223 protein-coding genes, 4 tRNA genes, 1 other RNA gene, 1 pseudogene and 2 riboswitches (1 of these 231 cut by a window edge) are annotated in these 220094 nt (G+C 66.2%); of the genes and pseudogenes, 96 read left to right on the forward strand and 133 right to left on the reverse strand.

What is annotated here, in order from left to right; all coding sequences use genetic code 11:
* Positions 1-1483 carry the 3' portion of a M23 family metallopeptidase gene (locus FGU64_RS11610; protein ID WP_139953422.1) on the forward strand. The gene continues 476 nt to the left of window position 1, outside the view, so 1483 of the gene's 1959 nt are visible here — the last part of the coding sequence; the start codon falls outside the window, past its left edge; it ends in the stop codon at positions 1481-1483.
* 88 nt (positions 1484-1571) lie between these two features.
* Here FGU64_RS11610 and FGU64_RS11615 read toward each other — a convergent pair whose 3' ends face one another.
* Entirely contained in the window at positions 1572-3086 is a 1515-nt protein-coding gene (locus tag FGU64_RS11615) for a L,D-transpeptidase (RefSeq protein ID WP_136359849.1), read from the reverse strand.
* Positions 3087-3274: 188 nt separating this feature from the next.
* Positions 3275-5884: an ATP-dependent chaperone ClpB gene (gene clpB, locus FGU64_RS11620; RefSeq protein WP_136359848.1), complete on the reverse strand. Its 2610-nt coding sequence runs from the start codon at positions 5882-5884 to the stop codon at positions 3275-3277.
* Between the two features lie 244 nt (positions 5885-6128).
* Between clpB and FGU64_RS11625 the strand changes: the two genes are divergently transcribed.
* Positions 6129-6734 carry a DUF998 domain-containing protein gene (locus tag FGU64_RS11625; protein WP_180375515.1) on the forward strand — a complete coding sequence of 202 codons (606 nt, stop codon included), beginning with the start codon at positions 6129-6131 and terminating at the stop codon, positions 6732-6734.
* A gap of 10 nt (positions 6735-6744) precedes the next feature.
* Here the strand turns inward: FGU64_RS11625 and FGU64_RS11630 are convergent, their stop codons facing one another.
* The 6 genes from FGU64_RS11630 to FGU64_RS11660 all read right to left on the reverse strand — a co-directional run bounded on the left by FGU64_RS11630 (position 6745) and on the right by FGU64_RS11660 (position 15011).
* Positions 6745-7614 carry a DUF4167 domain-containing protein gene (locus tag FGU64_RS11630; protein ID WP_139953424.1) on the reverse strand — a complete coding sequence of 290 codons (870 nt, stop codon included), beginning with the start codon at positions 7612-7614 and terminating at the stop codon, positions 6745-6747.
* A 309-nt stretch (positions 7615-7923) separates the two neighbouring features.
* Positions 7924-8784: a peptide chain release factor N(5)-glutamine methyltransferase gene (gene prmC, locus FGU64_RS11640; protein WP_139953426.1), complete on the reverse strand. Its 861-nt coding sequence runs from the start codon at positions 8782-8784 to the stop codon at positions 7924-7926.
* 70 nt (positions 8785-8854) lie between these two features.
* On the reverse strand, positions 8855-9931 hold the full coding sequence (gene prfA, locus FGU64_RS11645; protein ID WP_139953427.1) for a peptide chain release factor 1: 1077 nt from the start codon (positions 9929-9931) through the stop codon (positions 8855-8857).
* An 84-nt stretch (positions 9932-10015) separates the two neighbouring features.
* On the reverse strand, positions 10016-11257 hold the full coding sequence (locus FGU64_RS11650) for an MFS transporter (protein ID WP_139953428.1): 1242 nt from the start codon (positions 11255-11257) through the stop codon (positions 10016-10018).
* Positions 11258-11383: 126 nt separating this feature from the next.
* On the reverse strand, positions 11384-13654 hold the full coding sequence (gene ptsP / locus FGU64_RS11655; protein WP_136359841.1) for a phosphoenolpyruvate--protein phosphotransferase: 2271 nt from the start codon (positions 13652-13654) through the stop codon (positions 11384-11386).
* A gap of 82 nt (positions 13655-13736) precedes the next feature.
* A complete protein-coding gene (locus tag FGU64_RS11660) occupies positions 13737-15011 on the reverse strand; it encodes an aspartate kinase (protein ID WP_139953429.1) in 1275 nt (424 codons plus the stop codon).
* Between the two features lie 226 nt (positions 15012-15237).
* On the opposite strand from FGU64_RS11660, the gene ubiG reads away from it, so the two are divergent.
* Positions 15238-15999 (forward strand): bifunctional 2-polyprenyl-6-hydroxyphenol methylase/3-demethylubiquinol 3-O-methyltransferase UbiG, encoded by a 762-nt coding sequence (gene ubiG, locus FGU64_RS11665; RefSeq protein ID WP_139953430.1) that lies wholly within the window; start codon positions 15238-15240, stop codon positions 15997-15999.
* A gap of 10 nt (positions 16000-16009) precedes the next feature.
* On the opposite strand, the gene FGU64_RS11670 is transcribed toward ubiG, so the two are convergent.
* Positions 16010-16921, reverse strand: a complete 912-nt coding sequence (locus tag FGU64_RS11670; protein WP_139953431.1) for a DMT family transporter — start codon at positions 16919-16921, stop codon at positions 16010-16012.
* A gap of 94 nt (positions 16922-17015) precedes the next feature.
* On the opposite strand from FGU64_RS11670, the gene FGU64_RS11675 reads away from it, so the two are divergent.
* Entirely contained in the window at positions 17016-17504 is a 489-nt protein-coding gene (locus FGU64_RS11675) for a MarR family transcriptional regulator (RefSeq protein WP_139953432.1), read from the forward strand.
* Between the two features lie 17 nt (positions 17505-17521).
* On the opposite strand, the gene FGU64_RS11680 is transcribed toward FGU64_RS11675, so the two are convergent.
* Genes FGU64_RS11680 through FGU64_RS11695 form a run of 4 tightly spaced genes read right to left on the reverse strand, consistent with a single transcriptional unit; the run spans position 17522 to position 19921 of the window.
* Complete coding sequence (locus FGU64_RS11680) at positions 17522-17947, reverse strand: DUF1178 family protein (RefSeq protein ID WP_139953433.1); 426 nt, start codon at positions 17945-17947, stop codon at positions 17522-17524.
* Positions 17944-18810 carry a carbon-nitrogen hydrolase family protein gene (locus FGU64_RS11685; protein WP_139953434.1) on the reverse strand — a complete coding sequence of 289 codons (867 nt, stop codon included), beginning with the start codon at positions 18808-18810 and terminating at the stop codon, positions 17944-17946. Before FGU64_RS11685 ends, FGU64_RS11680 begins: the two co-directional genes overlap by 4 nt.
* 14 nt (positions 18811-18824) lie before the next feature.
* A complete protein-coding gene (grxC, locus tag FGU64_RS11690; protein ID WP_139953435.1) occupies positions 18825-19094 on the reverse strand; it encodes a glutaredoxin 3 in 270 nt (89 codons plus the stop codon).
* 23 nt (positions 19095-19117) lie between these two features.
* Positions 19118-19921 carry a ComF family protein gene (locus FGU64_RS11695; protein WP_246671106.1) on the reverse strand — a complete coding sequence of 268 codons (804 nt, stop codon included), beginning with the start codon at positions 19919-19921 and terminating at the stop codon, positions 19118-19120.
* 220 nt (positions 19922-20141) lie between these two features.
* Between FGU64_RS11695 and FGU64_RS11700 the strand changes: the two genes are divergently transcribed.
* On the forward strand, positions 20142-21023 hold the full coding sequence (locus FGU64_RS11700) for a methyltransferase domain-containing protein (protein ID WP_139953437.1): 882 nt from the start codon (positions 20142-20144) through the stop codon (positions 21021-21023).
* Positions 21024-21070: 47 nt separating this feature from the next.
* On the opposite strand, the gene FGU64_RS11705 is transcribed toward FGU64_RS11700, so the two are convergent.
* From FGU64_RS11705 to FGU64_RS11730, 6 genes are all read right to left on the reverse strand, one after another.
* Positions 21071-21250, reverse strand: coding sequence for a Flp family type IVb pilin (locus FGU64_RS11705; RefSeq protein WP_330998643.1), 180 nt, complete (start codon positions 21248-21250; stop codon positions 21071-21073).
* A 76-nt stretch (positions 21251-21326) separates the two neighbouring features.
* Entirely contained in the window at positions 21327-21644 is a 318-nt protein-coding gene (locus tag FGU64_RS11710; RefSeq protein ID WP_136359831.1) for a hypothetical protein, read from the reverse strand.
* A gap of 128 nt (positions 21645-21772) precedes the next feature.
* Positions 21773-22177 carry an 8-oxo-dGTP diphosphatase MutT gene (gene mutT, locus FGU64_RS11715; RefSeq protein ID WP_139953438.1) on the reverse strand — a complete coding sequence of 135 codons (405 nt, stop codon included), beginning with the start codon at positions 22175-22177 and terminating at the stop codon, positions 21773-21775.
* Positions 22170-22952, reverse strand: coding sequence for a GNAT family N-acetyltransferase (locus tag FGU64_RS11720; protein ID WP_180375516.1), 783 nt, complete (start codon positions 22950-22952; stop codon positions 22170-22172). Before FGU64_RS11720 ends, mutT begins: the two co-directional genes overlap by 8 nt.
* Positions 22952-24193, reverse strand: coding sequence for a bifunctional glutamate N-acetyltransferase/amino-acid acetyltransferase ArgJ (gene argJ, locus FGU64_RS11725; protein ID WP_139953439.1), 1242 nt, complete (start codon positions 24191-24193; stop codon positions 22952-22954). Before argJ ends, FGU64_RS11720 begins: the two co-directional genes overlap by 1 nt.
* A 150-nt stretch (positions 24194-24343) precedes the next feature.
* Positions 24344-25258: a peptidylprolyl isomerase gene (locus FGU64_RS11730; protein WP_139953440.1), complete on the reverse strand. Its 915-nt coding sequence runs from the start codon at positions 25256-25258 to the stop codon at positions 24344-24346.
* 243 nt (positions 25259-25501) lie between these two features.
* Between FGU64_RS11730 and secA the strand changes: the two genes are divergently transcribed.
* Entirely contained in the window at positions 25502-28231 is a 2730-nt protein-coding gene (gene secA, locus FGU64_RS11735) for a preprotein translocase subunit SecA (protein ID WP_139953441.1), read from the forward strand.
* A 52-nt stretch (positions 28232-28283) separates the two neighbouring features.
* Here the strand turns inward: secA and FGU64_RS11740 are convergent.
* From FGU64_RS11740 to FGU64_RS11755, 5 genes and pseudogenes are all read right to left on the reverse strand, one after another.
* Positions 28284-29482 (reverse strand): annotated as a pseudogene (locus FGU64_RS11740) (MFS transporter).
* Positions 29483-29658: 176 nt separating this feature from the next.
* On the reverse strand, positions 29659-29835 hold the full coding sequence (locus FGU64_RS23295) for a hypothetical protein (RefSeq protein WP_168734586.1): 177 nt from the start codon (positions 29833-29835) through the stop codon (positions 29659-29661).
* A 128-nt stretch (positions 29836-29963) separates the two neighbouring features.
* Positions 29964-30428 carry a hypothetical protein gene (locus FGU64_RS11745; protein ID WP_139953442.1) on the reverse strand — a complete coding sequence of 155 codons (465 nt, stop codon included), beginning with the start codon at positions 30426-30428 and terminating at the stop codon, positions 29964-29966.
* Between the two features lie 126 nt (positions 30429-30554).
* Complete coding sequence (locus FGU64_RS11750; RefSeq protein ID WP_136359824.1) at positions 30555-30887, reverse strand: DUF883 family protein; 333 nt, start codon at positions 30885-30887, stop codon at positions 30555-30557.
* A gap of 85 nt (positions 30888-30972) precedes the next feature.
* The gene (locus FGU64_RS11755) at positions 30973-31734 is read right to left on the reverse strand and encodes a Crp/Fnr family transcriptional regulator (protein WP_139953443.1); all 762 of its coding nucleotides are present in this window, start codon (positions 31732-31734) and stop codon (positions 30973-30975) included.
* A 115-nt stretch (positions 31735-31849) separates the two neighbouring features.
* Here FGU64_RS11755 and FGU64_RS11760 point away from each other — a divergent pair, with 115 nt between their 5' ends.
* The gene (locus tag FGU64_RS11760; protein ID WP_348639768.1) at positions 31850-32284 is read left to right on the forward strand and encodes a response regulator; all 435 of its coding nucleotides are present in this window, start codon (positions 31850-31852) and stop codon (positions 32282-32284) included.
* Positions 32285-32291: 7 nt separating this feature from the next.
* Here the strand turns inward: FGU64_RS11760 and FGU64_RS11765 are convergent, their stop codons facing one another.
* Together FGU64_RS11765 and FGU64_RS11770 are read right to left on the reverse strand one after the other, a co-directional pair.
* On the reverse strand, positions 32292-32840 hold the full coding sequence (locus tag FGU64_RS11765) for a sigma-70 family RNA polymerase sigma factor (protein WP_136359821.1): 549 nt from the start codon (positions 32838-32840) through the stop codon (positions 32292-32294).
* A 3-nt stretch (positions 32841-32843) separates the two neighbouring features.
* Entirely contained in the window at positions 32844-33035 is a 192-nt protein-coding gene (locus tag FGU64_RS11770) for a NepR family anti-sigma factor (RefSeq protein ID WP_136359820.1), read from the reverse strand.
* A 228-nt stretch (positions 33036-33263) separates the two neighbouring features.
* Here FGU64_RS11770 and FGU64_RS11775 point away from each other — a divergent pair, with 228 nt between their 5' ends.
* From FGU64_RS11775 to FGU64_RS23300, 4 genes are all read left to right on the forward strand, one after another.
* Positions 33264-34058 (forward strand): response regulator, encoded by a 795-nt coding sequence (locus FGU64_RS11775; RefSeq protein WP_139953444.1) that lies wholly within the window; start codon positions 33264-33266, stop codon positions 34056-34058.
* Positions 34059-34134: 76 nt separating this feature from the next.
* A complete protein-coding gene (locus tag FGU64_RS11780) occupies positions 34135-34299 on the forward strand; it encodes a DUF1328 domain-containing protein (RefSeq protein ID WP_136359818.1) in 165 nt (54 codons plus the stop codon).
* Positions 34300-34586: 287 nt separating this feature from the next.
* On the forward strand, positions 34587-35522 hold the full coding sequence (locus tag FGU64_RS11785; protein ID WP_246671343.1) for a PAS domain-containing sensor histidine kinase: 936 nt from the start codon (positions 34587-34589) through the stop codon (positions 35520-35522).
* Between the two features lie 134 nt (positions 35523-35656).
* On the forward strand, positions 35657-35833 hold the full coding sequence (locus tag FGU64_RS23300; RefSeq protein WP_180375517.1) for a hypothetical protein: 177 nt from the start codon (positions 35657-35659) through the stop codon (positions 35831-35833).
* Between the two features lie 12 nt (positions 35834-35845).
* Here FGU64_RS23300 and FGU64_RS11790 read toward each other — a convergent pair.
* The 8 genes from FGU64_RS11790 to FGU64_RS11825 all read right to left on the reverse strand — a co-directional run bounded on the left by FGU64_RS11790 (position 35846) and on the right by FGU64_RS11825 (position 42353).
* A protein-coding gene (locus FGU64_RS11790; protein WP_139953446.1) for an IS630 family transposase occupies positions 35846-36789 on the reverse strand; the annotation gives its coding sequence in 2 pieces (ribosomal slippage) (positions 35846-36453 and positions 36453-36789; 945 coding nt in all).
* A 166-nt stretch (positions 36790-36955) separates the two neighbouring features.
* Positions 36956-37834, reverse strand: coding sequence for a 3-hydroxybutyryl-CoA dehydrogenase (locus FGU64_RS11795; RefSeq protein WP_139953447.1), 879 nt, complete (start codon positions 37832-37834; stop codon positions 36956-36958).
* 102 nt (positions 37835-37936) lie between these two features.
* A complete protein-coding gene (locus tag FGU64_RS11800) occupies positions 37937-38866 on the reverse strand; it encodes an electron transfer flavoprotein subunit alpha/FixB family protein (RefSeq protein WP_136359815.1) in 930 nt (309 codons plus the stop codon).
* 23 nt (positions 38867-38889) lie between these two features.
* Positions 38890-39639: an electron transfer flavoprotein subunit beta/FixA family protein gene (locus FGU64_RS11805; protein WP_139953448.1), complete on the reverse strand. Its 750-nt coding sequence runs from the start codon at positions 39637-39639 to the stop codon at positions 38890-38892.
* A gap of 217 nt (positions 39640-39856) precedes the next feature.
* On the reverse strand, positions 39857-40633 hold the full coding sequence (locus tag FGU64_RS11810; RefSeq protein ID WP_139953449.1) for a rhomboid family intramembrane serine protease: 777 nt from the start codon (positions 40631-40633) through the stop codon (positions 39857-39859).
* 52 nt (positions 40634-40685) lie between these two features.
* Complete coding sequence (locus FGU64_RS11815) at positions 40686-41267, reverse strand: cob(I)yrinic acid a,c-diamide adenosyltransferase (protein ID WP_139953450.1); 582 nt, start codon at positions 41265-41267, stop codon at positions 40686-40688.
* A 19-nt stretch (positions 41268-41286) separates the two neighbouring features.
* Positions 41287-41478 (reverse strand): twin transmembrane helix small protein, encoded by a 192-nt coding sequence (locus FGU64_RS11820; protein ID WP_136359811.1) that lies wholly within the window; start codon positions 41476-41478, stop codon positions 41287-41289.
* Positions 41479-41495: 17 nt separating this feature from the next.
* Positions 41496-42353, reverse strand: coding sequence for an SDR family oxidoreductase (locus FGU64_RS11825; protein ID WP_139953451.1), 858 nt, complete (start codon positions 42351-42353; stop codon positions 41496-41498).
* A gap of 55 nt (positions 42354-42408) precedes the next feature.
* On the opposite strand from FGU64_RS11825, the gene FGU64_RS11830 reads away from it, so the two are divergent.
* Positions 42409-43263: a YihY/virulence factor BrkB family protein gene (locus tag FGU64_RS11830; RefSeq protein ID WP_139953452.1), complete on the forward strand. Its 855-nt coding sequence runs from the start codon at positions 42409-42411 to the stop codon at positions 43261-43263.
* Here FGU64_RS11830 and FGU64_RS11835 read toward each other — a convergent pair.
* A complete protein-coding gene (locus FGU64_RS11835) occupies positions 43230-44132 on the reverse strand; it encodes a DMT family transporter (protein WP_139953453.1) in 903 nt (300 codons plus the stop codon). The genes FGU64_RS11830 and FGU64_RS11835 overlap by 34 nt on opposite strands.
* A 112-nt stretch (positions 44133-44244) precedes the next feature.
* Positions 44245-45120 (reverse strand): tRNA glutamyl-Q(34) synthetase GluQRS, encoded by an 876-nt coding sequence (gene gluQRS, locus FGU64_RS11840; RefSeq protein WP_139953454.1) that lies wholly within the window; start codon positions 45118-45120, stop codon positions 44245-44247.
* A 99-nt stretch (positions 45121-45219) separates the two neighbouring features.
* On the opposite strand from gluQRS, the gene FGU64_RS11845 reads away from it, so the two are divergent.
* Together FGU64_RS11845 and FGU64_RS11850 are read left to right on the forward strand one after the other, a co-directional pair.
* Entirely contained in the window at positions 45220-45861 is a 642-nt protein-coding gene (locus FGU64_RS11845; RefSeq protein WP_139955362.1) for a DNA-3-methyladenine glycosylase, read from the forward strand.
* 128 nt (positions 45862-45989) lie between these two features.
* The gene (locus tag FGU64_RS11850) at positions 45990-46547 is read left to right on the forward strand and encodes an HNH endonuclease (RefSeq protein WP_136359806.1); all 558 of its coding nucleotides are present in this window, start codon (positions 45990-45992) and stop codon (positions 46545-46547) included.
* Between the two features lie 124 nt (positions 46548-46671).
* Here the strand turns inward: FGU64_RS11850 and FGU64_RS11855 are convergent, their stop codons facing one another.
* Together FGU64_RS11855 and FGU64_RS11860 are read right to left on the reverse strand one after the other, a co-directional pair.
* The gene (locus FGU64_RS11855; protein WP_139953455.1) at positions 46672-47190 is read right to left on the reverse strand and encodes a disulfide bond formation protein B; all 519 of its coding nucleotides are present in this window, start codon (positions 47188-47190) and stop codon (positions 46672-46674) included.
* 27 nt (positions 47191-47217) lie between these two features.
* Positions 47218-47805 carry a YqaA family protein gene (locus FGU64_RS11860; protein WP_139953456.1) on the reverse strand — a complete coding sequence of 196 codons (588 nt, stop codon included), beginning with the start codon at positions 47803-47805 and terminating at the stop codon, positions 47218-47220.
* Positions 47806-47963: 158 nt separating this feature from the next.
* Between FGU64_RS11860 and FGU64_RS11865 the strand changes: the two genes are divergently transcribed.
* Positions 47964-48048: transfer RNA gene (locus FGU64_RS11865), tRNA-Leu, on the forward strand.
* 147 nt (positions 48049-48195) lie between these two features.
* On the opposite strand, the gene nirK is transcribed toward FGU64_RS11865, so the two are convergent.
* Positions 48196-49704, reverse strand: a complete 1509-nt coding sequence (gene nirK / locus FGU64_RS11870; RefSeq protein ID WP_246671107.1) for a copper-containing nitrite reductase — start codon at positions 49702-49704, stop codon at positions 48196-48198.
* 114 nt (positions 49705-49818) lie between these two features.
* Complete coding sequence (locus FGU64_RS11875) at positions 49819-50523, reverse strand: Crp/Fnr family transcriptional regulator (protein WP_139953457.1); 705 nt, start codon at positions 50521-50523, stop codon at positions 49819-49821.
* A gap of 310 nt (positions 50524-50833) precedes the next feature.
* On the opposite strand from FGU64_RS11875, the gene FGU64_RS11880 reads away from it, so the two are divergent.
* Complete coding sequence (locus FGU64_RS11880; RefSeq protein WP_139953458.1) at positions 50834-51277, forward strand: pseudoazurin; 444 nt, start codon at positions 50834-50836, stop codon at positions 51275-51277.
* 83 nt (positions 51278-51360) lie between these two features.
* On the opposite strand, the gene FGU64_RS11885 is transcribed toward FGU64_RS11880, so the two are convergent.
* The 3 genes from FGU64_RS11885 to FGU64_RS11895 form a co-directional block, all read right to left on the reverse strand.
* Positions 51361-52644 carry a GNAT family N-acetyltransferase gene (locus tag FGU64_RS11885; RefSeq protein ID WP_139953459.1) on the reverse strand — a complete coding sequence of 428 codons (1284 nt, stop codon included), beginning with the start codon at positions 52642-52644 and terminating at the stop codon, positions 51361-51363.
* Positions 52644-54044: a lipopolysaccharide biosynthesis protein gene (locus FGU64_RS11890; protein WP_139953460.1), complete on the reverse strand. Its 1401-nt coding sequence runs from the start codon at positions 54042-54044 to the stop codon at positions 52644-52646. The genes FGU64_RS11885 and FGU64_RS11890 overlap by 1 nt, the downstream gene beginning before the upstream one ends.
* A 174-nt stretch (positions 54045-54218) precedes the next feature.
* Positions 54219-55124, reverse strand: coding sequence for a diacylglycerol kinase family protein (locus FGU64_RS11895; RefSeq protein ID WP_139953461.1), 906 nt, complete (start codon positions 55122-55124; stop codon positions 54219-54221).
* A gap of 219 nt (positions 55125-55343) precedes the next feature.
* Between FGU64_RS11895 and FGU64_RS11900 the strand changes: the two genes are divergently transcribed.
* The 6 genes from FGU64_RS11900 (at position 55344) to FGU64_RS11925 (ending at position 59490) form a co-directional block, all read left to right on the forward strand.
* Positions 55344-56660 carry a PRC-barrel domain-containing protein gene (locus FGU64_RS11900; RefSeq protein WP_136359798.1) on the forward strand — a complete coding sequence of 439 codons (1317 nt, stop codon included), beginning with the start codon at positions 55344-55346 and terminating at the stop codon, positions 56658-56660.
* Positions 56661-56869: 209 nt separating this feature from the next.
* Entirely contained in the window at positions 56870-57802 is a 933-nt protein-coding gene (locus FGU64_RS11905) for a VOC family protein (RefSeq protein WP_139953462.1), read from the forward strand.
* Between the two features lie 10 nt (positions 57803-57812).
* Positions 57813-58451, forward strand: coding sequence for an alpha/beta hydrolase (locus FGU64_RS11910; protein ID WP_136359796.1), 639 nt, complete (start codon positions 57813-57815; stop codon positions 58449-58451).
* Positions 58448-58750: a GNAT family N-acetyltransferase gene (locus tag FGU64_RS11915; protein ID WP_139953463.1), complete on the forward strand. Its 303-nt coding sequence runs from the start codon at positions 58448-58450 to the stop codon at positions 58748-58750. Before FGU64_RS11910 ends, FGU64_RS11915 begins: the two co-directional genes overlap by 4 nt.
* Positions 58751-58827: 77 nt before the next feature.
* Positions 58828-59121 carry a hypothetical protein gene (locus FGU64_RS11920; protein WP_139953464.1) on the forward strand — a complete coding sequence of 98 codons (294 nt, stop codon included), beginning with the start codon at positions 58828-58830 and terminating at the stop codon, positions 59119-59121.
* 120 nt (positions 59122-59241) lie between these two features.
* On the forward strand, positions 59242-59490 hold the full coding sequence (locus tag FGU64_RS11925; protein WP_136359793.1) for a YMGG-like glycine zipper-containing protein: 249 nt from the start codon (positions 59242-59244) through the stop codon (positions 59488-59490).
* Positions 59491-59619: 129 nt separating this feature from the next.
* Here the strand turns inward: FGU64_RS11925 and FGU64_RS11930 are convergent, their stop codons facing one another.
* From FGU64_RS11930 to FGU64_RS11965, 8 genes are all read right to left on the reverse strand, one after another.
* Positions 59620-61239 carry a CHASE domain-containing protein gene (locus FGU64_RS11930; RefSeq protein ID WP_139953465.1) on the reverse strand — a complete coding sequence of 540 codons (1620 nt, stop codon included), beginning with the start codon at positions 61237-61239 and terminating at the stop codon, positions 59620-59622.
* Positions 61240-61333: 94 nt separating this feature from the next.
* On the reverse strand, positions 61334-62023 hold the full coding sequence (phoB, locus tag FGU64_RS11935; RefSeq protein ID WP_136359791.1) for a phosphate regulon transcriptional regulator PhoB: 690 nt from the start codon (positions 62021-62023) through the stop codon (positions 61334-61336).
* Between the two features lie 22 nt (positions 62024-62045).
* Entirely contained in the window at positions 62046-62753 is a 708-nt protein-coding gene (phoU, locus tag FGU64_RS11940; RefSeq protein ID WP_139953466.1) for a phosphate signaling complex protein PhoU, read from the reverse strand.
* Positions 62754-62781: 28 nt separating this feature from the next.
* Positions 62782-63585, reverse strand: a complete 804-nt coding sequence (pstB, locus tag FGU64_RS11945) for a phosphate ABC transporter ATP-binding protein PstB (protein ID WP_139955364.1) — start codon at positions 63583-63585, stop codon at positions 62782-62784.
* A 15-nt stretch (positions 63586-63600) separates the two neighbouring features.
* Positions 63601-64446, reverse strand: a complete 846-nt coding sequence (gene pstA, locus FGU64_RS11950; RefSeq protein WP_136359789.1) for a phosphate ABC transporter permease PstA — start codon at positions 64444-64446, stop codon at positions 63601-63603.
* 3 nt (positions 64447-64449) lie between these two features.
* On the reverse strand, positions 64450-65445 hold the full coding sequence (pstC, locus tag FGU64_RS11955; protein WP_139953467.1) for a phosphate ABC transporter permease subunit PstC: 996 nt from the start codon (positions 65443-65445) through the stop codon (positions 64450-64452).
* Positions 65446-65522: 77 nt separating this feature from the next.
* Positions 65523-66578: a phosphate ABC transporter substrate-binding protein PstS gene (gene pstS / locus FGU64_RS11960; RefSeq protein WP_139953468.1), complete on the reverse strand. Its 1056-nt coding sequence runs from the start codon at positions 66576-66578 to the stop codon at positions 65523-65525.
* A gap of 171 nt (positions 66579-66749) precedes the next feature.
* Positions 66750-70484: a PAS domain-containing protein gene (locus tag FGU64_RS11965; protein ID WP_139953469.1), complete on the reverse strand. Its 3735-nt coding sequence runs from the start codon at positions 70482-70484 to the stop codon at positions 66750-66752.
* Positions 70485-71188: 704 nt separating this feature from the next.
* Here FGU64_RS11965 and FGU64_RS23305 point away from each other — a divergent pair.
* Both FGU64_RS23305 and FGU64_RS11970 read left to right on the forward strand, forming a co-directional pair.
* Positions 71189-71263: transfer RNA gene (locus FGU64_RS23305), tRNA-Cys, on the forward strand.
* Between the two features lie 118 nt (positions 71264-71381).
* A complete protein-coding gene (locus FGU64_RS11970) occupies positions 71382-71726 on the forward strand; it encodes a hypothetical protein (protein ID WP_139953470.1) in 345 nt (114 codons plus the stop codon).
* Positions 71727-71763: 37 nt separating this feature from the next.
* Here FGU64_RS11970 and FGU64_RS11975 read toward each other — a convergent pair.
* From FGU64_RS11975 to FGU64_RS12065, 19 genes are all read right to left on the reverse strand, one after another.
* Positions 71764-71838: transfer RNA gene (locus FGU64_RS11975), tRNA-Glu, on the reverse strand.
* Between the two features lie 152 nt (positions 71839-71990).
* Positions 71991-73928: an ATP-dependent zinc metalloprotease FtsH gene (gene ftsH / locus FGU64_RS11980; protein WP_136360210.1), complete on the reverse strand. Its 1938-nt coding sequence runs from the start codon at positions 73926-73928 to the stop codon at positions 71991-71993.
* 102 nt (positions 73929-74030) lie between these two features.
* Complete coding sequence (gene tilS, locus FGU64_RS11985; protein WP_139953471.1) at positions 74031-75407, reverse strand: tRNA lysidine(34) synthetase TilS; 1377 nt, start codon at positions 75405-75407, stop codon at positions 74031-74033.
* A 62-nt stretch (positions 75408-75469) separates the two neighbouring features.
* Positions 75470-76525 (reverse strand): tol-pal system protein YbgF, encoded by a 1056-nt coding sequence (gene ybgF / locus FGU64_RS11990; protein ID WP_139953472.1) that lies wholly within the window; start codon positions 76523-76525, stop codon positions 75470-75472.
* 224 nt (positions 76526-76749) lie between these two features.
* Entirely contained in the window at positions 76750-77253 is a 504-nt protein-coding gene (gene pal / locus FGU64_RS11995; protein ID WP_136360207.1) for a peptidoglycan-associated lipoprotein Pal, read from the reverse strand.
* 261 nt (positions 77254-77514) lie between these two features.
* Entirely contained in the window at positions 77515-78831 is a 1317-nt protein-coding gene (tolB, locus tag FGU64_RS12000) for a Tol-Pal system beta propeller repeat protein TolB (protein WP_139953473.1), read from the reverse strand.
* A 49-nt stretch (positions 78832-78880) separates the two neighbouring features.
* On the reverse strand, positions 78881-79993 hold the full coding sequence (locus FGU64_RS12005; RefSeq protein WP_139953474.1) for a hypothetical protein: 1113 nt from the start codon (positions 79991-79993) through the stop codon (positions 78881-78883).
* A gap of 7 nt (positions 79994-80000) precedes the next feature.
* Positions 80001-80459: a protein TolR gene (tolR, locus tag FGU64_RS12010; protein WP_180375518.1), complete on the reverse strand. Its 459-nt coding sequence runs from the start codon at positions 80457-80459 to the stop codon at positions 80001-80003.
* Between the two features lie 9 nt (positions 80460-80468).
* Positions 80469-81182, reverse strand: coding sequence for a protein TolQ (gene tolQ / locus FGU64_RS12015; protein ID WP_136360203.1), 714 nt, complete (start codon positions 81180-81182; stop codon positions 80469-80471).
* Between the two features lie 251 nt (positions 81183-81433).
* Positions 81434-81922: a tol-pal system-associated acyl-CoA thioesterase gene (gene ybgC, locus FGU64_RS12020; protein WP_281405232.1), complete on the reverse strand. Its 489-nt coding sequence runs from the start codon at positions 81920-81922 to the stop codon at positions 81434-81436.
* Positions 81919-82959 carry a Holliday junction branch migration DNA helicase RuvB gene (gene ruvB, locus FGU64_RS12025; protein WP_139953476.1) on the reverse strand — a complete coding sequence of 347 codons (1041 nt, stop codon included), beginning with the start codon at positions 82957-82959 and terminating at the stop codon, positions 81919-81921. The genes ybgC and ruvB overlap by 4 nt, the downstream gene beginning before the upstream one ends.
* Positions 82956-83348 (reverse strand): type II toxin-antitoxin system VapC family toxin, encoded by a 393-nt coding sequence (locus FGU64_RS12030; RefSeq protein ID WP_180375519.1) that lies wholly within the window; start codon positions 83346-83348, stop codon positions 82956-82958. The genes ruvB and FGU64_RS12030 overlap by 4 nt, the downstream gene beginning before the upstream one ends.
* Entirely contained in the window at positions 83345-83638 is a 294-nt protein-coding gene (locus FGU64_RS12035) for an AbrB/MazE/SpoVT family DNA-binding domain-containing protein (RefSeq protein ID WP_139953478.1), read from the reverse strand. The genes FGU64_RS12030 and FGU64_RS12035 overlap by 4 nt, the downstream gene beginning before the upstream one ends.
* A gap of 69 nt (positions 83639-83707) precedes the next feature.
* Positions 83708-84328, reverse strand: coding sequence for a Holliday junction branch migration protein RuvA (ruvA, locus tag FGU64_RS12040; RefSeq protein WP_139953479.1), 621 nt, complete (start codon positions 84326-84328; stop codon positions 83708-83710).
* 10 nt (positions 84329-84338) lie between these two features.
* The gene (locus tag FGU64_RS12045; protein ID WP_139953480.1) at positions 84339-84752 is read right to left on the reverse strand and encodes a type II toxin-antitoxin system VapC family toxin; all 414 of its coding nucleotides are present in this window, start codon (positions 84750-84752) and stop codon (positions 84339-84341) included.
* Complete coding sequence (locus FGU64_RS12050; protein ID WP_139953481.1) at positions 84752-84994, reverse strand: AbrB/MazE/SpoVT family DNA-binding domain-containing protein; 243 nt, start codon at positions 84992-84994, stop codon at positions 84752-84754. The genes FGU64_RS12045 and FGU64_RS12050 overlap by 1 nt, the downstream gene beginning before the upstream one ends.
* A 63-nt stretch (positions 84995-85057) precedes the next feature.
* Positions 85058-85567 (reverse strand): crossover junction endodeoxyribonuclease RuvC, encoded by a 510-nt coding sequence (gene ruvC / locus FGU64_RS12055; RefSeq protein ID WP_139953482.1) that lies wholly within the window; start codon positions 85565-85567, stop codon positions 85058-85060.
* Positions 85568-85653: 86 nt separating this feature from the next.
* Complete coding sequence (locus FGU64_RS12060; protein WP_136360195.1) at positions 85654-86187, reverse strand: DUF1465 family protein; 534 nt, start codon at positions 86185-86187, stop codon at positions 85654-85656.
* Between the two features lie 375 nt (positions 86188-86562).
* The gene (locus FGU64_RS12065; RefSeq protein WP_139953483.1) at positions 86563-86943 is read right to left on the reverse strand and encodes a hypothetical protein; all 381 of its coding nucleotides are present in this window, start codon (positions 86941-86943) and stop codon (positions 86563-86565) included.
* 319 nt (positions 86944-87262) lie between these two features.
* On the opposite strand from FGU64_RS12065, the gene FGU64_RS12070 reads away from it, so the two are divergent.
* Entirely contained in the window at positions 87263-87820 is a 558-nt protein-coding gene (locus FGU64_RS12070; RefSeq protein WP_139953484.1) for a DUF2269 family protein, read from the forward strand.
* A 35-nt stretch (positions 87821-87855) separates the two neighbouring features.
* On the opposite strand, the gene FGU64_RS12075 is transcribed toward FGU64_RS12070, so the two are convergent.
* Positions 87856-89508, reverse strand: coding sequence for an acyl-CoA synthetase (locus tag FGU64_RS12075; protein ID WP_139953485.1), 1653 nt, complete (start codon positions 89506-89508; stop codon positions 87856-87858).
* A gap of 291 nt (positions 89509-89799) precedes the next feature.
* Between FGU64_RS12075 and FGU64_RS12080 the strand changes: the two genes are divergently transcribed.
* From FGU64_RS12080 to FGU64_RS12105, 6 genes are all read left to right on the forward strand, one after another.
* A complete protein-coding gene (locus FGU64_RS12080; protein WP_139953486.1) occupies positions 89800-90258 on the forward strand; it encodes a GNAT family N-acetyltransferase in 459 nt (152 codons plus the stop codon).
* Positions 90259-90346: 88 nt separating this feature from the next.
* Positions 90347-90994 (forward strand): thiamine phosphate synthase, encoded by a 648-nt coding sequence (locus FGU64_RS12085; protein WP_139953487.1) that lies wholly within the window; start codon positions 90347-90349, stop codon positions 90992-90994.
* A 2-nt stretch (positions 90995-90996) separates the two neighbouring features.
* Positions 90997-92142 carry a tetratricopeptide repeat protein gene (locus tag FGU64_RS12090; RefSeq protein ID WP_180375520.1) on the forward strand — a complete coding sequence of 382 codons (1146 nt, stop codon included), beginning with the start codon at positions 90997-90999 and terminating at the stop codon, positions 92140-92142.
* 297 nt (positions 92143-92439) lie between these two features.
* Positions 92440-93006, forward strand: a complete 567-nt coding sequence (efp, locus tag FGU64_RS12095; protein ID WP_136360189.1) for an elongation factor P — start codon at positions 92440-92442, stop codon at positions 93004-93006.
* Positions 93007-93140: 134 nt separating this feature from the next.
* Positions 93141-93938 (forward strand): inositol monophosphatase family protein, encoded by a 798-nt coding sequence (locus tag FGU64_RS12100; RefSeq protein WP_139953488.1) that lies wholly within the window; start codon positions 93141-93143, stop codon positions 93936-93938.
* A gap of 110 nt (positions 93939-94048) precedes the next feature.
* The gene (locus FGU64_RS12105) at positions 94049-94741 is read left to right on the forward strand and encodes a hemolysin III family protein (protein WP_136360187.1); all 693 of its coding nucleotides are present in this window, start codon (positions 94049-94051) and stop codon (positions 94739-94741) included.
* Here FGU64_RS12105 and FGU64_RS12110 read toward each other — a convergent pair.
* The gene (locus tag FGU64_RS12110) at positions 94728-95714 is read right to left on the reverse strand and encodes an acyltransferase family protein (protein WP_139953489.1); all 987 of its coding nucleotides are present in this window, start codon (positions 95712-95714) and stop codon (positions 94728-94730) included. The two genes, FGU64_RS12105 and FGU64_RS12110, sit on opposite strands and share 14 nt — an antisense overlap.
* Positions 95715-95916: 202 nt before the next feature.
* On the opposite strand from FGU64_RS12110, the gene FGU64_RS12115 reads away from it, so the two are divergent.
* The 5 genes from FGU64_RS12115 to serA all read left to right on the forward strand — a co-directional run bounded on the left by FGU64_RS12115 (position 95917) and on the right by serA (position 102114).
* Positions 95917-96939: a MotA/TolQ/ExbB proton channel family protein gene (locus FGU64_RS12115; protein WP_139953490.1), complete on the forward strand. Its 1023-nt coding sequence runs from the start codon at positions 95917-95919 to the stop codon at positions 96937-96939.
* A 1-nt stretch (position 96940) separates the two neighbouring features.
* A complete protein-coding gene (locus tag FGU64_RS12120; protein ID WP_136360184.1) occupies positions 96941-97972 on the forward strand; it encodes a peptidoglycan -binding protein in 1032 nt (343 codons plus the stop codon).
* A 261-nt stretch (positions 97973-98233) separates the two neighbouring features.
* Positions 98234-99085, forward strand: a complete 852-nt coding sequence (locus tag FGU64_RS12125) for an outer membrane protein (protein WP_139953491.1) — start codon at positions 98234-98236, stop codon at positions 99083-99085.
* Positions 99086-99266: 181 nt separating this feature from the next.
* Positions 99267-100442 (forward strand): phosphoserine transaminase, encoded by a 1176-nt coding sequence (locus FGU64_RS12130; RefSeq protein WP_139953492.1) that lies wholly within the window; start codon positions 99267-99269, stop codon positions 100440-100442.
* 70 nt (positions 100443-100512) lie between these two features.
* Positions 100513-102114 carry a phosphoglycerate dehydrogenase gene (gene serA, locus FGU64_RS12135; protein ID WP_139953493.1) on the forward strand — a complete coding sequence of 534 codons (1602 nt, stop codon included), beginning with the start codon at positions 100513-100515 and terminating at the stop codon, positions 102112-102114.
* 58 nt (positions 102115-102172) lie between these two features.
* Here the strand turns inward: serA and FGU64_RS12140 are convergent, their stop codons facing one another.
* Entirely contained in the window at positions 102173-103072 is a 900-nt protein-coding gene (locus FGU64_RS12140; RefSeq protein ID WP_139953494.1) for a DMT family transporter, read from the reverse strand.
* 208 nt (positions 103073-103280) lie between these two features.
* On the opposite strand from FGU64_RS12140, the gene FGU64_RS12145 reads away from it, so the two are divergent.
* Both FGU64_RS12145 and FGU64_RS12150 read left to right on the forward strand, forming a co-directional pair.
* Positions 103281-104579 carry an adenylosuccinate synthase gene (locus tag FGU64_RS12145; RefSeq protein ID WP_136360179.1) on the forward strand — a complete coding sequence of 433 codons (1299 nt, stop codon included), beginning with the start codon at positions 103281-103283 and terminating at the stop codon, positions 104577-104579.
* Between the two features lie 74 nt (positions 104580-104653).
* Entirely contained in the window at positions 104654-106312 is a 1659-nt protein-coding gene (locus tag FGU64_RS12150; protein ID WP_139953495.1) for a hypothetical protein, read from the forward strand.
* 7 nt (positions 106313-106319) lie between these two features.
* On the opposite strand, the gene FGU64_RS12155 is transcribed toward FGU64_RS12150, so the two are convergent.
* Positions 106320-106619 carry a CcdB family protein gene (locus FGU64_RS12155; protein ID WP_139953496.1) on the reverse strand — a complete coding sequence of 100 codons (300 nt, stop codon included), beginning with the start codon at positions 106617-106619 and terminating at the stop codon, positions 106320-106322.
* Positions 106619-106861 carry a type II toxin-antitoxin system CcdA family antitoxin gene (locus FGU64_RS12160; RefSeq protein ID WP_139953497.1) on the reverse strand — a complete coding sequence of 81 codons (243 nt, stop codon included), beginning with the start codon at positions 106859-106861 and terminating at the stop codon, positions 106619-106621. The genes FGU64_RS12155 and FGU64_RS12160 overlap by 1 nt, the downstream gene beginning before the upstream one ends.
* A gap of 136 nt (positions 106862-106997) precedes the next feature.
* Between FGU64_RS12160 and FGU64_RS12165 the strand changes: the two genes are divergently transcribed.
* On the forward strand, positions 106998-107648 hold the full coding sequence (locus tag FGU64_RS12165; protein WP_139953498.1) for a LysE family translocator: 651 nt from the start codon (positions 106998-107000) through the stop codon (positions 107646-107648).
* Positions 107649-107669: 21 nt separating this feature from the next.
* Here FGU64_RS12165 and FGU64_RS12170 read toward each other — a convergent pair whose 3' ends face one another.
* Together FGU64_RS12170 and FGU64_RS12175 are read right to left on the reverse strand one after the other, a co-directional pair.
* Positions 107670-109484, reverse strand: coding sequence for an ABC-F family ATP-binding cassette domain-containing protein (locus tag FGU64_RS12170; RefSeq protein ID WP_139953499.1), 1815 nt, complete (start codon positions 109482-109484; stop codon positions 107670-107672).
* Between the two features lies 1 nt (position 109485).
* Positions 109486-110124 (reverse strand): thiamine diphosphokinase, encoded by a 639-nt coding sequence (locus FGU64_RS12175; RefSeq protein ID WP_139953500.1) that lies wholly within the window; start codon positions 110122-110124, stop codon positions 109486-109488.
* A 348-nt stretch (positions 110125-110472) separates the two neighbouring features.
* Positions 110473-110580, forward strand: a riboswitch (TPP riboswitch).
* Positions 110581-110614: 34 nt separating this feature from the next.
* Here FGU64_RS12175 and thiB point away from each other — a divergent pair.
* The 4 genes from thiB to FGU64_RS12195 all read left to right on the forward strand — a co-directional run bounded on the left by thiB (position 110615) and on the right by FGU64_RS12195 (position 115793).
* Positions 110615-111616: a thiamine ABC transporter substrate binding subunit gene (thiB, locus tag FGU64_RS12180; RefSeq protein WP_139953501.1), complete on the forward strand. Its 1002-nt coding sequence runs from the start codon at positions 110615-110617 to the stop codon at positions 111614-111616.
* A 144-nt stretch (positions 111617-111760) separates the two neighbouring features.
* On the forward strand, positions 111761-113380 hold the full coding sequence (thiP, locus tag FGU64_RS12185) for a thiamine/thiamine pyrophosphate ABC transporter permease (protein WP_139953502.1): 1620 nt from the start codon (positions 111761-111763) through the stop codon (positions 113378-113380).
* On the forward strand, positions 113377-114141 hold the full coding sequence (gene thiQ, locus FGU64_RS12190; protein ID WP_139953503.1) for a thiamine ABC transporter ATP-binding protein: 765 nt from the start codon (positions 113377-113379) through the stop codon (positions 114139-114141). The genes thiP and thiQ overlap by 4 nt, the downstream gene beginning before the upstream one ends.
* A gap of 182 nt (positions 114142-114323) precedes the next feature.
* Positions 114324-115793 carry a M48 family metalloprotease gene (locus FGU64_RS12195; protein ID WP_180375714.1) on the forward strand — a complete coding sequence of 490 codons (1470 nt, stop codon included), beginning with the start codon at positions 114324-114326 and terminating at the stop codon, positions 115791-115793.
* A 195-nt stretch (positions 115794-115988) separates the two neighbouring features.
* Here the strand turns inward: FGU64_RS12195 and FGU64_RS12200 are convergent, their stop codons facing one another.
* Positions 115989-116846: an RNA polymerase factor sigma-32 gene (locus FGU64_RS12200; RefSeq protein ID WP_136360214.1), complete on the reverse strand. Its 858-nt coding sequence runs from the start codon at positions 116844-116846 to the stop codon at positions 115989-115991.
* 296 nt (positions 116847-117142) lie between these two features.
* Between FGU64_RS12200 and FGU64_RS12205 the strand changes: the two genes are divergently transcribed.
* The 3 genes from FGU64_RS12205 to FGU64_RS12215 all read left to right on the forward strand — a co-directional run bounded on the left by FGU64_RS12205 (position 117143) and on the right by FGU64_RS12215 (position 119651).
* Positions 117143-117916 (forward strand): amino acid ABC transporter substrate-binding protein, encoded by a 774-nt coding sequence (locus FGU64_RS12205; protein WP_139953505.1) that lies wholly within the window; start codon positions 117143-117145, stop codon positions 117914-117916.
* Positions 117917-118203: 287 nt separating this feature from the next.
* Positions 118204-118884: an amino acid ABC transporter permease gene (locus FGU64_RS12210; protein WP_136360167.1), complete on the forward strand. Its 681-nt coding sequence runs from the start codon at positions 118204-118206 to the stop codon at positions 118882-118884.
* Entirely contained in the window at positions 118881-119651 is a 771-nt protein-coding gene (locus FGU64_RS12215; RefSeq protein ID WP_139953506.1) for an amino acid ABC transporter ATP-binding protein, read from the forward strand. The genes FGU64_RS12210 and FGU64_RS12215 overlap by 4 nt, the downstream gene beginning before the upstream one ends.
* A 34-nt stretch (positions 119652-119685) precedes the next feature.
* Here the strand turns inward: FGU64_RS12215 and ssrS are convergent.
* A non-coding RNA gene (gene ssrS / locus FGU64_RS12220) (6S RNA) lies at positions 119686-119841 on the reverse strand.
* A 166-nt stretch (positions 119842-120007) separates the two neighbouring features.
* Here ssrS and FGU64_RS12225 point away from each other — a divergent pair.
* The 4 genes from FGU64_RS12225 to msrB all read left to right on the forward strand — a co-directional run bounded on the left by FGU64_RS12225 (position 120008) and on the right by msrB (position 123828).
* The gene (locus tag FGU64_RS12225) at positions 120008-120847 is read left to right on the forward strand and encodes a MoxR family ATPase (RefSeq protein WP_139953507.1); all 840 of its coding nucleotides are present in this window, start codon (positions 120008-120010) and stop codon (positions 120845-120847) included.
* A gap of 837 nt (positions 120848-121684) precedes the next feature.
* Positions 121685-122131, forward strand: a complete 447-nt coding sequence (locus tag FGU64_RS12230) for a GNAT family N-acetyltransferase (protein WP_139953508.1) — start codon at positions 121685-121687, stop codon at positions 122129-122131.
* A gap of 7 nt (positions 122132-122138) precedes the next feature.
* Entirely contained in the window at positions 122139-123329 is a 1191-nt protein-coding gene (locus tag FGU64_RS12235) for a VWA domain-containing protein (RefSeq protein ID WP_139953509.1), read from the forward strand.
* A gap of 94 nt (positions 123330-123423) precedes the next feature.
* On the forward strand, positions 123424-123828 hold the full coding sequence (gene msrB, locus FGU64_RS12240; protein ID WP_136360162.1) for a peptide-methionine (R)-S-oxide reductase MsrB: 405 nt from the start codon (positions 123424-123426) through the stop codon (positions 123826-123828).
* A 35-nt stretch (positions 123829-123863) separates the two neighbouring features.
* Here the strand turns inward: msrB and FGU64_RS12245 are convergent, their stop codons facing one another.
* Positions 123864-124124 carry a DUF2312 domain-containing protein gene (locus tag FGU64_RS12245; RefSeq protein WP_139953510.1) on the reverse strand — a complete coding sequence of 87 codons (261 nt, stop codon included), beginning with the start codon at positions 124122-124124 and terminating at the stop codon, positions 123864-123866.
* 234 nt (positions 124125-124358) lie between these two features.
* Between FGU64_RS12245 and FGU64_RS12250 the strand changes: the two genes are divergently transcribed.
* Positions 124359-125534, forward strand: a complete 1176-nt coding sequence (locus FGU64_RS12250) for an MFS transporter (protein ID WP_139953511.1) — start codon at positions 124359-124361, stop codon at positions 125532-125534.
* On the opposite strand, the gene FGU64_RS12255 is transcribed toward FGU64_RS12250, so the two are convergent.
* Entirely contained in the window at positions 125519-126406 is an 888-nt protein-coding gene (locus tag FGU64_RS12255; protein ID WP_139953512.1) for a LysR family transcriptional regulator, read from the reverse strand. The two genes, FGU64_RS12250 and FGU64_RS12255, sit on opposite strands and share 16 nt — an antisense overlap.
* 99 nt (positions 126407-126505) lie before the next feature.
* Between FGU64_RS12255 and FGU64_RS12260 the strand changes: the two genes are divergently transcribed.
* Complete coding sequence (locus tag FGU64_RS12260) at positions 126506-127471, forward strand: NAD-dependent epimerase/dehydratase family protein (RefSeq protein ID WP_139953513.1); 966 nt, start codon at positions 126506-126508, stop codon at positions 127469-127471.
* Between the two features lie 61 nt (positions 127472-127532).
* On the opposite strand, the gene FGU64_RS12265 is transcribed toward FGU64_RS12260, so the two are convergent.
* The 3 genes from FGU64_RS12265 to FGU64_RS12275 form a co-directional block, all read right to left on the reverse strand.
* A complete protein-coding gene (locus tag FGU64_RS12265; protein WP_136357183.1) occupies positions 127533-127691 on the reverse strand; it encodes a DUF3309 family protein in 159 nt (52 codons plus the stop codon).
* A gap of 96 nt (positions 127692-127787) precedes the next feature.
* Positions 127788-130967, reverse strand: coding sequence for an efflux RND transporter permease subunit (locus FGU64_RS12270; RefSeq protein WP_139953514.1), 3180 nt, complete (start codon positions 130965-130967; stop codon positions 127788-127790).
* 58 nt (positions 130968-131025) lie between these two features.
* Positions 131026-132177 (reverse strand): efflux RND transporter periplasmic adaptor subunit, encoded by a 1152-nt coding sequence (locus tag FGU64_RS12275; RefSeq protein WP_139953515.1) that lies wholly within the window; start codon positions 132175-132177, stop codon positions 131026-131028.
* 410 nt (positions 132178-132587) lie between these two features.
* On the opposite strand from FGU64_RS12275, the gene FGU64_RS12280 reads away from it, so the two are divergent.
* The 3 genes from FGU64_RS12280 to FGU64_RS12290 all read left to right on the forward strand — a co-directional run bounded on the left by FGU64_RS12280 (position 132588) and on the right by FGU64_RS12290 (position 136503).
* Positions 132588-133592 (forward strand): iron ABC transporter substrate-binding protein, encoded by a 1005-nt coding sequence (locus FGU64_RS12280; RefSeq protein WP_139953516.1) that lies wholly within the window; start codon positions 132588-132590, stop codon positions 133590-133592.
* A 278-nt stretch (positions 133593-133870) separates the two neighbouring features.
* Positions 133871-135424, forward strand: coding sequence for an iron ABC transporter permease (locus FGU64_RS12285; RefSeq protein WP_246671108.1), 1554 nt, complete (start codon positions 133871-133873; stop codon positions 135422-135424).
* Positions 135421-136503, forward strand: a complete 1083-nt coding sequence (locus tag FGU64_RS12290) for an ABC transporter ATP-binding protein (RefSeq protein ID WP_139953518.1) — start codon at positions 135421-135423, stop codon at positions 136501-136503. The genes FGU64_RS12285 and FGU64_RS12290 overlap by 4 nt, the downstream gene beginning before the upstream one ends.
* A 165-nt stretch (positions 136504-136668) precedes the next feature.
* Here FGU64_RS12290 and FGU64_RS12295 read toward each other — a convergent pair whose 3' ends face one another.
* The 5 genes from FGU64_RS12295 to FGU64_RS12315 form a co-directional block, all read right to left on the reverse strand.
* Complete coding sequence (locus FGU64_RS12295; protein ID WP_139953519.1) at positions 136669-137724, reverse strand: sn-glycerol-3-phosphate import ATP-binding protein UgpC; 1056 nt, start codon at positions 137722-137724, stop codon at positions 136669-136671.
* A gap of 5 nt (positions 137725-137729) precedes the next feature.
* Positions 137730-138578 carry a sn-glycerol-3-phosphate ABC transporter permease UgpE gene (gene ugpE, locus FGU64_RS12300; protein WP_139955366.1) on the reverse strand — a complete coding sequence of 283 codons (849 nt, stop codon included), beginning with the start codon at positions 138576-138578 and terminating at the stop codon, positions 137730-137732.
* 34 nt (positions 138579-138612) lie between these two features.
* Positions 138613-139497, reverse strand: a complete 885-nt coding sequence (ugpA, locus tag FGU64_RS12305) for a sn-glycerol-3-phosphate ABC transporter permease UgpA (RefSeq protein ID WP_139953520.1) — start codon at positions 139495-139497, stop codon at positions 138613-138615.
* A 175-nt stretch (positions 139498-139672) separates the two neighbouring features.
* A complete protein-coding gene (gene ugpB, locus FGU64_RS12310; protein WP_136357167.1) occupies positions 139673-140980 on the reverse strand; it encodes a sn-glycerol-3-phosphate ABC transporter substrate-binding protein UgpB in 1308 nt (435 codons plus the stop codon).
* A gap of 149 nt (positions 140981-141129) precedes the next feature.
* Positions 141130-141810, reverse strand: coding sequence for a TlpA disulfide reductase family protein (locus FGU64_RS12315; protein WP_139953521.1), 681 nt, complete (start codon positions 141808-141810; stop codon positions 141130-141132).
* A 45-nt stretch (positions 141811-141855) separates the two neighbouring features.
* Between FGU64_RS12315 and argH the strand changes: the two genes are divergently transcribed.
* From argH to FGU64_RS12340, 5 genes are all read left to right on the forward strand, one after another.
* Positions 141856-143256, forward strand: coding sequence for an argininosuccinate lyase (argH, locus tag FGU64_RS12320; protein ID WP_139953522.1), 1401 nt, complete (start codon positions 141856-141858; stop codon positions 143254-143256).
* A gap of 99 nt (positions 143257-143355) precedes the next feature.
* Entirely contained in the window at positions 143356-143568 is a 213-nt protein-coding gene (locus tag FGU64_RS12325; RefSeq protein ID WP_139953523.1) for a hypothetical protein, read from the forward strand.
* An 18-nt stretch (positions 143569-143586) separates the two neighbouring features.
* Positions 143587-144852: a diaminopimelate decarboxylase gene (gene lysA, locus FGU64_RS12330; RefSeq protein ID WP_139953524.1), complete on the forward strand. Its 1266-nt coding sequence runs from the start codon at positions 143587-143589 to the stop codon at positions 144850-144852.
* Between the two features lie 114 nt (positions 144853-144966).
* Positions 144967-147567: a TIGR02302 family protein gene (locus FGU64_RS12335; RefSeq protein ID WP_139953525.1), complete on the forward strand. Its 2601-nt coding sequence runs from the start codon at positions 144967-144969 to the stop codon at positions 147565-147567.
* Positions 147568-147619: 52 nt separating this feature from the next.
* Positions 147620-148018, forward strand: coding sequence for a glyoxalase superfamily protein (locus FGU64_RS12340; protein ID WP_139953526.1), 399 nt, complete (start codon positions 147620-147622; stop codon positions 148016-148018).
* 28 nt (positions 148019-148046) lie between these two features.
* Here the strand turns inward: FGU64_RS12340 and FGU64_RS12345 are convergent, their stop codons facing one another.
* From FGU64_RS12345 to FGU64_RS12355, 3 genes are all read right to left on the reverse strand, one after another.
* Complete coding sequence (locus tag FGU64_RS12345) at positions 148047-148409, reverse strand: response regulator (protein ID WP_168734505.1); 363 nt, start codon at positions 148407-148409, stop codon at positions 148047-148049.
* A gap of 62 nt (positions 148410-148471) precedes the next feature.
* Positions 148472-149014 carry a hypoxanthine phosphoribosyltransferase gene (gene hpt / locus FGU64_RS12350; RefSeq protein WP_136357154.1) on the reverse strand — a complete coding sequence of 181 codons (543 nt, stop codon included), beginning with the start codon at positions 149012-149014 and terminating at the stop codon, positions 148472-148474.
* A gap of 61 nt (positions 149015-149075) precedes the next feature.
* Positions 149076-149675 carry a hypothetical protein gene (locus FGU64_RS12355; RefSeq protein ID WP_246671109.1) on the reverse strand — a complete coding sequence of 200 codons (600 nt, stop codon included), beginning with the start codon at positions 149673-149675 and terminating at the stop codon, positions 149076-149078.
* A gap of 233 nt (positions 149676-149908) precedes the next feature.
* Between FGU64_RS12355 and ftsE the strand changes: the two genes are divergently transcribed.
* The 4 genes from ftsE to FGU64_RS12375 all read left to right on the forward strand — a co-directional run bounded on the left by ftsE (position 149909) and on the right by FGU64_RS12375 (position 153202).
* A complete protein-coding gene (gene ftsE, locus FGU64_RS12360) occupies positions 149909-150568 on the forward strand; it encodes a cell division ATP-binding protein FtsE (RefSeq protein WP_136357150.1) in 660 nt (219 codons plus the stop codon).
* Complete coding sequence (locus tag FGU64_RS12365; protein WP_139953528.1) at positions 150561-151550, forward strand: ABC transporter permease; 990 nt, start codon at positions 150561-150563, stop codon at positions 151548-151550. Before ftsE ends, FGU64_RS12365 begins: the two co-directional genes overlap by 8 nt.
* Positions 151551-151739: 189 nt before the next feature.
* Positions 151740-152348: a YdcF family protein gene (locus FGU64_RS12370; RefSeq protein ID WP_246671344.1), complete on the forward strand. Its 609-nt coding sequence runs from the start codon at positions 151740-151742 to the stop codon at positions 152346-152348.
* A gap of 62 nt (positions 152349-152410) precedes the next feature.
* The gene (locus tag FGU64_RS12375; RefSeq protein ID WP_139953529.1) at positions 152411-153202 is read left to right on the forward strand and encodes a 1-acyl-sn-glycerol-3-phosphate acyltransferase; all 792 of its coding nucleotides are present in this window, start codon (positions 152411-152413) and stop codon (positions 153200-153202) included.
* A 13-nt stretch (positions 153203-153215) separates the two neighbouring features.
* On the opposite strand, the gene FGU64_RS12380 is transcribed toward FGU64_RS12375, so the two are convergent.
* Positions 153216-154163 carry an aldo/keto reductase gene (locus tag FGU64_RS12380; protein WP_139953530.1) on the reverse strand — a complete coding sequence of 316 codons (948 nt, stop codon included), beginning with the start codon at positions 154161-154163 and terminating at the stop codon, positions 153216-153218.
* 107 nt (positions 154164-154270) lie between these two features.
* Positions 154271-154792 (reverse strand): gamma-glutamylcyclotransferase, encoded by a 522-nt coding sequence (locus FGU64_RS12385; RefSeq protein ID WP_139953531.1) that lies wholly within the window; start codon positions 154790-154792, stop codon positions 154271-154273.
* Between the two features lie 76 nt (positions 154793-154868).
* On the opposite strand from FGU64_RS12385, the gene FGU64_RS12390 reads away from it, so the two are divergent.
* Positions 154869-155870, forward strand: coding sequence for a DUF2125 domain-containing protein (locus FGU64_RS12390; RefSeq protein WP_139953532.1), 1002 nt, complete (start codon positions 154869-154871; stop codon positions 155868-155870).
* Between the two features lie 100 nt (positions 155871-155970).
* Here the strand turns inward: FGU64_RS12390 and FGU64_RS12395 are convergent, their stop codons facing one another.
* Together FGU64_RS12395 and hisC are read right to left on the reverse strand one after the other, a co-directional pair.
* The gene (locus tag FGU64_RS12395) at positions 155971-156912 is read right to left on the reverse strand and encodes a prephenate/arogenate dehydrogenase family protein (protein ID WP_180375522.1); all 942 of its coding nucleotides are present in this window, start codon (positions 156910-156912) and stop codon (positions 155971-155973) included.
* Positions 156905-158023 carry a histidinol-phosphate transaminase gene (gene hisC, locus FGU64_RS12400; protein ID WP_139953533.1) on the reverse strand — a complete coding sequence of 373 codons (1119 nt, stop codon included), beginning with the start codon at positions 158021-158023 and terminating at the stop codon, positions 156905-156907. The genes FGU64_RS12395 and hisC overlap by 8 nt, the downstream gene beginning before the upstream one ends.
* A 117-nt stretch (positions 158024-158140) precedes the next feature.
* A riboswitch (SAM riboswitch) is annotated at positions 158141-158217 on the forward strand.
* Between the two features lie 50 nt (positions 158218-158267).
* Between hisC and metA the strand changes: the two genes are divergently transcribed.
* Positions 158268-159188 carry a homoserine O-succinyltransferase gene (metA, locus tag FGU64_RS12405; RefSeq protein WP_139953534.1) on the forward strand — a complete coding sequence of 307 codons (921 nt, stop codon included), beginning with the start codon at positions 158268-158270 and terminating at the stop codon, positions 159186-159188.
* A gap of 17 nt (positions 159189-159205) precedes the next feature.
* Here metA and FGU64_RS12410 read toward each other — a convergent pair whose 3' ends face one another.
* Together FGU64_RS12410 and FGU64_RS12415 are read right to left on the reverse strand one after the other, a co-directional pair.
* On the reverse strand, positions 159206-161020 hold the full coding sequence (locus tag FGU64_RS12410) for an ABC transporter ATP-binding protein/permease (RefSeq protein WP_139953535.1): 1815 nt from the start codon (positions 161018-161020) through the stop codon (positions 159206-159208).
* Positions 161017-161793, reverse strand: a complete 777-nt coding sequence (locus FGU64_RS12415; protein ID WP_139955369.1) for a methyltransferase domain-containing protein — start codon at positions 161791-161793, stop codon at positions 161017-161019. Before FGU64_RS12415 ends, FGU64_RS12410 begins: the two co-directional genes overlap by 4 nt.
* 126 nt (positions 161794-161919) lie before the next feature.
* On the opposite strand from FGU64_RS12415, the gene gloB reads away from it, so the two are divergent.
* Together gloB and FGU64_RS12425 are read left to right on the forward strand one after the other, a co-directional pair.
* Entirely contained in the window at positions 161920-162687 is a 768-nt protein-coding gene (gloB, locus tag FGU64_RS12420; protein ID WP_139953536.1) for a hydroxyacylglutathione hydrolase, read from the forward strand.
* A complete protein-coding gene (locus tag FGU64_RS12425; protein ID WP_180375715.1) occupies positions 162680-163129 on the forward strand; it encodes a cupin domain-containing protein in 450 nt (149 codons plus the stop codon). The genes gloB and FGU64_RS12425 overlap by 8 nt, the downstream gene beginning before the upstream one ends.
* A 10-nt stretch (positions 163130-163139) precedes the next feature.
* Here the strand turns inward: FGU64_RS12425 and FGU64_RS12430 are convergent, their stop codons facing one another.
* Positions 163140-164030, reverse strand: a complete 891-nt coding sequence (locus FGU64_RS12430) for an EamA family transporter (RefSeq protein WP_139953537.1) — start codon at positions 164028-164030, stop codon at positions 163140-163142.
* Between the two features lie 37 nt (positions 164031-164067).
* Positions 164068-164844, reverse strand: a complete 777-nt coding sequence (locus FGU64_RS12435; RefSeq protein WP_139953538.1) for a DUF3108 domain-containing protein — start codon at positions 164842-164844, stop codon at positions 164068-164070.
* A gap of 226 nt (positions 164845-165070) precedes the next feature.
* Here FGU64_RS12435 and rpmB point away from each other — a divergent pair, with 226 nt between their 5' ends.
* From rpmB to FGU64_RS12450, 3 genes are all read left to right on the forward strand, one after another.
* Positions 165071-165367: a 50S ribosomal protein L28 gene (gene rpmB, locus FGU64_RS12440; RefSeq protein WP_139953539.1), complete on the forward strand. Its 297-nt coding sequence runs from the start codon at positions 165071-165073 to the stop codon at positions 165365-165367.
* An 83-nt stretch (positions 165368-165450) separates the two neighbouring features.
* The gene (locus FGU64_RS12445) at positions 165451-166131 is read left to right on the forward strand and encodes a queuosine precursor transporter (protein WP_139953540.1); all 681 of its coding nucleotides are present in this window, start codon (positions 165451-165453) and stop codon (positions 166129-166131) included.
* Positions 166128-166802 (forward strand): hypothetical protein, encoded by a 675-nt coding sequence (locus tag FGU64_RS12450; RefSeq protein WP_139953541.1) that lies wholly within the window; start codon positions 166128-166130, stop codon positions 166800-166802. The genes FGU64_RS12445 and FGU64_RS12450 overlap by 4 nt, the downstream gene beginning before the upstream one ends.
* Positions 166803-166810: 8 nt before the next feature.
* Here FGU64_RS12450 and FGU64_RS12455 read toward each other — a convergent pair whose 3' ends face one another.
* From FGU64_RS12455 to FGU64_RS12470, 4 genes are all read right to left on the reverse strand, one after another.
* Positions 166811-167818 (reverse strand): esterase-like activity of phytase family protein, encoded by a 1008-nt coding sequence (locus FGU64_RS12455; RefSeq protein ID WP_139955371.1) that lies wholly within the window; start codon positions 167816-167818, stop codon positions 166811-166813.
* 38 nt (positions 167819-167856) lie between these two features.
* Positions 167857-169755 (reverse strand): cobaltochelatase subunit CobT, encoded by a 1899-nt coding sequence (gene cobT / locus FGU64_RS12460; protein WP_139953542.1) that lies wholly within the window; start codon positions 169753-169755, stop codon positions 167857-167859.
* A 10-nt stretch (positions 169756-169765) separates the two neighbouring features.
* Positions 169766-170752, reverse strand: coding sequence for a cobaltochelatase subunit CobS (cobS, locus tag FGU64_RS12465; RefSeq protein ID WP_136357121.1), 987 nt, complete (start codon positions 170750-170752; stop codon positions 169766-169768).
* A 123-nt stretch (positions 170753-170875) separates the two neighbouring features.
* A complete protein-coding gene (locus FGU64_RS12470; protein ID WP_136357119.1) occupies positions 170876-171499 on the reverse strand; it encodes a J domain-containing protein in 624 nt (207 codons plus the stop codon).
* A 136-nt stretch (positions 171500-171635) separates the two neighbouring features.
* On the opposite strand from FGU64_RS12470, the gene FGU64_RS12475 reads away from it, so the two are divergent.
* Positions 171636-171938, forward strand: coding sequence for a BolA family protein (locus tag FGU64_RS12475; RefSeq protein ID WP_139953543.1), 303 nt, complete (start codon positions 171636-171638; stop codon positions 171936-171938).
* A gap of 4 nt (positions 171939-171942) precedes the next feature.
* The gene (locus tag FGU64_RS12480; protein ID WP_139953544.1) at positions 171943-172650 is read left to right on the forward strand and encodes an MIP/aquaporin family protein; all 708 of its coding nucleotides are present in this window, start codon (positions 171943-171945) and stop codon (positions 172648-172650) included.
* Here FGU64_RS12480 and FGU64_RS12485 read toward each other — a convergent pair.
* The 3 genes from FGU64_RS12485 to FGU64_RS12495 are packed head-to-tail and all read right to left on the reverse strand — an operon-like array spanning position 172601 to position 175241.
* Positions 172601-173521, reverse strand: coding sequence for a transporter associated domain-containing protein (locus FGU64_RS12485; RefSeq protein ID WP_139953545.1), 921 nt, complete (start codon positions 173519-173521; stop codon positions 172601-172603). The genes FGU64_RS12480 and FGU64_RS12485 overlap by 50 nt on opposite strands.
* Positions 173518-174633: a 3-dehydroquinate synthase gene (gene aroB, locus FGU64_RS12490; protein WP_139953546.1), complete on the reverse strand. Its 1116-nt coding sequence runs from the start codon at positions 174631-174633 to the stop codon at positions 173518-173520. Before aroB ends, FGU64_RS12485 begins: the two co-directional genes overlap by 4 nt.
* Positions 174630-175241 carry a shikimate kinase gene (locus FGU64_RS12495; protein WP_139953547.1) on the reverse strand — a complete coding sequence of 204 codons (612 nt, stop codon included), beginning with the start codon at positions 175239-175241 and terminating at the stop codon, positions 174630-174632. Before FGU64_RS12495 ends, aroB begins: the two co-directional genes overlap by 4 nt.
* 150 nt (positions 175242-175391) lie before the next feature.
* Here FGU64_RS12495 and FGU64_RS12500 point away from each other — a divergent pair, with 150 nt between their 5' ends.
* The 5 genes from FGU64_RS12500 (at position 175392) to FGU64_RS12520 (ending at position 179374) form a co-directional block, all read left to right on the forward strand.
* Complete coding sequence (locus tag FGU64_RS12500; RefSeq protein ID WP_136357228.1) at positions 175392-175547, forward strand: histidine kinase; 156 nt, start codon at positions 175392-175394, stop codon at positions 175545-175547.
* Positions 175544-176455 carry a site-specific tyrosine recombinase XerD gene (locus tag FGU64_RS12505; protein WP_139953548.1) on the forward strand — a complete coding sequence of 304 codons (912 nt, stop codon included), beginning with the start codon at positions 175544-175546 and terminating at the stop codon, positions 176453-176455. Before FGU64_RS12500 ends, FGU64_RS12505 begins: the two co-directional genes overlap by 4 nt.
* Before the next feature lie 95 nt (positions 176456-176550).
* On the forward strand, positions 176551-177501 hold the full coding sequence (locus tag FGU64_RS12510; RefSeq protein ID WP_139953549.1) for an acetyl-CoA carboxylase carboxyltransferase subunit alpha: 951 nt from the start codon (positions 176551-176553) through the stop codon (positions 177499-177501).
* 222 nt (positions 177502-177723) lie between these two features.
* Positions 177724-179022, forward strand: coding sequence for a murein L,D-transpeptidase family protein (locus tag FGU64_RS12515; RefSeq protein WP_139955372.1), 1299 nt, complete (start codon positions 177724-177726; stop codon positions 179020-179022).
* 112 nt (positions 179023-179134) lie between these two features.
* Positions 179135-179374: a sulfurtransferase TusA family protein gene (locus FGU64_RS12520; RefSeq protein WP_139953550.1), complete on the forward strand. Its 240-nt coding sequence runs from the start codon at positions 179135-179137 to the stop codon at positions 179372-179374.
* 25 nt (positions 179375-179399) lie between these two features.
* Here the strand turns inward: FGU64_RS12520 and FGU64_RS12525 are convergent, their stop codons facing one another.
* Positions 179400-181064, reverse strand: coding sequence for an amidohydrolase (locus tag FGU64_RS12525; RefSeq protein WP_139953551.1), 1665 nt, complete (start codon positions 181062-181064; stop codon positions 179400-179402).
* A 143-nt stretch (positions 181065-181207) separates the two neighbouring features.
* On the opposite strand from FGU64_RS12525, the gene FGU64_RS12530 reads away from it, so the two are divergent.
* Positions 181208-182248 (forward strand): histone deacetylase family protein, encoded by a 1041-nt coding sequence (locus FGU64_RS12530; protein ID WP_139953552.1) that lies wholly within the window; start codon positions 181208-181210, stop codon positions 182246-182248.
* Positions 182249-182377: 129 nt separating this feature from the next.
* A complete protein-coding gene (locus tag FGU64_RS12535) occupies positions 182378-183652 on the forward strand; it encodes an MFS transporter (protein ID WP_139953553.1) in 1275 nt (424 codons plus the stop codon).
* A gap of 39 nt (positions 183653-183691) precedes the next feature.
* Here FGU64_RS12535 and FGU64_RS12540 read toward each other — a convergent pair whose 3' ends face one another.
* The 6 genes from FGU64_RS12540 to hemC form a co-directional block, all read right to left on the reverse strand.
* The gene (locus tag FGU64_RS12540) at positions 183692-184399 is read right to left on the reverse strand and encodes a glutamine amidotransferase (protein ID WP_139953554.1); all 708 of its coding nucleotides are present in this window, start codon (positions 184397-184399) and stop codon (positions 183692-183694) included.
* Between the two features lie 22 nt (positions 184400-184421).
* Positions 184422-184901, reverse strand: a complete 480-nt coding sequence (locus FGU64_RS12545; protein WP_139953555.1) for a TerB family tellurite resistance protein — start codon at positions 184899-184901, stop codon at positions 184422-184424.
* Between the two features lie 68 nt (positions 184902-184969).
* Positions 184970-186553: a heme biosynthesis protein HemY gene (locus FGU64_RS12550; RefSeq protein ID WP_139953556.1), complete on the reverse strand. Its 1584-nt coding sequence runs from the start codon at positions 186551-186553 to the stop codon at positions 184970-184972.
* Between the two features lie 3 nt (positions 186554-186556).
* Positions 186557-187957, reverse strand: coding sequence for a COG4223 family protein (locus tag FGU64_RS12555; protein WP_139953557.1), 1401 nt, complete (start codon positions 187955-187957; stop codon positions 186557-186559).
* A 103-nt stretch (positions 187958-188060) separates the two neighbouring features.
* On the reverse strand, positions 188061-188786 hold the full coding sequence (locus FGU64_RS12560) for a uroporphyrinogen-III synthase (RefSeq protein ID WP_139953558.1): 726 nt from the start codon (positions 188784-188786) through the stop codon (positions 188061-188063).
* Positions 188768-189715: a hydroxymethylbilane synthase gene (gene hemC, locus FGU64_RS12565; RefSeq protein WP_139953559.1), complete on the reverse strand. Its 948-nt coding sequence runs from the start codon at positions 189713-189715 to the stop codon at positions 188768-188770. Before hemC ends, FGU64_RS12560 begins: the two co-directional genes overlap by 19 nt.
* Before the next feature lie 87 nt (positions 189716-189802).
* On the opposite strand from hemC, the gene tsaD reads away from it, so the two are divergent.
* From tsaD to FGU64_RS12585, 4 genes are read left to right on the forward strand one after another with little or no spacing between them, the layout of a single operon-like run.
* Positions 189803-190894, forward strand: coding sequence for a tRNA (adenosine(37)-N6)-threonylcarbamoyltransferase complex transferase subunit TsaD (tsaD, locus tag FGU64_RS12570; protein ID WP_139955373.1), 1092 nt, complete (start codon positions 189803-189805; stop codon positions 190892-190894).
* Entirely contained in the window at positions 190891-191874 is a 984-nt protein-coding gene (locus tag FGU64_RS12575) for an NAD(P)H-dependent glycerol-3-phosphate dehydrogenase (RefSeq protein WP_139953560.1), read from the forward strand. The genes tsaD and FGU64_RS12575 overlap by 4 nt, the downstream gene beginning before the upstream one ends.
* Before the next feature lie 9 nt (positions 191875-191883).
* Positions 191884-192180, forward strand: coding sequence for a YciI-like protein (locus tag FGU64_RS12580; RefSeq protein ID WP_136357078.1), 297 nt, complete (start codon positions 191884-191886; stop codon positions 192178-192180).
* A gap of 15 nt (positions 192181-192195) precedes the next feature.
* Entirely contained in the window at positions 192196-192618 is a 423-nt protein-coding gene (locus FGU64_RS12585) for an EVE domain-containing protein (RefSeq protein WP_139953561.1), read from the forward strand.
* A gap of 12 nt (positions 192619-192630) precedes the next feature.
* On the opposite strand, the gene FGU64_RS12590 is transcribed toward FGU64_RS12585, so the two are convergent.
* The 4 genes from FGU64_RS12590 to FGU64_RS12605 are packed head-to-tail and all read right to left on the reverse strand — an operon-like array spanning position 192631 to position 197306.
* Positions 192631-192885: a hypothetical protein gene (locus FGU64_RS12590; protein WP_139953562.1), complete on the reverse strand. Its 255-nt coding sequence runs from the start codon at positions 192883-192885 to the stop codon at positions 192631-192633.
* A 2-nt stretch (positions 192886-192887) separates the two neighbouring features.
* Complete coding sequence (locus tag FGU64_RS12595) at positions 192888-194123, reverse strand: aminomethyltransferase family protein (RefSeq protein WP_180375523.1); 1236 nt, start codon at positions 194121-194123, stop codon at positions 192888-192890.
* Positions 194120-195700: an NAD(P)/FAD-dependent oxidoreductase gene (locus tag FGU64_RS12600; protein WP_139953564.1), complete on the reverse strand. Its 1581-nt coding sequence runs from the start codon at positions 195698-195700 to the stop codon at positions 194120-194122. Before FGU64_RS12600 ends, FGU64_RS12595 begins: the two co-directional genes overlap by 4 nt.
* Positions 195687-197306: an NAD(P)/FAD-dependent oxidoreductase gene (locus tag FGU64_RS12605; protein WP_139953565.1), complete on the reverse strand. Its 1620-nt coding sequence runs from the start codon at positions 197304-197306 to the stop codon at positions 195687-195689. Before FGU64_RS12605 ends, FGU64_RS12600 begins: the two co-directional genes overlap by 14 nt.
* A 186-nt stretch (positions 197307-197492) precedes the next feature.
* Between FGU64_RS12605 and FGU64_RS12610 the strand changes: the two genes are divergently transcribed.
* Genes FGU64_RS12610 through FGU64_RS12620 form a run of 3 tightly spaced genes read left to right on the forward strand, consistent with a single transcriptional unit; the run spans position 197493 to position 200115 of the window.
* Positions 197493-198281 (forward strand): methyltransferase domain-containing protein, encoded by a 789-nt coding sequence (locus FGU64_RS12610; protein WP_139953566.1) that lies wholly within the window; start codon positions 197493-197495, stop codon positions 198279-198281.
* A gap of 6 nt (positions 198282-198287) precedes the next feature.
* Positions 198288-198983: a transcriptional regulator BetI gene (gene betI / locus FGU64_RS12615; protein ID WP_139953567.1), complete on the forward strand. Its 696-nt coding sequence runs from the start codon at positions 198288-198290 to the stop codon at positions 198981-198983.
* A 49-nt stretch (positions 198984-199032) separates the two neighbouring features.
* Positions 199033-200115, forward strand: coding sequence for an ABC transporter substrate-binding protein (locus FGU64_RS12620; RefSeq protein ID WP_139953568.1), 1083 nt, complete (start codon positions 199033-199035; stop codon positions 200113-200115).
* Positions 200116-200173: 58 nt separating this feature from the next.
* Here the strand turns inward: FGU64_RS12620 and FGU64_RS12625 are convergent, their stop codons facing one another.
* Entirely contained in the window at positions 200174-200734 is a 561-nt protein-coding gene (locus FGU64_RS12625; protein WP_139953569.1) for a hypothetical protein, read from the reverse strand.
* 20 nt (positions 200735-200754) lie between these two features.
* Between FGU64_RS12625 and FGU64_RS12630 the strand changes: the two genes are divergently transcribed.
* The 3 genes from FGU64_RS12630 (at position 200755) to FGU64_RS12640 (ending at position 204008) form a co-directional block, all read left to right on the forward strand.
* Positions 200755-201471, forward strand: a complete 717-nt coding sequence (locus tag FGU64_RS12630) for a TetR/AcrR family transcriptional regulator (protein WP_246671110.1) — start codon at positions 200755-200757, stop codon at positions 201469-201471.
* Between the two features lie 138 nt (positions 201472-201609).
* The gene (locus FGU64_RS12635) at positions 201610-202686 is read left to right on the forward strand and encodes an extracellular solute-binding protein (RefSeq protein ID WP_139953570.1); all 1077 of its coding nucleotides are present in this window, start codon (positions 201610-201612) and stop codon (positions 202684-202686) included.
* On the forward strand, positions 202683-204008 hold the full coding sequence (locus FGU64_RS12640; RefSeq protein ID WP_139953571.1) for a flavin monoamine oxidase family protein: 1326 nt from the start codon (positions 202683-202685) through the stop codon (positions 204006-204008). Before FGU64_RS12635 ends, FGU64_RS12640 begins: the two co-directional genes overlap by 4 nt.
* Here FGU64_RS12640 and FGU64_RS12645 read toward each other — a convergent pair.
* The 3 genes from FGU64_RS12645 to FGU64_RS12655 are packed head-to-tail and all read right to left on the reverse strand — an operon-like array spanning position 203972 to position 206818.
* Positions 203972-205045, reverse strand: a complete 1074-nt coding sequence (locus FGU64_RS12645) for an ABC transporter ATP-binding protein (RefSeq protein ID WP_139955375.1) — start codon at positions 205043-205045, stop codon at positions 203972-203974. The genes FGU64_RS12640 and FGU64_RS12645 overlap by 37 nt on opposite strands.
* 34 nt (positions 205046-205079) lie before the next feature.
* Positions 205080-205904: an ABC transporter permease gene (locus FGU64_RS12650; RefSeq protein ID WP_139953572.1), complete on the reverse strand. Its 825-nt coding sequence runs from the start codon at positions 205902-205904 to the stop codon at positions 205080-205082.
* Positions 205901-206818 carry an ABC transporter permease gene (locus tag FGU64_RS12655; protein WP_139953573.1) on the reverse strand — a complete coding sequence of 306 codons (918 nt, stop codon included), beginning with the start codon at positions 206816-206818 and terminating at the stop codon, positions 205901-205903. The genes FGU64_RS12650 and FGU64_RS12655 overlap by 4 nt, the downstream gene beginning before the upstream one ends.
* A 286-nt stretch (positions 206819-207104) precedes the next feature.
* On the opposite strand from FGU64_RS12655, the gene FGU64_RS12660 reads away from it, so the two are divergent.
* The gene (locus FGU64_RS12660) at positions 207105-208523 is read left to right on the forward strand and encodes an aminotransferase (RefSeq protein WP_139953574.1); all 1419 of its coding nucleotides are present in this window, start codon (positions 207105-207107) and stop codon (positions 208521-208523) included.
* 10 nt (positions 208524-208533) lie between these two features.
* On the opposite strand, the gene FGU64_RS12665 is transcribed toward FGU64_RS12660, so the two are convergent.
* The 5 genes from FGU64_RS12665 to FGU64_RS23745 all read right to left on the reverse strand — a co-directional run bounded on the left by FGU64_RS12665 (position 208534) and on the right by FGU64_RS23745 (position 212697).
* A complete protein-coding gene (locus FGU64_RS12665) occupies positions 208534-209328 on the reverse strand; it encodes a GNAT family N-acetyltransferase (protein ID WP_139953575.1) in 795 nt (264 codons plus the stop codon).
* Between the two features lie 120 nt (positions 209329-209448).
* Positions 209449-210651 carry an aromatic ring-hydroxylating dioxygenase subunit alpha gene (locus FGU64_RS12670; RefSeq protein ID WP_139953576.1) on the reverse strand — a complete coding sequence of 401 codons (1203 nt, stop codon included), beginning with the start codon at positions 210649-210651 and terminating at the stop codon, positions 209449-209451.
* Positions 210652-210856: 205 nt separating this feature from the next.
* The gene (locus tag FGU64_RS12675; protein WP_139953577.1) at positions 210857-211315 is read right to left on the reverse strand and encodes a GNAT family N-acetyltransferase; all 459 of its coding nucleotides are present in this window, start codon (positions 211313-211315) and stop codon (positions 210857-210859) included.
* Between the two features lie 110 nt (positions 211316-211425).
* Positions 211426-212460: an aspartate-semialdehyde dehydrogenase gene (locus tag FGU64_RS12680; RefSeq protein WP_139953578.1), complete on the reverse strand. Its 1035-nt coding sequence runs from the start codon at positions 212458-212460 to the stop codon at positions 211426-211428.
* Between the two features lie 111 nt (positions 212461-212571).
* A complete protein-coding gene (locus tag FGU64_RS23745) occupies positions 212572-212697 on the reverse strand; it encodes a hypothetical protein (protein ID WP_281405247.1) in 126 nt (41 codons plus the stop codon).
* Between the two features lie 157 nt (positions 212698-212854).
* Between FGU64_RS23745 and FGU64_RS12685 the strand changes: the two genes are divergently transcribed.
* Positions 212855-213574 carry a DUF805 domain-containing protein gene (locus tag FGU64_RS12685; protein ID WP_139953579.1) on the forward strand — a complete coding sequence of 240 codons (720 nt, stop codon included), beginning with the start codon at positions 212855-212857 and terminating at the stop codon, positions 213572-213574.
* A 122-nt stretch (positions 213575-213696) separates the two neighbouring features.
* Entirely contained in the window at positions 213697-214251 is a 555-nt protein-coding gene (locus FGU64_RS12690) for an HXXEE domain-containing protein (RefSeq protein ID WP_348639769.1), read from the forward strand.
* An 85-nt stretch (positions 214252-214336) separates the two neighbouring features.
* On the opposite strand, the gene leuB is transcribed toward FGU64_RS12690, so the two are convergent.
* Both leuB and FGU64_RS12700 read right to left on the reverse strand, forming a co-directional pair.
* A complete protein-coding gene (gene leuB, locus FGU64_RS12695) occupies positions 214337-215440 on the reverse strand; it encodes a 3-isopropylmalate dehydrogenase (protein ID WP_139953580.1) in 1104 nt (367 codons plus the stop codon).
* A 176-nt stretch (positions 215441-215616) separates the two neighbouring features.
* Positions 215617-215692: transfer RNA gene (locus FGU64_RS12700), tRNA-Ala, on the reverse strand.
* A 237-nt stretch (positions 215693-215929) separates the two neighbouring features.
* Between FGU64_RS12700 and FGU64_RS12705 the strand changes: the two genes are divergently transcribed.
* From FGU64_RS12705 to FGU64_RS12715, 3 genes are all read left to right on the forward strand, one after another.
* Complete coding sequence (locus FGU64_RS12705; protein ID WP_136357035.1) at positions 215930-216220, forward strand: YggT family protein; 291 nt, start codon at positions 215930-215932, stop codon at positions 216218-216220.
* Between the two features lie 9 nt (positions 216221-216229).
* Positions 216230-216544: a DUF167 family protein gene (locus FGU64_RS12710; protein ID WP_139953581.1), complete on the forward strand. Its 315-nt coding sequence runs from the start codon at positions 216230-216232 to the stop codon at positions 216542-216544.
* Between the two features lie 153 nt (positions 216545-216697).
* Complete coding sequence (locus FGU64_RS12715; RefSeq protein WP_139953582.1) at positions 216698-217294, forward strand: hypothetical protein; 597 nt, start codon at positions 216698-216700, stop codon at positions 217292-217294.
* A 31-nt stretch (positions 217295-217325) separates the two neighbouring features.
* On the opposite strand, the gene ppa is transcribed toward FGU64_RS12715, so the two are convergent.
* From ppa to FGU64_RS12735, 4 genes are all read right to left on the reverse strand, one after another.
* Positions 217326-217856, reverse strand: a complete 531-nt coding sequence (gene ppa, locus FGU64_RS12720) for an inorganic diphosphatase (RefSeq protein ID WP_139953583.1) — start codon at positions 217854-217856, stop codon at positions 217326-217328.
* Between the two features lie 176 nt (positions 217857-218032).
* On the reverse strand, positions 218033-218539 hold the full coding sequence (locus FGU64_RS12725; RefSeq protein ID WP_139953584.1) for a GNAT family N-acetyltransferase: 507 nt from the start codon (positions 218537-218539) through the stop codon (positions 218033-218035).
* 114 nt (positions 218540-218653) lie between these two features.
* Positions 218654-219292, reverse strand: a complete 639-nt coding sequence (locus tag FGU64_RS12730) for a TPM domain-containing protein (RefSeq protein WP_139953585.1) — start codon at positions 219290-219292, stop codon at positions 218654-218656.
* Positions 219293-219295: 3 nt separating this feature from the next.
* A complete protein-coding gene (locus FGU64_RS12735) occupies positions 219296-220093 on the reverse strand; it encodes a YgcG family protein (RefSeq protein WP_246671345.1) in 798 nt (265 codons plus the stop codon).
* Position 220094: the final 1 nt, after the last annotated feature.

A 220094-nucleotide genomic window follows, 5' to 3' on the forward strand; every position in this document is an offset into this window, starting at 1 on the left:
CGGCCCCTCGCTCGCCGCCGGACAGATCTACGGCGCCAAGGTCGAGAACGAGATGACCTTGAAGACGATCGATTTCCCGATCGAGACCGCCGCCTTCGACGAGACCAGCGACCTTTCCGCCGACGAGGTCGAAAAGGTGGTGCGCGAGGCGGGCGCCGGGCTCGACGAGGGCGCGGTGCAGGTCGCCGCGCTCCATTATGTCGACCCGCAACGCTTCGGCGACCAGCTCAGCCAGTCCATGGCCGGCTCCTACGGCGTGAAGATCGTGCCGGAGAACGTCTCGGTGGCGCCGCGCGCCGAGGCCGAGAGCGACGACGCTCCTTCCTTCGCCGAAGAGATCATCCCCTTCACCAAGGACACCGACATCGCCGGCGCGCTGGCCGATTCGGGCTATACCGGCGACGATGCCGTCAACATGGCCGAAGCGATCGGCAAGCTGCTCAACACGACGGCGCTGAAGGCCGGCAGCGTGCTGCGCGTCGGCCTGGAGATTCACGGCGACGCGGCCAGGATCGTGCGCACCGGCGTCTACGACCGCACCCGCCACATCGTCACCATCGCGCTGGACGACCGCGGCCAGTACGTGCCGGCGCAGGAGCCGGACCCGAACCCCGAACTTTTGACCGCCTTCGACGATTCGCCGCCGCAGACGGTGCGCGGCAGCCTGCCCAACGTCTATGACGGCATCTACCGCGCCGCCTATTCCTACGGCATGTCGAAGAAGATGACCCAGCAGGTGGTCAGGCTCCTTGCCTCCGACGTCGACTTCCAGTCAAGGCTGAACCCGTCTGACCGGCTGGAAGTGCTGTTCTCCCAACCCGATAGCGACGACGGCGCATCCGACGATTCGGAACTGCTTTATGTCTCGGCCTCGATCGGCGGCATGACGCGCAACCTCTACCGCTTCCAGATGCAGGACGGCACCTTCGACTATTTCGACGAGGAAGGCCGCAGCGCCGAGCAGTTCCTGCTGCGCAATCCGCTGCCGGCCGGCAAGTTCCGCTCGGGCTTCGGCGCTCGCCGCCATCCGATCCTGGGTTATGTGCGCATGCACACCGGCGTCGACTGGGCGGCCCCCGTCGGCACGCCGATCATCGCCGCCGGCAACGGCGTCATCGAAAAGGCGGGCTGGGCCGGCGGCTACGGCAAGCAGATCATGATCCGCCACGCCAACGGCTACGAAACCTCCTACAACCACCAGAGTGCCTTCGCCAAGGGCATCGCACCCGGCGTGCGGGTGCGGCAGGGCCAGGTCATCGGCTATCTCGGCCAAACCGGCCTCGCCACCGGCCCCCACCTGCATTACGAGTTGATCGTCAACGGCACCAAGGTGGACCCGATGCGCGTGCGCCTGCCCACCGGCCGCGCGCTGAAGGGCGACGACCTCATCGCTTTCAAGCGCGAGCGCGAGCGCATCGACGAACTGCTGAAGCAGCAGGATTCGGATCAGTTGAAGGTGGCCAGCGCCAAGGTGGAAGGATAAGGCAGTAGGGCAGTAAGGGAATAGGGCAATAGGCACTTGCCCCGAACCTCTTTCCCCTACTGCCCTACTGCCCTATTCCCCTACTCCCTCAATCCACAAACTCCACCGTCACCCCCTGCTTGACCAGCTTCGCCAGTTCGTTGGCGTCCCAGTTGGTCAGGCGCACGCAGCCATGGCTCTCGGTCTTGCCGATCTTCGAGGGTTCGGGCGTGCCGTGGATGCCGTAGGTCGGCTTGTCGAGCGCGATCCAGATCGAACCGACCGGCCCGTTCGGCCCCGGCGGAATGGTCAGCACCTTGTCGTTCTCGCCCTGCTTGAAGTTGATCTTGGGATTGTAGGTGTAGTTCGGGTTGAAGGCGACGCGCGACACCGCATGCGTGCCGGTGGGCGAAGGCGTGTCGGCCGAACCGATGGTGGCCGGATAGCTCGCCACCAGCTTGCCGGCCGCATCATAGGCGAAAACTTCCTTCTTGCCCTTGTCGGCGACGATATGCGCCACCGGCGTCGACACCAGCCGGCCGAAATTGGCGACCTTGATGACGGTGCCCGGCCGGTTGAAGTTCACGCCGGGATTGAGCGCCTTGAGATAGTTCTCGTCCATGTGGAAGCGCTCGGCCAGCGCCTCGGTAACGGAGGTGAAGCCCAGCCGTTCGAGTTTTGCCTTGGCACCGTAGTCTTCCGGCACGGACGCGACATAGGGGCCGGCGGCATCCTCGGCCGTGATGGTGTAGCTGGCGAAGGGGTCGCCGCCGGTCCGCGCCAGCTCCGCCTTGATGGCCGCCGAATCGGTCGACCGCAGCCGGCTGCCGGTGATCTGCGCATAGGAGGCGAGCGCCTTGTCGACGTTCGAGCCGAAGCGGCCGTCGATGACGCCCGGCGAGGCCCCCGCGCGGTCGAGCAGCACCTGCAACGCCGCCACGTCCTCACGCGCGCCGAGCGAAAGCGACGGGTCAACCGTCGTTCCGGCTCCGATCTTCGGCTGCTCGGGCGCCGGCTCCGTCGCCTTCGCGGCCGGCTGTGCCGGCTGGACCGCTGCTTCCTCGAGCGGCTTGCGCTCGATCGGCCCACCCTCGACCGGCTTGCGCGCGACAGACGGTGGCGCGACCGGCGAGTCCTCGCCGTAGCGGTCGCTTTCGCCGGGCGCCGGCGGGTACCGGTCGTCCGGAACGCCGAAACCATCGTCGCCGAAGCCGCCGTCATCGATGCCGAACCCGTCGTCGCGCAGGCGCTCCTCCCGCATCTGGCGGCGGCGCAGCCGGGCCATGTCTTCGGGATCGTCGAGATAATAGCGATCACTTCCGGGCGGCGGCTCGTCCAGGCGCTGCGCGCGCTCGCGCAGGCGCAGCTGACGGCGATCGAGCCGGCCCTGCGGCGGCTGTATGGCGATCACCTTGCCAGTGTAGGAATCGACGATGACCCGGTTGCCGCGTCCATCGTAGAAAACCTCGTAGTCGCCGTTCTGGGCGACCTGCAATCCGTCTGAATCGACCGGCGCGGCCACGCGCGGCGCCTCAATCGCTTCGCCACCCGGCAATGCGGCCAGGGCCTCCGATGCCGTCAGCCCGGCGAAAAGCGTCGAGAGAAGCAAAAGCGTACGGACCATCTGGCCAAAAATCTCCGGTCGTTCACGTTGCCGTCCTGCCCGTACGGCGCGGCAAACCCCTTCGCACGTAACCTGACAACTCATCTATTGGTTCCAACATGAACCGGGCATGAAAATGGCGAAGCGCTGGCGACAAGCAAAAGCCCCCGCTCATCGCGGGGGCCTCACCATTCCATGCGTTCCGGCGCTTACGCCGCCTTGTCTTCCTTCACCGCGCTCGGCTTGGACCGGAAGTTCAGCCGGTCGGAGCCTGCGGTGACCTTGACGGTGGAACCGTCGAGGATCTCGCCGCCGAGGATCTTTTCGGCCAGCGGGTCCTGCAACTCCTTCTGCATGACGCGCTTCAGCGGCCGCGCGCCATAGGCAGGGTCGTAACCCTTCTCGGCCAGCCACTCGACCGCATCGTGATCGAGGTCGAGCGCGATCTTGCGATCCTCGAGCAGCTTTTCCAACCGCTTCAGCTGGATCTCGACGATCTGGCCCATGTCCTGCCGGCGAAGCCGGTGGAACAGGATGATCTCGTCGACACGGTTCAGGAACTCCGGCCTGAAATGCGCGCGCACGACGTTCATCACATCGTCGCGCACCAGGTCGACGTCCTGGTCTTCGGTCAGGTTGACCAGATATTCCGAGCCGAGGTTCGAGGTCATGACGATGAGGGTGTTGCGGAAATCGACCGTGCGGCCCTGCCCGTCGGTCAGGCGACCGTCGTCCAGCACCTGCAACAGAACGTTGAACACGTCCGGATGCGCCTTTTCGATCTCGTCGAACAGGATCACCTGATAAGGCCGCCGCCTGACCGCCTCGGTCAGCACGCCGCCCTCCTCATAGCCGACATAGCCGGGAGGCGCGCCGATGAGGCGGGCCACGGAGTGCTTTTCCATGAACTCGCTCATGTCGATGCGCACCATCGCCGTCTCGTCGTCGAACAGGAACGAGGCGAGTGCCTTGGTCAACTCGGTCTTGCCGACACCCGTGGGGCCGAGGAACATGAACGAGCCGATCGGCCGGTTCGGGTCCTGCAAGCCGGCGCGGGCACGCCGCACCGCCTTGGAGACGGCCTGCACCGCTTCGCCCTGGCCGACGACGCGCTTGGCGATCTCGTCTTCCATGCGAAGCAGCTTCTCGCGCTCGCCTTCCAGCATCTTGTCGACCGGAATGCCGGTCCAGCGCGACACGATGTGGGCGACGTGGTCGGGGGTGACCACCTCCTCCACCATGCCGCCACCCTGACCGTCGCGCGCCTCGGCTTCCTTGAGCTTCTTTTCCAGCTCCGGGATCTTGCCGTAGGCCAGTTCGCCGGCCTTCTGGAACTCGCCCTTGCGCTGGGCGATCGCCAGTTCGTTGCGGGCTTCGTCCAGTTCCTTCTTCAGGTCCGCCGCTTCGCCGAGCTTGGCCTTTTCGGACTGCCACTTGGCCGTCAGCGCGTCGGATTCTTCCTCCAGCCCGGCAAGCTCGGTCTCCAGCCGGGCCAGACGATCCTTGGATGCCTCATCCTTCTCGACCTTCAGCGCCTCGCGCTCGATCTTGAGCTGCATGATGCGGCGGTCGATCTCGTCCAGCGCCTCGGGCTTGGAGTCGACCTGCATGCGCAGCCGCGAGGCGGCCTCGTCCACCAGGTCGATCGCCTTGTCCGGCAGGAAGCGGTCGGCGATGTAGCGGTTCGACAGCGTCGCCGCCGACACCAGCGCCGAGTCCGAGATGCGCACCTTGTGGTGCTGCTCGTACTTCTCCTTCAGCCCGCGCAGGATGGAGATGGTATCCTCCACCGACGGCTCGTCGACGAAAACCGGCTGGAAGCGGCGGGCAAGCGCCGCGTCCTTCTCGATATACTTGCGGTACTCGTCCAGCGTGGTGGCGCCGACGCAGTGCAGCTCGCCCCGCGCCAAAGCGGGCTTGAGCAGGTTGGAGGCGTCCATCGCCCCGTCCGCCTTGCCGGCGCCGACCAGCGTGTGCATCTCGTCGATGAACAGGATGATGCCGCCGGCGGCAGCCGTGACCTCGTTGAGCACGGCCTTCAGCCGCTCTTCGAACTCGCCGCGATACTTCGCACCGGCGATCAGCGCGCCCATGTCGAGCGCCATCAGCTGCTTGTCCTTGAGCGATTCGGGCACGTCGCCGTTGACGATGCGCAGCGCCAGCCCCTCGGCGATGGCCGTCTTGCCGACGCCCGGCTCGCCGATGAGCACCGGATTGTTCTTGGTGCGGCGCGACAGAACCTGGATCGTACGGCGGATTTCGTCGTCACGGCCGATGACCGGATCGAGTTTTCCGCTGCGCGCATCGGCCGTCAGGTCGCGCGCGTACTTCTTCAGCGCATCATAGGCCTGCTCGGCGGATGCCGAATCGGCCGTGCGGCCCTTGCGGATGTCGTTGATGGCGGCGTTCAGCGCCTGCGGCGTAACGCCGGCCTTGGCGAGGATATCGGCGGTCTTGGCCGACTTCTCCATGGCGAGCGCCTGCAACAGCCGCTCGACGGTGACGAACGAATCGCCGGCCTTCTTGGCCAGATCCTCGGCGGTCGAGAACACTTTCGCCAGCGGCTGCGCCATATAGAGCTGGCCGTTGCCGCCCTCGACCTTCGGCATTGCCTCGAGGGCGGCATCGACGCCGAGTTCGACGTCGCGCGGCCGCCCGCCGGCCCGTTCGATCAGCGAGGCGGCGAAACCATCGTCGTCGTCGATCAGCGCTTTCAGGATATGTTCGGGGGTGAACTGCTGGTTGTTGCGGTTGAGCGCATATTGCTGCGCGGACTGGATGAAACCACGCACGCGCTCGGAATATTTTTCAAGATTCATACCTGTCTCCTTCCGTCACCGGCCCGCTTTGCGGCACCGGATCGGCCTTGGTGACGAACCCGCTTGGCAAGCCGGGCCCTGTTCCTGAGCGAATATGGTGCGGCTTCCGGCATCCCTCAAGGGCGCGGCAGGGGCCTGAAAGGCGAAGGCCGGGAAAAATTCCACGGACGCGAACCGCGCTTCCCACCGCGGCCCGTCCATGCCATGTCCGCAAACGAAAAACCTCTTGAGGGAGAGTTGGCCGATGCCCTTCTACCAGACCGCCGCCGGCGTCGCGGCAGCATGCTACGTGCTGGCTCTCGCGCTGCTGATTGCGCTTCATCGCGTCGAGCGGCAGCGCAACCCGGTCAGCACCGCCGTCAGCGACTACGGCACCGGCAAGGCCGCGAAGCTGTTCAAGGTCTATGGGGCGGCCGGCATCATCGGCGCTGCGGCGCTCTGCCGGGCGATGCTGGACTATCCCGGCGCGGAATTTCCCCGCGCCGCCGTCTGGTGCCTCGGCGCGCTGGCCGTGCTCAGGCTCGGCATCTTCGCCTTCAAGACCGACGAAGGCGCCTTCGGCCGCACGCGCGAAGGCATCGTCCATCTCGTCTTCGCGGTGGTGACCTTCACGCTAGCCTACGAGGTCGTCAGCTTCGGCGGCCCGACGACGCTTGCAATCACGACGGGGCCGCTCAACGCGGCCTTCGCCCTGCTCGGCTGGATCGTGCCGATATCGCTGGCCCTGGTGGTCGTGACGATGGTGCTGCCCAGGTTGCGCGCTTTCTTCGGTCTAGCCGAGCGCGCCTTCCTGGTTTCTACCCTGCTGTGGTTCCTGCTTCTGGCGGCTCGGCTGTTCGCCAGCGCCTGAACGGTTTTTATCAGCCTTCGACAGATGCCGGGGCGTCGCCGGCCTCGGCGGCGGCCGGCTGATCGGCAGCGCTTTCAGCGGTGCGGCTGCGGCGCGGACGCCTGGTCTTGCGCGGCGCGGCTTCCTCGCCGCCGGCGCTTTCGGCCTGCTCGACCTGCGCGGCGAGGCCGGCCGGACCGAGATCAGCGACGGCCGCCGCAGGGGTGGGGGCAGCGGCGACAGGAGCCGTTTCAGCAGACGTATCCGCCTGCACCGATTCCGCCCTGGCTTCGGCCGGCTCAGCGGCCGCCTCGCGGCGCTCGCCCTGCTCGTTGCGCGGGCCACGGTCGGGGCGCTGGCCATTCTGGTATCCATTGCGGCGATCGCGATGGTGGCGGTTGCCGCCATTCTCGCGGCCTCCGTTCTCACGACCATTGCCTTCGCCGTTGAGCGCGACTTCGGCCGGCATGCCCTCGATCACCGGCTGCGGGCCGGCGCCATGGTTGACCGCCGCGACCGGCGCCTCGGCGGCATTGCCGGCGCCCTCGAAGTCCTCGCGCTCGTCGTCCATATCGTCGTCGAACTCGTCGCGGTTCTGCTGCTGGTGCTGGATCGGCATCTGCGCCTGCGCGGCGGCGATGATGCGATTGTAATGTTCAGCGTGCTGGAGATAGTTCTCAGCCATCACGCGGTCGCCGGAGCTTTGCGCATCGCGGGCCAGCGTGGCGTATTTCTCGGCGATCTGCTGGGCGGAGCCGCGGATCTTCACGTCCGGCCCGTTGCTCTCGTAGTTGCGGTTGAGCGGGTTCGGGCCGCGGCGGTTGTTATTGTTGTTGTTATTATTGTTGTTGCCGCCGCCGTTACGGCCGCGCATGCGCCTGTTCTGCTGTTGTGGCCTCATCAGGACTCTCTTCCAGATTGAACTTGAAAAAACTCTCCGCGTACGGCGGCGCTCATGCGGCCTGCCGTCTCGCTGTCTCACCGGTGCTCGCCCGCATCGATTGCGTTGGCGCCACGATATTCCTGTTCCGGTTACATCACTTGCCGGACGATTCCCGCACGAAGCTTGGGCGTCGTTTGCGCAAGAAGGCAGCTATTTCCAAGGAAACCGAATCGCTTAAGAGCACTGCCTGCTTCGTTCATCCGGTTGGCCGGACCTAAACGCATTTTACCGGGCTTGCCAAGCGTTTTTTTCGCCGCACCCGGCTTTTCATACCGGTGAAAACACCAGGACACGGTCGTTGCCTGCCAGATCACGCATCGCTTCCAAGACAATAAAGCCCGTCCGCTCGAACAACGCCGTCACGTCTTCCTTCTGTGTGCTGCCGATCTCGACGGCAACGATGCCGTCCTTCTCCAGATGCGCCGCCGCGTTGGCAGCGATGATACGATAGACATCCAGACCGTCCGCGCCGCCGTCCAACGCTTGGCGCGGATCGAAATCGCGCACCTCCTTTTGCAGGGCCGCGATCTCCTTGCCAGCTATATAGGGCGGGTTGGAGACGATTGCATCGTATCGGCCCGAAATTTTCTCGAACCAGTCGGATTGCAGCGTGCGAAAGCGCCCGTCGAGCCCAAGGTCGGCGGCGTTGCGCGCCGCCGTCGCCAGCGCGTCGGCCGAAATATCGACCCCGGTCGCCACCGCCTGCGGCGCCGCCGAAAGCAGCGCCAGCGCGATCGCCCCGGTACCGGTGCCGAGATCGAGGATGCTGCATGCCCCCTTGCCTTGCACCGCCCGGCGCACGAAAGGCAGAACGGCCTCGACCAGCGTTTCGGTGTCGGGGCGCGGCTCCAGCGTCTCCTTCGACAGCGACAGCCGAAGCCCGTAGAATTCGCGGAAACCGAGGATGCGATGCACCGGCTCGCCGGAAATTCGGCGGACGAGCGCGGCCCCGACCACCTTCACCACCCCGTCGTCAACGAGCCTGTCCGGATCGGCGATCGCGTCGGTACGCGTCGTGGCGGAAAAATGCTCGACCAGCAGGCGGGCGTCGAGCGCGGCATCCGCGATACCCGCCTCGGTCAGCTGGTGGCGCGCCTTTCGCAGAAGTTCCGCCAGCGTCAAGGCCATAGCCCCCCTGAGCGGGGGAAGACGGCTCGAACGATCGGAGGAGGGCTTTGCACCATCGGTCGCGGTGCCCCTAGTCTTCCTTCATGTCGGCCAGCAGCTTCGACTGGTGGTCGGCGATCAGCGCGTCGACCACCTCGTCCAGCTCGCCCTCCATCACCCGGTCGAGCTTGTAGAGGGTGAGGTTGATACGATGGTCGGTCAGCCGCCCCTGCGGAAAATTGTAGGTGCGGATGCGCTCCGAGCGGTCGCCCGAGCCGACCTGCGATTTTCGCGATTCCGAGCGCTCCTCGGCGGCACGGCTGCGCTCCATGTCGTAGAGCTTGGCGCGCAGGATCTGCATGGCGCGCGCCCGGTTCTGGTGCTGCGACTTCTCCGCCTGCACCACCATGATGCCTGTCGGCAGGTGGGTGATGCGCACCGCCGAATCGGTGGTGTTGACGTGCTGGCCGCCGGCACCGGAGGCGCGCATCGTGTCGATGCGGATATCTTCGGGGCGGATGTCGATGTCCACCTCCTCGGCTTCCGGCAGCACCGCCACCGTCGCCGCCGAGGTGTGGATGCGGCCCTGCGCTTCCGTCGCCGGCACGCGCTGCACCCGGTGAACGCCGGATTCGAACTTCAGATGCGCGAACACGCCCTTGCCCGAGACGGAAGCGACGATTTCCTTGAACCCGCCGGCATCGCCGTCGCTGGCCGACACCGTCTCGAAGCGCCAGCCCTTTTCGGCGGCATAGCGCTCGTACATGCGGAAAAGATCGCCGGCGAACAGGGCAGCCTCGTCGCCGCCCGTGCCGGCGCGGATTTCCAGGATGGCGTTCTTCTCGTCGGCCGCGTCCTTCGGCAGCAGCAGAATCTGGATATCCTGTTGCAGTGCCTCGATTTTCTCTTCGACGCCCGGCAGGTCGGCCTCGGCCAGCGCCCGCATCTCGGCGTCAGTCGCCTTGTCGTCGAGCATGGCTTGCAGATCGGCCGCTTCCTGTTCCGCCGCCCGCAGCGCCCGGATCTTGGCGACCATTTCCTGCATGTCGGCATATTCCGACGCCATCTTGACGTAAGCGTCCGGCGCCGGCCCGGCGGCCATCTGCGCTTCCAGCATGTCGAAACGCTTGACGACCTGGTCCATGCGATCGCGGGGAAGGGAGATCATGGGTGTACGTGAAGGTTGGAGTTCATGGCCGGCAAATAGCCGAGATTGCCGCAAACCTCAACGAGCGCCGGTTGGCCCGCTCGATCAGTTGCCCTGGAGCGCGGGCATGCGGGCGACGGCTTCGCGCAGTCCTATCTTCTTCGCCGCCATGGCCAGAACGACCGAGGCCAGCACGCACCAGGCCGCCATCCACAGCATCTGGGTCGGCAGCGGAATTCCCTGGTCGATGAGCGCGCCCGTGATGCCGGGGCCGAGCGCCGACGACAGCACCATGGCCGAAACCGTGATGGCGCGGATGCCGCCCAGGTTGGCAAGCCCGTAGACCTCCGGCCACAGGGCGCCGAACAGCGTCGAGGTCAGGCCGTTGGAGATGCCGAGCAGGAACATGAAGACATAGACGCCCCAAACCGGCGTCACCAGCCCGGCCACCGCCGCCGAGGCAGCAAGAGGCAGCAGCGAATAGGGCAGCAGATTAAGCGATCCGAGCCGGTCGATCAGCGCGCCGCTGACGAAACTGAAGCCGACGGTGACCAGCGACATCACGGTGAAGGCAGCCGCAAAGGCAAGCGGGTCGTAGTGCCTGGTCTCGATCAGATAGCCCTGATGGAAAAAGATGACGGTGGCGATGAAGGACGGCGCGAGAACTCCGGCGAGCAGCAAATAGAGCATCGGGTCGCGGATGACCTCGCCGCGCGTCCAGTCGCGGGCGGTCCGCGCCGTGAGCGATTTCGCTTCCGTGGATCGCGGCACGCGCTCGACCCGCATCAGCCCCACGATCGCCGGCAGGCCGACCAGCATGAGAACGGCGGCCGAGGCGAACCAGACCGCGCGCCAGTCGCCGCTCCAGCCATGGACAAGAACGACGATCATCGGAAGCAAGGCCGTGCCGGTCTGCGAGCCCTGAACGATGACGGCCATGGCCCGGCCCCGGTTGGCCACGAACCACCGGCCCGTTTCGGTGAACGCCGTTTCCGTCATCATGCCCTGCCCGAACAGCCTGAGCAGATAGAGCGACAGCGTCAACACGGCGACGTTCGGGGCAACGGCGAGCAGCACGCAGGCGAAGGCGAGCGCGGGAATGGTGAAGCGCGCCACCTTCCAGCCCGGCATGACATCGAGCGTGCGGCCGAGCCAGGGCAGGGTCATGGCGGACGCCAGCGTCGCCAGCATGTAGATGCCGCCGAACGCCCCGCCCGACAGATCGAACGCCGCGCGCAGGTCGTTGCCGGACATGCCGATGAAGAAGGTCTGGCCGAACGACGAGAACAGCATCAAAAGGAAACCGCCGGAGAGCCAGCGGCCGTTGTCGCGCATGAAATTCAGCATCGGGACAGCTTTACGAACGCAGCCTGGAAGGAGATTCTCGACAAGGCGCGGGCAAGAACAGTCTTTGCGCAATAACCGTCCGGCGCGCCTTTGCCAACGGAAATGCGACGGCCGGCCGACGCACGCCTATAGCGGTATGCCACGATCGTCCGCGAAGGCCTGCAGCAGCGCCCGCATCGGCACGCCGGTGGCCGGCTGGTCGAGATTGTCGTCGAACAGCGCCGTGAGTTCGGCCAGCGGCAGTTCGGTCAGCATCGCCTTGACCGGGCCGATCGAGGCCGGCGACATGGAGATGGAGCGGAAGCCCAGCCCCAGAAGCGCCATGGCCGATATCGGCTTGCCGGCCAGTTCCCCGCACAGCGTCACCGGCGTGTTGTTGCGCGCTCCCGCCGCCGCGACCGTCCTCAGCACGCGCAGGAATGGCACCGACAGCGGATCGAACCGGTCGGCGAGGCGCGTGTTGCCGCGGTCCACCGCCATGACGAACTGGAACAGGTCGTTGGAGCCGACCGAGACGAAATCCACCGCCTTCATCAGTTCGTCGAGCTGGAACAGCAGCGACGGCACTTCCAGCATGGCGCCGACCTTGAGGCTGGTCGGCAGGTGATGGGCGAAGCGCGACAGGTGGCGCACCTCCTTGTCGATGATCTCGCGCGCCTGGGCGATCTCGGACAATTCCGTCACCATCGGCAGCATCAGCTTGAGCTCGCGCCCGCCGCAGGCCTTCAAGAGTGCCCTCACCTGCGTGCGCAGGAGGCCGGACCGGTCGAGCGTGAGCCGGATGGCGCGCCAGCCGAGCGCCGGGTTCTCCTCCTGCACCGCGTCCTTGAAATAGGGCAGCACCTTGTCGCCGCCGATGTCGATGGTACGGAAGGTGACGGGCTTGCCGCGCGCCGCCTCGACGACGTCGCGATAGAGCTTCTCCTGCGCCTCGGCGCGCGGGAAGGCCGACGCCACCATGAATTGCAGCTCGGTGCGGAAGAGGCCGATGCCGGCCGCGCCCGAATCGGCCAGGTGCGGCAGGTCCACCGAAAGGCCCGCATTGAGCAGCAGGTCGACCGGCACGCCGTCTTTGGTGACCGATGGCTTGTCGCGCAGTTCCTGGTAGAGTTTCTGGCGCCGCGCGCGGAAGCGCACCTTCTCCGCATAGGCGGCCTCGAGGTCCGCCGGCGGCCTGAGATGGATCGAGCCCTCCTCGCCGTCGACGATGATGGGGTCGCCGTTCTCCGCCATCGAGACCGCGCCCTTCATCTGGCCGGCGACGGGAATACCCATGGCGCGCGCCACGATGACGACGTGGCTGGTGGCCGCGCCGTCCTCCAGCACCAGGCCGCGCAGCTTGTCGCGCGGATAGTCGAGCAGTTCTGCCGCCCCCATCGAGCGCGCCACGATGATGGCGTCCTTCGGCAGCGCCGCCGCCACATCCTCCGGCCCGCGCCCCATCAGCTGGCGCAGCAGCCGATTGGCGAGATCGTCGAAGTCACTCATGCGCTCGCGCAGATACGGGTCGGTCATGTGGATCATGCGCGCGCGCATGTCCGACTGAACCTTTTCCACCGCCGCTTCCGCCGTCAGGCCGTTGCGGATCGCCTCGTGCAGGCGGCGCACCCAGCCGCGGTCGTTGGCGAACATGCGGTAGGCTTCCAGCACCTCGCGGTGCTCGCCCTCGAAGGCGACCTCGCGGCGCGACAGCATGTCGTCGATGGAGAGCCTGAGCGAGCCGAGCGAAGTTTCCAGCCGGCGGATCTCCTCGTCGCTGTCCTCGTTGAACAGGCTGGTGACGACGATGCGCGGCTCGTGCAGGACGACATGGCCGAGGCCGACGCCGTCGTTGAAAGACAGGCCGGTGAAGGAAACGGGGCGCGACAGGTCGAGCTCCACGCCGGTGCGGTTGAGCCGGGCGAGATCGCCGGTGGCGATCATCTCGGCGATCACCATGGCGGTCGTTTCCAGCGCCTCGACCTCGTCGTCGCGGTAGTTGCGCATGGTCTTGTTCTGGACGACCAGAACGCCCAGCGTGCGCCCCGCCCTGAGGACCGGCACGCCGAGGAAGGAGTGGTAGATCTCCTCGCCCGTCTCCGGCAGGTAGGCGAAAGCGGGATGCTCCTGCGCGTTGGACAGGTTGAGCGGCCGGGCGCTGGCGGCGATGGTGCCGACAAGGCCCTGCCCCAGCCGCAACTGCGCCTGGTGGACGGCGTTCTTGTTCAGGCCTTCGGTGGCGTAGAGTTCCAGCACGGAATCGGAGCGCAGCACATAGAGCGAGCATACCTCGGCCACCATGTTGGAGGCGATGTCTCGCACGATCCGGTCGAGCCGCTCCTGCGGCTCCATCGGCTCCTGCATGAGCTCGCGGAGTCGTCTCAGCAGTACGCGCGGGCCGCTGGCCGTATCACGCATCGCGAACGTCTTCTCCAATGCACCGAGGCGCCGGCGCGACCCTTTCGCCGCCCCGACGCTGCCGTCAAATCATATCCACGTCCTAATGCTTATCGAGGCCGTAGACAGAATGCAAAGTCCGAACCGCCAGTTCCGTGTAGGGACCGTCGATCAGGATCGAAATCTTGATCTCGGACGTGGTGATGGCGCGGATGTTGATGGATTTCTCGGCCAGCGCCTTGAAGGCGGTGGCGGCGACGCCGGCATGGCTCCTCATGCCGATGCCGATGACGGAGACCTTGGACATGCCGTCGTCGTGCTGGACGGCGTCGAAGCCGACCGTTTCGCGCACCTTGTCGAGCACGGCCAGCGCTTTCGCCACGTCACCGTTCGGCACGGTGAAGGTCATGTCGGTCGACTTGCCGTCCTCGGAGATGTTCTGGACGATCATGTCGACGTTGATGTTGGCCTCAGCGAGCGGGCCGAAGATGCCGCCGGCGACGCCCGGACGGTCGGCGACGCGGCGCAGCGAGATCTGCGCCTCTTCCTTGGCATAGGCAATTCCGGTGACGACCTGCTGTTCCACGATTTCATCCTCTTCGCATATCAGCGTACCGGGCGGGTTCAGGAAATCGCCCATGCCGGGCGCATCCGGGTCGGTGAAGGACGACCGCACGAAGGTCCGCACCTTGTGCACCATCGCCAGTTCCACCGAGCGCACCTGCAACACCTTGGAGCCCAGCGACGCCATTTCAAGCATTTCCTCGAAGGAGATGCGCTCGAGGCGGCGAGCCTTCGGCTCGATGCGCGGATCGGTGGTGTAGACGCCGTCCACGTCGGTGTAGATGTCGCAGCGGTCCGCCTTCACGGCGGCGGCGATGGCGACGGCGCTGGTGTCGGAGCCGCCGCGGCCGAGCGTCGAGATGCGGTTGTCGGGGGCGATGCCCTGGAAACCGGCGACGACGGCCACCTGCCCCTCGCCGAAGCGCTTGATCAAGAAGGAACCGTCGATGTCGATGATACGCGCCGCGCCGTGCGCCCCGTCCGTCTTGATCGGGATCTGCCAGCCCTGCCAGGAGCGCGCGTTGACGCCCATCGACTGCAAGGCGATGGCGAGCAGGCCGGACGTCACCTGCTCGCCGGAGGCGACGATAGCGTCGTATTCGCGCGCGTCGAAGAACGGGCTGTTGGCGCCGGTGGCCTTGGGCATGCCCTGCACCCAGCCGACCAGCTCGTTGGTCTTGCCCGACATGGCCGACACCACGACGGCGACCTCGTGGCCGGCATCGACCTCGCGTTTGACGTGCCGCGCCACATTGTGGATGCGGTCGAGGTCGGCGACGGAGGTCCCGCCGAACTTCATCACGATGCGCGCCATGGAAGCGGCCTGCCTCTGGATGCTGCCGGAAACCGGAAATGACTGGAACCGCCCCGGCGGACCGGGGCGCGAATGCGCGGCCTCCTTAGCCAAACCGTGCCGGTTTCGCAAGGCATGCGCTTGCCTGCGGCCATCCTGCCGCACCGGGCGGCCGCGGCGATGCGCCGGCAGCGCCTTGACATTCACGGCCATGGGACCGACTTGGTAGCGTCGCAGGAGACCGCCCATGCCAGATTCCAGAGCCGCGCAGACCGGACGATCGACCATCGACACCGCCGAGGTCGAGCGCTTTGGAGCGCTCGCCGCCGAATGGTGGAACCCCAACGGCAAGTTCCGGCCGCTGCACAAGTTCAACCCGGTAAGGCTCGCCTATATCCGCGACCAGGTGGCGGCCCGTTTCGGCCGCGACCCGCGCGCCGCGCGGCCCTTCGAGGGCCTGCGCTTCCTCGACATCGGCTGCGGCGGCGGCCTCCTGTGCGAACCGATGGCGAGGCTCGGCGCCGAGGTTGTGGGAGCGGACGCCGCCGCCACCAACGTCGAGGTGGCCAGGCTGCACGCGGCCGAATCGGGCGTGGAGGTGGATTACCGCGCCACCACCGCCGAGGCGCTGGCCGACGCCGGGGAAAAATTCGACGTGGTGCTGAACATGGAAGTGGTCGAGCACGTCGCCGACATCGACCTTTTCGTCTCCAAATGCGCGGAGATGGTCAAGCCCGGCGGCATCATGTTCGTCGCCACCATCAACCGGACGCTGAAGGCGCTGGGGCTGGCCATCATCGGCGCCGAATACGTGCTGCGCTGGCTGCCGCGCGGCACCCACCAGTTCGGCAAGCTGGTGCGGCCAGAGGAACTTGAGACGGCGCTGACCGGCGCCGGTCTCACCGTGATCGACCGCACCGGCGTCGTCTACAGCCCCTTCGCCGACCGCTGGCACCAGTCGCGCGACATGGACGTCAACTACATGATGCTGGCCGAGAAGGCGGCCTGAGACTTGCGCTTCAGGCAGGCTCGCGCTCACCAATCTCGCCCCGCTCCTGCGCCTTGGTGGTGATGAAGACGCCGGCGACGATGATGGCGGCGCCTGCCCAGGTCAGCAGCCGGTAGTGTTCGCCGAGGAACAGCGTTCCCGAAAACAACCCGATCGCCGCCGCGACATAGCCGATCTGGCTGAGATAGACGGGGCCGCCCACCGCCTGCAGGCGGAAGAAGAAGGCGAACATGGTCGAGGCCGACAGCATCTGCGCGGCGACCACCCAGGGCACCTGCGCAAGCGGCGCGAAGGCACCGGCGCCCTGCGTCGCCAGGATGGCGACCAAAAGCATCGCCGCCGCGGCCAGATGGCTGCCGATGGCGAGTTCGATCGGCCCGGCGCCGTCGGGCCAGGCAACCGTGCGGTAGATGTTGCCGACGGCGAGGCTGGCCGGGATCAGCAGCGCCACAAGGACCCAGAAGATGTCGGCGGGCTGCCCCGCTTCGCCGCGTGTCAGCGCCACCATGGCCGCGCCGACAAAGCCGACGAGGATGCCGGCCATGCCGAGAAGGTTCGGCCGCCTGACGCCGAGCAGGATCGAAAAGACCAGCGTGATGATCGGCGACAGCGTGAACATGATGCCCGTGTAGCCGGCGCCGAGATGCGGAATGGCCGAAAACATCAGGAAATTGGGGAAGGCGTAGGACACCGCCGCCGTGACGAGGAAATAGCGCAGCCGCCGCACCGTCAGCCGCATTCCGCGGCCGCTGGCGAGCAACGCCGCCAGCAGAAGGCCGCCGGCGCCCAGCGAGACGACGAAGGCCCACACCATGCCCGGTGCGCCGGCATCCGTGCCGATCTTGCCGAACGGCAGCGTCAGCCCGAGCAGGGCGCCGGTGACGACGAGCAGCGCGAAGGCCGAATTCCAGAGTGACGCCATGGTGCCGTTCCGTGAGAGAGCGGGCTTGCCCGCATCAGAATTCGGATTATAATTAGCGTAAAGATTCTTAACGTCAAGATACTTTCGGAAAGACATGGACCGCGCAGGCAAAGCGATCGCTCAATGGCGCAAGGAGCGGCCCGACCTCGACGTATCGCCGATGGCGGTGCTGGGCAGGCTGGGCGAGGCGGCAACGCTCGTCGCGCGCGACCGGCTGGCGCCGCTTTTCGCCCGCTACGGCTTGCAGCACGGCGAATTCGACGTTCTGGCGACGTTGCGCCGTTCGGGTGCACCGTTCTCGCTGACGCCGACGGCGCTCTACGAGACGACGATGGTGACCTCTGGCGCCATGACCAACCGCCTCGACCGGCTGGAAAAGGCCGGGCTGATCCGCCGCGTGCCGCATCCGAGCGACCGGCGCGGCCTCATGGTTCAGCTCACCGAAGAGGGCCGCGAGCTGATCGACCGTGCCGTCGAAGCGCATATCGAGAACGAGCACCGGATCCTGTCCAGCCTGGATACGGAAGAACGCGAAAGGCTCGCCGCCCTGCTGGAGAAGTTGATCGCCGGCTTGGCCGACTGAACGGCCGCGGGCAGCAATTAGTTGCGGTCGTCGGGAAACACCGGGATCGGCATGAAGTCGACGCCGTCCTCGGCAAGCGAACGGGCCTCCTCGGCGGTCGCTTCGCCATAGATGCCGCGCGGATCGGTTTCGCCGAAATGGATCTTGCGCGCTTCCTCGGCGAACTTGTCGCCGACATAGTCGGCATTCTCTCGCATCTTTTCCGACAGCGCCTTGAGCTGCGCCATCGCTTCCTTCTGCGCCTGGCCCATAGCCAGCGCCATTTTCTCGCGATTGCGGCCGGTCGAGACGGCCGGCGCCATCAGCGCCTTGCCGACCTTCTTGGAGCCGCAGGAAGGGCATTCGACGAAGCCGCGCTTGTTCTGGGTATCGAAATCGTCGTTGGAGCGGAACCAGGCTTCGAATTCGTGGTCGTGCTCGCAGATCAGGGAAAACCGGATCACGACGCCGCCCCTCTCAGGGCCGGTGCGGGACCGGTGACGGTCTCCAGCGTGAATTCGCGCGCGTTCTTCAGGTTGGGGATCTTGGCGCGCGCGGCGGCCGACTGGGCGGCGTCGATCTCCGCCACGACCACGCCGGGATCGGCATGGTCGGCTTCGGCCAGCACGCGGCCCCACGGATCGACGATCAGCGAATGGCCGTAGGTCTCGCGGCCGTCCTCGTGCACGCCGCCCTGTGCGGCGGCGACGACGAAGGCGCCGTTCTCGATGGCCCGCGCCCTGAGCAGCACATGCCAATGCGCCTCGCCGGTCTGGCGCGTGAAGGCGGCCGGCACCGACAGCAGATCGGCACCCGCCAGCGCCTCGGTGCGGAAAAGCTGCGGGAAGCGCAGGTCGTAGCAGATGGCGAAGCCCAGCCGGGCCTCGCCGATATCGGTGACGACAGCCTCCGTGCCCGGCTCGTAGGCCGAGGATTCGCGCCAGCTTTCGCCCTTGTCGAGATCGACGTCGAACATGTGGATCTTGTCGTAAGAAGCGCGCAGCGAGCCGTCAGGCGCGTAAAGCAGCGCCCGATTGGCGAGCTTGCCGTCGGCGCGGCGGATGGCGGTCGAGCCGACATGCAGGAAGACGCCGAGTTCGGCCGCCAGCCGGCCGGCCACGGCAGCGACGCCGTCCTTGTCCTGCGTGGTAAAGGCAGCCTTGCGCGCCTCGGCGTCACGCACCATGGCGCCGGTCATCTCCGGCGTCTGGATGTAGCGGGCGCCCTGTCCCGCCGCCTCGCGCACCATGCGCTCCATGTCGGCGACATTGCGTTCGGGATCGGTGCCCGAACGCATCTGGATTGCGGCAACCTTGAATGCGGCCATGACAGTCTCCGATCTCAGTTGGCCGGCTGGCCGGCAAGCAGAGCGTCGAGCCGGCCTTCGCGCTCGAGGTCGTGCAGGTCGTCGCAGCCGCCGACATGCACGTCGCCGATGAATATCTGCGGGAAGGTCGAGCGGCCATGGGCGCGGCTGATCATCTCCTGGCGCAGTTCGGGCGAAAACGACGCGTCGTGCTCGGTATAGGCGACGCCCTTGCGCTCCAGCAGCCTTTTTGCGGCGGCGCAGTAGCCGCACATCATGCGCGTATAGATCGTCACGTCGGCCATCAGCCAGCCATCCTGTTTCAAGGCTATATAGTCGCGGACTCGTCCGCCCGGAAGTCCCCCCGTCCGGTCTCCCCTTGCCGGAGGTCCCCCGGCAGCACGCGGGCGAAGGTCAGCACCTCCACTGCGCCGGCGCCGCCCCTTTTCAGCGCCTTGGTCACGGCGCGGACGGTCGCGCCGGTGGTGTAGACATCGTCGACCAGCAGCACGCGGCGGCCGGCGATGGTGATCTCGGCCTCGGCCGGCACGCGGAAGGCGGCGCGCACGTTCTCCTCGCGCTGGGCGCGCTCCAGCCCGACCTGCTGGCGCGTCAGCTTGATGCGCCTGACCGCTTCCGGCGCGAACGGCAGGCCGGTGAGATGCGCCAATGCCCGGCCGAGTTCGGCCGACTGGTTGAACTGGCGCCGGAAGAAGCGGCGCCAGTGCAGCGGCACCGGCACGATAACCTCGGCCTCTGCTACCAATTCGGCGCCTGCCCTCAGCATCCAGCGCGCCATCCATGGCGCCAGATCGGTGCGGTCCTGGTATTTCAGCCCCCGAACCATCTGGCGGGCGACGCCCGAATAGGCGACGGCCGCCCGCGCGCGCTCGAACGGCGGCGGGTCGGCGATCGCCTCGGCCGACAGGAAGCCCTCGCCCATATCGTGCGCGAAGGGTGTGCCCATTACCGGGCACCACGGCCTCTCCAGCAACCTGATCTGCGGCCAGCATTGGCCGCACAGCGCACCGGGCTGCGAGACGCGGCGGCGGCAACCGGCGCAGACGGGCGGAAACAGAAACTGTCCCGGCCACGCCAGCGCAGTCCTGGCAAACGTCCTGATCTCCCCCATGCCGATTGCCCGCAAGGCTGGTCCCCGCATGTATGATAGCATATCTACGGTCAGCAAACCGAGTTGTTCGGTGCGTCCTTCGAGACTCGCTGCGCTCGCACCTCAGGATGAGGAAAGTCGGCGCTGTCGCCTTCTACGGGCGAAGTCGCACTGCCAGCCCTCATCCTGAGGTGCGAGCGCGGCGGACCTCGAAGGACGCACGACAGACAGGACCGTAAAAGTGCAGCCGATCATAGACACATCGCTGTGGCTGGCGCGCAAGCGCCGCGCGCTGGCGCGCCCGGTGCCCGGCGCCGATTTCCTCATGCAGCGCGCTGCCGAGGACCTTGAGCTGCGGCTTTCCACGGTCGGAAAGCGCTTCAGCCGAGCCGCCGCGCTGTTTTGCCAGACGGGCGCTGCCGCCGAAGCGCTGGCAGCCAGCGGCAAGGTGGATGAAATCGAGCGCATCGAGGCCGATCCCGCCTTCCTGTCGGATGGCGCCGGCCGCATCGCACCCTTCGAGACGCTGCCGTTCGAGCCGGAAAGCCTCGACCTCGCCGTCTCGTTGCTGTCGATGCAGGCGATGAACGACATTCCGGGGTTTCTGGCGCAGGTACGCCGCGCGCTGAAGCCGGACGGCCTGTTCCTCGCAGCACTCGCCGGCGCCAGCACGCTCGCCGAACTGCGCGAGAGCCTGCTTGCCGCCGAAACCGAGCTTGCCGGCGGCGTAAGCCCGCGCGTACTGCCGTTCGCCGACGTGCGCGATGCCGGCGCGCTGCTACAGAGAGCCGGTCTCGCCCTGCCCGTCGCCGATGTCGAGGATACGACCGTGCGCTACGACACGCTGTTCGACCTGGCGGCGGACCTGCGCGCCATGGGCGAGACGAGCGCGCTCGCCGACCGTTCGCGCCGCCCCGCCAGCCAGCGGCTGTTCGCCCGCGCCGCCGAACTCTACGCCGAGCGCTTCGCCGATCCGGACGGCCGGATCAGGGCGACGTTCTCGCTCGTATGGATGTCCGGCTGGGCGCCGCACGCCTCGCAGCAGCAGCCGCTGAAGCCGGGCTCCGCCAAGGCATCGCTGGCGGCGGTGCTCGACCGGCTGGAAGAAGGCAAGACGCAATAGGACGGTGCCGGCCTTCGCCGGCTGGTCCTGGACTCGACGCCGATGCTTCAGGAGCCGGCGAGGACCTCGCTGATCCGATCGGCGACATCGCTCCACAACGTCTGGAGCGATGCGGCGAAGACGGTGACGCCGCCGACGATGGCCAGCGCGATGAGGCTGGCGACCAGGCCGTATTCGATGGCCGTCGCACCCCGTTCGTCCGTCAGGAACCGCCGCAGCATGGTCATGACGTTCATCCTGCCCTCGAACCATTAAGAAAGGTTAAGACGGCACGCTTAACGGGCGGTGAAAGAGTCCCAGCGCTCAGCAGTCGCCGCTGCGACTTCCGTCGGCGCGAATGATGCAGACCGAATCGGGCGACGGTTGCAGCACCGAACGGCGCACCGTGTAGCTGCTGGAACGGCTGACGGAGCCGGTGCTGGTCATGTCGAGCCCGAAAACGCCGTTGTCGCGCGCATAGATCTGCCGGCTTTCGCGATCGAGCAGCGGCGTGGCGATCAGCGCCAGCGCAATGGCCGCCGAGCCGAACAGCAAAGCGAGCCTGAGCACGCCCATGCCGGCTTGCGAGGCGCGCTGCGACCGGTCGGGCCGGATCGCATCCCACTCCTTTTCGAGGCTCATCGGCTTGCGTCCCCACAGCATTGCACGGCCGGAAAGCGGCGTTTCGTCAATTTTTCATGTCCGGATAAATCTTTTCTTAACGCAGGCCGCCTTTCGCGCGCGGCCGCGCGATCACAAAAGAGCGGCGATTACAGAAGATCGATCAGGAACGGGATCAGCGGCGAGTCGGCCGGCGGCATCGGGTAGTCGCGCAACCGGACAGGCTTCACCCATTTCAACGCCTGCCCCTCGCGCGGCGCGGCGATGCCGGTGAAACGGCGGCAGACATAGAGCGGCATCAGAAGGTGAAAATCGTCGTAAGAGTGGCTGGCGAAGGTCAGCGGCGCCAGACAGGCAGCCTGAGTCTCGACGCCGATCTCCTCGCGAAGCTCGCGGATCAGGCATTCCTCCGGCGTCTCGCCGGTCTCGACCTTGCCGCCGGGAAATTCCCACAGCCCGGCAAGCTGCTTACCTTCGGGACGTTGCGCGATCAGCACGCGCCCGTCCGCGTCGACCAGCGCGCAAGCCGCCACCAGAAGCAGGCGCCTAGCCATCGATGGCTGCTCCCGGCGGGCGGCGGTAATGGTAGGGGTAGACTTCCTCGAAACCGAGCGACCGGTAGAGCGCCAGCGCCGGCTGGTTGGCGGCCTCGACCTGCAGCCAGGCCTGGCGCGCGCCGCGCAGCCGCGCCCATTTGAGCGCCGACAGGACGAGACTGCGGCCATGCCCCTGCCCGCGCACGGCCGCCGCGGTGGCGATCTCGAACAGGCCGGCAAGATCGGCGTCGTGGACGCAGATCAGCGTCGCCAGCGGCTCGGCGCCGTGTTCCAGCTCGAACAGCCCGGTTTCCGGCTGGATGGCGCCGATGATCTCCGACAGGCCGGGCCGGAGCGAAGCATCCGAGCCATGCACCTTGAGGGACGCGCCGATGAAGCGGCCGATGTCCTTGAGCGGGATCTGGTCCTGCGCGCCCTCCACCGCCGCATCGGTCAGCGCCATGCGCATGACCAGCGAGTCGTCGAAGCGCGCCCAGCCTTCGGCATCGAGATGCGCCGACAGCGCCTCGCCCGAGAGCGGCGAAATGCGGAAGGTCAGCGGCCGGCCGTAGGCGTCGAAGCGCCGGGCGGCGCGCGCGATGCGCTCTGGAAGGTCGTGCACGTCGCTGGGATCGAGCGGGTTGACCGAGTTCAGCCGCTTGGCCGGCAGGCCGGCGGTGAGCCGGATCGCCCAGGTGCCGTCATAGTGCACCGTCGCGGCCGGCCATGCGCGGAACCCCGCCGCCTCGAAACGGCGCACGGTGGCGAGCACGCTCGGCGATGGAGCGGCCATCAGCTGCGGTAGTCTCCGTTGATGGCGACGTATTCCTTGGTCAGGTCGCAGGTCCACACCGTCGCCTTGCCGCGGCCGATGCCGAGGTCGGCGCGGATGACAACCGAATCGCGCTTCATGTAGGCGGAGGTTTTCTCCTCCGAATAGGCCGGGTCGCGCTCGCCCTCGAAGGCGAGGCGATTGTCGCCGAACCAGATCGACAGGCGGTCGCGGTCGGCGGGCTCGCCCGCCTTGCCGACGGCCATGACGACGCGGCCCCAGTTGGCGTCCTCGCCGGCCACCGCCGTCTTGACCAGCGGCGAGTTGGCGATCGCCAGCGCCACCTTCTTGGCCGAGCGCGCCGACTTGGCGCCGGTGACGGTGACCTCGATTTCCTTGCGCGCGCCCTCGCCGTCGCGCACCACCTGGCGGGCGAGTTGCTTCAGCATCTTGCCGAGCGCGCGGCGGAACGGCCCGAGCCGCGCGTCCTTGGCGTCGGTGATCGCCGGCGCGCCGCGCTTGGCGGCCGCACCCGTGGCGAACAGGAGAAGCGTGTCGGAGGTCGAGGTATCGCTGTCCACCGTCACCGCGTTGAAGGTTTTTCCCACGCCGCGCGACAACAGGTCCTGCAGGACGGGTGCGGCGATCGGCGCGTCGGTGGCGACGAAGGAGAGCATGGTGGCCATGTCCGGCGCGATCATGCCGGCGCCCTTGGCGATGCCGTTGAGCGTCACCTCGGCGTCGCCGAACTTCACCGTCGCGGTCGCCACCTTGGGATAGGTGTCGGTGGTCATGATCGCCCTCGCCGCCTCGGTCCACAACTCCGGCTTCGCCGCCTTCACCAGATCGCCGAGCAGATGGCTGAACTTCTTTGCGTCGAGCGGCTCGCCGATCACGCCCGTCGAGGCGAGGAAGATCTCGCCGGCCGAGCAGCCGGCCGCCTTAGCCACCGCATCGCCGGTCATCGCCGTCGTCTCGCGGCCCTTCTTGCCGGTGAATGCGTTGGCGTTGCCGGAATTGACCACCAGCACGCGCGCCTTGCCGCCCGGCAGGTTCTGGCGGCAGAAATCGACGGGCGCCGACGGACATTTGGAGCGGGTGAAGACGCCGGCAACCGTCGTGCCCGGCTCGAAGACCATGGCCAGCAGGTCGGTACGGCCCTTGTACTTGATGCCGGCCTCGGCGGTGGCGATGCGCACACCCTCTATCCCCGGCATCTTCGGATATTTCTTCGGCGCCAGCGGGGAAACGGTTGCGGACATGAAGAGCCTCGGCTGCAAAAGCGTGGAAGGAGGCCGGTTTGCCCGATAGCGCGGCCGCGCGCAAGGGCTTCGAAGACCGGCAAGACAGACCTGCGGATAGAAAAAGGGCGGCGCCTCGCGGTGCCGCCCTGTCCAGTCTCGCCGTCTCGCCTACTTGCCGCCCTCGGCAGCATCGACGGCCTTCTTCAGCGCCGCGTCGGGAATCTCGACCTTGGCGGCGGCGCGCAGTTCCTTGACCAGCGCGAAATACTTGTCGCGCAGCACCGCCGAGCGGATCTGGTCCTTCACCTGCTCGAAAGCCGGCGGCTGCTTCGGGCGCTTGTCCTCGACCTTGATGACATGCCAGCCGAACTGCGTCTGCACCGGCTCCTTGGTGTAGGAGCCGGGCTCCAGCGCCATCGCCGCCTTCTCGAACTCCGGCACCATCTGGCCGGGGCCGAACCAGCCGAGATCGCCGCCGCTCGTCTTACCGCTCGGATCGGTGGTGTGCTTGTTGGCGAGGTCCTCGAACTTGGCGCCGCCGTCCAGCTCCTTGATGATGGCGTCTGCCTCTTCCTTCGTCTTCACGAGAATGTGACGGGCATGCACCTCATTGACGGCCGGCTGTGCGGCGATTTCCTTGTCGTAGCGGGCGCGCACCTCGTCGTCGGTGATCTTGTCGACCACCTCCTTCTCGACGATCTCGCCATGCAGCGCGCGTTCCTGCAGGAAGGCGGCGCGGCGCTGGAAATCGGCGTCCTTGTCGAGGCCGTCGGCCACCGCCTTGGCGGCCATCACCTTGATCTCGATGGCGGCCGAAAGGGCCGCGGCGCGGCGCTGCTCGGCCGGCAGCTGCGCGAATTGCTGGGAAAGCTCGCCCTCGGCCATGGCAAGGTCCGCCTCGGTGATCGGCTTGCCGCCGATGGTGGCGACCACGGCATCCGGATCGGCGGGCTTGGCGGCCGCCGCTGCATCCGGCGCGGCGGGGGCGGTTTCCTGCGCCGCCAGCGGCGACAGGACAAGGGCCGACAGGCCGAGCGCCAGGCCAAGGCCGGCAAACGACGGACGGCTGAACGGAAATTGCATGAAGGTCACTCCGGTGGGGGAACTGTCCGGCTGTTGAGATCAACCGAAATGTGGCGGAATTGGGCGCGCTCAAGCCGGCGCACGCAACGTTGACATCGTTTGTGGCCCCTCTTATCTGTCCAGCGACTTTGCGTCCAGAACAAGTTCCGGGCGCTTTTCGGTGTTTTATCCGTTCAGGATCGGCTTGACGGGCCTCGATCGAGCCCGCCGCCACGATCAGGAATACAAGCGAAAGGACCATTTATGGTCAGTCTCGGCTCTCTCGCCCGCAAGGTCTTCGGATCGGCAAACGACCGTCGCGTCAAGTCGACGCGCCCGCGAGTGGAGGCGATCAATGCGATGGAAAACGAGATGCGGGCGCTGTCCGACGCCGATCTCGTCGCCCGCACGCAAAAATTCCGCGACGACCTCGCCAACGGCGCCTCGCTCGACGATCTTCTGGTTCCCGCCTTCGCCACCGTGCGCGAAGCGGCGCGTCGCGTGCTCGGCATGCGTCCCTTCGACGTGCAGCTGGTCGGTGGCATGGTGCTGCACGGCGGCGGCATCGCCGAGATGCGCACCGGCGAGGGCAAGACGCTGGTCGCCACCGCGCCCGTCTATCTCAACGCGCTGGCCGGCAAGGGCGTCCACGTCGTCACCGTCAACGACTACCTCGCCAGCCGCGACGCCGAATGGATGGGCCGCATCTACAAGTTCCTCGGCATGACCGTCGGCATCATCGTCCACGGCCTCGACGACGAGGAGCGGCGCGCCGCCTATGCCTGCGACATCACCTACGCCACCAACAACGAGCTCGGCTTCGACTATCTGCGCGACAACATGAAGTACGAGCGCGCGCAGATGGTGCAGCGCGGCCACAACTACGCCATCGTCGACGAGGTCGACTCCATCCTGATCGACGAGGCGCGCACGCCGCTCATCATCTCCGGTCCGCTGGAGGACCGTTCGGAGATGTACAACACCGTCGACGCCTTCATCGTCCAGCTGCTGCCGGAAGACTACGAGGTCGACGAGAAGCAGAAGACGGCGATCTTCACCGAGGACGGTACCGAGAAGGTGGAAAACATGCTGCGCGGCGCCGGCCTGCTCAAGGGCGAGTCGCTCTACGACGTCGAGAACGTCGCCATGGTCCACCACGTCAACAATGCGCTCAAGGCGCATCGCCTGTTCCAGAAGGACAAGGACTATATCGTCCGCAACGGCGAGATCGTCATCATCGACGAATTCACCGGCCGCATGATGCCCGGCCGCCGCTATTCGGAAGGCCTGCACCAGGCGCTGGAGGCGAAGGAGCACGTGGCGATCCAGCCGGAAAACCAGACGCTCGCCTCCGTCACCTTCCAGAACTACTTCCGCATGTACAAGAAGCTGGCCGGCATGACCGGCACGGCGCTGACCGAGGCGGAGGAATTCGGCAACATCTACGGCCTGGAAGTCACCGATATCCCGACCAACCTGCCGGTCCAGCGCATCGACGAGGACGACGAGGTCTACCGCACGGTCGAGGAAAAGTACCGCGCCATCATCCAGGAAATCCGCGACACCCATGCCAAGGGCCAACCGGTGCTGGTCGGCACCACCTCGATCGAGAAGTCCGAGTTGCTGGCCGAACTGCTCAAGAAGGAAGGCATCAAGGGCTTCCAGGTGCTCAACGCCCGCCATCACGAGCAGGAAGCCTCCATCGTCGCCCAGGCCGGCGTGCCGGGCGCCATCACCATCGCCACCAACATGGCCGGCCGCGGCACCGACATCCAGCTCGGCGGCAATGCCGACATGCGCATCGAGCAGGAGCTGGCCGACATGCCGGCCGGCCCCGAGCGCGAGGCGCGCGAGAAGGCCATCCGCGAGGACGTGGCGAAGCTGAAGGAAAAGGCGCTGGCCGCCGGCGGCCTTTACGTGCTGGCCACCGAGCGTCACGAAAGCCGCCGCATCGACAACCAGCTGCGCGGTCGCTCCGGCCGCCAGGGCGATCCCGGCCGCTCCAAGTTCTACCTGTCGCTTCAGGACGACCTGATGCGCATCTTCGGCTCCGAGCGCATGGACGGCATGCTGACCAAGCTCGGCCTGAAGGAGAACGAGGCCATCATCCACCCCTGGATCAACAAGGCGCTGGAGAAGGCCCAGACCAAGGTCGAGGCGCGCAACTTCGACATCCGCAAGAACCTGTTGAAATACGACGATGTCTCCAACGACCAGCGCAAGGTGGTGTTCGAGCAGCGCATCGAACTGATGGACGGCGAAAGCCTGTCGGAGACGGTCGCCGGCATGCGCAACGACGTCATCGACGAGATGGTCGCCAAGGCGATCCCGGAAAACGCCTATGCCGAGCAATGGGACGCCGCCGGCCTGAAGGCGGAGGTGCAGCAGTACCTCAACCTCGACCTGCCGATCGAGGAGTGGGTGAAGGAGGAGGGCATCGCCGAGGACAACATCCTCGAGCGCATCACCGCCGCCGCCGATGCCGCCGCCGCCGACCGCGCCGGCCGTTTCGGCCCCGACGTGACGGCCTATGTCGAGCGCTCCATCGTGCTGCAGACGCTCGACGCCCTGTGGCGCGAGCACATCGTCAATCTCGATCACCTGCGCTCGGTGGTCGGTTTCCGCGGCTATGCCCAGCGCGACCCGCTGCAGGAATACAAGCAGGAAGCCTTCGAGCTGTTCCAGGCGATGCTCGGCAACATGCGCCAGGCGGTGACGGCGCAGCTGATGCGCGTCGAACTGGTGCGCCAGGCTGCCGAGGCGCCGCCGCCGGAAGCGCCGCAGGCGATCGGCCAGCACATCGACCCCGTCACCGGCGAGGACGACTTCAACGAGGGCGGCGCCCTGCTCGCCGTGCTGGAGAACACCCGCACCGTGCCGGCGGAGGAACGCGACCCGGCCAACCCCGCCACCTGGGGCAAGGTCGGCCGCAACGAGCCCTGCCCCTGCGGTTCGGGCAAGAAATACAAGCACTGCCACGGCGCCTTCGCCTGAGGCAGCGCCTCTCTCGGCAAATCGTTGAGCCGGCCGCCCGGGCCGGTTCCGCTCAGGCCGGTTGCGGCAAGGCCGGCTTCACCCGCGGGAAAGCCAGCGCCATGCCGGCCGCGCCCAGCCCGACCAGCGCCGAGCCGATGAACAGCCACGAATAGCTGGCATAGGCGTCGTAGATCATGCCCCCGGCCAGCGGGCCGAAGGACATGCCGAGCGCCGACAGCATCGTCGCCGCGCCGAACACCGTGCCCATGATGCGCGGTCCGAAATACTCCCGCGCGAGCACCGCATAGAGCGGCATGGTGCCGCCATAGGTGGCGCCGAAGATCACAGCCAGCCCGTAGAACTGCCCGAGTCCGCCGGCCAGCAGATAGGCCGGGATCACCGCCGCCTGGATCAGCAGGCCGGCGACCAGCACCGGCTTGGCGCCCAGCCTGTCGCCGGCGACGCCGAACAGGATGCGTCCGCCGAGCCCCGCTAGCCCTTCGACGCTGTAGATGGTGACCGCCGCCATCGGCGCCACGCCGCACAGCATGGCGTAGCTGACCATGTGGAAGATCGGCCCCGAATGCGCCGCGCAGCAGGCGAAGAAGGTCAGCCCCAGCACCAGGAACTGCGGCGAACGCAGCGCCTGCCACACGCTCATATCCGGCTCGCCGGCGATTTCGCCGCCGGCCGGCGCATCCTCTGCGGGCTGCGGCGGCTGGCGCACGAGCAGCGCGGTCGGCAACAGCAGCACCCAGGCGCCGATGCCGATGACCAGCATGGCCGTGCGCCAGTCGTAGGCGGTGATCAGCCAGCGCGCGAAGGGCGAGACCGTCATCGGCGCGACCCCCATCCCGGCCGAGACGAGCGAGACGGCAAGGCTGCGCTGGCGGTCGAACCAGGCGGTGGTGAGCGCGATCATCGGTGCGAAGAAGGTCGATGCCGCTATCCCCACCAGCACGCCGTAACCGAGTTGGAAAGCCAGCAGCGAGTGAGCCTGGCTCGCCAGCACCAGCGCCAGCCCCAGAAGCACCGCGCCGGTCAGCACCACGATGCGGGCGCCGAACCGGTCCGTCACCGCACCCCAGGCGAAGCCACTCACCCCCATGACGAGGAAGTTCAGCGTCATGGCGCTGGAGATGCCGGCACGCGACCATTGTCGATGGCGATCGGCTCGAGGAAGATGGCCAGCGAAAACATCGCGCCGATGGCCACGCAGCCCATCAGGGCGCCGGCGGCGACGATCATCCAGCGATAGGAATGCGTCATTCTCGTTCCTCCCGGATACGACGCATCGCAGACGAAATGAAAGCGCGCGCGGTCCGTTTATGCAAGGACGACGCGACGCGGCACGATCCGACAGGATTGAAAAAAGAGGCGGACGCCTTCCTGCCACGACCTGCCATCAGGCCGCGGCAGGCAGGAAGAACCGGCAGGAGGCCGCATCAACCGCCGGGGGCGGCGGTATCGGCGGCCGGCGTGCCGTTGTCCAGCATCTCGCCGTAGAAGCCGACGCCGCCCCAGACGGCGAAGGCGAGCAGCAGGGCTGCGACAAGCACGATCAGCACATGCCAGCCCCAGCGCCCCTGACGGGCTTCGTTGTGTGGAATGATCTTGACCATGGTCGCCTCCTTGGAGCGCCGGGTGCCGCAGAGCACAAGGAATCCAACGCATTGATCCTGCATTGGAACGCGGCGCGTTCAGGGGGGCTAACGACGGGTCACCGCGAAGGTTCCAGCCTTCGGACGCCTCAAATGCTGGCCCCGGGATCCGGGTCGTCCGGCCCGGATTTGACGTTCTCGCGGTAGATGGCGTAGGCGAGCATTGCCGCAGCCGGACCGAGGATCAGCCCGAGCCCGCCCTTGCCGCGCGCGAGCGCCGGCAGCAGCGCCAGCGCCGCGGTGAGACCAACCGCGGTCATGTCGGCCTTGCGGCGTCGTTCCCGCTGCCTGGCCCGCGACCCGGCCGACACCCTGAAGACAAGCAGCATCAGTCCGGCGACGACCAGGAAGCCGACGCCGAACCCGGCGGCGGCTTCGATCGAGCCATAGCGCAGCGCCGTCCAGATATAGAGGGCGCCGACGAGGAAGCCGGCGCCGACAAGTGCCGCCGCGCCGGCGAGCAGATAGACGATTGCGGCGAGCTTCGCCCGCTTCAACGCCGCGGCCGTCTCGCCAGAGGCGAGACCCGCGAGCAGCGATGCCAGTGTTCCCATGGCGGCGCCCGGCTAGAGCATGTTGCAGCCAAGTGGAATCACTTGGCATCGCACACATGCGGCAAAATCAAATAGATAGATCATAATGTCGTCCGAAAACCGTTTCACACTTTTCGGCGTCATGGTCTAGCGGCGCGACAGGAGCGCGAACAGGAAGCCGACGCCGGCCGCGATCGCCAGTGACGTCACCGGCTTTTCGCGCACGCTCGCCAGAACCTGTTCCTCCAGGTCGCGCGCATTGGTCTTGAGGCTGTCCATCGCCGCCTCGCCCTGCACGCGCAACTGCTCGACGCCCTCGGCGGCAGCGCGACGCGCCGTGCCGTAGCCCTGCTGGCCGGTCGCCGCCATCTGCTTGGCCAGCTTTTCGATGTCGGCCCTGAGCTGCCGGATATCGGCTTCGAGATCGGCCGTGGCATTGTCGCCGGCGGTGGTCTGGTTGACGGTCTTTGCGGTCGCCATTCTGGTGCTCCTGTGTTTGGTCATTGCAAACGTCCGGTACGATCCATTGTTCCGGCCAGCGTTCGGCCTGCCGGAAACGGCCGCCTCATACCAGCGGCCGGCGCTCCTCGCCGAGCCCTTCCCAATGCGCCAGTTCCTTCAATCCGTCGACATCGAGCACCTCGCAGCCGCCGTCGCGCCAACGCACCAGCCCGCGCGCCGCCAGCTTGCGGATCGTCTTGTTGGTGTGGACAAGCGACAGGCCGAGCGTATCGGCGACATGCTGCTGGGTGATCGGGATGGCGACGGGCTTGCGCGCGATCAGGCCGACGCCGTCCGCGCGCGCGCATATGAAGGCGATGAGATAGGCGCAACGCTCCAGCGCCGAGCGACGGCCGACACTGAGCAGGTTCTCGTCCAGCATCCGTTCCTCGCGCGAGGCAAGCCATGTGATGTCATAGGCCAGTTCGGGATAGTTGCGATAGAGATCGTGCAGTTCGCCGCGCTCGAACACGCAAAGCAGCATCGGCGACAGCGCTTCGACCGAGTGCTGCATCTCGCCCATGACGCTGCCCTGCAGGCCGATCAGGTCGCCCGGCATGGTGTAGTTGAGGATCTGCCGCCGGCCGTCCGACAACAGCTTGTAGCGAAACGCCCACCCGGACAGCACCGTATAGAGATGCGCGCTGTGGCTGCCTTCGACCAACACGGTCGCGCCCCGCTCCACCGCCAGCTCGCCCTTCTTGAAACGGGTGACATAGGCGAGTTCCTTGGCCGTGAATTCGCGGAAGACCGGCAACGGCCGCAACGGGCAGTTTTCGCAAGGATATCGACGCGTGGAAACGGAGCGGCCGTTTTGACCTGACATTCAGACCCCCTCAATGCCAGACAGCAACGCCCCAGCGTCGATCGGGTTCCGCCCGCTCACGCTCAGATGTCGGTCCGCATGTCTTTTTTAAATGACAGGAGCGCCGTCAACGCTCATGAATCGCCGGCTTTTTAAGGACGCGATTCTGCGGTTTGCCGAGGCTCAACGAATGTCTGATTTGCTCGACGGCCTGCGCGTGCTCCTGCTCGAGGATGAACCCTTGATCGCCATGGACGTGGAACAGTTGTGCCTGGACAACGGCGCGGCGGAGGTCATCACCGTGCGCGCGCTGGAGGAAATCGACCCGCAGGCCGCCGTCTCGTCCGTCGACGTCGCCATCGTCGATCTGATGCTCAACGGCGTCTCTACACTCGATTTCGCCCGCCGGCTGCAACAAGGGGGCAAACCGTTCGTCTTCGCTTCGGGTCATTCCGACGCCGACGAAGTCCAGGCTTCGTTTCCCGAAGTCGCCTTCGTCGCCAAACCCTATGCCGGCGCCGACCTGGTGAACGCCGTCGCCGCGGCCTGCGGCCGCCTGTCGCCGGCCTGAACGCAAATCAGGCGGCCGGCTTGCCCATCACCTGGGTGGAGATGGCGTCAGGACCGTACTCGTCCTCGCCGGTGATCTGCAGGATTTCCTGCAGCTTGGCACGGGCCCGCGAGACGCGGCTCTTGATGGTGCCGACAGCACAACCGCAGATCTCGGCCGCTTCCTCATAGGAAAAGCCGGACGCGCCGATCAGGATGATCGCCTCGCGCTGGTCCTCCGGTAGCTGCTCCAGCGCGCCGCGGAAATCCTCCAGGTCGAGTTGGCCGTGCTGGGCCGGATGGACGGCGAGCTTGGCCGTCATGATGCCGTCGCTGTCCTGCACCTCGCGGCCGCGCTTGCGCATCTGCGAATAGAACTCGTTGCGCAGGATGGTGAACAGCCAGGCCTTGAGGTTGGTGCCGGGCTGGAAGGAGGCGTGCTTGTCCCATGCCTTGACCAGTGTTTCCTGGACGAGGTCGTCCGCCTTGTCGGCGTTCTGCGCCAGCGACAGCGCGAACGCGCGCAAGGACGGGATCGAACCGAGCAGATCGGTCTTGAAGCCCTGCGAAACGGCCATGCGTCAGTCCTTCTTGGAGGCAGGTTTTGCCTGCTCCAGCTGCGCCAGCAGCTGGGCGAAGCGATCCGGCACGTCCTCGGAAACCAGGTCGTCGTAATATTGTCGGAGTTTGCGGCCGATTTCAGAGTTCGGCCCGAGCAGGTCGCCGGAACCCTTCCGACGCTGTCGCGCGTCAGCCGTGGAGGTCTTCATCATGTCCTTCATATTTTCCCCGTCCCCGCCGCCGTCCACCATACGTCAAGGCGAGCGGCACCCTTGTCTGGTCACCCCGATTGGAGCCGAAAACGCATGTTGCGGAAAATCGTTCCCTTGCCGCGGAACTTTTTTCACCGGCTGACGTTTTTAGGTCCGGGCCTTGCACCGTGGGGGTTTGCAATCCGCCTGATCCGATCCTAAGCACGTCATCTGAGGGAGACGTTCATCATGAGCTTGTCCGCAACCATCGCTCCGCACCTGCCGTTCCTGCGCCGTTTCTCACGCGCCGTTTCGGGTTCGCAGGAAAGCGGCGATGCCCTGGTGGCCGCGATGCTGGAAGCGATCATCGCCGACGTCGACATCTTCCCCAAGGCGTCCAGCGACCGCATCGCGCTCTACAAGGTCTTCGCCAGGCTGTTCACCTCCGTCGCCATCCGCGTGCCGCAGGAGGAAGCCCAGTCGGCATGGGAACAACGCGCCGCCGCCAACCTCAACGCGCTGGCGCCGCTGCCGCGTCAGGCTTTCCTGCTGGTCGCGGTCGAGGGCTTCAGCGCAGTAGAAGCCGCCGAGATCCTCGACATCGACGAAGACGCCTTCTCCGACCTGCTGGCCGAGGCCTCGAACGAGATTTCGCGCCAGGTCGCGACCGATATCCTTATCATCGAGGACGAGCCGCTGATCGCCATGGACATAGAGGAGATGGTGGAAAGCCTCGGCCATCGCGTCGTCGGCACGGCACGCACCCATGCCGAGGCGGTTGCCCTGTTCGGCCGCGCGCACCCGCATATGGTGCTGGCCGACATCCAGCTCGCCGACGGCAGCTCGGGCATCGAGGCCGTCAACGAGATCCTGTCCTCGACCTCGGTGCCGGTGATCTTCATCACCGCCTTCCCGGAGCGGCTGCTGACGGGCGAGCGTCCGGAACCGGCCTTCCTCGTCACCAAGCCGTTCAATCCCGATATGGTCAAGGCGCTCATCAGCCAGGCGCTGTTCTTCGACCGGCAGGCCAAGGCGGCCGCCTGAGGCGGCGCTTTTCGCGCAATCATGGAACAAACGGCGATGGCCGGCGTTTTCAGCCATCGCTTGAAGGAGATGGACAATGCTCTACTGGGCGCTGGTGTTTCTTGTCGTGGCCATCATCGCCGGCGCGCTGGGATTCGGCGGCATAGCCGGGGCCTCGGCCGGGCTGGCCAAGATCCTGTTCTTCATCTTCCTGGCGTTCCTCGTGCTCTCCCTGCTGGCCGCGCTCTTCAGGCGAGCGTGAATTGACCAGCCGTTCGATACTGGAAGCCGCCCCCCTCAATCGGTTTCCAGTCGCCGCCGGGTTGCGGTCCTTACCGGACAGCAGCCCGGCGGAACCCTTTCGTCACACTTTTCACCGATCATCGCCGGCCTGATGGAACCTAATCCAGCATATGCCGTTGCAACTGCCTGGAGGGGATGCATTGGCACATGAGTTTCGGGTCTACCCCAAAAGGGCAGAGTTCCTATAGCGACGAGACGATAGGCCTGCCGACCGACGAGAAAGACGGACAGCTCGGCCGGGCGCTGATGCACGCCCTGCGCAATGCGGGCGTCGCCGTGCTCTACCAGGATCGCGACCTGAAGATGGTGTGGGGCCGCAACATGCGCGCGCCCTGGGTGTCCAGCGACGGCGAGGCCGGGCAGAACATGCTTCCGGCCGCACAGGCCGAACGCCTCGACATGGCCCGCCGCAAAGTCGTCGCCACCGGCAAGACGGAGCGTTTCGAAATCGGCATGCCGGCCGAAGACGGCATGCGCTGGTTCGAGATATGGGTCGACGCCGACCTCGACGACAGCGGCGCAGTGAAGGGCATCGTCACCACCAAGGTCGAGACCACCGAGCAGAAGCGGCGCGAGCAGACATTGCGCACCTTGCTGCGCGAGGTCAGCCACCGGTCCAAGAACCTGCTTGCCATCATCCAGGGCATCGCCTCCCAGACCGGCCGCTATTCCGACGGCATCGCCGATTTCCTGACGCGCTTCCGCGGCCGGCTGCAATCGCTCGCCTCCTCCCAAGACCTGGTGACCTCGTCGAACTGGCGCGGCGCCCGGCTGCGCGAACTGGTGGCCGGCCAAGTCGGCCGCTACGGCCCAGACCCGGTGAACAGCCTGCGCTTCGAGGGCGCCAACCCGTTCCTCAACCCGAACGCCGCCCTCCACATCGGCCTTGCCATGCACGAGCTAGCCGTCAATTCCGTCAGCTACGGCGCGCTCTCCAGGCCGGACGGCTTCGTCGAGGTCGTTGCCGGGCTTGAGGGCGAGCCGGACGACCTTTCGCTGTCGCTGGCATGGCACGAACGGATCGCGCCGCATAAGCAACCGAAGAACGGCAAGCGCTTCGGTTCGGTGGCGCTGGAACGTGTCGTGCCGGCCTCGCTCAACGGCGCGGCCAAGCTCGATATAGGCAACGACCGTCTGGACTACAGTCTCACCGTGCCGCACGGCAACTTCGAGATCGATTGAGCCCGACGGGCCGGGAGCATCAGGCAGGGCCGGCATGACGATGCATCCTCGACCGGTGCGCGGTTAACCTCTCATTTACCATAGCGGCGCATGGTTCGCGGGGGGGCAGTCGACTATACCGCGAGGCTTCGAAAATGGTGGCCGATATGTACAGGCTCGAGCGCGCCGCCCGGCTGGCCATGGGTCCGATCCCGGACATCGCGCCGGAAATCCTGCCGCCGCAGCCGGCCTTCCGCATGACCCAGCACTTTGCCGTCCTCGCCGCGGCAACGGTGGCCCTGGCGGCCGCGACAGCCTTGCTGCTTTTCTAGAGCGGGATGGGATTACCTTTGGTCATATCCTGAGTTTGCGAAGTAGTTTGAGCACTCGATCGGTGTAACACCGTTGAGGATTTGTCCGATCGCCTGGCAAACGGTTTCGACCGTGCGTCTTGCGGCCTTTCTGAGCCAGTGCTTGAGCTTGGCGAAGAGCTGTTCGATCGGATTGGGATCAGGCGAGTATTTCGGCAGGAAGAAGAGGCGTGCGCCAGCTTTGCGGATGGCGCGGCGCACGGCCTTGGCCTTGTGACTGCCGAGATTGTCCATGACGACGATGTCGCCCGACTGCAGGGTCGGCACGAGTACCTTCTCGACGTAGAGGAGGAACCTCTCGCCATTGATCGGCCCGTCGATGAGCCAGGGCGCCTCGACGCGGTCATGACGCAGCGCCGCCAGAAACGTCATGGTCTTCCAGTGACCATTCGGCACCTTGGCCTTGATCCGCTGCCCGACCGGCGCCCAGCCTCGTAGCGGGGCCATATTGGTCTTGGTCCAGGTCTCGTCGATGAACACCAGGCGGGCGGGGTCGATCCGGTCCTGATACTGAATCCACTGCGCCCGTCGGCGCGCCACGTCCGCACGATCCTGTTCGGCTGCAATCAACGTCTTTTTTTGTGACTGAGCTTCTCGGCGTGCACGAACTCCCAGACCGAGCGGTAGTCGACCCTCAAGCCGCGCTCGCCAAGCTCGGCCACAAGGCCGCGCAAGGTGAAGTCCTTCGTCCGGCAGCGCTCGACCAGCCAATCGCGCCAAGCGCCCGATATCTTCTTCGGCTTGTAGCCGCCGACCTTGAGCGGCGCCACGCTGCCGGTCTCGTCCACCCGCTTCAACCATTCAATCGCCGCGCTGTAGCTGACGCCAAACCGAGCGGCGGCCGCTCGCCGCGAAAGCCCTTCAACCTTGACTGCCGCGACAACCCGCTCGCGCAAATCCATCGAATATCCAGCCATCGATGCTGGCCTCCTGCCCAGCATCGACGTTGAATCAGATCATTGCTGATTTGGGAATCCAACGACTCCTACAAATTTCATCCCGCTCTAGATCAGGTTTGCGCCTATCCCGCCGGGCCGCCCCACGAGCAGCCGGACGAATTCCCGACCTCGCGGAAACAGCGGATCAGCGCGTCGGCACCGGATGCTCGCCGCGGTAGTCGTAGAAGCCGCGGCCCGCCTTGCGGCCGAGCCAGCCGGCCTCGACATACTTCACCAGAAGCGGGCATGGCCGGTACTTCGAATCCGACAGGCCGTCATGCAGCACCTGCATGATCGACAGGCAGGTGTCGAGGCCGATGAAGTCGGCCAGCTGCAGCGGTCCCATCGGGTGGTTGGCGCCGAGCTTCATCGCCGTGTCGATCGCCTCGACGCTGCCGACGCCTTCGTAGAGCGTATAGATTGCCTCGTTGATCATCGGCAAAAGGATGCGGTTGACGATGAAGGCCGGGAAATCCTCCGATACGGTGGCGGTCTTTTCCAGCCGTGCGACATAGCCCTTTGACGCCTCGAAGGTGCGGTCGTCGGTGGCGATGCCGCGCACCAGTTCGACCAGCTTCATCACCGGCACCGGATTCATGAAATGGATACCGATGAACCGCTCGGGACGGTCCGTGGTGGACGCCAGCCGCGTGATCGAAATCGAGGAGGTGTTGGTGGCGAGGATCGCTTCCGGGTTGAGCAGCGGGCAGAGTTGCGCGAAAATCTTGCGCTTGACGGTCTCGTCCTCGGTGGCCGCTTCGATGACCAGATCAGCCCCCGCAAGCCCCGCCATGTCGGGCGCTGCCGAAATGCGCGCCATGGCGTCCTTGCGCACCTGCTCCTCCAGCTTGCCGGAGGCGACCTGACGGGCCATGTTGCCGCTGATGGTGGCGATGCCCGTCTCGATGCGCTCGGCGCCGACGTCGTAGATCAGAACCTTGTAGCCCGCGAGCGCCGACACATGGGCGATGCCGCCGCCCATCTGACCCGCGCCGACGATACCGATGGTTTCGATCTTGCTCATGATGGCATCCCGTTGCCCGCTTTTTGTGCAGCGCAAAATTAAAAGGGCGGGGCGACTTCGTCTACCCCGCCCTTGCAATTTAATATCGGATCGGAACCGCCGTCAAAGCGCCTTCTGGAGTTCCGGCAGGACGGTGAAGAGGTCGCCGACGATGCCGTAGTCGGCAACCTGGAAGATCGGCGCTTCCTCGTCCTTGTTGATGGCGACGATGACCTTCGAGTCCTTCATGCCGGCGAGATGCTGGATGGCGCCGGAGATGCCGCAGGCGATGTAGAGGTCGGGCGCCACCACCTTGCCGGTCTGGCCGACCTGCCAGTCGTTTGGCGCGTAGCCTGCATCCACCGCCGCGCGCGAAGCACCCACTGCCGCGCCCAGCTTGTCGGCCACCGGCAGGATGACCTCCTGGAACTTCTCCGCAGAACCCAGCGCACGGCCGCCCGAGATGATGATCTTGGCCGAGGTCAGTTCGGGACGATCCGATTCCGACAGCTTGTTCTCGACGAAGGTCGACAGGCCCGGATTGGCGGCAGCAGATACGGTCTCGACGCTGGCCGAGCCACCTTCGGGCGCCGCCTGGAAGGAGGCGGTGCGCACGGTCACCACCTTCTTGGCATCGGTCGACTGCACCGTCTGGATGGCGTTGCCGGCATAGATCGGCCGCTTGAAGGTGTCGGGCGAGACGACCTCGATGATTTCCGACACCTGCGCCACGTCGAGCAGGGCCGCGACGCGCGGGGCGACGTTCTTGCCGGTGGCGGTGGCGGGCGCGACGATCGCGTCGTAATTGCCGGCGAGCGAGACGACGAGTGCTGCGGTCGGCTCGGCCAGTCGCTCGGCCAGTTCGTCGGCCTCGGCCAGAAGAACCTTGCGCACGCCCTTCAGCTTGGCGGCGGCATCGGCCGCTGCCTTGGCGCCCTTGCCGGCCACCAGCACGTCGACATCCGAGCCGATCTTGCTTGCCGCCGACAGCGCCTTGGCGGTCTGGTCCGACAGCGAGGCGTTGTCGTGTTCGGCGATGAGGAGAATTGCCATTTTCTTGTTCCTTTCCCGATCGCTTACAGCACGCCGGCTTCGTTCTTGAGCTTGTCGACCAGCTCGGCGACGGTCTTGACCTTGACGCCCGCCTTGCGGCCGCCCGGCTCCTCGGTCTTGAGCACCTTCAGCCGCGGCGCGACGTCGGCACCGAAATCGGCGGCCGTCTTCTCGTCCAGCGGCTTCTTCTTCGCCTTCATGATGTTAGGCAGCGAGGCGTAGCGCGGCTGGTTCAAGCGCAGGTCCGCCGTGACGATGGCCGGCATCTTCAGATCCACCGTCTGAAGGCCGCCGTCGACCTCGCGCGTAACCTTGGCACGGTCGCCGGCAAGCTCGATCTTCGAGGCGAAGGTGCCCTGCGACCAGCCCAGAAGCGCGGCCAGCATCTGGCCGGTCTGGTTGGAATCGTCGTCGATCGCCTGCTTGCCCAGAATGACCAGGCCGGGCTGCTCGGCCTCGACCACGCCCTTCAGCACCTTGGCGACGCCCAGCGGCTCGACCTCGCCGTCGACCTTCACCAGGATCGCCCGGTCGGCACCCATGGCGAGCGCGGTGCGCAGCGTCTCGGCCGCCTGCGCGGGACCGATCGACACAACCACGATCTCCTCGGCCTTGCCGGCTTCCTTCAGCCGGATCGCTTCCTCGACCGCGATCTCGTCGAACGGGTTCATCGCCATCTTGACGTTGGCGAGTTCGACACCCGAACCGTCGGCCTTCACCCGCACCTTCACGTTGGCGTCCACAACCCGCTTCACGGGCACGAGAACTTTCATCTCAATCTCACCTCTCAACGATGTCCGGGTGCGCTCTTACCAGCGCCTGCCCGGCGGGATTTGCCGAATGCCGACATTTGCGGCGAAAATTCCGTTCTTCCGACGCCTCGCGGGTGGCGGAAAGGCTGCCAAAGGCGCGCGGACCCTAGTGGCGCCCGCCCTCACCGTCAATATCGCAGTGCACACCAAATCGGTTGAAAGACCTGCCTTTTCGACCTTACTGGCGACCCCAGCGCGGCGCGGACACCGCCGCCGGCGGCTCCTCGACAGGCACGATCGGCTCGGCGTCGATGGAAGCCGGCGCCACGACAATCTCCTCATCCTCCAGCGGCACGTCGCGACGGCGCAGGATGAGCACCAGCACCGCGCCCGCCACGATGCCGCCGACATGGCAGGCCCAGGACACCTGGTCCTCGCCGCCGGCCAGGAACATGACCACCTGCAGGAAAATCCACAGCGCCAGCACGATATAGGCGGGAATGCGCAGCGGAATGCGGGCGAAGGCGAGGATCCACACCTTCACGCGGGGAAACAGGATCAGGTAGGCGGTGACCACGCCGGCGATCGCGCCCGAAGCGCCGATCAGCGGCTCCTGCGAATCCGGTGCGACGAGGCCGTGGACGAAGGCGCCGGCCACCGCGCAGGCCAGGTAGAAGACGAGGTAGCGGACATGGCCGAGCGCATCCTCGACATTGTCGCCGAAGACCCACAAAAACAGCATGTTGCCGCCGAGATGGAAGATGTCGGCGTGCAGGAAGGCGTAGCTGAGGTAGCTCAGGCTCTCCGGGATGACGACGAATTGCGGAGCCAGTTCCACCGTGTCGTGGACGACCGAGGGGATGAAGCCGAGGCCGAGCACGGCGGCATTGGTGAACTGCTCGCCGCCGAGGCTGGTGCACAGATAGGCCACGACATTGAGCGCGATCAGCCCGAAGGTGACGTATTGCAGGCTGATCGAGCGCAGGTGGTTGGAATCGTAAAGCGGAATGAACATCAGGCCGGTTCCCGGTGCCTTCCGCCTGGCCCTGTTGCATCCAACCCGGCCGTCAGCGGTTCCTGCCCGGCACCCATAGCACGTCCGCCTTGCCGTTGTCATTGACGGCACGCGCGGCAACGAACAGGAAATCCGACACGCGGTTGAGATATTTGAGCGCGTCGCGGTTGACGTGCTCGTCCGGCTCCTGCGCCAGCGCCACGACGAGGCGCTCGGCCCGTCGCGCCACGGTGCGGGCAAGATGCAGCGCCGCCGCCGCCGGCGTACCGCCGTTCAGCACGAAGGAGCGCAACGGAGCGATCTCCTTGTTCAGGAGATCGATGTCCTTTTCCAGCCGCTCGACCTGGCTGGCGACGATGCGCAGCGGCTCGTAGTCCAGTTTCTCGCCGGTGTCGGGCACGGCAAGGTCGGCGCCGAGGTCGAACAGGTCGTTCTGGATGCGCGCCAGCATGGCGTCGATGGCTGGATGCGACGCCCCGGTATGGACCCGCGCCATGCCGACGCAGGCATTGGCCTCGTCGACGGTGCCGTAGGCTTCCACGCGAAGGTCCGATTTCAACCGCCGCTCGCCGGAACCGAGACCGGTCGTGCCGTCGTCGCCCGTGCGGGTGTAGATCTTGTTCAGTCTGACCACGACAAGCCTCCGCTTCCGGCTACTTGCGCGTCATGTAGACGACGATCAGTATCAGCACCAGCGCCACGAACTGCAGCAGGACGCGCGCCTGCATGAGCTTGTTGGAGGTGACGCCGGAACCGCCGCGCATCATGTTGACGAGACCGCGGACGAGCACCGCCACGACGGCGACCATGGCGACGATGGCGAGGGCTTTGACGAAGGTTTCCATGGGACGTTCCCGATTGGTCAGGTCGTGCGGGCGAGGATACGATAAAACAGCGCCGTCGGCAGCACGCGCTTGAGTATGACGCCGAGTCGCGCCGGCATGGTTACCACATAATGCGGCTTCGGGCGTTGCGACAGAAGCGCATGCCTGAGCGCCGCATAGACGACCTGCGGATCGCTCCTGCGGGCTTCGGCGGCAGCCAGCCGCGCCTGCTCCATCTGCTCGCCGTAGCCGGCGCTGTGGACGGAGGCGGCCTTGTCGATGGTCTTCTCGAACAGCGGCCTGCCGTTGGCATGGATGTTCGAGCGCACAGGCCCCGGCTCGATCAACGAGACATGGATGCCGCTGCCGCGCAGTTCCTGCCGCAAGCATAGCATCAGCCCCTCGATCGCGTATTTCGAGGCGCAGTAGGCGCCGCGGAAGCGGGCCGGCATCAGCCCGAGGATCGAAGAGCAATGCACCAGCCGGCCATGGCCCTGCCGGCGCATCACCGGCACGACGCGCCGGGTCAGGTCGTGCCAGCCGAAGACGTTGGCCTCGAACTGGTCGCGCAGCGCCTCGACCGGCAGGTCCTCGACCGCACCCGCCTGCGCATGCGCGCCGTTGTTGTAGAGCGCGTCGAGCCGCCCGCCGGTGCGTTCCAGCACCGCCGTGACCAGCGCCTCGATGGAGGCGCCCTCGCGATAGTCCATGAAGAAGGCTTCGAAGCCCTCCGCCTCAAGGGCCGCTATGTCCGCCGCCTTGCGTGCGGTGGCGAAGACGCGCCAGCCGTCGGCCTTCAGCGCCCGCGCGCAATAGGCGCCGATGCCGGAGGATGCGCCGGTGACGATGATGGACGGCGGCTCGGCCGCGCGATCGGTGGCTGCAAGGCTTGCCATTTGCGGCAAACCCTTCCCATATTCGCGACCGGTACACAATCGCAGGTAGGGACCCTTGCTGCGCAACATCGTCGCCGTGAAGCGCGTCCTCTACGATGCGTTGGGCCATTTCAACAACGATGACGGCTGGGCGATGTCCTCTCACCTGGCCATCACCGCGCTGATGGCGCTGTTCCCGTTCCTGATCTTCGCTACCACGCTGGCTTCCTTCCTCGGCGCGCAGGCCTTCGCCGACACCGCCGTGCACATCGTCTTCGACACCTGGCCCGAGCAGATCGCCAAGCCGATCGCCCGCGAGGTTCTCAACGTGCTGACCGTGCAGCGCACCGACCTCCTGACCTACGGCGTTGTTCTGGCCGCCTATTTCGCCTCGAACGGCATCGAGGCGCTGCGCACCTCGCTCAACCGCGCCTACCGGGTGACCGAAACGCGCGGTTTCTTCTACCGCCGCGCCCAGAGCCTCGTCTTCGTGCTGATCGCCACGGCCGGCATCCTCGCCATATCCGTTCTGCTCGTCTTCGCGCCCATCCTGGCGCGGCTGGCGGAAGCCCATATCGAGTGGATCAAACCCTATATGGGCACCATCACCGTCTGGCGTTACGCCGTCGCCTCGGCGGTGATCGTCGGTGGCCTGTTCGCGGTGCATTTCTGGCTGCCGGCGGGCAAGCGGCGCTTCGTCTCGCTGGTCCCCGGCATCCTGTTCACGCTGATCGGCTGGCTGATCGGCTCGACCGTCTTCGCCAGCTACATCGACCATTTCTCCAGCTACGTGACGACCTATGCGGGACTGGCCTCGATCATGATCGCCGTCGTCTTCCTCTACATCGTCTCGGCGGTCTTCATCCTCGGCGGCGAGCTCAACGCCGCCATCAGCCGCTACCTGGAGGCGCGGGCGCGGGTGACCGGCTGAGGCCCCTTCTGGGCCGTCGCCAGCCCAACGCCCAGCGTGGCGACGGCCATGCCAAATATCTGCACAAGGTTGAGGTCCTCGCCGAACAGCAGCCAGGCCATGACGGCGGTGACGGCCGGCACCAGGTAGAACAGCGAGGCGACCTTCGCCATCGCCCCCTCGCGGATCATCAGCATCAGAAGGAAGATGGCACCGATCGACAGCACTAGGACCAGCCAGGCAAGGGCGAAGACCAGCTCGCCGTTGAAGGTGACCTGGCGCGTCTCCAGCAGAGCCGAGCCGAGCGCCACGGTCGCCAGCCCGCCGACATATTGCCAGAACGTCGCCGCCCACAGGTTGCCGCCGGAGGCGAAACGCTTCTGCCAGACGGTCCCCAGGCTCATGCCGATCACGGAGACGATCGATGCCGTCAGCGTGGCGGCGGTGACGCCGCTGCCGAGCGCGCCGAGCTTCGGCCAAAGCACGATGACGACGCCGACGAAGCCGACGGCCAGGCCGAGCCAGTGGCGCGGCAGGATCTTTTCGCCGAGCAGCTTGCCGGCGATGACGGCGGTGATCAGCGGTTGCAGCCCGACGATCAGCGCCGAGATACCGGCAGGCAGGCCGCGATGGATCGCCCAGAACACGCCGCCAAGATAGACGCCGTGCATCAGAACGCCCGCGATCGCCGCGTGGAACGCTTCGGCCGAAGTCAGGCGTTTCGATGCGAGAGCAGTCATCAGCGCGGCGAACAGGACCGCGGCGATGCCGAAACGCAGCGCCAGGAAGGTGAACGGCTCGGCCCACGGCATGGCATAGCGCGCGCCGATGAAACCGGTCGCCCACAGGACGACGAAGGTGGCGGGAACCAGCCGCTTCAGGCCGTGCATTGCCGGAAAACCTTGTCCGGAGGAATCGGAAGCGCCGATGTAATGCGGTTTGGCTGGCCAGGCAAAACGAAACCGCTGATTCATAGACTAAGGGGAGTTGAAGGGCAGACCGCTATTCCAACCCCACCGCCCGCCGCACGTCGTCCGGCGTGGCACCGGCCTCCCGCAATGCCGCCAGCCCGGTGTCCCTGAAACTCTTGGAAAGCTTGCGGCCGTCCGGCCCGAGGATCAGCCGGTGGTGGAAATGGCGGGGTGCGGGAAATCCGAGCAGTTCCTGCAACAGGCGCTGCACGCCGGTCGCCTGATAAAGGTCCATGCCGCGCACGACATGGCTAACGCCTTGCAAGGCGTCGTCGGCCACCACCGCCAGATGGTAGCTCGTCGGCAAGTCGCGGCGGGCGATCACCACGTCGCCCCAGGCTTGCGGCTGCGCCTCGACCTGCCGGGACGCCGAAAGCGTCTCGTCGGTGAATTCCGTCCAGCAAAGCCCCTCGCCCGCCCGCGCCGTCGCCGCCCGCATATCGAGCCGCCACGAAAACGGCACGCCGTCTGCGATCCGCCTTTGTCGCTCCTTGTCCGGCAGCGCCTTGTCGACGGTCGGATAGAGCGGCGCGCCGTCGGGATCGCGCGGCCAGCTTCCTGCCTTGCCGCTGTCGGCGATGAAGGCGCGGATTTCGCCCCGGCTCATGAAGGCCGGATAGACCAGCCCCTCTTGCACCAGCCGGTCGAGCAGCGCCGCATAGTCGGCAAAATGCCCGGACTGGCGCCGCACCGGCTTTTCCCATTCGAGGCCCAGCCATTCGAGGTCGCGATAGATGCCGGCTTCCAGTTCGGGCGTGCAGCGCGCCGTGTCGATGTCCTCGATGCGTAATAGAAGCCGCCCGCCAGCCGTCCGCGCCAGTTTCTGGTTGAGCAGCGCCGAATAGGCATGGCCGAGATGCAGCGCGCCGTTCGGGCTCGGCGCGAAACGGAATGTCAGCAGCGTCATGATGCGGCAACGGTCGGGCTGTGCGGCATGGCTTTCGATTGCTACCGTGCGGCCATGGAAGTCAAGCCGGCGGGCATCGCCTTCGGCCATGGAGGAAACATGCAGCGCATCGCCACGCTGGACGACGTCGCGCGCGGGCTGGATGCGCTCGTCGCGCTCGATCCGCGCCTTGCGGCGGTGCGCGGCAGGGCCGGCGCGGTGCCGCTGCGCTTGTCCGAGCCGGGTTTCGAAAGCCTCGCCTCCATCATCGTCTCGCAGCAGGTGTCGCGCGCCAGCGCCGACGCCATCTTCGGGCGGCTGACCGGCCTGCTCGACCCGCTGACGCCGCAGGCGGTGCTCGGCGCCGGCGAGGCGGTGTTCCGCGAGGCCGGCCTGTCGCGGCCGAAGCAGCGCGGGCTCCTGGCAGCCGCCCAGGCGGTGGCCGGCGGTCTCGACCTCCATCACCTGTGCTCGCTCGATGCGGGCGAGGCCATCGCGGCGCTGACCGCCGTGCCGGGCATCGGCCCCTGGACGGCGGAGTGCTATCTCCTGTTCTCGGCCGGGCATCCCGACGTGTTCCCGGCGCGCGACGTCGCCCTGCAGAGCGCCGTCGGCCATGCGCTCGGCATCGATCCCCGTCCGCCCGAAAAAACGCTGATCCGCATAGCCGAATCATGGGCGCCCTGGCGCGGCGTCGCGTCGCGCCTTTTCTGGGCCTATTATCGCGAAATGAAGGGCCGCGACGCCACGCCGATCGCCTGAACCGCGAAAATGCGTGAAAATAGCGCGTTTTCGGCGTCTCGCGCGGCTCACAATCCGCTTCACATCGCTGTCATGTCGGGCTTACAGTATCGGCACCGTACGGTTCGAGACACAAGGAGACGAGGAACGTGACGGTTGCCGTATCTCCGGATGCGCTGCCCGCACTGGTGCTGAACGCGGACTACCGCCCGCTCAGCTACTACCCCTTGTCGCTGTGGTCCTGGCAGGACGCGATCAAGGCGGTGTTCCTCGAGCGCGTCAACATCGTCGCCGAATACGAGCACGCCGTCTCCTCGCCGACCTTTTCCATGAAGCTGCCCTCGGTGGTCAGCCTCAAGGCCTACGTGAAGCCGTCCCGGCATCCGGCCTTCACCCGCTTCAACGTGTTCCTGCGCGACCGTTTCCAGTGCCAATATTGCGGGACGGGGGAGGATCTCACCTTCGACCATGTGGTCCCGCGTCATCGCGGCGGCGCGACGACGTGGGAAAATGTGGTAGCCGCCTGTTCGCCCTGCAATCTCAGGAAGGGCGGCATGATGCCTGCGCAGGCCAAGATGTGGCCTTTGCAGAAACCCTACAAGCCGACCGTGCACGACCTCCACAACAACGGCCGCCTCTTCCCCCCCAACCATCTGCACGAAAGCTGGATGGACTATCTCTACTGGGATGTCGAACTGGAGCCGTAAAGCATGTCTCCCGAAAGTGGGACCCGGTTTCGGGACAAAGACATGCGTAAAATCAAGAATCTAAAGCGTGCGGAGCGAATCTGAAAGATCGCGACACGCTTTAAAGTTCCGTTTTCCCCGCGCTTCAATCCCGGCCGAACGCGCCCTTGAAGGCCACCGCGCCGAGGATGAGGGCCGCGATCGCCTGCCAGCCGGCGAGCGACAGGCCAAGGATGCGCAGCGCGGCCTTGTCGCAGGACGGCGGCACGAACTCGTTCAGCGCGTCGAGCACGCCGTTGCCGCCGGTATCGACCGAGACGCCGACCGTGGTGCAGTCGGTCGGCCCCGGCCACCAGCCCCATTCGACGCCGGAATGGAAGACGCCGAGATAGAGGCCGTAGACCATCAGGAGCCCGCCGATGGCAAGCAGGCCGCGCACGGCCCAGGCCGGCGCCCGCATCAGCGAGGCGAGGCAGGCGACCAGCATCAGCGGCGCGCCGATATAGTAGGGCAGACGCTGCTCGTAGCAGAGCTTGCAGGGGATGTAGCCGCCTATGTACTGGAAGGCGAGCGCCCCGCCGACGGTGGCCGCCATGGCGACGGCGAGGAAGCCGGCTATCTGCGTGCGGCGGAGCGATGCGGCAGGGGTGGCGATATCGGTCATGGCAAGGTCATCCGTGATGAAATCTGCTCAGAACACCCATTTGACGACGATGTAGAGCAGAATGAGGGCGACGGCGGCAGCGCCCGCGATCATGCCGAGGCGCTTCTCGATGAAATCCTTGATCTGCTCGCCGTAGCGGCGCAGCAGCCAGGCGAGCAAAAGGAAGCGCGCCCCGCGCGCGACGATGGCGAGCCCGATGAACAGGACAAGGTTGACGCCGATGACCCCCGACAGGATGGTCACCACCTTGATCGGCGGCAGGTGGGCGGCGCCCGAGGTGATCAGCATCAGGATGATGAAGCCGATGCCGGAGGAAGTGCGCAGCGCCTCGAACTCGTCGTACTTGCCGTAGAATTGCAGGATCGGCACGGCGATCGTATCATAGGCGTAGTGGCCGATGAACCAGCCGGCGACGCCACCGAGCACCGAGGCGACCGTGGCGATCAGCGCGTAGCGGTAGGCCCGGTCCGGCCGCGACAGCGCCATCGGCAGGTAGAGCACGTCGGCCGGCACGAGGAACACCGAGCTTTCGACGAAGGCGATGACGGCCAGCCACCATTCGGCGGATTTCCTTGCCGCGAGCGACAAGGTCCAGTCATAGAGTCCGCGAAGCATGGAAGGCCCTCGTGATGCGGAGCTTGTCTAGAAAGTTTCCGCCCGCCGCACAATGGCGCAGGGTTCACGAAATCGACAGCGCGGTAAACCGGCGGGACCAGTTGACGAACAGGCCCCTGACCGTATAGTCCGCGCCCATCCGGACCTGCCCGGTCCGTGCCCCTATGGCGGAATTGGTAGACGCGCTCGACTCAAAATCGAGTTCCGCAAGGAGTGCTGGTTCGATCCCGGCTAGGGGCACCAATTCTCGATCTCACGCGAATTCGCTTCGCTCGCCGCTCCGATTGGCGGCTTGCCAGGCCATCGGACGGTCGTCATCGCGAACCCTGCCGGTATCTGAAAAAGCAACGGGCGCGCCTTTTGGCGCGCCCATCTCCCCCCGTTGCCGGCCTATTGTTTGGCCGGCCCCTCATGCATGATGTCGTCGTTCTTCGGGCCGTCGACGATCAGGTAGCCCGCCAGGCCGCGCTCGGCGCGCGATAGGGCATGGTCGACCAGCACGTAGTGGCCGCCGCGCTCGATCTTGAAATCGACGACCGTGGCGCCGCCCGGCGGCACGCTCACCGTCTGCACGCCCGTCAGCGGTGGCGAAGTCACGCTGCCCATGGAGTAGACGTGGTCGAAGATCTCGCCGATGACATGGAAGGACGAGGTGTAGTTCGGCCCGCCGACACCGAAGAAGATGCGCACCGTCTCGCCGGCATTGGCGTAGAGCGGATGCGCCTTGGTAAGCGCGCCGACCGAGCCGTTGAACAGGAAGTATTCCGGACGCTCGGAGATCAGCTTGTCGTAATCCATCTCCATCTCGCCCTTCGTGCCGAACGGCTCGACCGTATAGAGCTCGCCCTGCATCACGTAGAACTCGCGGTCGACCTGCGGCAGGCCGCCTTCCGGTTCCACCACGATCAGCCCGTACATGCCGCTGGCGATGTGGTGGGCGACGCTGGGCGTGGCGCAGTGGTAGACGAAGACGCCGGGCTTCAGCGCCTTGAACGTCACCACGGCTTCCTCGCCGGGCGCGATCTGGGTGAAGTCGGCGCCGCCGCCGGGGCCGGTCGCGGCATGGAGGTCGATCGAGTGCATCATGACGCTGTCGGCCGCGTTCTTGATATGAAGCTCGACCGTGTCGCCGACGCGCACCCTGAGCATCGGTCCTGGAACCTTGTTGTTGAAGGTCCAGTAGACATAGGAGGTGCCGTCATCCAGCCGGCCCTTGAGCTCGACCGTCTCCATGTCGACGCGCACCACCTGCGGCGGCCGCTGCCCGATCGGACCCGGCAGGTCCGCAGGGTCGCGCACGATGTCGGCCGCATCCGTCGTCATGCCGGAGCGCGGGCCGGGCATCACCTGGATCACGCCCTCCATGCCCGCCGCGCGGTGGCCGGCGATGGAGCAGAAATAGGCGAATTCGCCGACCTTGTTGGCCAGGAACGAGAAGGTCGAGGAGGCGTTCTTGCCGACGACGACCGCCGAGCGGGCGGCGTACTGGTCGAGCACGATGTCGTGCTCGGCGCCCTCGCCGTTGATGAGGTTGATCTGCACCAGCTCGCCCTCGTGAACCATGAGGGTGGGATTGACCTTGCCCTCGATGTCGCCGCCGACGCCGATATAGACCATGCGGCCCTCGGCGATGCCGGTGCGCAGGGTGAAGATGGTGGCGCTGTGATAGCTGACGACACCGCTGGCGTCGGTCGGTGCGTTCGAGGCCGCCGGCGCCGCCGTGTCTTGCGCGGTCTGCGCGTTTGCGTCGTGATTGTGCGTCTGGGTGAAGGCCGGCGCCAGCGGCACGGCAACCGCCATCGTCGTCGCCAAAAGGCCTGCCATGACGCGCCGCGTCACCTTGCCCGCCATAGGCGCGACGCCGATCGACGCGGGGCTGGCTCTGCTCTTGCTTTCCATTTCCAACTCCTTCTTTGCGAAGCTGAGGAAAGTCCTATCAGCGGCCGCCGGGACGCTCGTTGATCTAGCGCAAGCAAATCCGCGTCCGGTTCCCGACTGTCGCGAGGAGGTTGGCTATTCCTTGCCGTCCCGCCCTTCGGCAATGCGCGAAAGCCGGTCGCGGTCGGTGACGGTGACCTTCTGGCGTCCGCTCAGGACCAGGCCCTTGCCTTCCCACGCCGTCAGCAGCCGGCTGACCGTGTGAAGCGTCGTTCCGGTCATTTCGGCGATATCCTGGCGCGAGATGGGAAAATCGATCAGAAGCCCTTCGCTGGTCTGCTTGCCGCTTTGCCCCACCAGCTTGAGCAGCGCATGGGCGACCCGCCGGTCGACCTGCTCGGTCGACATCTCGACGACGCGCGTATGGGCATCCTGCAGCCGGTCGCCGACGGTCTTGTAGGTATTCGCCCCGAAGGAAGGGATCGCGGCGGCGAACTCGGCCCACAGGGCGCCGGGCCAGGCAAGCACCACGCAGTCGACGGCCGCGATCGCGTTCGCCGGGTAGGTGGAGCGGCCAAGCGCCTGGGCGATGCCCATCAACTCGCCCGCGCTGATGTAGCGCACGATGACGTCCTGCCCCTCCGGCGTCGACTTGACGACGCGCACATGGCCGTCGAGCAGCAGGAAAAAAGTGTCCGCGGCGCCGTCCTGTTCGAAAATGGCCTGGTCCTTGGCGACACGCTGCGAGCGCGCCCGGCCGACGATGCGGTCCAGATCGGCGGCACTCATGCCCCGGAACAGCGGCAGGTCGGCGATCAGGGAACGGTCGAGACGGCTCACAGGCTCTCCTAGAGCATGTTGCAGCCAAGTGGAATCACTTGGCGTCGCACACATGCGGCAAAATCAAATTGATAGACCATGATGGCGTCCGAAAACCGCTTCACACTTTTCGGCATCATGGTCTGGATTCGGTCCTGTCAATCGGCCGCACCATCCCATAGGGATGGTGCAAACGGCAAGTCGCGAGGCTTTTGGCCAGTTATGCCTTGATTCGGTTTTGTTTGCGCTGCAACAAAGTGGGCCGGCGGCGATACCCCTACATGACACCCGGCGGGTCGCCGCCGCACCGAGAAAAGGAAAGGCAAGTTCCATGAAACGCGTAGTCGCTGCAGCAACCATCCTCGCCGCCCTGATGCTGGCTGGAGGCGCACAGGCTGCCGATCATCAGATCCAGATGCTCAACAAGGGCGAGAAGGGCACCATGGTGTTCCAGCCGGACTTCGTCCAGGCCGCCCCCGGAGACACCGTCACCTTCGTGCCCACCGACAAGGGCCACGATGCCGAAAGCATCAAGGGCATGATCCCCGACGGCGCCGAGCCCTTCAAGGGCAAGATCAGCCAGTCGATCACCGTCACGCTGGACAAGGAAGGCGTCTACGGCGTCAAGTGCACGCCTCACTACGGCATGGGCATGGTGGCGCTGATCGTCGTCGGCAAGCCGGTGAACCTGGAGCAGGCCAAGGCCGTCAAGCAGAGCGGCAAGGCCAAGAAGGTCTTCGAGGCGCTGCTGGCGGAAGTCCCGGCCGGCAACTGACCGCCGGCATTTCCCAGTCTTTCGAGCTGTCGGCCGGGTGGTATCTCTCTCCCGGCCGAATGTCGTCGTCTCCCGCCTGACGGTCAGCGCCGGCCCAGCAGGCTTCTGACGCGATTGCGCAGGATGCGCGCCATGTTGCGCGTTTCGCGGTAGAGATGCAGCTGCGAGGCCGCCTGGCGTGTGGCGCGGTCGGCCTCCGGCGACAGGCCGATCACGAAGGTGCCGACCTGCCGGCGCTCGCTCCACAGCCGGCTCATCACCGGATGGTCCGGCACCGCGCAGGAATCGGTGACGTCGATATTGGGATCGTCGAGGTGCTGCTTCGTCACCTCGATCATCAGAAGCGTGCCGGGCGAATAGGCCGCAAGCGTCTCGTCGTAGGCCGTCTTCCAGGTGTAGGCGACGCCCGCCTCGACAAATACGATCAGGCTGGCGATGGTGCGCCCGTCGAGCTCCAGCGCGTGGATGCGGCACATGTCCTGCTCGGCCAGCCGGTGCACCGCCTCGCGCGCGAAGGCGGCCCGGTAGCGGTCGATCACCATGGCCGTCCGCTCGCGGCCCTTCCAGCCCGCCGCCTCCAGCGACAGGAAGCGCTCTATGGCGTGGCGGATCTCGTCAGGCCCGCGCGCCACCGTATGTTCCAGTGTGCCGGTATCGGCGAGGCGCCGCTTGAGCCGCCTGAACTCACGGTAGTGATGCGCTTTCAGCGATGCACGCAGGTAGGCCTCACCGTCGAGCGCGCTTTCCAGCACCGGCCGCTCGCTCGCCCCGGTGACGGCAAGCGGCAGCCTGCGCATCTCGGCCACCGTCTTGATGAGTGCGGCCACCGGCCCGTCCATCCGCATATCGGGGAAGACGAAGACCTTGGGCAGGTTGAGGCGCGGCCTCGACAGCATGCCGAGGAAGTCGTCCAGCACACCGACCGGGTCGTCGCGGTCGATCAGCGGCGTGCCCATCGGCCCGAACGGGCTCGACCATGTGCGCATGACCGGAACGCCGAGCGGCACGGCCGGCCGCTCGACCGAATAAGGCACCAGGAAGCGCAGCCGGCTGCGGTAGTCGTCGCCGTCGCGGATGACGGCGAGCCGCACCTCGCGGTCCTCCAGCCTGGGCATCGCCGGCGCCAGGAAGCGCGGGTTGAAGAAGACGTTCGGCTCGACGGTGCGGGCGCTGAGATAGTCGAGTTCCTCGACGAGATCGAATCCGGCCGAGGCCGGGTAGATGGCCAGCCGCCGCTCAGGCCGCCCATGCGCGATGAGTTCGAGCTGGGCAGCGTCCGCCGCATCGCGCGCCAGCCCGGCGAGGCCGGACACCATCGCGCCGGCCGGGCCGCCGCTGCTTTCTTCGATCAGGGGAACGGCGGCCATCAGGCAGGTCTCCGGGCGGGAAGGAAGATCACCATGGCGATGCCGAGACGGCGCCGGACGGTGAAGGAAAGGGCTGCGGCCTCGAAAACCATGGCGAGCGTCGTCGAGGCGGCGGCTCCCCACAGCTCGAACTGCGGGATGAGCACGATGTTGAGGCCGATGTTGAGCACCAGCGCGATGGCGTAGACGGCGGCACAGATATTCTGGTTGCCGCTCATCGTCAGAAGGCTTTCGCACGGGCCGACGGCCGCGCGCGCCACCACGCCGAGCACCAGCAGGAACAGCAGCGGGTAGCCGGCGGCGAAGCCGGGGCCGAACAGGGAAAGCATTGGTTCGCCCAGCGTCAGCACCGCCGCCGCCATCGCCAGCGAGGGCCAGAACGTCCACGACACGGTCTCGCGCGCGAAGGCGGCAAGCTTCTCCGGCTCGCCATGGGTGAACTCGGCATAGCGCGTCGCCGCCCCCGCCTTGACGGCGAAATAGACGAAATGCACCAGCGCCAGCGTCTTGACGGTGGCGAAGTAGATGCCGACGTCGTCGGGCTTCAGGTAGAAGCCGACCATCAGCACGTCGGCATTGGTGAGCAGGAAGAAGAAGCTCTCGACCAGGAAGATCGGCAGCGACACGGCGAACCAGTGGCCGAAGCGGATGGTCGTCGGGCCGCGCGGCAGGCCGGCGTCGATGCGCCGAGTGAGGCCGAGCAACTGGCCGATGCTGGTGGCGTAGGTGGCCGCGATGGCCGCCAGGATGCCCGTGCGCGCATCCGGCGCGAAGCCGGTGGCGAGCATTAGCGCCATGAGGGCGAGGATCAGCAGCGGCCGCACGATATAGGTCGGCAACAGCGCCGACAGCGCCCATGAATGGGCGCGCGCGATGCCTTGCAAGAGATCGGACAGCGCCACCATCGGCAGGCAGGTGATGCCGAGCACGAAAGGCACGACGTAGTAGCTCTCGATCCAGCCGGAAGAGAGCCAGACACCGAGCCCGCCGACAAGCGCGAAGACGCTGGAGATGGTGAGCACGAACAGCCGGCTCGAGACAAGGACGCCGCGCAATTCCGCCAGCCGGCTATGCTGCCGGTATTCGGGGATGAAACGGACGACCGAGGCATGGAAGCCGAGGCAGGACAGGCCGCCGACGATGATCATCGTCGTCCAAACAAGCACCATGATGCCGTATTCGAAGGAGCCCATCCAGCGCGCCATGAGCACTTGGCTGGCGAAGGCGATGACGGCCGAGACGATGCGGACGACGAAGGCGATGACCGACATGCGGCCGGCCTCGCCGCGCGCATCGGCGCCGGACAGCACGGCATCGATGCGGCCGAGCAGCGGCCGGGCGCGCAACGCCAGACGTTGCGGCAGCAACCGTTCGGCCGTGGTCGCCGCGGAAAGACGCACCCTAATTCTCCGTCTGCCCCTGTCGTCCGGTTTTAGGTCCGCACCCCTTAAGAAACGGTTGGGTGAAAGGGTGGCTTTGTTCCTGTCGCCGCTGCCGACGGTTGAAAACGATGCCTTTCCAGCGGTTTGCAGGCGGGGCGGGACGTGGGTTCGCGTCTGGAAATGCGGCAAGGTTCAGTCAAGCTTTGCCGGCACCAGCACGTTGAGCGCGCCGGGGTGGATCCTGAACTCCGTCTCGGCTTCCAGCGCCACCAGTTCGCCGTCCATCACCGCGCGCGGCTTGCGGCGGCCGGCGCGAACGGAAAGCACCACGCGGTCGGCCTGGTGGATCTCGACATGCTGGTTGTCGCGCCAGCGGCCGCGCGCCATGTTGAACGCATGGCGGACCAGTTCTCCCGGCTGGCTGGCGACGTTGACGTAGATGCCCAGCACGCCGCCGGCCGGGTCGTCGGCATAGGGCAGATGGCCCTCGCCGAACAGGTTGTTGGTGACGCCGATGCCGGTGGTGCGCGCCGCAATCTCCGCCTCGCCGACCATGAGCGTGGCGTTGAGCGCCGGCGGGTTGCGCAGCGTCATCCAGGCGGCGCGGGCGGAGGCGCGCATCTTGCCCAGCCGCGAGCCGAAATCCATCTTCTCGCGCAACTGCACCATCCTGGCGTGCATGCCGATGGAGAACTGGTGCACGAACGGCTCGCCGTTGGCGGTGGCGATGTCCACCGCCTTCACCTTTCCTGTGGCAAAGGCCTCGACCGCGCCGTCGAGCGTCTGGGGGATGCCGAGCCCGCGCGCGAACAGGTTCATGGTGCCGGCCGGCAGGATGGCGAGCGCCTTCTTCTTGCCCATCAGCCGCGTGGCGGCCGTGGAGATCGTGCCGTCGCCGCCGCCGGCCAGAACCACGTCAACGCCCCGCCGCGACACTGCCTTGTCGAGGCCGGAGGCGACGTCAGCGCCGCCGACGATGTCGACCTCGACCTTGTGGCCGGCCGCTTCGAGGATGGTGCGCATGCGCTCGGCAAATGCGTCGAGGTCCGTCGTGCGCAATGTGCCGCCATCGCGGTTCAGCACCGCCTGAAATCGCATGTCCCTCTCCATGTGATCGTTTCGTTCAAGCAATTGGAAGCGCCGCGGAAACGGCAGGGAGCGGCAATGGTTCCGATCAAAGATCGGGCGCCGCGCACGCCGCAGGCCACGGAACGGAACCGGCATCACCACGTTGTGAACGGGTAGGACGCCACGCCGTGCCTGTCCGCAACGGGACAGGCCGGCATGGCGCATGAAAACGCACGAGGAGAGACAACCATGACCCGCAAACTTTTGGCAACGACCGCGCTGGCGATGCTGTTGGCCTCCGGCGCCTTTGCACAGGAAACGACGACGCCGGCTCCGGCCGCGCCCGCGACCGAGAACGCCGCGCCGGCGGCTCCCGTCGTGCAGGCCGACGGCAGCCTGATGACCAACATCATCGGCGAGAGCGTCTATAACGGCACCGCCGACGATGCCGAGAGCATCGGCAAGGTCACCGATGTCGTCTTCACCAAGGACGGCCAGGCGAAATCCATCGTCATCGGCGTCGGCGGCTTCCTGGGCGTCGGCGCCAAGAACGTCGCCTTCGACTATGACAAACTGAAATGGGCCGAGAAGAACGGCGACCGCTGGCTGGTGGCCGAGACAAGCAAGGAAGACCTGACGGCGCAGCCCGATTTCGACCAGACGCCCTACCTGCCCGCGCCTCCGCCCGCCGCCGCGGCCGGCGGCACGGCGGCACCTGCGGGCGGCGACACGGCGATGGCACCGACCCCGCCGGCCGAGATCGTCGAGCCGGACGGCACGCTTGCCAGCCAGGTCATCGGCGAAAGCGTCTACAACGGCACCGCCGACGACGCGCAGAAGATCGGCGACGTCAAGGACATGGTGCTGAACAAGGACGGCAAGGCCGAATCGCTGGTCATCGGCGTCGGCGGCTTCCTCGGCATCGGCACCAAGAACGTCGCCTTCGACTACAACAAGGGCAAGTGGGCGGAAAAGAATGGCGACCGCTGGATCGTGGTCGAGGGCGCCTCGAAGGAACAGCTTGAAGGCCTGCCGGACTTCGACCGCAAGGCCTACGACCCGGTGCCCGCGAGCACGGCTGCGGCACCCGACGCCCCGCCGGCGGTGACGCCCGCCACCACGGCTGCCGAGAAGGGTGACGCGGTGACCGACAAGACGGCCGAGGCGCCGGCGGCGGCCTCCGGCACGACCGCGACCGACGACACCCAGACGGCGGCCATCGACAAGTCCACCCTGACCGAGATGCCGGCCGACAAGATCAGCGCCGACAACCTGATCGGCACGACGGTCTACGGCGCCGACGACGCCAATATCGGCAAGATCGGTGACATCGTGCTGACGTCCGACAATCAGGTGGACGCCGTCGTCGTCGATGTCGGCGGCTTCCTCGGCATCGGCGCCAAGCCGGTGGCGATCGGCATGGACAAGCTGAAATTCATGACCGACAAGGGTGGCAAGACGTACCTCTACACCAACTTCACCAAGGATCAGCTCCAGGCTCAGGCCGCCTACGACAAGGGCAGCTACGCCGACAAGCGCGACGAGCAGCGCATGATCCTGCGCTGATTCCTGACGACGAAGTGAAGCGAAGGCCCGCGCCGGCGACGGCGCGGGCCTTCCGGCATGTTTTGCTCAGAGTGAACGAACGCCTATCCATCGTTCACTTTTTCAGCACAGATCATCCTGTGTTTGCCATCTGTGCCGCTCGCTATATCGGCCTCATATTGGCAGGGACAGAGCGGCAAGGGCCGCCGGAACCCGAAGGGAGCAGGACCATGCTCGACCAGATCAAAGGGCTGCATCACGTCACCTCGATGGCGGGCGATGCGCGCCGCAACAACGACTTCTTCACGCACAAGCTCGGCCTGCGCCGGGTGAAGAAGACCGTCAACTTCGATGCGCCGGACGTCTACCACCTCTACTATGCCGATGAGGTCGGCACGCCCGGCTCGGTGATGACCTATTTCCCCTTTCCCAACATCGGCAAGGGCCGGCCCGGTGTCGGCGAGGTCGGCACCACTGTTTTCTCGGTGCCCGAAGGCACGCTTCCCTACTGGGAACAGCGTTTCGCCGAACAGGGTGTCACCGGCCTGGCGCGCGAGGAAAAATTCGGCGAGAAGCGCCTGACCTTCACCGGCCCCGACAATGACAGCTTCGCGCTGGTCGAGGCCAAGGGCGACGACCGCGCCCCATGGGCGAAAGGCGGCGTGCCGGGCGATGACGCCATCCGTGGTTTCCATTCCGTGTCGCTCAGGCTGCGTGACGGCGGCGCCACCGAGGAGCTCCTGAAATTCATGGGCTACGAGGAGGCGGACCGCGCCGGCAACATCAAGCGGCTGGCGATCAAGGGCGGCAACGGCGCCAACGTCGTCGACATCGAGACGCTGCCGGGCGCGAACGTCGCCGGCCTCGGCGCCGGCTCGGTCCACCACGTCGCCTTCGCGGTGGAGAACCGCGAAAAGCAGCTCGAAGTGCGCAAGGCGCTGATGGATACCGGCTACCAGGTGACGCCGGTGATCGACCGCGACTACTTCTGGGCGATCTATTTCCGCACGCCGGGCGGCGTCCTGTTCGAGGTCGCTACCAACGAGCCGGGCTTCGACCGCGACGAGGACACCGCCCATCTCGGCGAGGCGCTGAAACTGCCCGGCCAGCACGCGCATATGCGGCCTTGGCTGGAACAGCACCTGCAGCCGCTGGACGATTGAGGAGGAAGCCATGAGCATCGACGGCTACATCCATAAGGTCCTGCCCGGAAAGCCGGGTGGACCGCTGCTGTTCGTCTTCCACGGCACCGGCGGCGACGAGAACCAGCTTCCCTCGCTCGGCCACGACCTCGTGCCGGGAGCGACGATCGTGTCGCCGCGCGGCGACGTGTCGGAATTCGGCGCCGCGCGCTTCTTCCGCCGCACCGGCGAGGGCGTCTACGACCTCGCCGACCTTGCCCGCGCGACGGCCAAGATGGCGGATTTCGTGGCCGCCCACGTTGCGGCGGCAAAACCGTCGGCCGTCTACGGCCTCGGCTACTCGAACGGCGCCAACATCCTCGCCTCGACTGTCTTCGCGCGGCCGCAGCTGTTCGACGCGCTGGTACTGATGCATCCGCTGATTCCGTTCGAACCCCGGATCGACGGCAGCCTCGCCGGCAAGCGCATCCTTCTCACGGCGGGCCGCCACGATCCGATCTGCCCACCGGACCTGACGGCACGGCTCGACGCCTATTTGCGCGCCGCAAATGCCGATGTCACGGTGGAATGGCACGAGGGCGGCCACGAGGTCCGTCCCAACGAGATAGCGGCGGCCCGGACATTTCTGTCGGCCGCGCCTGTTGAATCTGTCGAAGGAGTGGATCGATGAGCAACACCTTGCCGAAGATCGAACGGAAAGACCTCGGCGGCGGCAAGGGTCGCTACGTCGTGCGCGGCCCTGACGGCGCCGAGGCGGAGATGACGTTCACCAGCATCGGCACGCACCAGATCATCATCGACCACACCGGCGTGCCGGACGCCTTCCGCGGCCAGGGCGTCGGCCTTCACCTCGTGACCCGCGCGGTCGAGGAGGCGCGCGCGGCGGGCAAGAAGATCATCCCGCTCTGCCCTTTCGCCGCCGCGCAGTTCCGCCGCCATCCCGAATGGGCGGACGTGCTGAAGCAATAACCCCGACGGCACCTTAGGCGGGAGCCCGGACGGAACCGAGTCGGGGCGAAGCCGTTTCTGGGGCGGAGGTTTCCGCCATGGAACACATCGCCGCCGTGCTTTTCATCGTTGGCTGTTCGCCCGATCTCGCCCAGTGCCGCGAACTGCCGGCACCGACGCCGATCTTCGAGACGAGTGAGGACTGCACCAGCGAACAGCCCTTCGCGCTGGAGGACCTCGCAGGCCGCGCGCCGCGCGTGCTCGGCACATGCATCGCGGTCGATCCGGCGATGGAGGAAGAGGACGGCGAGATTGTCTGGAGCATCACAGACGGCAGATTGCAGGCCTCGGTCGAGAAGCCGTCCGTCATGATCGCCGCCAACACCCCCTGAGCGCCCGAAAAAAGACTCTCTTAGCCAAGATGGAAGCAGGGCAGACGCAAACCGATCTGTTGTGCTAGAGATCGGCCTGCGCTGCAAAGCGAGGGACTGATTCAGCGAGAGGAGTACTTCATGCGCAAGATTTTGGTGGTCGTGGCAATGGTCGCCGCGGTGAGCGGCTGCACCACGACCGAGCAGGATGTCAGCGTCGGGACAGGCGCGGGCGCGCTCATCGGCGGCGCCATCGGCGGCTGGAAGGGCGCGGCTGTCGGCGCGGTCGTCGGCGCCGGTTCGGGCCTGCTGGTGCGCAACCTGCGCAATGGCTACTGCCAGTATCGCAGCCCACGCACCGGCCGTATCTACACCGCGCGCTGCAACTAAAGCCTCGCCCGGAAACGAACCTGAAGCGCAGCCGGCGAATCCGATAGATCGCGGCGCGCTTCGGGCAGGCAACGAACGAAAAAGGCGGAAGCCGGGGTCCCGGTTTCCGCCTTTTTTCCTGACGGTATGTCAACCTGCGAGCGGAATGTCGATCGTCACCTTCAGCCCGTCGGACTGGAAATCGCGGCTGATGGTGCCATGCAGCTCGCGCGTGATGTTCATGTCGATCAGCTTCGTGCCGAAGCCCACCTTCGACGGCGCCGCGAGCTTTGTCTGGCCCGATTCGCGCCAGTTCAGCACCAGCTTGCGCGTGCCGCCTCGCCCTTCGACCCGCCAGCCCACCTTCAGCCTTCCGACGGCGTTGGCATCACCGTATTTCAGCGCATTGGTCGCCAGTTCGTGGAAGGTCAGGCCGAGCGCCTGCGTCGTTTTCTCGTCAAGCAGCACCTGCGGACCCGTCAGCAGGCCGTCCGGAAGCTCCTTGCCGAACGCCTGGCCGAGCTCGATGCGCAGCAGGTCGCCGAGGTCGGCCTTCTGCCAGCGTGAACGCGTCAGCATGTCCTGCGAGGCGGCCATTGCCTGCAACCGCGCCGAGAAGGACTCCGAGAACTCGTCGATCCCACTCGATCCCGCCGCCGTCTGGCGGGCGATGGCGAGCACGCGGGTGATCGAATTCTTGATGCGGTGCTTCATTTCCTGAAGCATCAGGTCCTTTTCGATCAGATTCATCTCCGACGTCTCGTGCAGCAGCGAAACGGCGTCGTAGGCGCGCTCCTGGTAGCGCGCGATGAGCGCGATCGCGCCGGCAAGCAGCAGGCCGAACAGGCCGAGCATCACCGGGATGGCGCGCGACGACGGCGGCGTGAACGCGCTGGTGGGGCGAAACAGGATCGTCCATTCGCGCCCGGCCACGGTGACGGTGCGCGCCGCGACGAGCCTGGTGCCCAGCCCCGATGCCGGCGGAGTCTCCGAGCGGAACAGCAGCCGCCCCGCCTCCGGTGCGCCGTCATAGACCTCGATATTGACCGGCAGCAGTGGCTCGCGCCGCAGCGCCGCCTGGAAAAGCTGCTGCGCCCGAAAGGAGGCGAACAGGAAGCCGGTCGCCGTCTTGCCCGACGATTCGATGCTGTCCGGCGCGGTCCGCACGTTCAGCCGCACGAAGACGATGAAGCCGGCATAGGCTTGGTCCGCACCTGTCTCCTCGCCCAGCATCGTCAGGCCGCTGGCGTGCTGCTCGTCGTCGGCCGCCGCCTTCTCGATCGCCGCGCGCCGCACGGGATCGCTCATCATGTCGTAGCCGATCGCCTTCTGGCTCGCCGGGTCGAGCGGCTCGAACAGCACGACGGGCGCGCGCCAGGGTGTATTCGAGGCCGGGAAGATGGCGCGGTCGAAGCCGTGATCGCGGCGGATGATGCGCTCCGCCACCGCCTCGTCGCCCGCCTTGACCATCTTCAGAAAGCCGATGCCGCGCAGGCCGGCGAAATTGCCGTCGACGTCGAGCGCGTCGAAGAACGACTTGAATTCGCTGCTCGAAATGTTGCCGTTGCGGGCGTCGAACAGCGCCTGGGTGGAACGCAGCAGTGAAAGATGCAGGTCGACGCGGCTTTCGATGCGGTTCAGCGCGTCGTCCGCCGTTGCCGAGAATTTGATGCGGGCGGCTTCCTGCGTGGCGAAGTAGGCGAACCCCGCCATGATCAGGCTGGCCAACGCAACGGCCACGAAGGCCATGATTGGAAAGAGCTTTTTCAACTGCGGGGTTTCGCGCGCCGTGAAGTCCTGCCTCTTTCTAGCAAGTCCCCGCGTCAACGCAATGGAGGCGACCCCACCGCCGGCCGGAACGGGATCAATCTTCCCTGATCGCGTAGCCGGCGCCGCGTATGGTGCGGATGATGTCGGGCATGCGGCCGTTGTTGACGGCCTTGCGCAGCCGCCCGACATGGACGTCCACCGTGCGCTCGTCGATATAGACGGTCTCGCCCCAGACGTTGTCGAGCAGTTGCGTGCGCGAGAACACCCGGCCGGGATGCCGCATCATGAATTCCAGCAGCTTGAATTCGGTCGGCCCGAGCTTGAGTTCGTTCTTCTTGCGGTAGACCCTGTGCTGCTCGCGGTCGAGCACGATGTCGCCGACCTTCAGCATCGAGGACAGCACTTCCGGCTTGGCGCGGCGCAGCAGCGCCTTGACCCGGGCCATGAACTCCGGCGTCGAGAACGGCTTGACCAGATAGTCGTCAGCCCCGGTGGAAAGCCCCCTCACCCGATCGCTCTCCTCGCCGCGCGCGGTCAGCATGATGACCGGCAGCCGTTCCGTCTCCGGCCGCATCCTGAGGCGCCGGCACAGTTCGATGCCGGACACCGCCGGCACCATCCAATCCAGCACCAGAAGGTCGGGCACGTTCTCCTGCAGACGCAGCTCGGCCTCGTCGCCGCGCGTCACCACCTCGACCTGGTAGCCTTCCGATTCCAGATTGTAGCGGAGCAGGACGCCCAGCGGCTCCTCGTCCTCCACCACCATGATGCGCGGCGCGATCATTGCAACCATCCCGTCTGTGCCTTCACGCGGCCGGTGCCGGCATCGCCGTCTCGTCGGTCTTCGGCCGCGCCGCCGGCAACTGCTCGCCGGTCAGCACATAATACGCGTTTTCGGCGATGTTCGTCACATGGTCGCCGATACGCTCGAGATTCTTGGCACAGAACAACAGGTGCGTGCAGGCGGTGATGTTGCGCGGATCTTCCATCATGTAGGTGAGAAGCTCGCGGAACACCGAGGTGTATTTCACGTCAATGCGCTCGTCGTCGTTCCTGAGCCGCGCCAGCGCCGCGGTATCGCCGGCGCTGTATTCTTCCACGACACCCTTGACCTGGATCAGCACCAGTTGCGCCATGGCGTCGATGGAATGCGAAAGCTCGCGCGACATGCCGCCCTGGCCGACGGCGCCGACGCGCTTGGCGATGTTCTTGGCAAGGTCGCCGATGCGCTCGAGATCGCCCGCCATGCGGATGGCGCCAACCACCGCGCGCAGATCGTCCGCCATCGGCTGGCGCTTGGCGATGAGGGTGATGGCGCGATTGTCGAGCTCGCGCTGGCGCGCATCCATCACCACGTCGTCGGACACCACGCGCTGGGCGAGCCCGGTGTCGCTCTCGATCAGCGCCCGCGTGGCGTCGCCGACCATCGTGCCGGCGAGATCGGCCATCGCGCCGACAAGCCGGCTGATATGGGCGAGATCGTCGTCGAAGGAGGTGACCGTATGTTCAGCCATGATGCTGTTTCCGTATCCGTGCTGGCGGTCAGCCGAAGCGGCCGGTGATGTAGTCCTGCGTGCGCTTTTCGCTAGGCGCGGTGAAGATCTTCTCGGTTTTGTCGAACTCGATCAGCTCGCCGAGATACATGAAGGCGGTCTGCGCCGAGACGCGCGCCGCCTGCTGCATGTTGTGGGTGACGATGACGATGGTGTAGTCAGCCTGCAACTCGTCGATCAGTTCCTCGATGCGCGCCGTCGACAGCGGATCGAGCGCCGAGCACGGCTCGTCGAGCAGGATCACCTCGGGCTTCACCGCCACCGTGCGGGCGATGCACAGGCGCTGCTGCTGGCCACCGGACAGCGAGGTGCCGCTGGCGTCGAGCTTGTCCTTGACCTCGGTCCACAGGGCGGCACGCTTCAGCGCCTGTTCGACGCGCTCGTCCATCTCCGCCTTCGTCAGCTTTTCGTAAAGGCGGATGCCGAAGGCGATGTTCTCGTAGATCGACATCGGGAACGGCGTCGGCTTCTGGAACACCATGCCGATCTTGGTGCGCAGGAGGTTCAAATCCTGCGACCGGTCGAGGATGTTTTCGCCGTCGAGCAGCACCTCGCCGTCGGCGCGCTGCTTCGGGTAAAGCTCGTAGATGCGGTTGAAGACGCGCAGCAGCGTGGACTTGCCGCAGCCCGACGGGCCGATGAAGGCGGTGACGCTGCGCTCCGGCAGGGAGAGCGTGATGTCCTTCAGGGCCTTCGATTCGCCGTAGTAGAAATTGAGGTTCTTCACCTCGATCTTGGTCTTCGGCGTCGCCGCGTTGATGACGTCGGCCGTGATGATTTCGTTGGAGAGCATGGGTTTCATGATCCTTTAGATCCTGCGTCCGGTCAGGCTGCGGGCGAAGATGCTCAAGCCCAGCACGGTGAAGGTGATGATGAGCGCGCCGGTCCAGGCCAGTTGCTGCCACTCCTCATAGGGGCTGAGCGCGAACTGGAAGATGGTCACCGGCAGGCTGGCCATCGGCGCGTTAAGGTTGCCCGACCAGAACTGGTTGTTGAGCGCGGTGAAGAGCAGCGGCGCCGTTTCGCCGGAGATGCGGGCGACGGCGAGCAGAATGCCGGTGACGATGCCCGAAAGCGCCGCCCGGTAGGCGACCGAGCGGATGACGATCCAGCGCGGCGCGCCGATCGCGGTGCCGGCTTCGCGCAATGCGTTGGGCACGAGGTTCAGCATGTCCTCGGTGGTGCGAACCACCACCGGGATGACCAGCATGGCGAGCGCCACCGCACCCGCCAGCGCCGAGAAATGGCCCATCGGCCGCACCATCAATTCGTAGATGAACAGGCCGATGATGATCGACGGCGCCGACAGCAGGATGTCGTTGATGAAGCGCACCACCACGGTGATCTTCGAGAAGCGGCCGTATTCCGCCATGTAGGTGCCGGCGAGGATGCCGACCGGCGTGCCGACGACGACGGCGATGACCGTCATGGCGACCGAGCCGGCGATGGCGTTCAACAGGCCGCCGGCTTCGCCGGGCGGCGGCGTCATCTCGGTGAAGACGGCGAGGTTGAGGCCGGCGAGCCCTTTCCAAAGCAGCGCGCCGAGGATCAGCGCCAGCCAGGCAAGCCCGATGCCGGCGGCGACGACGCACAGCGTCATCATCACCGAATTGCGAGCCTTGCGGCGGCTATAGAGCGAGGAGGCAGCGGACATCTGTCAGGCTCCGGCGCGGCGCTCGATCCGCAACAGCATGTAGCGGGCGGCGGCGAGGATGATGAAGGTCATGACGAACAGGATCAGGCCGAGCGCGATCAGGGAGGAGGTGTAGATCTCGCCGTCGGCCTCGGTGAATTCATTGGCGATGGTGGCCGAGATCGTCGTGCCGGGCGCGAACAGCGAGGCGGAGACCCGGTGCGCGTTGCCGATGACGAAGGTCACCGCCATGGTCTCGCCGAGCGCGCGCCCGAGGCCCAGCATGACGCCGCCCATGATGCCGACGCGGGTATAGGGAATGACGATGCGGCGCATGACCTCCCAGGTGGTGCAGCCGACGCCGTAGGCAGATTCCTTCAGCACCGTCGGCACCGTGTCGAACACGTCCTTGGTGATGGAGGTGATGAAAGGCAGCACCATGATCGCCAGGATCAGCGCCGAGGTCAGCATGCCGATGCCGTAGGGCGGGCCGGCGAACAGCGAGTTCAGCACCGGCACGTCATGGAAGACGGAGATGATAAAGGGCTGCACCGTGCGCTGCAGGAACGGCGCGAAGACGAATAGGCCCCAGATGCCGTAGATGATGGACGGAATGCCGGCCAGAAGCTCGACGGCGATGGCGATCGGCCGGCGCAGCGGCCGCGGGCAGAGTTCGGTCAGGAAGACCGCGATGCCGAGGCCGATGGGCACGGCGATCAGGAGGGCGATGGCCGAGGTGACGACCGTGCCGTAGATCGGCGCCAGCGCGCCGAAATTCTCCGTCACCGGATTCCAGCTTTCGGTGCCGAGGAATGCGGGGCCGAACTTGGCCAGCGCCGGCCAGGCGCCGACGACCAGCGAGACGGCGACGCCGCTGAGGATCAGGAGCACGAGGATGGCCGAACCCTTGGCCACGCCGCGGAAAATGAGATCGGTCAGCGCGAAGCGGCGCACCGTCGCCTCGCGCTCGCGCAGGGCTCGGCTTTCACTCGACGAATTCGCCGTTGCTACCAGGGTCATCCAGCCAATCCCGATCGGTTTGCGCAAGCAAGGTCAGGCAGGCGGGACCGGAAATCCGGTCCCGCCGACCGCGGCTATCAGTTGGTGGCCGGGAACAGCGCCTTGCCGTCCGCGTCGACGATTTCCTTGGCCCAGGTCTCCTCGACGCTCTTCACGACGGAGTCGGGCATCGCGACGTAGTCGAGCTCGGCGGCGGCATCGTCGCCCTTGGCGTAGGCCCAGGAGAAGAACTTCAGCGCCTCGGCCGTGGCCGTGGCATCGTCGGGCTTCTTGTAGAGCACGATCCAGGTGGCGGCGGTGATCGGCCAGGATTCGGCGCCCGGCTGGTCGCCGAGGATCACGCCGTAGCCCGGAACCGAGTTCCAGTCGGCATTGGAGGCGGCCGCCTGGAACGAAGCGGCGGTCGGCTCGACCTTCTTGCCTTCCTTATTAATCAGGTCGGTGTAGATCAGCTTGTTCTGCTTGGCGTAGGCATATTCGACGTAGCCGATGGCGCCGCCGGTCTGGGCGACGTTGTTGGCGACGCCTTCATTGCCCTTGGCGCCGATGCCGACGGGCCATTCCAGCGCGGTGTTGACGCCGACCTTTTCCTTCCACTCGCCGTTGGTGGCGGCGAGGTAGTTGGCGAAGTTGAAGGTCGTGCCCGAGCCGTCCGAGCGGTGCACGACGGCGATGGCCATGTCGGGCAGCTTGGCATCGGGGTTCAGCTTGGCGATGGCCGGATCGTTCCAGTTGGTGATCTTGCCCATGAAGATGTCGGCGAGCGTGGCGCCGTCGAGCACCAGGGCGCCCGGCTCGATGCCTTCGATGTTGACGACCGGCACGATGCCGCCCATCACCATCGGGAACTGCACGAGGCCGGTCGCCTCGAGGTCCTCGCCCTTCAGCGGCGCATCCGAGGCGCCGAACGTCACGGTCTTGGCCTTGATCTGCTTGATGCCGCCGCCCGAGCCGATGGACTGGTAGTTCAGCCCCACGCCCGTCTCCTTCTTGTAGGCATCGGCCCACTTGGCATAGATCGGATAGGGGAAAGTCGCGCCGGCGCCGGAAATGTCGGCCGCCAGGGCCGGGAAGCTGAAGGATGCCGCAGTGATGGCGATCGCGGTGACCGCCGAGCGGGTGAAATGTCTCATCTGGCCTGCTCCTGTTCGGATTGGTCTCTCGACGCCTTTTGGCGGCGCCCGGTGAGGCCATAGACCCGCTGTGTTACAGTCGCATGACAGTTTCGTGTCGGCCGTTTGACACCGCACAAGCGCCCCGCGCGGGTCGCCCCGCGCGGTTTCCGCATCGCGAATGGACTCTGGTCAGGCGCGGCGCTGCGTGTCGGCGCTACCGCCCAGCCACCGCTCGACCTTCTCGGCGAGCGCCTTGGGGCTGATCGGCTTGGGCAGGTAGTCGTCCATGCCGGCCTCGATGCAACGCTCGCGGTCGCCCTTCAGCGCATGCGCGGTGACGCCGACGATGGGAACATGCGTGCCCTCGATCTCTTCGCGCCGGCGGATCTCGCCGGTGGCCTCCAGGCCGTTCATCTCCGGCATCGACACGTCCATCAGGATCATGCGCGGCTTGAGCTTGAAACAGGCCTCCAGCGCCTTGCGGCCGTTGCCGACGATCTCGAAGCTGAAGCCGGTTTCGCCGAGGATCTGTGTGAAGACGAGCTGGTTGACCTCATTGTCCTCCGCCACGAGGATGTCCAGCCCCTCGCCCTCGGCGACGGCCGGACGCGGCCGGGCCGGCGGCGGGGCGAGCATCGCCCGCTCCGTCGCGGGCGCGCGCCGGGGTACGGGTTGCGTCGGACTCGCGGCGGCCGGGGTGGCATCGTCGAACGGCGCCGGCCCTTCCTGCTGCTGGTGCATGGCGACGGCATGATGACGCTGGATGGTGGCGACCAGCGTTTCCAGCAGCGCCGAGGAGCGCGCCGGCTTGATGAGCTGGGCATCGATGCCGAGCTCGCGGTAGCTGGAGCCGGCAAGCGACTGGTCGACCGAGGTCAGCAAGATGATGGGCGTGCCCGCCAGGCCTTCGGTGGCGCGCACGATACGCGCCATTTCCAGCCCCGACATGCCGGGCATCTGGTAGTCGAGCACGATGCAGTCCACCGGCAGGCCGTAAGCGGCGGCGGCCACCAGCACCTTGAGCCCTTCCGTGCCGCTTTCGGCCGCGCAAGAATCGAACCCCCAGGATGCCATCTGCTCGCTCAGGATCGAGCGGTTGACGGCGTTGTCGTCGACGATCAGCACGCGCGCGCCGCTGACGTCGATGGGCATGATGCGGCGAGCGCCCTGTTCGGCGGCGCTCGGCAGCGTCACCGTGAACCAGAAGGTCGAGCCCTTGCCCTCGTCGCTCTCGACGCCGATCTCGCCGCCCATCATCTCCACCAGTCGCGAGGTGATGGCAAGCCCCAGCCCCGTGCCCTCGTGCCGGCGGGTGGAGGAAGCGTCGACCTGGCTGAACTTCTCGAAGATCTGCCGCAGCTTGTCCGGCGGAATGCCGATGCCGGTATCGGTCACCGAGATGGTCAGGCGGGTGCCGGCCGGCATCCTGCGGCCGGTGACGTCCACCAGCACATGGCCTTCGTCGGTGAACTTCACCGCATTGCCGAGCAGGTTGGTGACGATCTGGCGGATGCGCCCGACGTCGCCGACGAACATCGAGTCCAGCCCCGGCTCGACGCGCACGATCAGCTCCAGGTCCTTTTCCTTCGCCCGCGTAGAGACCAGCGTCGCCACGTCCTCGATCGCTTCCGCCAGGCTGAACGGCGCGGGGTCGAGCACGAGCTGGCCGGCATCGATCTTGGAGAAGTCGAGGATGTCGTTGATGATGGTGAGCAGCGCGTTGCCCGACTTGACGATGATGTCGGTGAAGGTGCGCTGCTTGGCGTCCAGCTCCGATTTGGACAGCAGTTCGGCCATGCCGAGCACGCCGTTCATCGGCGTGCGGATCTCGTGGCTCATATTGGCGAGGAATTCGGACTTGGCGCGGTCGGCCAGCACGGCGCGCTGCTCGGCCTGCTGCAACTCCGCCTCGCGCTGCTTGAGCAGCGTGATGTCGGTGGTCGAGCCGATCAGGTAGAGCGAGCCGTCGGAGGCGATCATCGCGCCCTTGCGGGCGAACTGGTGGCGCACGGAACCGTCGGCCGACGTCACCGTCTCTTCCACCTCCTGCGTCTCGCCGGAGCGCAGCACGGCGAGGTCGCCCGCCACGAAGGCTTCGCCGTCGGCGCCGAAAACCTCGATGTCGGTCTTGCCGATCGCCTCTTCCTTGGAAACGCCGGTGAGGTCGCACCAGCCCTTGTTGACGTAGAAAAGCCTGAGGTCCGAGCGCTTGGCGTAGATCGACACCGGCACGTTGTCGATCAGCGAACGGAACACCTCGTTCTCCCGCATCGACTCCCGCAGCGCCTGCTCGCGTTCCTTCAGTTCGGTGATGTCGACGCGCACGCCGATGAAGGTGCCGTCCTCGGTGCGGGCATCGTAGGCCTGATACCAGCGCCCGTCCGGATTGCGCCGCTCCGAAACCCGCCTGGGGCCGTGATACAGCGCCACCCGCCTGTCCAGCCAGCCTTCCGGATCGCTGTCGTAGAGCGCATCGAGCGCAGGATCGCCGCTGTTGCGGAAATAGCCGGCCCGATGCCCGATCTCCATCGCCTGCCGCAACGTCGAGCCCGGCACCCATGCGGCCGTCATTTCCGGCTGCGATTCCTGCAGCTTGCGGTTGGCCAGCACGAACCGGTCGTCGCGGTCGTAGATGATGACGCCGGCCGGCAGCGATTCCAGCACGCTGGCCAGGCGCTGCCTTGCCTCCTCGGCCTCCGTCTCGCGCCGTTTCAGCTCGGTCACGTCGAAGATCGAGGCCGCGAGATAGGCCTTGCCGCTGGCCGACCCGACCCTGTTCTTGCGCACGATGCGATAGACTTCGGCGCCGTTGCGGACGTGGGCCGTCTGGACCTCGTAGATCTCGCCGGTTTCCAGGACCCGCCGCTCGTCGTCCTCGAACAGGCCCTGCTCGTGCGCCGGCACGAGGCTGGCGTCGGTCTGGCCGACGATCCTTTCGGGCGTCGTGTCGAAGAAGTCGGCGAAGGCCTGGTTCACCAGGACGTAGCGGAGGTTTTCGTCCTTGACGAACATCGGGTTCGGCACGCTGTCGATCACCGCCTCGGCGAGCTTGGCCTTCTCCAGGGCCTCGGCGAGTTCGGCCTCGCGCTCCTTCAGTTCGGTGACGTCGTAATAGGAGATGAGTCGCTTGCCGCCGGAAAGCGCCGTCACCGAATAGATCATGACGCAGCCATCGGCCCGGCGGAACTCGCGCGGCGCGACGTCTCCGGCGCGGATCTCCGTCAGCCGCGAAGCGACGTAGATTTCCCAGCGGTCGTCGGCCACGTCGTAGATGCCGTTATGGCGATTGACGTCCATCAGGGCGCGGAACGGATCGCCGATGCCCACCTGCTCCGCCGTCACCTTCCAGATGTCGTAGAAAGCGCGGTTGACGAGTTCCGCCCTGAGGTCGGCATCGAGGATGACGATGCCCATCGTCATGGCATCGATCGTGCGCTGCAGGTCGAACAGGAGGTCGCGGTCGACTTCGCCGGTTGTCGGCGGCCTCTCCCTGCCCTCCCCTTTCAGCTCGCCGAACGCATCCGCCATGGCGGTGACGTTGCGGCCGACGCCGCGATAGCCGATGAAACGGCCTTCCGCATCGAAGCGGGGTACGCCGGACGTCGATATCCAGCGGCATTCGGGCTTGCCGCCGCCAAGCTCGTAGACGAAATCGCGGAACGGCCGGCGTTCCTGCAGATCCTCGAGATGCGCGGCGGCGCTTCGGCTGCCCGCCAGCACGGCCTTGAGGAAATCGAAGCGGAAGCGGCCGATCACCCGGGCGGGATCGATGCCCGTTGCTTCGCGATAATTGTCCGACAGCCAGGAGAAGCGCAATTCCGCATCGGTTTCCCACAGCCAGTCGCAGCCGACATCCAGGAATTCGCGCAACGCTCCGCTGGGGAGCGCATCGCCGCTCGCGACCTTGTCGTCCGCCTTCGTCATCCCATCCCCGCCAATGCACGATCGGGCCTCCCTGCGACCCGACGCAGGAACTGTGCACTACACCTGTTAACGATCGACTAACCTTAACCGATGTCAGACGCGGCCGGGTGCCATCGTGATGCCGCAGTTGCGCTGCATTTTGGCCGCCTCGACAGGGTGCGCCGGAACGCCATCCGGTCCACAGGAACGGACGAATCTCTGGAAATGAAAGCGGGCAGAGGCCGGCAGGCCGCCGGCGGGACAGTCGGGTTGTCGATATTGCTTCTGGGCTGCCTGCTGACGGCAGGCGGCTGCGTGCGCACGCCGGACGGCACCGTCGCCGTGGCGAAGGAACTGGATGTCGGCCGCTATTGGCGCCCCAGTCTCCCGCCGCCGCAAACGCCTCCGGTCCAGAGCGGGACGGAGGTCTTTCCCGTGGCGCCGACGACCGGCTGGTCGAGGCCGGCCCGCCGGCCGCATCGTGCGGCTCACAAAAGCCGGCCGGCCAACAGCGAACTGGCCAGAAGTGGGCCAGCAAGAGTGCTTGCCTGTCACAACGAGGTCCTTCGCGGGCAGCGGGCGCGTGTCGTCTGCGAATAGGCCTGCGCCGCACGGAGCCGAACAGTTACTGCGGAAAGCCCGCTCGACCAGGCTTCGACACGCGGCGGGTCGGCAATTTCCGCTGCGGCAACCATTTCTTAACGGGTTGCGCGGCACCATCGCGGTGCCTCGTGGCGGAATGATACGCGGCGGACCGCAAATCCGTGCATCCCCGGTTCAATTCCGGGGCGAGGCATCCACCTTCCTCCCCCGGTCCATCAGCCGCGCAGAGAGCAGATACAAGGCCGCCCGCCGTCCTGGCGGACCACAAATCGCCGTCATTCATCGTTAAGGCGACGAAAGTGCGGAGGTACGGCGATGCACGTGAGGACGGGTTCGGTGCTTTTCTGTGTGGCACTGGGCGCCTGCGCCAGCCAGCCGCCGGCACCGCACGTGCCGGGAGCCGATTCGGTCGCGGTAGTCGATCATATCCAGGGCACGCCGGTGATGCTCAAGCGAATTACGGTCGCGGCCTGCGCGCCGACCATGGGATCGCCCATGCCGACACAGGCAGAGGCCCTGCCCCTGCTGAAGGAAAAGGCGGCCGCACTCGGCGCAACCGCCATATTGCGGGCAAAGTACAAGCCGGCGGGCCTTTTCGACGGCTGCGGCCTCGTTCCGGCTCTTAGGGCAACGGGCATCGCGTTCCGCGTCGCGCCTTGAGGCGCATTGCCGGCCACGTTTCCTGTGAAAATCAAACTGGTACGCCCTAGGGGAATCGAACCCCTGTTTGCGCCGTGAGAGGGCGCCGTCCTGACCGCTAGACGAAGGGCGCAGCCAAGACCGGCCATATAGGCTGGCCGGATTCAAAAAGCAACTGGCCGGGGACGGCTTTTCCAAGGCTTGATCACAAGCGCATTTCGAGCCTGGCGCAAAGCAAAACGCCACGGACCTGCCGTGGCGTTTCCTTGACCGGCCTGCGGGCGATCAGTTCGAGGGCTGCGGCTCCATGCCGCCTTCCGGCTCGGGACCCTTCTTCTTGCCGCGAGCCGTGCCGCCGGCCTTCGGCACGGCCGAGCCGCGGCTGGTCGGCGTGTCGTCGCCGAGGTCGCGCGAAGGCTTGTTGCCGGCGAGCAGCTGCTTGATCTCCTCGCCCGACAGCGTCTCGTATTCGAGCAGCCCTTCGGCGAGCGCGATCCAGTCCTTCTTCTTCTTGGTCAGGATGGTCTTGGCCGTCGAATAGGCGTCGTCGATGAGGCGGCGCACCTCGGCGTCGATGATCTGCGCCGTCTCTTCCGAGATGTTCTGCTGGCGCGCCACCGAATGGCCGAGGAAGACCTCTTCCTGGTTGTCGCCATAGGCGACATGGCCGAGCTTGTCGGAGAAGCCCCAGCGCGTCACCATGGCGCGCGCCAGCTTGGTCGCCTGCTCGATGTCGGAGGAGGCGCCGGAGGTGATGTTCTCCTTGCCGAACTTGAACTCTTCGGCCACGCGCCCGCCCATCATGATGGCGAGGCGCGAGATCATGTACTTGTAGCTCATCGAGTAGCGGTCGCCTTCCGGCAGCTGCATGACCATGCCGAGAGCGCGGCCGCGCGGGATGATGGTCGCCTTGTGCAGCGGGTCCGCCGTCGGCACGTTGAGCGCCAGGATCGCGTGGCCGGACTCGTGATAGGCGGTCAGTTCCTTCTCCGCCTGCGTCATCGCCGACGAACGCCGCTCGGCGCCCATCATGATCTTGTCCTTGGCGTCTTCGAACTCGGCCATGGTGACGAGGCGCTTGTTGCGCCGCGCCGCCATCAGCGCGGCCTCGTTGACGAGGTTCATCAGGTCGGCGCCGGAGAAGCCCGGCGTGCCGCGCGCGATGGTCTTCAAATCGACGTTCGGGGCCAGCGGCACGTTGCGGACATGCACCTTGAGGATCTTCTCGCGGCCGATGATGTCGGGGTTCGGCACCACCACCTGGCGGTCGAAGCGGCCCGGACGCAGCAGCGCCGGATCGAGCACGTCCGGCCGGTTGGTGGCGGCGATCAGGATGATCGACTCGTTGGATTCGAAGCCGTCCATCTCGACCAGCAGTTGGTTCAGCGTCTGCTCGCGCTCGTCGTTGCCGCCGCCGAGGCCGGCGCCGCGATGGCGGCCGACCGCGTCGATCTCGTCGATGAAGATGATGCAGGGCGCGTTCTTCTTGGCCTGGTCGAACATGTCACGCACGCGGCTGGCGCCAACGCCGACGAACATTTCCACGAAGTCCGAGCCGGAAATGGTGAAGAACGGCACGTTGGCCTCGCCGGCCACAGAGCGCGCCAGAAGCGTCTTGCCGGTGCCGGGCGGGCCGACGAGCAGCACGCCGCGCGGGATCTTGCCGCCGAGGCGCTGGAACTTCTGCGGGTCGCGCAGGAACTCGACGATCTCCTCCAGGTCCTCCTTGGCCTCGTCGACGCCGGCGACGTCCTGGAACGTCACGCGCCCGTGCGCTTCGGTGAGCAACTTGGCCTTCGACTTGCCGAAGCCCATGGCCCGGCCGGAACCGGACTGCATCTGGCGCATGAAGAAGATCCACACGCCGAGGATGAGGATCATCGGCAGCCACGAGATCAGGTAGCCGAACAGCGTGTTGGAGCCGTCCGTCTCGGGGCGGGCGTTGATGGTGACGTTCTTGTCTTCGAGCCTGGACACCAGCGACGGGTCGCCGGGCGAATAGGTCTGGAAGCCGCCGGAGGTGTCGGTGTAGGTGCCGCTGATGCGATCGCCGGCGATGGTCACCGTCTTGACCCGGCCCGCGCCGACGTCCTGAAGGAACTGAGAATACGGAACATCCGTCGATGCACCACGCGTCTGCGGCGTCTGGAACAGGTTGAACAGTGCGATCAGCAGGACGGCGATGATGGCCCAGAGCGCGAGGTTACGGTAGTTCGGATTCATTTAGCGTCCCGTTGAGGCGCGCCAGCGGCACGCCGTAAGAGAGAAGTTGGACCTAACATAGGCAGCCGCCCCCCCCTTGCCAAGCACGACCATCGGGTTGGGTTAAGCCTTCGACCATGGTTTTAGGCCGATAGAGCCCAATGGCGGCGCGGCGATGGCGGTGGCGCCGATGAGTTCGGCCACCGCCCGCGCCGGTGCGAGGTCGAAGCCGGACAGGAAGTGCGCGAAGGGTGCCGCGACCGGCTGGGCCGAAGCCGGAAGGTACCCGCCCATGATCCCTTGTTTTTCCATCGAAAACACCGGCTCGGCGGCGAGCGCGGCATGCACGAGGCTCGCCGGCGCGCAGGCTGTAACCGGCAAAGCGCCGGCCACGGCGGACTCACCTTTGGCCGCGATCAAGAATTCCCCGCCGCCGTCGCCGAGCGTGATCCGGTAGCGGCCGTCCCAGACCGTGCCGTCGCGGACGGGTCCGGCGGGCGGCAGGTCGCGTCCCTCGCGGTGCAGGAACAGGCCGGCGGAGCGCCGGTCGACGACCGCATGCGACAACGTGGCGCGCAGCGGATCGGGCCCGCGCCACCCGCAAATCCGGGAAAACAGCGCCTCCGCGCGAGCAAGGTCGGGCAGGAAGGACGATCCGCCGGCGATGGCGACAAGGATCCGCAGCGCATAGACCGCCGCCGGCCTGTCGGCCGCTGTCGCAAAAGCCGGCGCCAGCCGCAGCAGCCCCGGAGCGGGCCGGCTGGCATGCGCGCGCATCAGCGCGGCCGCGCGTGTGCCGAGGTCGGTGCGTGCGCCGGCGGCGCGGTCGGCCGTGGCGATGGCCCGTTCGAACTGCGTCGCCTCGCCGTCGCCGAGCCGCGCCCGGATGCGCGGGCGCTCGAACGTCCGGTTGTCGTTCGTCGGATCGTCGATCCAGCCGGCGCCCTGTCCCGTCAGCCAGCCGCGCAAGGCGGCGCGGCGCGTGCCGAGCAGCGGCCGCACGATCCAGATTTCGCCGTCGTAGAGTGTCGCCGGCGCCATGCCGGCAAGGCCGCGTCCATCCGCTTCCGTGCTGGCAGCGCGCGCCTGGCGCATCAGCACCGTCTCGGCCTGGTCGTCGGCCGTATGGCCCGTCAGCACCAGTCCGATACCAGCCTCGCGCGCCGCGCGGCCGAGCAGCCGGTAGCGCGCATCGCGCGCCGCCGCGGGCAGGCCGGTGGCGGGCTTGGGTCCGTCCCAGCGGACGGTTTTGTGCGGAATGCCGCGCTCTGCGCAGAGCCGGGCGACCGTATCGGCTTCAGCGGCCGAGCCTGCGCGAAGCGCATGGTCGACCGTGACAGCAAGCAGCCGCACGGTCGGGGAATGTCGCTCGATATGATCTTTGAGAAGGAGAAGCAGCGCCGTGGAATCGCTGCCGCCGGATACAGCGACGATCGCGCCGCCGGAAAGGTCGATGGACGAAAAGAGCCGGTCCGTCTCCGGGCTTTCGATCGTAAGCACGCCCCTGCCCCGAAACCGGTTCCCGTTTTCGGGAGATACGCCTGGGCCGGACGCAGCCGGGTTCAGCACGCCGCGTGGGTCCGTTCCTGCTTGACGCGCTCTTTCATGGCGGCGGAAATGTTGGGATAGCGCTTGCCGACTTCGTTGAAGGTGGCACAGGCGACGTCGCGCTGGTTGAGGCCGACCAGCGACACGCCGAGCTTCAGGAGCATGTCGGGAGCCTTCTTCGCCTTGGGATAGGCCTTGCTCGCCGCCAGGAAGGTCTCGGCGGCGTCGCGGTATTTCTGCTGGCCGAGCAACGCTTCGCCCAGCCAGTAATGGGCGTCCGACGCCTTTGAATCCTTGGGGAAGCGCGAGACATAGTCGCGGAACCCCTGCTCGGCGGTCTTGTAGTCGCCCGACAGGATGAACTGGTAGGAATTGCGATAGAGTTCGTCCGGATTGTCGGTGGCCGGCAGCGAGGCGACCTGCGTTCCCGATCCGGACCCGGCATCGTCGCCCGCCGGCGGCGATGCTCCCGCCGCCGTCGACTGCGTGCCGCCGGCGTCGACGACATTGCCGTCCTTGTCGACGGTGATCGTGCCGAAGGTCTTGGCCGGCGCGCCGGTGATGAGCTTGCCGGGCTCGCCGTTGCCGGAATCGACGATGATGTCGCCGACGGGGTCCGACGGACCGTCGCCTGAAGCCGACGTATCGGCTCCAGGCTGGGTTGCCGGTGCTGCGGCAACGGCCGTATTGCCGCCGCCGGAGGCCTCGGACTTCTTCTGCGGCGCCTGGCCGCCGCCGCCTTCAAGCTGCTGGAAGCGGAACTCGTTGTCTTCCTGCTGCTTGCGGATCTGCTCCTGCATCTGCAGGATCTGGAAATTGAGTTCCTCGACCTTGCCGTTCAATTGACGGATCTGGTCCTCCAGCCCGGTCACGCCGGCGGCATTGGATTGCGCCATCTGGACCTTGTCCTGCCCGCCGCTGCCGAACACGCCGGGCAGCCCGAAGGAAGGCATATGGAACGAAAAACCGCTGTCGGTCCGCTCGGCGCCGGAAACGCCGCTCGCCGGCGCGGCCACCGCTGAGGCCAACAGCACGGCAAGCGTGCCGCTTAGGATGGATCTGAAGTGCATATGTCTCGCCCTGAAATCAACGATTCGTCTGTTTGTCCGGAAGCGGAACGCCTGCGTCAGACGGCAGCCGCGACGCGCCGGCCCGGACGTTTTCGCTTCTAGCAGGGCGCGAGACTTCGGCCAAATTTTGTTTCGGGCCGTCGCGTAACGGCAAAAGGCGGCGTTGCCGCCGCCTTTGTCCGTCCGATGTGGCATTTTTACCGATAGCGGGCTCGCGGCCCGGATCAGCTTCCGGCGCCCGACAGCGTGGTGACGGCGCGGCGGTTCTGCGACCAGCAGGAGATGTCGTCGCACACGGCCACAGGGCGTTCCTTGCCGTAGGAGATGGTCTTGAGCCGGTTGCCGGCGACGCCTTGCGAGATCAGGTAATCGCGGGTGGCGGCGGCGCGACGGGCGCCGAGCGCCAGGTTGTATTCGCGCGTGCCGCGCTCGTCGGCATGGCCTTCGACGACGATGCGGTACTGGCTGTACTTGTTCAGCCACTGGGCCTGGCGGGCGAGCGTCTGCTGCGCGTCGGCGCGGATCGACGAGGAATCGGTATCGAAGAAGATGCGGTCGCCGACATTGACGGTGAAGTCCTGCGCCGAGCCGGGGGTCGCAGCACCCGCGCCGAGACCGAGGTCTGCGGCGCTGTTCGGCGTCTTCTTGGAGGCGCAGCCGGCGAGCGCCAGCGAGGCGACCAGGGCGATCATGACGGGGTTTGCTGCAAGTTTTGCGATACGGCGCATGCCGCCTCTCCTTCGCAATTCGAGTTGTTTCGTTGACAAGCCAGTAACCACGTTTGGGTTAACCGGTGCTCAAGAAACACGGTTAAAATTCGGTATCGGCCGCCGTCCGCGGTCGCTGCCCGATGCTTTGCCCCGATGTTTCTGCCATGGGAGCACCGAACGTCACATTTGGCGCGGACCCTAGGCGTAAATGCGGCCAAAACGCGACCACCCCAAGAAAAACGGGACATTTCGGCCCCGTTTTCTCCGTATTCCCACACGCTATTCGAGCAGCGGCGACCATGCCGGGTCGGAGGCGTAGTTGGCCGTCGGAATCGACTGTTCGTTGCGGCCGGTCAGGTCGATGGTGACCAGCTTCGGCCCGCCGGCCTGGTCGCGGAAGAACATCAAGACGCGCCCGTTCGGCGCCCAGGTCGGGCCTTCCTGCTGGAAGCCGGTGGAAAGAATCCGCTCGCCCGAGCCGTCCGTCTTCATGACACCGATCTGGAATTGGCCGCCCGACTGCTTGGTGAAGGCGATCAGGTCGCCGCGCGGCGACCACACCGGCGTCGAATAGACGCCGTCGCCGAAGGAGATGCGGTGCGGATTGGAGCCATCAGCACCCATGACGTAGATCTGCGAGCGCCCGCTGCCGCCGCCGCGGTCGGAGGTGAAGACGATCTGCGAGCCGTCCGGCGAATAGGAGGGCGAGGTGTCAATGGCCGTGGAGTCGGTCAGCCGCGTGGTGTTGCGGCTCCTCAGGTCCATGGCGAAGATGTTGGAATTGCCGTCGTCGCGCATCAGGCTCATGATGACCTTCTGGCCGTCCGGCGAGAAGCGCGGCGCGAACGTCATGCCGGGGAACTTGCCGACCAGCTCGCGCTGGCCGGTTTCCAGTTGCAGCAGGTAGACCTGCGGCTGGCCGCCCTCATAGGACATGTAGGTGATTTCCTGGCGGCTCGGCGAGAAGCGCGGCGTCAGCACGATCGCCCCGCCGTTGGAAAGATAGCGCACATTGGCGCCGTCCTGGTCCATGATGGCCAGCCGCTTCTTGCGCGCGTTCTTGGCGCCCGACTCGTCGATGAAGACGACTCGGGTGTCGAAATAGCCCTTCTCGCCGGTCAGCCGCTCATAGATGGCGTCGGCGATGATGTGGCCGATGCGCCGCTTGTTGGCGCTGTTGGCGAAGAACTGCTCGCCCGCAAGCTGCTGGCCGGCGAAGGTGTCCCACAGCCGGTATTCGGCACGGATGCGGCCGTCCGCCTCCTGGCTGACGCGGCCGGTCACCAGCGCCTGCGCGTTGATGACCTTCCAGTCGTCGAAACGGGGCGCTGCGTCGGGATTGGAGATCTTCTCGATAAACGCCGCCTTGTCGATGGGCGCGAACAGGCCTGAACGCTTCAGGTCGGCGGTAACGATGCCGGAGATTTCGGCGCCGAGGCCGGCGCCCTCGAAATCGGTGATGGCGATCGGCAGCGGCTCGATCGTGCCCTTGTTGACGTCGATCTCGACCAGGGCATGCGCCGGCAGCGTGACGAGCGCACTCATGCCCGAGGCGAGCGCACCGATCATCATGAGCGTGGTGAGGAGTTTCTTCATGGCTTGGGCCTCGTTTTCTGGCGGGCGGACGGGCGGGCTGGCTGATTGGTCAGAACATGTCGCTCGGGTCGAAATTGACCACGATCTCGGACCATGTGTCGTATTTGTCGGACGGCAGGTTGAACGGCGCGCACTTCTGCACCGCGCGCACGGCCGATTCGGCGGCGGTACGGCCGGGACCCGACGCGGCCCCGCCCTTGACGACCTGCGGGCGGTCCTGCAACTGGCCGGACGGATCGAGGTGGAATTTCACCGACACCTTCAGCGTCTCGGCGTCGTCGACGCCGGCCGGGATGCTCCAGCAGCCGCCGAGCTTCTTGCGCAGCGCGTCCATCTCGTTCTGCGACAGCTTGTCACCGCCGGTGTTCTTTTCGCCGCCGAGCGAGGCCTGCTGGCTCGATCGCTTGGCGCCGCCGCCGGAGGCCTTCTCCTTGTTGAGCAGCGCCGAGATCTTGTCGTCGAGCGACTTGTCCTGCGACGCCTGCTTTGAGGAGGCTTCCTTCACCGGCTTGTCGGAATCCTTGCGCTCCGGCGCCTTGGCCGTCTCGGCCGGCGCGGGCTTGGGCCGGGCGTCCGGCGCGGGCGCCTGGTCCGGCAGCTGGACGTCCTGCTGCGGCTGCTCGGCGGCGATCGCCTCGGCCACCGCATCCGGCTTCGGCGGTGTCGGGTCGGGCTGCTTGACAGGCTCGGGCTTGGCTTCGGCCTGCTTGGCCGGTTCGGGCTTGACCTGTTCGTTCGGCTGCGGCTGCGGCGCGACTTCGGTGGCCGGCGGCGGCTTCGGCGCCTCCTTCGGCTTCGGCACGTCTTCTTCCCTCGGCTTTTCCACCGGGGTGGGCGCCGGCGGCGGCGCGGAGCTGGTCTCGACGGGCTTCGCCTTGGCTTCCGGCGTCGGCGGCTTGTCGGTGTCGACGCTGTTGTCGCCGGTCTTCTGCGCGTCCGCAACGATGTCGGGGCGCTTGGTCGGCGTCGGCGCCGGCTTGTCGCGCATCGTCGCCTTCTTGTCGCCTTCCTGGATCTGGGTCAGCGCGCTGACGGGCACGATGTCGACAGGCAGCGACTCCACGTCGGCGACGTCGAAGGCCGACGGCGCCTTCAGCGACAGCAGGCCGAAACCCAGCGCCACCGCATGCAAGATCACCGATGTGGTGAGACCCGCGCGCATTTGCCTCTTACTGATCCTGTTCCTGTAGCGTCACCAGGCCGATGTTCTTGAACCCGGCGGCCGAGATGCGCGCCATCACCTTCATCACCGTGCCGTAGTCGGCAACCTTGTCGCCACGCACATAGATGCGCTCCTCGTAGCCCGTCTTGGCGATGGCCTGCAGCTTCGGCACCACCTCCTCGATCGGAATCTCGGTCTCCTGCACATAGACCTTGCCTTCCGGATTGATCGAAACTGTGATCGGCTGGGTATCCGAGTTCATCGCCTTGGCCTGCGTGTCGGGCAGGTCGATCGGCACGCCGACGGTCAGCAGCGGTGCCGCCACCATGAAAATGATGAGCAGCACCAGCATGACGTCCACCATCGGCGTCACGTTGATTTCCGACATCAGGCTGTGATGGCGGCCGCGCCGCCTGTGGCCGCGCCCGCCACGTCCCGAGCCGCCCGCGCTGACTGACATTCCCATGATCGTTCCTCAGGCTGCCCTGGCCACGACTTTCTCATCGATTTGGCGCGAGAGTATGGCGGAGAACTCGTCGGAGAAGCCCTCCATGCGCACCGCCAGCTTGCTGGCGTCGGACGACAGCTTGTTGTAGGCGATGACGGCGGGGATGGCGGCGAGCAGGCCGATAGCCGTCGCCAGCAGGGCTTCCGCGATGCCCGGCGCCACCACCGAAAGGCTGGTGTTCTTCGACGCCGCGATGGCCTGGAACGAGGTCATGATGCCGACCACCGTGCCGAACAGGCCGATGAAGGGCGCGGCCGAGCCGATGGTGGCGAGGAAGCCGAGGCGTCCCTCCAGCTTTTCCATCTCGCGCGTCAGCGCCAAGTCCATCGCCTTGTCGATGCGCGTCTGCAGGCCGAGCGGCGACTTGGCGCCCTTCTCGAAGCTTTTCTTCCATTCGCGCATGGCCGCGACGAAGATCGCCCCCATGCCGGTCGTCTTGCGGTCGGCCAGCGTGCGGTAGAGCTCCTCCAGCGACTGACCCGACCAGAACACCTGCTCGAAGCGGTTGAGCGAGATGCGCATGCGGGCATAGGCGATCAGCTTGTCGACGATGATAGCCCAGGTCCAGATCGAGGCCCCGAGCAATCCCAGCATGACCAGCTTGACCACCCAGCCGGCTTGCATGAACAGCGCCCAGATCGACAGCGACGCCGTCGGTTCGGCGAGTGCGATGTTTTCCATTCCTTAAGATCCCTAAGATTTTCCGGGCATGGCTCGCGGCTGGCCCATGGCGCTCTACCTTGTGTGGTCCCGTTCGCCCAAAGCTTTCGGAAACGTCCCAAATGCGCCGTTCGCGGCGTTTTTTAGGGCAAATATTGGTGAAAGGAAGGCGTCGATGCCTTCCATTTTCACCGATCCCTTCATGAACCGTTATGGTTAAGGATGAGTTATGGCGAGAAGCGGTCCGCGCAATCGTATAGGGTGCATCACCCTCAAGGGTGGGGAGCGGAGGCCGGCGGCATGAACGCCTTGATCCATTCCTTCGGGAAGCGTTTCGGACGCCCGCCTTCGCCGACGATGGCCGCCTCGACCTTCGCCCGCACAAGCACCTCGCCGGCACGGCTCAGTTCCTGCGCCATGAAGATTCGCGCGCCGGAAATCCTTTCGGTGCGGGTATCGACGGTGACGATGTCGTCGATGCGCGCCGGCTGGACGAAGTCGATCTCCATGCGCCGCACCACCCAGGCGATGCTCTCGCCGTGCTTGCCGGCAAGGAGTTCCGTGTGATGGACACCCGCCAGCCTGAGGAAATCGGACCGGCCGCGCTCGAGGAATTCGAGATAGCGGGCATGGTAGACGACGCCGGAGAAATCGGTGTCGGCATAGTAGACCCGCGCCATCAGCCGGTGGCCGGTAGAGGTCAGCGCGCCGTTCAGCCCGCCGGTCAGCTCTTCCTCGGTCGGTTCGGGAACGGTGCTCACGACTCTTCCTGGAACAGGCTGATCTGCTGTTGGGCGAGGTCCTTCGGCGCCTCCAGCCCGAGATGACGCCAGGCGTTTGCCGTCAGCACGCGGCCGCGCGGCGTGCGCTGGATGAAGCCCTGCTGGATCAGGTAGGGTTCGATGATGTCCTCGATGGCGTCGCGCGGCTCCGACAGGCCGGCAGCGATCGTCTCGATGCCGACCGGCCCGCCGCCAAAATTGCCGGCAATCATCGAAAGATAGCGGCGGTCGAGCGCATCCAGTCCGAGCGCGTCGACCTCCAGCCGCGACAACGCCTCGTCGGCGACCTTGCGCGAGACGATATCGGCGCCGGCGACGGAGGCGAAATCGCGCACGCGCCTGAGCAGCCGGCCGGCGATGCGCGGCGTGCCGCGCGCCCGCCGCGCGATCTCCAGCGCGCCGTCGTCGCCAAGCGGCATCGACAGGATGCGGGCGCCGCGCCGCACGATCAGGTCCAGTTCCTCGACGGTGTAGAAGTTCAGCCGGACCGGGATGCCGAAGCGGTCGCGCAGCGGATTGGTGATGAGGCCGGCGCGGGTCGTCGCCGCCACCAGCGTGAAGCGGGCGAGATCGATCTTGACCGAGCGCGCCGCCGGCCCCTCGCCGATGATCAGATCGAGCTGGAAGTCCTCCATCGCCGGATAGAGGATTTCCTCCACCGCAGGGTTGAGCCGGTGGATCTCGTCGATGAACAGCACGTCGCGGTCTTCGAGATTGGTGAGAAGTGCGGCGAGGTCACCGGCCTTGGCGATGACCGGGCCGGAGGTGGAGCGGAAGTTGACGCCCATCTCGCGCGCCATGATCTGCGCCAGCGTCGTCTTGCCGAGCCCCGGCGGGCCGACGAACAGCACATGGTCGAGCGCCTCGCCGCGTGCCTTCGCCGCCTCGATGAACACTTTCAGGTTGGCGCGCGCCTGCGCCTGGCCGACGAACTCGTCGAGCGCCTGCGGCCGCAGGCTCTGGTCGGCGTCTTCGCCGCGCTTTTCCGACGAGATGAGGCGGGGGGCGAGCGTCAAGACAGCAGTTCCAAGGACGGGACGCGACGGGCGGCTTCCGCGTCGAAGGTCACGGTCGTCGAGCAGCCTGCACGCCGCGCGGAATACGCAATCAAATGATCCGCAAGGTCACCGCGTTCCGCTTCCGCCACGACGGTTTCCAACATCGTTTCATCTTCAAGGACAACCTCGGCCGCTTCCATAAGCGTTTCGACAAGGGAACGAATGGCCGTTCGATGAAAGCGATAGCGCTGCCGCAAAGCCCAGGCGAATTCGGCCAGCACGACGAGACTCACAAAGGCCGGGTCTTGCGCCGTGCGGGTTCCGAAAAACGCCGCCGCTCTGGCAAACTGATCCTCGTCATCCCGAAGCACGTAGCGAAGCAGGATATTCGTATCGACGGCCTTCATCGCTTTTTGCCGTGGAGTTCGTTCCATTCACGCACGATACGCTCGTCGTCTTCAGCCACGGCCTGACCGATTGCCTCATCGAAATCTTCGAGGGTCGCACCGGCACCGACCGACGGCTTGCCAAGGATTCCGGCCAGATCGGCCACGCTTCTGTTTTTCGGGCGCGCCACCACCTCTCCATCGCGCACCGACACGAAAAATCGGGTTCCTTCGGACAGGTTCAACTGATCCCGGATTTCCTTCGGGATGGTCAACTGCCCCTTCGAGGACATTGTCGCGAGAATACCCATCGCCTTACCTTTGCGTCCTTTCTTACCTTCTTAACTTAGTAAGTCGCGCTGTGCATAGCAAATCCGATCCTACCGCGCCAGTTCCTTCAGGCCAAAGCGGATCAGCTTGGCCGAATCCGCGCCTTCGCCCGCCGCCTTCAAGGCGGCGGCGATGGCGTTGGCGGCGGTGTCGCGCGAATAGCCGAGGTTGGTGAGCGCCGAGACGGCGTCCGCCACCGGCGCCGGCGCGACGCCCTCGCCGAGTTCCTGCTTGAGGCCGATGGTGCCGGCGGCTGCACCCGCGAAGGCCGGTGCCTTGTTCTTCAGTTCGGTGACGATGCGCTCGGCCACCTTCTTGCCGACGCCGGGCGCTCTGGACACCATGGCGATGTCGCGCAGCGCGATGGCGTTGGCGAGGTCGGCGGGCGCCAGCGTTGACAAGACCGCCAGCGCCACCTTGGCGCCGACGCCCTGCACGTTGTTCATCAACAGCCGGAACCATTCCCGCTCGAGCGCGGTCTGGAAACCGTAGAGCCGGATCATGTCCTCGCGCACATAGGTTTCGATGAACAGGACGACGGCTTCGCCCGGGCCGGCAAGCGCGGCAAGCGTGCGCGTCGAGCAATAGGCGACATAGCCGACGCCGTGCACGTCGACGACGCAGTGATCCTCCTCGATCTCTTCCACCGTTCCCTTGAGCTTGCCGATCATGCCTCAGGCCTCACGGATGGGTATCGGGGGAAACGATGCGCAACAGCGGAAAATAAGCGCGGTAGCGGCCCGTATCCCGCGTCAGCAATCGGTAGCCGCGGATCGCGGCATGGGCGCCGATATAGAAGTCCGGCAGCGGCGAGCGCTTCGGGCCGCCGTCGCGGCGGTAGGCAACAAAGGCGTGGCCAGCGGCAAAGGCGGCCTCCCAGGGCAGGTATTCGCGGGTAAAACGCGAGGGCGACAGGGCCGATTCCAGGTCGGCCTCGACCGGAAACCCCGCCGCCATCTCCGCATAGATGATCTGGTTGATTACGATCGGTCCTTCCGACCGCAGCCGTTCGATGGTTCGGCTCGACCAGTCCTCCCACGGGCTGCCCGTATCGAACAGATCGATCAGGACATTGGTATCGACCAGCGTCGGCATCAGTCCCTGAGCAGCTTGAAGAATTCATCGCCGGTCATGCCGCCGAGATCCATCGTTCCCTTGTGGCGGCGGATATGATCCATGAAATCGGCCACCTCCCGACCGGGCCGCGGCGCCGCCGCGTGTCGCAGCAGAGCGCCGTCCTCGCGCAGGTCGAACTCAATCTCGCTGCCCGCCACGATGCCGAGTTTCCGACGAACGTTCTTCGGGATCGTGACCTGGCCCTTCTCGGTGACGCGCATGGTAATACCTCCATGGTATTACTTATCGCGGCCATGAGAACAAGTCAAGAACAAGTCCCTGTCCTACCCCGCCAGTGCGATCCGATACGCCGCGCTCTGCCGGTGATGCGCGTGGCAGATGGCGATGGCCAGCGCGTCGGCGGAATCGGCGCTGTCGAAGGAGGCTTTCGGCAAAAGCACCTTCACCATCAGCTGGATCTGCTGCTTGTCGCCGTGGCCGACGCCGATGACGGCCTTCTTGACCGCGTTCGGTGCATATTCGGCAACGACGAGCCCGGCGCGCGCCGGCACCAGCATGGCGATGCCGCGCGCCTGGCCGAGCTTCAGCGTGGCGGTGGCGTCCTTGTTGACGAAGGTCTGCTCGACCGCAGCCTCCTGCGGCGCCGTCCGCTCGAGCACCTCGGCCAGCCCGTCGTGCAGCTGGCACAGCCGCGCGGCCAGCGCCGCCTTGTCGTCTGACCGCAACGTGCCGGCGGCGACGAAACGCAACGCGTTGCCGGCACTCTCGACGACGCCCCAACCGGTGCGCCGCAGGCCCGGATCGATGCCGATGATGCGAATCGCTTCGTTCATGCCGACGACTCTACCTCTCCGGCGAGGTCATGCCAGCGGAATGTGAACAAATCGGAAACAGAGAGCCCTGGACGGGCGGCAGGCGGTCAGCCGCGCGCGAAGGCGGTGTTGAGCAGCGTGATCTGGTCGGAAACGGGGTTGCTGCGGCCCGCGATCGACGGCAGCACGGCCCTGGCCCCTGCCCCGTAGACCTCCTCATCCATGCGCCGGACCAGCGCCTGCAGGCGCAGCGAGCGCGTGACGAGATCGACGAAATCGGCCGGCAATTCGGTCCAGCCCGCCACATCCTCATGCGCCGAGGCAGTGTCGAGCCTCACCTTGGATTTTTCCGAAGCGACCTGGTCGCGCGTCATCTCGCCCGAATTGGCGGCGCGCTGCAACAGGAGCCAGGAGGCGATCTGCATCAGCCGGGTGGTCAGCCGCATGGATTCGGCGGCGTAGAGGGTCGCCCCCAGCCGCGACAGCCTCTTGGCCTCGGCGCGACCCTGGCCGTCGAGATACTCGGCCGCCTGCTCAACCAGCCCCATGCCTTCGTTGTAGAGTGGCTTGAAGGACTGCGAGAAGACCCGGCGCTCCGCCAGCTTGACCGTCTTGGCACCGTCCTTCGAAACTTCACTCATGTTCAAGCCACCTGAACCTGTATCGGGCGAGCTGATTCGACCGCCCGCCGCGACCTGCACTTTATACGACCGCACCTCGAAAATGCGCCGCACACGCCGCGAAGGCAAGCGTATGTTTAACAGAGGGTTAACGCGCCTCGAGGCAGCGACGGAACGGCGGCGGGCAGCGGCATAAAAAAAGAGCCGCGGATGAGGCGGCTCTCAGGAGTTTAACAGGGAGGCGTCAAACAAAGTGGCTCCAACCACTCGGTAAGAATCCAGATCACTGGATGGCCCCAGTAAGCACCTGTGAAGGTAAATGAAGCCTTAACGGCTTGAAGATTTTTTTACCAAGCCGGGCCATGCCGTGCCGATCCGGCACAGTTCACCTCGCTCTCAGGCGCGACTGTAGACCGCCGGCAGCGCGATGAAAGCGAACAGGAACATCGCCGCATAAAACCCCATCGATCCGATGCCGGTGACGGCCTCCATCGCCTCGTTGCCGGCTAAAAGCAGATAGAGGCCGACGACGAGCGCGACGCCGCTGACCGCCGTCAGCCAGAAATGAACCGTCGCCAGTGTCCTGCCGGCCGCTGCGGGAAACAGGTGGTAGAAGAAGGCGAAAACCGTGGACATGAGCCAGCCCGCCACCATGATGTGCGCATGTGTTGGCATCTGGCCATGATCTTGGCTGATCGCCATGTGGATGCCGAGCGCCATGCCGCACAAGGCGTAAATGATCGCCAGCGTGAAGAAGTTCCTTGCCACCCCTTGCATGTTCGTTCTCCGTTGTCTGTCCGATGGGCAATGAGCCTGTCGTCCGCGCCGCAATGGATGCGGCCTTGCAGCCTGTAAGCCGGCCGTGTTTTCGAGGAATGCCGTGCCGCTCCCCCCTGCGCTTCCGACCTCGTTACATTAGCACAATCTGATGCTGGCGTAACGGCATCCGGCACGTCCTCCGCCTTTTGCCGTCCGTTGCGGAAACGCCCGGTCGAGCTGGCCGGCATCGTTCGGATACACGGCCGGTGCTAGACGCCCGGCCCTCAACGGTATCGGCCGCCACCGATCATCCGCCACAACAACAAGGATGAACGAAATGGACTGGTATTCCCTGGTAAAATTCCTGCACGTCGTCGCGGCCGTGGTGTGGGTCGGCGGCGGCTTCGCGCTGGCGCTGCTGGCGCTCCGGGCCGAGCGCGCCAGCAATGTCGAGGCGATGCTGTTGGCGATGCGCGCCACCGGCGAACTCGGCAATCGGCTGTTTGCGCCGATGTCGCTGCTCACCCTCGCCTTCGGCCTCGTCCTGTGCTGGTTCTGGGTCGGCTTCTCCGACCTGTGGGTCCTCATCGGCCTCGCCGGCTACTTCACCACCTTCACCATCGGCATGACCGTCTTCGGCCCGACGGCCGCGAAGATGGCGGCCCTGATCGCGCAGGAAGGCGTGACGCCGCGGGCGCTCGCTCTCGGCCAGCGCATGCTGCGCTTCGCCCGCATCGACTACAGCGTCATGCTGGTCATCGTCGCCGACATGGTGCTGAAGCCGACCGCGAAGGACCTGGGCATTCTTCTGGGGATGGCCGCGGTACTGGCGGCAGGCATCGCGCTCGCGGCGACGGCCGGAACGCGCAGTTTGACCCCGGCACCAGCCGCCTGAGAGAGGCCGGCGGTTCGCCGCCGGCCATGTTCCCGCTATTTGCCCTTGCCCCCGTCACGGACCATGTCGCGCAGCAGGAACTTCTGGATCTTGCCGGTCGAGGTCTTCGGGATCTCGGCGAAAATCACCGCCTTCGGCACCTTGAAGCGGGCGAGCAGCGAGCGGCAATGGTCGAGGATATCGGCCTCGCTGGCCGTCTTGCCAGGCTTCAGTTCGACATAGGCGACCGGCACCTCGCCCCACTTGTCATCGGCGCGCGCGACCACGCCGCAGGCGGCGACGGCCGGATGCTTGTAAAGCACGTCCTCCACCTCGATCGATGAGATGTTCTCGCCGCCGGAGATGATGATGTCCTTGGAGCGGTCCTTGATCTGGAGATAGCCGTCCGGGTGCATGACGCCGAGGTCGCCGGAATGGAACCAGCCGCCGGCGAAGGCCTCGTCACTCGCCTTGCGGTTCTTGAGGTAGCCCTTCATGACGATGTTGCCGCGGAACATCACCTCACCGATGGTCTCGCCGTCGCGCGGCGTCTCCTGCATCGTCTCGGGGTCCATGACGGTGAGCCCTTCCAGCGATGCGTAGCGCACACCCTGGCGCGCCTTCTTCTGCGTACGAGCCGCCTTGTCCAGCCCGTCCCACTCGCCGTGCCATTCGTTGACGACGGCCGGCCCGTAGGTCTCGGTCAGCCCGTAGAGATGGGTGACGGCGAAGCCGGCGTCGGCCATGCCCGACAGCACCGCTTCCGGCGGCGGGGCGGCGGCGGTGTTGAAGGTGACGGTCTGCGGAAATTCGCGCCGGTCCTCCTCGCGCGCATTGATGAGCAGCGACATGACGACCGGCGCGCCGCACAGATGCGTCACGCCATGGTCGGCGATCGCGTCGTACATCGGCTTCGCCCGCACCCAGCGCAGGCACACATGCGTGCCCGCCTGCACGGCAAGCGTCCACGGGAAGCACCAGCCGTTGCAGTGGAACATCGGCAGCGTCCACAGGTAGACGCAGTGTTTCTGCATCCCGGCATGGATCGTGTTCGTATAGGCCATCAGCGCGGCGCCGCGATGATGATAGACGACCCCCTTGGGATTGCCGGTCGTGCCGGACGTATAGTTGAGCGAGATCGCGTCCCACTCGTCATCCGGCATCGACCAGGAAAAATCCTCGTCGCCGGAAGTGACGAAATCCTCGTAATCGAGACTGCCGATGCGTTCGCCCTTCGCATAGGGCGCGTCCTCGGCATAATCGGGATCGTCGTAATCGATCACCAGCGGCTTCACCTTGGCCGAGGCAAGCGCCTTCTTGACCACGCCGGAAAATTCGCGGTCGACGATCAGCACCTTCGTCTCGGCATGGTCGAGCTGGAAGGCGATGACGGCCGCGTCGAGACGGGTGTTGAGACAGTGCAGCACGGCCTTAACCATCGGCACGCCGAAATGCGCCTCCAGCATCGGCGGCGTGTTGGAAAGCATCACCGTGACGGTATCGCCCTTGCCGATGCCCGTCTTCGCCAGCGCCGAGGCGAGCTTCAGCGAACGCCGCCAGAAGGTGCGGTAGTCGATGCGCTGGCTGCCGTGGATGATGGCGACATGCGCGGGAAACACCTTCGCCGCCCGTTCCAGATAGGTGATCGGCGTCAGCGGCTGATAGTTCGCCGCGTTCTTGTCGAGATCGATGTCGTAGGGACTGGCCATCCCGTTCTCCTGAGAAACGTGTCGCTTCCAGCTGAAGCCGGCTGTTGTCATCATCCTATACTCAGGATGGCATGCCCTAGAAAAGCCCGGCGATGCCGTCTCGCAAAAGCTTGACGGCGACGATGCCCGTCGTCGTGCAGGTAAGGAAGTAGAAGGCTTCCGGCGTGAGAAGTGCGGTCGCCCTCATAACCGGATTCCGCCCGTGCCGCGATAGCAATATGCGTTGGCCCGTTGCCGCGCCTTCATTGCACCTCTATGCAGCACGCAACGGGTCATCGAAGGAGCATCAGCATGGCAGACATCGCCTTTCGCCGGGCCATGCGGGCCGACATACCGGCCATCGTCGCCATGCTGGCCGACGATCCGCTGGGCGCGACCCGCGAGGACCTCTCGACGCCCGGCGCGCCGGCCTATCAGGATGCCTTCAGCGCCATCGACGCCGATCCAAACCAGTTCCTCGCGGTGATGACCCTGGACGGCACCGTCGTCGGCACGCTGCAACTCACCTTCATTGCGGGCCTGTCGCGCAAGGGTGCGCTGCGCGGGCAGATCGAGGCGGTGCGGGTCGCCGCGGGCAATCGCGGCGCCGGGCTCGGCCAGCATCTGTTCGAATGGGCCATCGCCGAGTGCCGCGCCCGCGGCTGCCGCACCGTGCAACTGACAACCGATAAAAGCCGCGCCGACGCGCATCGCTTCTACGACCGGCTCGGCTTCGAGGCGAGCCATATCGGCTACAAGCTCACGCTCTGAGCGCGCCTGTTCAAGCCCGGCACTTTGCTCTATGCCGCAATGCAACCATCTTCGCCTCGCATAGGCGGAAGCCATATCGAGCCGCCACATGACCGAGACAACGCCTCCCAACCGCTGCCGCATCGTGCTGATCGCTCCGCCGGGCGTCGGCGCCGAACGCCTTGCCACCGCCTTTGCCGGCGGCGACGTGGCCTCGCTGATCCTGCCGCGCAACGGGCTGGACGATGCCGCCTTCCAGGCGCTGGCCGAAAAGGTCATACCGGCGGCGCAGGCGGCCGGTGCCGCAGTCATCGTCGAGGGCGACACCCGCATCGCCGGGCGCGTGCGGGCCGACGGCATCCACATCGAATCCGGCAAGGCCGATCTCGCCGAGGCCGTCGAGCGTTTCCAGGACAAGATGGCGGTCGGCACCGGCGGCGCCAAGACGCGCGACGAGGCGCTGGAGCTCGGCGAGGAGCGGCCCGACTACATCTTCTTCGGCCGCTTCGGCTACGACACCCAGGCCGAGCCGCATCCGCGCAACCTCAACCTCGGCCGCTGGTGGGCCGAGATGATCGAGATCCCCTGCATCGTCATGGCAGGCTCCGACCTCGCCTCGGCCGCCGCCGTCGCCGAAACCGGCGCCGAGTTCGTCGCCCTTTCCGCCGCCGTCTACGGCGACGGCATCGATCCACGCGAGGCGGTGGTGCGCGCCAACGCGCTGCTCGACGCGCAGGCGCCGCGCTTCGAGGATTGACGATGCGGCTGCCCCTTGCCGTCCTGTTGCTGCTCGCCGTCGCCGCCCGGGCGGGGGCGACCGAACCGGCAAAGGAGCCGGCGCCGCCAGCCGTTCAGGCGCCGCCCACCCAGTCGATGCCGGCCGCTGCTGCGCCCGAACCCTTCATACCCGACGTCGCGCCGCCCACGACCGCGCCGCCCCCCGGCGAGCAGCCGGACGCGGCCCGCTTCGGCGAGCCGCGCATCACCATCATCAAGCCGATCGCCAATCCGCTGCCGCAGCCGGCGACGACCGACGAGCCGCCGGCCGACACCGTCGATCCGTCGCGCTTCGGTGCCCGCCAGCCGGACGCCGCCTACGGCGCCTTCCAGCGCGGCCTCTACAAGACCGCCTACAACCTTGCCCTGGTGCGGGCGAAGAACGGCGACCCGGCCGCCCAGACGCTGGTCGCCGAGATCCTGTCGCGCGGGCTGGGCGTGCCGCTGAACGCCGCCGAAGCGGCGAAATGGTATCAGCGCGCCGCCGAGCGCGGCGTTCCCGAAGCGCAGTTCCAATACGCGCTGATGCTGATCGACGGCACCTACGTGAAGAAGGACCGCAAGGAGGCGCACGCGCTGATGCAAGCCGCCGCCGAGGCCGGCAACACGCTGGCGCAGTTCAACTTCGCCCAGTTGCTGGTCGAGGAAGACAGCGGCGATGCCGGCCTCGCCCGCGCAGCCCCCTATTACGAGCGCGCCGCCGAGGCGGGTCTGCCCGACGCGCAATATGCGATGGCGCAGTTCTACGCCAACGGCGTCGGCGGCAAGAAAGAGGACGACGTCAAGGCCCGCGCGCTGCTGGCCCAGGCCGCGCGCCAGAACTACGACACCGCTGAGATCGACCTCGCGCAATGGCTGATCGACGGGCGCGGCGGCAAGCGCGACCTCAAGGCCGGCTTCCAGTGGATGAAGCGGGCGGCCGACGGCGGCAACGTCGCCGCGCAGAACCGGCTGGCCAAGCTCTACATGGCCGGCATCGGCGTCGAGCCGGATTCGAACCTCGCCGCCGCCTGGTACATCGTCGCCCGCCGCGCCGGGCTGATCGACGACCAGATGGAGGATTTCCTCGGCGGCCTGACCGAAGAGGAAACCCGGCTGGCGCTGCAAAAGGCCAACCGCTTGCGCTAAGGCGCCAGGTCAGGGAAGCATCCCCACTCCGACCGCTTCGCGGCCACCTCTCCCCCTGCCCGAGGGAGAGGAAGGGAGCCAGCGGTCCGGCCGGTATTTCCTCGCCCCCGTCGAACGGGGGAGAGGTGGCCGCGAAGCGGTCGGAGTGGGGGTCGAACCAACGTCGGTCGGTTCGATGCACAACTGCCCCTTGCTCTCCGCTCTCTTGCCAGTGCGGGCGATTTGTGGTCTTGGAGGCGCCGAAATCGCCGTTTCCGGCGCAATCTCCTTTTTCTCAACCTTTTGCAGCAGGCATCCATGGCCAAGATCAGCGGCAATGAAATCCGTCCCGGCACCGTCGTCGAGCACGACGGCGGCCTGTGGGTGGCGGTCAAGACCAACACGGTGAAGCCCGGCAAGGGCGGCGCCTACAACCAGGTCGAACTGAAGAACCTCATCAACGGCACCAAGCTCAACGAGCGCTTCCGCTCCGCCGAGACGGTCGAGCAGGTGGACCTCGAATACAAGGACTTCTCCTTCCTCTACGAGCAGGGCGAGGCGCTGGTCTTCATGGATACAGAAAGCTACGAACAGCTCGAACTTCAGAAGGATTTCGTCGGCGAGCGCGCCGCCTTCCTGCAGGACGGCATGATGGTGACCGTGCGCCTCTACGGCGAGACGCCGATCGGCGTTTCGCTTCCCGACCAGGTCGTGCTGTCGATCACCGAGGCCGATCCGGTGGTGAAGGGACAGACCGCCGCGTCCTCCTACAAGCCGGCCATCCTGGAGAACGGCATCCGTGTCCTGGTGCCGCCCTTCATCGAGGCCGGCGAACGCATACTGGTCGATACCAACGAGATCACGTATCTGCGCAGGGCGGATTGAGATCAAGACAGTAAGGCAATAGGGCAGTAAGGCAGTAGGGGAAAAGCGGAGCGTCTGTTTCCAGCGCCTCACTCTACACATACTGCCCTATTGCCTTACCGCCCTACTGCCCTAACCTACGAAAGACCCTTCCCATGGCCCGTTCAGCCCTCCTCAACGTCATGGTCCAGGCGGCGATGAAGGCCGGCCGATCGCTGTCGCGCGATTTCGGCGAGGTGCAGAACCTTCAGGTGTCGATGAAAGGTCCCGGCGACTATGTCAGCCAGGCCGACCGCAAGGCCGAGGACATCATCTTCGCCGAACTGTCGCGCGCGCGGCCGGGCTACGGTTTCCTGATGGAGGAGCGCGGCGCCGTCTCCGGCGACGACGACCAGCACCGCTGGATCGTCGACCCGCTCGACGGCACCACCAATTTCCTGCACGGCATCCCGATCTTCTCGGTCTCCATCGCGCTGGAGCGGCAGGGCCAGGTCGTCGCCGGCGTCGTCTACAACCCGGCCATGGACGAGCTCTACACCGCCGAGCGCGGCGGCGGCGCCTTCCTCAACGACCGCCGCCTGCGCGTCGCCGCGCGCACGAAGCTTTCCGACGCGGTGATCGGCTGCGGCGTGCCGCATCTCGGCCGCGGCCGCCACGGCAATTTCCTCATCGAGCTGCGCAACGTCATGGCCGAGGTGTCCGGCATCCGCCGCCTCGGCTCGGCTGCCCTCGACCTCGCCTACGTTGCCGCCGGCCGCATGGACGGCTTCTGGGAGGACGGCCTGTCAGCATGGGACATCGCCGCCGGCATGCTCCTGATCCGCGAGGCGGGCGGCTTCGTCTCCGACCTGAACGGCGGCCAGACGATGCTGGAAAAGGGCGCCCTTGTCGCCGGCAACGAGGCGATCCACCGCGCGCTGTTGAAGACGGTCACCAAGCCGCTGAAGGCATAGGGACCGCACGGGCGCCGGCGGCAACCCGCCGCAGGCGCCGTCGCAATTTTGCAATGCACAACTGGCATGGTCGATGCTTGTCCACCACATGAGGGACGGGCAGGCTCGACATGACCGCAAAAGAGACACACAAAGCACCGCATATTCCCTTCATGGGACGCTGGCACTATTCGCGCGCCGAGATGATCGCCGACGGCATCGTCCATGCGGTGGGTATCGTCCTGGCGATCGCCGCCGGCTCCGCCATGCTCGTGCTTGCCGCTTCCCATGCCGGGCCGGGCGAATACATCGCCGCCGTCTTCTACGTCGTGTCGCTGCTGACGGTGCTCTCCGTCTCGCTCGCCTACAATCTGTGGCCGCTCGACTCGCCGGCCAAATGGGTGCTCAGGCGCTTCGACCATTCGGCCATCTACCTGTTGATCGCCGCGACCTACACGCCCTTCCTCGCCCAGATCGGCAATTCGCCGCTGGCCGGCTGGATGATCGCCCTGGTTTGGGCGGCTGCGGCCGCCGGCATCGCCATCAAGGTGTTTCTGCCCGGCCGCTTCGACCGGCTGGCCATCGTCTTCTATCTCGCCATCGGCTGGAGCGGGCTGGTTCTGGCGGGTCCCTTGGTCGAAACGCTGCCGCCCGCCGCGCTGGCGCTCATCGTCGCCGGCGGCATCGTCTATTCCTGCGGCGTCGTCTTCTTCGTCTGGAAAGGCCTGCGCTTCCACAACGCGCTGTGGCACGGCTTCGTCGTCACCGGCGCCACCTTGCATCTGGTGGCGATGTTCGACGCACTCGTCTTCAGCCGGCTGTAACGCGCTCGCCGGCCTGCCGCGAAGGGCTGAACAGGCGCCGCATCGGGCCGTCCGCCACCGCCGTGCCGAGCCCGATCAATACGGCCAGAAGGCCGAGCGCCGGCAACAGCAGCGGCTGCGGGATCAACGCCGGGCCGCCGGCGGCGACGAAGGCCATCACCACGAGGCCGTGCAGCAGGTAGATCGACAGCGAACGCTCGCCGAACCAGCGCAGCAGCATCGCCCTGCCCGGCACGATGGCCGAGAAGCCGAGCACGGCGGCGGCGCTGAGCGCCAGTATGCCCATGCGGGCCAGCGCCGGATGGGCGGACTGGGCGCCGCCATTGGCGTAGTCGTGGCTGCCGGTCAGCGCCGACGGTTCGAGCCCTTGCGTCCACCACACCATCACCAATGCCATGGCAAGGGCGAACACGAGCGCGAAGACGCCGCCATGCCGGCGCGCCAGCGCGACGAGGTCCGCGCCAAAGAGATGGCCGAGCACGAAGAAGGGCAGGAAATACAGCGTCCGCGAGACGCTGAGCGAATAGCCGATGCCGTCGTCGTAGCCCGCCGCGACCGACAGCGCGAAGGCCGCGACCAGTCCGGCCGGCGAGGCGAACAGCGGCAACAGCAGGCGCCAGCAGATCATGCTGGCGATGAACCACAGCAGCCAGTAGGGCGTCAGCGGCGAGTATTCGTACCAGCCCGTCAGCCGCCCCATGCCGATATAAAGGGGCTGGAACAGCACGAGCGGCAACACCAGCGTCCACACGATCTTGCGGTAGTCGCGCCGGCCCAGCGTCTCGCGGGCGAACGCTCCAGCCAGAAAAACGAAAAGCGGCATGTGGAAACTATAGATCCCGATATAGGCCGCTTGCAGGATCGGCGATTCGGACGACGGCTTCTCGATGAGATGTCCGAAGACGACTAATAATATACCAGCCCCTCGCAGGGCGTCAAAATGCGCGTCGCGTCTCTTGCTTACTTTGTCCATCTGTATAAATGCACGATCTCGTCATTGGTTCTCTCTGCCACGCTTCCGCCGGGAATCAGTTGTTCATGCAATCAACCTATAGGGGCGATATGATGGCATCGAATAGAACGATCGCCGCATACGGCCCGAACGGCTTTCAATTTCGCCGGAATTCCGAGTAGAGTTGCCGCCGAACTCGCTGCGGAATCGGAACGGAAGACGCATGGCCCTTCTCAGATCGTTCGGCATAGGTGGGCGTTCCGACGTCCTCAGCTACGACCCCCACAGGCTGTCCAGCCCGCAGGTGTTCGTGCTGACGATGGTCATCTTCCTCGCCATCGTCGCCTTTATCGGCGTCATCCTCACCCGCCAGATCTCGACGGCCTTCGTCACCAATCCGGGCCTCAACGGGTTGATCCTCGGTGTGCTGGCAGTCGGCATCCTGCTTGCCTTCGTGCAGGTCGGGCGGCTGTTCCGCGAAGTGCGCTGGGTCAATTCCTTCCGCGCCGGCTCCGAGACGACCGAGCCGGTGCTTCTGGCGCCGATGAAGGCGATGATCGGCCGTTCCTCGGCCGTCGCCTTTTCCGCCTCCTCGATGCGCACGATGCTGGATTCCATCGCGACGCGCCTCGACGAGAGCCGCGACACCTCGCGCTACCTCGTCGGCCTGCTCGTCTTCCTCGGCCTGCTCGGCACCTTCTGGGGCCTGTTGAAGACGATCGGCTCGATCAGCGACACCATCCAGGCGCTCGATCCCGGCTCGGGCGACGCCGCTGCCGTCCTCGATGCCCTCAAACAGGGGCTGGCGGCCCCCCTGTCGGGCATGGGCACCGCCTTTTCGTCATCGCTGTTCGGCCTTGCCGGCTCGCTGGTGCTGGGCTTCCTCGACCTCCAGGCCGGCCGCGCCCAGACGCGCTTCTACACCGAGCTGGAGAACTGGCTGTCCTCGGTGACGGACCTTTCCTCCGACATCGCCGTGCCGGAGGCGATGCGCGCCGAGTCCGCCGACGAGATCCGGCTGTTGTCGGAACGGCTGCGCTCGATGCAGGAGAACGGCTCCGCCAACCCGCGCGTCGCCAGCGCCATGGCCAATCTCGCCGACGGCATTTCCGGCCTGGTCAAGAACATGCGCTCCGAACAGCAGATCATGCGCGACTGGGTGGAGGCGCAGTCGGACGAGCAGAAGGCCATGCGCACGACGCTCGAAAAGATCGCCGACGCCTTGAAGAAGCAGGGAGTCCACTGACTTGGCCCTGGCCCGCGCGCGCCGCGCCGACCGCCGCATCGACTACTGGCCGGGCTTCGTCGATGCGCTGTCGACGTTGCTGCTCACCTTCATGTTCCTGCTGTCGGTCTTCGTGCTGGCGCAGTTCCTGCTCAGCCGCGAGATTTCCGGCAAGGACGAAGTGCTGAACCGCCTCAACTCGCAGATCAACGAACTGACGCAACTGCTGGCGCTGGAGAAGAGCAACACCCAGGACGCGCAGGATTCGCTGGCCAACCTGCAAGCGTCGCTGAGCGCCGCCGAGGCGGAGAAAAGCCGCCTGGAACAGCTTCTGGCGAAAGGCGCCGGCGCCGGCGAGGCCGCCAATGCGCGCGCCGACGCGCTGTCGGGCGAACTCGACACCGAAAAGCAGATCAGCCAGCGCGCGCTCAGCCAGGTCGAGATCCTCAACCAGCAGATCGCCGCATTGCGCAAGCAGATCGCCGCCCTCGAAGACGCCCTGCAGGTCTCGGAAGAAAAGGACAAGGAGTCCAACACCAAGATCGCCGATCTCGGCCGGCGCCTCAACGTCGCGCTCGCCCAGCGCGTGCAGGAACTGAACCGCTACCGCTCCGACTTCTTCGGACGGCTGCGCGAGATCCTGTCCGACCGCGAGAACATCCGCATCGTCGGCGACCGCTTCGTCTTCCAGTCGGAAGTGCTGTTCCCCACCGGCTCCGACCAGATCAACGATGCCGGCCAGGTCGAGATGAAGAAGCTCGCCGGCGCCATCATCGAGTTGCAGAAGGAAATCCCGCCGGAGATCAACTGGGTGCTGCGCGTCGACGGCCACACCGACAACATCCCGCTGTCCGGCACCGGCCGTTACAAGGACAACTGGGAGCTTTCCACCGCACGCGCCACCTCTGTGGTGAAGTTCCTGATCGCCAACGGCGTGCCGCCGGAGCGCCTGGTTGCCGCCGGCTTCGGCGAGTTCCAGCCGCTCGATCCCGCCGACACCGACGAGGCGCGCTCGAAGAACCGCCGGATCGAGCTGAAGCTCACCGAGCGTTGACAGCGCGTCCTTCGAGGCTCGCTTCGCTCACACCTCAGGATGAGGGAAGTGGTTCGCTTGGCTTCGCTCTCGTAGCTACAGCAAAAAACAGTCCTCATCCTGAGGTGCGAGCGAAGCGAGCCTCGAAGGACGCACCACAACAGCCCATTTGTAACCCCTCGTTATCCTTAACCCGCACTTAACCTGTATGGTTAACAATGCTCTCGATACGGGCAACCGGCGGCGTGTCACGGACGCCGGCGACTTCGGGAGTGGGTGAAGATGACAACCAAACTGCGCATCGTTCTTGCGCTTGCCGCAGCGGCATCGGCGCTGCCGCTGTCCGGCGCGCTGGCAGCCGACTACGATCCGCCGATCTATGTCGACGAAGCGCCGGAATACGTGCCCGTCGAGGTCGGTTCGGGATGGTATCTGCGCGGCGACGTCGGCTACGTCTTCAATAGCCGCGCCGGCAACATCGATTACCGCACCTTCGATCCAGGCCCGCCCGTCAGCTACTCCGACAACAACTTCGCGACCCGCAGCATGAAGACCGACGTCGCCTTCGGCGGCGGCATCGGCTACCACTTCACCGACTGGCTGCGCGCCGACGCGACGGTGGAGGGCTTCGACGCCAAATTCAACGGAACCACCGTGGGCGACGGACCGTGTACTGGAGCCCAGCCGGCAACGACCACCTGCCGCTCGGAAGATTCGTCGAAATTCACCACCATCGGCATCATGGCCAACGGCTATGTCGATCTCGGCACCTATTCCGGCTTCACCCCCTATGTCGGCGGCGGCCTCGGCTATTCGCTGGTCCACTGGAAAGGGCTCGACAGCAATCTCTACTGCGTCGGCGCCGACTGTACGACCTCGGCTTCCGTCGCAAGCTCGCAGAACGGCGGCGAGAAGGACTGGCGCTTCACCTACGCGCTGATGGCCGGCGTCGCCTACGATATCAGCAAAAATCTCAAGCTCGACGTCGGCTACAAGTACAAGCATATCCAAGGCGGCAATATGTTCGGCTGGGACGCAGGAAGCGCCGCGGCCGGCGCAACCGGAATCCAGGGCCGTGACGGCGGTTTCGACACCCACGAATTCAAGGTCGGCCTGCGCTACGACCTCTGGTAGGCAAACGCTTCGGTTGATTTCAACGGCGGGCTCAGGCCCGCCGTTTGCTTTCGGCATTTTGGAAAACCATTCCACCTGCGACAGAAACTTTCCCCTTGACGCCGCAGGTCGCCAAGCATATCGCCGTCCGTGGGCCACCCCTCCCCAACGAGGGGCTTACTATCTGGAAGGATAGACCACGATGACGACGCTTCCCAAGCCCGGACTCCGTCCGGCGAACCCCAATTTTTCCTCAGGTCCCTGCGCGAAACGCCCCGGCTGGTCGGTCGAGGCGCTGAAGGATGCCGCGCTCGGCCGTTCCCATCGCGCCAAAATCGGCAAGAGCAAGCTGGAACAGGCGATCAGCCTGACCCGCGAGGTGCTTCAGGTGCCGGCGGATTACCGCATCGGCATCGTGCCGGCCTCCGATACCGGCGCCGTCGAGATGGCGCTGTGGTCGCTTCTGGGCGAACGCGGCGTCGACATGGTCGCCTGGGAATCGTTCGGCGCCGGCTGGATCACCGACGTGGTCAAGCAACTGAAGCTGCCGGACGTGCGCCGGATCGAAGCGCCCTACGGCGAATTGCCGGACCTGAAGCAGATCGATTTCGACCGCGACGTGGTCTTCACCTGGAACGGCACCACCTCCGGCGTGCGCGTGCCGAACGGCGATTTCATTCCGGCAGACCGCGCCGGTCTGACCATCTGCGACGCCACCTCGGCGGCCTTCGCGCAACGGCTCGATTTCGCAAAACTCGATGTCGTCACCTTCTCCTGGCAGAAGGTTCTGGGCGGCGAAGGCGCGCACGGCATGCTGATCCTGTCGCCGCGCGCCGTCGAACGGCTGGAAAGCTACAAGCCGGCCTGGCCGCTGCCGAAGATCTTCCGCCTCACCTCGAACGGCAAGCTGATCGAGGGCATCTTCAAGGGCGAGACGATCAACACGCCCTCGATGCTCTGTGTCGAGGACTATCTCGACACGCTGCAATGGGCGAAGGGCATCGGCGGGCTGGATGCGCTGGTCGCCCGCGCCGACGCCAACGCCGCCGTCATCGGCCGCTTCGTCGAAAAATCGGCCTGGCTCGGCCATCTGGCCGCCGAGACGGCGACGCGCTCCAACACCTCAGTCTGCCTGTCCATCGTCGATCCGGACGTCACCGCCCTCGACGCCGACGGCCAGGCAGCCTTCGCCAAGGGCTTGGTCTCGGCGCTCGACAAGGAAGGCGTTGCCTACGACATCGGCCATTACCGCGACGCCCCGCCCGGCCTGCGCATCTGGTGCGGCGCCACGGTGGAAACGTCCGACCTCGAGGCGCTGCTGCCATGGCTCGACTGGGCGTTTGCCAACCAGAAGGCCACGCTGAAGGCGGCGGCCTGATCCCGATACTGGGCCGCCGCCGGCGGCCCATTCCTCTCCCGATTCTCTCGTTTTGACGAAGGAGGCCATCATGGCACCCCGCGTACTCGTTTCCGACAAACTCTCCCCCACCGCCGTGCAGATCTTCAAGGATCGCGGCGTCGAGGTCGACTACCTGCCCGATCTCGGCAAGGACAAGGAGGCCCTTCTGGCGAAGATCGCCGACTATGACGGCCTCGCCATCCGCTCGGCCACCAAGGTCACCGAAAAGCTGATCGCGGCCGCGACGAAGCTGAAGGTGATCGGCCGCGCCGGCATCGGCGTCGACAATGTCGACATCCCGGCCGCCTCGCGGCGCGGCATCATCGTCATGAACACGCCCTTCGGCAACTCCATCACTACGGCCGAGCACGCGGTCGCCATGATCTTCGCGCTCGCCCGTCAGATCCCGGAAGCCAATGCCTCGACCCAGGCCGGCAAATGGGAGAAGAACCGCTTCATGGGCGTCGAGATCACCGGCAAGACGCTCGGCGTCGTCGGCTGCGGCAACATCGGCTCCATCGTCGCCACGCGCGGCATCGGCCTGAAGATGCACGTCATCGCCTTCGACCCCTTCCTGTCGGACAAGCGCGCCGAAGAACTCGGCGTCGAGAAGGTCGAGCTGGACGACCTTTTCGCCCGCTCCGACTTCATCACCCTGCACACGCCGATGACCGACAAGACGAGAGGCATCATCAATGCCGAGGCCATCGCCAGGATGAAGGACGGCGTCAGGATCATCAACTGCGCGCGCGGCGGGCTGATCGTCGAGGCCGACCTGGTCGCGGCATTGAAGAGCGGCAAGGTGGCCGGCGCCGGCATCGACGTGTTCGAGACGGAGCCCGCGACCGAGAACGCCCTGTTCGGACTGGAGAATGTGGTCGCCACGCCGCATCTCGGTGCCTCGACCTCGGAAGCGCAGGAAAACGTCGCCCTGCAGATCGCCGAGCAGATGGCGGACTATCTCATCAAGGGCGCCGTCTCCAACGCCATCAACATGCCCTCCATCACCGCCGAGGAAGCGCCCCGCCTGAAGCCTTTCGTCAAGCTGGCCGAAGTGCTCGGCGCCTTCGTCGGCCAGGTGACGGAAGACCCGATCAAGGAGGTCGAGATCCTGTTCGACGGCTCGACCGCGCAGATGAACACGCGCGCGCTCATCTCGGCCGCCCTTGCCGGCCTGATCCGGCCGCAGGTGTCCGACGTCAACATGGTGTCGGCGCCGATCATGGTGAAGGAACGCGGCATCATCGTCGCCGAGGTCAAGCGCGACAAATCAGGCGTGTTCGACGGCTACATCAAGCTGACGGTGAAGACCGAGCACATGACGCGTGCCATCGCCGGCACCTGCTTCTCCGACGGCAAGCCGCGCTTCATCCAGATCAAGGGCATCAACCTCGACGCCGAGGTCGGCCGCCACATGCTCTACACCACCAATGCGGATGCGCCCGGCATCATCGGCATGCTCGGGACGCTGTGCGGCCAGAACGGCGTCAACATCGCCAACTTCCAGCTCGGCCGCGACCGCCCGGGCGGCGACGCCATCGCGCTCCTCTACCTCGACGCGCCGTTCCCCGAAAAACTGCTGGCCGAGGTGCGCGCCAACGCGTCGATCGATTCGGCGAAACGGCTGCAGTTCGACGTCGGCGAGATTTGAGGCAGCGCAGGCACGGAACACCCGATCGGGTAAACCCGGGCGGCTCAGGCGAAAGGGTTCACACCACCTGCGCCGCCGCCTTGCGGCCGCTGTATTCGGCAAGCAGCACGCCGGCCAGCACCAGAAGCAGCGCCAGCGCGTGGTAGGGCTCGAAGGATTCGCCGAGGATCAGCACCGACAGCAGCGCTCCCCACAGCGGCAGGAAGTTGATGAACAGGCCGGCGCGGTTGGCGCCGATCAGTTCGACGGCGCGGATGTAGAGCGCCTGCCCGGCCAATGACGGGAAGACGACGACATAGACGATGATGGCAAGGCCAGTCGCGTCGGGCAGGATCGTCGCGCCGGCCGCCGCTTCCGCCGCGATGAAGGGAATGGCGCCCAGCGAGGCGCCGAGGCACAGCACCGTCATCAGGCTCATCCAGTGCACCTGCGGCCGCGCCTTGATGGCGGCGGTGTAGATGCCGTAGGCGACGACGGCGAGCATCATCAGGGCGTCGCCGAAGTTGACGTCGAGATGGATCAATCGGTGGATGTCGCCATGGATGGCGGTGACGGCGACGCCGGCGAAGGACAGCACGAAGCCGACGAATTGCGCCGGCCGCGTGCGGGTGCCGAACAGCACGAAGGAGGCGGCGAAGACGAAGACCGGCATGCCGCCCTGCTCGATGCTGACATTGGTGGCGGTGGTGTAGAGGAGTGCTCCGTACATCGCCACGCTGAAGACGGTGAAACCGAGAAAGCCGAGGAACATCAGGAGCCACAGGCGCGGCCTGAGCACCGGCCAGTCCGTCGCCAGGTGGCGATGGCCGAGTGCCGCCAGCAGCGGGATGACCAGCATCCAGCGCAGGCCGGACAGAAGCATCGGCGAGATGTGGCCGACGGCCAGCTTGCCGGCGACCGCGTTGCCGGCCCAGAACAGCATCGTCGCCAGAAGCAGGATGTAGGCCTTGCGGTGCATCGGGCTGCTCGCATGGATTCGCGTCAGCGACGTGGCTATGGCGCCCGCCCGCCCAAGTAAATGATGCGCGGCCCGGAATTTGTTGTACCTGCCCGTCGCCGTCGCGCCAAAGAAGGGTCGCATGGCGCCGCCGTTGCGGTTATAGAGGCTTGAAATTTCATCGTTCCGCCGGCGTCGGCTCCGGCATTCTCGTGCGAAGGAAACAATTATGGCCAATGTGGTGGTCGTCGGCTCGCAGTGGGGCGACGAAGGCAAGGGCAAGATCGTCGACTGGCTGTCGGAGCGCGCCGACGTGGTGGTGCGCTTCCAGGGCGGCCACAATGCCGGCCACACGCTGGTCGTCGACGGCAAGGTCTACAAGCTCTCCCTGCTGCCTTCCGGCGTGGTGCGGGAAGGCAAGCTCTCCATCATCGGCAACGGCGTCGTCTTCGATCCGCATGCTTTCGTCACGGAAGTCGGCAAGCTGAAGGACCAGGGCGTCGAGGTCACGCCCGACCGCCTGAAAATCGCCGAAAACACGGCGCTTATCCTGTCGCTGCACCGGGAACTGGATGGATTCCGCGAAGACGCCGCCTCCAATTCCGGAACGAAGATCGGCACCACGCGCCGCGGCATCGGCCCTGCCTACGAAGACAAGGTGGGCCGCCGCGCGGTTCGGGTGATGGATCTGGCGGACTTGGAAACGCTGCCCTTGAAGGTGGACAGGTTGCTGACACACCACAATGCCCTGAGACGCGGCCTCGGCCATCCGGAGGCGACGCATGAGGCGATCATGGCCGAGCTGACCTCGGTCGCCGACAGGATCCTGCCCTACATGGACCGCGTCTGGAAGGTACTGGACGACCGCCGCAAGGCCGGCGAGCGCATCCTGTTCGAGGGCGCGCAGGGCACGCTGCTCGATATCGACCACGGCACCTATCCCTTCGTCACCTCCTCCAACACGGTGGCCGGCCAGGCCGCCGCGGGCTCGGGCATGGGGCCGGGCGGCGTCGGCTATGTGCTGGGCATCACCAAGGCCTACACGACGCGCGTCGGCGAAGGCCCCTTCCCCACCGAGCAGACCAACGAAATCGGCGAATTCCTCGGCACCAAGGGCCACGAGTTCGGCGTGGTGACGGGCCGCAAGCGCCGCTGCGGCTGGTTCGACGCCGTGCTGGTGCGCCAGGCCGTCGCCGTCAACGGCATCAAGGGCATCGCGCTGACCAAGCTCGACGTGCTCGACGGCCTGCCCGAGATCAAGGTGTGCACCGCCTACCGGCTCGACGGCGAGGTGATCGATTACCTGCCGGCCAGCCAGGGCGCCCAGGCCAGGGTCGAGCCGATCTACGAGACGCTGGAAGGATGGTCCGGCACGACCGCCGGCGCACGTTCGTGGAACGACCTGCCGGCGCAGGCGGTTAAGTACGTCCGCCACATCGAGGAACTCATCGGCGCGCCCGTCGCGCTGCTCTCCACCAGTCCGGAACGGGACGACACCATACTTGTGACCGATCCGTTTCAAGACTAATTATGACCCCCTTTCCGGGCAAAGCGGCTGATTTGCGGGGATTCGGCCCGGAGCAAGACAGGTTCGTTTGAAGCATGGCAGATTTCGTTGCGGTTCTGAGGAAGACGCTCGACGGGCTCGGCGAGACGACGCCAGAGGTGCGCGCCAAGGTCTACGACAAGGCCCGTTCCACCATCGCCGCCAAGCTGGCCGCCATCAACCCGCCGCCGCCGGCCGCGGTGGCTGAACGCCAGAAGCGGACGCTGGAGGACGCCATAGCGACCGTCGAGAGCGGCTACGCCAAGCCCGCTCCGCCGGCCAGCGACCCGCTGGCGGAACTGGAGAACATCTTCTCCTCCATCGACCGCAACAAGAACCAGCCCAACCATGTCAGGCCGCAGCCGACGACGGCACCGGCCACCGCCCGCACCGAGCCGGCCTGGCAGCCGCCGCAACCTGCTTCCGAGACAGCGCGGCCGAAGACGACGCCGACCGAGGCGGATTGGCGCAAATCCGCCGCCACCGAGGTCTCGGTGGCCAAGCAGGCCCAGACCACGCCCAACGGCGGGACCGGCTCTGCTGCCCACAAGCCGTCCGCGGTCGACCCTCTTCCTCCGTTCGACGACCCGTCCGCGGACAGGGCCGATGAAACCTTTCCCGCCGTCGCCGATACGACCGCCGACATGCTGGCCGGCGACGACGGCGAGCGCCGGCGCGGCTATGGAGGACTGATCGCCGCCGTCGTGGCGCTCCTACTGATCGCTGGCGGCGGCTATGGCGTCTGGCTGAACAAGGATGCCTTCAAGGACATGCTCGGCCTCGGCAAGACCGAGGTCGCGGCGAGCGACAAGCCGGCCGAGACGCCGCCGGCCAAGCCGGCGGAGACAGCGGCCGCCAAGCCCGCCGAGACGCCGCCGGCGAACGGCGGCGAAACAAGCGAACCGCAGAAATTCACCCAGCGCCTGACGCCCGAAGGCAAGGAGACCGATCCCGGTCCGGCCGGCGGCGCCAGCAGCATCGGCGAAGGCACGTCGGTGGTCGCGCTGACCACGCCGCCCGTCACCGCGCCTTCCGCCGCGACCCCGGCCACGCCGGCGGCCGGTGAGCCGGCGCCGGACGCCCCGCCGACGGCTGCGGCCAACCCGCCGGCCGCCGAGACGACACCGCCGCCGGCCACCGCTTCATCCGAAACCGCCCTGCCGGTCGGCCAGAAGGCGATCTTCTACGAGGAGCGCACCGCTTCCGCCGAAGGTTCGGCCGAACCCGGCAACATCGTCTGGTCGCTGGTTCAGGAATCGCCCGGCGGCGACGCCCCGCCCGAGCCGGCCATCCGCGCCGAGGCGACCATCCCCGGAAAGAACGTGCAGCTTCGCATGACCATCCGCCGCAACGCCGACCAGACGCTGCCGGCCAGCCACATCGTCGAGATGATCTTCCTCACCCCCGACGGTTTCGAGGGCGGCGGCATCGACAACGTGCTGCGCATCGCCATGAAGGGCACGGAACAGGAAGCCGGCAGCCCGCTGATCGGCATCCCGGCCAAGATCGCCGACGGCTTCTTCCTCGTCGCGCTCAACGACACCAAGGCCGACGAGAACGCCAACCTGACGCTGCTGCGCAACCAGGACTGGATCGACATTCCCGTCGTCTACAAATCCGGCCGCCGCGCTTTGCTGACGATGGAAAAGGGCATCCCCGGCGAGAAGGTGTTCGACGAAGCGCTCAAGGCCTGGCAGGCGAAGTCGTCGGGGTGAGTGCCGTTTAGAACCCGTGGAACAGCATGTCCAGCGCCGCGACGATCTCGTCGTGATGCTTTGACAGGCTGAAGCGGCTTTCCTTCAATTCCGCCGTCGGCACCGCGGCCATGAGATGAGTGGCCATGACCAGCCTGTGCCCGCCGATCTCGAAGACCGGATGCAATTTTTTCACCGGCGGCGGCGTCGCTTCGACGGGCAGCAGCGGTACAACTATTCGCGTCGTCATGCGGTTGATCAGGTCGGTTTGTACATCGAGCAGATAACTGCCTTCGATCGGACCGGAAAAAACCTCGTAGCGCGCCATCAGAACTGACGGAATTCCGCCAACGGAAGTCCATGCTCCTCGACATACGCGTTCCAGGATTCGATCGCCGCCCGGTTCTCGATCTTCCACAACCGCGCCTTTTCGGCGGCGACAGCCTCGGCAATGCCAGCTTCCGCCGCGCGCGACATGTTGACGTCCAGCCCCTTGGCTTCCTTCATGAGGTTGGCATCGATGGACAGGTTCGCCGCCTGACGGGCCGCATTGGTGGACGCTCTTGGCATGGCCGCCTCCAAATCTGCGCATAGTCTATGCGCATCTCTCCATGAAGACAACGACGCAGGGTTATACCGCGCGCAAGCCACTTCCCTTCGACCGGGCCATGGCCTTAGATATACCGGTCGAAGAGGAGCCCCTCCCATGGACATCGTCATCCCGAGCGCCGGCAGTCTCGGCCTGTTCGTCGTCGCCGCCTTGGCTCTGCTGGTCGTTCCCGGCCCGGCGGTGCTCTATATCGTCGCCCGTTCGGTGGCGCAGGGGCGCAGGGCGGGCTTCGTTTCGGACCTCGGCATCCATTCGGCGACGCTGGTGCATGTCGCCGCCGCCTCGCTCGGCCTGTCGGCGCTGCTGGCCTCGTCGGCCATCGCCTTCTCGATCGTCAAATATGCCGGTGCGGCCTATCTGATCTGGATCGGCCTGCGCAAAATCTTCAGCCGCGAGGACAATCCGGACGTCGACGTCGCCCTCAAGCCGCGCAGCCACGCACGGCTGTTCCGCGAAGGCTTCGTCGTCAACCTGCTCAATCCCAAGACGGCGCTGTTCTTCCTCGCCTTCCTGCCGCAGTTCGTCGAGGTCGGGCGCGGCCACGTCGCCATGCAGATCGCCGTCCTCGGCATCGTCTTCACGCTGCTCGGCCTGGTCAGCGACGGCTGCTATGCCTTCGCCGCCGGCACGTTGGGCGACCGGCTGCGCCACAGCCGCGCCTATCTGCGCTTCGAGCGGTATGTCAGCGGTGTCGTGTTCATCGGCCTCGGCGTCACTGCGGCATTCGCCGGCAACCACCGCAAGTAGAACAGCAGGGATTGGGGGCGTTCAGCCCTCCAGCTCTTCCCTGAGCATCTCCAACTCCAGCCACTCTTCCTCGAGCGCCGCCAGCGTCGTGCGCTCCTTGTCGAGCGCGGCGATGGTCTTCTGAAAGCCCGTCGGATCGCGCTCGTAATAGGCCGGATCGGCGATGGCGTCCTCCAGCCGCGAGATGGCGGCGCCCACGGCCTCGATTTTCTTCGGCAGGTTCTCCAACGCGAACTGCTGCTTGTAGGACAGCTTTTTCGTCGGTGCCTTCGGCGCCGCCGGCTCAGCCCTTGTCGCCGCCGGCGCGGCATCCGCCTTTTTGGCCGTCTTGCGGTCGTCCAGCCGCTTGCCGCCGCGCTGCGCCAGCATATCGGAATAGCCGCCGGCATAGTCCACCCAGCGCCCATCGCCCTCCGGCGCGATGACGCTGGTGACGGTGCGGTCGAGGAAATCACGGTCGTGGCTGACCAGCAGCACCGTGCCGGCGAAGCCAGCCACCAGCTCCTGCAACAATTCCAGCGTCTCCATGTCGAGGTCGTTGGTCGGCTCGTCCAGCACCAGAAGGTTGGCCGGGCGCGCCAGCACCCGCGCCAGAAGCAGCCGCGCCCGCTCGCCGCCGGAAAGCTCGCGCACCGGCGTGCGCGCCTGCTCCGGCTTGAACAAAAAGTCCTTCATGTAGGAGACGACGTGGCGCTGTTCGCCGTTGACGACGAGGTTCTCACCGCGCCCGTCGGTGAGGTAGTGCGCCAGCGTCTCATCCGGGTCGGCGGCGTCGCGCTTCTGGTCGAGCGTGGCGATCTCCAGATTGACGCCGAGCCGCACCGTGCCTGCATCGGGCTTGAGTTCGCCGGTCAGCATCTTGAGGAGCGTCGTCTTGCCGGCGCCGTTCGGGCCGACCAAACCGACGCGATCGCCGCGCTGGATGCGGGTGGAGAAGTCCTTCACCACGGCGAGATCGCCGAAACTCTTGGCGATGTTTTTCGCCTCGATCACCAGCTTCCCGGATTCGGCCGCATCGCTGGCGGTCAGCGTGGCCGTGCCTTCGGCGCCGCGATGCGTGCGGAAGCGCTGGCGCATCTGCTGCAATTCGCCGAGCCTTCGCATGTTGCGCTTGCGCCGTGCGGTCACGCCGTAACGCAGCCAGTGCTCCTCGCGCACGATCTGGCGGCCGAGCTTGTGCTGCTCGCGTTCCTCTTCCTCAAGGATCTGGTCGCGCCATTCCTCGAAATGCGCAAAGCCCCGGTCGAGTCGGCGCGTCTGCCCGCGGTCGAGCCAGACGGTGGCGCGCGACACGCGTTCGAGGAAACGGCGGTCGTGCGAGATCAGGATCAGCGCCGACGAGGTGCGGGCAAGCTCCTCCTCCAGCCATTCGATAACCGACAGGTCGAGATGGTTGGTCGGCTCGTCGAGGAGAAGGATGTCCGGCTCCGGCGCCATGACGCGGGCAAGCGCTGCCCGCCGCGCCTCGCCGCCCGAAAGGCTGGCGGGATTTTCCTCGCCGGTCAGTCCCAGATGCTCCATCAGGTAGGTGGCGCGGTGCGGATCGTCGGCCGGACCCAGGCCAGCCTCGACATAGGCGCGCACGCTGGCGAACCCGTCCATGTCCGGCATCTGCGGCAGGTAGCGCACGGTGGCGGTCGGCTGGCGGAACACCTCGCCGTCCTGCGGCTCGACCAGTCCGGCGGCGATCTTCAGCAGCGTCGACTTGCCCGAACCGTTGCGGCCGACCAGCGCGATCTTGTCGCCGGCGGAGGCGGCGAGGTCGGCGCCGTCGAGCAGCGGCGTGCCGCCGAAGGTGAGTTTTATCCCGGCAAGGTTGAGGAGCGGTGGAGCCATGTCAGCCTTCCGGATAAGGATGCGCCAGGAGCATCGCCCGCCCGCCGCCGAGCGCGACTTCCAGTCCGCCGCGCACTTCGTTGGAGATGGTGAGCGAGGAACCGAACGGCACCTCAACATTGTCGAGCGGCCATTTCGCGCCGGCGAGGCTGAGGCCCGTGAGATCGGAAAAGCCGAGGACGGAGAACAGCGTGCCGTCTTCGTAGTCGAAACGGGCGCGTCCGCTGCGCAGCGGCACGCCTTCCTGGGTACCGCTGGTCAGCGTCACGTCGATGCCGGCCTCGGCCAGCCGCATCGCCAGCACCATGTGCAGGAAGGCATGATCGGCACGTGGCCCGCCGAAGGCGCCGGCCAGAACCAGCGCAGTGGCGCCGCGCGCGAACGCCGCCTCCACCGCCAGTTCTCCGTCAGTCTTGTCCTTCTCGGCCGGAAAGGTCATGCGCGGAACCGCCTCCAAGGCGTCCGGCAGGTCGACCGGCACGGAATCGAAATCGCCGACCCACAGTTCCGGCACGACGCCGAGCGCCGTCGCATGGCCAATGCCCGCGTCGGCGGCAATGATCCGGCTATCGGCGATCTGCCGGGCAAGCCGTGACGTGCGCTTCAACTCGCCGCCGAGAAGGATGGTGAAAGTGCTCATCGGGCCAGCGCCATAGCAGGGCGTTCGCCGAAACGGAAGCGCGGTGACGGCAATCTTCTGTTCCTCGCTTTGGTCTTGCCGTGGCTTGACCGGCGCTGCGGTCGAGGCATGGATTCCCGACACTCTCCGGTCGCTCCGCTCCCTCACGAAGCCGGGAATGACGGGCTTCTTTGACTGCTTCCGGTAATCGCCAACGTAGGAGATTAGCCGCAGCACCAAACACAGTCGTCATTCCCGACCTCGTGAGTGACCGAAGGGAGCGGCGAGGGTCGGGAATCCACGCCTCGACGGTTGTGCCTCCGCAAAACCTTTCGCTTGCCTCCGCCGTGCGTCCGCCCTATGTCTCATCCCGCTCTAACGGGGTGCCGGTCCTTGCGATCCGGCTGAGAGGCTTCTCGCCAACCCGCTGAACCTGATCCGGTTTGTACCGGCGGAGGGATTAGACGCTCTAGCCAGGCGCCATTCCCCTGAAACCATGAAGGAGGCGCCAATGCGCAGGCTGTTTTCTCTCCTGTTGTCCGTGGCAGCTGTTGCCGCTTTTGCTGCCCCCGTGGCGGCCGCGGAAAAACTGACCGTCTACACCTATGAAAGCTTCACTTCCGAATGGGGTCCCGGCCCCGTGGTGAAGAAGAACTTCGAGGCCGAATGCGCCTGCGAGGTCGATTTCGTCTCGGTGGCGGACGGCGTCGCACTGCTCAACCGGCTCAAGCTGGAAGGCACCTCCACCAAGGCCGACATCGTGCTCGGCCTCGACACCAACCTGACCGCCGAGGCCAAGGCGACCGGCCTGTTTTCGCCGCACGGCGAAGTCTCCGGCGTCACCGTTCCGGGCGGCTGGAGCGACGACACCTTCGTCCCCTACGACTACGGCTATTTCGCCGTCGTCTACGACACAGAAAAGCTGAAGACCCCGCCAGCCAGCCTGAAAGACCTGGTGGAAGGCGATGCGGGGCAAAAGATCGTCATCCAGGATCCGCGCACCTCCACGCCCGGCCTCGGCCTGCTTCTGTGGGTGAAATCGGTCTCTGGCGACGAGGCAGCAAGCGCCTGGGCGAAGCTGAAGGGCCGCGTGCTTACCGTGACGCCCGGCTGGAGCGAGTCCTACGGCCTGTTCACCAAGGGCGAGGCGCCGATGGTGCTGTCCTACACCACTTCGCCGGCCTACCATATGATTGCCGAGAAGACCGAACGCTATCAGGCGGCAAGCTTCTCGGAAGGCCACTATCTCCAGATCGAGGTCGCCGGCATCACCGCCAACGGCGTCAAGAACCCGCTGTCGCAGAAATTCCTGACCTTCATGACCGGCCCCGGCTTCCAGGACGCTGTTCCGGAGACCAACTGGATGTATCCCGCAGGCAAGACCGACAAGCCGCTCGATCCAGCCTTCGACCGGCTGGTCAAGCCGGCAAAGACATTGATGTTCACCCCCGAGGAAGTGGCAAAGAACCGCAAGGCCTGGGTGGACGAATGGCTTTCCGTGATGAGCAAGTGAAGCGAGCAGCGGAATGAAAGTGCCGCCCCTCACCTGCCTGCCGGCATCCTCTCCCCGTAAACGGGGAGAGGCGCGCAGTTGCAGCGTCGGCGTCCCCCTCTCCCCGTTTACGGGGAGAGGGTAAGGGTGAGGGGCAGCGCAACGATGCACAGTTTTCGCCGAAACGACTCCCGCGTCACCCTCGGCGTCCTCGCCCTCGCCTTCGTCGCCACCCTCATCGGTGGCGCGCTTGTCGGCCTGCTCGCCGCAGGCGCCGGTGACCTCTCTGGCGCCGTCTCGGCCTTCGATCCCTATCTCCTGCGCGTCGCCCGCTTCACCCTTTGGCAGGCAGCGCTCTCCACGCTTCTGTCGGTGCTGCCGGCACTGTTCGTGGCGCGCGCGCTGTCCCGCCATCCGCGCTTTTTCGGCCGCACGCTCATCCTCCAGCTTTTCGCCGTGCCGCTGGCCCTGCCCGCGCTGGTGGCAGCCCTCGGCGTGCTGGCGCTCTACGGCCGCGCCGGCTATTTCGCCGGCATCCTGTCGTCGGCCACCGGCAGCGACTGGCCGGGCATCTACGGCCTGTCCGGCATCCTCGTCGCCCATGTCTTCTTCAACCTGCCGCTGGCCACGCGACTGTTCCTCGAAGCCCTGCAGGCCGTCCCCACCGACCAGTGGCGGCTGGCCAGCCAGCTCGGCATGGGACCGGCCGCCACCTTCCGGCTGATCGAAGGACCGGCGCTGCGGCAGGCCCTGCCCGGCATCGCCGGGCTGGTGTTCATGCTGTGCATCACCTCCTTCACCATCGTTTTGACGCTGGGCGGTGGCCCCGCCGCCTCGACGCTGGAGGTCGCCATCTACCAGGCGCTGCGCTTCGATTTCGATCCGGCGCGGGCGGTGGCGCTGACGGCTCTCCAGATCGCGCTGACGGCGGTGGTCGTGACCCTGCTTGCCCGGCTCGGTGCCGACATGACCGGCGAATCGAGCCTCAGCGTCGCGCCGCGCCGCTATACGACGCCGTCCGTGGCGGGGACCGCTTTCGACGCCGCGCTGATCGTCGCAGCACTCGCCTTCGTCGCCGGGCCGATGCTGGCGACGGTCGCCGCCGGCCTGCAGGCCGATCTCGCGCGACTGGTCGGCGAAGCCTCGGTGCAGAAGGCGGCGCTGACCAGCATCCTGCTCGCCTTCGTCTCCGCCGTGCTCGCGGCGGTGCTGTCGCTGGCGCTTGCCATGGCACGCCGCGCGCTGGCGCTTGCCCGCCGCAACGGCCCCCGTTCGATGCTGGAATTCTTCACCGACACCGGCGCCGGTTTCGTTCTGGTGGTGCCGCCCATCGTCATCGGCGCCGGCTGGTTCCTGGCGCTGCGCCATCTCGGCACCGTCTTCGGCGCGGCGCCCGTCATGGTCGCGGCGGTGAACGCGGTGATGGCCATGCCCTTCGCCATCCGCGCCGTGCGGCCAGCCTACGACGCCGCCAGCGAACGGCACGAGCGGCTCGCCGCCCAGCTCGGCATTGCCGGCTGGAACCGCTTCCGCCTCATCGACTGGCCGGTCCTGCGGCGCCCGCTCGCCACCGCCTTCGCCTTCGCCATGGCGCTGTCGCTCGGCGACCTCGGCGTCATCGCCCTGTTCGGTTCGGATTCCATGCAGACCCTGCCCTATCTTCTGCTTGCCCGCATGGGCAGCTATCGCACGGCGGATGCCGCCGGCCTGGCGCTCATCCTCGGGCTGGTATGCCTGCTTCTGGTGTTTGCCGCCGACCGGCTCGGAAAGGAGCGGACCGCATGAGTGCGAACGAGCACAGGGGCGCTGCCGTGCAGCTGGACGATGTCGCCTTCAGCTACGGCGAGGCGACCTTCCGCTTCGATGCCGCCTTTCCCGCCGGCGCGATCACCGCCGTGATGGGGCCGAGCGGCTCGGGAAAGTCCACCTTGCTCAACCTCGTCGCCGGCTTCGAGGTGCCGCAATCGGGCCGCGTGCTGATCGACGGCGTCGATGTCTCGGACGCATCGCCGGCCGCCCGGCCGGTCTCCATGGTCTTCCAGGAAAATAACCTGTTTTCCCATCTCAGCGTCGAGCGCAATGTCGGGCTCGGCCGCTCGCCTTCGCTGAAACTGACGGCGGAGGACCGCGCGGCGATCTCGGCCGCGCTCGAGCGCACCGGGCTTGCCGGCAAACAGAAGCGCCTGCCGCGCGAACTTTCCGGCGGCGAACGCCAGCGCGTCGCGCTGGCGCGCGTCCTGGTGCGCGACCGCCCGGTGCTGCTGCTCGACGAGCCTTTCGCGTCGCTCGGCCCGGCGCTGCGCGCCGACATGCTCGACCTCGTCGCCGACCTGCACGGCGAAAAGGGCATGACGGTGCTGTTCGTCACCCACCAGCCGCAGGATGCCGAACGCATTGCCGATCACGTCGTCTTCCTCGAGGACGGCGCGATCGCCGCAACGGGGCCGGCGCGCGATTTCTTCGCCGGCACTGGACCCGAGGCGTTCCAGCGCTATATCGGCACGCAAGACGGCCGATCACGCGATGTTGCCCGCAAGCCGACATAATTGAGGGCCAAGGACGGCGAAGCGGCGGCGAAGCGCCGGTCCGGCTACGGAACGGGCTGGAGCCCGCCTCCGAACTGCGATACGCAAGACGGGCCCGGCTGCCTGATTTGCCGAAACGAACCGGAAAGGAAGCCGACCTGCCGACCGGCCTCGATACGCTCCCGACCCAGACCGCGGGCCGCCTGAAGCGGCTGGCGCGTGCGATCGCGCTCGCCTCGCTGGCGGCCGTGCTGGCCGCCTGCCAGTCGATCATGCCGGACCGAGTGGAGGAATCCGGCTTCCAGCCGTCCGACAGGCCGGTCACGGTCGACAACGTCACCGCCAACAGCAAGCTGGCGGAACTCGCCAGGGCGCAGCATCCGCGCATCCTCGCCACCTATGGCGGCGAATATTCCGACCCCAAGCTGGAACGCATGGTGGCCAAGGTGGTCGGCAGCCTGACCACGGTGTCGGCCAACCCGACGCAGACCTATCGCATCACCATCCTGAATTCGCCCAACGTCAACGCCTTCGCGCTGCCGGGCGGCTATCTCTACATCACCCGCGGCCTCTTGGCGCTGGCCAACGATTCGGCCGAGCTCGCCGCCGTCATCGCCCACGAGATGGGCCACGTCACCGCCAACCACGGGCTGGCGCGGCAGAAGCTGGAAGCCGAGGAAGGCCTCGCCACCAAGGTCGTCTCCGACGTGCTGGGCGACAGCCCGACGGCGCGCGCCGCCCTGATCCGCAACAAGCTCAAGCTGGCGCAGTTCTCGCGCAACCAGGAACTGGAGGCGGACGCCATCGGCATCAAGTCGGTCGGCGAGGCCGGCTACGATCCCTATGCGGCGAGCCGCTTCCTGCAATCGATGTCGGCCTACACCGATTTCCGCTCGGTCAGCGGCGCCACCGACCCCAGCCTGGATTTCCTCGCCACGCATCCGAACACGCCGCAGCGCATCGAGCTGGCGCAGCGCCACGCCCGCGCTTTCGGCCCGCCGGGCGTCGGCACCCGCGACCGCGATTCCTATCTCGCCGGCATCGACGGCATCCTCTACGGCGACACGCCCGAGGAAGGCTATGTGCGCGGCAACACCTTCCTGCATCCGAAGCTAGGGGTCGCCTTCTCGGTGCCGGACGGCTTCATCATCGACAATTCGGCGAGCGCCGTGACCGCCACCGGTCCCGGCAACATGGCGATCCGTTTCGACGGCGTTTCGCTCGACCAGAATCGCGCGCTGACCGATTATGTCCGCAGCGGCTGGGTGGCGGGCCTGGACGACGCCAGCGTGCATCCCGAGACCATCAATGGCAACGAGGCGGTGGTGGCCAAGGCCAGCGCCGACGGCTGGCGCTTCGACATCGCCGTCATCCGCGCCGGCGGCCAGGTCTACCGGCTGCTCACCGCCGCGCCCGCCGCCAGCACCACGCTCGATCCGGTGGCGCGCTCCGTCAGCGGCACCTTCCGCCTCCTCAGCGCACAGGAGAAGGCGGCGCTGAAGCCGCTGCGCGTCCGCGTCGTCGCCGTCCGGGCCGGCCAGACGATGGGCACGCTGGCCGCGCAGATGACCGGCGTCGACCGCAAGCTAGACCTGTTCAAGGTGCTGAACGCCATCGGCCCCGCCGGCAACGTCTCGGCCGGCGACAAGGTAAAGATCGTCACCGACAGGTAGGGTGCGTCCTTCGAGGCTCGCCCCATTCCGATTTTCCCGGCATTCGCAGGTCGTGCGGCTCGCACCTCAGGATGAGGCAAGCCGGTTGCAGGGCCAACGAAGGAAGCGGGCACCGGCAGTCATCCTGAGGTGCGAGCCCTCGCCGACGATGAAGATTGTACGCGAAGCCAAAAAGGCGAGCCTCGAAGGACGCACTCACGCCGCCTTCAGGAACTCCGGATTCTGCTCGACCAGCGCCGCCTTGAGCTTTTCCATGGCGCGCGCCTCGATCTGGCGCACGCGCTCCTTGGAGATGCCGAGCGCCGTGCCCAATTCCTCCAGCGTCGCGCCCTCGTCGGTGAGCCGGCGGCGCTCGATGATGTGGAGTTCGCGTTCGTTGAGCGAGGAAAGGGCGGCATGCAGCCAGATCGAACGCCGCTCGACATCGATCGCCTCGCCGGCGATCTCGTCGGGCAAGGGCTCTTCGTCGACGAGGAAATCCTGCCTCTCCTCGCTGCCCTCCTCCGCCAGCGGCACGTTGAGCGAAGAATCGGGGGCCGACAGCCTGGAATCCATCCGCGCCACGTCGGCTTCCGGCACGCCGAGCTTGATCGACACATGCCGGTAGAGCGCCTCGCTGGTCAGCGGCCCGGCCCCGCTGGCGAGCCGCGCCCTCAGCCTGCGCAGATTGAAGAAAAGCGCCTTTTGCGCCGACGACGTGCCGCCGCGCACGATCGACCAGTTGCGCAGGATATAGTCCTGCATGGCGGCGCGGATCCACCACGTCGCATAGGTGGAAAAGCGCACCTCGCGCTCCGGTTCGAAGCGGGCGGCGGCCTCCAGCAGGCCGACATGGCCCTCCTGCACGAGGTCGCCGATGGGCAGGCCGAAATGGCGGAACTTCGCCGCCATGGCGACGACGAGGCGCATGTGCGCCAACGCAATGCGATGCATCGCCTGGCGGTCGGCCTTCTCCTTCCAGCGCAGCGCCAGTTCGTGCTCCTCGGCCCGGCCGAGATAGGGTGCCTGCATCGCCGCACGAATGAACGTGCGTCCGGCACGGTCCTGCATCATCATCCGCGCTCCCGCAAAACCCGTCGCGCCGGCCTTGAAGACAAGCCACAGCGCCCTAGAACGCGTCACAACGCGGAAGACCCGGTATTTGTTCCGCCCGCGCCGTGTCTTGTGTTGCCGTGGCGGCGGGGATGGGCGCGCGCAAATAGTCCACAAACAGGCAAATCAATGGTATCAGATTTCAGAAAGCGCGTTGAATTGAAAATTGATTCCTTAAGCCTGCACCACGCTTCTGCGAGATTGCAGCACCTCACCAGCACCGGCAAACGTCGGTCGAAAAACGGGACTTCAAGACCATGAAAAGGCTCATCACCCTGCTTGCCGCCGGCGCGCTGTCGCTGGCCGCGGTTGCCGCCGCCCAGGCCGGCGCCGACTTCGACAAGATCAAGAAGTCCGGCGAATTCCGCATCGGCACCGAAGGCACCTACGCCCCCTTCACCTATCACGACGCCGACAACAAGCTGGTCGGCTTCGACGTCGAGATCGGCCGCGAGGTCGCCAAGCGCCTTGGCGTCGAGGCGAAGTTCCAGGAGGGCAAGTGGGATGGCCTGATCGCCGGCCTCGACGCCGACCGCTACGACGCCGTCATCAACCAGGTCGGCATCACCAAGGAACGCAAGAAGAAGTACGACTTCTCCGATCCCTACATCGCCTCCAAGGCGGTGCTGATCGTCAAGGCCGACAATGCCGACATCAAGGGCTTCGCCGACCTGAAGGGCAAGAAGTCGGCGCAGTCGCTGACCTCCAACTTCGGCAAGCTGGCCGAGAAGAACGGCGCCGAACTGGTCGGCACCGACGGCTTCGACCAGTCGATCCAGCTCGTGCTCACCGGCCGCGCCGACGCCACCATCAACGACAGCCTGTCCTTCTACGATTTCAAGAAGCACAAGCCCGACGCCGCCGTGAAGATCGCCGCGCAGGAAAAGAACGCCGACTATTCCGGCATCATCGTGCGCAAGGGCGACGCCGAACTGGTCGCCGCCATCAACAAGGCGCTGGCCGACATCAAGGCCGACGGCACCTACAAGAAGATCGCCGACACCTATTTCGGCCAGGACGTTTCCCAGTAGGGGCACGGCGACCCATAAAGTTCATGCGGCGCGCGGTTTCCCGGGCGCCGCTTTTCTTGTGATATCGGCCGTCGTAAGTATCGAGCGCTGGGCGCTGCCCCTCACCTGCCTGCCGGCATCCTCTCCCCGTAAACGGGGCGAGGACAGAAGCGGCGACCGTGCGGCCAATCTCCTTCTCCCCGTTTACGGAGAGAAGGTCCCGGCAGGGGGATGAGGGGTGGCGCGAATGTTCGAGGCAAGGCCTCATCGAGAGCCGCGCTCGAACCCGTGGCCGAGGAGTAAAAAGAGTGCCAGACTGGCTGCAACTGATGCTGGATTCGCTACCCAAGCTTCTATGGGCGGCGCTGCTCTTCACCGCGCCGCTGACGCTTCTGTCCTTCGTCCTCGGGCTCGCCGTCGGGCTGCTGACCGCGCTGGCGCGCCTGTTCGGCCCGAAGCCGCTGGTAGCCGTCGCGCGCTTCTATGTCTGGATTTTTCGCGGCACGCCGCTTCTGGTGCAGCTTTTCCTGATCTTCTACGGCCTGCCTTCCGCCGGCATCCTGCTCGACGCCTTCACCGCAGCCCTCATCGGCTTCACCTTGAACATCGGCGCCTATTCGTCCGAGATCATCCGCGCCGTCATCGCCTCGGTGCCGCGTGGCCAGTGGGAGGCGGCCTATTCCATCGGCATGAGCTGGAGCCAGGCGATGCGCCGCACCATCCTGCCGCAGGCCGCCCGCACCGCCGTGCCGCCGCTCTCCAACACCTTCATTTCGCTGGTCAAGGACACCTCGCTGGCGGCCGCCATCACCGTGCCGGAGATGTTCCAGGCCGCCCAGCGCATCGTCGCCACCACCTACGAGCCGCTGATCCTCTACATCGAAGCCGCCCTCCTCTATCTCGCCATGAGTTCGGTGCTGTCGGCGCTGCAGGTTCGGCTGGAGGAACGGCTCAACCGCTATGGCGGCTTCCTGGAGGCGCGCGCATGATCGAGCTGAAGGATATCGAAAAGCGATTCGGCGACAACGTCGTCCTGAAGGACGTTTCCGTCACCATGGCCGAGCGCAGCGTCACCGCGCTCGTCGGTCCCTCGGGCGGGGGAAAAAGCACGCTGCTGCGCTGCATCAACCTTCTGGAACTGCCCAATGCCGGCACGGTCAAGATCGGCGAGGAAGAACTTACCTTCGGCACCGGCCGGCGCGTCGCCACCGGCGACATCCAGCGCCTGCGCCGCCAGACCGGCATGGTGTTCCAGAACTTCCAGCTTTTCCCGCATCGCACGGCGATCGAAAACGTCATGGAAGGGCTGACGGTCGTGCTGAAATGGCCGGAAGCCAAGGCCCGCGAACGGGCGATGGAACTGCTGGAGAAGGTCGGCATGGCGGCCAAGGCCGACGCCTGGCCGGCGACGCTGTCGGGCGGCCAGCAGCAGCGCGTGGCGATCGCGCGCGCGCTGGCGCCCTCGCCGCGCGTGCTTCTGTGCGACGAGCCGACCTCGGCGCTCGATCCGGAACTCGCGCAGGAAGTGGTCGACGTGCTCGACCGGCTGGCTGAGGAAGGCACCACTATGGTGATGGCGACGCACGATTTGCGCCTCGCCTCCAAGGTCGCCGACGAGGTGATCTTCCTCGAGGCGGGCATCGTCGTCGAGAAAGGCCCGGCCGCCGAGGTCTTCGGCAACCCGCAGCGTGAGCGGACAAAACGCTTCATCGCCACGCTGCGGCACGAGCAGGAAAGCGCCGCGCGGCACGCCTGACAGATTGTGGATATGGATTGTTGCTTTGGAAAAGTGACGATCCACGCAACCGGTGGAGAAGTCGATCCCGGGAACCTACAAAGTAGGTGGGCGCCATATGTCCAAGCCCACGGGCCTGGCCAGGGACAGCTCCCTAGGGATCAATAAGGCCCCGGGGAAATGTCTCTCCTGCCGCGAGGCGCAGACCGTCGGGGTCCAATATAGAGCGTGGCGAAGGCGTTCGCCAGCGGGAAGGCACAGCGCCGTCGAATTTCCCCTCTCCGTCGCCGCTGCGCGGCGCCGCCCCTCAAACGTGCCGGTTGCACCAACCGCCATCTGCTTCTAGACCGGTTGGACGTTGAGAATGGAGTTCAGGAATGCGTTTCGAAGGCACGGCCGCCTATGTCGCCGACAAGGACCTGATGGTGGCGGTCAATGCCGCGATCGCGCTGGAGCGGCCGCTGCTGGTCAAGGGGGAACCCGGCACCGGCAAGACCGAACTGGCGAGGCAGGTGGCGGCCGCACTCGGCCTCGATCTGATCGAATGGAACGTGAAGTCAACCACGCGCGCCCAACAAGGCCTTTACGAATACGATGCCGTCTCGCGCCTGCGCGATAGCCAGCTGGGCGACGAGCGTTTCAACGATATCGGCAACTACATCAAACGCGGCAAATTGTGGGACGCCTTCGCCGCCGATAAAAAGGTCGTGCTCCTGATCGACGAGATCGACAAGGCCGACATCGAGTTTCCCAACGACCTGTTGCAGGAACTCGACCGCATGGAGTTCTTCGTCTACGAGACGGGCGAGACGATCCGCGCCGCCAATCGCCCCATCGTCATCATCACCTCCAACAACGAAAAGGAACTGCCGGACGCCTTCCTGCGCCGCTGCTTCTTCCACTACATCCGCTTCCCGGACATGGAGACGCTGCAAAAAATCGTCGACGTGCACTATCCCGGCATCAAGCAGAACCTCGTGCGCGCCGCACTCACCCAATTCTATGAGATCCGCGAAGTGCCCGGCCTGAAGAAGAAGCCTTCGACCTCCGAAGCGCTCGACTGGATCCGCCTTCTGGTCGCCGACGACGTCGATCCCGCCGATCTGCGCGGAGACCCGAAGAACGCGCTGCCCAAGCTGCACGGCGCGCTGCTTAAGAACGAGCAGGACGTGCATCTGTTCGAGCGACTGGCCTTCATGGCGAGAAGGCAGGGGTGATCGCGCCGCCTTCCCTCTTCGCGTTACCGGTAGGCTATCGCATATTGATTTTTCCTCATTTCAATCGATGCAGACCCCTGTCCCCTCCCCGCAAGGGGGAGGGACTTGCGGTGTTGCTACAGCCTGCCAACCTTGCTGGTTTTAGACAAAACGGCGGCATCAGCGTCTCCCTCCCCCTTGTGGCAGGGCTATCGCCTATGGCGCTCCCCCTCTCCGTCTTGCTTCGCAAGCCACCTCTCCCCCACTTCGTGAGGGGAGAGGATGGGCACCAAGTTGCGGCCGGCCTATCCTCTCCACCCGAAACGGGGGGAGAGGTGGCGCGCCCGCAGGGCGCGACGGAGAGGGGGAGCGCCATATGCGATAGCCCTACTGTAAACGGGGAGAGGGCGACGCCCATGCCGCGCCTCCTTCCGCGAAAAATCTTCCCGAAATCTATCCCCGTCCTTTCCGCCCGCTCTATACTGCCCGTCATCTCCTGTGCGGGAACGCGGGTCGCGAACCGGGCGCTTGTGGCAGGAGACGGTGCCGGGCTGGTCGTCTACGGTAGGCGGCTGGGCGATGAACCCCCAAGTCCGGGCCTCGACCGAGCCAGCGGGCCGCCCGAAAGGCGGCAGCGCCCCTCGGGGAGGCAAGACACCGGCGGGCGCGGGATGCCGCGCCATACCTTAACTTAGCAGGCACGGCCCCCGCGCCCGCTTCCCGACCTCAGGCATAAGAGGTCAGCTCTTTGACAAAGGCCAGGGCCGAAAGGCAGCGTGGCAACGGAAAAGCCTGCCCTGTCCTATCGCCGCCTGCGACCGCGGCCGCTAGAACAGGTCGCCAATCGGGAGGAAAACCATGTCCGCCATCATCGTTCGTCCCTTGCAGGAATCCGACCACGCCGACTGGCGCCGGCTGTGGACGGCCTATCTCGAATTCTACAAGACGACGGTGCCCGAGGAAGTCTATCGGACCACTTGGAAGCGCCTCTTCACGGCCGGTGAGTTCGAGCCCAAGGGCCTCATCGCCCTGCTGGACGGCAAAGCCGTCGGCCTGACGCATTATCTCTACCACCGCTCCTGCTGGTCGCTGGTGAACAACTGCTATCTGCAGGACCTGTTCGCCGACCCGGACGCGCGCGGCAAGGGCGTCGGCGCGGCCCTCATCGAGGCGGTCAAGCAGGAGGCGGCGAAGATCGGCGTCGCCAACGTCTACTGGATGACGCACGAAACCAACGCCACGGCGCGAAAGCTCTACGACTACGTGGCGCGGCGGACCGGGTTTATCGAATACGATCTGTTGTAGGAGAAAAATGTTCCTTCCCTTCTTCCTCGAACTGAAAGCGGCGAAAATCCCCGTCTCGCTCCGGGAATATCTGTCGCTGCTGGAAGGGCTGGAGGCCGGGCTGGTCGACTACGACGTCGAGGGCTTCTACTACCTCGCCCGCTCGGCGCTGGTGAAGGACGAGCGCCATATCGACCGCTTCGACCAGGTTTTTTCGCATGTCTTCAAGGGGTTGGAGGCGCTGTCGGGCGAAGCCGGCGTCGATGTCGCCAACCTGCCGGAAGACTGGCTACGCAAGCTCGCCGAAAAACACCTGACCGACGAGGAGAAGAAACTGGTCGAGGCCCTCGGCGGCTTCGACAAGCTGATGGAGACGCTGAGAGAGCGCCTGGAGGAGCAGAAGGGTCGCCACCAGGGTGGCTCGAAATGGATCGGCACAGCCGGCACCTCGCCCTTCGGCGCCTATGGCTACAATCCCGAAGGCGTGCGCATCGGCCAGCACGAAAGCCGCCACCGTCGCGCCGTGAAGGTGTGGGACAAGCGCGAGTTCAAAAATTTCGACGACACGGTCGAGCTCGGCACGCGCAACATCAAGGTGGCGCTGAAACGCCTGCGCCGCTGGGTGCGCGAGGGCGCGGAGGAGGAATTCGACCTGCCCGGCACCATCCACGCCACCGCCGAGCACGGCTATCTCGACGTCAGGACGCGGCCGGAACGGCGCAACGCGGTGAAGCTCCTGATGTTCTTCGACGTCGGCGGCTCGATGGACGACCACATCAGGGCCGTCGAGGAACTGTTTTCCGCCGCCCGCGCCGAGTTCCGGCACATGGAATATTTCTATTTCCACAATTGCCTCTACGAAGGCGTGTGGAAGGACAATCGCCGCCGCCGTTCCGAGACGCTGCCGACCTTCGACGTGCTGCATAAATACGGGCCGGACTACAAGGTCGTCTTCGTCGGCGACGCCTCGATGAGCCCCTACGAGATCGCCACGCCGGGCGGCTCGGTCGAGCACTGGAACAAGGAGGCGGGGGCGGTCTGGCTTACCCGCGTGCTCGACCAGTGGCCGCATGCTGTCTGGCTCAACCCGACGCCGGAAAAACACTGGGGCTACACGCATTCGATCGGCATGGTGCGCGAACTCTTCGCCGGCCGCATGTTTGCGCTGACGCTGGCCGGGCTCGAAGCGGCGACGAAGGAATTGTCGCGCAGGCATTGAGGCTCTCGCCGCTGGGCAAAGCCGTAACAAATACCTATGTTGAGGCGAATTCCACGATGATACCAACAACAAGCCGCAAAGGCAGGAGACAAGCATGGACACCCACACCTATCCCGTGACCCGCACCGACGCCGAATGGCGCGCCCTGCTGACGCCGGAGCAATACGCCGTCATGCGCGGCCACGGCACCGAGCGGCCGGGAAGCTGCGCGCTGCTGCACGAACACCGCCCGGGCGCCTTCCATTGCGCCGGCTGCGACAGCGCGCTTTTCGAAGCCACGCTGAAATTCGAAAGCGGCACCGGTTGGCCAAGCTTCAACGACCCGGTTCCGGGTTCGGTTGAAACGACGGTGGATCGCAGCCACGGCATGGTGCGCACCGAAGTCCACTGCGCCACCTGCGGCAGTCATTTGGGCCATGTCTTCCCCGACGGCCCGCCGCCGACAGGCCTCCGCTACTGCGTCAACGGTGTCGCGCTGAAATTCGAGCCGGCCGCCTGATCGACAGAACGGCGAGGCAAGGGCACCCCTTGCGGTCACGCCATGCCGAGCGCGGCCTTGTAGAGATCGAGGATCGACTCTTCTTCCTGCCGCTCGGCCTGGTCCTGCTTGCGCAGCCGGACAAGCGTGCGGATGGCCTTGGTGTCGAAGCCCGTGCCCTTTGCTTCCGCGTACACTTCCTTGATGTCGTCGGCGATCGTCTTCTTTTCTTCCTCAAGCCGCTCGATACGCTCGATCAGGGCGCGCAACTGGCCGGCGGCGACCGTCTGGCTGGTTTCGGTGATTTCGTCGGCCATCGTTTTCTCCATATGGGGCACGCCGCGACTCGACTGTCGCCAGCTTCATGTTCGGGCGCTTCGATGCCCGACCGCCGCGCGCGGGTCAAGCCGGACCGGCATTGCAGTTGCCATGCCTGTGACTTGCCCACGCCGGTCTTGACGCTGGATCGGGATTTTCGCCGCCATGCCGCTTGACTGCCGTTTGAATCGATCTAATTTCCGCGCGTCCCCGGCCTCAGGCGAGAACGCCCCATGCAAACGACCAACGTCCTGCAAACCGCCGTTCGCGGCCGCTGGGCGGTCGCCACGATGTTCTTCGTCAACGGTTTCCTGACCGGTAGCTGGGCGCCGCAGATTCCTGTCTTTCTCGAGCGGCTCGCCATCTCGAAATTCACGCTGGGCGTGCTGATCCTGGTCTTCGGCCTCGGCGCGCTCACCTTCATGCCGCTTTCCGGCTACCTGATGTCCCGCAATGGTTCGCGCACGGTCGTGCGCGGCTTCGGCGCCGTCGCCGTCTTCGGCCTGCTCCTGGTGGCGTTGGCGCCCAACGTCGTCCTGGCCGCGCCCGCCATGTTCCTCTTCGGCGGCCTCATCGGCGGCATGGATGTCGCCATGAATGCCAATGCGGTCGCCGTCGAGCGGCGCCTGTCGAAGGCGGTGATGTCGTCCTCGCACGGCTTCTGGAGCCTCGGCGGCTTCGCTGGCGGCGGCCTCGGCGGCATCACCATCCAGGCCTTCGGCCACGTCGCCCATGCGGCGCTCGTGACCGCGGCGGCACTCGTCCTGTTCCTGGCGGCCGCCCGCCACCTGATCGCCGAGGCGAAACCCGCCATTCACGAACACCACAGGTTCACCCTGCCGCGCACGGCCACCGTCTATCTGGTCGGGCTCATGGCGCTGCTGTCGATGATTCCCGAAGGCGCGATCCTCGATTGGGCGGCCCTGCATCTCCAGCAGGAACTCGGCGCCGACCTCGCCACGGCGGGGCTGGCTTTTGCCTTCTTCTCGGCGGCCATGTCTGTGATGCGCTTCGCCGGCGACAGCGTGCGCAACCGTTTCGGCGCCGTGACGACGCTGCGCGTGTCAAGTCTGATCGCCGCCGGCGGCATGCTTGTGGCGGCGCTGTCGCCCTGGCCCTGGCTGGCCATCGCCGCCTTCGCCTTCTGCGGGCTGGGCATCGCTAATATGGTGCCGATCGCCTTCTCGGCCGGCGGCAACCAGCCCGGCATGGCATCGGGCACGGGCATGAGCGTGGTCACCACCATGGGCTATTCCGGCATCCTGATCGCGCCTTCCGCGATCGGTTTCGCCGCCGAACACATCGGCTTTTCGCCGATCTTCATGGCGCTGGCCGGCTTCCTGGTGATCGTGTGCCTGATGGCGAACCTCGCACACACCGCCGACTTCGCGCCTCAGCCGGCGGAGTAGCGCTTCAGCTCCTCGTGGAGAAAATCGGCCACCCGGCGTATGCGCACGCTAGTGCGCACGTCGCGGTGCATGGCCAGCCACACCGGCAGCACCGGCAGCGGCAGGCCGGGAAGCACGATCTCGACGGTTGGATCGCGTCTGGCCAGCGGCTCCTGCCCGATGCCGATGCCGTTTCCAGCACGAACCGCTTCCCACAGCACGATCTGGTTGTCGGTGCGCAGGCCGAACGCGCCGCGCGACAGCACCAGACCGAACCCGGCGAAACCGCGGACGATCTCGTCGCTGCGGTCGAATCCGATCAGACGGTGGCCGCGCAGATCGGCCGGCACCTGAGGGCGGCCGCTGCGGTCCAGATAGGGTCCGGCCGCCGCAAGGCAGAGCGGGATATCCGCCACCTTGCGCGCCACCAGTTCGTTCTGCGCCGGCCGCACCATGCGGATGGCGATGTCGGCGTCGCGCCGCAGCAGGTTCTCGACCTGGTTGGAAGCGACGACCTCGACCTCGATGCCGGGCTCCTCGACGCCGAGGCGGGCCGTGATGCCGGGCAGGACATAGGCGGCCACCACCTCGCTCGCCGCGATGCGAACCGTACCCTCGATCGCCTCGACCGAGCCGAGCGCCAGCATGGAGAAGGCGGCCGCCTCGTCCGACACCGTCTTGCCGCGCTCGTAAAGCATCGCCCCCGCTTCCGTGAGCTGGTAGCCGCGCCGGCCCCGCCGGAACAGCGTGACTCCCAGCGCCGTCTCCAGCTCGGCGATATGACGGCCGAGGGTCGGCTGGCTGGCGCTCAGGCGACGTGAGGCGGCGGACAGGCTGCCCGCTTCCGCCACGGCGACGAAGCTCTTGATGAGGTTCCAGTCGAGATCGGTCATCAATTCATAATTGAATATCTGAAGATCATTCTTCGCCAATTTTCATTCACAGACGACAGGATCATATCGGGGCTCCCAACACAAGAACGGAGCAAGCAAATGACCAGCATCGCCATCCTCGGCGCCAACGGCCGGCTCGGCCGCGTCGTCGCCAAAGCCTTCATCGAAGCCGGCTATGACGTCAGGGCCGTTACCCGCAGCGGCAAGCTGCCGAGGGAACTCGGCAAGACGACCGCCGTGGCAGCCGATGCGCTGGATCGTGCCGGCCTGATCGCCGCGACGGCGGGTGCCGACATCGTCTTCAACGGGCTGAACCCTGTCTATTCCGACTGGAGCACGGCCTTGCCCATGGCTGAAAACGTCATGGCGGCCTGCCGCGCGAACGGCGCGCGGCATCTTTTTCCCGGCACCATCTACAATTTCGGCCAGCCGATGCCGCCATTGCTGAGGGAAGACACGCCGTTCCTGCCGACCACCGAAAAGGGCCGCATTCGCGTCGCCATGGAGGCGCGGTTCCGCGCCGAAGCGGATGCGGGTCACGTCCGCACCGTCCTGCTCAGGGCCGGCGATTTCTTCGGCGGCACCGGCACCGGCGGCTGGTTCGACACAGTGATGGCGTCCAAGGTGACCAATGGCACCTACACCGCTGCCGGACCGGTCGATCTGGTGCATGAATGGACCTATCTGCCGGACCTGGCGAACGCCTTCGTCGCGCTGGCCGAAAACCTCGACAGGCTCGGCGCCTACGAGGCGCTGCATTTCCCCGGTCACCCTGTCACCGATCTCGAGATGAAGGCGGCGATGGAAAAGGCGGTCGGACGGCCGCTGAAACTATCCGCGCTGCCGTGGTGGGTGCTGCGCGCCGGCGGCCCGTTCGTGCCGATGTGGCGAGCGCTCGTCTCGATGTCCTACCTGCGCTTCGAGGAGCACAGGCTGGTCTCCGACCGGCTGGAGGGCATCATCGGGCCGATCCCGCATACGCCTCTGGAGCAAGCGGTAGCGGCGGCGCTGGTCGACCTCGGCATAGAGGTCGACGGAATCGACTACCCCGCGCGAGCCGCCTGAGCAGCAAAAAGGCGGCGCAAGCCCGGCTCGCGCCGCCTTTCGATCCGGTCGAAACAGCCGGTCAGATCCGGCCCATCAGAAGCAGGACGATGACGATCACCAGGATGACGCCGACGATACCGGACGGGCCATAGCCCCAGCCGCGCGAATAGGGCCAGCTCGGCACCGCGCCGATCAGGATCAGGATCAAAATGATGATGAGAAGGGTGCTGAGCGTCATTGAAAGGCCCTCGCTTGAAGTGTTGCAATGGCACAACAATGCGAAAGGCCGTCCGGGAGTTCCCGGACGGCCCTGTCTATCAAGAAGCTCAAGCGTCTATTCCGCGGCCTTGGGGAAGGCCGAAGCCGGCTCGCCCGCAGACTCCTGCGCTTCTTCAGGCGCGGTCGAAACCGCCCCCTTGCCGCGCCTGAACAGCCGGCTCCACAGACTGCCCCGCTCGCCTTCCTTGCGCTTGGCGCGTGTGAACACCATCAGCATTGACGGCGTCACGATCAGCGTCAGCACCGTGGCGAAGGACAGGCCGAAGACGATCGCCGAGGACAGCGAGATCCACCATTGCGTCGACGGCGCATTGATCGTCGTCTCGTGGTGGAAGATCTCCAGCCCGAGGCCGAAGGCGATCGGCAGCACACCGAGGATCGCCGACACCGCCGTCAGCACGACGGGACGGGCGCGCTCGCGGCAGGTCTGCAGCACCGCCTCCATCTTGTCCCAGCCTTCTTCCCGCAACCGGTCGTAGGTGTCGATCAACACGATGTTGTTGTTCACCACCACGCCGGCCAGCGCGATCACGCCGATGCCCGACATGACGATGCCGAAGGCCTCGCCTGTCAGGAGCAGGCCTAGGAACACGCCGATCGTCGCCATGACGACACACGACAACACCAGCCACACACTGGTGAACTTGTTGAACTGGGCGAGCAGCACCAGGAAGATCAGGAAGATCGCCGCGCCGAACGCCTTCGACAGGAAGGCGGACGCCTCCGCGCTGTCCTCGTTCGAACCGGCAAGCTTCCAGCGCACGCCTTCCGGCAGGCCCATGTCGGCCACCGCCTTGGTGACCTCGGCCTGCACGGCCGCCACTTGGCTGTCGCCGGCGACGTTGGCCTGCACCACGACGGTACGCGCCCCGTCGATGCGGTTCAGGATGCCGACGCTGGCCTCCGGCTTGCGGATGACGAAGTTGGAGATCGGCACCGAACCCTGGCTGGTCTGCACGCGCAACTCGTCGAGCGTCGACAGCGTTCGCCGGTCCTCGGGCAGCCTGAGCCGGATATCGACGGCGTCGTCGGCACCGGCCGGCCGGTACTCGGACAATTTCAGCCCGTTGGTCACGAGCTGCACGACATTGCCGACCGCATTCGGGCTGATGCCGTACTGCGCGGCCTTGGCGCGATCGACCTCGAGCGCCCAGTCGATGCCGGGCGGCGGCAAGCCGTCGGAAATGTCGATGACGCCCGGAACCTTGGCGATACCCGCCGCGACCTTCCGCGCTATCTTGTCCAGCCCTTCGGGATTGGCGGCGGAGAGGCGGATCTGGATCGCCTTGCCGGTCGGCGGACCGGCCTCCGGCACGCGCACCTCGACGTCGACGCCCGGAATGCCGGCCATCGCCTTGCGCAGGTCGTCGAGGATCTGGTTGGCGGGCTTGCGCTCGCGCCAGTCGACGAATTCGTACTGGATGACGCCGACGACGTCCTCGGGAATGTCGGCGCCGCCTCCTTGCGTCTTGCCGACGCGCGTATAGACCGACTTCACGCCCGGCCAGCCGAGCAGCCTGTCCTCCGCCGTCTTCGTCGCAGCGTCCATCTCGGCGAGCGACAGGTTGCCGCGCGCATGGACGTAGAGCAGGCCGTAGTCGGGCTCGACATTGGGGAAGAACTCGACGCCCGCGCCATACTTGCCATAGGCCATGAAGACGCCGACCAGCAACGCCACCGTGAGCACGCAGACCGTGATCGGGAAGCGCACCGCCTGCTTGACCACGGCCATGTAGAGGCCGTCGCGGTGCTCTTCCTCGCCATGCGCCGGTGCCTTGGCGAACTTGGCGCCCAGCGTCGGCGTGAACACAAGCGCATAGAGCATGGAGGCCGCCAGCGTCACGATCAGCGTGATCGGCAGATACTTCATGAAGTCGCCGACGATGCCCGGCCAGAACAGCAGCGGCGAGAAGGCGGCGATGCGCGTCATGGTGGCGGCGATGACGGGGCCGGCCATGCGCTTGGCGGCCAGCGCGAAGGCTTCCTCGCGCGGCATGCCCTCGCCCATGCGCCGCTCGGCGAATTCGGTGACGATGATGGCGTCGTCCACCAGCATGCCGACCGCCAGGATGAGCGAGAAGAGCACGATCATGTTGATGGTGAAGCCCATCAGGGTGAGCATCAATATGCCCATCAGGAAGGATGACGGGATCGCCAGCCCGATCAGCAGCGAGGCGCGGCCCGACAGCGCATAGAGGATGACGATGAAGACCAGGATGACGGCGATCATCACATGGTTCTGCAGGTCGGTCAGCAGCTGGTTGACAAAGACCGACTTGTCCTGCGTGTAGGTGACTTCCATCCCCTGCGGCGCGGTCTTGACGAAAGCGTCGGCGACGGCCTTGGCGCCCTCGATCGTCTGGACGATGTTGGCGCCGATGCGCTTCTTCACCTCGATGGCGATAGCCGGCTTGCCGTCGAGGCGCGTGATCGTCTCGGCATCCTTGAAGGTCGAGCGGATGGTGGCGATGTCCTTGGCCTGCACCACTGCGTTCGGCCCGGCGATGACCGGCAGGTTGGCGACATCTTCCGGCGTCTCGATCAGTGACGGCACCTTGACGGCGTATTTGCCCTCCGAGCCCTCGATGTTTCCGGCCGCCACCAAGCTGTTGGAGGCGCCGACGCCCTGCATGAGCTGGTCGAGCTGCAACCCGTAGGACGACAGCTTGACCGGATCGACCACCACTTCGACGAGATCGTCGCGGGCGCCCTGCAAGTCGCCCTCGAGCACGCCCGGCACCTCCTCGATGCGGTCGCGCAACTCGCGTGCGGCCGCCGTCAGCACCCGCTCCGGCACATGGCCCGACAAGGTGACGACGAGCACCGGGAATTCCGAGACGTTGACCTCGTTGACGGTCGGCTCCTCGGCCGCCTGTGGCAGGTCGGCCTTGGCGTCCTGCACCTTGGAGCGTGTGTCCTGCAGGGCGGTCGCCAGGTCAACCGACGGCTCGAACTCGACGAGCACGTAGCCACCACCCTGGAAGGCGGCCGAACGCATCTCCTTGAGCCCTTTGAGGCTCTTGAGCTTGGTCTCCATCGGTCGAAGCAGCAGGCGTTCCGAATCCTCCGGCGAGATGCCCTGGTAGACCAGGCTGACATACATCATCGGGATCGGAACGTCCGGCTCGGCCTCCTTCGGCACCGACTGGTAGGCGAGCGCGCCCGCCAGGATCAGGAACAAAAGGACCGAGATGGTCAGCCGCGCGTTGCGGATGGCAAGTCTGACGATATCCATGGGTCAGATCCGGTTGAGAGCGACGCCCGCTCGAACGGAGCGTCGCTCTGGATTCGGTTTATTGCGTGCTGGCCGCCGCGTCGCCGACCAGCGTCTTGATCTCTTCTGCCGTAGCCTCGACCGGCTGCACCACGTCACCCTCTGCGACCAGCGCCTGACCGGCGACGATCACCTTGGCGTCGGCGGGAATGCCGCCCAGCACGAGGCCCTTCGGCGTGTCGTCGACGAGGTCGATCGGGTAGAAGACGACCTTGTTGTTTTGGTCGACGGCACGAATGCCGAGGTCACCCTTGTCGCCCAGCGTGACGACGGAGCGCGGCAGCACCACGGCATCGGTCGGCTCGGCCGAAAGCGTGATCTCGGCGGTCATGCCGGCGGGAATGGAACCGTCGGCATTGGGAATGGCAACCTCGACGCGGAAAGTGCGCGTCGCCGACGAGGCGTCGCGGCTGATGTAGCGCACGGTGCCCTCGGCCGTGCGGCCGCTGACCAGGCGCACGGCCGCCTTGTCGCCGATCTTGAGGTAGCCGAGGTCGCGCTCGCTCACCTCGCCGCGGGCGATGACCGGGTCGAGCGCCAGGATGGTGGCAACCTCGCCGCCCTGCATGACGGCGCTGCCGAGTTCGACCGGGATACGGTCGACGACGCCGTTGAACGGCGCCTTGACCTCGTTGCGGTCGAGTTCGGCTGCGGCGGCGTCGAGCCCGGACTGCGCGGCGGCGAGGTTGGAGCGCGCCGTGTCGAGCTGCAGCTTCGGCAGGTTGCCGCTCTTGGCCAGTCGCTCGGCGGCGCTGAGTTCGGCCTGGCGCTGGGCAAGCAGGGCCTTGGCGTTGTCGACGGCCGAAATCTTCTCCTCGGCGGCAAGCATGAGGATGAGGTCGCCGGTCTTGACGCGGTCGCCCTGCTTGACCGGCAGCTTGTCGATGATGCCACCGACGCGCGTCGCCAGAACGGCACGCTTGTCGGCTTCGGTCAGACCCGAGATGCGGATGGCGCGGGCATGTTCGTCACGCGGCGGCTTGACCACCTTGACGATGCGCGCCGGCGCCTCCTCGGCCTTCGGCTGCTCTGCCTTCTGGCTGCCCTCGGCGGCCTTCTCGTCGCCGCCAGCGGCGCTGCCGACGGAGGAGAACGTGCCGGTGGCGACCCAGGCAGCGAAGCCGATGAGCACCACAATGGCCGCAAGCTTGTGAAACCTGAATTTCGACATCGTTGTTGTCCGTTGAGTGGCCCCAATGGCCATGCACACGTCGCGGTCATATGGGTTGTGTGCGACGGCATTCAAATCGCCGTGATTGGCGAAGGGCGCCTTCTACAGGAAAGTGACGGCGCTATACAGTCGAAATTGTCGGGGAAACGGCCACAGACTTAACCCGCAAGCCGTTGATCATCGTTCGGTTTGCGCCCGTTCGCCCTAATTTTGCGGCGGCGCGCAAGGCTTTTGTTCCATTTGGCAGCAGCCGTCAGGAATGAGAACACGTACGGCGATTTATGGCGATCTTCGCCACGACCAGTCTCCCTCGGCGGCCGACCGGATGCCCGCAAGATAATCTTGACTGATGTATTCAGGTATTGATAAGGGTGCCGCCACGCCAACGTCGGCGTGCCAAGGAGACCTTGATGAGATCGATCCTTTCCCCCTTCTGCGGAGCCGTGCTCGCCGCAGTCCTGCTCACTGCGCCGGCGAATGCCGACGACGAAGGCATCGTCGTCTACAACGCCCAGCACGAAAGCCTCGCCAAGGAATGGGCCGAAGGCTTCACCAAGGAAACCGGCATCAAGGTGACGCTGCGCAACGGCGGCGACAGCGAATTCTCCAACCAGATCGTCGCCGAGGGCGCCGCCTCGCCCGCCGACGTCTTCCTGACGGAAAACTCGCCGTCCATGGTGCTGGTCGAAAATGCCGGCCTGTTTGCCCCGGTCGACGCCGACACGCTGGCGCTGGTGCCGGAGAACTATCGCCCGGCCAGCGGCAAGTGGATCGGCATCGCCGCGCGCAGCACGGTGTTCGCCTACAACAAGGACAAGCTCAAGGAAGACCAGCTGCCGAAGTCGCTGATGGATCTGGCCGACCCGAGCTGGAAGGGCCGCTGGGCCGCCTCTCCCTCGGGCGCCGACTTCCAGGCCATCGTCTCCGCCGTGCTCGAACTCAAGGGCGAGCAGGCGACCGCCGACTGGCTGAAGGGCATGAAGGAAAACTTCACCGCCTATCGCGGCAACGGCACGGTGATGAAGGCCGTCAACGCCGGTGAGATCGATGGCGGCGTCATCTATCATTATTACTGGTTCGGCGATCAGGCCAAGACCGGCGAGAACAGCAAGAACGTCGCCCTGCACTACTTCAAGAACCAGGACCCCGGCGCTTTCGTTTCGCTCTCCGGCGGCGGCGTGCTGGCTTCGAGCAAGCATCCGAAGGAAGCCCAGGCATTCCTGAAATGGGTTGCCGGCAAGGGCGGCCAGGACATCCTGAAGAACGGCACTTCCTATGAATACGCCGTCGGCGTCGGCGCCGAGTCCAATCCCAAGCTCGTCCCGCTGGCCGATCTCGACGCTCCCAAGGTTGAGCCCTCCATGCTCAACGCCAAGAAGGTCACCGACCTGATGACGGCGGCCGGCTTGCTTTAGCCGGCGTTCCGCCTAAAAGGGCAGCGCAAAGGTAGGTCCGGGAAAACACGAAGCGGGTTTTCACCCGGACCTGCGTCAAGACAAGGAAAACGATCGTTTCGGCGCTTCCGTGGCATTCCGAAACGATCCAGCCACTCCCGGCGGATATCCGCCGGGATAGCCAACCGAGAAACAGATGAGCATTCGCCGCATATCCGGCCGGGTCGTCCGCGCTCACGCCGCCATGGCAGTGCTGCCTGCGCGGACGGTCTGACCTGATGGCGGCGCAGGCGGATTCCATGACGACGGGTTTCGCCGCCTCACCGCCGCGCGCCCGCCGCCCGCTGCCTTGGATAACCGCGGCCGCGGTCTTGGTGTCGGCGCTGGCGCTCGTGCCTCTGGCCTTCATCATCTGGATCGCCATCCAGACCGGCTGGGCGACCACCTGGGCTCTTGTGGTACGCCCGCGCGTCGGCGAATTGCTCGTCAACACCGCCCTGCTGGTTCTGCTGACCGTGCCCGTCTGCGCCGTCCTGTCGATCGCGCTCGCCTGGTTGACCGAACGCACCGACCTGCCCGGTGCGCGCCTGTGGTCGCTGCTGGCGGTGGCGCCGCTCGCCATCCCGGCCTTCGTCCACAGCTACGCCTGGGTGACGATGCTGCCCGGCTTCCATGGCCTGCCGGCCGGCGTGCTGATCTCCGTAATCGCCTATTTCCCCTTCCTCTATCTGCCGGTGGCGGCAAGCCTGCGGCGACTCGACCCGGCGCTGGAGGACGCCGCCGCCTCCCTTGGACTCGGCCCCGCGCATGTTTTCCTGCGCGTAGTGCTGCCGCAGTTGAGGCTCGCCGTCTGCGGCGGCTCACTACTGGTCGGCCTGCACCTTCTGGCGGAATACGGCCTCTTCGTCTTCGTCCGCTTCGATACCTTCACCACGGCCATCGTCGACCAGTTCCAATCCACCTTCAACGGTCCGGCAGCGACCATGCTGGCCGGCGTACTCGTTGCCTGCTGCCTGGCGCTGCTCGCCTTCGAGATGCTGGTGCGCGGCGAGGAGCGCTACGCCCGCGTCGGCTCAGGCGCGGCGCGCCTGCGCCCGCCGAGCCGTCTCGGCCGCATGACGCTGCCGGCGCTCGGTTTGCCCCTTCTGGTCGCGCTCCTGTCCCTCGGCGTGCCGCTCGTCGTCATCGCCCGCTGGCTGGCCGCCGGCGGCATTGCCGTATGGCGTATCGATGAAATCGGCCTCGCGCTCGGCCAGACCCTGTTCCTGGCGCTCGCCGGCGGCCTGCTCGCCACCGTCGCCGGCATCCCCATCGCCTGGCTGTCGATCCGCGCGCCCAGCAAGCTGCAGCGCGTGCTGGAAGGGCTGAACTACACGGTCGGCGCGCTGCCCGGCGTGGTCGTGGCGCTGGCACTGGTGACGATCACCGTCACCGTCATGCTGCCGCTCTACCAGACGCTTGTGACGATCCTGATCGCCTATGCGCTGATGTTCCTGCCGCGCGCCATCATCTCGCTGCGCGCCTCGATCGCGCAGGCGCCGATCGAGCTGGAACGCGCCGCCGCCGGCCTCGGCCGTCCGCCGATGAGGGCCCTGTGGGCGACGACGATCCGCCTTTCGGCGCCGGGGGCTGCCGCCGGCATGGCGCTGGCCGCGCTCGGCATCACCAACGAACTGACCGCCACCCAGATGCTCGCCCCCAACGGCACGCGCACGCTGGCACTCGCCTTCTGGGCCTATAGCGGCGAGATCGACTATGCGGCCGCAGCGCCCTATGCCGCGATCATGGTGGTGCTTTCGCTGCCGCTGACTTTCCTGCTCTATGCACAATCGAAGCGGATGGCCGGACGATGAGCTTCCTCGACCTCGCATCATTGACCAGGAGCTACGGGCCGGTGCGGGCGCTGGCCGGCATCGACCTCGCCGTCGAGGCCGGCACCCGTACGGCGATCGTCGGCCCGTCAGGCTGCGGCAAGACCACGCTTCTGCGCCTGATCGCCGGCTTCGAGGCGCCCGACAGCGGGCGCATCGTGCTCGATGGCGAAACCATGGCCGATGGCGCCGCCTTCGTGCCGGCGCACAAGCGCGGCATCGGCCTCGTCGCACAGGACGGCGCGCTGTTCCCGCATCTTTCCATCGCCGACAACATCGGCTTCGGCATGGCGCGCGGCGAGGCAGGCCGCGCCGAGCGCGTCGCCGAGCTCGCCTACATCGTCGGGCTCGACAAGGCGATCCTGAAGCGACGGCCGCACGAGCTGTCCGGCGGTCAGCAGCAGCGCGTGGCGCTGGCCCGCGCCATGGCCTGCAAGCCCCGGCTGATGCTGCTGGACGAACCCTTCTCGGCGCTCGACACCGGCCTGCGCTCCTCAATGCGCAAGGCGGTGGCCGAACTGCTCGAAAATGCCGGCATCACCACCATCCTGGTCACCCACGACCAGGCCGAGGCATTGTCCTTCGCCGACCAGGTGGCGGTGATGCGCGAGGGCGCCTTTTCGCAGGTCGGCACGCCGCGCGACCTTTACCTCAGGCCGAAGAACCGCATGGTCGCCGAATTCCTCGGCGACGCCATCGTCATTCCGGCGCGTATCGCCGGTGGCTTCGCGCAATGCTCGCTTGGCCGCATCGCCGTCGACAGCGCCGACCGGCGCGACGTGGCGCGCATCATGCTGAGGCCCGAACAGGTGCTGTTGAAGCGCACCTCCAGCGAAGGCATGTCCGGCACCCCCGACATGCTGTTCGCGGAAGTCACGGAGATGGAATTCGCCGGCGCCGTCTGTACGGTGGCGGTCAGGCTGCTCAACAATCCCGATCCGCCCGACGCCGCGGCCATCGGCTCGACGCCCCTCATCTTGAAGAAGCCAGGCATCGAAGCGCCCGCCGTCGGCGAAGTGGTGCGCGTCAGCGTCACCGGCACCGCGCATGTGCTGGAGTGACTGGTGCGTCCTTCGAGGCTCGCTTCGCTCGCACCTCAGGATGAGGGAGGTCCGCGCCCGGCAACTGGCTGAAGGCGTAATCGGTTGTTGTGATGATTTCGGCTCGCGCTATGGACCCTCATCCTGAGGTGCGAGCGAAGCGAGCCTCGAAGGACGCACGACAGATCAGATCCGTTTGCCGGCCTGATCGAACCAGTGCAGGCTTTCAGCCGTAGCCACGACCCGCAAGTTGTCGCCGGGCTGAGCGGTTGCGCGACCGGCTACACGCACGACGATACTTCCGCCGGCGGCGGCGCAATGGAGAAAACTTTCGGCACCCACCGGCTCGACCGCTTGCACGGTCGCCGGTAGCGTCACCGAGCCGGCCGGCACCTCGCCGTTTGCCGCGACGTCGGCATCCTCCGGCCGGAAGCCGATTGTTACGGCCTTGGCCGGCGTGGCAAGCCCGGTCGCGCTGCCGTCGGCGAATGACGTCCCGTCGCCGATCAGGGGCAGCAGATTCATCGGCGGCGCGCCGATGAAGGAGGCGACAAAGGTCGAGGCCGGCTTCTCGTAGACATCGAGCGGCGCGCCGATCTGCTCGACCAGCCCGGCATTCATCACCACCAGCATGTCGGCCAGCGTCATCGCCTCCAGCTGGTCATGGGTGACGTAGACGGAGGTGACGCCGAGCGAGCGCTGCAGGTTCTTGATCTCGACCCGCATCTGGCCGCGCAGCTTGGCATCGAGGTTGGACAGCGGCTCGTCGAACAGGAAGACCTTGGGGCTGCGCACGATGGCCCGGCCCATGGCGACGCGCTGGCGCTGGCCGCCAGAAAGCTCGCGCGGCCGCCGGTCGAGCAGGTGCGAAAGCTCAAGCGTCTCCGCCACGTCCTTCACCCGCCGGTCGATCTCGTCCTTCGGCGTGCCGCGGTTGCGCAGGCCATAGGCCATGTTGTCGTAGACCTTCATATGCGGGTAGAGCGCATAGTTCTGGAACACCATGGCGATATCGCGCTCGGTCGGGCCGATCTCGTTGACTTTCCTGCCGTCGATCGAGCAGGTGCCCGACGAAATCGCCTCCAGCCCCGCGATCATCCTGAGCAGCGTGGACTTGCCGCAGCCCGAGGGGCCGACCAGCACGCACAGCGCCTTGTCCGGAATGGCGATGGAGACGCCCTTCACCGCCTCGACGCCGCCGGCATAGACCTTCTTCACGTCCTTGAGGTCGACTGTCGCCATGAACGCTATTTCTCCGATTCCACCAGGCCGCGCACGAACCAGCGCTGCATCAGCACCACCACCAGAATCGGCGGCACGATGGCGAACATGGCTGTGACCATGACGAGGTGCCATTGCGTGTCGGCGTCGGCGAACGACACCATTTTCTTGAGCGCAATGACGATGGTGTTCATGTCGTTGCGGTTCGTCACCAGCAGCGGCCACAGGTACTGCGTCCAGCCGTAGATGAAGAGGATGACGAACAAGGCCGCGATGTTGGTGCGCGACAGCGGCAGCAGGATATCGAAGAAGAAGCGCCACGGCCCGGCGCCGTCGACGCGCGCGGCCTCCACCAGTTCGCCCGGAATGGTCATGAAGAACTGTCGGAACAGAAGCGTCGCCGTCGCCGAGGCGATCAGCGGCAGGATCAGCCCGGCATAGGTATCGATCAGGCCGAAATCGACCATCACCTTGTAGGTCGGCAGGATGCGCACCTCGACCGGCAGCATCAGCGTGATGAAGATCAGCCAGAAGAACGCCATCCTGAGCGGGAAGCGGAAGAAGACGATGGCATAGGCCGACAGGATCGAGATGGCGATCTTGCCGATGGCAATGCCCAGCGCCATCACCGTGGTGTTGAACAGGAGCGTGCCGACGCCGACCCCGCCGATGCGCCCTACGCCGCCGAACAGGGCTTCCGTATAGTTGGCGAAGAACTCACTGCCCGGCAGCAGCGGCAGCGGCGGGCGCAGGATCGTCTGCAGCGTGTGGGTCGAGGCGACGAAGGTGTAGTAGATCGGGAAGGCGACGACGAGGATGCCGAGGATCAGCACGGCGTGGGCGATGTAGATGCCGGTCGCCGACTGGCCGATCATCAGCTTGTCGTGCCCGCTTGCGGGCGCTTTCCGGTCAGCCATAGTGCACCTTCCTTTCCACGTAGCGGAACTGGATGGCGGTAAGCGCTATGACGATGACCATCAGGATGACGGACTGGGCCGCCGAGGAGCCGAGCAGGAGATTGACGAAGCCGTCATTGTAGACCTTGTAGACCAGCGTCTCGGTGGCCTTGCCTGGCCCGCCGCCGGTCACCGCGTGGACGATGCCGAACGTATCGAAGAAGGCGTAGGTCGTGTTGATGACCAAAAGGAAGAAGGTGGTCGGCGCCAGCAGCGGGAAGACGATCGTCCAGAACCGCTTGGTCTCGCCCGCGCCGTCGATCGCCGCCGCTTCGATCAGCGATTTCGGGATCGCCTGCAGGCCGGCGACGAAGAACAGGAAGTTGTAGCTGATCTGCTTCCACGACGCCGCCACCACCAGCAGGATCATTGCGTCGGTACCGTCGAGAACGGGGTCCCAATGCAACCCCAGCCGCCTCAAAAGCACGGCGACGGAGCCGATGGACGGGTTGAACATGAACAGAAACAGCATGCCGGCGATGGCCGGCGCGACCGCATAGGGCCAGATCATCAGCGTGCGGTAGAAACCTTTGCTGCGCACCACCTTCTCGGCCATGACGGCCAGCAGCAGCGCCACGCCCATGGCAACGGCGGCGGTGGCGACCGAGAAGACCACCGTCACCTTGATGGAATTGACGTAGGCCGGCTGTGACAGGACCTTGGCGAAATTGTCGAACCAGACGAATTTCGATTTCAGCCCGAACGGGTCTTCCTTCAGCATCGACTGGTAGAGCGCCTGCCCCGCCGGCCAGTAGAAGAAGATCAGCGTGATGGCGAGCTGCGGCGCCACCAGCAGATAGGGCAGGATTTTGTTCGGGAAGACGACGCGCGGGGTCATACGTGATCCTCCCCCCTCGAGGGGGAGGTGCACGCGAAGCGGGCGGAGGGGGGCACCGCGAAAGGCACCGCCTCTAGGGCCTCGCCCCAAAAGCGCTGGCACACGTCCACAATGACCCCCTCTGGCCGCTCAGCGGCCATCTCCCCCTCGAGGGGGGAGAAATCGCCGGCGCCGCTCAACCCCCGGTCGCTTCCTTGATCGCGGCGTTGCCGCGCTCGACGGCATTGTCGAGCGCTTGCTGGGCCGTTTCCTTACCGGCCAGCATGTTCTCGAACTCCTCGTTCTGGATGTCGCGCACCTGCGGCAGGTTGGGCAGGCGTACGCCCTTCGAGTTCTCGGTCGGCTCCTTGCCCATCATCTGCAGGATCGGCGTCTCGCGGCCGGGATTCTTCTCATAGAAACCCGACTTTTTGGTCGCCTCGTAGGCGGCCAGCGTGACCGGCAGATAGCCGGACTTCTCATGCAGGTACTGCTGCACGTCCGTCTGCGAGAGATAGGTGAAGAAGGCGGCGATGCCCTTGTACTGCTCGTCGGTCTTGCCGCCGAACACCCACAGGCTGGCGCCGCCCGGCGTCGTGTTCTGCGGCGCGCCCTTGGCATCGCTGTCGTAAGGCAGCTGGCCGATGCCGTAGTTCATGCCCGACTTGACGATATCGCCGAGGCCGCCCGACGATTCGGTCATGATGCCGCATTCGCCGGCGAGGAAGAGCTGCTTGGCTTCCGAAGTGCGGCCGCCGTACTTGAACGTGCCGTCCTTGGCGAGATCGGCGAGCGCCTGGAAGTGGTTGACGTAGATCGGCGCGTTGATCTTCAGTTCCGGCGTGCCGCCTTCGAGGCCGTTCTGATTGGTCGCCCACGGCACGTTGTTCCAGGCGGCGAAGTTCTCCAGATGGATCCAGGTCAGCCAGGTCGAGGTGTAGCCGCAGGCCGCCGCACCGCTGGTCTTGATCTTCTTGGCCATGTCCCAGACCTCGTTCCAGGTCTTGGGCGGCGTGTTCTCGTCGAGCCCCGCCTTCTTGAAGATGTCCTTGTTGTAATAGAGGATCGGCGAGGAGGAGTTGTAGGGGAAGGACAGCATCGTGCCGTCCGGCTTCGAATAATAGCCTACGATGCCCGGCAGGTACTGGCTCTTGTCGAACTTCATGCCGGCGCCTTCCAGCACCTCGGCCACCGGCTTGACCGCGCCTTCGGCAGCCATCATCACGCCGGTGCCGACGTCGAAGACCTGGATGATGTCGGGCGCCTGCTTGGCGCGGAAGGCAGCGATGCCGGCGTTCAGCGCTTCCGGATAGGTGCCCTTGAAGACCGGGACGATCTCATAGTCTTTCTGGCTGGCGTTGAAATCCTTGGAAATCTTGTCGACCACCTCGGCATTGGCGCCCGTCATGGCATGCCACCAGGTGATCTGCGTCGCGGCAAACGCCGTCGTGGTGGAAAACAGGGTCAACGTGGCGGCGGCGGCCGCAAAGCCGTGAAACTTCATGTCTCTCTCCCGATCTGTCATTGGCGAAACGTGTTCGCGACGGCAAGTATCGGCGGATTGTGACAGGTGCGCAATAGTTCTGTTAAGACTGCGTGACCTTTCACACAAAGTTCGGATCGGTTTCGTTTGAGCGGCCGGCAGAGGACCGCTCAGTTTTCGAGCGAGGCTTCGATGAGTTTGCGGGCATCCGGGCTCGCCCATTCCGCGGGGCCGTTCATATGGCCGATGAGGCAACCTTCGCCGTCCACCAGCATCGTGACCGGCAGACCGAGCGCCAGTCCGCGTTGCTTGACGTCGTTGAAGACCCCCATGGAGGCGTCGCGATAATAGCCGAGTGTCTTGATGCCGATGTCGGCGAGGAACTTCTTCGGCTTGGCGTCGTCGCCGGTGTCGACGTTGACGGCGACGACCTCGAAGCGATCGCTGCCCATCTCCTTTTGCAGCGCGTCGAGCGCCGGCATCTCGGCACGGCAGGGAGCGCACCATGTCGCCCACAGGTTGAGCAGCACTGTCTTGCCTGTGTGACCGGCCAGCGTTATCGGCTTGCCGTCCGGTCCCTCGAAGGAAAGGCCCTTCAGCGACTGCGGCGGATCGGCCGGCAGCAGCGCCGCCACCTCCCCGGTGGCCGAGGCGGCCACGGTCTTCGCCCTGTCGGCCTTGGCCGCGCAGGCGGCATCGTCGGGACCGGAAGCGGCGGCGACCGTTTCGAGCGCCGTGTTGCCAGACCCGCTCTCCCTGACATATACCGCGACCGCGCCGGCCAGCGCGCCGGCGACCAGCGCGGCGAGCACCAGGCGCGGGGCCGGGAGAAGGTTTTTGCCGTTTGCCATGGTCCTGATGTCTTCCGAAACGGTTTGGTCGAGCGGGTTATAGCGATGGGTGACGATAAGGCCAGCAACCAGATGTGGGGCGGACGTTTTGCCTCGGGTCCGGCCGCGATCATGGAAGCGATCAACGCTTCCATAGACTTCGACCGCAAGCTCTACGCGCAGGACATCCGCGGCTCGCTCGCCCACAGCGAGATGCTGGCGCAAACGGGCATCATTTCGGCCGCCGATCAAGAAAAAATCGCTCACGGGCTGAACACGATTGCGAAAGAGATCGAGGCCGGCACCTTCGCTTTCTCGAAGAAGCTCGAAGACATCCACATGAACATCGAGGCACGCCTCGCCGAACTGATCGGCCCGGCGGCCGGCCGCCTGCACACGGCGCGTTCCCGCAACGACCAGGTGGCGGTCGATTTCCGCCTCTGGGTGAAGGACGAATTCAACCGCGTCGCCGCAGCGCTCAAGGACCTGATCGCCGCCTTCCTCGACCGCGCCGAGGAACACGCCGCGACCGTCATGCCGGGCTTCACCCATCTCCAGACCGCGCAGCCGGTGACGTTCGGCCACCATTGCATGGCCTATGTCGAGATGTTCGCGCGCGACCTGTCGCGCGTGCGCGACGCCATCGAGCGCATGGACGAAAGCCCGCTGGGCGCCGCAGCGCTCGCCGGCACCGGCTTTCCGATCGACCGCCACAGGACGGCCAAAGCGCTCGGCTTCCGCGAGCCGACCCGCAATTCGCTCGACAGCGTCTCGGACCGAGACTTCGCGCTGGAGTTCCTTTCCGTCGCCGCTATCTGCGCCACCCACCTGTCGCGGCTGGCCGAGGAGATCGTCATCTGGTCGACGCCGCAATTCGGCTTCGTGCGGCTGTCGGACCAGTTCTCGACCGGCTCGTCCATCATGCCGCAGAAGAAGAACCCGGACGCCGCCGAACTGGTGCGAGCCAAGACCGGCCGCGTCAACGGCCACCTGATCGGCCTGCTCACCGTCATGAAGGGCCTGCCGCTGACCTATTCCAAGGACATGCAGGAGGACAAGGAAGCTGTCTTCGACACCGCCGAGACGCTCGACCTGATGCTGGCGGCGATGACCGGCATGGTGCGTGACCTGACCGTCAACGAGGCAGCCATGAAGAAAGCCGCCGGCTCCGGCTACGCCACCGCCACCGACCTCGCCGACTGGCTTGTGCGGGAGCTCGGCCTGCCCTTCCGCGAGGCGCATCACGTCACCGGCCGCGCCGTGGCGCTGGCCGAGAGCAAGAAGATCGGGCTGGAGAAGCTGTCGCCGGAGGACCTGCGGTCCATCCATCTTGGCATCACCGCCGATGTCTTTTCGGTGTTGGCGGTGAAGAACTCGGTCGCCAGCCGCAAGAGCTTCGGTGGCACCGCGCCGGCGGAAGTGAAAAAGCAGGTCCGCGCCTGGAAGAAGCGGCTCGCCAAAGCATGAGGGCGGGGTGCATTTAATTGCAAACTCGGCTATAGCCGGATCGGCCATTGCGCAGCGGCGCATTGCTCACGTGTACAGGCAGAACGGACGGACGCAGCGATGACCGCAGGCAGGATATTCACGGCGCTGGCGCTCGTGGCAACCGTGGCGCTGGTTTCAGCCTGCGGCCGCAGGCCGGGGCAACTCGACACGCCCTACGAGGCGGCCGTGCAGGCCCGCAAGGATGCCGAGAAAGCCAAGAAGCCACTGCCGCCGGAACCCGCGCAACCGGAGACCGACAAGCCCTTCATTCTCGACAGACTGATCCAGTAGCGTTTCCGGACCCTTCCAGTGAACCATTTCGACTATCGCGACGGCGTGCTCCATGCCGAGGACGTGGCGATCCCCGATATTGCGGCGGCGGTCGGCACGCCCTTCTATTGCTATTCGACCGCCACGCTGACCCGCCATTTCCGCGTCTTCTCCGAGGCCTTCGCCGGACTTGACACACTGGTCTGCTACGCCATGAAGGCGAACTCCAATCAGGCCGTGCTGAAGACGCTGGGCAAGCTCGGCGCCGGCGCCGACGTGGTGTCGGAAGGCGAGATGCGCCGCGCGCTGGCCGCCGGCATCCCGGCCGACAAGATCCTGTTCTCCGGCGTCGGCAAGACGGCGCGCGAGATGGATTTCGCGCTGCAGGCCGGCATCCTGTGCTTCAACGTCGAATCCGAGCCGGAGCTGGAACTGCTCTCGGCACGCGCTGTTGCGCTGGGCAAGACGGCGCCGGTCTCGCTGCGCATCAACCCCGACGTGGATGCGAAGACCCACAAGAAGATTTCCACCGGCAAGGCCGAGAACAAGTTCGGCATCCCCCGCCAGCGCGCCCGCGACGTCTACCGGCGCGCCGCCGAACTGCCGGGCATCCGCGTCACCGGCATCGACATGCATATTGGCAGCCAGATCACCGAGTTGCAGCCCTTCGACGACGCCTTCGCCCTGCTGGTCGATCTGGTCGACATGCTGCGCGCGGACGGCCACGCCATCGACCATGTCGATCTCGGCGGCGGCCTCGGCATTCCTTACAAGGCCGACAACAACCCGCCGCCGCTGCCCGACGCCTATGCGGCGGTGGCGCGGAAGCATGTCAGCAAGCTCGGCCTCAAGGTGATGTTCGAGCCGGGCCGCATGATCGTCGGCAATGCCGGCATCCTCGTCGCCGAAGTCGTCTATGTGAAGGAAGGCGACGCCAAGAACTTCCTCATCGTCGACGCGGCGATGAACGACCTCATCCGCCCCACGCTCTACGACGCTTTCCACGACATTCGCCCGGTCGTCCAGCCGGCGCCCGATGCGCCGCGCCTCAAGGTCGACGTCGTCGGCCCGGTCTGCGAAACGGGCGACTACCTCGGGCTCGACCGCGACCTGCCGCGATTGAAGGCCGGCGACCTCATCGCGGTGGGAACCGCAGGTGCCTACGGCGCGGTGCAGGCCGGCACCTACAATTCCCGCCTGCTGGTGCCGGAAGTGCTGGTGGACGGCGACCGGTTTGCGGTCGTGCGTCCGCGCCAGACCTATGACGACCTGATCGGGCTGGACCGGCTGCCGGACTGGCTCTGACAAACGAGGCAGGCGCCATCACGTTTTTGGAACCCGCCTCGCCTTTGCCGTGTTTGCTGGTATTGTCTGCGAAGTGAGGCCGCCCACCCCAAGACCGGCGGCGAACAAGGGCCGATGACGGAACGACCCGCAGTCAGCACCGGAAGGCATCTCGCGGCGCGGCTTGCCGCCAGCCGTACGCTCACGCGCGCCGCCATCATCGTCGAGCGCGGCTGGCCACTTGTACTGCCGTTCGTCATTGTCGCCGTCCTTTTCCTCAGCTTTGCCTGGTTCGGCCTGTTCCCTCGCCTGTCGGATACCGTGCGCCTCGTCGTCGTGACAGGCTTTGCACTGGCCGCGCTGGCCGCTCTCTATCCCTTGCGTTTCTTCCGCCTGCCGACGGCCGCCGAAGTGGACCGCCGCATCGAGGCTGCAAACGCCCTGCCGCACACGCCCTTGCAGGTCCGCACCGACCGGCCGAGCGGCCACGGCTCGGCCTTCTCGCAGGCGTTGTGGGATGAGCACCAGCGCCGCATGGCGGCCCGTCTTAACCGTCTCGGCGCAGACCTGCCGCGCCCGCGCGTGCCGGATCGCGACCCCTGGGCTCTGCGCGCGGTCGCGGCACTCGTCTTCGTTGCAGCGCTTGCCTTCTCCGTCGGCCCGCACGGCGGCAGCATCGCCGATGCCTTCCGCCAGCGGCCGACGGCCGAAGCCGTGCCACCACGCATCGACGCCTGGGTGACACCGCCGGCCTATACCGGCAAGCCGCCGATTTTCCTCACCGCCGACGCCAACCAGGGCGCCAGCGCCTTCACCGTACCGCAGGGCAGCGACGTCACCCTGCGGGTCACCGGCGGCGCAGGCGACGAGACCTTGGGCTATCGGGACACCGGCGGCAACACCCGCCAGATCGAGGCCGCACAACCCAAGGCGACTGCCGCCAACACGCCCGGAGCAGGAAGCACCGGCGCACCCGCGACAGGTCCGGCCGTTCGCCAGTTCGCCGGCAAGCTCAATACGGACGGCGAACTCGTCCTGAAATCCGGCGAGACCGAGCGCGGCCGCTGGCGTTTCGCCGTCGTACCGGACACCGCACCACAAATCCGGTTCGTCGGCGAGCCGAAGCGCGCAGCCAACGGCACGATGGAACTGAACTACCAGATCGACGATGACTACGGCGCGGCCGCGGCACGAGCCGACTTCGCGCTCGCCGATCCGCCGGCGCCGGGTGCACGCCCGCTCTATCCCGTGCCGGAAATGCCGCTTTCCCTGCCGCGCCGCGGCGGCAAGGCCAATGCCGCCCGCACCACCAAGGACCTGACCGAGCATGTCTGGGCCGGCTCGACCATCCGGCTGACGCTGGAGGCGACCGACGACGCCGGCCAGGTCGCCCGCAGCGAGACCAAGACGCTCACCATGCCGGAGCGGCCTTTCACCAACCCGCTGGCGCGCGCCGTGATCGAGCAGCGGCGCCTGCTTGGGCTCGATGCCAATGCCCGGCCGCACGTGCTCGACCTGATGGACGCCATCACGCTGCGTCCGGAGGATACGTTCGACAACATGGCGCATTACCTGGCCATCATGAGCGCCCGCAGCCGGCTCAAGCTGGCCGACAGCGACGACCAGTTGCGCGACGTCGTTTCCTACATGTGGGACATCGCGCTCGGCATCGAGGAAGGCGACCTGTCGGCGGCCGAGAGGAAGCTCAGGCAGGCGCAGCAGAACCTGCAGGACCTGTTGAAGAACGGCGCCAGCGACGAGGAGATCGACAAGGCGATGAAGGAATTGCGCCAGGCGATGCAGGATTTCCTGCGAGAATTCGCCGAGCGCCATCCCAACGACAGGAACGCCCCGCGCATGCCCGACGGCGCCAGGGAACTCAGCCAGCGCGACCTCGAGCGGATGATGGACCAGATCGAGAATCTGGCGAAGTCGGGCGACCGCGACAAGGCGCAGCAGCTCTTGTCACAGCTGGAAGACATGATGAACAACCTGCAGGCCGGCCGTCAGCAGCAGCAGAGGCAGGGCCAGAGCGAGATGCGCCAGCAGATGGACAAGCTGGGCGAGATCATGCGCCGCCAGCAGGAGATGATGAACGAAACCTTCCGCATGGACCGCATGCAGCCCGGCCAGCAGGGCGACGAGCAGGAGTTCGGCGAGAACCAGGGCATGCCTGGCGAGCAGGACCAGCCGCAGAACGGCCAGCAAGGCCAGCAGGGCGGCGAAAAACCGATGACGCCGCAGGAATTCGCCGATGCCTTGAAGCAGCTGCAGGAGGGCCAGGGCAAGCTGCAGAAGGACCTGGAACAGCTCGGCAAGAGCCTGGAAGGCATGGGTATGCAGCCGAACCAGGGTTTCGGCGATGCCGGCAAGGAAATGGGCAGTGCCGAACGCTCGCTCGGCGACGCAGACGGCAACGGCGCCGTCGGCCATCAGGGCCGGGCGCTGGAAGCCCTGCGCAAGGGCGCGCAGGACATGATGCAGCAGTTGCAGGCCATGCAGGGCGACGAGGGCGGCGCGCAGGCAGGCGGCCGCCAGCAGAATGCCGACCGCGACCCGCTCGGCCGTCCCCGCGCCACCGAAGGCCCGGACTTCGGCGATTCGGTGAAGGTGCCGGATGAGATCGACGTGCAGCGCGCGCGCCAGATCCTCGAAGCCATCCGCAAGCGGCTGGGCAACGCGCTCTCACCCGACGTCGAGCGCAGTTACCTGGAACGCCTGCTGGAGTTGAAGTAGGGCGCGATCCGAACCCTGGTCGCTAGGGCATTCTTTCCGGCGATGGTGAACGATGACGAAGCTCGGCAACGTAACGCCCATCCTGCGCATCTTCGACGTGGCCAAGGCGCATGAGTTCTATGTCGGCTTCCTTGGCTTCACGATCGACTGGGAGCACCGCTTCGACGACAACGCGCCGCTCTACGTCGGCATCTCGCGCGATGCCTGCGTCCTCCACCTGAGCGAACATCATGGCGACGGCACCCCGGGTTCCGCCGTTCGCATCCGCACGCAGGACGTGGCGGGCCTCCATCAGGAGTTGATCGGGAAGGGATACCGCTTCGCGCGGCCGGGCTTGGAACACACACCATGGCAGACCAGGGAAGTCACCGTCGCCGATCCCTTCGGCAACCGGCTGACCTTCTGGGAAGAAGCGGACGGACAGGGTGCAGAGGCGGAACCGGCTTCGTAATTCCGGGCAGCGGTTCGATATCCGCCGTTCAGTTCAGCGCGCGACTCACCCGCTCGCGGATTTCGGCGAGCGTGAACGGCTTCTGAACGACGTCGCGGATGATGCCGTTGAGTTCCTCGGCGCGCTCGCGCTGGTCGGCATAGCCGGTGACCAGCATGATGCGCATCGCCGGATAGGCGGCGGCCGCCGCCTTCGCCATCTCGATGCCATCCATCTCCGGCATGCGGATGTCGGAAACGACGAGGTCGTAGCCGCCAGCCGCCGCGCGGATCGAGGCCAGTCCGGCCGCGCCGTCGGCGGCGACATCGATCTGGTGCCCGGCGCGTTCGAGCGCGCGGGCTGCGAGTGTGCGGACGGATTCGTCGTCCTCGACGATCAGAAGCTTTGCCATGGCGCGCACCATGGCGGCTAAGCGTTAAACTTTTGCTGATTCCGGCCCGGCCTCACGGGATTTCACGCGTCGCCGCGCACGATGCCGACAAAGGGTAACTCGCGAAAAGCGTGCCCGACGTCCATGCCGTAGCCGACAACGAAGAAATCCGGGCAGTCGAAGCCGACATAGTCGGCGTTCAGCGTGGTCTGGCGGCGCATGCGCTTGTCGAGCAGCACGGCGATCGAGCAGCTTTTGGCGCCGCGCGACAACATCAGCTCGCGGGTGAACTTCAGCGTCTTGCCCGATTCCAGGATGTCGTCGATCAACAGCACGTCGCGCCCGGCGACCTCGTTGTCGATGTCGCGCAGCACCCTCACCTCGCCACTGCTGGTACCAGCGCCGTAGCTGGAGATGAAGATGAACTCGACCTCCGGCGCAAGACCGGCATCGTGCATGGCGCGGATGAGGTCGGCGGCGAAGATGAACGACCCCTTCAGGACCGAGATGACCAAAAGGTCGTGGTAGTCGCGCGAGGCGATCTCCTTGGCCAGCTCCAGATTGCGCTGGGCGATCGCCGACGCCGAAAACAGCACCTCGATGGACTTGCCGCGAACGACTGGCATGCTGCGTCTTCCCCTATCGCTCAGGGTTTGTGAGATCCGGTTCGGCCAAACCTCGGCCGACCTATTCGGCGAACGTGACCGATACGGTCCCTACGCCGTTCTTAGGCACGTCCAATCGGCTGGAAAAGGCGAATCTTTCGCCGGCAGCCAGAATGCGGCCGGATGTCCCCAGCGTATAGCGCGTCACGCGGCCGTCGGACGCGGCGACACGGATTTCCAGCGGCGGCAGGACGCCAGCCTCCCCGCCCTCGTTGGCGGCCTCGCCGTCGACGAGCAGCACGGGCTTGGTTCCTGACACGTCGAAGCGCGACCTGACGCCGGTCACGCTGAAAGCGGCCTGCACCGCCTGCGGCCCGGAGAACAGCCCCGAATCGCGCACGAGCGCATGCCCGCCCGAGACCCAGAAGGCGGCGAGCGCGATGCCGATGCCGGTGATCCAGAACAGCGGGCCGCCACGAACCGGCGTCCGTCGTTCCGGTTCCGTCTTTTCCTTGCGCAGCATATCCATGCCGACGCGCGGCGATGCCTGCGCAGTCTCGACCTTCACCGCCGGGACAGGCTCCGGCCTGCCGGGCCGCACGATCTCGTAGTCGGCGTCGACGACATCGGCGGGATCAACGGCGCGGCGCGGCGCCACGCCATCGAATGCGGCCGCGGCCATGATTTCGCCGGAAACCGGGCGTGCCGTCCGCCTGTGCGCCCTTGCGCCCGAGATTGTCCCTGATAGTGCCATATTGCGTTTTTCGTAAACGGAATTGGTTAACGCTTCCCGACCGGAGAGACTTTGACGCACCCGCCAGAGCCACAATTTAACCGCCCGTTAACCATGCCGCCCGATGGTCTTTTCGTAGAAACGGGCGGCGCGCCGCCACGCAATCACCCAGGTCGTCGAACGTGATCCGCTTCGAAAATGTCGGCCTCCGCTATGGCATGGGTCCGGAAATCCTCCGCGACATCACCCTGCAGATACCGGAGCGCTCGTTCCAGTTCCTCAGCGGGCCGTCCGGCGCCGGCAAGACGACGCTGCTCCGCCTGCTTTTCCTGTCGTTGAAGCCGACACGCGGGCTGATCACCGTCTTCGGCAAGGACCGCGCCCGCATCCCGCGCTCGGAACTGCCGCTGCTGCGCCGGCGCATCGGCGTCGTATTCCAGGATTTCCGCCTGCTCGACCACATGACGACCTACGAGAACGTAGCGCTGCCGCTGCGCGTGCGCGGGCGCGAGGAATCCAGCTACCGCACCGACGTGACCGAACTGCTGAAATGGGTGGGACTGGGCGAGCGCATGCACGTCCTGCCGCCGGTACTCTCCGGCGGCGAAAAGCAGCGCACCGCCATCGCCCGCGCCCTGATCGAGCAGCCGGAGATCCTGCTGGCCGACGAGCCGACGGGCAATGTCGACCCGCAGCTTGCTCGCCGCCTGCTGCGCCTGTTCATCGAACTGAACCGGCTGGGCACCGCCGTCGTCATCGCCACGCACGACCTCGGCCTGATGGACCAGGTCGACGCGCGCCGGCTGATTCTCTCGGGCGGAAGGCTGGACATCTATGACTGACCTGTCCGCCGACCACCCCGAAGAGAGCGGCGCCGGACGCCTCGAGACGCGCGAGCGCATCCAGCGGCGCAGCGCCCCCATCGTGCCGGCCGGCAACATCGCCGGACGGGCGCTGGTGCTGGTCATCGCCATCATGACTTTCCTGTCGTGCCTCACCTTCGGCGCGGTGACGCTGGTGCGCGACACCGCCTCGGTGTGGGAGAACCAGATCTCGCGCGAGGCGACGATCCAGATCAAGCCGGCCGACGGGCTGGACATGGAAGCAGCCCTCGCCACCGCCGCCGGGATCGCCGCCGCGACGCCGGGCGTGACCGGCACCCGCATCGTCGACCGCGACGCCACCGCGCGTCTTCTCGAACCCTGGCTGGGCGCCGGGCTGGACATCGAGGCGCTGCCGGTGCCGCGTCTGGTCATCGTCACCATCGACGAGGCAAACCCGCCGGATTTCACAGCCTTGAGGACAGCGCTCGCCGGCAAGCTGCCGACGGCGGGGCTGGACGACCACCGCACCTGGGTGGACCGGCTGGTCGCCATGGCGCGCACCACGGTCGCCATCGGCATCGCGGTGCTGGCGCTGATGCTAGCGGCGACGGTGCTGACCGTCGTCTTCGCCACACGCGGCGCCATGGCCGGCAACGGCCACATTATCGAGGTGCTGCATTTCGTCGGCGCCGAGGCGCGCTTCATCGCCCGCGAATTCCGACGCCATTTCCTTTTGACCGGCATGAAAGGCGCGGCTGCCGGCGGCGCGGCGGCGATCCTCGTCTTCATCGTCTTTTCCTGGTGGTCGTCGCGCAACATGGCGACCCCGCAGGCCGACCAGGCGACCGCGCTGTTCGGCCATTTCGCCATCGGCTGGGCCGGCTATCTCGGCGTCTTCCTGATGGTGCTGGTCATCGGCATTTTGACTGCGGCGACCTCGCACGCCACGGTCGTGGCCTTCCTCAGCGACCTCGATGCTCGCCAGACCGATACCGGATAGGGCAGATCGCCGATGGATTTGACCTGGCGCAACCAAACGACGGCTGCGACCTACCAAAGGCCGCAATTCGGAGTTAACCATGTGAGCATGAAGGGGCAGGATTCGATCGACACGGCGGACACCGCGCCGGCGGCGGTCGATGGCGCACGCCTGCCGGGCCGCGCCGTCGTGCGGATTGCACTCGGCTGCATGGTCCTGGTCGCCGCCTGCTTCGTCGTCGGCTTCGGCTGGTTCGCCAGCCATGTCGCCCACCTGTCGACACCGGCCGATCCGCAAAAGGCCGATGCCATCATCGTTCTGACCGGTGGCCAGGCGCGGCTCGACGCGGCGATGGAACTGCTCGAATCGGGCAAGGGACAGCGGCTGCTGATCAGCGGCGTCCATCCCTCCGCCAGCCGCTTCCAGTTGCAGAAGGCGATGGGCGGCGACAAGGCGCTGTTCTCCTGTTGCGTCGACCTCGACCGCACCGCGCTCGACACCATCGGCAACGCCGAGGAAAGCGCCAAGTGGGTGGAGAACCACGCCTATGGCAGCATCATCGTCGTCACCAACAACTACCACATGCCGCGCAGCCTGCTGGAGCTCGGCCGGCTGCTGGGCGGCGCCCGGCTGGAACCCTATCCGGTGGTCAATTCCGATCTCGGCAACGGCAACTGGCTGACCAAGCCGGAGGCGCTGCGCGTGCTGTTCACCGAGTACAACAAGTATCTCCTGGCGCTGGCGCGCGGCATCGTACCGTTGAAGCCGACGCCCGACGGCGTCACGCTGGCCGGCGCAGGCCCCCCTTCCGTCCGATAGCCGTTTCCTTTTTCGCCAGCCTTGGTGTAACGAACGGCAAATCCTACCGGACAGCCCCACCGATGCTCTACCTCCGTTCGCTGGCTTTCAACTTTGCGTTCTATGTCAGCCTGATCGTCCAGATGATCCTCTGGACGCCCTATTACTTCCTGTCGCCGCGCCACCGCGCCTGGTTCGTGCCGAAATTCTGGTCGCGAACCAGCCTGTGGCTCTACCGCGTGATCGCCGGCACGAAAAGCGACATCGCCGGCACGGAGAACCTGCCGGAGGGCTCCTTCATCCTCGCGCCCAAGCATCAGTCGTTCTGGGACGCCATCGCCTTCTTCCCCTACCTGAAAGATCCGCTCTACATCCTCAAGCGCGAGCTGACCTGGATTCCCTTCTTCGGCTGGTACATCCAGAAGATGCGCATGATCCCGGTCGATCGCGGCAGCCGCTCCAAGGCGCTGAAGGCCGTCACCGCCGCCACGCGGGCCGAAATGGCGCGCAACCCGCGCCAACTCATCATCTATCCCGAAGGCACGCGCCGCGCGCCCGGCGCCGAACCCGCCTACAAGTACGGCATCGTCGAGATCTACACGCAGCTCGGCCTGCCGGTGGTGCCGGTCGCCCATGTCGCCGGCCTCTACTGGCCGCGCCGCAAGTTCCTGCGCTATCCGGGAACCATTCGTGCCCGCTTCCTGCCCGCCATCCCGCCGGGGCTCGGCAAGGACGAATTCATGCGGCGACTGATTTCGGAGACGGAGGCAGCCTGCGACGCCTTGCTCGTCGAGGCATCGCGCCAGCCGAACCCGCCGCCGCTGCCGCCGACCGCCGTCAAGCGGCTGGCGGAACTGACGTCCGAGGCGAAGTAGGCAGCGGCAAGGTTCAGGCGCTGGCGTCGTCCAGTTCTCTTGTATCGGCGGCCGACAGCGGCAGCGACGCCGAACGGATCAGGCTCTCCAATTGCTCCAGGCTGGTCGCGCTGGCGATCGGCGCGGTCACGTCCGGCCGGGCGATGATCCAGGCCAGCGCCACCTCCGCCGGTTTGGCCTTGTGCCGGGCCGCCACCGCATCCAGCGCATCGAGGATGCGCAGGCCTCGCTTGTCGAGATATTTCTTCACCCCGCCGCCGCGTGCGCTCTTGCCGAGATCGGCGATCGAACGGTACTTGCCCGACAAGAAGCCGCTGGCCAGGCTGTAATAGGTGATGACGCCGAGCCCTTCGGCCGCGCAAAGATCGGCCAGCGGCCCCTCGTAAGAAGCGCGGTCGTAGAGATTGTATTCCGGCTGCAACACTTCGTAGCGCGGCAGGTCGCGCAGCCGGGCGATGTCGAGGGCCGCACGCAACTGTCCGGCATCAAGGTTCGAGGCGCCGATGTTTCGCACCTTGCCGGCCTTGATCAGTTTCTGGTAGGCGCCCAGCGTTTCCTCATGCGGCGTCGTCGGATCCGGCCAGTGCGACAGGTAAAGGTCGATGGCGTCGATCTGCAGCCGCTTCAGCGAATCCTCGACGGCCTTCTCGATATGGGCGGCGGACAGGTCCTTCTTGCCCTGCCCCATGTCCGAGCCGACCTTGGTGATGACGACGACGCGCTCGCGGTTACCCCGCGCCTTCATCCACTTGCCGATGATGGTTTCCGATTCGCCGCCCTTGTTACCCGGCACCCAGCGCGAATAGGCGTCGGCCGTGTCGACGGCGTTGAAGCCGGCCTCGACGAAGCGGTCGAGCAGGGAAAAGGATGTCCTTTCATCGGCCGTCCAGCCGAACACGTTGCCGCCGAAGACGAGAGGGGCGATTTCGAGGTCTGTTCGACCGAGCCGGCGCTTCTGCAAGATATTTCTCCGTGTTCGTCCATCGAATCGACTGGTTGCCCGCCGACCCTATTGCCTGCCGCCACCCAGTCCAAGCAAAGACGTTCCGTTTTGCCCGGATCGCCGTTTCACGATGGCGCGAGCCGCCGCGCCACGCCCTCCAGCCAGCGGTCGCGGATGCCGAGCGATTCCAGGTGCTCCAGCGTACTGGAAAGATAATCTTCGTTGCGGCCGGACTGGCCGGATGCGCCCTGCACCGCCGCCGCCGCCCTGTCCTCGTCCAGCGCGCCGGCATACTGTTCATGCGCACGGTCGGCGACATAGGTCACCGCCGGCACCGTCTCGCCTGTTTCCAGCCGCACCGCCACCATGCGTTCCAGATAGACGTTGGTAACGAGTTCTCGCGCGCGCAGATAGTCGATCACCTCGTCGTGCCGCTCGCCCCGCACGCGGAAGGCAAGCCCGACGCAGGAACCGCCACGATCCAGCCCCAGCACCAGCCCCGGCCGCTCGCGCGTGCCGCGATGGACGAAGGAATAGATGCAGAGCGAGCGACGATAGCCGTAAAGCCGCGCCCGGCGCGCCTCGACATGCTCGAACCCCGGCCGCCAGATCAGCGAGCCATAGCCAAAAACCCAAAAATCGCCCATATCGCCAAGCCTGTATGCAAGGAAGGGAACGCCGTGCGGAACCGCCGGCACTCCCCGCGTTAACGAGAGCGGCAGCATGACGTCAAGTGAACAATCCCCGCCGAAGACACGCCGTCGCGGCCTGCTCTGGCTGGTTCTGGCGCTGCTGATGGCGTTCGGCCTCTACAGCGCCGGCTGGTTCTGGCTGGCCGACAGGGTCCGCGGCCAGGCCGCCCAGACCATCGCCACGCTGAACGGTAAGGGGATCGACGCCGACTGCGCCAACCTCACGGTCAGCGGCTATCCGCTGCGCTTCGCCGTTTCCTGCGACAGTCTCGCCTATGAGGATGACGCCCGCGCCGTCGCCGCTTCCAGCGGCAAGCTGGACGCGGTGGCGACGATCCTGCGGCCATTCTCGCCATCGGCGGAATTTCGCGGGCCGCTCAGGACCACCGCTCCCGGCATGCCACCGCTGTGGATCGACTGGGATCACCTGCGGGCCGACGCCGGCCTGTCCTGGCCGACGCCGGCCAGCCTGAGCCTGACCGCCGAGGGCCTGTCGGGCCAGACCGATCCGGAAGACGGCGACCCGGTCTCGCTGTTCAGCGCCGGCAAGGCCGACACCGAACTGCGGCCGAGCGGCGAAGATCTCGTCGCCAGGGGTAGTTTCGGTGACGTCGAGATCGATGCCGAGGCCATCGGCGGCCGCATGGTGCCGCCCTTCGACGCCGCCGGCGAAGCGACGCTGAAGAACGGCGTCGCGATGCTGCAGGCAGGCACGAAAAGCCTGCGCGGCCAGTCGATCGAGATCGCCAACCTCGAGCTTTCCTCCGGCGAGGCGAGGGTGTCGCTCTCCGGTCCTCTCTCTGTCGACGCAGATGGGCTGATCGACGCCAGGCTGAACATCAAACTCACCAACCCGAAGGCGGTAGCGACCGTGCTTGCCGGCATCATCCCGGAGCAGAAACGCCAGATCGAGCAGGGCTTCGCAGCCCTTGCCATGCTGGGCTCCTCCCCGTCGATGCCGCTGGTTATCGCCAAGGGCAAGGCGTCGCTGGGGTTCATTCCATTGGGGAAGATCGGGGCGATAGGGGAGTAGGGCAGTAGGGCAATAAGGCGGTACGGCAGTAGGAAGTCCAATACCTACTGCCCTACTGCCCTACTGCCCTACTGCCCTACTGCCCTACTGCCCTACTGCCTTATTCCCCTGTTGCCTTCCCCTGCTCCACACCGTGCCGCCCGAAGTCCGGCGCAGCCGTTTCCTGGCCGGCCTCGATGATCGAGCGACGGATGCCGCGCGTGCGGGTGAACAGGTCGAACAGCTTCTCCCCGTCGCCCCAGCGGATCGCCCGCTGCAGCGAGGCGAGATCCTCGGAGAAACGCGCCAGCATTTCCAGGATCGCGTCCTTGTTGTGCAGGCAAACGTCGCGCCACATCGTCGGGTCGGAGGCGGCAAGGCGGGTGAAGTCGCGGAAACCGGAGGCCGCGTATTTGATGACCTCGCCCTTGGCCACCGATTCCAGGTCGTCGGCGGTGCCGACGATGTTGTAGGCGATAATGTGCGGCAGGTGCGAGACGATCGCCAGCACCATGTCATGGTGTTCGGCGTCCATCGTGTCGATGTTGGAGCCGCAACGGCGCCAGAATTCCGAGAGTTTTTCCAATGCGGCCGGATCGGTGCCGGGCAGCGGCGTGAAGATGCACCAGCGGTTCTCGAACAGTTCGGCAAAGCCGGCGTCCGGGCCGGACTTTTCCGTGCCGGCCAGCGGATGACCGGGGATGAAATGCACGCCTTCCGGCACGAAAGGCTGCATCTGCGCGATCACCGAGGCCTTGGTCGAGCCGACGTCGGTGAGGATCGCCCCCTTCTTCAGCGCCGGCGCGATTTCTTCTGCGACCTCGGCCGAGGACCCGACCGGCACCGAGACGATGACGAGATCAGCGTCGCGCACGGCCTCTCTAAGATCAGTCGAATAGCTGTCGCCGAGGCCGAGTTCCTCGGCCCGCTTCAGCGTCGAAGGACTGCGCGTGGCGATGGCGATATGGCGGGCAAGGTTCTCGCGGTGGATGACGCGCGCCAGCGACGAGCCGATCAGGCCGATGCCGACCAGCGCGATCTTTTCAAACAGGGGTTCAGGCATTGTTCTGGCTTTTCAGGAATTCGGAGAGTGCGGCGACGACGCCGCGATTGGCTTCTTCGGTTCCGACCGTCATGCGCAGCGCGTTGGGAAAACCGTAGCCGGCAACGCGCCGCAATATATAGCCGCGTGCCGTGAGATAATCGTCGGCCTTCGCCGCCGAGTGCTTTTCGGCTTCGGGGAAATGGACGAGGAGAAAATTACCGACGCTGGGCGTCACGCGCAGCCCCAGCCCGGTGAATTCTTCGGTGAGCCAGGCGAGCCACTGCTCGTTGTGGGCGACGCTGCGTGCAATATGCTCGTGATCGCGGATGGAGGCGATGCCGGCCTCGATCGCGGTGGCGTTCACGTTGAACGGCCCGCGCACCCGGTTCACGGCGTCGACGATTGCCGCCGGCCCGTACATCCAGCCCAGCCGCGCACCGCCGAGGCCGATCTTGGAGAAGGTGCGCGTCATCACCACGTTCTCGCTGGAGCCGACCAGCTCGATTCCCGCCTCGTAGTCGTTGCGCCGGACATATTCGGCATAAGCGGCGTCGAGGATCAAAAGCACGTTTGCCGGCAAGCCGGCATGGAGCCTGCGCACCTCGTCGAACGGCAGGTAGGTGCCGGTCGGATTGTTGGGGTTGGCGAGGAAGACGATCTTCGTGCGTGGCGTCACCGCCGCCAACATGGCGTCGACGTCGGCCCGCTCGTTGGTCTCCTTCACCACCACGGGCTTCGCGCCTGCTGCCTGCACATAGATCTTGTAGACCATGAAGGCGTGTTCGGTGAAAATCGCTTCGTCGCCGGGCGACAGGTAGATCTGCGTCAGCAGGCCGAGGATTTCGTCCGAACCGTTGGAGCAGACAATGTTCGCCGGATTGAGCCCATGCACCTCGCCGATCGCCTCGCGCAACCGCCTGGCCGAGCCGTCGGGATAGATGTCGAGCCGACCGGCGACCGCGCGCGCGGCCTCGATCGCCTTGGGCGAGGGGCCGAGCGGGTTTTCGTTCGAGGACAGCTTGAAAAGCTTCACGCCGGCGGGCGCGGTGCTCTTGCCCGGCACATAGGCCTCGATGTCCATGATGCCCGCGCGCGGGGTTGGACGTGCCTGATGCTCAGCCTTGGTCATGTCGGAAATCCGTGGAAGCCGCTGCGGGAATACAGGCCGCCGCCGCCGCTGTCGAGAGGTGGCGGCTGGGCCAAATCGCGCCCGTTGACGACGCCGCGCCGCAGGCATAGATACGGTTTCGAACGTCGTGGTGATTTGCCGGTCGGCTTGCAGCCACGTTAAAGAAGTCGCTAAAGGACCGTGAGGGCAAAAACCCATGGGGCCGGTCGCGATTTCGCCGCCGGTCTTTTTGTTGGAGTGTCCCATGCCAATCAAGATCCCCGATCAGCTTCCCGCCCGCGAAGTGCTTGCCCGCGAAGGCGTGTCCATCATGGACGAGAAGACGGCGCGACGACAGGACATCCGCCCCTTGCAGATCGGCTTGCTCAACTTGATGCCCAACAAGATTCGCACCGAAACGCAGTTCGCCAGGCTGATGGGCGCCACGCCGCTGCAGGTGGAACTGACGCTGGTGCGCGTCGGCAACCACAAGGCCAAGAACACCTCGGAAGAACACCTGATCGCCTTCTACCAGACCTGGGAGGAGGTGCGGGATCGCAAGTTCGACGGCTTCATCGTCACCGGCGCACCCATCGAACTGCTGGCGTTCGAGGAGGTGAACTACTGGAACGAGTTGACCCGCATTCTCGACTGGACGGGGACGAACGTCCATTCCTCCTTCTTCATCTGCTGGGGCGCGATGGCGGCGGCGTGGCATTTCCACGAGGTGCCGAAATACACGCTGGACAAGAAGGCGTTCGGCGTCTTCCGCCACAGGAACAACGCGCCCGCCTCGCCCTATCTCGCCGGCTTTTCGGACGACTTCGCCATTCCCGTCTCGCGCTGGACGGAGGTGCGCAGCGCCGACATCAAGCCCGATACCGGACTGGAACTGCTGATGGAATCGGACAGGACCGGTCCCTGCCTTTTGTCGGAAAAGGCCGGCAACCGGCTCTACATGTTCAACCATATCGAATACGATTCCACCTCGCTGAAGGAGGAATACGACCGCGACGTGGCCGCCGGCACCGCCATCGAGGTGCCGCATGAATATTATCCCGGCAACGATCCGTCGAAGCCGCCGCTCAACCGCTGGCGCTCGCACGCGCATCTTCTGTTCGGCAACTGGATCAACCAGGTCTACCAGACGACGCCGTACGACATCGAGAACGTCGGGCAGGGCTGACGACAGGCGAACAGCCGTCAGACCGATGATGCCGCCTTCTTGCGCTTGGGCGTAGCGGGCGGCGGCTCGATGGCGCCGGCGCGCATGCGCGGCGGCCGCAGCGGCTCGCCGCCCTCGCGCTTGACGATGTCGAGTGCGCGCGGGAAAAAAGCGTGGTTGTGAAGGCCGCGGCCGATGTTGACGACGGCAGCCTCCGGAAGCCGCTTTTCCAGCATGGCGAGAATGCGCTTCACCGTCGCGCCGTCGAACGTATCCAGCGCCTCGTCGATGACGATCCAGCGCGGCTTTTCCAGTCCCAGCCGCGCGAAGGCCAGAAGCCGCTGCTCGTCGTCGTTCAACTCGTGCTCCCAACGTGCCGAACGGTCGAGCGAGCCGGCAAGATGGTCCAGCCCCATCTCGGCGAGAGCCGCCTTGAGGGCCGCGTCGTCCTTGCGGGCCTCGTCGCTCGAACGCACGAGCACCTCGCGCAGCGGCGCCGGCGGGAAATAGGGCGTGCGCGGAATGAACACCGGCGTCTCCCCCTTCGGCATGCCGATGCGTCCGCTGCCCCATGGCCACAGCCCGGCGAGCGCGCGGAAGAACAGCGTCTTGCCGGTGCCCGGATCGCCGCTCACCAACACATGCTCGCCCGGCTTGATGCGCACATGATCCTCGGTCAGCCGCGTGCAGCCGTCGGGCGACTTGATCTCCAACCCCTCGAAGCTCATCGACCCGTCGGCGTTCTCGGCAAGCTCGATATGGCCTTCGGCGCCGTGCAGCGTGTCCGTCTCCGTCAGCGCCAGCCGGAAGTCGGCCACGCGCATCAGCGTCGCGCGCCAATCGGCGATGGCGCCGATGTTGTTGACGAACCATTTCAGCGAGGAATGCACCTGGTTGAAGGCGCCCACCGCCATCATCAGCCCGCCGAACGAGATGTCGCCGGCAAAATAGACGGGCGCGGCGACGAGAATCGGCGCCACCACGGTAATCCAGCCATAGGTGTCGGTAACCCAGGCGAGATTGATCTGCGCCGTATAGATCCGCATCATGGCGGTGAGCACGGCGCCGAGGTCGAGGGAGAGCCGCTTCTTTTCCTGGCCCTCGCCGTCCGCAAGCGCAATGGCGTCGATATGCTCGTTGACGCGCACCATGGAGTGCCGCAGTTCCGCCTCGCGCGTGTAGCGATCGCTGTTCAATTCGATCAGCGGCCGGCCGACCAGCCAGCTGATCAGCGACGCCAGGCCGGCATAGAGGAAGGCCGCCCACACCATGTAGCCCGGGATGGCGATGGAATGGCCGGCGACATGGAAGACGAAGCCGGACGACAGGGTCCACAGCACACCGACGAAGGAGACGAGCAGGATCAGCGCCTGGACGAAGCCGATGGCAAGGCCCGTCGTCAGGTCGGAGAGATGGCCGGCATCCTGCTGCATGCGCTGGTCCGGATTGACGCCGATGGCACCGGCATGGGTCAGGCGGAAGGCACGGTTCGGCCGCATCCATTCCTCGATGAGATCGGTCGTCAACACCTCGCGCAGCCTGAGCTTGATGCGCTGGTTCAGCCATTGCTGCGCGATGTTGAGCAGGATCAGGCCGCCGGCGATGGCTGCGAACACCACGAGCTGGTGCAGGAATTCGGCCACGTCGCGCCGCTGGATGGCGTCGTAGAAGGGCTGGTTCCAGCGGTTGAGCAGAATCTGGCCGAACGACGTGGCGACGATGACGGCGAGGATGGCGGCCGATGCCCAGGCGATCCTGCGGGTGATGGGCGAACCCGCCAGCGCCTGCCGCATGGTCGCGAGTTGGTCGGACAGGCTGCTCGCCTGGATTTCGGTGGTCTCGGGCGCATTCATGCGGGATCGGCTCCATGCCGCGTCGAACGGTTTCCGACACGGCCGAGGCCGGTGACGCCCTGCGGCGACAGCGCCGGCACGAAGACCCTGCGCGAAGCGCGCTGCGCCGCCGGCACCCCCTGATAGAGCCGCTTCTGCGCCGCCACCACCAGCACGCCCGAGAAGATCGGCCAGAACCGCCTGCCGCCGCGCTCCAGCACATTGTGGAAGCGCATCATGAAACGGCGCGGCGACGGCGGAAAATGCAATCCGTCGGCCCAGGCGGCGGGCGTGAAGTTCGCCTCGCGCAGCAGTTCCGCGAGTTGGCCGCGCGAATAGGGCCGACCGGTGCCGAAGGGCGTGTGCTCGAAGCGCGCCCACATGCCGCGCCGGTTGGGCACGACGATGACGACATGGCCGGCGGGCGACAGCACACGCCAGATTTCGTTCAGCGTCTCACGCGGGTTCTCGGTATGCTCCAGCGAATGGACAAGCAGCATGCGGTCCACCGAGGCGTCGACAAGCGGCAGGTCCTCCTCGAACACCAGCGCGGTGGATGTCGGTCCCGTCGCCGGCCACACCACCGCGCCCTGCGCCGCCGGCATGAAGGCGAAGACGCGCTCCGCGTCGGCGCCGAACCGTTCCAGCCAGGGCAGCGTATAGCCCAGCCCGACGAGACGTTCGTTCGGCACGCTCACCCATACCGACGAAAGAGCCATGGTGATGGAATGCTCCGCCAGCCGGCCGAGCGTCGAGGCATAAAAGGAGCGCAGGTCGACGATGTCGGAATGCATGGCGGGACGGTATCCGCGAAGCGGGTGGAGTTCAACAAAGGCGACGACGGCGACATTGGCGGGTGACAGTCGCATCTGTCCGCCCTATCTGTGACTTCGACAGACGAATGCAAGAGGAGAAGGCGGATGGCCGTCGAGATCGAACAGTTCATGTGCCGCGAGGACAATTTCGGCGTGCTGATGCGCGACCCGGTGACCGGCGACACCGCGCTGATCGACGCACCGGAGGAAAAGCCAATCCTGGCAGCAATCGAGCGGACCGGCTGGGTGCCGAAGCTCCTGCTCATCACCCATCATCACGCCGACCATGTCGAGGCCAACCTTGCCCTGAAGAAGCGATTCGGGCTGAAGATCATCGGTCCCGAGGGCGAGAAGGACAGGATTCCCGGCATCGACGACACCGTACGCGGCGGCTCGACCATCGGCTTCGGCAACGAGGAGATCGAGGTGATCGACACGCCCGGCCACACCGCCGGCCACGTTTCCTATTACATGCCCCAGTCCGGCGTCGTCTTCGCCGCCGACACGCTGTTCGCGCTCGGCTGCGGGCGGCTGCTCGAATGCCCGCCCGACGTCATGTACGAATCGCTGAAGAATCTGTCGGACCTGCCGCCGGACACGAAAGTCTATTGCGGCCATGAATACACGCTTTCCAACGCCCGCTTCGCGCTGACGGTCGATCCCGACAACAAGGCGCTGCAGGCGCGGGCGAAAACGGTCGAGGCGCTGCGGGAGGCGGGCCGGCCGACGCTGCCCACCACCATAGGCGACGAACTGACCACCAATCCGTTCCTGCGCTGGTCGGACCCGTCGATCCGCAGGCACCTCGGCATGGAGCAGGCGTCCAGCGACGCCGTCTTCGCCGAGATCCGCCGCCGCAAGGACAATTTCTGAGCCGGCCGTGACCGCGCGCGCCGTCATCGAAACCCTCGGCATGAAGCCGCATCCCGAGGGCGGCTGGTATGTCGAGACGTTTCGCGACGCTCCCGAAGGCGGACGCGGCCATTCCACCGCCATCTATTTCCTGCTGGAGCGTGACCAAGTCTCGGCTTGGCATCGCGTCAGGGATGCCGCCGAAATCTGGCATTTCTACGCCGGCGCACCGCTGGAACTGTCCATCCACGAGGAGGGTCGGCCGGTCGAAAAGCATCGTCTCGGCCCCGACCTCGCTGCCGGCCAGCGCCCGCAGGCAGTCGTCCCCGCCGGCTGCTGGCAGACGGCTAAAAGCCTGGGCGACTGGACGCTGGTCGGCTGCACGGTCGCACCCGGTTTCGATTTTTCTGCCTTCGAGCTGGCCGCCCCCGATTGGCAGCCCGTGGTCGCGTCGGAGCGGTGATCCTGGCCGCCTAGCGCCCCGCCTCCGCGGCCGCGACCTTGCGTCCACCGAACAGCAGCGCCTTTGCCGCCAGCACCGCGCCACCAGTGATCAGCACGCAGGCCGCAAGGATGCGCCAGCTTGGCTCGGCGAAGCCTGCCGCGATCAGCACCAGCGTCGAAAGCAGCGGTGCGGCGTAGCTCGCCGCGCCCAGCACTTGGATGTTGCCGCGCTTGACGCCGATGTCCCAGGCATAGAAGGCTGCCCCCACCGGCATCAGGCCGAGACCGACGACCGCCAGCCACTGGCCGGCGCCAGCGGGCCAGACCGTTTCCTCCAGCAGCAGATGACAGACGAGCGAGAGCACAGCCGTCGCCAGGCAAAACCAGGTGACGATCGTCGTCGGCACCGAGGGGAAGCGCCGAGACAGAAGCGAATAGCCTGACCACAGGAAGGCGCACACCCCTGCCATCGCATAGCCGAAGCCGTAGCGCGCATCGAAGGAAAGCCCGCCACCCTTGGTGATGATGAGCACGGTACCGGCCAGCCCCAGCAGCGCGCCTGCAACGTGGTTCCAGGCTAGTTTTTCGCCCGGCATCAGCGCCGAGCCCAGCACGATCAGCAGCGGCCACAGATAGGCGATGAGGCTCGCTTCCACCGCTGGCGCGTTGCGCAGCGCGGTGAAGTAGAAGAAGTGGTAGCCGAACAGACCGGCGATGCCGATCAGCCACACCTGGGGCGGGATCTTTTCCCGCCGCGCAGGCGGCGCGTAAACGCGCGCGGCAAGCCCGACACAGGTGCCGATGGCAAAGCAGATCGCCGAAAGCTGGAACGGCGGCATGGAGCCCGAGGCGTCTGTCAGAAGCGCCAGCAGCGCCCACATGGCGATGGCCGAAAAGCCGATCAGTGTCGCGCGCGCCATTTGCAGTCCCCCTGGCCTTCGCAGGGCGCGCGGCGCCTTACTGCGTCGTTTCGAAACGTCGCGCGTTGACGGTGAGCGTGCCGATCTCGGTGCCCACCGTGGCGCGGATCGGCGCATATACGCTGGTTTGCCCAAGCGGCGCAAAGGTCACGAGGATATGGCTCTTGGTCCTCAGATATTGCAGTCCCTTGCGTCCCTTGCGGTAGCCCGAGACCGGCTCGAACTGCATCCGGCAGGTCACCGTCGGCCCCTTGTAGCCGGGAACGGCTATCTCGCCCTTGGAGGCAAGGGAGAGCGTCAGGTTGGCGCGCATCTCGCCGTCATAGATCCTGACCGTGCGGCCGCAGACCGAATCGAGATCGGCGGCCGGCACGATCGTGGTGGCGGTCGGGTCGAGCACGCCCTTGAGGTCACTGAGGTCGATCGCCACCCAGTCCTCCGGGTGCGGCTTCGGCGGCGGCAGCACCTTTGTCGAGGTGACGGAACCGCCGGAAAAGCGGATGTCCAGCATCGACGTCTTCTTGCCCGACGTGTAGTCGGCGCGGAAGCTCTGCGGCACGACGCGCTGACCTGTGACCCTGCCCGTCGCCCTCAGCGTGCCGGTGGTGTCGTCGAACAGGCGGGCAAGGCCCGCCGCCGCCACGCGGCCGTCCACGGTGTAACTATCGCCGTCGTAGCGGCTGTCGAAGCTGGCCTTGACGACGGTGAGGCCGAGATAGGAAACCGTGTACTCGCCATGGAACGTGCCCGCATACGCCATCGCGCCCGGCGACACGGCGGCCAGCATGGCAAGCAGGGCGGTATGACGAAACATGCGCGGCTCGATCCTGATGCTCGCGGTTGCAAGATTGCCCTTGATATAGGGGCGATTCCGGCGGCAATGTGAAGCGGCCGGCCTTCGCCTCGCCAGCTTGTGCTTGACGCCCCGGCGAAATGCCACTATGGAACGCCAACTTTTTCCATGAGGCCGCTTGAGCAGTCCGCGCGCCGTCCGGCGCGGCAGCACGATTTGGCCCGAGCAGAACCTGAAGGTAGCAAACATGTCCCGCGCCTGCGAACTCACCGGCAAAGCCGTCCTGACCGGCAACAATGTGAGCCATGCCAACAACAAGACCCGGCGCCGTTTCCTGCCGAACCTCGTCAACGTGACGCTGATCTCGGAAGCGCTGAACCAGAACGTGCGCCTGCGCATTTCGGCCAACGCGCTGCGTTCGGTCGAGCATCGCGGCGGCCTCGACGCCTTCCTCGCCAAGGCGAACGAGAAGGAGCTGTCGCAGCGCGCCCGCCTGCTGAAGAAGCAGATCGCCAAGAAGGTTGCCGAGCAGGCCGCCGCCTAAAGAATTGGGCGGGGGACGACCGCCTCTGCGGGAGCGCGCCTGACGGGCAGGCTCCCACTGGTTCCATAACCCAGGATAAAAAAATGAATTTCCTGTTCCGTTACCTGCCTTTCGTGGCGGCCATGGCGCTTGTCGTCGTCGCCTCCAACATCCTCGTGCAGTTCCCCATGCAGGGCAGCCTCGGCGGTCTGGCCTTGGCCGATATCCTGACCTGGGGCGCCTTCACCTATCCCTTCGCCTTCCTCGTCACCGACCTCGCCAACCGCCGCTACGGGCCGGCGGTGGCGCGCAGGATCGTCTTCGTCGGCTTCATGCTGGCGGTCGTCACCTCCATCGTCGCCCCGCCGCTGCTGTTCAAGGCCGGCTGGATCGAATTCGAGACTCATGCCGACCGGCTGGTGCGCATCGCGGCCTCTTCCGGCGCGGCCTTCCTGACGGCGCAACTGCTCGACGTGACGGTGTTCAACTGGCTGAGGCGGCAAAGCTGGTGGCGAGCGCCGATCTTCGGCACGCTGGCCGGCTCCGTCTTCGACACCGCGATCTTCTTTACGATCGCGTTTTCGGCCACTTTCGCTTTCATCGGACCTGGCGACGCCTTCGCGCTGGAGCCTGCCCCGCTGCTCGGCATGTTTTCCGTCGAGACCATGCGCTGGCTCTCCTGGGGGCTCGGCGACCTGTCCGTCAAGCTCCTGATCGCTGTCTTCGCGCTGATCCCCTACCGGCTGATCGCCGCGCGCTGGATGCAGCCGGCGGTCGCCGCGTGATTCCCTGGGTCCAGTTGGACAGGGCGCCGCTACCGGACGGCGGCGAGCTTCGCCTGAAACGGCGCGGCACGGAATTCTCGATCATGCTCGGCACGAACGAGCTGATGAACAGCCGGCTCTCCGGTTCCGAGGAAGCCCTCGCCGCGCTGGCGTGCGAAAGGATTAACGGCCGCAACGCGCCAAGAATCCTCATCGGCGGCCTGGGCATGGGCTTTACGCTGCGCGCCGCACTGGACGCCCTGGGTGCCGACGCCACGGTCGTGGTGGCCGAGCTCGTTCCGGCCGTCGTCGCCTGGGCGCGCGGCCCGATGGCGACGGTGTTCGGCTCCTGCCTCGACGATCCGCGCGTCAGCGTCCGGCAGACCGATGTCGGGCTGCTGATCCGCGACCGCGCCACCGTCTACGACGCGATCCTGCTCGACGTCGACAACGGCCCCGAAGGCATCGTCCACAAGGGCAACGACGCGCTCTACAGCCATCGCGGCCTTGCTGAGGCCCATGCGGCGCTCAAGCCGGGTGGCGTGCTGGCGGTCTGGTCGTCGGCTCCGGATGCCGGGTTCACGCGACGGCTGGCCGGCGCAGGCTTTGCCGTCGAAGAGGTCAATATCCGCGCCAACGGCAAGCGCGGTGCACGCCATACGATCTGGCTCGCCGTCAGAAGACCCGCATAGCGGCCGGATCAATCCTCGTGCAGGATGAATTCCAGATAGAGGTTGCGCTGCAGGATGGAATGGTTGTCGTCGGACATCAGCGACACCATCAGCGCGTCGTCAGCGCGTCTCCACACGTCCATGCCTTCCATATTGTCGATCTGGTAGCCCATGTCGGCCTGCATCAGCACCGGGCCGTCGGCGACCGCACCGGGCGCGATGCCTTCGGCGAGGATTCGCCTGAGCCGCATCCTGACCCCGGTGGCGATGGAAAAGCTGCGCTCCAGCAGCAGTAGGTCGCCATTCGGCAGGAAAGCGCCGTCGGTGATGTCGAAATCGCCGTCGCGCCTGACCGTGAAGACGCCCTTGCGCGGGCCTTCGAGCACTGCGGCAAAGACGTTGCCAGCCTTGTCCAGGCTCTTTTCTGACACCACCACCAGCGCGCCCTTGAGCGGACCGTCCGCATTGGCATAGGCGACCGTCTCGAAACCGCGGTTCTGGCGCAGTTCCTCGACCGGAACGAGGAAATCGAGCTGGCGGAACGGCGCCTTCATGGCGCCGGCGTCGATGCGGTATTGCGCAACGCGATGGTTGCGCTCGAAACCGACCGTGGCGACATCGTCCCGGACCGCGAGGCCCTCGGCATCGACCTGCCATTTCTTCGCGATCGCCTTGCCGTCCTTGTCCACCATCTGCTGCATGTGGAAGCCGGCGATGCCCGAGGGGCGCCCGCCGGCATCGTGCTCGACCGAGCCGAAGAACCAGAAGCCGGTGTCGGCCACGCCGATGAAATCGCCGCCGCCTTTCAGGAAACGAAAAGCCGACAGCGCGCCGAAATCGCGCACCGGCGCCGTCATCTCCAGCCCGCCGACGAACTCCAGCGGCCCGAAAAACCTGTCGTCGCGGCCGATGCGGAACTGGCTGATCGGGCGCGCGGAAACGGCGACGGGTTCGACGGAGGACGGCCCGGCCAGGACCGGTGGGGCGGCGGCAAGAAACGCCAAAGCCGCCAGGGAGGCAAACCATGTCCTCCTCAACGCCCCCTCACCCGGCGAGCGCGACGGCGCGGAAAGCCTCACGAAGCGCGCCGCAGGCCGCCGCGGCGCGTTTCGCGCGGCGTCTCCTCGCCGAACAGCGAGGCAAGCTGCTCGGTCATGGCGCCGGCCAGTTCCTCGGCGTCGACGATGGTGACGGCGCGCCGATAGTAGCGCGTCACGTCATGGCCGATGCCGATGGCGAGCAGTTCGACCGGCGAGCGCGTCTCGATCAGGTCGATGACGGCACGCAGGTGCCGCTCCAGATAGTTGCCCGGATTGACCGACAGCGTCGAATCGTCCACCGGCGCGCCGTCCGAGATCATCATCAGGATCTTGCGCTGCTCGGGCCGCGCGATCAGGCGCTGGTGCGCCCACAGCAGCGCCTCGCCGTCGATGTTTTCCTTCAAGAGCCCCTCGCGCATCATCAGGCCGAGGTTGCGGCGCGCGCGCCGCCACGGCGCATCCGCCGACTTGTAGACGATGTGGCGCAGGTCGTTGAGACGGCCGGGGGCGACCGGCTTGCCGTCCTTCAGCCACTTTTCGCGCGCCTGCCCACCCTTCCACGCCCGGGTCGTAAAGCCCAAAATCTCCACCGACACGCCGCAGCGCTCCAGCGTGCGGGCAAGGATGTCGGCGCAGGTGGCCGCGACAGTGATCGGCCGGCCGCGCATCGAGCCGGAATTGTCGAGCACCAGGGTGACGACCGTATCGCGGAACTTGGTGTCGCGCTCCTGCTTGAAGGAAAGCGGCTGCATCGGATCGATGACGACGCGCACCAAGCGGGCCGGGTCGAGATAGCCTTCCTCGAGGTCGAAGTCCCAGGAACGGTTCTGCTGCGCCATCAGCCGGCGTTGCAAGCGGTTGGCCAGCCGCCCGACGACGCCCGACAGGCTGGCGAGCTGCTTGTCGAGGAAGGCGCGTAGCCGGTCGAGTTCTTCCTCGTCGCAGAGTTCCTCCGCGCCGACAGTCTCGTCGAACTGGGTGGTGAAGACCTTGTAGTCGATGTCCTTCGACAGCGTGTTGAAGGGATTGTCGTTGCGCTTGGCCTCGCCCGGCGTCTCGGCGTCGGCTTCCTCCTCGTCCGACAGGTCCTCGGAGGTGGCGTCGGTCGCCTCGGCCTCGCTCGCCTGCTCGTCGTCGTCGCTAGCCTCGGCGTCTTGCTGTTGCGTATCCTCGCCGCCGGAATCGTCCTCGCCGCCTTCCTCGCTGTTTTCCTCGCCTTCCGGCTGGTTCTCGGCGTCGTCGTCACTGTCCTCGGCGTCCTGGTCGTCGCCCAGTTCCTCGGCCATGTCCATCGAGGCCAGCATGTCGCGCACGACACGGGCGAAGGCGTTCTGGTCGTCCAGCTTGTCGATAAGCCCGTCGAGGTCGGCGCCGGCCTTGTCCTCGACCCACGGCTTCCACAGGTCCACCAACCGCTCGCCGCTCTTCGGCGCGGCGCGGCCGGTCAGCTTCTCGCGCACCATCAGCGCCAGCGCTTCCTCGATCGGCGCGTCGGCCTTGTCCCTGACGTCGGCGAAATTGGCCTTGGCGTACTTGTCCTCCAGCATGGAGGTGATGTTGTCGGCGACGCCCGCCATCATGCGCGAGCCGATCGCCTCGACGCGGGCCTGCTCCACCGCGTCGAAGATGGCGCGGGCCTGCTTGCCCTCCGGTGCCAGCTTCAGATGGATGCGCTGGTCATGGCAGGCGCGCTTGAGCGCCATGGAATCGCCAAGACCGCGGGTGACGGCGATGTCGTTCGGCGACGGCTTCTTCGGCAGCTCGGGCAGGCGCGCGCGGCTGCCGGCCAGCGCCGGCCGGTCCTTGGCGAAGCCGACTTCCAACTCCTTGTCGCCGGAGATGGCGCGCATGCACACCGTCACCGAGCGCTTGAAGGCGTCGGTTTCCGAGCCGTTCTTCGGCTTGTTGCGCGTGTTGTCGCCGGGTCCGGCCATCGGCGGCCTGCTATCCAAGCACGACGTTGGCGGCGCTTTCGGGCAGGTCCTCGCCGAAGGCGCGCTGATAGAACTCGGCCACCACCGGCCGCTCCAGTTCGTCGCACTTGTTCAGGAAGGTCAGCCGGAAAGCCATGCCGACATTGCCGAAGATCTCGGCGTTCTCGGCCCAGGTGATGACCGTGCGCGGGCTCATGACGGTCGACAGGTCGCCGTTGACGAAGGCCGAGCGCGTCATGTCGGCGACACGCACCATCTTGTTGACGATGTCCTTGCCCTTGGCGTCGCGGTAGTGCTTGGCCTTGGCCAGAACGATGTTCACCTCGTTGTCGTGCGGCAGGTAGTTCAGCGTCGTGACGATCGACCAGCGGTCCATCTGCGCCTGGTTGATCTGCTGCGTGCCGTGGTAGAGGCCGGTGGTGTCGCCAAGGCCGACGGTATTGGCGGTGGCGAACAGGCGGAAGGCCGGGTGCGGGCGGATGACGCGGCTCTGGTCGAGCAGGGTGAGCCGCCCCGACGATTCCAGCACGCGCTGGATGACGAACATGACGTCCGGGCGGCCGGCGTCATATTCGTCGAAGCACAGCGCGACGTTGTGCTGGTAGGCCCAGGGCAGGATGCCGTCGCGGAACTCCGTCACCTGCTTGCCGTCCTTCAGCACGATCGCGTCCTTGCCGACGAGATCGATGCGGCTGACGTGGCTGTCGAGGTTGACGCGCACGCACGGCCAGTTGAGCCTGGCGGCCACCTGCTCGATATGGGTCGACTTGCCGGTGCCGTGATAGCCCGACACCATGACGCGGCGGTTGAAGGCGAAGCCGGCTAGGATCGCCATGGTGGTCGCCTGGTCGAACAGATAGTCGGGATCGATGTCCGGCACATGCTCGGTGGCTGCGGAATAGGCCGGAACCACCATCTTGGACTCGAAGCCGAAAGTGTCCTTCACCGACACCGTCGTGTCCGGCAGGTTGGCGATGTCGCGATCGACCTTGTTCATGAATGCCTCAACGTCTCCACGGGCGAAACGTGCCGTTTCGCCGGCATAAAAAACTGTGCGGGGCGGTCTTAGAGCGTTTTGCGGCGGGAAGAAAGTTGGAAATCGGCCACTTTCGCCGCTGGCTCAACACAAACCCGCCTGCTTGAGCAGGCGATACGCCTGCAACACCTCGCGGAACCGCTCCTCCGAGCCCCGATCACCGCCATTGGCGTCGGGATGATGGCGCTTCACCAGTTCCTTGTAACGCGCCTTGATCTCGGCAGCACCCGCCCGGCCGTCGAGGCCGAGCGTCTCCAGCGCCTTGGCCTCCAACGGCATGGTCTTGCGCTCGCGCGGAGCCGTGCGCTCGCGCCCATCGCCGAACAGGTTGTAGGGATCGCGCATCGAGCGGTAGTAGCCGGCCCGACCCGACCGCTTGTCGGCGAAATCGGGCGCCGAGCGCGTCCCGGCGCCGGCGCTGGTGCCCATCTTCCAGGTCGGGCGGTGGCCGGTCAGCGCCTCCTTCTGGAAGCGCGCGATATCGCTGTCGGCCAGTCCCGAGAAATAGTTGAAGCCCTTGTTGTATTCGCGCACATGGTCGAAACAGAAGCGGAAATACTCGCCCTCCTTCATGCGCCCCACCGGCGCACGATGGGTGCCCGGCTGCTGGCAGCCGTCCCACTGGCAGATCGGCGCGCGCGACTTCACCTCGGCGTCGGGGTCGGGCCGCACGCGGATCTTCTCGAAATATTTCGGGTAGGGTTTCATTCCACCCCATTTATGGGCGCTTCGCGGTTGCGAAACAAGAATTGACATTTTCGCGGCGATGGCCCTACCGCTGAATCGCGGCGCACATGAGACGATCATGCCGGGAACGGCCGCAATGTGGTGACGGAGCGCGGATATGTCCATACAGGCGACGATGGAAGACAAGCTTAACAGGGCTTTTTCACCGGAGCGGCTGAGCGTCGTCAACGAAAGCCATCTGCATGCCGACCATCACCACGTCGAGAACGGCGAGCAGGCCGAGTTCGACGGCACCGGCGAGACTCATTTCCGGGTCCGCATCGTCGCACCCGCCTTCTCCGCCATGAGCCGCGTCGAGCGCCACCGCGCCGTCAACGCCGTGCTGGCCGACGAATTGAAAGCCGGCGTGCACGCGCTCGCTATCGAGCCGGCGGCGCCGGGCGAAAAGGTCAGATGGTGAGGCGATGAACGAACCGCTTTCCAAGAGGCTGGCCGCCGAGGCGCTGGGCTCGGCCTTCCTGCTCGCCACCGTCGTCGGCTCCAGCATCATGGGCGCGGAACTGGCGCAGGGATCGGCGGCCCTTGCCCTGTTCGTCACCTCGACCTCGACAGCCGCCATGCTGGCGGTGCTGATCTGGCTGTTCGGCCCCGTCTCGGGCGGTCATCTCAACCCGGTCGTCAGCCTTGCCTTCGCGGCAACAGGCCAGTTGAAATGGCGCGATGTCGCACCCTACTGCCTGGCCCAGCTTGCCGGCTTCCTCATCGGCGTGTGGGCCGCGCATGCCATGTTCGAACTGCCGATCCTCGAACTCGCCACAGTGGCGCGCACCGGCTCCGGCCACTGGCTCGCCGAAGCCATCGCCACCTTCGGCCTGATCCTGGTTATCCTCGGCTGCTTCGCCCGCACGCCGGCGGTGGTGCCGGCGATGGTCGGGCTTTATATCGGCGCGGCCTACTGGTTCACCGCGTCGACCGCCTTCGCCAATCCGGCCATGACGATCATCCGCGCCTTCACCGCGACGCCCGCCGGCATCCTGCCGCAGCATGTCGCCGGCTTCGTCGTCGCCGAGGTCATCGGAGCCGCGGTGGCGATCGCCGCCGGGCGGTATTTCTGGCCGAAACCTAGTCCGGCCGCGGCGCCGGAGGCTCAACCTCGACGGATACCGGCCTGATCCTGAGCCGCGCGATGCGGTTCTTGTCGCGCTTCATGACGACGAAGCGCTTGCCGTGGAAGGTGAACGCCTGACGCTCCTCGGGGATCGACTGCGTCTCGTGGATGACGAGGCCGGCGATCGTCGTCGCCTCTTCGTCGGGCAGGGTCCAGTTCAGTGCCCGGTTGAGGTCGCGGATCGGCACCGTGCCGTCGACCACCACCGAGCCGTCGGCCTCCTGCTTGACGCCCTGCATATCGATGTCGTGCTCGTCGGCGATCTCGCCGACGATCTCCTCGATGATGTCTTCCAGCGTCACCAGTCCTTCGACCTCGCCGTATTCGTCGACGACGACGGCGAAATGCGCCTTGCGGCGCAGGAACGCGTTGAGTTGTTCCTGCAATGTCGTGGTGTCCGGCACGAACCACGGCCGCGCCGCCACCTTCATCAGGTCGAGCCGCGAAAAGTCGTTGCCGACCTCGTTCAGCGCGCGCAGCAGGTCCTTGGCGTGGACGACGCCGACGATGTTGTCGAGCGAGCCCTTCCACAGCGGCATGCGCGTATGCGGGCTTTGCAGGATCTCGCGCGCCACCGCCTCGGGCGGATCGTCAGCATTGACCGAGCGCATGGCGGTGCGATGGACCATGACGTCCGACACTTCCAGCTCGTTGAGCTCGGTCAGCCTGAACAGCGCGTCGAGGCGCCGGCGATGCTCGCTGACGGCGTCGCCGTCACGATCCGGCGAACCGTTGCCGTTGCGCGGTTCTTCCGGCCGGGGTTCTCCGCTGGGCGGCACATAGCCCGCCGCCCTCGCCAGCCGGTCGCGAAACAGGCCGGCCAGCACGATCAGTGCGGCCAGGCACGCAGCGACGATCCAACAGGCATCGGTCATCCGGGATGATTCTCCTTGAGGAAGGAAAGCACCTCGGAGGCAGGCACGTCGTGGGCGACGAAGGATTTGCCGACGCCATGGGTGAGGATGAAGGTGAGCGTGCCGCGCGACACCTTCTTGTCCTGCGCGATGAAGCCGAGCAGTGCCTCGGCATCCGGCAGGCCGCCCGGCACGTCCGCCATGCGCCACGGCAGGCCGACCGCCTTGAGATGCGCTTCCACGCGCGCCGCGTCGTCGGGGCTGGCAAGGTTCATGCGGGTTGAGAAGCGATGCGCCAGCGCCATGCCGATGGCGACGCCCTCGCCATGCACAAGACGCGCGCCGTCATACTGCACGGCCGCCTCCAGCGCATGGCCGAAGGTATGGCCGAGGTTGAGCAGCGCCCGGTCGCCGGTTTCGAACTCGTCGCGCGCCACCACGTCGGCCTTGGCGCGACAGGCCTCGGCGATCGCCTCGATGCGCGCTGCGCCGCCCGCGAACACGGCCTGCCAGTTCCTCTCCAGCCAGGCGAAGAAATCCGGCCGGTCGATCAGCCCGTATTTGGCGACCTCGGCATAGCCGGCCCGGAACTCGCGCGCCGGCAGCGTGTCGAGCGCCTCGGTATCGGCCAGCACCAGCTTCGGCTGGTGGAAGACGCCGACGAGGTTCTTGCCGCGCGGTGAATTGATGCCGGTCTTGCCGCCGACGGAGGAATCGACCTGCGCCAGCAGCGAGGTCGGCACCTGCACGAACGGCATGCCGCGCCGGGCGATGCCGGCGGCGAAACCGGTCAGGTCGCCGACGACGCCGCCGCCGAAGGCGATCACCGCGTCGCGCCGTTCGAGTTTCGCGGCGAGGATGCCGTCCACCACGGTTTCCAGATGGGAAAAGCTCTTGGTCTTTTCGCCCGGCGGCACGGTGATGACCGTGCCGGAGACGCCGCCGGCTTCCAGGCCTGCCTGCAATGCGGGAAGCTGCGCCGCCGCGACGTTCTCGTCGGTGACGACCGCCACGCGTGCGTCGGGCAGCCGGGCGGCGATCTCGGCACCGGCGCGGGCAAGCAGGCCCGGCCCGATCAGGATGTCGTAGGCCCGTTCGCCCAGCCCCACCTCGACCTTGACCGGCTCGCTCATGAGCGCTCCCCTTCGCCGGCATCCGCCGTCATGTCGAAGTGCCCGGCCAGCGCCTCCACCACCTCGGCGGCGATCACCTCCTTGCGCTCGTCGCGCGTGGTGACGGTGATTTCCGCCGTCGCATAGACCGGATAGCGGACGTCCATCAGCCTTTGCAGGACCGCGCGCGGATCGTCGTTTTTCAGCAAGGGCCGGTTCTGCTTCTTCGACACCCGCTCCATGAGCAGGTCCAGGTCAGCCTTCAGCCACACCGAGACGCCATGCTCGGCGATCGCCTCACGCGTCTGTTCGTTCATGAAGGCGCCGCCGCCGGTGGACAGCACCTGCGGGCCGTTCTCCGTGAGGAGCCGATGGATGACGCGCTGTTCCAGCGCGCGGAACTCGGCCTCGCCATAGCGTTCGAACAGGTCGGGAATGGTCATGCGCGACACAGCTTCGATCTCATGGTCGCTGTCGATGAAGGGAAGGCCGAGCATGCCGGCCACCTTGCGGCCGATCGCCGTCTTGCCGGCGCCCATCAGGCCGACGAAGACGACCGAGCGCGTGCCCAGCCGCTCCCGCAGCGTGGCATGGTCCAGTATCGGCGAAAGGGCGGTTTGCGTGGTCATCCTGCCGGCGTATCGACATGAAAAGGCCGGCTTCGTCAAGCAGAGGCGGCTTGTCGGACGCCGCCCCAACAGCCTTGAAATGGCCGGCGAGGCGTCCCATAACGGCACGACCCTCAAGGAAGGCCCAGCAAGGCGGACGAACGAAACGCGATGCCCACCCTGTTCCGCTTTGTCGTCACCGTGGCCGTGCTAGCTGGCATCGCCTATGGCGCCATGTTCGCGCTGGTGATGTTCGTCAACCCGAAGCAGGCGGAGCTTTCCGTGCGCATCCCGCCGGAAAAGCTCGCCCCGAAACAGTCTCAATGAAGAGCGCCGCCCGCATCGAGGCCTTCCTGGAAATGATGAGCGCCGAGCGCGGCGCGGCCGAGAACACGCTGGCCGGCTATCGCCGCGACCTCGATGACGCAGCCGAAACCATCGCCGGAAACCTCGCCGACGCCTCCTCCGATGCCATCCGCACCTATCTCGACGGCATGGCCGCGCGCGGCTTCGCGCCGACCTCGCAGGCGCGCAAACTGTCGGCGCTGCGCCAGTTCTTCAAGTTCCTCTATGCCGAGGGCCTGCGCGGCGACGACCCGACCGGCACGCTCGACAGCCCGAAGAAGGGCAGGCCGCTGCCCAAGGTCATGAGCGAGGCCGAGACCGGCCGCCTGCTCGACCGCGCGGCACGGGAGGCCGCCGACCCGGAGCAGGCCGACCGGCTGGCGGCTCTGCGCCTGCATGCGCTGGTCGAGGTGCTCTACGCCACCGGCCTGCGCGTTTCCGAACTGGTCGGCCTGCCGGTGACGGTGGCGCAGCGCGACGACCGCTTCTTCATGGTGCGCGGCAAGGGGAACAAGGAGCGCATGGTGCCGCTGTCGGCCAAGGCGCGCGCCGCCATGCGGGCTTGGCTTGCGGCAAGGGCGGCGGTGCCCGCCTTCGCCGAAAGCCCGTTCCTTTTCCCGGCCGCCTCCGACAGCGGCCATCTCGCCCGCCAGGTCTTCGCGCGCGACCTGAAGGGGCTGGCGGCGCGCACCGGCATCGCTTCAGCCAACCTGTCGCCGCATGTCCTGCGCCACGCCTTCGCCAGCCATCTTTTGCAGAACGGCGCCGACCTGCGCGCCGTACAGCAGCTTCTCGGCCATGCCGACATCTCGACCACGCAGATCTACACCCATGTGCTGGAGGAACGGCTGGTGAAGCTGGTCACCGAGCACCATCCGCTTGCCGACTAGGCCTGCGCCCGCTATGTGAGGCCCTCGGAAACGGCTTTTTCAGCTTTCCGCAGCCATTGTCCCGCCGTCCTTCGCGCGCACCGGTCCGTTTGCCAATGTACAATTACCTCGACTTCGAAAAACCCGTCGCCGACCTTGAAGGCAAGATCATCGAGCTGAAGAAGCTTGCCGAAAGCGGCGAGGCCGTCGATGTCGCCGACGAGATCGCCCGCCTGGAGAAGCGCTCGCGCGACGCGCTGCGCGACGTCTACAAGGCGCTGACGCCGTGGCAGAAGGTGCAGGTGGCGCGCCATCCCGACCGGCCGCACTGCCTCGACTACGTCAAGGGCCTGTTCACCGACTTCGCCCCGCTGGCGGGCGACCGTACCTTCGGCGAGGACCAGGCGATCGTCGGCGGCTTCGCCCGCTTCCGCGGCGAGCCGGTCGCCGTCATCGGCCAGGAGAAGGGCTCCGACACCGCGAGCCGGCTCAAGCACAATTTCGGCATGGCCATGCCCGACGGCTACCGCAAGGCCGTGCGCATCATGGAACTGGCCGACCGCTTCGGCATCCCCGTCGTCACACTGGTCGACACCGCCGGCGCCTATCCCGGCGTCGAGGCGGAGGAGCGCGGCCAGGCCGAGGCCATCGCCCGTTCCATCTCCGCCTGCCTGACAATCAAGGTGCCGTCCGTCTCGGTGGTGATCGGCGAAGGCGGCTCCGGCGGCGCCATTGCGATCGCCACCGCCAACCGCGTCTACATGCTCGAACACGCCATGTACTGCGTCGCTTCGCCGGAAGCGGCAGCCTCCATCCTGTGGCGCGATTCGACCCGTTCGAAGGACGCCGCCAACAACATGCGCATCACCGCGCAGGACCTGCTTGAGCTGAAGGTGATCGACGCCATCGTGCCCGAACCGATGGGTGGCGCCCACCGCGCCCCGGACACGGTGATCAAGGCGACCGGCGACCTCGTCGCGCGCACGCTGAAGGAATTCGCCGGCTCCAACGCCGATTTCCGCGAGCAGCGCCGCGAGAAGTACCTGGCGATGGGCCGCACTCTCTAGAGAACAACGTTTTCGCGCCTCGCGTGCGAAATTGTGGCCGCAATGCGTGGCGATGCCACAAAATTGCCGTCGCTTTCGGCACTATGGGGTGACGGCAGGAGCGGGGACGCCGGACCTGCGGTAAGGAAATTTCAAGGTTAACGAGCCTAGGGTTCCGTGGATATCCGACGGAACCGGAAACCCGGCCCGTTGCCTTAGATGAAGAAGACGATCAGCAGACCGATGTTCGCCAAGCTCGCCCGTTCCGCACTTGTGATCGCCGCCCTCGGCGTAGCCGGCTGCACCGAATCGTCCGTGCAGGACTTTGCCCCGCAGCATGCCAACAAGCAGCTCCCGGCCAAGATTATCGCCGAGATGCGGGCCAAGGGCATGAACAAGAACGCGCCGATCATGGCGCGTATCTTCAAGGAAGAGAACACCGTCGAGATCTGGAAGCAGAAGACCAACGGCCGCTACGACATCATCGCCAGCTATCCGATCTGCAAATGGTCGGGCAAGCTGGGGCCGAAATTCACCGAAGGCGACCGCCAGGCGCCGGAAGGCTTCTACACGGTCCGTCCCTCGCAGATGAACCCGCGCTCCGGTTATCACCTCGCCTTCAACATCGGCTATCCCAACGCCTATGACCGCGCCAACGGCCGCACCGGCTCCAACCTGATGGTGCACGGCGCCTGCTCGTCGTCGGGCTGCTATTCGATGAACGACCCGCAGATCGAGGAAATCTACGCCTTCGGCCGCGACGCCTTCCAGGGCGGCCAGACCGAGTTCCAGATCCAGGCCTTCCCCTTCCGCATGACCGCCGCCAATATGGCGCGCTACCGCAACGACCCGAACTACGAGTTCTGGAAGATGCTGAAGGTCGGCTACGACAATTTCGAGATCACCAAGGTGCCGCCGAAGGTGGACGTGTGCGAGAAGCGCTACGTCTTCAACCAGGTGGCGCCGGAAGGCACGACCTTCAATCCGAGCGGCGCATGCCCGGCTTCCGCGCAGCCCGATGCGCTCAAGGTCGCCTATTCACAGTACCAGAGCAAATACGACGCCGCCTTCGCCAGTGCTTTGAACAGCTCCAATCCCGCCCCCAAGCCGACCATTCTCGGCACCAAGGAAGCGGCACTTGTGGCCGACTGGTCGAAGCGCCGCGCACGCGGCGAGCGCGTCACGATGGACCCGCCCTCGCTGAAGTCCGACGGCACCGTGGTCGAGACGACGACACGCATGGGCCGCATCGATTCGCCGCTCGGCCGCAAGATGGCTGCGCTCGATGCCGAGAAGGCCGCCGCGAAGAAGGCCGCTGAGGAAAAGGCTCAGGCGATCGCCGCCGCCAAGGCCGCGAAGGAAGCCGAGAAGCAGCGCATCGCCGAGGAAAAGGCGGCGAAGAAGGCCGGCAAGGCGAACGCCATCGCCGTCGTGCCGCCGGAGCAGGCCGCACCGCAGGAGCCCGTCACCCAGACGGCGTCGAGCGACGGCAACATGGTTTCCAAGGTCAGGAAGCGCCTGCTCGGCCTGTTCGGCGGCTAGTGCATCGGACCGAAAAGTGGGAACCGATTTTCGGGAAAACCCGATGCTCAAACAAAAGGATAGATCGCCACCCTGCATCCGCTAGGATGCACGGCGATCTAGCGCTGCCGCCTTGGCACCGCCCTTTTACTATGACCTCAGGGGGTTGAACTGTCCCCTGCCCGTGCTGAAGGCCCGCAAGAAGCTGGCCGCCATGGCGCCTGGCAGCCTTCTCCAGCTGGAGACGACCGACCCGCTCGCCGTTATCGACATTCCCGCTTTCTGTGCCGAGGCAGGCCACCGGTTGGTCGAGACGACAGCCCAGGACGGCGGCCACCGCTTCCTGATCGAGCGGAGCGCGCTCACTTCCTGAAGCGGCGGCGCCGCCTCAAAAGGGTTCATCCTTCGTAAGTCACCTTGCCGCCACAGATCGTCACGAGCGGCCGCACGTCGTGCAAAGCCTCCGGCGCCGTCGCCTCGATGTCGGCGGACAGCACGACGAGGTCGGCCATGAAGCCGGGTTTCAGCCGTCCCTTGGCGGTCTCTGCGAACTCGGCATACGCTCCCTCGACCGTATAGGCGGCGAGCGCCTCCATCAGCGAGAAACTCTGGTCGGGATCGCTTTCGGCCCACCGCTTGCGCAGCATCGCCGCCTGCATGCCGCGGATCGGATCGATCGGCGAGACCGGCCAGTCGGAAGCGAAGACGACGTGCGCGCCGGCATCCTTCAGCGTGCGCCAAGCGTAGGAGAGCGGCCAGCGCGCCCGGCCGATGCGCGAAACGGTCGGCTCCAGCGGAAAGCCCATCGCGCCCGGCGGGTGCGGCGGCTGCATGGAGGCGATGGCTCCAAGTTCGGCAAAACGCGGCACGTCGGCGGCGGAAATCACCTCGATGTGCTCGACCCGGTGGCGACTGTCTCGCGCGCCGTTGGCCTTGCGCGCCGCCTCGTAGCCGTCGAGCACCGCGCGCACCGCGCCGTCGCCGATCGAATGCACGGCGATCTGCAGGCCGCGCCTGTCGATCGCGACGGCAAGCTCCTTGAAACGTTCGGGCGAGAATAGCGGCTCGCCTAACCAGTCCGGCCGATCGGCATAGGGTTCCAGCATCACCGCCGTCCAGGAATCCAGCACGCCGTCGAAAAACACCTTGACCATGCCCGAGGCCAGCCATTCCGAACGGTACCGCTCGGCCATCATGGAGGCCTTATCGAGCATCGACAGGTCCATGAAGTTCTTGAAATGGAACGGGATCCTGATCCGGCAGGGCAGTCCCTCCTCGGCCTCGATCTCGGCCAGAAGCTCGAGCTGGTAGAGATTGCCGTCCATGTTCTGGATCGAAGTGATGCCGTGCCTGGCGCACCACGCCAGACCGCGCCGCATGATGTCGCGGTCGGCGGCCCGTTCCGACGCCGACGGCGCCGGATCCGGCTCGCCGCCGGTCGAAAGGCCCAGCCGCACGCGCTCCTCGCCGGCCAGCGCCAGCACCGGCCCGAACGCCTCGCCCTCGCGCAGCTCGCCATTGGCCAGCCCGTCCTCGCCGATGACGATCTCGTTTCCCGGCCCGAGCGTGCGCCCGTGCAGGATGCCGGCCGCTTCCAGGGCCTTCGTGTTGGCCCACACGGTATGATGGTCGGGAGCGGCCATGCAGAATGGCCGATCCGGCAGGATAGCATCGAGATGGTGGCGCGTTACCCGCTCGGCGCCGAGCACGCTGTAGTCGACGCCTTGCCCGACCAGCATCGGAGCGTCCGGTCGCTCGGCGGCATAGGCGCGGATGGCGTCGCGCAGGGCATCGAAACCATGCAGACCGGCGAGCTGGAGGTGTGCGAGTTCCGCCGCGCCCGAGAAAAGGTGCATGTGCGCTTCGATGAAACCCGGAACGACCGAGCCGCCCTGCGCGTCGATGACCCGCGTCGCCGGCCCCTTGAGCGCCGCGATCGCCTTGCTGTCGCCGACCGCCACGATCCGTCCGTCGCGGACGGCAATCGCTTCGGCGGCCGGATGGTCCTCGTCCATGGTCAGCACCCGGCCGTTGACGACGATCAGGTCCGGGCTTCCGCTCATGGCTGTTTCCTTCGCTGGTGGAGACCGGGATGAGGCTAGACGAGCCAAAGCGGGTCCAGCAAGCCTCCTGCGCTTGGCCCAGCGGCTTGCCCACGGCACCGCCCTGCGGCTAGGCTCCGGATAACAACGCACGGAAGGATTTCATGAAGACCGTCTATTCGCCGCTCCACGCCGGGCATGCCGGCACCATGGAACTGAATTCCGGGGAACTGATGCCCGGCTTCGAGAAGCCATCGCGTGCCGAGATCATCCGTGCCCGCGTCGAAAGCGAGAAGCTGGGGCCGATCCTGGCGCCCGAGCCGCACGACCTCGCCGCCGCCAGGCGCGTGCACCGTGCCGACTACATCGACTTCCTGCCGACGATCTATCCGGCCTGGGAGGAATCGGGCCGGTCCGGCTCGGCCATTCCCTTTACCTGGCCGACGCGCGGCCTGCGCGGCGACGTGCGGCCCGAGACCATAGACGCGCTGCTCGGCTTCTATTCCTTCGATGCCGGCGCGCCCTTTGTGAAAGGCACCTGGGATGCGATAAAATCCTCCTACGAGGTGGCGCTGACGGCCGCGGCGCTGGTCAAGAACGGCGAGCGCACCGCCTTCGCGCTCTGCCGCCCGCCGGGCCATCACGCCGGCGACACCTTCATGGGCGGCTATTGCTACATCAACAACGCCGCAGTCGTCGCGCAATCGTATCGCGACCAGGGTGCTGCGCGCGTCTCCATCCTCGATGTCGATTACCACCACGGCAACGGCACCCAGCAGATCTTCTATGCGCGCGGCGACGTGCAGGTGCTCAACCTGCACGCCGACCCGATGGTCGAATATCCCTTCTTCCTCGGCCACGCCGACGAGAAGGGCGAAGGCGCCGGCGAGGGCTTCAACCTCAACTATCCGATGCCGTTCGGCACGACGTTCGAGACATGGAGCGCCGCGCTCGACGACGCCTGCGGCAAGCTCGCGGCCTACGCGCCGGACGTGGTGGTGGTGTCGCTCGGCGTCGACACTTTCGAGAAGGACCCGATCAGCCAGTTCAAGCTCAAGAGCGCCGACTATCCGGCGATCGGCCGCCGCATCGCGAAACTCGGCCTGCCGACGCTGTTCATCATGGAAGGCGGCTACGCGGTGGACGAGATCGGCGTCAACGCCGTCGGCGTGCTGACCGGCTTCGAGGATGCAAGCCGGAGATAGCGACAGGGCCGACATTTTTCGCGCGCATCGCATTCGGATTTGCGCTAAAGGCGGTGTTGGTCGGACCAGCGCCCGCTGCGGAAGTGCCCCGCCGGCCATCGTCGGACGCAACGGGGCCTTTCGCTTTTCATGACGCCAGATACCGAGACGACATCCGCCGCCCGGTTCGCCGCCTTCAGCCATCGCCCGTTCAGGGCCTACTGGGCGGCGCGCTTCCTCACCACCTTCGCCGCGCAGATCGTCTCGGTCGCCGTCGGCTGGCAGATCTACGACCTGACCCGCGACCCCTTCGACCTCGGCATCGTCGGCATCATCCAGTTCCTGCCTTCGCTTCTGCTGGTTCTGGTGACGGGCGCGGTCTCCGACCGCTTCGGCCGCCGCCTCGTCATGGGTATAGCTTCGGCATTGGAGATGGGCTGCGCGCTTGTCCTGCTGGTCCTGGTGTCGAGCGGCGAGCTGACGAGCCCGTTGCCGATCTTCGCCGTGCTGGCGGTATTCGGCATCGCGCGCGCCTTCTACGGGCCGGCGTCGTCCTCGCTGGTCGCCAATCTCGTCCCGCCGCAAGACTTTGCTAACGCCGTCGCCTGGAACTCCTCCGCCTGGCAGACGGCCAACATCGTCGGCCCGGTCGCCGGCGGCCTGCTCTACGGTCTGTCGGAGAGGGTCGCCTACGGCAGCGCGGCCGCCCTCATGCTCGCCGCCACGCTGCTCATCTTCGCCATTGCCAAACCCGCCCAGCGCAACCACACCGAAAGCCCCGAACTGGAGACGCTGTTCGCCGGCTTCCGCTACATCTGGAGCGAGAAGGTGGTGCTCGGCGCCATCTCGCTCGATCTATTCGCCGTTCTCCTGTCCGGCGCCACCGCACTCCTGCCGGTCTATGCCCGCGACATTCTCGTCCTCGGTCCATGGGGGCTCGGCCTGCTGCGCTCGGCGCCGGGCCTCGGCGCCGTCTTCGTCGCGGTGTGGCTGGCCGGACACCCGATCCGCAACCATGCCGGCGTCCTGATGCTCATCGCCGTCATACTGTGGGGGGCGCTGACCGTCGTCTTCGGCGTCTCGGCCATTCCGTGGCTGTCGATCGCGGCCCTTGCGCTGATGGGCGCGGCCGACATGATCAGCGTCTACGTGCGCGAGACGCTGATCCAGCTGTGGACGCCGGACGAGGTGCGCGGCCGTGTCAACGCCGTCAACCAGGTCTTCGTCGGCGCCTCCAACGAGGTCGGCGAATTCCGCGCCGGCACGCTGGCCGCCCTCATTGGCACCGTGCCGGCGGTGGTGATCGGCGGCGTCGGCGCGGTCGCGGTCGCCGGCCTGTGGGCGGTGCTGTTCCCGCACCTGCGCAAGGTGCGGCGGCTGGACGGGAGAGAACACGAGGAGGGCAGTAGGGCGGTAGCGCAATAAGGCAATAAGTGAGAAGCGAGCACCTACTGCCTTATTGCCTTATTGCCTCACCTTCCCGAACACCGTCGTCAGCAGGTCGCCCAGCCAGCGTTTCAGGTGCATGTCCCAGATCAGCCGGCCGCCGAGGTGGTCGCGGCCGGGCTGCGCGCCGGGCAGGGTGAAGCGATGGGCACCGCGCACCACCCAGCGATGCATCATCAGGCGCGTCAGCTCGGCGTGGAACTGGATGCCCCAGGCATTGTCGCGATAGCGGAATGCCTGGTTGGGATAGGTCTCGGCGGTGGCAAGCAGCGTCGCGTCCTTCGGCAGGGAAAAGCCTTCGCGATGGAACTGGTAGACCATTTCGGGCCAGGGCATGAGCGCCCGGCCCGCCTCCGTCGCCTTGATAGGATACCAGCCGATCTCGACCAGTCCCTCGCCGTGGCCCTCGACCTTGCCGCCGAGATGGTTGGCCAGCATCTGCGCGCCGAGGCAGATTCCGAGAAACGGGCGGTTCTCCTTCAGCGGCACCGCCAGCCAGTCCGTCTCGCGCTTGACGAACTCGTCGCCGTCGTTGGCGCTCATCGGGCCGCCGAAGACGACGGCGCCGGCATGGCCGTCGAGCGTCTCGGGCAATGCGTCGCCGAGCGGCGGGCGGCGGATGTCGAGGTCGAAGCCGCCTTCCACCAGCATCTGCCCGACCCGTCCGGGGCTGGAATTTTCCTGATGCAGGACGATGAGGATTTTCGGTCGGCTTGAGGGCGGCATGATCGTGGAATTGTCTGCAAATCTATTCGTCGCTGGACGCACCTCTGGCGACCGGCATCCTCGCGGCGACTTCCTGCCGCGCCGCGATGCGGTCGCGCCGCTCGACGCCGATCAGCTCGGCGACCCGCCACACGACATTGTCCTCCAGTTCGTGCAGCTCGCCGTCGGCATAGACCATCTCCCACAGCAGCGTGACGAACGCCCTGCGGCCGTCAGCGTCGAGATGGCGCTTGAGCACGCTGGTGAAGGCATAGAGATCGACGGCCTCGTTGTCGGCCTTCTCGCCGGCTCGGGCCAGACGGTCGAGATCCTCGCCGCGCACCGCATAGGTCTCGCCCAGAATCTGCTTGAAGCGTTCCCATTCGGTATCCTGGCGAATGCCGTCGGCGTCCATGACGTGAAAGAGCAGGGCGGCGGCGGCGATGCGGGCGTCGTCGTCCGCACGCGGCCCGGCGCCGCCTCCGGGCAAATCCTTCAGAAAAGACAGCACGCGTTCGAACATGGATCGTTCCCGTTCAGGCCGAAAGGAGAGCGAGATGAAGTGTAGTTAGCGCGATGGTTGCAGGAAAATCAAAATAAACGGAACCGGCGCGGCGCCTTTTCCGCTTCCTCCTCGGGCTCCACCCCCGGATCGTCGGGCGCGCGCGCCTGATCGTCGCGCCTGTCGGCGGGAGCATCCGGCGCGACCGCGACGGCCGCCGCAGCCGCCTCGCCTGCCGATCCGGGCGAGGTTTCCGCCTGCTTTTCGACGACGATCTCGGCCGCATGACCGTCGATCGGCCTATCCCCGCCGCTCGCCTTGGATGGCGGCGCCAGCACCGGCTTCGCAGCGTCTTCGCCGTCCCCGGCCTCGATGAGACGGCCGAGACGTTCCGCCGGCGCGCGCCATTCGAACGCGTCGAGGCGCCCGGTGACCGGCGATACCGGCGCCCAGCGCTCCGAAACCACCCCGTCGGCGACCCAGGCGGGATCGCGCGGCGCCCTGACGGCCTTGCCGAGAAGCTGTCGCACCTTGCCCTGGTCGCCCGTCTCGGCTTCCTCGATGTCGGCAAGCAGCAGATAGGCGCCCTCGCGCCGGTCCATGCGGATGGCCGCCTCGGCCTCGTGCCGGGCAGTCGCGAAATCCTGCGCGTCGAGTGCCGCGCGCGCCACGGCAAGCGAGGATTCGGCGTTGTTCTTCTTCATCTCCTGAAGCTTGCGCGCACGCGCCAGCCGGTCGTTGACCGCATCGCCGGGCCGGGCATGGATGTAAAGCTCGGCGACCTCGGGATGCGGCTCGGCCTGCCAGGCCGCTTCCAGCACCTTCGAGCCCTTGCGCACGTCGTTGTTCCGGAACAGCGCCCGGGCCGCGACGGCCGCCGCCGGCGCGAAGTCGGGCGCCAGCCGGTTGGCCTCTAGTGCCGCCGCCTTAGCTGCATTGAAGTCGGCGTCGAACAGCGCCTCGGCCTTGGCCGTCAACAGCACGGCGCGGCGCCGGTTGGCGACGGCGGGCTCGATCTGCCGGGTCGATTTCTGCGCTTCGACGATCTTCAGCGCGGCGTCCCAGTCGCCGCGCTGGGCCAGTTCCTCGACGGTCGAATCGGCAGCCCAGCCGAGTTGCGGTGCGGCTGCGGCCGCACGCCCTGCATAGTGGCGCGCGGCATTGCGGTCACCCAGCCGCTCGGCTTCGAGGTAAAGCCCGCGCAGGCCGAGCAGCCGCATCTCCGGATCGTCCAGCATGGCCTCGAATTTTTTCCGCGCACCGTCGTGGTCGCCTTCCAGCAGCGAGGCTTGTGCGTCCAGCAGGTGGATCAGCGGCTCCTGGTCGGAGCGGATCAGTTTGGCCGCTTCCTTCGTCTTCTTGCGCGCCAGTGCGGCGTCGCCCGCGCCGGCGGCGATCATGCCGGTCGACAGCGCCTGGTAGCCGCGATCGCGCCGCCGCACGCGGAAGTAGCGCGTGATCGTATAGGGGCTGTTCCACAGCGACTTCAGCAGCCACCACAGGATCATCGCCGCCGCCACCACCGCGACCACCGCCACGGCGGCGACCATCAGGCTGACCTGATACTGATAGCCGGCGAAGGTCACGACCATCTGGCCCGGCCGGTCGGCCAGCCAGGAGAAGCCCAGCCCCAGAGCGAAGACGACGATGAGGAAGAACAGGATGCGGATCATATTCTACGCCTTCATCGCGCCGGAGATCAGCGCGTCGAGCTGCGCTTCGACATCGAGCCGCGCCTTGAGCTTGCCCGCGAAACCGGCGCCGGCGGCCTTGGCAGCTTCGGGCAGCGTGTCGTATTCGGCCAGTGCCTTGGCATAGTCGCCCTGGTTCACCGCCACCTCCAGGCGCGCCACCGTTTCCGGCACCCCCTTGCCCTCGACCGCGCCGATGGGCCTCACCTCGACCAGTGATTCGGCGCTGGACATGAGCCGCTGGAAGATGCCGGCATTCGGATCGACGGGCTTTGCGGCCGCGACCATGGCATTGGCGGCCGCGTCCACGTCGCCGGCAATCGCCGCGCGGGTCGGAACACCCTTGTCGGCATAGGCGCGCAAGGCGGCGATCTCGGGTGCATCGGGCGCGATGGCGGCGAAGGTGTCGAGTTCGGCCGCGAATGGCGCCCCGCGGTCGAGCGCCGACTTCAGCGCGGCGGCGGCGATGGCGAGCGCGATCTTGGGCTGCGATGCCTGCGCCTCAACCTTAGCCGAGAGTTGCGAGAGAGATTGTTCGAGCGCGGCGAGTTTCGATTGCTGTTCGCCGGCCACATCGCCGGTCGATTTGAGCTGGGCTTCCAGTTCGCCCAGCTTCTGATTGACGGGCCCGAGATCCACCGGCTGGGCATCTGCGCCCTGGCCGAGCCCCGCCACCGCCTTCTCGAGGCCGGCTACCTTGTCGGACAGCGCGGCAAGATCGGCGTTGTCGCCGCCCTGGCCCGAATCCAACGCCGCTTTCAGCGTCACGACGTCGGCCTTCACCTGGTCGAGCGCGGCCGACAGGCCGTCGATGCGGGTGCCGGTGCCGTTGCCCCCGCTGTTCTTCAGGGCAGCGAGTTCCCCCTTCAGCGCCGCGATCTGGCCGCCGAGATCACCGCCGGCATTGCCGCCCGGCGCGCCGAGCAGGCCCGCATATTGCAACGCCCCGGCGCCGAGAAGCGCGATGAGGCCGCCGATCACGCCTGCGCCGACACGGCCGAGCGCACCGTCGCGCGGCGAAGACGGCCCGGCCCGGCCGGCGGGCCTGTCGCCGGTGCCCCCCTCCTCGCCGTTGCCCGCCAGTTCCTCGGTCGTCTCTTTCGTCGGCTGCTCTGCGAAACCGTAGTCGGAGGCATAACGTGACGCGGGCTCGTCCGGCGCGGCCGTCCGGTCTGCCTCGGGCGAGGCCGTCTCCTTATGCTCCCAAGGCTCGAAATCGGCTGATTCGGCGCGCGGCGTTTCCTGTTCCGGCACGTTGTCAGGCGCCTGAACATCGGCCGTGTCCTTGTCGCCGTCGTCGACGCGCGAGACTTCGCCCGGCTCCAGTTCGATGGTCACCGGCTGGCGATGCTGCTTGGAATGGCGCGTTTTCGGCGTCTTGACCATGCTCGGGCTCCGCTTTCGTCTCGGCCGCCAGGCGGCAGGGATGGCTTGTCAAAGGCAATAGCACACCACCAAGCGGTGAAAAGGGGCGGCGTGATGACCAGCCCTATCCTTTCGCCCGCAACAGCGCCATCAACGCCTCCTCGTCGGGCGTCGCCGCGACATGCCTCGCGCCCTTGCCGTCGCCGCCGGCAACCCGGAAAGCGGCGTCGATGCGGGCCGACAGGGAAAACACGGCGGCATTCGCCAGAACCGGCATCAGGGCGGTATGGCGCACGAGCCTCGCCGCCGCTTCTGCCGCCTTGACCGAATAGAGCAGGACGGCATCGGCCGGCCGCCCGCCAAGCAGGGAAAGGGCCGTAGCGTCCGGGGGCTCGACCGCGACCGTATCGTAGGTTTCGATCGCCGTGATCCGCACGCCGGCCTCCGCCAGACGGTCTTCGAACAGGGGAAACCGCTCGCGCCCGCAAAGATAGACAAGCCGTTTGCCGGCAAGCTGGGCTGCGATCGCCTCGGCCAGCCCTGCAGCGTCGCCCGGCCCGGCTTCCACGGCATGAAAGCCGACGGCCTGCGCGGCCGCCGCCGTCCGCTCGCCCACCGCATGGCAGGCAAGCGCCGCCAGCCTGCCGATCAGCTCGGGCGGCGCATGACGCAGCGCATTGGCACTGGTGACGGCGACCGCCGCCGCATCGTCCGGCACCGCCGCGCCGTCCACGGCCAGCGGCTTCGTCGCCGAAAGCGGCAGGACGAGCGGTTCGAACCCCAGTTGCCTGAGCCGTCCTGCGGTACGCGTCGCGCCCGGTTCGGGCCGCGTCACCAGGACCCGGCGCATGTCAGGTTCAGCCTTTCAAAGAAGGCGGGACCGGCCTTGGCCCGCACCTCGGCTGCGGCCGCAGCACCGGTGGCGGCGGCATCCTGCGCCGGCCCGGCAGCGGCGACGGCGTGTTCTTCGCTGCCGTCCGGCATGGCGATCAGGCCGGAAAACGCCAGTGCGCCGTCCGTGACCGTCGCATAACCGGCGATCGGCGTGCGGCAGGAACCGTCGAGCGCGGCGAGGAAGGCCCGTTCGCAGGCCAAAGCCTGCCCGGTCGGCACGTCATGGATGGCCGCCAGCAGATCGATCGTCCGCGTGTCGCCGATACGGCTTTCAATGCCGATGGCGCCCTGCCCGGGCGCCGGCGGAAAGGCGTCGAGCGGCATGACGTCGGTGGCGATATGCGCCAGCCCAAGCCGCTTCAGGCCGGCGAGCGCCAGGATGGTGCCGTCCGCTACCCCCTCCTCCAGCTTGCGCAGGCGCGTCTGCACGTTGCCGCGGAACAGCACCACGTCGAGATCCGGCCGCATGCGACGGATCAGCGCCTGGCGGCGAAGCGACGACGAACCGACCTTCGCGCCGGCGGGCAGGTCGGCAATGCGCGCCGCCGCCTTGCCGATGAAAACGTCGCGGGCGTCCTCGCGCGGCAGGAAGGTGGAAAGCTCCAGCCCGTCCGGCAACACCGTCGGCATGTCCTTGGAGGAATGCACGGCGATGTCGATGCGGCCGGCAAGCAGCGCCTCCTCGATTTCCTTGGTGAACAGGCCCTTGCCACCGGCCTCCGCCAGCGCGCGGTCCTGGATGCGGTCGCCGCTGGTGGTGATCGGCACGATCTCGAACGCGTCTTCGGCGAGGCCGTGCGCCGCCATCAGCCGCGCCCGCGTCTCGTGCGCCTGCGCCAGCGCCAGCAGGCTGCCGCGCGTTCCGATCTTCAAGACAGTTTGCATGGCTCGCGGTCCATGGTAACCCCCGGGATGCTCGGCCTGTCCTATCGGGGATTGCCTTGCCGGGCAATCATCGAGGGTAGCGACGAATTGATCCGCGTTCTGGGCATCGAGACGAGTTGCGACGAGACGGCGGCCTCCGTCGTCACGTTCGACAGCGGCGCGTCCGAAATCCGCTCTAACGTGGTCCTGTCGCAGATCGCCGAGCACGCGGCGTTCGGCGGGGTCGTGCCGGAGATCGCCGCGCGCGCCCATGTCGAGGCGCTGGACGGCATCGTCGAGGCCGCCCTTGCCGACGCCGGCACGGACCTCTCCGAAATCGATGCCGTCGCCGCCACCGCCGGTCCCGGCCTCGTCGGCGGGCTGATCGTCGGCCTGATGACGGCCAAGGCCATCGCCGCCGCCGCCGGCAAGCCGTTGCTGGCGATCAACCATCTGGAAGGCCATGCGCTGACGGCGCGCCTGACCGACGGACTGGAATTCCCGTACCTGCTGCTGCTCGTTTCGGGCGGTCACACCCAGATCGTGCGCGTCGCCGGCGTCGGCGACTACCAGCGTTGGGCGACGACCGTCGACGATGCGCTGGGCGAGGCTTTCGACAAGACCGCCAAGATGCTCGGCCTGCCCTATCCGGGCGGCCCGAACGTCGAGAAAGCGGCCGAGAAGGGCGACGCCGCCCGCTTCACCTTCCCACGCCCGATGAAGGGGGCGGCGCAACCGGATTTCTCCTTTTCCGGCCTGAAGACCGCCGTGCGGCAGGCCGCCAGTGCCATCGCGCCGCTGACGGACCGCGACGTCGCCGACATCTGCGCTTCCTTCCAGGCCGCCGTCGCCGACGCGCTGCAAGATCGGGTACGCCGCGCGCTGGAGCGTTTTCGGGCCGAGTTTCCGGACATGAAGGCACCGGCGCTGGTCGTTGCCGGCGGCGTCGCCGCCAACCGCACGATCAAGGCGACACTGGAGGCGCTGTGCCGCGACGCCGGCTTCCGCTTCGTCGCGCCGCCGCTGAAACTGTGCACCGACAATGCCGCCATGATCGCCTGGGCCGGCATCGAGCGGTTGCGCGCCGGCCTTGCCGACACCGACGACGATGCCTTCGCTTTCGTGCCGCGCTCGCGCTGGCCCTTGGACGGCGTCTCGACGCCTGTCGTCGGCTCGGGTCGCCGGGGAGCCAAGGCATGAGTGACGGTTTTCGCGTTGCCGTGCTGGGCGGCGGTGCCTGGGGCACCGCGCTGGCGCTGGCCATGCTGCGCGCCGGCCATGCCGTCAGCCTGTGGGCACGCGATGGCGAAACCGTCGAGGCGATAAGCCGCGGCGAAAACCCTCGCTACCTGCCCGGCATCCCGATCGAGCACGGCATCGCCGCCACGACCGACATCGGCACCGCCCTGGCCGGTGCCGATTGCGTTCTGGCGGTGGTGCCGGCGCAGTCGCTGCGCGGCGTGCTGGGCAAGGCGAAGCCGCATATGCCGGCGGACGTCCCGCTGGTTCTGTGCGCCAAGGGCATCGAACGCGAGACCGGCGCGCTGCTCTCCTCCATCGTCACCGAGATATTACCAGGCAATCCGGTGGCCGTCCTGTCCGGCCCGAGCTTCGCCACCGACGTGGCACGCGGTCTGCCCACCGCCGTCGTCGTCGCCGCCGGGCAGGAGAACCTTGCCGTCGATTTGGCGCAGCGCTTCTCGGCGCTCAACCTGCGCTGCTATTCCAGCGACGACGTCACCGGCGTCGAGATCGGCGGGGCGCTGAAGAACGTCTTCGCCATCGCCGCCGGCGCCGTCACCGGCGCCGAACTCGGCGCCAGCGCGCAGGCCGCCATGGTGACCCGCGGCTTCGCCGAGCTGCGCCGCATCGGCGCCACCTTCGGCGCCCGGCCGGAAACGCTGATGGGCCTGTCGGGCCTCGGCGACCTGCTTTTGACCTGTTCCTCGGTCCAGTCGCGCAACTTCGCCTACGGGCTGGCGCTGGGACGCGGCGAGGCGCTGACCGGCCGGCCGCTGGCCGAGGGCGTGCCGACCGCCGCGATCGCCGCCCGCATCACGGCCGAGCAGGCCATCGATGCACCGATCATCGCCGCCGTCGCCGCCATCCTGGACGGCGCCGTCAGCATCAACGACGCCGTCGCCGCGCTGATGAGCCGGCCGCTCAAGACAGAGGACTAGGAGCAAGGAATGCTGTTCGCACTGATCTGCAAGGACAAGCCCGGCGCGCTCAACGTGCGCATGGAGACGCGGCCGAAGCACGTCGAGTTCATCAACGGCTTGATCGCCGACAGGAAGCTCGCCTTCGCCGGGCCGTTCCTCGATGCCGAGGGCAAGTCGATCGGCAGTCTGGTGATGATCGAGGCGGCGGGTCAGGCCGAAGCGGAAGCGGTGGCCGCAAGTGATCCCTACGCCAGGGCCGGTCTGTTCGACAGCGTCGAGGTCCTGCCGTGGACCTGGGTGTTCAACAAGCCGGCCGATGCCTGAGGGGACGCTATTCGCATGAACTACTGGCTGTTCAAGTCCGAGCCGTTCAAGTTCTCCTTCGATGCACTGAAGAAGCTCGGCGCCAAGGGAACGCAGTGGGATGGCGTGCGCAACTATGCCGCCCGCAACAACATGAAGGCGATGCAGGTCGGCGACCTTGGTTTCTTCTACCATTCCAATGAAGGGCTGAACATCGTCGGCATCGCCGAGGTGTGCGCGCTGGCCCATCACGACACCACGACCGACGATCCGCGCTGGGAATGTGTCGACATCCGCGCCGTGCGCGACGTGCCGAACCCGCCGACCCTGGCCGACATCAAGGCCAATCCGAAGCTCCAGGACATGGCGCTGGTGCGCCTCGGCCGGCTTTCGGTGCAGCCGGTGACGCCGGAAGAATGGCGCGAGGTCTGCCGCATGGGCGGCGTCGATCCGGGGTAAGGCGTCGCAAGGTTATCCCTTGAACCCCATCCGCTTCAGCCAGTCGCGGCCGACGCCGCGATCGCGGATGATCGGCAACGGGTCTTCCGCGTCGAGCCGCGAGCAGATGCGGTAGACCTCCAGCGTCTCGGCATTCATCTCGCCGCGCTTGTAGAAGACCATCGCCGCCGCATAGCGCGCCCGGCCGGACCACGGCTCGCCCAGCGGCGTGTTGACCAGCGCCCAGTTCTCGGCGGCTTCCGCATCCCTGTCCGGCCCGTCCGTCACGATCAGAAATCCGCCGGCGGATTGGCGGTGCGGCGGTCGAGCTTGATGAAGGGGCGCGGCACCACCTTCGCCCTCTTCATCAGCCGCTCGTATTTCAGTTCGCGCATGGCATAGATCTCGACCCACAGGTCGTCGGTCACCGTATCGCCATAGGGCAGGTCGAGCGAGGCGATGGCGATGTTGCGCTTGGCCATCGGCGACCACATGGCCGCGCTCACCAGTCCGACCTCGCGGTTCTTGCGGTGGTAGACGATGGCATGCTCGGCCGGCACGTTGCCGTCGATCTCCAGCCCGACCAGCACATGCCGGAATTTCTTCCTCGCCCGCGCTTCGAGAATGGCGCGGCGACCGTTGAAATGGCCCTTGGCCGGATCGATCATGAAGCCAAGGCCGATCTCGTCCGGCATGCGGGTGCGGTTCGAGCGGATGGCGTGTTCGGCGGTGACGAAATCGGCATTGGCGACGATCAACCCCGCCTCCAATCGCGCCCGGTTGAGCGCGGTGTAGCCGATGGCGCGGATGCCGTGCAGTTCTCCCGCCTCCATCAACCGGTCCCACAGCGAAAGCGCCAGATCGCGCCCGATAAAGAGTTCGTAGCCGAGGTCGCCGGTGAAGCCGGTGCGCGAGATTGTCACAGCTCCGTTATCATGCGGAAATTCGGCGAGATCGAACACTTTCAGTTTTTCTACCCCGGCGAAGCCGGCCGCGCGCAGGCAGGCGAAGGCCGTCGGCCCTTGCAGTGACAGCCCTGCGACCGCTTCCGTTTCCTCCTCCACCACAACATCGAAGCCGATGGCGGAATCCAGCAGCCAGGGCAGATGCCGTTCCTGAGAGCAAAGCCGGAAGCGCGTGGCGGACAGGCGAAACAAGGTGCCGTCGTCCAGCACAAAACCCTCGTCGTCGCACCAGGCGGTATAGTGGACGCGGCCGGGCTTCAGCTTCGTCACGTCGCGCAGCGTCACCTTGTTGCAGAAGGCCTCCGCGTCCGACCCCTCGATGCGATATTTCGTCATCGGCGAGATGTCGAAAAGGGCGCACTGGCTACGGATGGCGAAATACTCCAGTTCCTCGTCCCACAGCGAATGCGGCGCGCGGTAGCCGGCCCAGTTGTACCAGTCGCTGGTCTTCGCCAGCGCGTCGAGACGCGGCTGGAACGGCGTGCCGAGCCGCAAAGTGCGGAAATGCGACGGCGCATCGAGGGGGGCGTTTCCGGCGGTCATCGCGGTGGCGACGGTCATGACGCCTTCCTCCATTCCGCACGTTCCGCCAGGATACGCCGCGCCGCGTTCAGGCCCGGCGCGCCGGAAATGCCGCCACCCGGATGCGAGCCGGCGCCGGCGAGGAACAGGCTTTCGATCGGCGTGTCGTAACCCGACCAGCCGGAGACGGGGCGTGAAAACAGCATCTGGTCGGCCTGCAACTCGCCGTGGTACCAATGGCCGCCGGGCATCCGATAGCGCGCCTCGATGTCGGCCGGCGTCAGAAGCTCCGCATGGCGCACGAGTTTCCCGATGCCCGGCGCATGGGCTTCCAGTTGCGCCATGACGGCGGCAAGGAATTTCGGCTTGCCCGCATCCCAACCTTCTTTCAGCGCATAAGGCGCGTACTGCACGTTGGCCGAAAGAACGCAGCTGCCGGCCGGCGCCAGTGCCGGATCGGTGAGCGACGGCAGCACGATCTCCATCACCGGCTCCGGCGAGAATTCGCCGTACTTCGCCGGATTGAAGGCGCGTTCGACATGGTCGGCCGACGGCGCGATGACCAGCCGCCCGCGCAAATCCGCCTCTTCCACGCCGGCGAAACCCGGCACGCCGTCGAGCGCCAGATTGAGCTTGGCGACATCGCCCTTCATGCGGATGTTCTTCACCTTGCGCACAAAGCCCGTGTCGAGCAGCGGCGCGCCGACCAGGGCAAGGAAGGTGGTCGCCGGGTTGATGGCCGAGACGACCGTGCCGGCACGAATCTCTTCGCCGTTCGCCAGCACGACGCCGGTGGCACAGCCTTTCTCCACGACGATCTTCGCGACTGGGGCGCCGGTGCGGATCGCCACGCCAACATGCTCGGCTGCGGCGCGCATAGCGGCAACGACGGCGCCCATGCCGCCCTTCGGCACGATCTGCGCGCCCGGCGCGCCGCCGCTCTCGCCAGTCAGGCGATAATAGAGGCCAAGCAACGAGGTCGGCGAGCGCGGGCCGAGATGCGATCCCAGCACCGCGTCGAAGGCGAGCAGGCCCTTCAGCCGGTCGTCGGTCAGTTGCTCGTCGAGCAGGTCGTAGACGCTCATCAAAAGCACGCGCAGGAAATCGCGCATATCTTCCTTACCGAGCCTCTTCACCGCCAGCGCGGCCTGTCCGAGCGCGGCGATATCGCCGAACGACCCACCGCCAAGCTGCGGCGGCCGTCGCGACAGGAACGGTTTCAGGATAGCGGCATGACGGAAAAGCTGCGCGCGCAGGTCCTTCCAGGCGGATTGTTCGGCGGCGGACGCACCGGTGAGCGTCTCGCCATAGGCACCGTACAGGGTGAGGGGATTGCCGTCGCGCGACAGGGTGACCGTCGGGGCAAAGGCGCTCCACGAAACGGTCAGCCCGAGGTCTTCCAAATCCAGCGCACGCACCACTTCCGGATGCAGACGGTTCAGCACATGCGCCGTCGAGACACGAAAACCGGGGAGGAATTCTTCCGTCCGCGCCGCGCCGCCCACCTCGGCTTCCGCCTCCAGCACCAGCACATTGCGGCCACCCTTGGCCAGCAGAGCCGCACAGACGAGGCCGTTGTGCCCGCCGCCGATGACGATTGCATCAAATGACGTCATGGGCCGCGCTCATGTGATGGTCCAGCTTTGCCAGGTCGCGCAGGATTTCCCTGGCCGCGTTGCGGCCAGGGGCGCCCATGACGCCGCCGCCGGGATGGGTGGAGGAGCCGCACATATAGAGGCCGCCCACCGGCGAGCGGTATTGCGCGTAGCCCGGCACCGGGCGGTTGAACAGAAGCTGGTCGAAGGTCAGTTCGCCCTGGAAGATATTGCCTTCGGTGAGGCCGACCTCGGCCTCGATCTCGCGCGGCGTGCGCACCTCCATATGGACGATGCGGTCGCGAAAGCCAGGCGAATAGTCGGCGATCTGCGACACCACCGTCTCGGCGAAGGCGTCGCGGTCGGCGTCGGTCCAGTCGCGTCCCTCCACCTTCGGCGGCGCATACTGCACGAAGCAGCTCATGAAATGCTTGCCGGGTGCGGCCATCGTCGGGTCGAGCGTGGTCGGGATCATCATGTCGAGGAAGGGATCGGCGGACCAGCGGCCGGCCTTCCAGTCGTCATAGGCGCGCTCCATGCGCTCGACCGAATCGGTAAAATGCAGGTCGCCGCGCAGGCACGGCGAATCCTTCGGCAGCGCCGGGAATTCCGGCATCGAATCCAGCCCGATGTTGACCTTGCCGGACGAGCCCCTGATCTTGAAGTTCTTCACCCGGCGCAGGAAGGTGTCCGGCAGGTCCTTCTCTTCCACCAGCTTCAGGAAAGTGCGTTTCACGTCGGCATTGGATACGACCAGCTTGCCGAAAATCTCGTCGCCGCCAGCGAGCACGACGCCTTTGGCCTTGCCGCGCTTGACCAGCACCTTTTCCACCTCGGCGCCGGTGCGGATCGTGCCGCCGGACGCCTGGAACGAGGCCGCGAGCGCCTTCGTCACCGCGCCCATGCCGCCGCGCGCATAGCCCCAGGCGCCGACCGAGCCGTCGACCTCGCCCATATAGTGGTGCAGCAGCACATAGGCCGTGCCCGGCGACATCGGCCCGAGCGCGGTGCCGATGATGCCGGAGATGGAGAAGTTCGCTTTGATGACGTCCGTCTCGAAATATTCGTCGAGGAAATCGGAGATCGACATGGTCCAGAAGCGCAGCGTCAGCGCCATTTCCTCGGGCGTCAGCCCGGCAAATTTCTTGCCGAGGTAGAGAAGTTCGCCGAGGTCGCGCGGCTTCCAGCTCGTCGGGTCGGGCGCCGTGCGCATCAGAAGCGGCTGGATGAAGCGGCATTGCCGCGTTACGTCGCGGGCGTAACGGTCGTACGCTTCGGCGTCGCGCTTGGAGAAGCGGGCGAATTCGCGCCGGTGCGCGTCGTGGTCGCGGTAGTTGCCGAGATAGTCGCCGTCCTGCGTCAGAACAGCGCCGCCCTCGTAGGCGATCACCTGCAGGCCGAAGCGCGGCAGCTCCAGATCGCGCATGATCTCGGGCCGGAACAGCGAGCAGACGTAGGAGCAGTTGGAGTAAAGAAAGCCGGGCGTCAGTTCCCGGCTGGTGGCGGCGCCCCCAACCCAGCCGTTCTTCTCCACCATCAGCACGTCGAGCCCTGCGCGCTGCAGGTAGCAGGCGTTGACCAGTCCGTTATGGCCGCCGCCGATGACGATCGCGTCCCAGGTCTTCATGCACGTACCGTTTTCATGCCAGCGCAATCCGGTTCCGCTTGATCCCAAGCCTGCCATGAGGACGCCTGCCATGTCCAGAGATTTTGAATGAATGTTCAACAAATGAGTTGCGTTTTGCGATGCGTGCGATACGCTTCGCATCCGACATTGCCTTCTGCGCCAAGGCAGCGCATCGGGACAGGATCGATGGTCGAGACGGCAGAAGCCGAGCCCGAATACGACGACACCACCATCCGCTTCCTCGAGGCGCTGTGGGGCGAAGGGTACCTGTCGCCCGGCGGATCGGAAGAAGTGGACCGTATCGTCGAAGGGCTCGATCTCGCCGGCCGAACCTTGCTCGACATCGGCTGCGGCACCGGTGGCGTCACCCTGCATTTGGCTCGGAAACATGGACTGGCCCACGCCACCGGCTTCGATGTGGAAGGGCCGGTGGTGGAAGCGGCGCGGCGGCGGGCGGAGGCGCGGGGGCTCGCCCGCCGCGTCGTCTTCGTGCAGGCGCCGCCCGGCCACCTGCCCTTTGCGGACGCTTCGTTCGACGTGGTGTTCTCGAAGGATGCCTTATTGCATGTGCCCGACAAGGACGCGCTGTTCGCCGAAATCTTCCGCGTCCTGAAGCCGGGCGGCGTTTTTGCCGCGTCGAACTGGATGATCGCGCATGACGGCGAGCCGTCGCGGGAGATGAAGGCCTATGTCGCGGCGGAAGGCCTGTCCTTCGCCATGGCCTCGCCGGCGCGCTACGCCGCGGCGATGCGTCAGGCGGGCTTCGCCGATGTCGAGACGCGCGACCGCAATCCCTGGTACCGGGAGGTCGCGCGCGGCGAACTGGCGCGGCTGAAAGGGCCGCTTCGCGACACCGTCGGCGCCGCCTATGTGGAGAAAAACATCCGCACCTGGGAAGCAATGCAGACGGTGCTTGACTCGGGCGAGCACCGCCCCACTCATCTGCGCGGATGGAAGCCGGAGCCGATCGGATAGCCGGCGATGTTGGAGACCAGCCCGCCCATGAAGACACCTGAGCCCGAAGAGCCGCAGCCTGCCGCGCGCAAGGGCGAGCCGGAAAAGCGCGGCCGCAAGCAATCCAAGGAAGTCCGCCGCCTGCAGCTGATCGAAGCGACCATCGATTCGCTGGCCAAACGCGGCTATTCCGAGACGACCATGGCCGATGTCGCCGACGGCGCCGGCCTGTCGCGCGGCATCGTCAACTTCCACTTCGAAAGCAAGGAAAAGCTGCTCGTCGCCACGTTGCAGTTCATGGCCGACGAATACGCCGCGCATTGGCGGGCCGCGCTGCACAAGGCCGGCGACGATCCCGCCCGCCAACTCGCCGCCGTGGTGGCCGCGGATTTCGAGCGCTCGATCTGCAACAAGCGCAAGCTCGCCGCCTGGTGCGCCTTCTGGGGCGAAGCGAAGTCGCGGCCGACCTATCAGGCGCTGTGCGGCGCGCGCGACGCCGCCTACCAGAGCGTCATCGTCGATCTTTGCCGCACGCTGAAGGAAGACGGCGGCTATGCCTTCGAGCCGCAGGGGACGGCACTGGCGCTTTCGGCGATGCTAGAGGGCCTGTGGCTCAGGCTGATGATGGGTACGGAGGACGTGACGCGCGAAAGCGCCTTGCAGGCCGCCAACGAATTCCTCGCTTTGGCCTTTCCCCGCCACTACGCGCGGCAGGCGACGTAAGCGAGGTCCGACAGGGGAAAACCACAAAGGGAAAAAGGGAGGAGAAACGATGAAGACATTGACCCGGCGGCTCACCTTGACGCTGGCGCTGGCCGGCACGCTTGCGGCTTCGGCGGCGGCGCTTGCCGTGGCAGAGGACCAGGGCCTCACCATCTTCGATTGGGCCGGCTACGAGGACCCGAGCTTCCATCCGAAATATGTCGAGAAGAACGGAGATTCGCCCACCTTCGCCTTCTTCGGCGACGAGGACGAGGCGTTCGAGAAGATGCGCTCCGGCTTCAAGGCCGATCTCGGCCATCCCTGTTCGCAGAGCGTGGTGAAGTGGCGCGAGGCAGGCCTGCTGCAACCGCTCGACACTTCGAAGATCACCGGCTGGAACGACCTCAACCCCGGCATCATGGCGATGAAGAACCTCGCCACCGACGACAGCGGCAAGGCGTGGTTCATGCCGTGGGACTGGGGCGATACCCAGCTCACCTACAATTCCGACAAGATCGACGAAAAGGACGTGCAGTCGTTGAAAGCCTTCGCCGATCCCAAGTTCAAGGATCGCGTCTCGATTGGCGATAACGTCGACGACGCCTATGCATTGGCCAGCCTCGCCATCGGGCTGAAGGACTGGACGCAGATGACCGACGACCAGTTCAGCCAAGCCTCCGACTTCCTGCGCCAGGTGCACAAGAACGTCCGCCTCTACTGGACCGACACGACGGACATCGTGCAGGCGCTGTCGGGCGGCGAGATCGATCTTGCCTGGGCCTGGAACGACGCCACCGTCCAGTCGGTCGCCAACGGCGCGCCGATCAAGGCGAAGAAGGATACCGACGAAGGCATGTCGACCTGGGTCTGCGGCTACGTGCTGTTCAAGGACGCGCCCGGCAACATCGACAAGGCCTACGACTACCTCAACGCCGTCAACGATCCGGAAGTCGCCAAAGTGCTGGTCGGCGACTGGGGCTACGGCCAGGCCAATACCAAGGGCATGGCCGGCGTCGACCAGGCGGTGCTGAAGGAGAAGGGCTATGACGACGTGCAGAAATTCGTCGACAAGACGCTGTTCCAGTCGCCGGTGCCGGCCGACCTGAAGCTGAAGATGATCGCCGAGTTCGAGAAGATCAAGGCGGGGTACTGAGTCCCGAGCTCCCACCCGGTTGCCGCAGCCGCAACCGGGCGGGATTCCGGCTCGCCTGCTACCTGCCCGGAAGGCGGGTGGACGCGGGGGGAAACGCAAGGGAAGCCGCGCTTTCGGCAAGGGTTTGCGACGTCCCGGCCTGACGACGCACCAGCAGATAAAACGCCACGACATGCGTGATCATCAGCGCGGGCACGTAGAGGATGGGGATCCAGTAGGTCGCCGCCAGCTCTCCCGCCTGTTCGGGAAGCCCGAACCGGGCGCCGTGATAGTAGTTGATGAGGAGATCGGCCGTTCCGACGCCGTTGAAGGCAACGACGAACAGCCAGAACAGCGGACGAATGCGGACGGTTGCCAGCGCCAGCATGGCCAGCACGCCGGTTGCGAAATCGCCGTAGGCGGCGGACGGCGCGAAACCGGCCGGCAGATCGGGACCGACGACCCCCGGAAGGATGAAGGCGAGCCCGAAAAAGCGGAAGCTGTGCAAGGTGGCGATGACGCGCTGCGCCTGGACGGCGTCCATCGTCTTCAGCCGGGGCCAGCCATAGGCACCGAGGAAAAGAAGCCACGGCACGTAGCCGAGGACGAGCTGTATCGAAAAGATGGTCGAGGGAGACATGCGTACCTCCTGTCGGAGCTATGCCGATCGGAATTGATGGTGTATTAAGCTTGGTACCGATTGGTACCAATGTCAAGGAACAAGCGATGACAGCCGCATCCGAAGGTTCATCATTGTCGACAGGCTCGCAGGCATCCCCCGCCCGGGCACGCATCCTGGACGCCGCGTTTGCGGCCTTCAGCGCGCAGGGCTATGCGCAGACCAGCATGCTGGAAATCGCCACCCGCGCGAAAGTCTCCAAGCGCGAGCTCTACGCCCTGGTCGGCAACAAGCACGACATGCTGGTCGCCTGCATTGCCGAGCGCGCTGGTCGCATGCGTTCTGCGGCGGACACGCCCGAACCACGCGACCGCGAAAGTCTTGCCGACGCGCTGGCGGCCTTCGGGGAGCTGCTGCTGCGCGAGGTCACCGACCCGGTCGTCGTCGGCGTCTTCCGGCTGGCGATCGCCGAGGCCGAACGGGCGCCCGAGATCGCGCAGGCGCTGGACTCGATAGGCCGGGCAGCGGCGCGCGACGAGCTGGCGGCGATGCTGGCGAAGGCACAGGCGCATGGACTTCTGCAAGGGCTTCCCGCCGAGCTGGCGAGGCAATTCCTGGTGCTGCTGTGGGGAGAACTGATGATGAATTTGCTGCTTCGTCTCGTCGAGACGCCGACGTCCGAAGAGGTCGGTGAGCGCGCCCGCGACGCCGCATCTGCCTTCCTGCGTCTGCACCCGGCCGGAGAGTCAGCCGGATGAAAACAGCCTCGCGGGAAACGCCACAAAGGCCGCAGGGCGAAGTTTCGAATCGGACGCCATTGGAATTTCCACCCTCTCGCCAATTCCATGGAATTCTCATAACGTCCGCTCGAGCCATTCGGCGCTTGGGGGTAGCCAATGAATTGCCTGCTTCGTCGCCTTGCCTTCGCAGCCGCTTGCGCCATCCCCGCCATCAGCGCCGCGCTCGCCGTTGCGGCCGATCCGAAGGACCTGATCGTGCTCGACTGGTCCGGCTATGAGGACCCGCTGCTGCATCCTGCCTACACCGCCAAATACGGCGGCGAGCCGAGCTTCTCCTTCTTCGGCGACGAGGACGAGGCCTTCGAGAAGGTGCGCGCCGGCTTCAAGGCCGATATCGGCCATCCCTGTTCGCAGAGCGTGGTGAAGTGGCGCGACGCCGGCATCATTCAACCGCTGGACACGTCGAGGATCGCTGGCTGGAACGACCTCAACCCCGACATCATGAAGATGAAGGACCTCGCCACCACCGCCGACGGCAAGGCCTGGTTCATGCCGTTCGACTGGGGCAACACCTCACTGCTCTACCGCACCGACCACGTCACGGTCGACGAGGCGAAGTCGCTGAAGATCTTCGCCGACCCCAAGTTCGAGGGCCGCGTCACCATCGGCGACAACGTCGACGACGCCTATGCGCTGGCTAGCCTCGTCATCGGGCTGAAGGACTGGACGAAGATGACCGACGACCAGTTCAGGCAGGCCTCCGATTTCCTGCGCCAGGTGCACAAGAACGTCCGCTTCTACTGGACCGACGACACCGATCTGAACCAGGCTGTGTCGAGCGGCGAGGTCGACCTCGTCTGGGGTTGGAACGAGACGTTCGTGACGCTGAAGGGCCAGGGCGTGCCGATCGCCATGAACCGCGACACCGACGAGGGTCTCTCGACCTGGGTCTGCGGCTACGTACTCTTGAAGGACGCGCCGCATCCCGACCAGGCCTACGATTTTCTTTCGGCCGTCAACGCCCCGGAGGTTTCCGGCTATATGGTCACGACGTTCGGCTACGGCCACGGCAACGCCGCCGGCATGGCCGCGACGGACCACACGCTGCTTTCCGAGCGCGGCTTCGACAATCTCGACAGGTTCCTCGACAAGACGCTGTTCCAGCAGCCGGTGCCGCCGGAGCTGAAACAGCGCATGGTCGAGGAATTCGAGAAGATCAAGGCGGGCTATTGAGCGGCGCGCGGCACAAGACCGGCGTCGTCATCGTCGGTGCCGGCTTCGCGGGCCTGTCCGCGGCGCACGCGCTGAAGCACGCGGGCGTCGATTTCGTCGTGATCGAGGCGCAGGACCATGTCGGCGGCCGCGTCGAATCGCGGCTGAACGGACAGGGCGAGCGGGTCGACACCGGCGGCCAGTTCCTGTGCGACGACATGCCGGAATTCCTGGCGCTGGCAAGGACCTATGGCAGGCAACTGGTCGAGACGCGGTTCGACGGCGCGCCCGTCCGCCAGCCGCCGCTGTCGGTCGCCGAGATCGAGCGCTCCTATGCTGGCGCGATGGCGATCCGCGACCGGCTGAACGGCTTTTCGCCGGACGATCCGTCGCTCGCCGGCCTGACCGTGGCCGACTGGCTGGCACGCCAGCCCGACGATGACGATGCCAGGGACGGCTTCCGCTCGATGATCGAAGGCCTCTGGTGCCTGGCGCTGGAGGATCTGCCGGCCTGGTATCTTGTGTCCAACGACCGGCGTGTCACCAACGAAGCGTCGGAATTGCAGTATTTCATCGCCGGCAACACGCATTCTCTGGCCAAGGCGATGGCGCGGGAGCTTGGTGATCGTATCCGGCTCGATACCGAAGTTACCGGCATCCGGCATGGGACGGCGGGCGTACAGGTAACGATGGCGGGCGTTGGGGACAGGCCTCTCGCGATTGATGCCCGCGCCGTGCTGATCTGCCTGCCACCGGCGACGGCGGCAAAGCTCGATTACGCGCCCGTGCTGCCAACCGGCCTTGCCGGCGCGCTCGGCGCGTGGCGCAGCGGCGCGGTGATAAAACTGTTCCTGCGCTATCCCCATGCCTTCTGGCGCGAGCGCAACCTTTCCGGAGTCGTCATGTGGCGCGACCCGGCCGGCCTCTTCGCCTTCGACGTCAGCCCGGATGAGGCGCATCCGACGCTCGGCTTCTTCATCGGCGGACCGCTCGCGCAGGAAACACGAGCACTCGGCGAGGCCGGCGTGAAGGAAAAGACGATCGCCTGGCTCGTCGCCGCGATCGGGCCGGAGGCGGGCGAACCGCTCGACGTCATGCTGCGCGACTGGACGAACGATCGCTGGAGCGGCGGCGCCTATTCGGATATCGTCGTCGACATGGGCGCCACCGACGCCGAAGAGGTGCTGCGCGCGGGTGCGCCGCCGCTGTTCTTCGCCGCCTCGGAACTGTCGCCGTCCTTTCCGGGCTATATCGAAGGCGCCATCGTGGCGGGGCGGGAAGGAGCAAAGAAGGTCGTCGCGACCCTTCAATCCGCCATCGCCACCAGCGCCTCGGGATCGTAGGCCAGCCGTACGGCCGAGCCGACCGGAATGTCGTCGGCCCCGAAGTCGTTCGTCTCGGTCACCGACAGCGGCTTTTCCAGCCCCGGTATCTCGACCACGAGATGGGTGATCTCGCCGAAGTAATGGCGCTCCACCACCGTGCCGGTCACCTGGAACCGGGATGTCTCGTTATCCCACAATACGCGCAGCCGTTCCGGCCGGATGCCGAGCGTCGCGGCGCCGCCGTTGCGCACGAAAGCGGTCGGCTTCTCGGTGCTGACGCGGCCGAATCCCAGCGTGTCGAGTGTGAGCGAGGCGCCGTTCTCCTCGACGATCTCGCCCCTGACGAAATTCATGCCGCCGAGGAAGTCGGCGACCTGGCGGTTCACCGGCCGCTGGTAGATTTCCTTCGGCGAGGCGACCTGCGCGATGCGGCCGCCGAACATCACGGCGATGCGGTCGGACATGGCGAGCGCCTCGTACTGGTCGTGGGTGACCAGCACGAAGGTGATCCCGACCGCCTGTTGCAGGCGGCGCAGTTCCACCTGCATCTGCTCGCGCAGCTTCTTGTCCAGCGCCGACAGCGGCTCGTCGAGCAGCAGCACCTTGGGCCGCATCACCAGCGCGCGGGCGAGCGCGACACGCTGGCGCTGGCCGCCGGAAAGTTCCGTGGCGCCGCGCTTGCCGAGACCCGTCAGCGACACCTGGGCCAGCGCCTCCTCGACGCGGCGCCTTTCTTCGCCTGCCTCCAGCTTCAGCCGCTTCAGCCCATAGCCGACGTTCTGCTCGACATTGAGGTGCGGAAAAATGGCGTAGGACTGGAACACCATGTTGGTCGGTCGCCGGTTGGCCGGGATGCCGGCCATCGGCTGGCCGTCGACGGCTATGGAGCCGGTCGTCGGATTGTCGAAACCGGCGATCATGCGAAGCAGCGTGGTCTTGCCGCAGCCGGACGGGCCGAGCAGCGAGAAGAACTCGCCCTCGTTGATGGAAAGGTTCGCCTCGTCCAGCGCCTTGAAGGCGCCGTAGCTGCGCGTGACGTTCCTGATCTCGATCATCGGCCTGATCTCGCCCATCGACCGCCCGTTCTGTTCAGGCATAGAGCCCTCCCTCGGATTGGGTGCGCCGTGCCGCACGGCGGCGCAGCACCTCGGCGATGGACAGCAGCACGAAGGACGCGACGAGCAGCAGCGTGCCGAGCGCCAGCACGCCCGGCAGCTTGGCGGCGAAGCGCAGCTGGCCCCAGATGTAGATCGGCAGCGTCGCCTCCGTGCCGGTCAGGAAGAAGGCGATGATGAACTCGTCCAGCGAGATGGTGAAGGAGACCAGCAGGCTGGAGATGATCGTCGGCGTCACCATCGGCAGCGTCACGCGCCGGAACGTGCCGAAGGCACTTTCGCCGAGATCGGCCGAAGCCTCCTCGAGCGAACGGTCGAAGCCCTCGAAGCCCGAGGTCAGCACCGTCATCGAATAGGGGATGCAGACCAGCACATGGCCGAGCACGACGGTGAACAGCGACAGCGACAGGCCGAGCTGCAGGATGACCAAAAGCATGGAGATGGCGACGATGATTTCCGGCAGCACCAGCGGCGCCATGATCAGCCCGTTGATGGGGCGCCGGCCGGGAAAGCGGTAGCGGGTGATGGCGCGCGCCGCGAGAATACCGAAGACGGTGGAGAGCACCGAAGCCAACAGGCCGACGATCAGGCTGTTCCAGGCGGCGTTGAGCAGTTCCGGCGTATGCGGCAGGCCCTCGTACCATTTCCAGGTGAAGCCGGAGAGCGGGAACTTCGGCGTCGCCGCCGTGTTGACCGAAAAGACCGGCAGGAACAGCACCGGCACGTAGAGGAAGGCGACGTAGAGCACCGCGTAGACGGAGAGCCAGCCGCCCGGGACGAGATGCTTCAGCCCGTTCATCGCGCCAGCCTCGCCGCGCGGCGGATGATGAGCACCGCCGCCCCGGCCATCGCCGTCACCACGATCATCGTGGTGACCGAAAGTGCTGCGCCCAGCGGCCAGTTCGACGCCTTGCCGAACTGTGCCTGGATGGCGTTGGCGATCATGACGCCGTCCTTGCCGCCCACCAGCTTCGGCGTGACGTAGTCGCCGACGGTCGGGATCATGACGATCAGCAGAGCCGAGATGACGCCGGGCGCCGACAGCGGCAGGGTGACCCTGAGGAAGGAGCGCAGCGGCCCGTCGCCGAGATCCTTGGCCGCCTCGATCAGCGTGCGGTCGACCTTTTCCAGCGACACGAAGATCGGCAAGATGGCGAAGGCTGCCCAGGCATGCACCAGCGTGATGATGACGGCGTTGGAATTGTAGAGGAGCGCGGTGATCGGCTTGTCGATGATGCCCAGCCCCATCAGGCCGGAATTGAGCACGCCGTTGTAGCCGAGGATCACCTTCCACGACATCACCCGCAGCAGATAGCTGGTCCAGAACGGGATGGTGATGAGGAACAGCCACAGGCCCTTGCGATGCCCGCCGTGGAAGGAAATGTAGTAGGCGATCGGATAGGCCAGCACCACGGTGGCGACGCTGGTGACAAGCGAAATATACAGCGAGCGCCACAGAAGATCGCGGTAGATCGGCTCGGTCAGCGCGATGCGGTAGTTCTCCAGCGTGAAAGTGCGGTCGATGGTGAGATAGTGCTGCGTCCAGAAGGAGTGCGCGATCACCACCAGGATCGGCAGGACCAGGAGCACCAGCGCGTAAAGGAAGGTGGGGGTTATCAGGGCAAGGCCCTGTGCCGATTCCGACTGCAGAAGGGGCTTTCTCCCAGGCCGCGATGCGGCAAGCGGGGCCGATCCTTCCGCCGCCGCCGTCATGGCCTGGCCTCGGATCGCATTCCGGTCGCTGGCCTGGATCGTCCCGCCACGCTGCCATCCCGTTTGCCGCCGGTCTGTTCCCCATTCACCCGCGGCGTCCAGCTTCCGGGCTAGCGTCCAGGCGGACCGGCTTTGTTTCATCATGAACGCATCCGCAGATTGAAATCAAGCGGTATTTCTGCGATATTGATTGAACGACCATTCAAAATGAAGGGAAGAACGCACCGCTTCCGAGCGGTATGGCGTTCCGGTGAAGCGGCGGATTCGGTCGTTGCAGGAGGCGAAGATGGCGGCATTGCGCGACACGAAACCGGCAGGTGATTTCGGCCGCCACGGCGACGATGCGGTCGACCTCGCAACGCGCCACCTCATCCAGCCCTGGCCGGTCGCCGGATCGGCTGGGGCGGAGGCGCGCGCGCTGATCGGTGAAGGCGACGGCATCCACATCACCGACGGCGACGGCAAGCGCCTCATCGACGGGCCGGCGGGCATGTGGTGCATCAATGTCGGCCACCGCCGCGAGGAACTGGCGCGGGTGATGTACGAGCAGGCGATGCAGCTCTCCTACAACACGCCGTGGTACACGATGAACGCGCCCTCGGCGGAGCTGGCGCGGCGTATCGCCGACCACGCGCCGGGCGACCTTTCCCACGTCTTCTATACCACCGGCGGTTCTTCCGCCGTGGAGACCGCGCTACGCTTCATGCAGTTCACCAACAACGTGCGCGGCCGGCGGGAGAAAAAACTGATCCTGTCGCGCGGCGGCGCCTATCACGGCTCGACCTACCTGTCGGCCTCGCTCAACGGGCGCCCGCGCGACCGCGACTGGATGGACGGCGCCGACGGCCTCGTGGTCAAGCTGACCGCTCCCAACCCGTTCCGGCGACCCACGGGAATCAGTCGCGAAACCTTCGCCGATTTCCTCGTCGAGGAATTCCGCCAGACGGTGGAGGAGATCGGCGCCGAGCGCATCGGCGCCTTCGTCGGCGAGCCGATCCAGGCCTCCGGCGGCGTCATCGTGCCGCCGGACGGTTACCTGAAACGCATCCGCGAGATCTGCCGCGCCAACGACATCCTCTACATTTCCGACGAGGTGGTCACCGCCTTCGGCCGGCTGGGCCATGTCTTCGCCTCGGGCGAAGTCTTTGGGCTGGACCCGGACATGATCACTTTCGCCAAGGGCGTCACCTCCGGCTATTTCCCGCTCGGCGGCGTCGTCATCTCCGGCCGGCTGCTGGAGGAACTGCGCCGGTCCAACCATCCCGACGCCATGTTCGCCCACGGCCTGACCTATACAAGCCATCCGGTCGGCTGCGCCGTTGCCCTGAAGAACCTCGACTTGCTGGAAGACGGGATTCTCGCCCATGCCCGCGAGGTGGCGCCCTATTTCCAGGCCCGGCTGAAGACGCTGGAGGGCCTGCCGCTGGTCGGCGAGGTGCGCGGCATGGGCCTGATGGCCTGCGTCGAATGCGTCGCCGACCGCGACAGCAACAACCCGCTCGAACTCGACAATGCGGTGGGCAAGCGCATCGACCGCCACTGCCACGAACTCGGCCTGCTGGTGCGCCCGCTCATCAACATGTGCGTGATGAGCCCGCCGCTCATCATCACGAGGGAGCAGATCGACACGATGGTGGCGATCCTGCGCGAAGGCATCTCGCGGACGATGGACGACCTCAGGAAAGAAGGCGTGTGGGACGGCTGACGGCCGGCAGCTACCGCGTGAAGCGGTCTTCCTGTGCCGGAGTGGCGACACCGCAGACGAGATCGCCCGCAATGCGCAGGCCGCAGCTTTCGACCATCCGACGGGAAGCGATATTCGTGGCTCCGACCAGTTCATAGACATGGTCGGCGCCGAGTTCTCGCGCGGCTGCATCGAGCAGCATGGCGTTGACAAGCCGGCCTAGCCCGCTGCCGCGTTGAGATGCCGCCACGGCGATCAGGCCGATCCAGGCGTAGCGGCTGAACCGGCTGTGACGGTTGTGTGGAAAATAGGCATGCCCGCAGGCGACGATGGCGCCATCGGCATTCTCCAGCGCGATCGTCCTGGCGACCGGAGGAGTGCCGGCCAGCATCGTGCCGGAAAACGGCGCCATGCCGTTGTCGGCCAGGAATTGCTGCAGACGGCGCGTATCGTCGCCTTCCGGTTCGGATAGTGGCGGGCAGGCGCGAACGCCTGCGGGCAGGCTGGAGGACAGGATGCTTGCCACCCTGTCGGCGATATCGGCGACCGCTGCGGTGAAAATGTCCCAGGTGTCGATCCGGTAGCCTCTGGCTTCCAATCCCGGAAAGAAGCGAGATGCCTGATCCCGCGTCACCATGCGCAGGCCCAGGATGCCGTCGCGATCGAGTATCGTTTCGAGATCGCTCCATACCGCCCTATCCGGATCGTCCGTGCCGATAAAACGCCCGGCGTTGTAGATGCCGGGCGTCTCCGCCATCCAATCCCTGAATGTATGCGTGCGCTCCTGGAGCAACTGTTGGCGCTGCGTTCCGAAATAGCCGGCCATGTCCAAGCCCCCGCTTGCCTGCCGGTCAGTATGTTCCTCGGTCGTATTGCCGGCAAGCGGGGCACCGACCGGCGCTGCTCGAGAAATGGGACCGGACGTGGATTCTTCCCTGAACTCGACTCAGCCCCGGCTCGCCAACGCCTCGTTGAGCGCTCCCATATCCTTCTCGTCCGGTGCCGCCGCAAGGTTGAGCACCGGCAACTGCCGGCGCAGGTGGTCGTGATGGGTGCGCACGCCGTATTCCAGGTCCGAGAGGAAGAAGCCGGCGAAGGCCTCCGACAGCATAGATTCGTTCGACCACACCGAAAGCTGCACGTCCTCGGCCATGGTGTCCCGGTCGATACGGTAGGCGAGATAGCGGGCGGCGGCCTGCTCGCGCATCTCGTCGCGGTAGCGGTAGATGGCGCCGCGCAGCAGCGTCTCACCGGTCGACAGCGGGAATTCCTGGTAGAACTGCGCCGTCTCGGGCGTCAGCGCGATCACCGCATTGGGGAAGATGCCGTAATAGATCCAAGCCTCGCGCAGGCGCTCCGGCAGGCGCTGCGGCCGCGGCGCGATCTTCACATATTGCCTGACGCTCCAGCGCCGCCCGGCATGCGGATTGTAGGTAGCGAAGGAACGCGACACGCCGTTGACGAAGGGCTCGTCGTAGTAGGTGGTGCCATAGAGGTCCTGCAAGGCCGGATGCGCCATGGCGACGTGGTAGCCTTCGTTGTCGACGTCGCGCACCGACTTCCAGTTGACCGGCGTCTTCTGCGTCCAGATGCCCCAGGACGGCACCATGTCGGCAACGCGGTAATGGGAAATCTCCGCCTCGATCGGCTTCAGAAGCTCCGCCACCGAAGCCTGCGGCCCGCCATTGCGGAAGCGGATGAAAATGAAACCCATCCAGATTTCGAGGTCGAGCGGGACGAGGCCGAATTCCTGCTTGTCGAGGTCGGGAAAGGACCGCGGGCGGGCGGCCCCCCTCAGCGTGCCGTCGAGATTGTAGACCCAGCCATGGAAGGGGCACACAAGCGCGTTCCTGCAGGTACCCTTCTCGTCGGCCACGACGCGCGAGCCGCGATGACGGCAAAGGTTATGGAAGCCGCGCACCACGCCGTCCTTGCCCCGCACGACAAGTGCCCGTTCGCCGACCACGTCCATGGTCAGATAGTCGCCGGCGTTCGGCACGTCGCTGATATGGCCGACGATCTGCCAGTGATTGCGGAAGACGTGCTCCTTCTCCAGGTCGAGAAGCGCGTTGGAATGGTAACTCCAGCCCGGCAACCCACCGCGATCCCAATCGTTGGGAACAGCCACGTCACGCAGGTGCGGGTTCATCGTCATGCTCTTATTTGTTGAATGATCATTCAATAAAAGCATATTTTTCGTTCAAAGGCAATTATTTGCGGCAAATCCGTCAAACATCGACGGTGCTGCACCGCAAAACCGATCTGGCAATATCGATCCCGCGCGAGTGAAAAACCCGCCGTTTCCGCATCTTACACAGGAGATCGAAGCACGGTGCCGGCCGACACGCCCTGCCCTATCCGCGCCGGGTGTAGAGCACGTCCGGCAGGCCTTCTTCATTGGCTGAGCCGGCAGAGAAGGCCGAAGCGCGAAAGCCGTGCCGTTCATAGAAACGGCGGGCGCCGGCATTGGCCTGGAAGCAATAAAGTTTCGTCTCGCCCGCGCCTGCCGTCGCCGCTTCAAGCAGGCGGCCGCCGATACCCCGCCCGGTCCATTCGGGGCTGAGATAGAGCAGATTCAGCCATCCCTCATGCACGGCGACGAAGCCGACGATGTCGCCGCCGGCCTCGGCCACCGTGACGGACTGCCGCGGCAGCACCGTGTCGCGGATGAAGGCGAGGTCTTCGTCCGGCGTATGCAGCTTCGGCATCCAGACGAGTGACTCCAGCGATAGCCGCAGCACCCGCGCGATCGCCGGCGCGTCGAACATCGTCGCCCGACGCAGTTCGACAATTTCGACCGAACTAGGGGCCATCAGCAGTGCGAAAGAGCGAACGGCCAAAGGCCGCAAGCGCGACCGCGCGTCGCGCCTCGTGGCTCACCCCGTCCGGAGCGAGCCGCAAGCGGCGACAGCGTGAGGACAAATCAAGCCGCCTGCTTCTTCGGCTGGATCAGGCCGCGCGCAATCAGCAATTCGGCGATCTGGAGGACATTGAGCGCAGCACCCTTGCGCAAGTTGTCGGAGACGATCCACAGGTTCAGCGCGTTGTCGAGCGTCGAATCCTCGCGGATGCGGGAGATGTAGGTGGCATCTTCGCCGGCGCTCTCGATCGGCGTGATATAGCCGCCGTCCTCGCGCTTGTCGACGACAAGGCAGCCAGGAGCCTCGCGCAGGATGTCGCGCGCCTCGTCGGCCGAGATCGGCTTTTCAAACTCGACGTTGACCGCCTCGGAATGGCCGATGAACACCGGCACGCGCACGCAGGTGGCAGTGAGCTTGATCTTCGGGTCGAGCATCTTCTTCGTCTCGGCCACCATCTTCCACTCTTCCTTGGTGGAGCCGTCGTCCATGAAGACGTCGATATGCGGGATGACGTTGAAGGCGATGCGCTTGGTGAACTTCTTGGCCTCGACCGGATCGGCGACGAAGACGGCACGCGTCTGCGTGAACAGTTCGTCCATGCCTTCCTTGCCGGCGCCGGACACCGACTGGTAGGTGGAGACGACGATGCGCTTGATGGTCGCCGCGTCATGCAGCGGCTTCAGCGCCACCACCATCTGCGCGGTCGAGCAGTTCGGGTTGGCGATGATGTTCTTCTTCGAGAAGCCCGTTATGGCGTCCGGATTCACTTCCGGCACGATCAGCGGCACGTCCGGGTCATAGCGGAAGGCCGAGGAATTATCGATGACGACGCAGCCCTGCCTGCCGATCTTCGGCGACCATTCCTTGGAGACGTTGCCGCCGGCGGACATCACGGCAATGTCGGTATCGGAAAAGTCGTAGGTGTCGAGCGCCTTCACCTTCAGCGTGCGGTCTCCATAGGACACTTCCGTGCCCTGGCTGCGCCGCGAAGCGAGCGCCACCACCTCGTCGGCGGGGAAGCCGCGTTCTTCCAGAATATTGAGCATTTCGCGGCCCACATTGCCCGTGGCACCGACTACCGCAACCTTGAAACCCATCGAAATCTCCTGTCGCTCTCCGCTTGGTTGCTTCGAGAGAACCCGCCGGCCGGTGCGGGTCCCGCCTCCCTCGGGCCGGACCCGGGGAGAGGGCGAGCTGGCCAAGGGAGATCAGACCGTGGTGACGGTCGCTTTTTTGGCCGTGGTTTTGGTCGAGGACAGGCGCGCGACGGTGCCGCCGGCCACACGGTGGCCGGGGAAATCGAGGGCAAACAGCGCCATCAATATGCCGCGCATCGGGAACGTTCCTGTTCGGCGGTGGCTTTTACGCGCTTTGCGTACGGAGTCAATCGACTTGACCTGCGGTCGCCCGCCGCATGAGGCCATTTCGCCGCTGGCTCTTGCAGGACGGCCGATCTTTGCACATCGTGCGGCATTCGAGGCGGGGGCGGATATGCGCGGTGAGGTTCTCCACTACGACGAGGCGCAGGGCTTCGGCTTCATCCACGGCGCGGACGGCAACCGCTATACCTTTGTTGCCGAGGACCTGCGCCGGCAAGTGCCGATGGAAAAGGGCGCGACCGTCGAGTTCCAGCCGAACGGCGACAAGGCGCGCGCCATTTTCACGATCCGCGCTGCGGCGGCCGACGACGCCCCGGCAACACCGTGGCAGCCGGGCCCGACACCGATGGAACCGGCTGCCACCGCGCCCACGGCGCCGCCGCATCTCGGCCGGCTCGCCGTCGCGGATGCCGGCCGGCCCCGCTCGACCGGCCTGTGGGCCTATTTCCGGCGCGGCCTGACGGAAAACTACGCCACCTTTCGCGGCCGCGCGCGCCGCAAGGAATATTGGGGCTATTTTCTGTTCTGGACCGTCGCGGCACTGGCGATCTGTTTCATAGGCCTGATCGTCGACGGCGCGGCCGGCAATCTGGACAGCAGCGACGGACCGCTGCTCACTATGGCCGCCCTGGGCCTGTTCGTGCTCGCGACCCTCCTGCCGGGAGTGGCGATCACGGTGCGCCGCATCCACGACATGGGCCTGTCGGGCTGGTTCTACCTGCTGGTGTTCGTACCCTATATCGGCGCGCTGATCGTTTTCGTCTTCACGCTGCTTCCCAGCCAGAGACAGGACAACAGATGGGGTTCCGTGCCGGAAGGCATCCGGCTCTGACAGACCGGGGAGCAGGGCAGCATGACGGCCGCCGGGAGCCATGAGGACGCCGACATCGCCGCCGTGCGGACTTGTCGGCACCGTTGTTTCAATCGAGGCGGATGGCGATGGGGAACCTGAGGATGTGGCTTGCGAGCCGGTGGGTGGCGGCGGCCGGGTTCATGGCGGCGGCGCTTCTGGCCCTATGGCCTCTTATTCACGCGGCCTATGCCTTGCCGCTCGCGCTGATCTTCCTTCACAGTCCGGGCTACATGCTCCACCAGGTCGAGGAGCATACGGGGGACCGCTTCCGCACCTTCGTCAATCGGCACGTCTTCGGCGACCGCAATGCACTCAGCGTCGCGGCAGTCCTTGTCATCAACATTCCCGTCGTCTGGGGCCTCAATCTGGCCGCGCTCTATGCTGCCTATCTGTGGGGTGCCGGCTATGGGCTGGTGGCGCCCTATGCGATGCTCGTGAACGGCGTCACCCACATTGCCGCCGCCATACGCTTCCGCCGCTACAATCCCGGACTGGCGACATCCCTGCTGATATTCCTGCCGCTCGGCATAGGAACGATACTGGCGACCGGTCCGGTCGAGGCCGGCTTTCACTGCGCAGCGCTGGGTCTGGCGCTCCTGCTGCATGCCCTCATCGTCGCCGATGTTCTCCTGCGCATCAGGCGCGGCACGGCCTGACGCTGCCTCCGCTGCGGATGACGTCGCCCGAAAGCAGGAAGCTGCTCCCGGGCGAGCCACATGCGAATGGGGCTTCGGCCGGTTTTCAGGCGAAGAACCTGGCGATGATGGCGTCGCCCATCTCGGCGGTGCCGACTTCCTTCGTCCCGGCCGAGGCGATGTCCCTGGTGCGCAGGCCGTCGTCGAGGACCGCGGCAATCGCCGCCTCAAGAGCGTCGGCCTCCTTCACCATGCCGAAGGAATAGCGCAGGCACATGGCGAAGGACGCGATCATGGCGATCGGGTTGGCGATGCCCTTGCCGGCAATGTCGGGTGCCGATCCATGCACCGGCTCGTAGAGCGCCTTGCGCTTGCCCGTTTTCGCGTCCGGTGCGCCGAGCGAGGCCGACGGCAGCATGCCGAGCGAGCCGGTCAGCATCGCCGCAACGTCCGACAGCATGTCGCCGAACAGGTTGTCGGTGACGATGACGTCGAACTGCTTGGGCCAGCGCACAAGCTGCATGCCGCCGGCGTCGGCCAGCATGTGGTCGAGCTTGACATCGGCATATTTCGCCTTGTGCGTCGCGGTCACCACCTCGTTCCACAAGACGCCCGACTTCATGACGTTACGCTTTTCCATCGAGGTGACGTGGTTCTTGCGTGTGCGCGCTAACTCGAAGGCGACGCCGGAAATGCGCTCGATCTCGAACGTGTCGTAGACCTGCGTGTCGATGCCGCGCTTCTGGCCGTTGCCGAGATCGATGATCTGCTTCGGCTCGCCGAAATAGACGCCGCCGGTGAGTTCGCGCACGATCAATATGTCGAGCCCTTCGACCACTTCCTGCTTCAGCGACGAGGAGGCGGCGAGCGCCGGATAGCAGATGGCAGGGCGCAGGTTGGCGAACAGTTCGAGGTCCTTGCGCAGGCGCAGGAGACCGGCCTCGGGGCGCACCTCGTAGGGCACCGGGTCCCATTTCGGGCCGCCGACGGCGCCGAACAGCACGGCGTCCGCGGCCATCGCCTTTGCCATGTCGGCGTCGGAGATCGCCACGCCATGGGCGTCATAGGCGCAGCCGCCGACCAGGCCCTCGTCGGTGACGAAGCCGGAGCCCAGTTTCTCGTTCATGGCGGCGATCAGCTTCTTGACCTCGGCCATCGCCTCGGGGCCGATGCCGTCGCCAGGAAGGAGGAAGAGCGTTTTGGAAGCCATGGGATACCGTCCGGAACAAGCGGGAATTGCACAAGCGCGGCCTAGCTAAACGCCACCACGTCAGGACGCAAGCCATGCGTAAAGTCAAAACGCCCCGGCGCACGAAGCGAAGGCAGCAGGACCGGCGTCCGATCACCTGGAAAACGACAGGGAATCTGCACAGACAACCCGCCGAATGGTGGAGCTGAGGGGGATCGAACCCCTGACCTCGTCATTGCGAACGACGCGCTCTCCCAGCTGAGCTACAGCCCCGTTCGGCGGATGGCGCATTTATGGGGCGGGGCCGTCCGCTGTCAAGCGAGCAAATCGCGGCCGGTACCGTCCGCTTGGGCGGTCGTCGGCTCGCCCTGGCAGGACGGCCGGAGCTGGCCTTAGCTCCGACTGGCATCCGAAGCCTGTCGTGCGGCCGACGATCTCTCTTGCCTCGTCGGCGGCTACTTGCCCGTCTTCGCGTCAATGGCTACATGTCGTCGACACGCGGAGACCGGCATGATCGCCCTTATTCAGACCCTCGTCCTGGCCCTCGACCTCTACTGGTGGATCATCATCGCTTCGGCGATCTTTTCCTGGCTCTACGCCTTCAACGTCGTCAACCCGCGCAACCAGTTCGTCGGCGCGGTCGGCAACGCGCTGTTCAGGCTGACCGAGCCGGCGCTGAGGCCGATCCGCCGCTTCATGCCAGACCTCGGCGGCATCGACATCTCGCCGATCATCCTGCTGCTCGTGCTGTTCTTCCTGCGCCAGTTCCTGATCACCACCGTGGCGCCGATGATCGGCTGACTTGTCGTCATGAGCGGGCCGGTCAGGCCGCGTGACGACGGCATCGACGTGTTCGTGCGGCTGACGCCGAAATCCTCGATCGACGCGCTGGAAGGGGTGGCTGAAGCGGCCGACGGCAGCACCCATCTCAAGGCGCGCGTGCGCGCCGTACCGGAAAAAGGCGCGGCCAATGCGGCGCTGGAAAAACTCCTGGCCAAGGTGCTCGGCGTCCCCCTCTCCACCGTCAATGTCGTCGCCGGCGGCACCTCACGGCTGAAGACGATCCGCATTACCGGCGATGCCGCCACCCTCGCTCACGCTGTCGGGCGGTTGACGCTCGGCTAGAGCGATTGCAGCCGGACGGAATCGTCTGGCATCGCACAAATGCGGCCAAAACAAAGAGATAGATCGTTACGCCGTTTCCGTGAAACGGTGAACCGATCTAGCTGACCACCGCCTTCGGCGATAGACTGGACGCGTCCGAAACGGAGACGTTCCATGCGCGCCCTTCTCGCCGTCGCAGCCGTTGCCGCCTGCGCCACCGTCCGTCCTGCCTTCGCCGGCGAGATTTCCAGCGCCTACACCGATCTGGACTGGAAGGCCGATTGCGTCACGTATGGACAGGCAGCGGAAGGCGAAGGCGACTGGGCCGATCTCGCCTGCTCCGGCTACCGTGGCTATCCGGTGCTGATCGCCTATGACGATGCGCGCGAGTCGATCTATTACGGCTTTCCCGCCGCCGACATGACCGGCGTATGGGAGAGCTTCGTCGCCTTCAACGAATCGGCCGGCAAGGTGGAATGGCGCCTTGAGACGGAAGGGGACGTCGCCGTTCCCTTTGCCGCCATCCATCGCCGCTCGGTCAACGACAGCCACGACGGAACCACAAAAACGGATGTGCTCGTCGTCTCCAGGGTCGGTCAGCCGGGCGGCGAACACGGCTGCACGGTCGGCCTCGTCGCCGTGGAAGGCAATCCGAAAGCCAACGAGGAAGCCCGCAAGATCGCCGACGAGAAAGCGAAGGCTTTTCAGTGCGGCAAGGACCAGCGCATGACCAGCGGCGCCGTGCCCGCCTTCGGCCGCGTCGACAACTGACGGTGACGCGACTGAAACGGAAGAACCCCGCCTACTTGCCCTTAGCGCGCTCGATCGCCTCAACGATCATCTTCCTGGCATGGGCGGCATCGTGCCAGCCGCCGATCTTGACCCATTTGCCGGGTTCCAGATCCTTGTAGTGCTCGAAGAAATGCGCCACCTGGTCGAGCGTGATCTGCGGCAGGTCGGTGTAGTCGACCACGCCTTCGTAGCGCTTGGTGATGTGCGGAGAGGGCACCGCGATCACCTTTTCGTCCTGCCCGGCATTGTCTTCCATGATCAGCACGCCGATCGGCCGCACGTTGATGACGCAACCGGGCACCAGTTCGCGCGTGTTGCACACCAGCACGTCGATCGGATCGCCGTCGCCCGACAGCGTGTGCGGCACGAAACCGTAATTGCCGGGATAGCGCATCGAGGTGTGCAGGAAGCGGTCGACGAACAGCGCGCCGGCTTGCTTGTCCATCTCGTACTTGATCGGCTGGCCGCCGATCGGCACCTCGATGATGACGTTGACGTCCTCGGGCGGGTTGTTGCCGGTGGCTATGGCGTCGATGCGCATGGCTGTCTCCTTTTGTCGGCCTCACCGATAGAGGCACGCGCGAAGCTGTGCAATGCGACGAATCGGGTAGAAACGGGCAATTTCCGGAGCAAGACCCAAACTCTCGTCCGAAATCGCGGGAAACAAGGAACCGGGCGTCTACGCCCGGCAAGCGGCAAGGCTTCCGGCCGCGCCGTCTATTCCCAGACGAAGGCGACCTTCTTCAACGCCTTGTGCTCGAACACCTCGACGCCTTCGGCGACATCGCGGCCGCCGGCACCGGCGTAGAAGGAAAGGGCGTTGTTGTTCTCCTCCAGCGCCCACACCACCATGCCTTTCAGGCCATGGTCGGTCAGCGTGCGGCGCGCCGCCGAGAACAGCCGGCTGCCCAACCCGATGCCCTGATATTCGGGCAGCATGTAGAGTTCGTAGATCTCGCCTTCCTGGCTGAGTTCGCGGGCGCGGTTCTTGCCGATCGTTGCGTAGCCGGCGATGGCGCCGCCGATCTCCACCACCAGCACCGTTGCGGCACGCCGTATGGCGTTCGCCCACCAATCGGCGCCACGGCGGTTGATCATCGCCGTCAGCGCGCGATGCGGGATGATGCCCGCATAGGCGTTGCGCCAGGCTTCGAGATGCACTTCGGCGATCTCGGCCGCGTCACGCGGTTCTGCCTTGCGGATGTCGATGGTCAGCGTATTCATGATTTGTTAACCATAAACACGGCTGTCGCGATTGCAAGAACCGAAGCAGGCGCCGCGAGCGCCGTTCATCAATCGTGAAGACGAGCGGACAGGCAGCCTTCCGAAGCCGCGCCCTCAGATTTCGACTAGATGGTCGTCCAGTTCGTTGACGTCGCCCGGCGTCACCGGAAAATGCTCGGCCAGCACCGTTCCGACCACCTCGACCGCCTGCACGAAGCCGTCCGCCAGCCGGTCGCGGGCGGCATGCCCGGTCAGGTCGCGGACCACGCCGTCCCACACATGCTGGCCGACGCGCGCATCGATGCCGGAATCGGCCAGCACGACGGCATAGCGCTCGGCCAGAGAGACGAAGATCAGCACGCCGGTGCGCGCCGCCGTGACATGCACGTTGCGGGCGAGGAATTGCCTGAGCGCATTGGCGTGCGCCGCCTGGTAGCGCAGCCGGCGCGGCACCAGATGGATGCGCAAGGCCGGTACGAACCAAAGCAGCGCCAGCATGCTGGCGCTGGCCAGCATCTGGGCCATCACGAAATGCGGCAGGCGGATGCTGATCCACCAGTGCTCCAGCCCCCAGGCTACCGTCAGGCTGGCGATCAGCATGGCGATCAGGGCGGTGAACGCCGCCGGGAAGAAATAGCCGTCGCTGGCGCGCGCCACCACGCAATAGATCTCGCCGTCCGTCTTCGCCTCGGCGATGCGGATGGCGGCGGTGACGCGGGCGTGTTCTTCAGCCGTGATCGGACGGGTCGCCATGTCTCACCAACCTCCCGAAGCGCCGCCGCCGCCGGAGGAGCCTCCGCCGCCGGAAAACCCGCCGCCACCGGACGACCAGCCGCCACCGCCTCCGCCAGACCATCCGCCGCCGCCCGAGGTCCACGAGCCGCCGGAGGAGGACGAGCGCCGCCGCTGGTCGAAGGTCATGCCCAGCCAGCGATAGCGGCCGGGGCCGATCTTGGTGCCGAAGATCGGCGGCAGGATCGCCATCGCCATGCCGCCGAAGAAGATGGTCGCCCAGATGGCGAGGAAGATGAAGAAGATCACCGTGTCGGGATCGATCGGGCTTTCCTGTTGGTTGCGTTTGCCGCGCGCCTCCAGTTCCTCGGGGTTGCCCTCCAGAACCATGACGATGTCGTCGACAGCCTTGGAGATGCCGCCGGAATAGTCGCCGGCGCGAAAGGCCGGCACGAGGTCGTTCTCGATGATGAGCTTCGAGTGCAGGTCGGTCAGCGTGCCTTCCAGTCCATAGCCGACCTCGATGCGCATCTTGCGGTCGTCGCGCGAAATCAGCAGGAGCACGCCGTTGTTCTCGCCCGCCTGACCTAGCCCCCAGGCACGGAACAGTTTGTTGGCGTAGGATTCGATGTCGTCACCGCCAAGGCTCGGCACGGTGGCGACAACGATCTGGTCCGATCCCTTCTTTTCGAAGTCGGCCAGTTTTTGCGTCAACGAGGCTTCCGTCGCCGCATCGATCATGCCGGCACCGTCGACCACCCGGCCGGTGAGCTTCGGCAGTTCGGCGGCGAAGGCCGGAAAAATCAGGAAGAGAGCAAGCAGA

The organism is Mesorhizobium sp. 8, assembly GCF_006351905.1.
GTDB classification, from domain to species: Bacteria; Pseudomonadota; Alphaproteobacteria; order Rhizobiales; family Rhizobiaceae; genus Mesorhizobium; species Mesorhizobium composti.

What these genes read in the sequence shown, in the direction of transcription:
- FGU64_RS11615 (WP_136359849.1), bottom strand. Translation starts at nt 3,086, where the DNA reads ATGGTCCGTACGCTTTTGCTTCTCTCGACGCTTTTCGCCGGGCTGACG.
- clpB (WP_136359848.1), bottom strand. Translation starts at nt 5,884, where the DNA reads ATGAATCTTGAAAAATATTCCGAGCGCGTGCGTGGTTTCATCCAGTCC.
- FGU64_RS11625 (WP_180375515.1), top strand. Translation starts at nt 6,129, where the DNA reads ATGCCCTTCTACCAGACCGCCGCCGGCGTCGCGGCAGCATGCTACGTG.
- FGU64_RS11630 (WP_139953424.1), bottom strand. Translation starts at nt 7,614, where the DNA reads ATGAGGCCACAACAGCAGAACAGGCGCATGCGCGGCCGTAACGGCGGC.
- prmC (WP_139953426.1), bottom strand. Translation starts at nt 8,784, where the DNA reads ATGGCCTTGACGCTGGCGGAACTTCTGCGAAAGGCGCGCCACCAGCTG.
- prfA (WP_139953427.1), bottom strand. Translation starts at nt 9,931, where the DNA reads ATGATCTCCCTTCCCCGCGATCGCATGGACCAGGTCGTCAAGCGTTTC.
- FGU64_RS11650 (WP_139953428.1), bottom strand. Translation starts at nt 11,257, where the DNA reads ATGCTGAATTTCATGCGCGACAACGGCCGCTGGCTCTCCGGCGGTTTC.
- ptsP (WP_136359841.1), bottom strand. Translation starts at nt 13,654, where the DNA reads ATGCGTGATACGGCCAGCGGCCCGCGCGTACTGCTGAGACGACTCCGC.
- FGU64_RS11660 (WP_139953429.1), bottom strand. Translation starts at nt 15,011, where the DNA reads ATGGCGCGCATCGTGATGAAGTTCGGCGGGACCTCCGTCGCCGACCTC.
- ubiG (WP_139953430.1), top strand. Translation starts at nt 15,238, where the DNA reads ATGCCAGATTCCAGAGCCGCGCAGACCGGACGATCGACCATCGACACC.
- FGU64_RS11670 (WP_139953431.1), bottom strand. Translation starts at nt 16,921, where the DNA reads ATGGCGTCACTCTGGAATTCGGCCTTCGCGCTGCTCGTCGTCACCGGC.
- FGU64_RS11675 (WP_139953432.1), top strand. Translation starts at nt 17,016, where the DNA reads ATGGACCGCGCAGGCAAAGCGATCGCTCAATGGCGCAAGGAGCGGCCC.
- FGU64_RS11685 (WP_139953434.1), bottom strand. Translation starts at nt 18,810, where the DNA reads ATGGCCGCATTCAAGGTTGCCGCAATCCAGATGCGTTCGGGCACCGAT.
- grxC (WP_139953435.1), bottom strand. Translation starts at nt 19,094, where the DNA reads ATGGCCGACGTGACGATCTATACGCGCATGATGTGCGGCTACTGCGCC.
- FGU64_RS11695 (WP_246671106.1), bottom strand. Translation starts at nt 19,921, where the DNA reads ATGGGGGAGATCAGGACGTTTGCCAGGACTGCGCTGGCGTGGCCGGGA.
- FGU64_RS11705 (WP_330998643.1), bottom strand. Translation starts at nt 21,250, where the DNA reads ATGACCATGCTGCGGCGGTTCCTGACGGACGAACGGGGTGCGACGGCC.
- FGU64_RS11710 (WP_136359831.1), bottom strand. Translation starts at nt 21,644, where the DNA reads ATGAGCCTCGAAAAGGAGTGGGATGCGATCCGGCCCGACCGGTCGCAG.
- mutT (WP_139953438.1), bottom strand. Translation starts at nt 22,177, where the DNA reads ATGGCTAGGCGCCTGCTTCTGGTGGCGGCTTGCGCGCTGGTCGACGCG.
- FGU64_RS11720 (WP_180375516.1), bottom strand. Translation starts at nt 22,952, where the DNA reads ATGGCCGCTCCATCGCCGAGCGTGCTCGCCACCGTGCGCCGTTTCGAG.
- argJ (WP_139953439.1), bottom strand. Translation starts at nt 24,193, where the DNA reads ATGTCCGCAACCGTTTCCCCGCTGGCGCCGAAGAAATATCCGAAGATG.
- FGU64_RS11730 (WP_139953440.1), bottom strand. Translation starts at nt 25,258, where the DNA reads ATGCAATTTCCGTTCAGCCGTCCGTCGTTTGCCGGCCTTGGCCTGGCG.
- secA (WP_139953441.1), top strand. Translation starts at nt 25,502, where the DNA reads ATGGTCAGTCTCGGCTCTCTCGCCCGCAAGGTCTTCGGATCGGCAAAC.
- FGU64_RS23295 (WP_168734586.1), bottom strand. Translation starts at nt 29,835, where the DNA reads ATGGTCAAGATCATTCCACACAACGAAGCCCGTCAGGGGCGCTGGGGC.
- FGU64_RS11745 (WP_139953442.1), bottom strand. Translation starts at nt 30,428, where the DNA reads ATGGGAACACTGGCATCGCTGCTCGCGGGTCTCGCCTCTGGCGAGACG.
- FGU64_RS11750 (WP_136359824.1), bottom strand. Translation starts at nt 30,887, where the DNA reads ATGGCGACCGCAAAGACCGTCAACCAGACCACCGCCGGCGACAATGCC.
- FGU64_RS11755 (WP_139953443.1), bottom strand. Translation starts at nt 31,734, where the DNA reads ATGTCAGGTCAAAACGGCCGCTCCGTTTCCACGCGTCGATATCCTTGC.
- FGU64_RS11760 (WP_348639768.1), top strand. Translation starts at nt 31,850, where the DNA reads ATGAATCGCCGGCTTTTTAAGGACGCGATTCTGCGGTTTGCCGAGGCT.
- FGU64_RS11765 (WP_136359821.1), bottom strand. Translation starts at nt 32,840, where the DNA reads ATGGCCGTTTCGCAGGGCTTCAAGACCGATCTGCTCGGTTCGATCCCG.
- FGU64_RS11770 (WP_136359820.1), bottom strand. Translation starts at nt 33,035, where the DNA reads ATGATGAAGACCTCCACGGCTGACGCGCGACAGCGTCGGAAGGGTTCC.
- FGU64_RS11775 (WP_139953444.1), top strand. Translation starts at nt 33,264, where the DNA reads ATGAGCTTGTCCGCAACCATCGCTCCGCACCTGCCGTTCCTGCGCCGT.
- FGU64_RS11780 (WP_136359818.1), top strand. Translation starts at nt 34,135, where the DNA reads ATGCTCTACTGGGCGCTGGTGTTTCTTGTCGTGGCCATCATCGCCGGC.
- FGU64_RS11785 (WP_246671343.1), top strand. Translation starts at nt 34,587, where the DNA reads ATGCACGCCCTGCGCAATGCGGGCGTCGCCGTGCTCTACCAGGATCGC.
- FGU64_RS23300 (WP_180375517.1), top strand. Translation starts at nt 35,657, where the DNA reads ATGGTGGCCGATATGTACAGGCTCGAGCGCGCCGCCCGGCTGGCCATG.
- FGU64_RS11795 (WP_139953447.1), bottom strand. Translation starts at nt 37,834, where the DNA reads ATGAGCAAGATCGAAACCATCGGTATCGTCGGCGCGGGTCAGATGGGC.
- FGU64_RS11800 (WP_136359815.1), bottom strand. Translation starts at nt 38,866, where the DNA reads ATGGCAATTCTCCTCATCGCCGAACACGACAACGCCTCGCTGTCGGAC.
- FGU64_RS11805 (WP_139953448.1), bottom strand. Translation starts at nt 39,639, where the DNA reads ATGAAAGTTCTCGTGCCCGTGAAGCGGGTTGTGGACGCCAACGTGAAG.
- FGU64_RS11810 (WP_139953449.1), bottom strand. Translation starts at nt 40,633, where the DNA reads ATGTTCATTCCGCTTTACGATTCCAACCACCTGCGCTCGATCAGCCTG.
- FGU64_RS11820 (WP_136359811.1), bottom strand. Translation starts at nt 41,478, where the DNA reads ATGGAAACCTTCGTCAAAGCCCTCGCCATCGTCGCCATGGTCGCCGTC.
- FGU64_RS11825 (WP_139953451.1), bottom strand. Translation starts at nt 42,353, where the DNA reads ATGGCAAGCCTTGCAGCCACCGATCGCGCGGCCGAGCCGCCGTCCATC.
- FGU64_RS11835 (WP_139953453.1), bottom strand. Translation starts at nt 44,132, where the DNA reads ATGCACGGCCTGAAGCGGCTGGTTCCCGCCACCTTCGTCGTCCTGTGG.
- gluQRS (WP_139953454.1), bottom strand. Translation starts at nt 45,120, where the DNA reads ATGACGCTGCTGACATTCCGTTTCGCGCCGAGCCCGAACGGCGCGCTG.
- FGU64_RS11845 (WP_139955362.1), top strand. Translation starts at nt 45,220, where the DNA reads ATGCAGCGCATCGCCACGCTGGACGACGTCGCGCGCGGGCTGGATGCG.
- FGU64_RS11855 (WP_139953455.1), bottom strand. Translation starts at nt 47,190, where the DNA reads ATGACCGATATCGCCACCCCTGCCGCATCGCTCCGCCGCACGCAGATA.
- FGU64_RS11860 (WP_139953456.1), bottom strand. Translation starts at nt 47,805, where the DNA reads ATGCTTCGCGGACTCTATGACTGGACCTTGTCGCTCGCGGCAAGGAAA.
- nirK (WP_246671107.1), bottom strand. Translation starts at nt 49,704, where the DNA reads ATGGAAAGCAAGAGCAGAGCCAGCCCCGCGTCGATCGGCGTCGCGCCT.
- FGU64_RS11880 (WP_139953458.1), top strand. Translation starts at nt 50,834, where the DNA reads ATGAAACGCGTAGTCGCTGCAGCAACCATCCTCGCCGCCCTGATGCTG.
- FGU64_RS11885 (WP_139953459.1), bottom strand. Translation starts at nt 52,644, where the DNA reads ATGGCCGCCGTTCCCCTGATCGAAGAAAGCAGCGGCGGCCCGGCCGGC.
- FGU64_RS11895 (WP_139953461.1), bottom strand. Translation starts at nt 55,124, where the DNA reads ATGCGATTTCAGGCGGTGCTGAACCGCGATGGCGGCACATTGCGCACG.
- FGU64_RS11900 (WP_136359798.1), top strand. Translation starts at nt 55,344, where the DNA reads ATGACCCGCAAACTTTTGGCAACGACCGCGCTGGCGATGCTGTTGGCC.
- FGU64_RS11905 (WP_139953462.1), top strand. Translation starts at nt 56,870, where the DNA reads ATGCTCGACCAGATCAAAGGGCTGCATCACGTCACCTCGATGGCGGGC.
- FGU64_RS11910 (WP_136359796.1), top strand. Translation starts at nt 57,813, where the DNA reads ATGAGCATCGACGGCTACATCCATAAGGTCCTGCCCGGAAAGCCGGGT.
- FGU64_RS11915 (WP_139953463.1), top strand. Translation starts at nt 58,448, where the DNA reads ATGAGCAACACCTTGCCGAAGATCGAACGGAAAGACCTCGGCGGCGGC.
- FGU64_RS11920 (WP_139953464.1), top strand. Translation starts at nt 58,828, where the DNA reads ATGGAACACATCGCCGCCGTGCTTTTCATCGTTGGCTGTTCGCCCGAT.
- FGU64_RS11925 (WP_136359793.1), top strand. Translation starts at nt 59,242, where the DNA reads ATGCGCAAGATTTTGGTGGTCGTGGCAATGGTCGCCGCGGTGAGCGGC.
- phoB (WP_136359791.1), bottom strand. Translation starts at nt 62,023, where the DNA reads ATGATCGCGCCGCGCATCATGGTGGTGGAGGACGAGGAGCCGCTGGGC.
- phoU (WP_139953466.1), bottom strand. Translation starts at nt 62,753, where the DNA reads ATGGCTGAACATACGGTCACCTCCTTCGACGACGATCTCGCCCATATC.
- pstB (WP_139955364.1), bottom strand. Translation starts at nt 63,585, where the DNA reads ATGCTCTCCAACGAAATCATCACGGCCGACGTCATCAACGCGGCGACG.
- pstA (WP_136359789.1), bottom strand. Translation starts at nt 64,446, where the DNA reads ATGTCCGCTGCCTCCTCGCTCTATAGCCGCCGCAAGGCTCGCAATTCG.
- pstC (WP_139953467.1), bottom strand. Translation starts at nt 65,445, where the DNA reads ATGACCCTGGTAGCAACGGCGAATTCGTCGAGTGAAAGCCGAGCCCTG.
- pstS (WP_139953468.1), bottom strand. Translation starts at nt 66,578, where the DNA reads ATGAGACATTTCACCCGCTCGGCGGTCACCGCGATCGCCATCACTGCG.
- FGU64_RS11965 (WP_139953469.1), bottom strand. Translation starts at nt 70,484, where the DNA reads ATGACGAAGGCGGACGACAAGGTCGCGAGCGGCGATGCGCTCCCCAGC.
- FGU64_RS11970 (WP_139953470.1), top strand. Translation starts at nt 71,382, where the DNA reads ATGCACGTGAGGACGGGTTCGGTGCTTTTCTGTGTGGCACTGGGCGCC.
- ftsH (WP_136360210.1), bottom strand. Translation starts at nt 73,928, where the DNA reads ATGAATCCGAACTACCGTAACCTCGCGCTCTGGGCCATCATCGCCGTC.
- ybgF (WP_139953472.1), bottom strand. Translation starts at nt 76,525, where the DNA reads ATGCACTTCAGATCCATCCTAAGCGGCACGCTTGCCGTGCTGTTGGCC.
- pal (WP_136360207.1), bottom strand. Translation starts at nt 77,253, where the DNA reads ATGCGCCGTATCGCAAAACTTGCAGCAAACCCCGTCATGATCGCCCTG.
- tolB (WP_139953473.1), bottom strand. Translation starts at nt 78,831, where the DNA reads ATGAAGAAACTCCTCACCACGCTCATGATGATCGGTGCGCTCGCCTCG.
- FGU64_RS12005 (WP_139953474.1), bottom strand. Translation starts at nt 79,993, where the DNA reads ATGCGCGCGGGTCTCACCACATCGGTGATCTTGCATGCGGTGGCGCTG.
- tolR (WP_180375518.1), bottom strand. Translation starts at nt 80,459, where the DNA reads ATGGGAATGTCAGTCAGCGCGGGCGGCTCGGGACGTGGCGGGCGCGGC.
- tolQ (WP_136360203.1), bottom strand. Translation starts at nt 81,182, where the DNA reads ATGGAAAACATCGCACTCGCCGAACCGACGGCGTCGCTGTCGATCTGG.
- FGU64_RS12030 (WP_180375519.1), bottom strand. Translation starts at nt 83,348, where the DNA reads ATGAAGGCCGTCGATACGAATATCCTGCTTCGCTACGTGCTTCGGGAT.
- FGU64_RS12035 (WP_139953478.1), bottom strand. Translation starts at nt 83,638, where the DNA reads ATGGGTATTCTCGCGACAATGTCCTCGAAGGGGCAGTTGACCATCCCG.
- ruvA (WP_139953479.1), bottom strand. Translation starts at nt 84,328, where the DNA reads ATGATCGGCAAGCTCAAGGGAACGGTGGAAGAGATCGAGGAGGATCAC.
- FGU64_RS12045 (WP_139953480.1), bottom strand. Translation starts at nt 84,752, where the DNA reads ATGCCGACGCTGGTCGATACCAATGTCCTGATCGATCTGTTCGATACG.
- FGU64_RS12050 (WP_139953481.1), bottom strand. Translation starts at nt 84,994, where the DNA reads ATGCGCGTCACCGAGAAGGGCCAGGTCACGATCCCGAAGAACGTTCGT.
- ruvC (WP_139953482.1), bottom strand. Translation starts at nt 85,567, where the DNA reads ATGAACGAAGCGATTCGCATCATCGGCATCGATCCGGGCCTGCGGCGC.
- FGU64_RS12060 (WP_136360195.1), bottom strand. Translation starts at nt 86,187, where the DNA reads ATGAGTGAAGTTTCGAAGGACGGTGCCAAGACGGTCAAGCTGGCGGAG.
- FGU64_RS12065 (WP_139953483.1), bottom strand. Translation starts at nt 86,943, where the DNA reads ATGCAAGGGGTGGCAAGGAACTTCTTCACGCTGGCGATCATTTACGCC.
- FGU64_RS12070 (WP_139953484.1), top strand. Translation starts at nt 87,263, where the DNA reads ATGGACTGGTATTCCCTGGTAAAATTCCTGCACGTCGTCGCGGCCGTG.
- FGU64_RS12075 (WP_139953485.1), bottom strand. Translation starts at nt 89,508, where the DNA reads ATGGCCAGTCCCTACGACATCGATCTCGACAAGAACGCGGCGAACTAT.
- FGU64_RS12080 (WP_139953486.1), top strand. Translation starts at nt 89,800, where the DNA reads ATGGCAGACATCGCCTTTCGCCGGGCCATGCGGGCCGACATACCGGCC.
- FGU64_RS12085 (WP_139953487.1), top strand. Translation starts at nt 90,347, where the DNA reads ATGACCGAGACAACGCCTCCCAACCGCTGCCGCATCGTGCTGATCGCT.
- FGU64_RS12090 (WP_180375520.1), top strand. Translation starts at nt 90,997, where the DNA reads ATGCGGCTGCCCCTTGCCGTCCTGTTGCTGCTCGCCGTCGCCGCCCGG.
- efp (WP_136360189.1), top strand. Translation starts at nt 92,440, where the DNA reads ATGGCCAAGATCAGCGGCAATGAAATCCGTCCCGGCACCGTCGTCGAG.
- FGU64_RS12100 (WP_139953488.1), top strand. Translation starts at nt 93,141, where the DNA reads ATGGCCCGTTCAGCCCTCCTCAACGTCATGGTCCAGGCGGCGATGAAG.
- FGU64_RS12105 (WP_136360187.1), top strand. Translation starts at nt 94,049, where the DNA reads ATGACCGCAAAAGAGACACACAAAGCACCGCATATTCCCTTCATGGGA.
- FGU64_RS12110 (WP_139953489.1), bottom strand. Translation starts at nt 95,714, where the DNA reads ATGGACAAAGTAAGCAAGAGACGCGACGCGCATTTTGACGCCCTGCGA.
- FGU64_RS12115 (WP_139953490.1), top strand. Translation starts at nt 95,917, where the DNA reads ATGGCCCTTCTCAGATCGTTCGGCATAGGTGGGCGTTCCGACGTCCTC.
- FGU64_RS12125 (WP_139953491.1), top strand. Translation starts at nt 98,234, where the DNA reads ATGACAACCAAACTGCGCATCGTTCTTGCGCTTGCCGCAGCGGCATCG.
- FGU64_RS12130 (WP_139953492.1), top strand. Translation starts at nt 99,267, where the DNA reads ATGACGACGCTTCCCAAGCCCGGACTCCGTCCGGCGAACCCCAATTTT.
- serA (WP_139953493.1), top strand. Translation starts at nt 100,513, where the DNA reads ATGGCACCCCGCGTACTCGTTTCCGACAAACTCTCCCCCACCGCCGTG.
- FGU64_RS12140 (WP_139953494.1), bottom strand. Translation starts at nt 103,072, where the DNA reads ATGCACCGCAAGGCCTACATCCTGCTTCTGGCGACGATGCTGTTCTGG.
- FGU64_RS12145 (WP_136360179.1), top strand. Translation starts at nt 103,281, where the DNA reads ATGGCCAATGTGGTGGTCGTCGGCTCGCAGTGGGGCGACGAAGGCAAG.
- FGU64_RS12150 (WP_139953495.1), top strand. Translation starts at nt 104,654, where the DNA reads ATGGCAGATTTCGTTGCGGTTCTGAGGAAGACGCTCGACGGGCTCGGC.
- FGU64_RS12155 (WP_139953496.1), bottom strand. Translation starts at nt 106,619, where the DNA reads ATGGCGCGCTACGAGGTTTTTTCCGGTCCGATCGAAGGCAGTTATCTG.
- FGU64_RS12160 (WP_139953497.1), bottom strand. Translation starts at nt 106,861, where the DNA reads ATGCCAAGAGCGTCCACCAATGCGGCCCGTCAGGCGGCGAACCTGTCC.
- FGU64_RS12165 (WP_139953498.1), top strand. Translation starts at nt 106,998, where the DNA reads ATGGACATCGTCATCCCGAGCGCCGGCAGTCTCGGCCTGTTCGTCGTC.
- FGU64_RS12170 (WP_139953499.1), bottom strand. Translation starts at nt 109,484, where the DNA reads ATGGCTCCACCGCTCCTCAACCTTGCCGGGATAAAACTCACCTTCGGC.
- FGU64_RS12175 (WP_139953500.1), bottom strand. Translation starts at nt 110,124, where the DNA reads ATGAGCACTTTCACCATCCTTCTCGGCGGCGAGTTGAAGCGCACGTCA.
- thiB (WP_139953501.1), top strand. Translation starts at nt 110,615, where the DNA reads ATGCGCAGGCTGTTTTCTCTCCTGTTGTCCGTGGCAGCTGTTGCCGCT.
- thiP (WP_139953502.1), top strand. Translation starts at nt 111,761, where the DNA reads ATGCACAGTTTTCGCCGAAACGACTCCCGCGTCACCCTCGGCGTCCTC.
- thiQ (WP_139953503.1), top strand. Translation starts at nt 113,377, where the DNA reads ATGAGTGCGAACGAGCACAGGGGCGCTGCCGTGCAGCTGGACGATGTC.
- FGU64_RS12200 (WP_136360214.1), bottom strand. Translation starts at nt 116,846, where the DNA reads ATGATGCAGGACCGTGCCGGACGCACGTTCATTCGTGCGGCGATGCAG.
- FGU64_RS12205 (WP_139953505.1), top strand. Translation starts at nt 117,143, where the DNA reads ATGAAAAGGCTCATCACCCTGCTTGCCGCCGGCGCGCTGTCGCTGGCC.
- FGU64_RS12215 (WP_139953506.1), top strand. Translation starts at nt 118,881, where the DNA reads ATGATCGAGCTGAAGGATATCGAAAAGCGATTCGGCGACAACGTCGTC.
- FGU64_RS12225 (WP_139953507.1), top strand. Translation starts at nt 120,008, where the DNA reads ATGCGTTTCGAAGGCACGGCCGCCTATGTCGCCGACAAGGACCTGATG.
- FGU64_RS12230 (WP_139953508.1), top strand. Translation starts at nt 121,685, where the DNA reads ATGTCCGCCATCATCGTTCGTCCCTTGCAGGAATCCGACCACGCCGAC.
- FGU64_RS12235 (WP_139953509.1), top strand. Translation starts at nt 122,139, where the DNA reads ATGTTCCTTCCCTTCTTCCTCGAACTGAAAGCGGCGAAAATCCCCGTC.
- msrB (WP_136360162.1), top strand. Translation starts at nt 123,424, where the DNA reads ATGGACACCCACACCTATCCCGTGACCCGCACCGACGCCGAATGGCGC.
- FGU64_RS12245 (WP_139953510.1), bottom strand. Translation starts at nt 124,124, where the DNA reads ATGGCCGACGAAATCACCGAAACCAGCCAGACGGTCGCCGCCGGCCAG.
- FGU64_RS12250 (WP_139953511.1), top strand. Translation starts at nt 124,359, where the DNA reads ATGCAAACGACCAACGTCCTGCAAACCGCCGTTCGCGGCCGCTGGGCG.
- FGU64_RS12255 (WP_139953512.1), bottom strand. Translation starts at nt 126,406, where the DNA reads ATGACCGATCTCGACTGGAACCTCATCAAGAGCTTCGTCGCCGTGGCG.
- FGU64_RS12260 (WP_139953513.1), top strand. Translation starts at nt 126,506, where the DNA reads ATGACCAGCATCGCCATCCTCGGCGCCAACGGCCGGCTCGGCCGCGTC.
- FGU64_RS12265 (WP_136357183.1), bottom strand. Translation starts at nt 127,691, where the DNA reads ATGACGCTCAGCACCCTTCTCATCATCATTTTGATCCTGATCCTGATC.
- FGU64_RS12270 (WP_139953514.1), bottom strand. Translation starts at nt 130,967, where the DNA reads ATGGATATCGTCAGACTTGCCATCCGCAACGCGCGGCTGACCATCTCG.
- FGU64_RS12275 (WP_139953515.1), bottom strand. Translation starts at nt 132,177, where the DNA reads ATGTCGAAATTCAGGTTTCACAAGCTTGCGGCCATTGTGGTGCTCATC.
- FGU64_RS12280 (WP_139953516.1), top strand. Translation starts at nt 132,588, where the DNA reads ATGAGATCGATCCTTTCCCCCTTCTGCGGAGCCGTGCTCGCCGCAGTC.
- FGU64_RS12285 (WP_246671108.1), top strand. Translation starts at nt 133,871, where the DNA reads ATGACGACGGGTTTCGCCGCCTCACCGCCGCGCGCCCGCCGCCCGCTG.
- FGU64_RS12290 (WP_139953518.1), top strand. Translation starts at nt 135,421, where the DNA reads ATGAGCTTCCTCGACCTCGCATCATTGACCAGGAGCTACGGGCCGGTG.
- FGU64_RS12295 (WP_139953519.1), bottom strand. Translation starts at nt 137,724, where the DNA reads ATGGCGACAGTCGACCTCAAGGACGTGAAGAAGGTCTATGCCGGCGGC.
- ugpE (WP_139955366.1), bottom strand. Translation starts at nt 138,578, where the DNA reads ATGATCGGCCAGTCGGCGACCGGCATCTACATCGCCCACGCCGTGCTG.
- ugpA (WP_139953520.1), bottom strand. Translation starts at nt 139,497, where the DNA reads ATGACCCCGCGCGTCGTCTTCCCGAACAAAATCCTGCCCTATCTGCTG.
- ugpB (WP_136357167.1), bottom strand. Translation starts at nt 140,980, where the DNA reads ATGAAGTTTCACGGCTTTGCGGCCGCCGCCGCCACGTTGACCCTGTTT.
- FGU64_RS12315 (WP_139953521.1), bottom strand. Translation starts at nt 141,810, where the DNA reads ATGGCAAACGGCAAAAACCTTCTCCCGGCCCCGCGCCTGGTGCTCGCC.
- argH (WP_139953522.1), top strand. Translation starts at nt 141,856, where the DNA reads ATGGGTGACGATAAGGCCAGCAACCAGATGTGGGGCGGACGTTTTGCC.
- FGU64_RS12325 (WP_139953523.1), top strand. Translation starts at nt 143,356, where the DNA reads ATGACCGCAGGCAGGATATTCACGGCGCTGGCGCTCGTGGCAACCGTG.
- FGU64_RS12335 (WP_139953525.1), top strand. Translation starts at nt 144,967, where the DNA reads ATGACGGAACGACCCGCAGTCAGCACCGGAAGGCATCTCGCGGCGCGG.
- FGU64_RS12340 (WP_139953526.1), top strand. Translation starts at nt 147,620, where the DNA reads ATGACGAAGCTCGGCAACGTAACGCCCATCCTGCGCATCTTCGACGTG.
- FGU64_RS12345 (WP_168734505.1), bottom strand. Translation starts at nt 148,409, where the DNA reads ATGGCAAAGCTTCTGATCGTCGAGGACGACGAATCCGTCCGCACACTC.
- hpt (WP_136357154.1), bottom strand. Translation starts at nt 149,014, where the DNA reads ATGCCAGTCGTTCGCGGCAAGTCCATCGAGGTGCTGTTTTCGGCGTCG.
- FGU64_RS12355 (WP_246671109.1), bottom strand. Translation starts at nt 149,675, where the DNA reads ATGGCCGCGGCCGCATTCGATGGCGTGGCGCCGCGCCGCGCCGTTGAT.
- FGU64_RS12365 (WP_139953528.1), top strand. Translation starts at nt 150,561, where the DNA reads ATGACTGACCTGTCCGCCGACCACCCCGAAGAGAGCGGCGCCGGACGC.
- FGU64_RS12370 (WP_246671344.1), top strand. Translation starts at nt 151,740, where the DNA reads ATGGTCCTGGTCGCCGCCTGCTTCGTCGTCGGCTTCGGCTGGTTCGCC.
- FGU64_RS12375 (WP_139953529.1), top strand. Translation starts at nt 152,411, where the DNA reads ATGCTCTACCTCCGTTCGCTGGCTTTCAACTTTGCGTTCTATGTCAGC.
- FGU64_RS12385 (WP_139953531.1), bottom strand. Translation starts at nt 154,792, where the DNA reads ATGGGCGATTTTTGGGTTTTTGGCTATGGCTCGCTGATCTGGCGGCCG.
- FGU64_RS12390 (WP_139953532.1), top strand. Translation starts at nt 154,869, where the DNA reads ATGACGTCAAGTGAACAATCCCCGCCGAAGACACGCCGTCGCGGCCTG.
- FGU64_RS12395 (WP_180375522.1), bottom strand. Translation starts at nt 156,912, where the DNA reads ATGCCTGAACCCCTGTTTGAAAAGATCGCGCTGGTCGGCATCGGCCTG.
- hisC (WP_139953533.1), bottom strand. Translation starts at nt 158,023, where the DNA reads ATGACCAAGGCTGAGCATCAGGCACGTCCAACCCCGCGCGCGGGCATC.
- metA (WP_139953534.1), top strand. Translation starts at nt 158,268, where the DNA reads ATGCCAATCAAGATCCCCGATCAGCTTCCCGCCCGCGAAGTGCTTGCC.
- FGU64_RS12410 (WP_139953535.1), bottom strand. Translation starts at nt 161,020, where the DNA reads ATGAATGCGCCCGAGACCACCGAAATCCAGGCGAGCAGCCTGTCCGAC.
- FGU64_RS12415 (WP_139955369.1), bottom strand. Translation starts at nt 161,793, where the DNA reads ATGCATTCCGACATCGTCGACCTGCGCTCCTTTTATGCCTCGACGCTC.
- gloB (WP_139953536.1), top strand. Translation starts at nt 161,920, where the DNA reads ATGGCCGTCGAGATCGAACAGTTCATGTGCCGCGAGGACAATTTCGGC.
- FGU64_RS12430 (WP_139953537.1), bottom strand. Translation starts at nt 164,030, where the DNA reads ATGGCGCGCGCGACACTGATCGGCTTTTCGGCCATCGCCATGTGGGCG.
- FGU64_RS12435 (WP_139953538.1), bottom strand. Translation starts at nt 164,844, where the DNA reads ATGTTTCGTCATACCGCCCTGCTTGCCATGCTGGCCGCCGTGTCGCCG.
- rpmB (WP_139953539.1), top strand. Translation starts at nt 165,071, where the DNA reads ATGTCCCGCGCCTGCGAACTCACCGGCAAAGCCGTCCTGACCGGCAAC.
- FGU64_RS12445 (WP_139953540.1), top strand. Translation starts at nt 165,451, where the DNA reads ATGAATTTCCTGTTCCGTTACCTGCCTTTCGTGGCGGCCATGGCGCTT.
- cobT (WP_139953542.1), bottom strand. Translation starts at nt 169,755, where the DNA reads ATGGCCGGACCCGGCGACAACACGCGCAACAAGCCGAAGAACGGCTCG.
- cobS (WP_136357121.1), bottom strand. Translation starts at nt 170,752, where the DNA reads ATGAACAAGGTCGATCGCGACATCGCCAACCTGCCGGACACGACGGTG.
- FGU64_RS12470 (WP_136357119.1), bottom strand. Translation starts at nt 171,499, where the DNA reads ATGAAACCCTACCCGAAATATTTCGAGAAGATCCGCGTGCGGCCCGAC.
- FGU64_RS12475 (WP_139953543.1), top strand. Translation starts at nt 171,636, where the DNA reads ATGTCCATACAGGCGACGATGGAAGACAAGCTTAACAGGGCTTTTTCA.
- FGU64_RS12480 (WP_139953544.1), top strand. Translation starts at nt 171,943, where the DNA reads ATGAACGAACCGCTTTCCAAGAGGCTGGCCGCCGAGGCGCTGGGCTCG.
- FGU64_RS12485 (WP_139953545.1), bottom strand. Translation starts at nt 173,521, where the DNA reads ATGACCGATGCCTGTTGGATCGTCGCTGCGTGCCTGGCCGCACTGATC.
- aroB (WP_139953546.1), bottom strand. Translation starts at nt 174,633, where the DNA reads ATGAGCGAGCCGGTCAAGGTCGAGGTGGGGCTGGGCGAACGGGCCTAC.
- FGU64_RS12495 (WP_139953547.1), bottom strand. Translation starts at nt 175,241, where the DNA reads ATGACCACGCAAACCGCCCTTTCGCCGATACTGGACCATGCCACGCTG.
- FGU64_RS12500 (WP_136357228.1), top strand. Translation starts at nt 175,392, where the DNA reads ATGCCCACCCTGTTCCGCTTTGTCGTCACCGTGGCCGTGCTAGCTGGC.
- FGU64_RS12505 (WP_139953548.1), top strand. Translation starts at nt 175,544, where the DNA reads ATGAAGAGCGCCGCCCGCATCGAGGCCTTCCTGGAAATGATGAGCGCC.
- FGU64_RS12510 (WP_139953549.1), top strand. Translation starts at nt 176,551, where the DNA reads ATGTACAATTACCTCGACTTCGAAAAACCCGTCGCCGACCTTGAAGGC.
- FGU64_RS12515 (WP_139955372.1), top strand. Translation starts at nt 177,724, where the DNA reads ATGTTCGCCAAGCTCGCCCGTTCCGCACTTGTGATCGCCGCCCTCGGC.
- FGU64_RS12525 (WP_139953551.1), bottom strand. Translation starts at nt 181,064, where the DNA reads ATGAGCGGAAGCCCGGACCTGATCGTCGTCAACGGCCGGGTGCTGACC.
- FGU64_RS12530 (WP_139953552.1), top strand. Translation starts at nt 181,208, where the DNA reads ATGAAGACCGTCTATTCGCCGCTCCACGCCGGGCATGCCGGCACCATG.
- FGU64_RS12535 (WP_139953553.1), top strand. Translation starts at nt 182,378, where the DNA reads ATGACGCCAGATACCGAGACGACATCCGCCGCCCGGTTCGCCGCCTTC.
- FGU64_RS12540 (WP_139953554.1), bottom strand. Translation starts at nt 184,399, where the DNA reads ATGCCGCCCTCAAGCCGACCGAAAATCCTCATCGTCCTGCATCAGGAA.
- FGU64_RS12545 (WP_139953555.1), bottom strand. Translation starts at nt 184,901, where the DNA reads ATGTTCGAACGCGTGCTGTCTTTTCTGAAGGATTTGCCCGGAGGCGGC.
- FGU64_RS12550 (WP_139953556.1), bottom strand. Translation starts at nt 186,553, where the DNA reads ATGATCCGCATCCTGTTCTTCCTCATCGTCGTCTTCGCTCTGGGGCTG.
- FGU64_RS12555 (WP_139953557.1), bottom strand. Translation starts at nt 187,957, where the DNA reads ATGGTCAAGACGCCGAAAACGCGCCATTCCAAGCAGCATCGCCAGCCG.
- FGU64_RS12560 (WP_139953558.1), bottom strand. Translation starts at nt 188,786, where the DNA reads ATGCGCCGGGTCCTGGTGACGCGGCCCGAACCGGGCGCGACGCGTACC.
- hemC (WP_139953559.1), bottom strand. Translation starts at nt 189,715, where the DNA reads ATGCAAACTGTCTTGAAGATCGGAACGCGCGGCAGCCTGCTGGCGCTG.
- FGU64_RS12575 (WP_139953560.1), top strand. Translation starts at nt 190,891, where the DNA reads ATGAGTGACGGTTTTCGCGTTGCCGTGCTGGGCGGCGGTGCCTGGGGC.
- FGU64_RS12580 (WP_136357078.1), top strand. Translation starts at nt 191,884, where the DNA reads ATGCTGTTCGCACTGATCTGCAAGGACAAGCCCGGCGCGCTCAACGTG.
- FGU64_RS12585 (WP_139953561.1), top strand. Translation starts at nt 192,196, where the DNA reads ATGAACTACTGGCTGTTCAAGTCCGAGCCGTTCAAGTTCTCCTTCGAT.
- FGU64_RS12595 (WP_180375523.1), bottom strand. Translation starts at nt 194,123, where the DNA reads ATGACCGTCGCCACCGCGATGACCGCCGGAAACGCCCCCCTCGATGCG.
- FGU64_RS12600 (WP_139953564.1), bottom strand. Translation starts at nt 195,700, where the DNA reads ATGACGTCATTTGATGCAATCGTCATCGGCGGCGGGCACAACGGCCTC.
- FGU64_RS12605 (WP_139953565.1), bottom strand. Translation starts at nt 197,306, where the DNA reads ATGAAGACCTGGGACGCGATCGTCATCGGCGGCGGCCATAACGGACTG.
- FGU64_RS12610 (WP_139953566.1), top strand. Translation starts at nt 197,493, where the DNA reads ATGGTCGAGACGGCAGAAGCCGAGCCCGAATACGACGACACCACCATC.
- betI (WP_139953567.1), top strand. Translation starts at nt 198,288, where the DNA reads ATGTTGGAGACCAGCCCGCCCATGAAGACACCTGAGCCCGAAGAGCCG.
- FGU64_RS12620 (WP_139953568.1), top strand. Translation starts at nt 199,033, where the DNA reads ATGAAGACATTGACCCGGCGGCTCACCTTGACGCTGGCGCTGGCCGGC.
- FGU64_RS12625 (WP_139953569.1), bottom strand. Translation starts at nt 200,734, where the DNA reads ATGTCTCCCTCGACCATCTTTTCGATACAGCTCGTCCTCGGCTACGTG.
- FGU64_RS12630 (WP_246671110.1), top strand. Translation starts at nt 200,755, where the DNA reads ATGCCGATCGGAATTGATGGTGTATTAAGCTTGGTACCGATTGGTACC.
- FGU64_RS12635 (WP_139953570.1), top strand. Translation starts at nt 201,610, where the DNA reads ATGAATTGCCTGCTTCGTCGCCTTGCCTTCGCAGCCGCTTGCGCCATC.
- FGU64_RS12645 (WP_139955375.1), bottom strand. Translation starts at nt 205,045, where the DNA reads ATGATCGAGATCAGGAACGTCACGCGCAGCTACGGCGCCTTCAAGGCG.
- FGU64_RS12650 (WP_139953572.1), bottom strand. Translation starts at nt 205,904, where the DNA reads ATGAACGGGCTGAAGCATCTCGTCCCGGGCGGCTGGCTCTCCGTCTAC.
- FGU64_RS12655 (WP_139953573.1), bottom strand. Translation starts at nt 206,818, where the DNA reads ATGACGGCGGCGGCGGAAGGATCGGCCCCGCTTGCCGCATCGCGGCCT.
- FGU64_RS12660 (WP_139953574.1), top strand. Translation starts at nt 207,105, where the DNA reads ATGGCGGCATTGCGCGACACGAAACCGGCAGGTGATTTCGGCCGCCAC.
- FGU64_RS12665 (WP_139953575.1), bottom strand. Translation starts at nt 209,328, where the DNA reads ATGGCCGGCTATTTCGGAACGCAGCGCCAACAGTTGCTCCAGGAGCGC.
- FGU64_RS12670 (WP_139953576.1), bottom strand. Translation starts at nt 210,651, where the DNA reads ATGAACCCGCACCTGCGTGACGTGGCTGTTCCCAACGATTGGGATCGC.
- FGU64_RS12675 (WP_139953577.1), bottom strand. Translation starts at nt 211,315, where the DNA reads ATGGCCCCTAGTTCGGTCGAAATTGTCGAACTGCGTCGGGCGACGATG.
- FGU64_RS12680 (WP_139953578.1), bottom strand. Translation starts at nt 212,460, where the DNA reads ATGGGTTTCAAGGTTGCGGTAGTCGGTGCCACGGGCAATGTGGGCCGC.
- FGU64_RS23745 (WP_281405247.1), bottom strand. Translation starts at nt 212,697, where the DNA reads ATGCGCGGCATATTGATGGCGCTGTTTGCCCTCGATTTCCCCGGCCAC.
- FGU64_RS12685 (WP_139953579.1), top strand. Translation starts at nt 212,855, where the DNA reads ATGCGCGGTGAGGTTCTCCACTACGACGAGGCGCAGGGCTTCGGCTTC.
- FGU64_RS12690 (WP_348639769.1), top strand. Translation starts at nt 213,697, where the DNA reads ATGTGGCTTGCGAGCCGGTGGGTGGCGGCGGCCGGGTTCATGGCGGCG.
- leuB (WP_139953580.1), bottom strand. Translation starts at nt 215,440, where the DNA reads ATGGCTTCCAAAACGCTCTTCCTCCTTCCTGGCGACGGCATCGGCCCC.
- FGU64_RS12705 (WP_136357035.1), top strand. Translation starts at nt 215,930, where the DNA reads ATGATCGCCCTTATTCAGACCCTCGTCCTGGCCCTCGACCTCTACTGG.
- FGU64_RS12710 (WP_139953581.1), top strand. Translation starts at nt 216,230, where the DNA reads ATGAGCGGGCCGGTCAGGCCGCGTGACGACGGCATCGACGTGTTCGTG.
- FGU64_RS12715 (WP_139953582.1), top strand. Translation starts at nt 216,698, where the DNA reads ATGCGCGCCCTTCTCGCCGTCGCAGCCGTTGCCGCCTGCGCCACCGTC.
- ppa (WP_139953583.1), bottom strand. Translation starts at nt 217,856, where the DNA reads ATGCGCATCGACGCCATAGCCACCGGCAACAACCCGCCCGAGGACGTC.
- FGU64_RS12725 (WP_139953584.1), bottom strand. Translation starts at nt 218,539, where the DNA reads ATGAATACGCTGACCATCGACATCCGCAAGGCAGAACCGCGTGACGCG.
- FGU64_RS12730 (WP_139953585.1), bottom strand. Translation starts at nt 219,292, where the DNA reads ATGGCGACCCGTCCGATCACGGCTGAAGAACACGCCCGCGTCACCGCC.